Origin of the sequence: Novosphingobium pentaromativorans US6-1, assembly GCF_000767465.1 — a bacterium.
Lineage (GTDB): Bacteria > Pseudomonadota > Alphaproteobacteria > Sphingomonadales > Sphingomonadaceae > Novosphingobium > Novosphingobium pentaromativorans.
Window position 1 is genome coordinate 1,429,642 of the sequence record NZ_CP009291.1, and the last position, 230,686, is coordinate 1,660,327.

The following is a 230,686-nucleotide window of genomic DNA, read 5'->3' on the forward strand; positions in this document are numbered from 1 at the left end:
CTCGCCCTGTTCGGCTGCAGCGACGACGGCAGCGCCTGCGAACGCCTCCGCATGCCGGTGGAAACCTATCAGACCCGCGCGCAATGCACGGCCAGGCTCGACGAAGCGCTGGGCAGCGACGCCGCCATGCGCGCCGAATATCCCACCGTCTACGCCCAGTGCCTGTCGAGCAGGCAGCTCTCGATGCTGGGTGGCGGCAAGGTTGACCTGCGCCGCGTCAACGGCGTGAATTTCGCCGCTGCGGGGCTTTAACCGCGCCCGCGGTAGCTCTGCACGCCCTGATCGGGAACCCAGAGGCCATCGGGTACCGCGCCCGACTGCCAGAAGACGTCGATGGGTATGCCGCCGCGCGGATACCAGTATCCGCCGATACGCAGCCAGCGCGGTTTCATCTCAGCGAACAGGCGCTGGCCGATCCCGACCGTGACGTCTTCGTGAAAGCCGCTGTGATTGCGGAAGGAGCCGAGAAAGAGCTTCAGGCTCTTCGATTCCACGATGGTCTCGCCAGGCGCATAGTCGATCACGAGATGTGCGAAATCGGGCTGACCGGTGACCGGACACAAGGAAGTGAATTCCGGCGCGGCAAAGCGGACCATGTACAGGGAACCGGCGCGCGGGTTGGGCACATAGTCCAGCACCGCTTCGGTCGGAGACGCGGGAAGCGCGCTCTGCTGGCCAAGGTGAAGGGGGTTCGCGGGTGTATCGCTCATGCCCCGGCCATGACCCGAACGCGCCGCGATGACAAGCCTGATATGGCAGCGACGGAAGCAAGCAAGCGCCGGTTTGGCGGCAGGCCGCAACGGCTCGGCGCGGAGAGCCCGCGCATTAACTTTCGGTTCAGCGAGAATCCTGTGATGGCTCGCGCATGAGGGGCTTGAACGGGACTCACACTCGCATCACTCTTGCGCTGCTGCTGGCGGGCACACCTGTCATCGGACATGCGCAGCCGGTCGGCTCGTGGAGCTTGCCCGAACCGGACTCGGCCTCCAGCGCACCTGCGCCGCAAGGGCCGGTCGACGCCCAGCATCCGATCCTTCGCCCGGAAACCGGTGAGACCGCTCCGTCGGCCAAACCTGCCGCCAGTCCGACGCCGGCTCCACTGGTCACCGCGCCGCCGCCTCCGCCTGCCGAGCCCACCGCACGCGCGGCGGCCAAGCCCGCCACGCCCAAGACGACCACGCCCTCCCGACCCTCACCCTCGCAGCGCCCGGCAGCGCAGGTCCCCGCCCCGGAGCCGACCGCAAGCGAAAGCGCCGTGCCCGTCGAGCCCTCTGCGCAGCCCGAACACCCCCCTGCCCCGCAGACAATCGAGCCCGAAGCCTTCGGCGCCGAGCCCCCGTCGTGGCCCGCATGGTGGTGGGCGCTTCCCGCAGGCATCGCCGCGATTGCCCTGGCGCTGTTCCTCCTGCGCCGACGTCGTCCGCAGGACCTGGAGTGGGAAGAAACCGGCGAGACCACTGCCGAGGCGCAGCCGGAGAGCCCCCCTGCCGCACCCCCGCTCGATGCCGCGCCGACGCCCGATTCCGCACCGAGGCGTCCGCTGCCCGAACCCGCCTTCACGCCGGCTCCGCGCAAACCGGTCGTACCGCCACGCCCGGCCCCTGCCGCGGGCAGCCCAGCGCAAATTGGCGTCGATCTCGAACCGGTCGCAATGCGCCTCTCGCTGTTCTACGCCACGCTGCAGTACCGCCTCACGCTCACTGCCGAGGAAGCGCGCGGGCCGGTCACGGTGTCGGGAGACATGATTTCCGCCCACGCCTCGCTCTCGCAGGATCAGCAGCTGGCCCCGCAAGTGCAGGACATGGCCCGGCTTCATGAACTGCGGGGCCTTGAAGCCGGCGGGACAGCGCAGCTCAAGGGCGAGATCCAGCTGCCGCTGGCCGAGATCCGCGCCATGCGCCAGGGCGGCGCGGCGCTTTTCGTGCCGCTGGTGCGCCTGTGCCTGACCGGTGCCGATGGACTGGCGCTGCGCCGTGTCTTCACACTTGGCATTCCGGGCAGCGGCACCGGCCTGTCACCCTTGCGCACCGACACCGGCCCGCGCACCTTCGAGCCGCTTGCAGCCCGCGAAATCGAGGCCGCACGGCAAATACCCTTGCAAACGGGGACCTTGCCTCTCGACCCTCAACGCGCAGCGGGCTAGGCTTCTCCGCGCGACAGCGGAGATGATCTTGAGCGATTCAACGGGGCTGAAAAACAAGGCACATGCCACGAAGCTGGTCGGAGCCGGCCGGCGCAGGGAATGGACCGGGGCGGTCGTCAACCCGCCGGTCTGGCGTGCCAGCACGCACTTGTACGTTAGCACGAAGGACCTCGCGGAAGGTCCGCGCCGCAACGAGGACGGTCGGTTTTTCTACGGCAGGCGCGGCGCGCCCACGCAGTGGGCCCTGTGCGATGCGCTGACCGAAATCGAACCGGGTGCCGCCGGTACGGTGCTCTACCCCTCCGGCGTGGCGGCCATCGCCGGCGTTCTCTTGACCCTGCTGCGGCCCGGAGACGTGCTGCTGATGACCGACAACGCCTATGACCCGAGCCGGGCCATGGGCAGGGGCCTGCTCCACGACCTTGGCGTCGAGACCCGCTTTTTCGACCCGCTCGACATGTCCGCCTACGAGGCCCTGTTCTGCCAGAAGACGCGCGCAGTCCTGCTGGAAGCGCCGGGCAGCCTCTCGATGGAAGTGTGCGACGTGCCCGCGCTCGCCCGCATCGCCCGCGAGAAAGGCGCGGTATCGGTGCTCGACAACACCTGGGCCGGACCGCTGGGCTTCGCCGCTCTCGACAAGGGCGTGGACATTAGCCTGATGGCCCTCACCAAGCATGTCGGCGGGCACTCGGACCTGATGATGGGCTGTGCCAGCGCGGGGCCGGAACTCTATGCGAAACTGCGCCAACGCGCGCAGCAGCTCGGCACCGTCGTCTCGCCCGACGACGCATCGCTGGCCCTGCGCGGCCTGCGCACGCTCAACTTGCGGCTCGGGCAGGAAACCGCCTCGGCTCTCGCCATTGCCGAATGGCTCTCGCGGCGGCCCGAAATCGCGCAGGTCCTGTGCCCGATGCTGCCCGGATCGACCGGCCATGAGTTCTGGAAGCGCGACTTCACCGGCGGCTGCGGCCTGTTCAGCTTCACCTTCAAGGGCGGCGACGGGGCAAGCCGCAACCGCTTCATCGATGCGCTGGAGCTGTTCGGGATCGGCTATTCCTGGGGCGGCTACGAAAGCCTTGCCCTGCCGATAGAGCCTTCGCACTATCGCACATGCATGGCCTGGCCGCCGCGCGGCGGCGATCCGCAGGACTGCCACGGCGTGCGCCTGTCGATCGGGCTGGAAGACCCGAACGACCTTATCGCCGACATCGAACAGGCGCTCGCGCGGATGCAGGGATCGTGAGCGCCCCGCTCGATCCCGCGGCGGCGGGCACGCCTCTGTCCGATTCGACCAGCGCGGTCGATCCCGGCGTGCTGGTCCCGGTCCCTACGCCCACCCCGATAGACGATCAGCCGATATCCGGGGCCGATGGGCTCAAGAACGCCGTTGCGTCAAAAAGCGGCACCATCGGCGACATCATCAACTCGCTCGATAGCCTGGCGTTGCAGGTCGGCGGGACGCGCATATCGGTGTGGGACCTGATCGTCATCATGCTGGTCCTTGCCCTCGTGATCACGGTCGCCTGGGCTGCCAGCAAGTTCGCCGCAAGGGTGATCGGCCGCATGAGCCGGCTCGACACGACCCAGCACCTCCTGGCCGAGAAGATGGTCAGCCTCGTCATCTGGGGCATCGCGATCCTCGTGGGCATCGATGTCCTGGGCATAGACCTGACAGCCTTCGCGGTCTTTTCCGGTGCTTTCGGTCTGGCCATCGGTTTCGGCCTGCAGAAGACCTTCGGCAACCTGATTGCGGGAATCATCCTGCTGATGGACAAGTCGATCAAGCCCGGAGACGTCATCGCCATCACCGACCAGGCGGGCAATTCCACCTTCGGCCAGATCCGCCGCATCGGCATTCGTGCGGTTTCGCTTACGACCCGCGACCAGAAGGAATACCTGATTCCCAATGAAAACCTGATGATCAATCAGGTGGAGAACTGGTCCTACTCATCCAAGAACGTGCGCATTCAGGTGCCGGTCGGCATCTCCTACAATGCCGATATCGTGAAGGCAGAGGAACTGATGCTGGAAGCGGCGCGCGGCGTGAAGCGCATCCTGGCAGCGCCGCCGCCCACCGCATGGCTGGATTCCTATGGCGACAGCTCGGTGAATTTCATCATCCACTGCTGGATCACCGATCCCGAGGAAGGCACCGGAAACGTGCGCTCGGCGGTGCTCAAGAACCTGTGGCACCTGTTCCACGAGCACGGCATCGAGATTCCGTTCCCGCAGCGCGACATCAACTTGCGCCAGAACGAGGCGCTTCGCGACCTGATCGAGGCCATGCGCGAGAGCAAGGCAAGCAACGGGAAGAACGCAGGACCCGGGCCCGAAGCCTGATCCGTCCGCCCCGAACGCGCAGCCCGAACGCTCAGTGCGTGGCTACGGGACGTTCCTTTTCCAGTTCGAGGCGGTTACGCCCCTTTGCCTTGGCGCAGAACAGCGCAAGCTCGGCCCGCTCGATGGTCCGGTCGAGGTTGTCGCCGATGTGGGCGATGCTGGCACTGGCGGTGATGGCAAGGCGGCTCTCGCCCACTTTCTGGCGCAGTTCGGCCAGCGTCGTCACCACGCGATGGCAGATCGCCTGCGCCTGCTCGGTAGAGGTCCGCGGCAACAGCACGGCAAAACGCTCGGAACCGATCCTTGAAATGATGTCCTCGGCCCGCAGCATCTCGCGAAGCAGATCGGCGAAGACCCGCAGGACCTCGTCCCCGGTCGACTGGCCGTACTTCATGTTGATGGTGCGGAAGAAATCGATGCTGAACAGCGCCAGGCACCCGTCCATATCCGATTCGATCATGTGCTCGAGCATCGAGATAAAGGCGGCGCGGTTGGTCAGGCCGGTGAGCGGATCGGTATAAGTCGCGGCGAAGAGCTGGTCCTTGAGCTGGCGGCGCTCATCAATGCTGCGCATGATGCTGAGAGCGCCGTAGATCTCGCCCTCGTCGTCGCGCAGGGCGCGCGCCTGGATCTCGAACCAGTGCTGGCGTTCGTCGGCGGTGACAGCCGGAAATTCGACCCACTTGCCCACGTCGCGCCCGTCGAGCGCATCAGAAAGTGCGCGACCGACGATATCGCGGTGCGAGGTTTCGACGATGTCGAGCAGGTTGGGTGAGATCAGCGAGCCGGGAATGCGGAAACCCATCCGCTCAAACGCCGGTGAGGCGTGAACGATGAAACCTTCCCGGTCCGTCTTCAGGATCACATCCGAGCTGCTTTCAGCCAGCAACCCGTAAAGTGCCGAAGTCTCCTGTACCGTGAAATTCATGCCCATCGTCATAAGCCCCGGACTCTCGCTTCCCTGTCGGACGGGAAGTGCGGCTGGGCCGCTGCAGCCCCTGTGCACTTTCCGCCGATAACTGACGGAAACATCCGTCGCGTTAGCCCTGTTACCTAACGAAACTAAATATTTCCTTAATATTCAGTTATTTAACATCGAAAAACGGAACGGAAAAGCGGGATTCTCAGGGGTTGGGCCGGTTAACCATCTTTTATGCACAAGGCTTACGGGGCCGATCCCTCCAAGCCTCTGAATCTTGGGAAAGATGCAGCTTCACAGCTCGATCATGATCTTGATCTTCTCCGGAGTCGTTTCGACCGCTTCGGCAATCTGGCTGCGGCAGCGCGCGATCAGCTCGGGCAGGCCGACGATCGTGCGAGTCGGCTTGAGATCGGACGCCGTGACGCCCAGAGCCTGTGCAATCGGCTCGATGCGATCCTCGATCGGCCGCGCACGGTCCTGTTCCCAGGCCCATACGGTCGGTTTGCTGACGCCCAGCTTCTCGGCGAGTTCGCCCTGGGTCATGCCGCGCAGCTTGCGCAGGCGGTGCAATCGTTCGCCCAGCGTTTCGCCGCCGATCGCGGCAACGCTCTGGACCTTGGCACCGCTGTCCGTCTCGGCACCCGGTTCAACCGCGCCGCGCAGCTGGGCCGCACTCAGCGCGAATGCGGACAGCGCCTTGTCGAAGCTGCAGCCGTAGAGCGCGCCGCTTGCCCATTCCACCGTCGCGTGGACCTGGCCCGCCTCGGGAAAATCGAGGTCGATGGCCTCGCCGATCTCCAGCTCGGTCTTGCTCTCCATGAGCATGCCCGATTCGGAAAGGTTATGAATGACGACAGAGGTCTCGGTGCCGGACTCCAGCGCGCCGCGCGCTTCCAGCCGCAGCTTGCGCCTGTGCGCGCGCGGTCGGGCCGCATCGACCGGTAGTTCATCGAATTGGGCGGCAATGGCCATGCACGTAACCTCCTGAAAGATCCCCAAATCGTCACCCCTTACGGTTAAGATTTGGTTAGGAGGCCCTCAGCAGTCCGGCCGGAGGTCCTTCAGTTGATTGACGAGGCATGTGAAACCGGCGGAATTGCGCCCGCCGGCAGCTTCAACGGTTCGTCGCAACCGGGCCCTAAAGCTCCCCTTACCCCCTCGAAAGCCATTATGGCTGGCAATGGCGGGCCATCGCGGCCACATGGCGCACCATGCAAGCGAATCCCGCCACTACCGGTCAGGAAGGCCGCATCGGCACCGTCTATCTCGTCGGCGCAGGCCCGGGCGATCCGGACCTGCTGACGCTGCGCGCCGCGCGGCTGCTGATGTCGGCCGGCCTCGTCGTGCACGATGGCCTTGTCGATCCGGCGATCCTCGCCATGGCCCGCTCGTCGGCGCGCCTGATCTCCGTCGCCAAGAGCCGCTCGCGCCACACCATGGAGCAGGAGGCGATCTGCGACCTGCTGGTGAAGGAAGCGCTTGCCGGCAACGACGTCGTGCGCCTCAAGGGCGGCGATCCCTTCGTCTTCGGGCGTGGCGGCGAAGAAGCCGAAGCCTGCCGCGCTGCCGGGGTCCCGGTAGAGGTCGTGCCCGGCATCTCCTCGGCGCTGGGCGCATCGGCGGCGGCACAGATCCCGCTGACCCACCGCGACCACGCCTCGATCGTCTCGTTCGTCGCCGGTCAGTGCAAGGGCCTTACCGATCAGGATTGGTCGGGCCTTGCCGGCAAGGGCCGCACCCTGGTGATCTTCATGGGCCTGGCCACCGCCGCCCAGATCTCGGAAAAGCTGATCGCCGACGGCCTGACGCCGGAGGTTCCGATCGCCGTCATCGAGAACGCGACCCGCAAGCAGATGCGCGTGCTGCGCGCCTCGCTGGCCGGCCTTGCCGACCTTGTTCGCGATGAGAGGGTGCAAAGTCCCGCCCTCATCGTTATCGGCGACGTCGCACGCGCCGAATCCGGCGATACCGACAATTCCATTCGCGCCCTGGCGCTTGAGGCCCAGAACATGGAGATAGGGCAGTGAAAATTCTTACGGGCAACGACCTGAAGACCGGAGCGGTCATCTGGTGGACCGGCGTGGGCTGGTCGCTGGACGTCAACGAATCGGCCGATGTCGGCGAGCATGGCGCGGCGGTCATCGCCCGCGAGGAAGGCGCGCAGAACGTCTTCGCCGCCTATATCATCGACGGCCAGAAGGACGCCGAGGGCGTTCGCCCCGCCCATATCAAGGACCGCATCCGCGCCCTGGGCCCCACCGTGCGCCCCGACCTGACGCTCAAGCCGTCCGAACCCGAAGCCGTGAACTGGGTGATCTGATGTACAAGTACGACCAATACGACCAGCAGATGGTCGACACGCGCGTCGCGGAATTCCGCGACCAGGTGAAGCGCCGCCTCGACGGCGACCTGACCGAGGACCAGTTCCGGCCGCTGCGCCTGCAGAACGGCCTGTACCTCCAGCTGCACGCCTACATGCTGCGCGTTGCGGTGCCCTACGGCACCCTCAACTCGACGCAGATGAAGATGCTGGGCGACATCGCGGACAAGTACGACCGCGGCTATGGCCACTTCACCACCCGCCAGAACATCCAGTACAACTGGATCAAGCTGGAAGACACGCCTGACATCCTCGCCGACCTCGCCTCGGTCGAGATGCATGCCATCCAGACCAGCGGCAACTGCATCCGCAACATCAGTTCGGACCAGTACGCCGGTGCGGCCGCGGACGAAGTGATCGACCCGCGCCCCTATGCCGAGCTGCTGCGCCAGTGGTCGAGCTTCCACCCGGAATTCCTCACCCTGCCGCGCAAGTTCAAGATCGCCGTCATTGCCAGCGAGACCGACCGCGCGGCGATGAAGCTGCACGACATCGGCATCAGGATGGTCAGGAACGACGCCGGCGAGATCGGCGCGCGCTTCTACGTCGGCGGCGGCATGGGCCGCACCCCGATGATCGCGCCGGTCATCCGCGAATTCGTGCCGCTCGACCAGCTGATCACGTACTCCGAGGCGTGCCTGCGCGTGTACAACCGCTATGGCCGCCGCGACAACAAGTACAAGGCGCGCATCAAGATCCTCGTCCATGAACTGGGCAAGGAAGAATACACGCGTCAGGTCGAGGAAGAGTTCGCACACCTGATGTCGCAGGGCATCGAGCCGCCGCTGGCCGAGCTTGAGCGCATCAAGCAGTACTTCGTCGACCCCGCCTACGAAACCGGCCTGTCCGACGAACTCGACCTGACCGATCCCGACTTCCGCCTCTGGGTGGAGCGCAACTGCCAGGAACACAAGCAGGCCGGCTACATCATCGCCACTGTCTCGCTGAAGCCGGTGGGCGGCATTCCGGGCGACGCTTCGGCCGACCAGATCCGCCTGATGGCCCAGCTCGCCAAGGACTACAGCTTCGACGAACTGCGCGTCACCCACGCCCAGAACATCGTCTTCCCGCACGTGAAGAAGGCCGACCTCTACACGCTGTGGCAGAAGCTCGACGAGGCCGGTCTCTCGACCGCCAACCTCGACACCGTGGGCGACATCATCGCCTGCCCGGGCCTCGACTACTGCAGCCTTGCAAATGCCCGCTCGATCCCGGTGGCGCAGAAGATTTCTGAGCGCTTCGGCAGCGCCGAGAAGCAGGCCGAGATCGGCGAGCTGAAGCTGAAGATCTCCGGCTGCATCAACGCCTGCGGCCACCACCACGCGGGCCACATCGGCATCCTCGGCGTCGACCGCAAGGGCGTGGAGAACTACCAGCTTCTGCTCGGCGGCTCGGAAGGCGCCGACACGTCACTGGGCAAGATCACCGGCCCGGGCTTCGACGAGGACGGTATCGTCGATGCCGTCGAAAAGGCCACGCAAGTCTATCTCTCCAACCGCGAGGACGGGGAACGCTTCCTCGACACGTACCGCCGGATCGGCATGGATCCGTTCAAGGAGGCTATCTATGGTTGATGTCCAGTTCCGCTTCCGTGACGATGAAGCGGTCAACGATCCCGCCGTCACGGTCGATGCTTTCACCGAGCAGAGCAATGCCTCGGCCGTGCGCATCGAGCCGGGCGACGACGCCCGCGACCTGCTGCCCCACCTCGACCGCATTGCGCTGGTCGAAGTGAATTTCCCGGCATGGACCGACGGGCGCGGCTATTCCTCGGCCCGGGTCCTGCGCGAAGCGGGATTTACCGGCGAGATCCGCGCCGTGGGCGATGTCGTGATCGACATGCTCAGTCATCTCAAGCGCTGCGGCTTCGACGCTTTCGCACCCGACAAGCCGCTCAACCCGACCGACGCGCAGAACGCGTTCGAGCGTTGGGACAACGTCTATCAGGCGACGGCTGACGGCCGCCAGCCTATCTGGGCGCTACGGCACCCGGCCTGAGGCCGGCGCCAGACCCGGAGCTTCACCGAGGATTTCCGATATGACCGAAGCGACACGCATCCGCGACCGCATTGACACCGGCCCCCGCTTTGCCGAGGCCGATGCCGTGCGCCTCAACCGCCTCTTCCGCGGTACCGACACGATCGAAATGCTCGAGACGGTGCTCAAGGAAGGCATGGCGGGCGATGTCGGGATCGTGTCCAGCTTCGGTGCGGAATCCGCGGTGCTGCTCCACCTCGTCTCGCAGGTCGACCCCGGCGTGCCGGTCCTGTTCCTGGAAACCGGCAAGCACTTCCCCGAGACACTCGCCTACCGTGACCTGCTGATCGAGCGCCTTGGCCTCAAGGACCTGCGCAACCTGACCCCGGATGCCGAGGAACTGGCCAAGAAGGACGAATCCGGCCTGCGCTGGTCCTACGATCCGGACGGCTGCTGCGACATCCGCAAGGTGAAGCCGCTGGCCAAGGCCCTGCTCGGCCTGGATGCCTCGATCACGGGACGCAAGGCTTTCCAGGCCTCGACCCGCGCGACGCTGCCGCGTTTCGAGATCGACACGACCGACGAACAGGGCCGCCTCAAGATCAATCCGTTGATCGACTGGTCGCCCGAACGGATTGCCGCCTATATCGAGGAGCACGACCTGCCGCCGCACCCGCTGGTGGCCGAAGGCTATCCCTCGATCGGCTGCATGCCGTGCACCAGCAAGGTCGCACCGGGCGAAGACCCGCGTTCGGGCCGCTGGCGCGGTTGGGACAAGACCGAGTGCGGCATCCACGTCGCGCATCACACCCCCGACCATACCGAGCAGGTTGCACCGGAATTCGACCCGGGCCTCTAAGGGCTCCCTAGCGACCCCACTGCCAACCCGGCTGCGTAACCGCGCCCTTGTGATTCCGCCCAAGGAAGGGGGCTTACCCGCCTGACGTCGGGTCCGGATCAGCTTGTCGCGGGCGCGGTGCCGCCGGGGTGCCTCCCTGCCCTTTGCGGCAGAACTGCAATCAGCAGGACGATGCCGAGGACCAGCACCGCCGTTGCGATCGGGCGGCTGAAATCGAGCCCGCCCTGCGCCAGCGGCTTGTCGAGGAAATCGCCAACGGTGGCGCCCAGCGGGCGAGTGAGCACGAATGCCGCCCAGAACAGCGCCACGCGGTTCGCCCGGGTAAAAGCCCAAAGCGCAACGAGCCCCAGCAGCAGGCCGCCGAAAAGGGCCGCGCCTCCCAGATAGCCCAGACCGCCGTCATCGGCGGCCCAGTCTCCCAGCGCGGTTCCAAGGGTCTGCGAAAATGTGATGGTCAGCCAGTAAAAGGCCTCCGTACGCGCCGAAACGACCGTATCGACCGACACCGAGCCATTCACGGCTTTCCAGACGAGCAGCGAGCCGATCACCAAGGCTCCCAGAACAAGCGTTCCGCCGGGATAACCGATACCAAGCGAGCGGGTGGCGAAGTCGGCCATTGTCGTGCCGGCCGTGGTCGAGGCCACGATCGTCGCCCAATAAAGCCAGGGGCGAAACTGCACAGCCCGCACCTGGGCCAGGATCAGGAGGACGAGCGGCACGAAAAATACCAGGGTGCTCAGCCAATAGCCAAGGTCGTAAGTCATCGACAGCGTATCGCCGCCGGTTTCGCCCAGCGTCGTCGCCAGAATCTTGATGATCCAGAAACCCAGCGTAATCGCCGGCACTTTCGTCGCCTTATGTCCCATCATGCCTCGCCGCATCGAATTGCACGTCTCTGCATGATGCCGCGGGACGGCCCATTCCTCAGTGCCTGCCCAGATTTTTCAAGGGTCGCTTGCGGTTGCATGGAAAGAACCGGGGCGTGAGATAAACGCAAGGCCGCTGCCCTTACCCTCGCTGGCGCAGGGCACTACATCGCGAACATGTCCATACCGCAGTGCAGCATCAACGAGTCGAGCGGCGCCTCCGCCCGCGCGGTCCACCCCTTTCTCGTCACACTGGCGCTGGCAATGGGTGCCTTCGCGATCGGCACGACCGAATTCGCGGCGATGAGCCTGGTGCCCTATTTCTCCCGCGATCTGGGGATTACCGAGCCCCAGGCCGGCCATGCGATCAGCGCCTATGCCTTGGGCGTGGTGGTGGGCGCTCCGGTCATCGCGGTACTGGCCGCGAAGCTGCCGCGCCGCGCGCTGCTGATCGGGCTCATGGCCATGTTCGCGCTGGGCAACGGCCTGTCCGCCATGGCCCCAAGCTATGACCTGCTATTGCTCTTCCGATTTCTCAGCGGCCTGCCGCATGGGGCCTATTTCGGGGTCGCCGCGCTCGTCGCAGCCTCGCTGGTGCCATCGAACAGGCGCGCGCAGTCCGTTGCGCTGGTCATGTCCGGCTTGACGGTCGCGACGATCATCGGCGTGCCGCTGGCGAACTGGCTCGGCCAGGCAATGGGCTGGCGCAGCGGCTTTGCCGTCGTATCGGGCCTTGCGCTGCTGACGATGGCTCTCGTCGCGCTGTTCGCGCCGCACCAGACTGCCGCGAAAGGCGCCAGCCCGATGCGCGAGTTGGGCGCACTGCGCCGCCCGCAAGTCCTGCTGACGCTGCTGACCGGCGCCATCGGCTTCGGCGGCCTCTTTGCCGTCTATACTTACGTCGCCTCGACCCTGATCGAGGTCACCCACGTCTCGGAAAGCATGGTGCCGGTGATCCTGGCCGTGTTCGGCGTCGGCATGACGGTGGGCAACCTGTTCTGGGCCTGGGCCGCCGACCGCGCCCAGAACCGCGCGGCCATAGGTGCCCTGCTGTGGAGCGCGGTCGCCCTTGCGCTGTTCCCGCTGGCGGCGGCCAATATTTGGAGCCTCACTGCGGTCATCCTACTGATCGGTTTCGGCGGCGGGCTCGGCACGATCCTCCAGACCCGGCTGATGGACGTTGCCGGCGAGGCGCAGGCGCTGGCCGCCGCAGCGCACCACAGCGCCTTCAACATCGCCAATGCCCTTGGCCCATGGCTGGGCGGGCTGGCGATCACGGCGGGCTATGGCCTCACGTCGACCGGATGGATCGGCGCCGCGCTTTCACTTGCCGGTCTCGGCATCTTCATTGTGACGATAACGCAGCATCGCAAGCAGGTGGACCTGCAGCCCGCCCTGGCCTGATGCTTGCGGAAGGCTAATGCTCGACGCGGCGTTCGAGTTTCATGTGCACGGCGCCCGGTGTCGTTTCCACGGCGCTGACGAAGAATTCCTTGCCCGGCTTGCCAGGCCCGAACAGGGGCGTGCCGCCGCCGGTTTCCTTGGCAATGACGCGCAGCCACATCTCGTCGGCCATGCCCGACAGCAAAGCGGCCTGCACCGTGCTCGCCTCGCCGATGGCAAGGACGGCTTTCTCTCCGGCTGCCTGCTCCGCCCGCTCGAACGCTTCGGTGAAAGTGTCGAGGAAATGGAACCGCAAGCGTTCGTTTTCCTTGGGGTAGCGTGCTGGCGGCGAATCGTCGGAAACGACGAAAATCGGCACCTGCAGCTCGTAATTGTCGGCAAACCAATCCGGGTCCGTCACCGTATCGAAGCTGCGGCGGCTCATCACCACCGCCCCGCAGGCGGATACCAGCGGCTGACGCAAGTCCGCACGGTTGAGGGCCTCGATGGGAATGATGCTTTGGCCGCGAGCATCGGCACAGAACCCGTCCATGCTGGTGGCGGCATCGATAATCATCCTGCCCATTCCACTCACTCCCGACTTTGTGCCACGCCGCATGCAGTGGCACACTAGCGGTAACAATCCGCCCAACCCCGTCAGAGTTCCCATAGGTCGGTCAGGCGGTCCTGCAGCCAAACGACCACAAGGGGCATAGTGTACCATGCTCCTATCCAACCGGGCTACGTCTTTATGCGAGGGTCCCTGCCCCATCGCCGCCATGTCATCCGCAGTATGGAAATTGCGTCGCAATAAGGATTAGCCAATTGTCCTTTTGACGCACGGCCTCAATGATCGCCAGCTGTTCCTTCGGTCAGGCAGTAATCGGGCCGGTTTCAACAATAGACCATCCAGAGCAACAGTTTAACCGATCATCATCAAGCTGGCATTGCCGCCTGCCGCGGTCGTGTTGATAGAGATGGAGACTTCCTCCAGCAGAAAATCGAGCGGCCACTCCAGATCCTTGCCCGGCAGAGAAGCGTGGACCGTGACGATCGCGCCGGGGCGTCTTGCGACTGCCTCGCAAGCCTTGCGAACGTCCTCGCTACCCCCTTCGACAAGCACGGCACCGAACGATTCGTCCGAGTCGCTTTCGAAGAAGGACGCCACTTGTCGCGGCAAGTCGGCGGGAAGCGCCATGCCTTCCACCACCGCGCGATTGCCCGTTGCCAGTGCTGCGGCGATCTGTGCGAAGAGCCCTTCGCGCGTCTTCGGGAACAGCAGGATCCGGCCGCGCGGATGCAGCGCATAGAGGTTACGTTCTCCGACCGGGCCCGGCAGCGCAAGCTCGGTGCCGAGCGCGCTGGCCGCACCCATCGCGTGGGCGCGATCGGCGGCCGCAGTCTCGCCTTGCCTCTCCAGCCACTCGATAAAAGCACCGAGCGCATCGAAAGGTATTCCCGAGGGCGGGAGGACCTGCGGCGGAACCGTGACCAACCGCCCCTGGTAGAGCGGCCCGCCGGCCTTGGGGCCGGTCCCCGAAAGGCCGCGCCCACCGAAAGGCTGCACCCCGACGATGGCACCGATGATGTTGCGATTGACGTAGAGGTTGCCTGCCTTCGCGCGCGAAGCAACTTGTGCCACGGTACCGTCCAGTCGCGTATGCAGGCCGAAAGTCAGGCCGTAGCCGGTAGCGTTGATCGCATCGACCAGCTTGCCGAGGTCCGCCCTGCGGAAACGCAGCACGTGCAGGACCGGGCCGAAGACCTCGCGGCCGAGATCCGCAATGCTGTCGATCTCGATGATCGTCGGGGCCACGAAAGTGCCATGGGCTGTCTCGTCAGCGGGGACCGCGACCTGCTCGACCTTGTGCCCGCGCTTGCGCATCGCTTCGATGTGCGCGTTGATGTTGTCCCGGGCCTCGGCCGTGATGACCGGGCCGATGTCGACGGCCAGTTGCTGCGTGTTGCCGATGCGCAATTCGGCCAGCGCCCCCTTGAGCATAGTTAGGGTGCGGTCGGCGATGTCTTCCTGCAGGCACAGCACGCGCAATGCCGAGCAGCGCTGGCCCGCACTGTCGAAGGCCGAAGCGATGACGTCGCCCACGACCTGTTCGGCCAGTGCCGAGGAATCGACGATCATTGCGTTCTGTCCACCGGTTTCGGCGATCAGCGGGATCGGCTTGCCGGCCGGCGACAACCGCGAGGAAAGCTGCCGCTGGATCAGGCGCGCCACTTCGATGGACCCGGTGAACATCACCGCGGCAACCTTGGAGGCGGCCACCAGCGCCGCGCCGACCTTGCCGTCTCCCGGAACGAGTTGGAGCGCATCCCTGGGAACGCCGGCCTCGTGCAGGATACGCACGGCTTCGGCAGCAATCAGCGGGGTTTCCTCGGCGGGTTTGGCCAGCACCGGGTTGCCCGAGACCAGTGCGGCGGTGACCTGCCCGATGAAGATGGCGAGAGGGAAGTTCCACGGGCTGATGCAGACCACAGGGCCAAGCGGCGCCTGATCCTCGCCCAGCGTATCGCGGGCCTGCCTGGCGTAGTAACGCAGGAAATCGATCGCCTCGCGCACTTCGGCAATGGCATTTGCGGCCGACTTGCCCGCCTCGCGCATAACGAGACCCATGAGCACCCCGATCCGGTCCTGAAGGACGTCGGCGGCGGTTTCCAGCATAGCCGCGCGCTCGGCTACCGGCACATACTTCCAGCGGCTGAGCGCCGCGCGTGAGACTGCCATTTCCGACACTTGGGGCGCGGCTTCGAAGACGCAGCCCACGACGTCACGATGATCGGCCGGGTTCAGGACCGGGCGCTCCTCTCCCTGCCCATATTCGGGCATGGCATACCAATCGATACTTGCGGATTTGCGCAATTGACCGGCCAGGGCCGCCAGCTCGGCTTCGCTGGACAGGTCGATACCGTCCGAATTGCGGCGATGAGGATAGAGGTCGCGCGGCAGGGCGATCAGCGGATGTCGCGCACCCGGCTCGGGCATCGCGCGCACGACGTCGACCGGGTCGGCGGCCAGTTCCGAAACGGACACCGACGGATCTGCGATGCGGTTCACGAAAGACGAATTCGCGCCGTTCTCCAGCAGGCGCCGCACAAGATAGGCCAGCAGCGTCTCGTGAGTCCCGACCGGCGCATAGATGCGGCAGGGCCGATCGAGGTTATCCTTGCCGACGACCTGCTTGTAAAGCGGTTCGCCCATGCCATGCAGGCACTGGAATTCGTATTGGCCCACGCTGAAATCCGGCCCCGCAAGGTGGTAGATCGTCGCCAGCGACTGCGCATTGTGGGTCGCGAACTGGGGGAACACCGCGTCCGGCGCGGCCAGCAGCTTGCGCGCGCAGGCGATGTAGGCAACGTCGGTATGGACCTTGCGGGTATAGACCGGGAAGTCCTCCAGCCCGTCGACCTGAGCGCGCTTGATCTCCGCATCCCAATAGGCGCCCTTGACGAGGCGGACCATGATCCGCCGCTTCGCCCGGCGGGCAAGATCGACGATCCAGTCGATGACGGCGGGACAGCGCTTGCCATAGGCCTGGACCACGAAGCCAAGGCCGTTCCAGCCAGTAAGTTCGGGATCGAGCGCAAGGCTCTCGAGCAGGTCCAGCGACAGCTCGAGCCGGTCGGCTTCCTCGGCATCGATGTTGAAGCCAATGTCATGCCGCTTCGAAAGTACCGCCAGCGCCTTCACCCGCGGCAGCAGTTCGTCCATCACCCGCCCTGCCTGCGCCCGACTGTAGCGCGGATGTAACGCGGAGAGCTTGATCGAAATGCCGGGGCCTTCATAGACGCCCTTGCCACCTGCGGCCTGACCGATGGCGTGGATAGCGTTCTCGTAGTCCGCATAGTAGCGAGAGGCATCGGCCGCCGTCGTCGCAGCTTCGCCGAGCATGTCGTAGCTGTAGCGGAAGCCCCTGGCTTCCAGCTCGCGTGCTCGCTTCACGGCTTCCTCGATAGTCTCGCCGGTGACGAACTGCTCACCCATCATGCGCATCGCCAGATCGACGCCGCGGCGGATGACCGGCTCACCGGCACGCGCGATCAGCCGGGTGAGTGCAGCGGACAGACCCTTGTCATCGACGCTGCCGACAAGCTTGCCGGTCACCACCAGCCCCCAGGTCGCGGCATTGACGAAAAGCGACTTGCCATTGCCGAGGTGGCCGCTCCAGTTGCCCTCGGCGATCTTGTCGCGGATCAGCGCGTCGCGGGTATCGTCATCGGGGATACGCAGCAGCGCCTCTGCAAGGCACATGAGCGCGACGCCTTCCTGGCTGGAGAGCGAGTATTCCTGCACGAGCCCTTCGACGCCGCTGCCCCTGGGACCGCTGCGCAGTGCAATCACGAGACGGCTGGTGGTATCGCGGATATCCGAACGCAGCTTGTCGTTCAGGCTCGCCGCACCGAGCAGAGGAGCCATGCACTCGGCTTCGTCCCGGCGATAGGCGGCCGTTATCGTCTCGCGCAGCGCGGAAGCGGGGCGGACGGGCGGGGCGAAGTCGGAAAAGGGCTCGATCTGGGTCATGCCGTCATGATAATCCAAGGCAATTCGGCAATCTGCCTTTTCAGATGCCATAGGAAGATCTATTTTCCCAATTATCAGGACAATCTTAGGCCATGTGAATGACTTTGACCGACAAAGAGGTCGATCTGGATAGAACAGATCGAAAAATCATCGCAGCACTGCGGGAGGACGGGCGCATGACCGTGACGGACCTCGCGCGGGAAGTCGGAATCAGCAAGACGCCCTGCCAGGTGCGCCTGCGCCGCCTGCTGGAATCCGGGGTCATCCGGGGCTTTCGTGCCGTCGTCGACCCGGCCAGCCTCGGCCTCGATCACGTCGCCTATACCGAGGTGAAACTGTCGGACACGCGCGAGCAGGCGCTGAGCGAATTCAACGCGGCAGTACGGCGCCTGCCGGAAGTCGAGGAATGCCACATGATCGCCAGCAGCTTCGACTACCTGCTCAAGGTCCGCACGGCTGACATCCGTCGTTACCGCATCGTGCTGGGCGAAAAGATCTCCAGCCTGCCCCACGTGTCTAGCACATCGACTTTCGTGGCGATGGAAACGGTCAAGGACGCCAACAGCTGACCGGGAAATTGCCCGGGCGACGGTATAATAATACCCATGCGCTGCACGGCTGTGCGATACATTCCGCTGGCCAGAACCGACACTCGGCAAGGCTGTCTCAGGTCACCGTAGCGGAGCAATGAATCTTCGCTGTGACAAGCATGAAAGTCACGGTTTCGGAGACATGCACGAATTTCTGGCCGTCGGTGGTTCAGTTATATATTTCGATCTGATAAGCACCCCATATTACTAGGAGTAACCAGCACGAGCACCGGCAGTGCGGCCGGCAGGACGGTAAAAGAACAATCCCTACGCGAAAGTCCCTAGACCGGAGGCCCAGACTGACCTCCGCAAGTCGATCGCTTTCCCCTCGTGCAATCCGGCGCGAAACCCTGCGCAAGCCGCGTCACCTGCGGCTGTCCGGCACCCTGATCGCGGCAGCCATGGCCGTGTCGGCCATCCCTGCGGCCGCAATCGCTGCACCGGCTCCGTCCTTCTCTGCCAGCGAACCGCTTTCCAGCGACACCGGCTATACCACGCTGGACTGGGACGCTTCGGGCGAGGTTGTCATCCAGCAGGCCCGCAAGGCGGATTTTTCCGACGCCCGGACGATCTACGAAGGCCCGAACCATGCGCTGTTCCTTTCCGGACTCTCCGGCGGAACCTACTACTTCTCGCTGCGCGACGAGACCGGGGCGCAGTCGGCGCCGCTCAAGCTCACGGTCACGCACCAGTCGCTGACCCAGGCGCTGATCCTGACCGCAATCGGCTTCCTCGTCTTCATCGCCACGGTCGCGGTGATCTTCCGGGGAGCGCGCGATGACAAGTGAAGCCGCCCTCCTTCCGGCCGGCGTCGGCTGGGCCCTGCTCGCCGCCTTCAGCGTGCTGTGGATCGGCCTCGGCATTTACTGGGGCCGCCGCAACAAGAGCTTCGAGGATCATGCCCTGGCCGGGCGCAATATCGGCCTCGCGCTGGGATCGGCAACGGCAGCGGCGACCTGGATCACCTCGAACACGACGATGCTGGCCCCGCAATTCGCCCTGCAACTGGGCGTATGGGGCATGCTCGCCTACTCGACGGCGGCGATCGGCCTGCTGCTCTTCGCGCCGATGGCAGGCCGCATCCGCAAGCTGATGCCCAACGGCTATACCAGCGGGGACTTCTTCCGCCTGCGCTACGGCCGCGTCGCCTGGGCGGTGTTCCTCATCTTCACCCTGTTCTACTCGCTGACCTGGCTGGTTTCGATGGCGATGGCCGGCGGCATCCTGCTCAACACGCTATCGGGCATTCCCTATGCCTGGGGCATGTCGGTGATCCTGGGCGTTTGCGTCCTCTACACGATGCGCGGCGGGTTGGCCGCGGTGATCGGGACCGACTTTATCCAGAGCCTGATCATCATCGTGGGCATCGTCATTGTCGGCGTGGCAGTGCTCTCGCACGTCCCGGTCGAGAAGATCCACTCCAATCTCGCCGCCGAGCGCCCTGCCCTGCTCGACGTGCTGTTCCCGGCGGCGATCATGGCGATCTTCAACAACCTGCTGTTCGGGCTGGGCGAGGTCTTTCACAACAACGTGTGGTGGAGCCGCGCCTTCGCCTTTCGGGAGGGCGTAGCGGGCAAGGCCTTTGCGCTGGGCGGCCTGATCTGGTTCCCGATCCCCTTCGCGGCCGGTTTCGTCGCTTTGGCCTCCGGCGCTCTCAACGTGCCGGTGCCCGCCGCCGACATGGTCGGCCCGCTGGTCGTCGCCGAAGTGCTGGGTGAAGCCGGTGCCATCGGCATCTTCATCATCGTGTTCTGCTCGCTCGCCTCCAGCATCGACAGCCTGCTGGCGGCAACCGCAGACCTGATGACCGAGGACGTCTATCGCCGCATGTTCCGGCCTGCCGCCCATCCCGAGACGCTCAAGAAGATGGCGCAGTGGGTAACGCTGGGGCTCGGTCTGTTCACCTGGGCGGTCTGTTTGCCGCGCATCGGCACGCTGGCGACGGTACTGTTCTTTGCCGGCCCCCTGGTCGGCTCGATGATCTGGCCGATCGTCACCGGCCTTTACTGGCGCCGCGCCAACACGACCGGCGCAGTCGGCGGGATGCTGCTGGGCGCCGGCGTCGGCCTGTTCTTCTATTTCGCTATCGGCTTCTACGTGGCATCCTTGATCGCCACTGCCGTCTCCATGATCTGGGTGCTGGCCTGCAGCGCCCTGTCCAAGACCCGTTTCGACTGGGCCCTGCTGAGGGAGGCTGAATGACCTTCTCGACCCAATTCCTGTCCGTTCTCGTCTATGGCTCGCTGGCATGGTGCGCCGTCACCGCGCTGGGACTGGGCGCCCTGCTCATCCGCGACATCGCGCGGGGAGAGATCTGGTGACCCTGCCGGCATCGCGGGTCGATCACGCCCCCGCCATCGTCAAGCGCCCGGGCAAGATCGGCAATTGCCCGAACCCGGTCGACTTCATCGCGAAATCGCCCAAGCTCAAGCTGCACGTGCTGGACCAGTTGCGCGGTGCATCGGTGCTCTCCGCCGCGCAGTTCGACAAGGACCTTCTGTGCGAACTGGCCAAGTTCGCGGCCTACCTGCAGCTCAAGCGGTTCGATGTCGGCCATGCCATGGATGACAAGATCATGGCTGCGGCCTTTTTCGAACCCAGCACCCGCACCCGGCTTTCCTTCGAAAGCGCCATGCTTCACCTCGGCGGCAAGACGATCAGCGTCGCCGACGGCAAGACCACCGGCGTCGCCAAGGGCGAATCGATGCGCGACATCGGCCAGATGTTCAATTCCTACGCCGACGTCGTCGTGGTGCGGCACACCGAGCAATCGGCCGTGAGCGAAATGTGCGAGTACTTGCGCGTGCCCCTGCTCAACGGCGGCAACGGTTCGGACGAACATCCCACGCAGGCGCTGGCCGACTGGTACGCACTGCTCAAGTGGCGGCCCGAGATCGCCTGGGCCAGCCTGCCGGAGAAGTTCCGCCTAAACATCGGCATCATCGGTACGCCGGGCAACATGCGCACGGTCAAGTCGTTCCTGATGCTGGCGCTGCTGTTCCACGAGAACATCAACCACATCACCATCTTTTCCGAGATGGCCGACCCGCTCGGCGAGGAACTGCGCGAACTGACGAAGAACAGCCCGATCGGCATCGACTTCTCGCAGAACCTGCAACAGAGCCTCGAGTATCTCGACGTCATCTACATGAACGCCATTGCCTACCTGGGCGACGGCTATCGCTTCTTCGGGGATGCCTTCTCGCTCAACGACAAGAGCAGGCTGAAGGACGACACGGTCATCCTCCACCCGCTCGCACGCGGCGAGGAACTCGACGTCAGCCTCGATGACACCCAGCACAACCTCTATTTCAATCAGGCCGACGGCGCCGTCTGGATCCGCCAGGCGTTGCTGCTCGCGATCTTCGGTCGCGTCGCGGAAGTCGTGCCTGCAGAACTCCTCGCCTGACCGGCGGGCCCAGAACCAAGGAAACAACGACGATGTGTGGCATTGCCGGACTGTGGAGCCCCAGGGGCTACTCCGACAACACCCCGAAGCTGGCCGAGAAGATGGCCGACCGCCTCTACCACCGCGGCCCGGACGGGCGCGGCTTCCATTTCGATCCGGACCATGGCCTCGCCATGATCCACACCCGCCTCTCGATCATCGGCCTCAATGCCGGCGACCAGCCGATCTTCGACAAGGACGCAGGCCTCGTCCTGACCGCCAATGGCGAGTTCTACGACTACAAGCGCCTGCGCGGCCTGCTGCGCACCGACGGCTTCGAGTTCACCACCAAGTCCGACAGCGAGATCGCGCTCAAGCTCTACCGCAAGCACGGCTTCGATTTCGTCGAACAGCTGCGCGGCGAATTCGCTTTCGCGATCTTCGATGAAAAGAAGGAACAGCTGATCCTGGTGCGCGACCGCTTCGGGATCCGGCCGCTGTTCTGGCACAACGGCCCCAATGGCTTCTTCTGGGGCAGCGAGATGAAGGCCATGCTGGCCCATCCCGACGTGCCGCGCGAAGTGTGCCCCAAGGCGCAGCTGCACCAGATGATGCAGGTCATGGTGCCGGGCATGACGCTATACAAGGACATCCAGGCCGTCCTGCCCGGGCACATGCTGATCGTCACCCGCAAGGGCGACGGCTTCGAGGTTGAGCAGAAGCGCTACTGGGACGCCGAGTTCCCGCTCGATGGGCACCACGACGTCCGCTCGGACGACGAGCACATCGAGGCCGTGCGCGAAAAGCTGGTGGAATCCATCACCTTCCGGCTGGAGGCTGACGTTCCCGTCGCCTGCTATCTTTCGGGCGGCATCGATTCCTGCTCGATCCTGGGCATGGCTGCGGCGATCCAGCAGTCGCCGGTCAAGGCCTTCACCATCTCTTTCGACGACGATCGCTACGACGAGGCCCATATCGCCACGGAAATGGCGGAAAAGGCCGGCGCGGACCAGGACATCCTGCGGGTCAAGGCAGAGGACCTCTACGGCAAGAACTTCGAGGACGCGGTGATGTTCTCGGAGCGCACGTTCTACAACACGCTGGGCGTCGCCAAGATGCTGATGAGCAAGCACGTGCGCGACGTCGGCTACAAGGTCGTGATCACCGGAGAAGGCTCGGACGAACTGTTCGGCGGCTATGCCCAGTTCAAGGCCGACCTGTTCCTTCACGATCCCGACTATGCCGCGACGCCTGCGGCTGAGGAGATGCGCAAGCGCAATGCCATCTTCTCAGGCTCGGTCCTCGCCGAAGAAACGATCAGCCACCCCGCTTTCGAGGAAGTCATGGGTTTCACGCCGAGCTGGATCCAGCCCTGGATGCTCACCCTTGAGCGCGTGAAGCCGCTGCTTTCCGACGAGTTCAAGGCAAGGCTCGGCGACTACGATCCCATCGCCGCCATCGCTTACAGCCTCGACAAGTCGATGCTTGATGGGCGCCACGTGCTCGACAAGGTCCAGTATTCCTGGATCAAGACCATGCTGGAAGGCCAGATCCTCAACTGGGGCGGCGACCGCGTCGACATGGCCAACTCGCTGGAAAGCCGCCCGGCCTTCCTCGACCACCACGTGGCCGAACTGGCCATGCGCATTCCGCCGCATGTGCGCGTGCGCGACGGGGTCGAGAAATGGGTCGTGCGCGAGGCAATGAAGCACGTCCTGCCCGAAGTGCTCTACAAGCGCGAAAAGTTCGCCTTCATGGCGCCCCCGGCGCATACCGACGTGAAGAAGGCGGCCGAGATCGACAAGCTGATCGAGAAGTGGCTGTCCTCGGAAAAGATCGCCTCGCACGGGATTTTCGACGAGGCAAAGATGCGCGCCTCGATCGAGGAATACCGCAAGTCAGACGATCACGCGCAGAACACGCGCAAGGACATCATCCTCAATCACGCCATCGCACTGCACGCGATGGAGGAACTGATCTGAGGTTCCAAGGGACGCGAGGGGGTGACCTTCCAGGTCAGCCCCCTGCCGGTCGCTATCCTGCAGTCGATCCGAGCCGGTCAGTCGGTGCCGACAGCGAAAAGCTGCTTGTCGTCGGGGCGCGGCAGAGAACCGTCGAAGTTCGGCAGTGGCTCGAAGACTTCTTCGGTCACCGACACATTGGACAGGCCATCGACCTTGAAGTGGCCAAGGCGACGCTCCTCGTCGCTGCGCCAGTTCTTGCGCGGATTGAGCGCGCTAACGAAAAGGTCGCCATGCCGCTCGAAAAGCTGATGCGGGGCAAGCTCCATCTCGCTGCCATTGTACATGGCAACGATAAGGCGCTTGAGGGCAATGGCCTCAATAATCGATCGTTCTGGCGACACAGTAGTCATAGTAGCGTTTTGCATTGCAGCAAAATGACGAATTCAGCTCGTCGTATCAAGTTGCATTCTATGCCATATGTCTTGCACATGGCGCAACTCAATCGCTCTCAGACGCGCGCCACTTCCGCGCGTTCGGGCAAGGCGGCTTCGTTGCAGGCCAGTTCGGTGACGCATTCGAAGAGCAGCTGAGTCCCGCGCTCGATGTCGGACCAGTGCGTCCATTCGTCCGGCGCGTGGCTTACGCCCTTGACGCTCGGCACGAAGAACAGCCCGGCCCGCGTATGTTCGCAGAAGAACTGGACATCGTGCCCGGCCCCCGAAGGCATGATCTTGTAGCTGTAGCCTAGCTTTCTGGTCTTGTCCTCGATCAGGTCCATGATCGTGCGGTCGCAATAGGCCGGCTCGAGCCAGGACATCTGTTCGTACTCGAAATGCAGCTTGTGCTTGCGGGCAATCGCTGAAAGCACCCGCTCGCAGGCTTCGGCCAGCGCCTTCATCTTTTCGTGATCGAGGTCTCGCCCGACGATGGTGAAGTCCACTTCGCCCGGAACCGTGTGGGGAAAGCCCGGCTTGCAGGCGACATGGCCGATGGTGACGCGGCTCTTGTCGGTGCCTTCCTCGTCGATGATGCGCGGGATTTCATGGGCGAAATCGACCATGCCCATCAATGCATCGGCGCGCATGTCCATCGGCGCGGTCCCGGCGTGGTCGGCCTTGCCGATGAGCCGCACCTTCCACTTGAAGACGCCGGAAATGCCCTCGACGATGCCGATGGTGATCTTCTCGGTATCGAGCACCGGCCCCTGCTCGACGTGGAGTTCGAGAAAGGCGCGGATCGTTTCGGGCCGACGGTAGGCGTGAAGCGCCTTGAGGTGATCGAGGCCGACTGCTGCCATGGCGTCGCGCAGCATCAGCCCATGCTCGTCAGCCGCGCTGTCCAGCCATTCGCGGGTCAGGTGCCCGGACAGCGCCTGCGCGCCGAGCATCCCGCCGAAGCGGCCTTCCTCCTCGCTGGTGGCGATGACTTCGACCGGAAAGGCGGGTTCGACGCCGTTCTCCTTGAGCGTGCGAACCACCTCGAGCCCGGCGATCACGCCCAAAACGCCGTCGAACATGCCGCTCGCCGGAACCGAATCGAGGTGCGAGGCGATCACCACTGCCGGCCTGTCCGCAGGGCCATAGCGTCCGATGACGTTCCCGGCCCCGTCCATTTCATGGGTCATGCCCAGGCTCTCGAACTGCTCGCGCAGCCACGCCCGGGCGGCCATGTCCTCCGGGGAGAAGCCCTGTCGGTAAACGCCGCGATCAGCCTCGTTGAAACCGAACCTCGATACGGCGGTGATGTCTCGCTCGATCCGTTCGATATCAACCTGGGCCACGCGTCCTCCTTCTTGTTTTGCGTGACGCGAGGGTAACGCCTTCAAAGCCAGGGGGGCAACCCCCGGCTCGGACTCGTCTCAGCCCTGGTCGATATACTTCGTTTCCAGAAAACGGTTGCGTGTCGCCAGTGCGTCGAGGTCATTGCGCGACAGGTCATGGCTCATCGCCTCGATCTCGTCAGCGATTACGCACAGCCCGTCGACGAGTTGTTCGGACGGCGTGCTCCCGGCATGCTCCTTGTTGCGCAGGGCCGGCGGGATACGGGTATAGCTGTCGACCAGCCCGGGCAGATGTTCGGCGAGCAACTTGCGCACCTCGCGCGCGGCCGGACCGTTCTCGTTGAGCGCGGCCAGTTGCGGCGCGAGCTGTTCGAGACGCACGCCGATCATGTCAATCGCGTCGATTGCCGCATTGGGCAGAGCCCGACGGCGGGCTTCCAGCCACAGTTCGGTCGATCCCGCCAGTTCGGCCAGTTCGACGCCCGAAAGCTGGTCGGCCCTGGGCCGGGGCGTTGCCGGGTAGATGGACAGGACCACGAAAACGATGAAGCCCAGCAACATCGTCAGCAGCCAGGTCGTGTCGGAGAGGCCGTCCATGAAGATACCGGTGCCGATTGCCGCGACCAGGATGGCCGCCAGCGCCAGGAATGCACGGCGGATACGCCGCCAGCGAAAGCGCCAGCGTTCCTTGCGCGCATGGTGGAGCCGCGCCGCGCGCTGCCTGCGGGCGGCACGGATGATCTCCTGCTGGACGGGGGAACGGCCTCGCGCCATCGCGGCTTAGTCCAGGGCCTCCAGCATCGACTTTGCCGCCTTGCCGTCTCCCGATGCTGCCCCTTCGGACTGGCCCTGCGCGCGGGCGATATAGGCCTTCGACTTGCCGATCTCGCCTTCCAGCGAAGTGACCGTCTGCTTCATGCTGTCGAGCGCCTGCAGCTTGAACGTGTCTATCGAATCCATCGTATCGTAGATGTTCTGGAAGGCGCGGCTGAGCGTCTCCAGCGGGATCGTCGAACTGGCCGCCTGCTGGTGGATCTGGGCGGTGTTGTCCTTCAGCATCTGCCCGGTGGCATCGATGATGTTGGCGGTCGTCGTGTTGAGCGCGGTGATCTGGTCGAGCACGAGACGCTGGTTCGTCATCGCCTGCGCGACGGTGACCGCAGTGCGAAGCGCGCCTACCGTGGTGGTCGAGGCACGATCCACGCCCTTGATCAGCTCGACGTTGTTCTTCTTCACAAGGTCCAGCGCCAGGTAGCCCTGCACCGTGACTGCCATCTGCGTCAGCAGGTCCTGCGTGCGCTGGCGGACGTAGAACAGCGCGGTTTCGCGCAGGGCCTTGGCCTTGGCCGGATCGGTGTGATCGAGATCCGCCGCCTTCTGCTCGAGCGTCTCGTCGAGGGCCTTGGACATGAACACCATCTGTTCGAGCTTGCCCATCGCCTTCCACAGGTTCTGGCGCTCGACGTCGATGGCAGCATTGTCCATCAGCAGTTCGTCCTTGCCCCCCTGCAGGCGCGCAAGGATCGCGCTGATATGGCTTTGCGCGGACTTGTAGCTATCGAAATAGTTGCGCAGCTTGCTGCCGAACGGGATGATCCCGAAGATCTTGCGGCGCGTCGTCAGGTCACCCTTCGTGGACGGGTCGAGATCTTCTACCGTGCGCCGCAGTTCGGCAAGATCCGCGCCGACGCCGCTCGTCTCGTCCATCGCCCGGATCGGGCGGTCGAGGAAACGGTTGGACTGCCCGGCCGCCTCGGCGATCTCCTTGCGGCCCATGTTGGTGATCTGGTCGACCCGGCGGCCGAACTCGGGCGAGTTGGAATCCTGGGCAACCAAGTCCTCGACGAATTCATCGACACGCACCTGCAGACGGGACTTCTGCTCCTCGTCGACCGGGACGAGACCGGCGGCCTTCTCGGGCTTCACGACGGGCACCGGATCGGGTGGAGTCAGCTTGAGCTCTTCAGAAGCCTGATCCGTCGCTAGCGCCATCTACTGTCACCTTCTTGCCTGCGGAATGCACCAAGTCGCTGTGAAGTTAGGTTTGCTGCCGGCCGAGTACAAGGAAAACAGGGCCCGGTCGCCGCCCTTGGTCGGATCGCGTCAACGCTTGCTCGATTCCTCCTCGCCTGCGCCGATCCAAAGCATCGTGTCGTCCCGGGCCACCACGGCAAGGTCCAGCCCCGAGGCCCGGGCCCGGCGCACCGCAAGGTCGGTCGGCGCGGAAATCGCCACCAGCAGCGAGCACCCTGCACGCACCGTCTTCTCGACCAGTTCATAGGAACAGCGCGAGGTGACGACGATGAAGCCCTGCCCCGGATCGATGCCCTCGCGCGCCATCGCGCCGACCAGCTTGTCGAGCGCATTGTGGCGGCCGACATCCTCGCGCACGAGCTGGACGGTTCCGTCAACCGCACTGAAAGCTGCGGCGTGCGTTGCCGAAGTCCGCCTTCCCAGGTCCTGCCGCTCGCGCAAGGCCACAAGCGCGCTGCGGATAGCCTCGGGACGAACGGGCGACGCGGCGGGCAACCGCGGGAGCGGACGCAAGGCGGCTTCGACACCCTCGATCCCGCAGATCCCGCAGGAACTGTCGCCCACGCGGCGGCGGGCGCGTTCGAGAATGGGGCCAAGCCGCGCCTCCGGCAGGTTCACCCGCGCGACGAAGCCTTCGCCCCAATCGCCGTTCTCGACACGGTGAACCGCCACCTCGCCGACTTCGCCTACCTGCGCGAGACCTTCGGCCATCAGGAAACCGGTGACGAAATCCTCGATATCGAGCGGGGTCGCCATCATCACGGCATAGGCAATCCCGTTGGTCTCGATGGCGATGGGCGATTCCACGGGAATGACAACTTCGCACGGCTCGCCGGCGCCTGTCGCATAAGGGTTGCGCTCCGCGCCGATCAGGGCCGCGCCAATCAGGGCTGCGCCGCCCGTTCCGTTCCAGTGATCTTCATTCATGGCACCGTGATAGGCCCTGGGCCGCGAAAGGCCATGCCCGAAGGCTCAGATTTCCGCCTGAATCTGGCCATAGGCCAGCAGCGCGAACAGACCGGTCCCGCCGATGACATTGCCGATCAGGGTCGGCAAAAGGTGCATCCCAATCGCCTCGCCGAAGCTCATGTCGCCATGCAGCGCCAGCATGAACATCTCGGTCGACCCGGCGATCACATGCGTGAATCCGCCCGCCGCGATCAGCCACGCGAACAGGCCGACGACGATGATTTCAAAGCCCTTGGAACTGGGCAGCATCCAGACGATGGCAGCCACGAAGAAGCCGGCCGGAACCCCGTTAAGCAGGGCTTCCATGCCCCGGCTCTCCGCAGCATGGCGCGACACCTCGAGCATCGCGGCGATCAATTCGCTGTCCGGCGAACCGATCGTGACGGCAATGATCGCACTCGCCATCGTCCCGATCATGTTCGCCAGCAGAACGATCAGCCAGAGCCGCCCCGTGCGGTAGAACCGCGTACCGCTCGGCCCGGCCAGCAGCGGCAGGACGACGCTCAGGGTGTTTTCGGTGAAAAGCTGGAGCCGCGATAGCACGACGAGGATAAAGCCCATCGCATAGCCCCACGCAGCAATGATCTCGCGCTGGGGATGGCCCTCGTATGCGTCGTAAAGCAGGCCTTGGCACAGGACAGACGTGGAGATGCCGAAACCCGCGGCAATGCCCGACCACCACAGGGAAGCTGCGGGGCGGTGCAATTCCTCTTCGCCCTCGCGCCGGATGACGGAAAAGACAGTCAGGGCCGAAAGCCGCTGACTGTCCTTGACCTTCGACCTTTCGCGGCGGCTCAGCCCGGCCTCGTCCTGCGCGAGCTCCCTGCTCACGTCCTCACGATCGGGATGGGTCATCGCGCGTCTGGCTCCTCCGGCGGATTGCCCGGAAGAAACGTCTCAGCTTACCGCGATGTTCCCTTCCGGTCAGGCTTTCAGGCGTTCGGCATGCCAGTCGACATGCTCGGCCATGAACGTCGAGATGAAGTAGTAGGAGTGGTCGTAGCCTTCCTGCATCCGGATCGTTGCCGGCTGGCCCGTCTTCTCGCAGGCCTGGATGAGCAGATCGGTGCGCAGCTGTTCCTCGAGGAAGCCGTCCGCCGTGCCCTGGTCGACCAGCAGGTCGGGCAGGCGAGCGCCGTCCTCTATCAGGGCGCAGGCATCGTATTCGCGCCAGTTCGCACGGTCGCCGCCGATGTAGCCGGTCAGCGCCTTGTCGCCCCAGGGGCATGACAAGGGCGAGACGATCGGCGAAAAGGCGCTTACCGAGCGGAACCGCCCGGCATTGCGCAGGCCGATGGTGAGCGCACCATGGCCGCCCATCGAGTGGCCGGTGATGCCCTGTCGGCCCATGTCGACCGGGAAGTTCGCGGCAATCAGCGCGGGAAGTTCCTGCTCGATGTAGGAGCGCATGCGAAAGTTCTTCGCCCAGGGTTCCTGCGTCGCATCGACGTAGAAGCCTGCGCCCTTGCCGAAGTCGTAACCCTCATCGTCCGATACGTCGTCGCCGCGCGGCGACGTATCGGGAGCGATGAAAATCACGCCATGCTTTGCGCAGGCGGCGCGAAATTCGCCCTTTTCGGTGACATTGGCATGGGTGCAGGTCAGCCCCGAAAGATACCACAGAGCCGGCAGACTGGCGCCCGGGGCATGGTCCGGGACGAAGACGGAGAATGTCATCTCCGTCCCCGTCTGCGCGGAACGATGCCGATAGACGCCCTGGACCCCGCCGAAGGACTTGTTGGTCGAAACGGTTTCCAGGGTCACCGGATCACTCGCCTTCAGGCAGCTGCGTGAAGGCGCAGATCTTGTTGCCGAACGGATCGCGCAAGTAGGCCCCATAGGCATTGCCCGGCGCATTCGGGCGCTTGCCGGGACCGCCCTCGTCGCTGCCGCCATGGGCAAGGCCAGCGGCATGGAACGCATCCACTGCATCCTTGCCCGATGCCGCAAAGCTCACGGTCCCGCCATTGGCATGGCATGCCGGCTTGCCGTCCGCCGGCTTGCCCACGCCGAAAGCACCCGTCGCGCTCACGTAATATACCCGCTCGCCCAAGGCATTGCCTTCACCGATACCCAGCGCGCCCAGAACGGCATCGTAGAACTGCTTGGCTTTCTCCGGCTCGTCAGCGCCGACCATGACATGTGTAAACATCGCTGAATCGTGTCCTTGCTCAATAAACCACTACGCTGCGGATGCTCTCACCCGCGTGCATCAGGTCGAAACCCTTGTTGATTTCTTCAAGGGACAGAACGTGGGTAATCATCGGATCGATCTGGATTTTCCCGTTCATGTACCAGTCGACAATCTTGGGCACGTCGGTGCGGCCCTTGGCGCCGCCGAAAGCCGTGCCCTTCCAGACGCGCCCGGTGACAAGCTGGAACGGACGGGTGGCAATTTCCTTGCCCGCTTCGGCAACGCCGATGATGATCGATTCGCCCCAGCCGCGATGGCAGCATTCAAGCGCCGTACGCATCACTTCGGTGTTGCCCGTGCAGTCGAAGGTATAGTCCGCGCCGCCATCGGTCATCTGCAGGACCTTGGCGATAGTATCCTCGCGGCTCATGCCCTTCACGTCGAGGAACTCGGTCATGCCGAACTTGCGGCCCCATTCCTCGCGGTCGGGATTGATGTCGACGCCGATGATCTTGTTGGCGCCGGCCAGCCTTGCGCCCTGGATCACGTTCAGGCCGATACCGCCCAGCCCGAAGACGACGACATTGTCGCCGACCTGTACCTTGGCGGTGTTGGTCACTGCGCCGACGCCGGTGGTGACACCGCAGCCGATGTAGCACGAGGTCTGGAACGGAGCGTCCTCGCGGATCTTGGCGACGGCGATCTCGGGCAGGACGGTGAAGTTCGAGAAAGTCGAACAGCCCATGTAGTGGAAGATCTTCTCGCCCTTGTAGGAGAAGCGGCTGGTGCCGTCGGGCATCAGGCCCTGCCCCTGCGTCGCACGGATCGCGGTGCACAGGTTGGTCTTGCCCGAAAGGCACGACTTACACTGGCGGCATTCCGGCGTGTAGAGCGGGATCACGTGGTCGTCCGGCTTCACGCTGGTAACGCCCGGACCGACTTCGCGCACGATGCCGGCGCCTTCGTGGCCCAGGATCGAGGGAAAGATGCCCTCCGAATCGAAGCCGTCGAGCGTGTAGGCGTCGGTGTGGCAGATGCCGGTTGCCATGATTTCGACCAGGACTTCGCCTTCCTTGGGGCCTTCCAGGTCGACTTCGACGATTTCCAGCGGTTTCTTCGCTTCGAAAGCGACTGCGGCGCGGGTCTTCATGTGCGCAAACTCCTCTTCATCGAAGCGCTTTGTAGGACTCGCAGGTACTGTGATAAAGCGCCCCGCAGGAAAAGGATTATCACACTACGGAGATAATGGTGCTGGCCAACTGGGACGGTATCGAAGAGTTCGCGATGGTCGCACGTCTGGGCAGTTTCACGGCCGCGGCGCAGGCCTATGGCGCCTCGGTGACGCACATGAGCCGCTCGCTCGCGCGGCTGGAAAGCCGCTTGCAGGCCCAGCTCCTGCACCGCACCACCCGCTCGCTGCGCCTGACCGAGACGGGGCAGATCTTTCTCGAAACCTGCAAGCGACTGATCGAGGAGCGCGACGAGGCCATCGCCGCCATAGCCTCGCAAGGCGAACCGAGCGGACACTTGCGCATCACTTGCTCCTATGCGCTGGGCGAGAAGTTCGTGGCACCGATCGTGCGCGAGCTGTCGACCGCCTACCCGTCGCTGACGGTCACGCTCGATCTCGACAATGCCGTGGTCGACCTCATCGCCGATGGCTACGACCTTGCGATCCGTACCGGCCAGCTCAACGATTCCCGGCTCGTCGCCACGCGGGTGGCCTCGCGCGCGCTCATCACCCTTGCCTCTCCGGCCTATCTTGTCCGCCGCGGTCGGCCTTCGGACATCGAAGACCTGCGCCGGCACGAATGCCTCGTGGGATCGAGTGCGCAGTGGCAGTTCAAGGGCAACGGGACCTTCCGTCCGCAGGGTCGCTGGCGCTGCAACAGCGGCAATGCCCTGATCGAGGCAGCGCTGGCCGACATGGGCATCTGCCAGGTCCCGCGCTTCTATCTCGGCAATCACCTTAGCGAAGGGCGTCTGGAACCCGTCCTGCCCGACCTCAACCCCGAGGAGGAGCCGATCTGGGCCGTCTATCCGCAGCGCCGCCACCTCTCGCCCAAGGTCAGCGCCATGGTCGATGCCCTGCGCAACAGCCTGCCCTCGCACCTCGCCACAGCCAGCGGACTCGCCACCTGAACCCGGCACCCGCAGGCTTTCATGCGCTCTACGCCGGGGCCACGCCCGTCCCTGCAGGTCATCTGCGCAAGAGCGGCATCTCAAGGTGACGGCGCCGGTCCGAAGTTCTAATTCACCGCGCAAAGCCCCATTGTCCGGAGTTCGTCCATGCCTCTCCACCTTGTCCGCGAAGGCGCCGTCGCCCGCATCGAGATCCACCGCCCCGAGCGCCGCAATGCGTTTCGCCAGGACATGTGGGCGCGCCTGCCGGAACTCGTCGCCGAGGCGGCCGGCGACAGCGCGGTCAAGGTCCTGGTCCTGACCGGAAGCCGGCCCGGCATGTTCTGCGCCGGGGCCGACATCGCCGAGATGCTGGACAATCGGGACAACCCGGAATGGCTGGCGGCGAACCAGGCGGCGATCAATCGCGCCCAATACGAACTGACCCGCGCGCCTCTGCCGACCATCGCCTTTGTCGATGGAGACTGCATCGGCGGCGGCCTCGGCATCGCGCTTGCCTGCGACATGCGCCTGGCAACGGAGCGCGCCCGTTTCGGCGTCACCCCTGCCAAGCTGGGCATCGTCTACCCGCTCCACGATACCCGGCTGCTGGTCGACCTGGTCGGGCCGGGGCAAGCCAGCCGCCTGCTTTATACCGGCGCGCTCATCAATGCCGACGAGGCCTTGCGTATCGGCCTCATCGAAGAACTGGCGCAAAGTGCCCATGCCCTTGCAGCCACGATCGCCGCCAATGCAGCGTATAGCCTCAAAGGCCTGAAACAGATGATTCGCTGGGCGCGCGATGGCCAGGTAGAGGACGACCAGCGCGCCCTTGATCTGTTCGCCGGAGCATTCACCGCCCCTGAGTTCGAAGATCGCGCCGCGGCCTTCGTCGCCCGCCGGCGGTCATGACATCACTCGGACGAGCCGAGTCCGCGCATGATCAGGCGTGTCACGGTGCGCGCCGATTCGCGCGCTCCCAGGCGGCAACTGGTCAATTCGCGGTGACCGGTTGAAAACAGGCAGGCGAGCAGCAGATCTTCCGCTCCGCTCAGTTCCTCCTCGCTCAGGTCGGGATTCGCAAACACCGCCATTTCCCGGAACATCGCGCGGTAGTGCACGTAAATTTCACTGATGGCTTCTGCCACCTGCACGCTGCGATGCCCTTCGGCCAGCACTTCGTGGATAAGGGCCTTGTCCTTGTCGACGCTGCCGCGAACCATGATGTCCTCAAGCACTGCGCCGACCGTCGCCTCACCGCTGCGAATGCGGCTGACGTCGTGCGTCAATTCGCCCAGGACGCGCGCCGTATCCGCCTCGATGATGGCGTGAATGATGTCTTGCTTGCTTGGGAATACCCGATAAATGGCGCCGACGCTGACATCGGCCTCCTTCGCCAGGTCGGCCATTGCCGTCTGATGGAAGCCCCGTTTTGCAAACAGCTTGCGCGCGGCGCTCACGACTTTGTCCGACACGCCAGATTTCCGTTGCACTGCACAATCGCTTGCCAAATTCCCCTCCAAATCGCTTGACCTGACAATGACAGAGAGATTAGAGGGACGCAAGTGGAATGAACGTTCATTCCATCGTTCCTTGATCCCCCCGGGTGAACATGACTCTTAAAAACGCCTCGTCCATGGTGCTTGCACTCGCTCTCCTCGCCGGTTGCAGTGCTGCCGAACAGCCCAAGCCCCAGCCGCCGAAAGTCGGCGTGGTGAAAATCACCGAACAGTCCGTCGAGTTGACAACGGATCTGCCCGGCCGCGTGCAAGCCGTTGAAACATCTGAGGTCCGCCCGCAGATCAACGGTGTGATCCGGCAGCGCCTGTTCGCCGAGGGCAGTTTCGTGAAGGCGGGACAGGTCCTTTATGAGATCGAGGACGCACCCTATCGGGCCGCTCTGGGCACGGCGCAGGGCAACCTCGCCAATGCCCAGGCGACTGTCCGCGCAACGCAGTTGCAGGCCGATCGCTACCGCGAACTGGTCGACATCAATGCCGTCAGCAAGCAGGAATTCGACAATGCCGTTGCCTCCGCGCAGCAGGCCAAGGCGAATGTTGCAGCGCAAAAGTCAGCCGTCGATTCGGCCCGCGTGAACCTGGGTTTCACCCACATTCGCGCCCCGATATCCGGCCGCATCGGTCGCTCGTTCTACACCCGCGGCGCGCTCGTCCAGACAGGTCAGAGCGATCCGCTGGCAACCATCATGCGAACCGACAGCGTCTATGTGGACGTCACGCAGACCGCCGCGCAGATCCTCGACCTCAAGGACGCCCTCGCGAATGGCGGCCTTTCGCGCGAGAACCGCGAGAGCGCGCGCGTCAAGCTGATCCTGCCCAACGGCAAGACCTATCCGATCGAGGGTCGACTGGAATTCGCCGAAGTCGCCGTCGATCCCGACACCGGCAGCGTCACCATTCGCGCCACCTTCCCCAATCCCGACGGCCTGCTGCAGCCGGGCATGTTCGTGCGGGCCCAACTCGTGGAGGGGATCAAGCAGAACGCGATCCTCGCTCCCCAGCAGGGCATAAGCCGAGACCCGCGCGGGCGCGCCACCGCTCTGGTGGTCACCAACGACAACAAGGTGGAGATGCGCCAGGTCGAGGCAGTTCGCCCGATCGGCGACAAGTGGCTCATCAGCGACGGCCTCAAGCCGGGCGACCGGCTGATCGTCGAAGGCCTCACCGGCATCCAGCCGGGAGCCACGGTCACGCCCGGCGTACCGCAGCAGGTGACCGCCAGCAAGGCTTCCCCCGTCAAGACCGCATCCGCCACCCCCTCACCGGCAAGATCCACGCCGGCCAGTTCCGCTCCGGCCGAAAAGCGCTGATCCGTCATGTCACGCTATTTCATCGACAGGCCCATCTTCGCCTGGGTCATCGCCATCGTCGTCATGCTGGCGGGCTTGATTGCCCTGCGGACCCTGCCGATTGCCCAGTTCCCCACGATCGCCGCGCCTGCGGTGACGATAAGCACGGCTTATCCCGGCGCCGACGCCCGCACGCTCGAGAGCACCACCACGCAGGTGATCGAGCAGCAGATGAAGGGCATCGACAACCTGCGCTATTTCTCGTCGACGAGCGATTCCTCGGGCAATCTCACGATCACGATGACCTTCGACCAGGGTACCGATCCTGACATCGCCCAGGTCCAGGTCCAGAACAAGCTCGCGCAGGCGACCCCGCTGCTGCCCGAGGACGTCCAGCGCTCCGGCCTGCGCGTGGCGCGCGCCGCCAAGGACTTCCTGATGGTGCTGGCCGTCTATTCGGAAGACGGATCGCACGATCAGGTCGACATCGGCGATCTCATTTCCAGCAAGCTGCAGGATCCGGTCAGCCGCGTCGACGGCGTCGGCGATACGCAGCTGCTGGGTGCGCCCTACGCGATGCGGATCTGGCTCGATCCCTACAAGATGGCCGGCCTCAAGGTGACGGTATCCGACGTCACCGCGGCGATCAGGGCGCAGAACGCCCAGGTATCCGCCGGACAGGTGGGCAGCCTTCCGACGGCTGAAGGACAGGCGCTCAACGCCACCGTCACGGCCCAGTCGCGCCTGCAAACGCCGGAGCAGTTCCGCAACATCCTGCTGCGCACCGACGACAAAGGCGCCACCGTGCGCCTGGCCGATGTGGCCCGCGTCGAGATGGGCGCCGAAAACTACAGCTTCGTTGCCCGATTCAAGGGCAAGGAGGCCGCCGCCCTGGGCATCAAGCTTGCCCCGGGCGCCAATGCGCTCGACACCGTCGAAGGCGTCAAGGCTGCCGTCACGCAAGTGGCGAAGCAGTTCCCCTCCGACGTCAAGGTCGAGTTCCCCGTCGATAATTCCACGTTTATCCAGCTGTCGATCGAACAGGTCGCGCACACGCTGGTGGAGGCGATCATTCTCGTCTTCGTGGTGATGTTCCTGTTCCTGCAGAACTGGCGCGCAACGCTGATCCCGACGATTGCCGTCCCGGTCGTGCTGCTGGGAACCCTGTCGATCCTGCTTGTCGCCGGCTTCACCATCAACACGCTGACGCTGTTCGGCATGGTACTGGCCATAGGCCTGCTGGTCGACGACGCCATCGTCGTCGTCGAGAACGTGGAGCGCCTCATCCAGACCGAGGGCCTGAGCCCCAAGGAAGCCGCACGCAAGTCGATGGACGAGATCAGCGGCGCGCTGGTCGGCGTCGGCCTCGTGCTCTCCGCGGTGTTCCTGCCGATGGCCTTCTTCGGCGGATCGACCGGCGTCATCTTCCGTCAGTTCTCCATCACCATCGTATCCTCGATGATCCTGTCGGTGATGGTGGCGTTGATCCTGACCCCTGCGCTGTGCGCCACGATCCTCCAGCCCTCGCGCGCGGATCACGGCGAGCGCGGCGGCTTCTTCGGCTGGTTCAACCGCACTTTCGACCGGGGCGTCGAGCGCTACAGCAATGGCCTGCGCCGGGTTGAACGCAACTGGAAGCGTTCGCTGGCCGTCTATGGCCTGATCGTGGTGGGCATGGGCCTGCTGTTCTGGCGCCTGCCCGGCGGGTTCCTGCCGGAAGAGGACCAGGGCATCATGTTCGCGCAGGCGATGATGCCTTCGGGTTCGACCATGGAGGAAACCCAGCGCACGGTCGAACGCATGACCGACTACTTCCTCAACGACGAAAAGGACGTGGTCGATTCGATGCTGAGCATCGGCGGCTTCGGATTTGCCGGCCAGAGCCAGAACGTGGCCATCGCCTTCATCAAGCTGCGTCCCTGGGAAGAGCGGCAGGGCAAGGGCATGGACGTCGCTTCCCTGTCCCAGCGCGCCAACGTGGCCTTCCACAAGTTCGGCGTCGGCCAGATCTTCGCCTTCGCCCCGCCGGCCGTGACCGAGCTGGGCAACGCCACCGGCTTCGACTTCGAGCTCAAGGACGAGGCAGGTCTCGGCCACGAGGCTTTGATCGCCGCACGCAACCAGCTGCTCGGCATGGCTGCGCAGGACAAGCGCCTTGCCATGGTGCGGCCAAACGGCATCGAGGATACCGCGCAGCTCAAGCTCAATGTCGACAAGGAAGCCGCCGGAGCCTTCGGCCTGTCCATCGCCGACATCAATGCAACGCTGAGCACCGGCTTTGGCGGCAGCTACGTCGACGATTTCGTCGACCGGGGACGCGTCAAGCGGGTCTATGTCCAGACGGATTCCCAGTTCCGCACGAAGCCGGAATCGCTGGGCAATCTGTTCGTGCGCGGAACATCGGGTGAAATGGCACCGCTAGCCTCGTTCTCCTCGAACGAATGGAGCTACGGCCCATCCCGACTCGAACGCTACAACGGCGTCTCCTCGGTGGAGATCCTCGGCTCTGCCGGCCCGGGCTACAGCACCGGCGAAGCGATGCAGGCGATGGAGGAACTGGCAGCCAAGCTTCCGCCGGGTATCGGCTACGAATGGACAGGCATTTCCTATGAGGAAAAGCTGTCGGGCAGCCAGGCTCCGATGCTCTATGCGCTGTCGCTGCTGGTCGTGTTCCTGTGCCTTGCCGCACTTTATGAAAGCTGGTCGGTGCCGATCGCAGTCATCCTGGTCGTGCCTCTGGGCGTCGTGGGCGCCCTGCTCGCAGCCACTTTCGTCGGGCTCGACAATGGCATCTACCTGCAGGTGGGCCTGATCACGACAATCGGCGTCGCAGCCAAGAACGCCATTCTCATCGTCGAGTTCGCCGAGGAGAAGATGCGCGAAGGACTGGGGGCCGCCGAAGCCGCGCTGCAGGCCGCACGCCTGCGCCTGCGCCCGATCCTGATGACCTCGTTCGCGTTCATCTTCGGCGTGCTTCCGCTCGCCATATCGACCGGAGCGGGCGCCGGCGGTCAGAACGCCATCGGCTGGGCCGTCGTTGGCGGCATGCTTTCGGCAACAGTGCTCGCGATCTTCCTCGTGCCCCTGTTCTTCTTCGTCGTGAAGCGGCTCTTCCGGCAGGACCAGCCCGGCGGCGAAGCCGACGCAGCGGCCGCCGACGAAGCCCAATTGCAGCAGGATTGATCCGATGAACCGCACCACCCGATCGCTCTGGCTGTGCAGCGCACTGGCCCTGGCCGGATGCAACATGGCACCCAAGTACGTGCGCCCCGACCTGCCCGTCCCTGCCGACAGTCCCGCGGGGCCGGCTTACGACGAGATTTCGACTCAAAGCTCGACTCAGGGCTCGAATCAGGGCTCGGCGCAGGATCTGGCCGGGACGGCCTGGGAAGATTTCTTCACCGACGATCGCCTTCGCGCGGTGATCCGGACAGCCCTGTCCAACAATCGCGACTTGCGCATTTCTCTCGCCAATGTCGAACAGGCCCGGTCGCTCTACAAGGTCCAGCGCGCGGATCTCCTTCCCGGGATTGCCGCGAGCGGTAGCGCGACTTACCAGAAGTCGACCGGCCAGACTGCCGGACAGGGCGGCGCGGCCAACCTGGGCGGCGCTGGACGGATGGATATCTACTCCGCTTCAGTGGGCGTCTCGGCATGGGAACTCGACCTCTTCGGCCGTGTCCGCAATCTCACGAAGTCGGCGCAGGAAGATTTCTTCGCGGCGCAGGCCAATCGCGATGCCGCACAGGTCGCGCTCGTTGCCGAAGTGGCCTCGGCCTGGCTGGCGCTGGCGGCCGACAGCGAAAGCCTCGCTTTCTCGACCCGCACGGCGCAAGCCTATGACCGGACGGTCGCGCTGACCGAAGCCCGCTTCAAGGCTGGCGTCGCATCGCAGCTTGAAGTGAGCCAGGCGCGCACGAGCCGCGATCAGGCGCGCTCGGACATCGCCGCGCTCACGACGCAAGTGGCGCAGGACCGCAATGCGCTGGAACTTCTGGCCGGGACCAGCCTCGATCCGGAAGTGCTGCCGGGAGCCCTGCCCGACGACGGAGCCACGATCGGGAACCTGCCCGCCAACGTGCCTTCGAGCGTCCTGCTGCAGCGGCCGGACATCGCCGCTGCCGAGCATCAGCTGATCGGCGCCAATGCCGATATCGGTGCGGCGCGCGCCGCGTTTTTCCCGCGGATCTCGCTTACCGCGGCGCTGGGCACCATGAGCATGGGGCTGTCCAACCTGTTCAAGTCCGGCAGCGAGACCTGGTCGGTCGCGCCCGCGGCCAGTCTTCCGATCTTCGATTTCGGCAAGAGGTCAGGCAATTTGCGCTATGCCAAGGCGACGCGCGACGCGATGGTCGCGCAATACGAGAAGAGTGTGCAGACCGCTTTTCGCGAAGTGGCCGATGCCCTGGCGCGCCGCGGCACCATCGACGCACAGCTTGAAGCCCAGCTTTCCCTGCGCGACAACGCCAGGGAAGCCAACCGGCTCTCCGAGGCGCGCTTCAGCAAGGGAGTGGATAGTTTTCTGACGACGCTCGATTCGCAGCGCAGTTACTATGCGGCGGAACAGTCGTTAATCGCCACGCGACTTGTGCGCGGCACGAATGCAATCGACCTTTTCCGCGCACTAGGCGGAGGTCTCGATTGAAACAGTCTGACTCTGGATGCACGAAAAATGCCGGGCAAAACCGGCGCTGTTACCGCATCAGGTGCCAGTAAAGAATGTAAGCCACGCCAAGCCAGCTGCCTGCCATGCACACACGATTCCCAATGGAATCCAACAGCGTCATAGTTCCCTCTCCCGGACTTATTATCCAGTGAAGGTGTCAGGCTAACACGAGTTGACCGGGTTGACCAGTACTGTGTGAACAGAGGTTTCGATTGGGATCTTTGCAGTGCAGACGGGCAGCTCGGGCCGTCAAAACTCGGCTGCAATGGATCGGCATGGCAGTCCCGAACGGCAAAGCGCGCGCCGGTGCGGCAATGGGGCAATGGAACGGCGCATCCTGGACAATGAGGGGTGGGAGGCGATGCAGCCCTGCTCCTTGCGGCTCTTGGCCATCAGCCGCGCACGACTTGCGCGCAGACGTCGCCGCCTACGAAGCGAAGCCATCCGGCCACGATGATACACATTGAGGCTATCCCTTCCCGTCATGTCCTGTTCGCGCGGAGAAGCGCACGTCGCATGGAAGGGTAGGACAGGCTGGCGCGCAGGCGCACTGGCAAGAGGCGCAGCCGACCTGCCGACGCAGCGCTGCGGTCAGCGTTGCGGGTAGACTCCGGACAGGACCTTGTCGAAATGAACTGCGACTTGCGCATTGCACGTGCAGGCGCGCGCGGTGAGCGCTTCTGCATCGAGCACCTCGATCCCGCCACGCCGCGTGCGCAGCAGGCCATCGCGCTTGAAGCGCTGCAGGACCCGGCTCGCATAGCTGCGCCCGATCCCCATCATCGAGGCGAGTTGTTCCTGCGTCATCGTCACGTCGTGGCTGCCCGTCCGCTCCACCGCCGCCGACAGCCACTTGGCCGCGCGATGTTCGATGGTGTGGACGGCATTGCACGCGATCGACTGGAATACCTGCGCCATCAGGCAATCGGCATAACGGGCGAAGAGGTGGGCGATTGCCTCGGAGTCCCGCTTCAACCGATCCAGCACCCGCAAGTCCAGGCGCAGGAAACGTCCGCCATGCAGCACGTTGGCGCGGGCATAGGACGGCAGCCTGCCGGCGCTGACGACACCGCCCAGCGCCCCTTCCCGGCCGATCAGCACGGTCTCCACCGCGATGCCGCAATCCAGTTCGACGAAATAGGAACACAGGGACGAGCCCAGCGGCAGGTAACAGAATTCGACGTTGTCGCCCGAATCGTAAATGACGTGGCCGGACTTGAAGCTACACGCCTCGAGGTGGGAATCGAGGAGTGCGCGATCTTCCGGGCGCAAGGCTGCGAGCAGGCTGCTGTCCCCATGTGTGATTGTAAGCGTCATCGTCTCCCGTCCATGGCAGGCACCTTGCAGCAGGTTCGGGAGTGTGAACACAAATGGGCTGCCAATGTTCCCTTCCGGACCGTGCGATAGTGCACAGACGCTCACGCGCGATGCTGATAGAGAGTTACGCAGGAACATTCGCCGGCCTTGCGGATTAATTCCACCGAACAGGTGGCCGTCTGCCTGCAAGAGTACCTGCAAATGTCTTCGCTCCGAAAGTCGAATTCCCTATGCGCGCCGATATGAAAGCCGAACTAGTGCCTGACATGCTGACGGAACTTCGTGCAGCGACGGCGGAGGCACACGCCCGCCTCGACCGCGCTTTCGGCGCGCTGGACCTTGCCGACAGGGACGGCCTGACACGGTTTCTGAGTGCTCATGCCATAGGCATGGAGCCGCTCTTTCCCGCCTTCCGCAGTTTCGTGGAAGACGAACTGGGCATGGCTTGCCCGGATTACCCGGCAATGCTGCGCGAGGACCTCAGGTCGCTCGGCGACGATCAGGACGGCCTGCCACAGCTTGCGGTTGCCCCGGCGCTGCGTGCGCCCCGCGCGCAAGTTGGCGTAAGCTATGTCGTTGCCGGTTCCCGGCTCGGCATGGCAGTGCTGCGCAGACAGGGATACTGGGGCGATCGCACTGCCTCGGGCACTGCGGGCAGGTACATGGAGGACGAAAGCGGCCATGCCGTCTGGAAGTCTCTGATGCCCTGGCTCAAGGGCCAGTCATTCGATCAGGGTGAGCGGGAGGCCGTAACGGCAGCCGCGCTCGCCGCTTTTTCATCATTTGCCAGCGCGTTCGCCGTCAGTGCAGGCCGAAAGAACACCATGGAAACGGGGGCTGATGGCTGACGACACACATCAGGTGGACCTTACCACCTGTGATATGGAACCGATCCACGTAATTGGCCGAATTCAGAGTTTCGGCTGGCTCCTGTCGTTCTCGAGCGACTGGATCATCAACCATGCCTCACTCAATTGCGAGACCCTGTTCGGCAGAAATCCGCGCGATCTGATCGGCCTGATGGCAAAGGACTTCCTGTCGGGAAGCGCCCTGCACGACATTCGCACACGGCTTCAGATCCTGAGCGGCAGCAATTCAGTGGAACGGATCTTCGAAGTCGACCTGCTGGGCGACGGCAGGCTGTTCGACACTGCCATCCACCAGTCGGGGCGGTCCTACATCCTTGAGATCGAGCCGCACGAAGGCGGCCGACGCCGCGACTTCGTCAGCTATGTGCGCCCGATGATCGATCGCCTGCGCGGATCCGCCACGATCGAACAACTGTGCGCCAGTGCCGCAAGGCACTTGCGCGGCCTGACCGGCTTCGACCGCGTGATGGTCTATCGCTTCGAGGGCGACGGCGCCGGCGAGGTCGTGGCCGAGAGCATCAACGGGATGGTCGACAGCTTCAAGGGGCTGCACTTCCCGGCTTCGGACATTCCCGCGCAGGCGCGGCGGCTCTATGCGCGCAACATGTTGCGGATCATCAGCGATGTCGACGATCCCACAGTGCCGATCCATCCCGCATGCGGCCCCAACGGCGACCCGCTCGACCTGTCGATGTCGGGCCTGCGCGCCGTTTCGCCCATTCATATCGAATACTTGCGCAACATGGGCGTGAAGGCGTCCATGTCCGTTTCGATCATGCGCCGGGGCAAGTTGTGGGGACTGATGGCCTGCCATCACTATTCGCCCCTGGTCCTGTCTTACTCCGTGCGCACGGCCAGCGAGCTTTTCGGAGAATTCTTCGCCTATCTTCTGGACCAGAAGGAAACCGACTTCGCTCTGGAAAAGCGCGCCGATTCCATGCGTCTGCACGACGAGATCATGTCGCGCGTGGCAGGCGGCGGGACACTCCTCGAAGCCTTCGGCGAATTCACCGAGTCGATCGGCCGGGTGATCGAATTCGACGGCGTGATCGGCTTCGTCGACGGCCAGTTCATCGCTTACGGCGACACCCCCGACAAGGCTGAGTTCACCGAACTGGCCCGCTTCCTCAACACCGCCGGTGCCAGCACCGTGTGGTCGACAGACAATATCGCGGCGATCTTCGAACCTGCAAGGCAATGGGCTGACAAGGCCGCCGGGCTTCTCGCCCTGCCGGTATCGCGCACGCCGCGTGACTACATCGTGCTGTTTCGCAAGGAACAGCTGCGTCAGGTCAAATGGGCCGGCAACCCCGAAAAGGCGGTCGAACTGGGCCCCAATGGCGCCCGGCTTACCCCGCGCAAGAGCTTCGAAATCTGGAAAGAAGAGCGCCGTGGCTATTCACGTCCCTGGACTGGAGAAGAGACTTCTGCCGCGGAATCGCTGCGCATCACGCTTCTCGAAGTCGTCCTGCGCCTGGCCGATGCGGCCAACATCGAGCGCGAGCAGGCGAGCCAGCAGCAGGACATGCTGATCGCCGAACTCAACCACCGCGTACGCAACATTCTCAACCTGATCCGCGGCCTCGTTTCGCAGAGCAAGGAAGGCGCGGGCTCGATCGACGAATTTGCCGAAATCGTCGGCAGCCGTATCCATGCCCTCGCCCGCGCTCACGACCAGGTAACGATGACCGACTGGTCCCCCTCCTCGATCTACGAACTTTTCCGCACAGAGACGGCAGCTTACGCCAACAACAGCGCCGACCGGGTAGCGATCGACGGGCCCGATGCGCTGATCGCACCCGGCGCGTTCACCACGCTGGCTCTCGTCGTCCACGAACTGATGACCAATTCGTGCAAGTACGGGGCGCTTTCGGATTCATCGGGCACGGTGAACATCCTGCTCAGCCATGGCGACGACGGTTCGCTCGAAATCGACTGGCGCGAAAGCGGCGGTCCGCGCGTGACCGAGCCGACCCGCCGCGGCTTCGGCTCGACCATCATCGAGCGCACCATCCCCCACGAGCTGAACGGCTCCGCTTCGGTGTCCTACCCTGCGCAGGGGCTTCACGCGTTCTTCCTGATCCCCAGCGATCACGTCTCGACATTCGCAACGCCCTCTGCGGCGCATCGCGAAGCGCAAGGCGATCCGCCTTCCGCCACCGACATGGCGGGGCACCTCATGAACGGCACCGCGCTGATCGTGGAAGACAACGTCATCATCGCCATGGAAGCCGAGGATGTCTTGCGCACTTTTGGCTTTACCGACTGCCGCATTGCCGGTTCGGTGGCCGCCGCACTCGAAACGATCGGGGAAGAAACGATCGCCTTTGCCATGCTCGACATCAACCTGGGCAAGGATACCAGCGAACCCATCGCCGAGGCGCTCCAGGCGCGCGGCGTGCCTTTCATATTCGCTTCCGGTTACGGCGAACGCTCGCTGCAGAGCGGCCCCTTCAAGGGCGTCCCGGTGGTAACCAAGCCTTATGGCGAACGCGAAGTCCGCTCAGCCATCGCCCGGCTCCTGCAGGGCCGCACGGCCAGCAAGGAAGAGTCCGGGAGAAACTGAACGAGGGGCATCGGCGAACTGCAGCGTTTTCACGATTACCGCCCCCTTCCCGGCCTTCCACAGGAACATCTCGACGGGTTCGCTCGTTTCCAGTCCATGCAGGCGCGACCGGCGCCAGACAGGAAGCAAGGACCGATCCATGGCAGACGCACGCATATTTCAGGACCTCAAGGCCGACCACGACCGTCATCGCAAGATGCTGGAGCAGCTGGGCGAAACACAGGGCGATTCCGAGGAGCGCCGCAAGCTGTTCGAAAAGCTGCGTCAGGAACTGCAGGCCCATGCCGCTGCCGAGGAAGAGTCGCTATATGCCACGATGCTGGCCGATCCCGACTTGCGCGACGAAGCCCGTCACTCGGTTTCAGAGCACAAGGAAATCGACGACTTCCTGGCCGAGCTCATCGACACCGACATGAGCTCGGGCGCCTGGCTCACCAAGTTCAAGGACATGCGCCACCGCTACCTCCACCACATCGATGAGGAAGAAGAGGACATGTTCCCTGCCGCCGCCAAGGGCCTGTCCGCAGAGGAAGAAAAGAAGATCGCCGCCATCTTCGAGAAGCGCAAGCCGAAGGAACTGGAAATGGCCGCCAAGGAAGGTCCCGGCGACGAGCGCGAATAAGCGCACGGCGCCGCATCGCACGCCTGCTGCGCAAGATCGTTTCTGCAGGCCGAAAAGGGCTCTCCCGGTGCTCGCCGCATCGGGAGAGCCCTTTTCGCTTTTGGGGAACGCAAGCCCATCCGGCGCGTTGAGTGTTTATAATCCGAGGAGAGGTGACATGGAAAAGCAGATTGATCGGGAGATTCGCGCGACGTTCTGGAACGCCTTCCATTCAAGCCCAGTGGTGATGATGCGGCTTAACGAGGCCGCCGGTCACGCCGAGCCGATGACGGCCCAGCTCGACAAGGAAGCGCATCACGCAATCTGGTTCTTCGCCAAGCGCGGCAATCGCATCGCCCGGGGCGGCAAGGCCATGGGCCAGGTCGCCACGCTGCGGCACGACGTTTTTGCATCGCTTTCCGGCACACTAGTCGAGGAAACGGACTCCGCCGTGCGCACCAAGCACTGGAGCCACGCCGTCGAAGCCTGGTTCCCCAACGGCAAGGACGATCCCAACGTCGTCATGCTGCGCTTCGATATCGACGATGCTGAAGTGTGGACCGCGCATATCGGGGTGAAGGGAGCCTTCAACCTGCTCACCGGCCGTCCGATCGATCCGGCGAAGGCTGGCGATCACGTACTTGGCGCGGTCTGATCCCTCACGCCGCGATCAAGGGGGACGCGAGAACGTGCGCTTCTCGCGTCCCTTGTCTCGTATCTAGACATTGTCTCGTATCTGAACGGCAGACCCGCTCGCGAGACGGGGGCACGCCCTCGGGTCCCGCAAGCGGCTGAGGCGCACGCTGCGTCATCCTTTCGGTCTTTGCGGACGCTATCGAGGCGACCCTCTCATCCGGGGGCCGATTTTGCGCTTCTGGTTCGGCTGGAGAGCAGATAGCGCCAGACCCCGATGCAATTGATGACGAAGAGGACAAGATTCTGCGTGCCGATCCCGGCCGCATCGTCATCCAGAAAGCCCCATGCGATCAGCGTGAGCGAACTCGTGACGAAGATCACGAAGCCCACGCCCGTCCACTTTCGGCCCAAATTGAGCGAAACGATAAGCGCCGCCAGCGTTCCCGCGGCGGCGCCATAATACTGCAGTGCCTGTAACCAGAATTGGCTCATCGCCCGTCCTCTTTCCCGCAGGGCGGGGTCAGACCTGACGCAAGGGTTCGAGCTCCAGCGGTCGCCCCGTCTCCGGGCAGCCCGCCAGCGCGTAAGTGATCGCGGCCAGGATGCTCTGGCGCGAGAACGGCTTCTGCACGATCCCAACCGCGGTTTCGGCGGGCAAGTCGATCTGGGCGGGGTTTGCCGTGACGTAAATGACGCGCGCGCCGTATCGACCGGCAAGATCCCGCGCAATCGCGGGACCGGTCAGGCCGTCTCGCAAGTTGAGATCCACCAGAGCCACGTCGGGCGCTTCGCCAAGCTTGGCGAGGGATGCGGTATCGGGAACAGTCCCGAGAACGGCATAACCGCCATCGGAAAGAATGTCTTCCAGCTGCAGGGCTAGAAGGAATTCATCCTCTACGATCAGGACCTTGGCAGACTCTGGTAACTTGGCGCCCACGGTAAGGTATTCCTCCTCAGGCGGCGACACTTTCAAGGCCATCCGCATTCGCGATCTTGGCCAGCTCTTCGAAGAATGCGTCGATGGCATTGCCCTTCAGGACAAAGTTGTGACGCGCGTCCGGAAGCTGGCCGGACTCTATGACGTTGGCGAGCATGGCCCGAGCGCGGCAGATGCGGCTCTTGACCGTGCCCAAGGCGATATCGCAGATCCCGGCGATCTCTTCGTAGGAGAGGTTGCCTGCGGCAACCAGGATCAGCGCTTCGCGATAGGTTTCGGGAATGGCGGTCAATGCGCGCAGCACATCGGCCAGGTCGATGGAGCTTTCCTGCGTCGCCGGCGCGCGAAGGATACGCTCTGCCGCCAGTTCGTCATATTCCCCATGGAAGCGGGCGCGGCGCGCTTCGCTATAGAAATGATTGCGCAGGATCGTGAAGATCCATGCCTTGAAATTGGTGCCGGCCGCATAGCGATCGCGGGCCGCCCATGCCCGCAGCATGGCTTCCTGGGCCAGATCGTCGGCCCGGTCGCGGCATCCGCAAAGGCCCCGGGCGAAGGCGCGCAGGTGCGGCGCAACATCGGACAGGGCACGCTTGAAATCGCGGTCGTTGAGTGCCGTGGCAGTCTCTTGCTCGGGAGATCTCCCTGCTTGGGCTGCTTCTGACATTACTTGACCCTCCATCAGTCTAACTCAACAAACCAACGCCAGCCACGACATGAAAGTTCCCGAAAGCGGCGTAAGCGCGGTGCGTGCACCGCAGATTTTTCATACAAGATGCTGAAATACATATGTATTTTATGGGTTAGCCGCGCTTGCAAAAAAGCAAGGCGCGAAAATTTTTCGCGCCCTGCCGGGAACAAGCATGCTTTGAAAACTTTGAGGCCTCCGTTCACGCTATCGTGAACGGAGGCCTCCGGGATCGGGTCACCACCGGGTTGCGGGGGGAGGTGGGGATCCAGTGGTGATACTGCGCAAACGTGGAAGAACGAGAAGAGTTCCCGAAATCGACTCAAATCGAAAAAAATTTTCCGGTTGCCCTTGTCGCCCTGCCCCGTCAGACCTTTTAACCAGTCAAGAAGAACGCGAAAGTCTTCCTCTTGTGACACATGCGGGATACTGAAATCCCATTGCCGAGGTATGCGAATGTCCGTCTCAGACCAGATTGCCACTAATCTTCCCTACTTGCGCCGCTACGCACGCGCGCTGACCGGGTCGCAGCAGTCGGGCGACACATACGTACGCGCGACGCTCGAAGCGGCTCTGGCCGATACGGCCCTGCGTGACGAAATCGCGAAGAACCGCGCCGCCCTTTACGGCGCCTTCACCCGCATCTGGTCGACTGGTCACGTTGAGGAACAGGGACTGGGCGACAGCGGCGAACGGCATGAGCAGGCAGCGCAAACCCGCCTCGCCCGGATTGCACCGACCCATCGCCAGGCTCTGCTGCTGACGACGGTCGAGGACTTCTCGCGCGACGAGACCTCAAGCATCCTGGGCGTCACACCCGCCGATGTGGATCTCCTGGTCGACCAGGCAATTGCCGAAATCGACGCCGAAAGCACAACCGAAGTCCTCATCATCGAGGACGAGCCGCTCATTTCGATGCAGCTCGAAGGCCTCGTCTCCGAATTGGGCCACAAGGTCGTCGGCACCGCCGCCACCCACGCCCAGGCGGTCGAGATCTTCGAACGCCACCCGGCTGGCCTGGTTCTGGCCGACATCCAGCTCGCCGATGGCAGCTCGGGCATCGAAGCGGTGGAAGACCTGCTCAAGTTCGCCGACGTTCCGGTAATCTTCATCACCGCCTACCCCGAACGCCTGCTCACGGGTGAGCGGCCCGAGCCGACCTATCTCGTTACCAAGCCGTTCCAGGAAGCCACCGTACGCGCCGCGATCAGCCAGGCCTTGTTCTTCGGTTCGAGCAAGCCGCTGGCCTGAACGTCCGCCGCCAAGTCCCAGGCACGGCAAACCCCGGCCCCTCCTGACCGCAGGAGGGGCTTTCTTTTTCGGCAATGGAAACCGCGTCCGCTTGCGCTCCCGGTCAGCCCTGGTGCTGGGAGCGCAGGGCAAATTCGCGGCTTGCGCGCACGGGGACCTTCAGCGTGCATTCAACCCCGCCGGGATTGAACTGGAGGTCCACTTCGGACTTCAGTTCGTGGGCGACGATCTTCTCGATGAGGTCGCGCCCGAAGCCGCGCTTGTTCGGCTCCTCGACCGGCGGACCACCCTCTTCCCGCCAGAACAGCTCGACCAGCTCGGGAGAAATCAGCTTCCAGTCGATATGGATGCGCCCCTCCGACGTACTCAGGGCGCCGTACTTGGCGGCATTGGTGGCCAGTTCATGGATGGCGAGCCCCAGCGACATTGCATCGTTCGGGGCCAGTTTTATATCCGGTCCGGCCATTTCGAAATGGCTCTCATGGCCTTCCATGTATGGCGCGAGTTCGGAGCGTACGATGTCCTCGAGCGCGGCATTGCTCCAGTCCGAACGCGAAAGCAGGTCATGCGTGGCTGAAAGCGCGCGAATTCGCGCCGTCAGGCTCTCGGTAAAATCGTCGATGTCGCTCGAACGGCGGCGCGTCAGCGCTGCGATCGAAAGAACGTTGGCAAGGGTATTCTTCACCCGGTGGTTCAGCTCACGCGTCAGGGAATCGCGGATCGAGGCCTGGCTGGTCAGCCATTCCAGAACCCGCCTGTCCTCCGCCGCGCGCTTGGTGATGAACCGACCGATGGCCATGACCATCAACGAGGCGAGCGCACCGAAGAAAAGGGTAATGCGCGAAAGCGGCGAGAGCAGGCCGGCCTGCTTGTCGCTGACCTGCACGACCCACGAATGGCTGCCGACGTCGATACGCCGTTCCATCGTCGGGCCGCTCATCCCCTCGGCGCGCCGGTCTGCCAGCATGGTTTCCGGCGACACGTGATCGTCGTAGATCACCACCTCTATCCGATCGTTGCGGTAAAGCTCGCTGGCGGACGAGAGAAAGGTGTCTGCGCGGAAAGGACTGTAGACGAAACCCTTCACGGCGCGGCCTCTGCCCTGCTTGATGACAACCGGCATGTAGATCAGAAAGCCCGCGGCATCCGGATCGCCCTTGTCCTGCACGAGATGGACCTTGCCCGAGGCCACCGGCTTGCCCAGCTTTATCGCCTTTTCCATCGCGGCCCTGCGGACCGGATCCGAAAACATGTCGAAGGCGATCGCAGAGCGGTTCCCGCGCGTCATCGGCTCCAGAAAAACGATCGGGGTGGCATATTCCCGTCCCGGCTGCGGTCGCGGATGGACCATGAAGTCCAGCCGACCGTCATCCTGCTGGGCAACCTCTAGGTAGCGAGATCATCGACCGGCACCAGCGGCGCCCAGCCCATGCCCAGCGAGCCATATAGGCTGCCATTGCCTTGCAGGTCCTGGGCAAATTCCTTGAATTGTTCGGGATCGACCTCGTCCTGCGAAGCGAACAGCGCTGCGCCGGCGCGCAGCAATGCCATGTTCTCCGTAACCCGGCGCTGCAAGGCAGACGAAATCTCGGTAAGATTGCGGTCGAGTTCGACCTGCCGGGTCAGGCGATCCGCCCGTTCGATCGCCATGACCGACACGGCAGTAGTGATGCTGGCGATGAGGAACAGCAGGAAGGGCCAGCCGCGGGGAAACCTGTGAAACCACGCCTGTTTCTTCACCCTGTCCAGCAAAGCCTGGTCAATCACCCCGCAAATCCCGGCCCTTTGACAACGCGCTCAACGCGACCCGACGCGCTATCCCGCAACACTAATTCGACTCTGTCTCATTCGGGGGAACCACACGCGCCGTCAATGGTTCCACAGGTGTAGAAGTAAATTGCGCAGACTTCGGCGCCTTTCGGTGTCGGTACGGGACAGGCCAATCACGTCAGCGACCTCGCCCTTGACCCGCCCCGGACAAATCCGCCAGAAGTCTCAGTGTAAAGGAGTTAGTGTTGAATCAGCCCAAAGGTAAAGGCGAACCGGGAGCAATTCCCGCGATGCCGCCGGATTCCGGACGGGAGAATGAACCCGGATGGGCCGGTGGGCTGAGGAAGCTATATAACTCCGTGGTGGACGAACCGCTTCCGGACAGCTTCAAGGATCTCCTCAAGAAGCTCGACGGCGGCGGCGATGCCTGACCGCACGAGGCACAACGCCGCTGACGAGGCTTTCCGCAAGGAACTGCTGTCCGTCCTGCCCCATTTGCGCGCTTTCGCCCGTGGCCTTTGCGGCCGGCCGGACTTTGCCGACGACCTCGTTCAGGAAGCCGCGATCAAGGCCTGGACGGCCCGCGAACGCTATACGCCGGGCACGAATATGCGCGCCTGGACCTTTGCTATCCTGCGCAATCATTACCTTTCGGAACTGCGCCGCTCCAAGCGCAGCACCGAACTCGACGAAGGCGCGGCGGAGCGCATGCTGGTGATGGAGGCCGACCAGGAAGGGCCGCTGCATCTCTCGGACATGGAAGACGCCCTGCAGAAGCTGGCTCCTGAACGGCGCGAGGCCGTTCTGCTGATCGGCGCGTCGGGCTTCAGCTATGAAGAAGCCGCGGAAATCGCGGGATGTCCCATCGGCACGATGAAAAGCCGCGTCGCACGCGCACGGACGGATCTTGCCCGAATGCTCGACGGCGAACCTGAAATCGTCGCCGAAGACCGCGCGCGCCGCTCGGGCTGAGTGCGCGGGTTTCCGACCTCAAGCCAATCGCAGCAGACAAAAGGAAAGCCACCCTCACCGGGTGGCTTTCTTCATTACATGCTGGCTACGCGCCCGCCGCGTTTCACGGCAGGCGCGCAGAGCGGCCTCAGGCCGGGTAGGTCCAGGCCGTGCCGCGGTCGAAGTTGTCCGACGCGAACTTCCAGTTGATGAGGTTTTCGAGCACCGCCTTCACGTAGGCCGGGCGCTTGTTCATCTGGTCGATGTAGTAGGCATGCTCCCACACGTCGATGGTGAGCAGCGGGTTCACGTCCGAGGTGATTGCAGTGCCCGCGTCGTGGGTCGAGATGACCTTGAGCTTGCCGCCGTCGACGACCAGCCAGGCCCAGCCGGATGCGAAGTGGTTCACCGCCTCGTTGCTCAGCGCCTCAAGCAGGGCGTCCATCGAACCGAAGTCGTTCTTAATGGCGGTGGCGAGGCTCTCGCTGGGTTCGGTCTTCTCGGGGCTCAGCGAGTGCCAATAGAAGCCGTGGTTGTAAACCTGGGCGGCGTTGTTGAACAGCGGGCCCGAAGCCGACTTGCTGATCTCTTCAACCGACTTGCCGGCATTGTCCGTGCCCTCGATCGCGGCATTCAGCTTGTCGACGTAGGTCTTGTGGTGTGCGCCATGATGGATCTCGAGGGTCTTGGCTGAGATGTGCGGCTCGAGCGCATCCTGGGCGTAAGGCAGCGGCATGAGGGCAATGGTCATGGCAAATTTTCCTGTTCCGATTGTCGATTGCTTGGCGAAGGCACCCGCGCGTGCAAGCACCGGGGATGCCAAAAGGCAGGGGCTATGTCTGGTCTCAAGGCCGACAATTCAAGCGTATAAAAGTAACATTTTCAATTTCCGCCCGACTTTTTTGATCGACGCGGAGCGCGTTTATGTAAAAGCGTCGACGCGCCCCGGGCCGATCCCGGAGCGCGCCTGTCGTCTTTACCGGACCTGCTTCCTAGCGGACCGAACCGCGACGGAACAGGTTGACGATCGCCAGGAGCACGACCGCCCCCAGGAAGGAAACGAAGAGCGAAAGAAGATCGAATGAACCGCTGGTAATCGGCGCTCCGCCAATCAGCGGCGTGATAATGAAGCCAGCAATTAGCGAACCGATAATACCGACCACAATATTGAGCAGAATGCCCTGCTGCGCGTCGGTCCGCATGAGAATGCTTGCAAGCCAGCCAATTACGCCGCCGACAAGTAGAATAAGTATCAAGGTCATTTTTGCGTCTCCGATAATTGCCTGATTGACTTGTTAAACGGACCGCAAAGCGCTTGGTTCCTGCAGGTCAACAACGGCTCATCGCATCGATGACTTGACGCGTCGTCCCGCATACAGCCGCACCGCCTCACGCAACTCTCCACCAACTGCCGGCGTTCCGATATGGAATGGAGCAAGTCAGGACAGCGTCGATGCGCACACCGCGCCGGGAACGAACTTTCGCTGCGCTCGCCTCCGCCGCAATCGTCGCCGGCGGTCTGGCTGCACTCGTGACCGGCCTTGCCGTGAAGCTGCCATTGCCCGCCTTGCCGGCAGCACTGGAAACCGTAATCACCACCAGGAACCTGCCGAAAAAGCCGCCTCCACGTGAGACGCCCACGCCATCGCCCCGCACGCCGCATGAAGATAGCGGTTCCGCTTCACCCCCCGATCGCGGCGCCAGGGCGAGTCCCGTCTTCGCTCCGACAACCCGGAAGACCCCGCTGGTCGAGCCGCCCGCGATCAGGGCGGCGGCTGAACCGGAGAGCGGCAGCTCGGCAAAGGCCGGCACATCCGATCGAGCCGGGTCCGGCCGAGGGGCAGGCGGCAAGGGAGAGGGAAGCAGCACCGGCGGTGCAGGACAAGGCTACGGCAGCGGCAGCGGCTATCGCCGTCCGGCGGCCTTTCCGAAACAAGTCAGCGGAAAGCTGCGCTTCACCGACCTTCCCCGCGACCTCAGGAAATCGCGCGAGGGGGCCGAACTGACCCTGCGTTATCGCATAGGGGTGGACGGCCGGGCGCGCCAGTGCCACATCGTGGTGTCCAGCGGACGCCCGGAACTGGACGCCCACACCTGCAACACGATCGTTTCACGCTTCCGGTTCAAGCCGGCCCGCAATGAGATGGGCGAGCCGGTCCCCTTCGAAATGACCGAGATCCATGGATGGGATGACGTGAAGGAGTAAAGCCGAACTGCCGGGATTGAAGCCATTGCAACGCCTATTGTTCGAAAAATCCGAACATCTGGATCAATTTTATCCCAATTCTTCAAACATTCGTTTCGCCGTAGATATCAATCCACAACGAGCCACAGGGGCTCGCGACGAAAACTTCGGAGAATTCCCATGGCCGCTTCTTCAATCGATACCGCTTCCCGCTCCACTTCTTCCACCCATGACGTGCTCGCCCTCGTTGGTCGCATCGCCATCGCCGGCATCTTCGTGCTCGCCGGCCTTTCCAAGATCACCGACCCCGCCGGCACGATGGGCTATATCGCCTCTGTCGGACTGCCCTTCCCCGCGCTTGGCCTGATCGGCGCGATCCTGATCGAAGTGGTCGGCAGCCTCGCCTTGATTGTCGGCTACCGCACCCGGACTGTTGCGATACTTCTCGCGGCTTTCTCGGTGGTGACCGCGCTCATCTTCCACAACCAGCTCGGCGACCAGATGCAGTTCCTCAACTTCTTCAAGAACATCGCCATCGCCGGCGGGTTGCTCAACGTCGCAGCCCTGGGCGGCGGCCGCCTGAGCCTCGACGCCCGCAGGTAACGAGGGTCACTAAGGAAAGGGTTGCCCGTTTTGCACGGGTGGCCACTTTCCGAAACCTCGGCGACCCATTGCCGTTACTGGACCTGGCCAGAATACAAATCCGCCCGCGCTGGCTTTCGACAGCGCGGGCGGGAGAGTTTGATGACTTCTCGTCGCGGGAGAGATTGCGACTTACGTCATCGGCTTCCGAAGGAATATCGGACGCTCAAACCGAATTCGCGCGGTGGCGTGTAAGTGATCGGAAAAAATCCGCTGCGACCGAACACGCGCGCTCCCGAAGAATCGGTTGCCGCGCCGTTCAGCGAAACCGCGTCCTCATTGGCGCGAGACAGAATGGTCTGCTGGTTGAAGGCATTGCGGACGAAAATTCCGACGTCCCAGGCAGCATCCGGGCTGCGGATGCCGGCATAGACATTGACCAGGGCATAGCTGGGAACATCGTAACCGATCGACCGGCGGGAATTGGACGGAAAGATCGACGCAAGACCACGCAGATAGGCATCTACCTCGCCGACCGGATAAGTGAATTCCGACTGGACGGTTCCGCTCCAGATCGGATCTCGCGAGACCGAATCGTTGGTACGGCAGAAAGCCAGAGATTGTCCTGCGGCCTGGAAATCGGCCACCGTGGGAATGATGGAATCGGGCGTCCCGTCGAAATTGCCATCCTGGCAGGGAACCGTGTCGTTATCGACTTTGCCATCGGCGTAGCTGAACGTGCCGGCGATATTGAAATAGGAGTTGGGCTGGAATGCGACATCCAGGTCGAGGCCCGTCACGACCGCCTTCGCATTCACGGTGAATTCGAAAAGGTTCACCGCCGGGTTAGCCGGATCCTGCGTGTTCAGGTACGATATCGTCGGTGTCTTGAAGATCAGGCCGTCGAAATTCTGGCGGAAAACGGAAAGGTTTACGCGCAGTCGATTGTTGAGCCAGCTGGACTTCACACCCGCCTCGTACGTCACCGACCTTTCATCGTCGAAGAACTGCAGGTCGCGCAGCACGGGATCGGTACCGGCGTTGAGGCCGATCACTGCGCCGCCGCCCCTGAACGACGATCCCGCAGTGGCATAGGCCATCAAGTTGTCGGAGAAACGGTGGGTCAGCGAAACGTCCCACATCACCGGCTTGTTCTTGCCTACCGAGACGTCGTCGCTGGACGGAATTTGAACCGGAAAATCGCAGACGCCCGCTCCGTAGGGACTGGCGACGGCTCCAGGAACGAACGCGCAAGGGAATGGCAGCGCCACCGCATTGAAGGCAGGCGTGAACGTCCTGATCTGCTGCGTCCGGCCCTCGGCGATGATGTAGCGCGCGCCGCCCGAGATATCGGTACGGTCGCCGATATGCAGCGTCGCATTGCCGTAGAAGGAATTTTCCTTGCTGCGGATCGGCACATCGACATTGACGAAAGGAACGTAGCGCAAGTTGAAAATGTTCGGATCGGGCGTAGTGCCAGGCCGTCCGAAAGCGCCTGCGAGGGCGCTGGCGGGTTGCGATACCGTGGTGCTCGCGTGAGCCGACGAGTGGAAGTAACCCACCACGTAATCGATCAGATTGCCCTTTCCAATCGTCGACAGACGCACTTCGTGCGTGGTCGAATGGAAAGGATCGGTGGCCCGCATCTGCGTAACCGGATTGCCGATCACCAGGTTGCCGAGGTCGAATTCGCTGGAATTGACTTGCTTGTAGCGCGACGTACCGCCGATATAGCTCAAGCGGTGCCCGCCGAATTCCCAATTCACCTGAGCGGACACGAAATGCTGGGTGCGCTTCGTGGTCTGCGGCGATTCATCGGGAGAAAGGCGATCGCCCGCCTCGATCGCGGGACCGTTGTATCCCAGCGGCTGGATCAGCGATCCTGCAAGCCCGGCAGTGCCGGTGCCGACATATTGGCCGTACTGCAACTTGTCGAGATGCAGCCACTGGTAAGTGATCGTGGCATCGAAATTGTCGGACGGCGTGAAAGCAAGGCTTGCACGGGCACTTTCGGTTTTCACGAAGGGACTGCGCGTTCCGTTCACGGTGTGAACGAAGTTGCCGTCGTTCTGGTCGACCAGCCCGGCGACGCGAAGCGCCAGCTTGTCCCTGACAAGCGGGACATTGATCGCGCCTTGCGCATTGATCTGGTTCTTGGTCGTACCCAGGGCACTGAAATATCCGCCCCATTCAACCGCGTCGGGCTTGCGGGTGGCGATCGTGATTGCGCCCGAAGGTGCCGTGCGGCCGCGCAGTGTGCCTTGCGGACCGCGCAGGACTTCGATCGAGCCTACGTCGTAAATGGCCTGGAACGCCGAATAGGTATCGACCGGGACTTCGTTGATATAGATGTCGACGGTGCCCGCGTTGGCCCCCAGTTCCTGGCTGACACCGCGCAGCGAAGGAGCCGGCGCGCCGCCCGACGACGCCGAACCAGTCCCCAGCGTAAGCCCTGGCACGACCGCGGCGATATCCTGAAAATTCGTGAAGTTCAGCTTCTTGATCGTCTCATCCGTCACGGCGGTAACCGTCTCGGGGACCTCCTGAAGGCTTTCTTCCGACCTTCGCGCCGTGACGATGATGTCGACAGTGCTGCGGTCCTCCGCCCGCGCGGCCGCTGCCGTATCGACAGTCTGTGCGAAAGCGCCGCTTTGCAGGACACACGCCATCGCAGTGCCGAGCAAGCCGCGAATTAGGATCCTATTCATCCTGCCCCCCAAATTTTTCCTACCAGTGCCCAATATTGAGCGACCGACGCCGTTCGGTTTGCCAAACTTATTTTCGGCGCAAACAAACGCCCGCGACCTTTTTGATAAGCGACAGAATCGATTTTGCAATCACTTTCTGAAGTTCTGCTTCATTTGCCTGACGGGGGGATTTCAAGATGCTCGACAGGTACAGAACCGACGTCTTTCGAACATCTCTCAGCGCTGTTCCGAATCACGCTATTGCTCTCATTTTACCGCCGCTCAAGGACATACCGGATTCAAATTTTACTAATTTTTTCATGTTCTTAAATAATTTTAATTCACGCATATCGTCGCGCAAGGAATTGAACCGGCCCGGCGAACAACCTGCGATGCGGCGATGCGACTGCCGCAATTAGCCTGGCGCACCCGGCGCCATCGCGGCCCGATGAGCGTGCGCCTTCGTCAACACGAAAACCGACAACTGCGGACCGCACCTTGTCGCTTGCCAATCGAACCTAAATGTACGATTGACAAGCGACGAGCTCGACCGTGATATTTGCAGGATCGTGTTCGGAAGTTCGCCAGACCGGATGATTGCGTAGTCTGAAAAACAGCCCGGTGCAGGAAATGCCATTTCACCGGGGCCTTCAGGCTCCATCGCGCGGAACTACCGGCAGCCGGGAATCTGATTGCCAAGCCCCAGGCCCACGATGTGCGGCCGAGGAGAGGGAGTAACATCTTGAGAATTATCTCATTCATAGCGACAATGGCCGCGGCCGTCGGTACAGCTCATGCCGAGCCGGATTGCGCCGCCCTGACGTCGGCAAACATCCCCTCAACGACGGTCGAGAGCGCCGAGCGGACCCCGGCCACGTTCACGATCAACGACACCTATCGCGAAGGCAACGCCGCGCCGGTCACGGTCAACCGCTCCTTCTGCCGCGTCAAAGGCCTGATCAAGCCAAGCCCGACATCGCAGATCCATTTCGAGGTCTGGCTGCCAGACGACTGGAACGGCGACTACTTCCAGACCGGAAACGGCGGCCTGGCCGGCACCATTCGCTATCCCGAAATCGCCCATGCGCTCAACCGTGGATTCGCGAGTGCAAGCACGGACGACGGGACCAGCCGCAGCAATTTCGCTTGGGCGATCGACCCCGAGCGAATGCTGGATTTCCGCGATCGCGCCGTGCATTACACCGCGGTCGCCGGACAAAAGCTGACGGAAATCTACTACGGCCGCGAAGCCGGCAACCGCTTCTTCCTGGGCGGCTCCAAAGGCGGCCAGGAAGCCATGAACGAGGTTCAGCGGTACCCGGAGGACTTCGACGGGGTGGTCGCTCTCTATCCGGCGACCAGGGGTGAATTCCAGGCCGCCAGCACGCTGTGGTACGCCCAGCAGATGACCCGCACGCCCGGTTCGCTCCTGAAGGAACCGCAACTGCGCCTTCTGCACACTGCGGCCTTGCGGGCCTGCGCGGGGACCGACGGCGGATTGAAATCCGACTGGTTCCTAACCGATCCGAGAAAATGCAAATTCGATCCCCAGCGCCTGCAATGCAAGCCAGGTCAGTCGGACGATTGCCTCACCGCCGAACAGGTGATCACCGCCAAGGCGCTTTACGCGGGACCGAAGAACTTCCCCGAACTGCGCATGCTTCCCGGCGGCGAGTGGCCGCAGTTGGGTAACCTCCACGGCTGGTCCGTGCTCGACGGCACGCTCGTCAAGGCTTTCTCGCTGGAGTTGTCGATCGGACAAGGGGTGTTCCATCAACCGAAGTGGACTTACCGGGACTTCGACATCGACCGAGACATGCCGCGCTTGATCGAATCGAGTGCCCCGAGTCCCGGCAACACTTTCGATCCGGACCTGAAGGCGTTCCAGGCGCGAGGCGGCAAGCTCATCCTCATCCATGGATGGAGCGATCCCATGGTGCCCTCCCTCCATTCCCCTCTTTACTGGGATCGTGTCGTTGCCGATCAGGCCGAAGGCCGCACCCCGAAGGAGGCTGTTGCGCGGACCAGGCAGTTCCTGCGCCTGTTCATGGTTCCCGGTTACGGTCACGGTTACGGCGACGGGCTGGAACCGGCCGACCCCCTCACCGCGATCGTCAAGTGGGTGAAGACAGACACGCCGCCAGAAACCCTGCAGGCCGTAGCCTACGAGGATTCGGCCGCATGGGCGGCGGCCAGCCGGTCGCCTTCAGCGTTCACCCCCGATGAAGCAAGGGACAGGCCGGTTCGCCTCACGCGCAAGCTCTGCGCCTGGCCCGCCAAGGCGGAAATTACGGCGAAGGAGACCAAGTGCAAGCTGCCCTGACCAGGTATGCATGAGAACATCGTCGGCAGAGGTGCGCGGGGATGGCGCAGCCATTTTACGGCAGCTTGCCTCCAGCGGCTTTCGAAACCGGTTCGCCGATGAAACGCAATGTGCCCGCCGCCACTGCCCGACGACGCCGCGACCACCCGCGAAAGGCTCAGCCCGGGTCTGGGCCCGGCGAAGATGTCGGGCGCGCGAATCGAGCACGCGCCATGGGGCCGGGAACGCCGATAGCCGGGTCAACCGGACTGCCGAAGGCCGGGGCAACCGGGCGAGTGTTCCCGAAATGGTTTGTGCGCAGAGAACCGGAAGAATGGCGCGCCCGGCAGGGTTCGAACCTGCGACCCCAAGCTTAGAAGGCTCGTGCTCTATCCAGCTGAGCTACGGGCGCGCACGCGGGTCCCCATAGCGCGGTTCTTGCGCAGCGCAAACCGCGAGGCCTGTTGAAAGTCCCCTTTGCCTGCACGGCGTTGCAGGTTACGCACAGGCGATGAGCACGCAGCCCGACGCGCAACCCCACCTGACCCGCCTCGACGGTCAGACCGGCGCCCGCCGCCACTTCCGCTATTTCGACTACGTGATGACCGCCTTCGTGGTGATCCTGCTGCTGTCGAACCTGATCGGAGCGGCCAAGCAGGCGCAAGTCGCGCTGCCGCTGGTGGGCACGATCACCTTCGGGGCAGGAGTGCTGTTCTTCCCGATTTCCTACATCATCGGTGACGTCATGACCGAGGTCTATGGCTACGCCAATGCGCGCCGGTGCATCTGGGCAGGCTTCTTCGCGCTGCTGTTCATGGTCGTCATGTCGCTGGTGGTCGTCAACATTCCCGCAGCGCCGGACTGGGCGCTCGCTTCGGCCAGCTACATGGTGGCGGGCAAGGAAGTGACTGCCCCCAACCAGGCGGCCTATTATGCGATCTTCGGCCAGACGCCGCGGATCGTCCTTGCCTCGCTGGTCGCCTTCTGGGCCGGCGAATTCGTCAATTCCTTCGTGCTGGCGCGAATGAAAGTGCTGACCGCGGGCCGCTTCCTGTGGATGCGCACGATCGGCTCGACGATCTTCGGCGAGGGCGTGGACAGCGCACTGTTCTATCCCCTGGCCTTTCTCGGCGTCCCGGGATTCACGCCGCAAACGGTGGCGATGCTGGCGCTCACGCAATGGATCATCAAGACGCTGTGGGAAGCCGTGCTGACGCCCGCGACATACCTCGTCGTCGGTTTCCTCAAGCGGCGCGAAGGCGTGGATGTCTATGACGACAACACCGACTTCAACCCGTTCGCCAAGACGAACGCGGTCTGAGCCTGCAAGCAGGGTCGCAATGACGGCACCGAGCGGCTAGGCACGCGGGCGATGGCCCTCGACCGCATCCTCCTGTCCCGTTTCCGCAACCACCGCGAGACCGCGGTGGAAGGCACGGCGCAGTTCAACCTGCTGGTGGGGGAGAACGGTGCGGGCAAGACCAACGTGCTCGAAGCGATCTCGCTGATGGCGCCGGGACGCGGCCTGCGCCGGGCCGGGCTCGCCGACATGCCCGCACAAGGCAGCGAAGGCGGCTTCGCGGTCAGCGCCTTGCTGATGACACCGGATGGCGAGCCGGTTCGCCTCGGCACAGGCGTTGCCGCCGAGCGGCCCGGGCGCCGCCTCGTCCAGATCAACGGCGCAGAGGCCCCGGCGGTAAGGTTGGCCGAATGGCTCTCCATCGGCTGGCTGACCCCGGCGATGGACCGCCTTTTCGTAGAAGGAGCAGGAGCGCGGCGGCGGTTTCTCGACCGGCTGGTGCTGGCGGTGCGGCCCGACCACGCCGGGCACGCGACCCGTCTCGAGAACGCCCTGCGCGAACGCAACCGCCTGCTCTCGGACGACATGCCGCCCGATCCGCGCTGGCTCGATGCCATCGAACTTCAGATCGCCGAGGCCGGTGCGGCCGTCGCCTCGGCGCGCGCCGATCTCGTCGCCCAGCTCGACACGACGCTGGCGGCGCTGCCGGATTCCCCTTTCGCGCGCCCCTCGCTCGCCTACCAGCCGGGCGGTCCGATCGAAGCCGAGCCCCTCGCCCGGGCGCTGCGCGAGGGACGAGCGCGCGACCGCGCCGCGCAGCGCACGCTGACCGGCCCGCACCGCGACGAAGTGGTCGTGACCATGGCCGGCAAGGGCCAGGCCGCCGCCGAGTGTTCCACTGGCGAACAGAAAGCGATGCTGATCGCGATCACGCTCGCCCACTCTCAGCTGCTGGAAGACAATAGCGGCAGCCGGCCGCGCCTGCTTCTGCTTGACGAAGTGGCCGCCCACCTCGACCCCGTGCGCCGCGAAGCGCTGTTCGACCGCCTGCGCGCAGGTTCGGCGCAAGTGTGGCTCACCGGGACCGAACTCGCCCCCTTCGATGCGATTGCCGAGGAAGCGGCGATCTGGGAAGTGCGAGCAGGTGCAGTGCAGCGGCGCTGAGCAGACCGCAGGCACCGCCAAGCCAGAGCGGGCCTTGGAGACCTGACCGAGACGCCCCCGGCGAAAGCCGCAACGCTCGGATCAGCGCGCCATCCGTTCCTCTCCGGCCGAGGCGGTTGGCGGCACCGCCACGTCCGATGCCGCTTCGGAGGCTTCGGCTTCCGCACCGGTCGGCAGGGCATCGGCCACGTCGTCGACCGTGGCGGTCACGATGGCGTCGATGCCCAGCGCAGTCGGATGCATGTGGTCCGGCTGCATCAGGTCCGGCTTGTCGATCACCGGCTGGAGGAAGAAGGGCACCAGTGCCGCGTCGTACTTCTCCGAGAGCTGCGCATAGATCGGGTTGAATTTCGCCGCGTAGTCCTTGCCCAGGTTCGGCGCGGCAAGCATGCCAAGCAGGACGACCTTGATGTTTTCCTGCTTGAGGCGCTGCAGGATCGCCTCGAGGTTGTTGCGTGTCGTCGCCGGAGGCAGTCCGCGCAGCATGTCGTTTCCGCCCAGACTGATGATGACCAGCTCCGGCTTTTCCTTCTGGCTGCTCAGCGTGAAGTCGAGCCGCTCCAGCCCTGCCTCGGTCGTATCGCCCGAAACGCCCGCATTGATGACCCTTGCGTTGATGCCGCGCGCGCGCAGGGCCTGTTCGAGCCGGTCAGGATAGCTCTCGCCATCGTTGAGACCGTATCCGGCAAGCAGCGAATCCCCGAAGGCCAGGATCGGGCGTTCCGGCCCCATGACCGGGATGGCAGGCGGCGCATCGAGCGCACTCATCGTCTCTTCGGCCACCGGAGGCGTCGCGGCCTTGTCGCAGGCGGCCAGCGCCAGCGGGAGCGTAAGCAGGGCAATTGTCATGGCGCGCAAGGCTTTCTCCTTGTAGGATCGCACTTTGCTATCCCATATGGGGGCGGTGACAAGCCTTTCCCAACATTCCAACGCCTCTATCGTTGCCCGTGACCTGCGCCTGACGCTGGGCAACGGGGGCAGCGCCGTCGAAATCCTCAAGGGTGTCGACCTGACCGTGCCGCAAGGCCAGACCCTCGCCCTGCTCGGCCCGTCCGGCTCGGGCAAGTCCTCTTTGATGTCGGTGCTTTCCGGACTGGAACGCGCAAGCTCAGGCACCTTGTCCGTTGCCGGTGAAGACTTCGCCGGGATGGACGAGGACGCGCTGGCCCGCGCCCGACGCGGCCGCATCGGCGTGGTGCTGCAGGCCTTCCACCTCCTGCCGACGATGACCGCACTGGAAAACGTCGCGACGCCGCTGGAGCTTGCCGGGATGTCCTCGGCCCGCCAGCGCGCCCATGAGGAACTGGCAGCCGTCGGCCTCGACCATCGCCTCAGCCACTATCCCGCACAGCTGTCGGGCGGCGAACAGCAGCGCGTGGCCATCGCCCGTGCCCTGGCCCCGCGTCCCTCGCTGGTTTTCGCCGACGAGCCGACCGGCAATCTCGATGCGCGAACCGGATCTGCGATCATCGACCTGCTCTTTGCCCGGCGTGAGGAGAGCGGCGCGACGCTGCTGATCATCACCCACGACGAGAACCTCGCCAGCCATTGCGAGCGGATCGTGACCATCGCCGACGGGCGCATCGCCAGCGACACGCTGCCGGCATGAACGCAACCCTGCCCTGGGCCACCGCCTGGACCATCGCGCGGCGCGATCTTTCGGCGCGGTTCAAGGGGCTGAGGCTGCTGCTAGTCTGCCTGTTCCTGGGTGTGGGCGCGATTGCGGCCATCGGCACGCTGACCGGCTCGATCGAGAGCGAGCTGGCAACGCGCGGGCGGCAGATCCTGGGCGGCGACGTCGAACTGCGTGTCTGGCAGCGCGGGCTGACCGATGCCGAACGCAAGGCCCTGCAATCGCTCGGCACGATTTCGGACGGCTTGCGCATGCAGGCGATTGCCCAGAAGGGCGAGCTTACTGCCCCGGTCGCGCTCAAGGCGGTCGCCCCCGACTGGCCGCTCTACGGCAAGCTCACCTTGCGCGACGGGCGCAAGGTCGGCGCGCCGCCCGAGGGAACCGTGTGGATCGCGCAAGGAACCGCCGAGCGGCTGGGCGTGAAAGTGGGTGACAGCTTCCGTCTGGGCGGCCAGCCGCAAAAGGTCGGGGGGATCATCGCTTCCGACCCGGAACAGCTCGGCGAAGGATTTTCGCTGGGAGACACCGCGATATCGGCCATCGGCCTACCAGAGCGCGCGGGATTGACCGCGCCGGGGGCCATGTACCGCAGCGCGATCCGCCTCAAGCTGAAGGACGGACGCGATCCCGACGCAGTCAAGGAGCAGATCGAAAAGCGCTTCCCCGATGCCGGTTTCGAGATCCGCACCCGCGACCGCGCCGCGCCATCGACCGAACGCTTCGTGCGGCGCATGGGCGAATTCCTCGTCCTCGTCGGTCTGGCCGCGCTCGTCATCGCAGGCATCGGCATCGGCGGCGGGGTTTCCTCCTACCTCGAGGCGCGGCGCAACTCGATTGCCACTCTCAAGGTGCTGGGCGCGACCAGCGGCGACATCGCGCGGATCTACCTGCTGCAGGTCGGCGTCGCCGCCTTGGCGGGCAGTCTTGCAGGGCTGCTGGCGGGCGTTCTGGTCACACCGCTGCTGGCCGAGGCGCTCGGCTCCCTGCTGCCGGTCGACACAGGCTTCACCGTGTCTCCTGTCGCGCTCGCCACGGCTGCGGCCTACGGGCTTCTCGTCGCGCTGGTCTTTGCCGCGCCGCCGCTGGTGCGGGCGCGCTCCTTCCCGGCAATGGCGCTGATGCGCGCGCGGGTTTCTCCGCTTTCGGCCGACCGCAAGGCCCTGCTTTTGCCGGTCGGCATGGGACTTGCGGCCATTGTCGCGCTGGCGCTGCTCAATGCCGCGCAGCCGATGGTGACCTCGGGCTTCCTGGCGGGCGCGGCGCTGATGCTGGGCATGCTGGCGCTTCTCGGACACGGCATCGGCTTTCTCGCGAGGCGCCTGCCGCGCCCGGCCAACCCGATGCTGCGCGCAGGACTTGCAAACCTGCACCGACCCGGCTCGCAGACCGGCGCGCTGGTCACAGCGCTTGGCTTCGGCCTCTCCGCCTTCGTGCTCATCGCGGGCGTGCAGACCAGCCTCGAGGCCAATATCCGCCGTACCCTTCCCGCCCGCGCGCCCGACTTCTTCGTGCTCGACGTACCGCAGGACCGCGCCGACGAATTCCGCAATGCCGTCGAGCAGACCGTCCCCGGTGCCGGGATCAAGCTGGTGCCCAACATGCGCGGGCGGATCCTCGCCTATGGGCCGAAGGACCAGATGACGCGCGTGTCCGACCTCGACGAGATCCCCGAGGGCGCCTGGGCCCTGCGCGGCGAAAGGGGCCTGACCTATTCAGTGAACGTCCCCGACGGCAGCAGCGTGACTTCCGGCACGTGGTGGCCCCAGCTCTATCGCGGCGAACCGCTCGTCTCGCTCGACGAGAAATTCGCCGATACCGTCGGCCTCAAGGTGGGCGACTACGTGACCATCGGCCTGCTCGGCGTGGAGCGGACCGCCCGGGTGGCCGCGCTGCGCCGGATCGACTGGGACACGATGGGCTTCAACTTCGTGCTGGTCTTCTCGCCCAATGCCCTTGCCGATGCGCCGCACAAGCTGGCCGCGACCATCGAGGTGCCTTCCGGCACTTCGACCGCCGGCCTTCTGCCGAAACTGGCACGCGCATTTCCATCGAGTTCGGTGATCGAGACCGGCAGCATCCTGCGCGAAGCACGCGATCTGCTCAGCCAGATGTCGACCGCGATCCTTGCCGCGGCGTCGGTTGCCGTGCTGGCGGGGCTGGCTGTGCTGTTCGGCGCTATCGCCGCTGCGCGCGCCAGCCGGACCTACGACAACGTGATCCTGCGCGTTCTGGGGGCGAGCCGGGGCCAGCTGCTCGCCCTGCAGGTGGCCGAATACGGCCTGATCGCGCTGGTACTCGCCCTCGTCGCGCTGGCAAGCGGCAGCGCCATGGCCTGGGCGATCATCGTCAAGCTGTTCGAATTCGAATGGCTGCCCGACTGGCCCCGCGTGATCGCGGTGCTGTGCGCCGGGCTGGCCCTGATCCTGACTTTCGCGCTCGCCGGTTCGCTGCCGCTGCTGCGTGCGAAGCCGGCGCGCGCGCTTCGGGAGCTTTAGGCGAAGACCTGCGCGCCCGTCGGGTCCTTGGGATCTTCGCCGAAGCGGTTCGGACCGGGCGTGCCGGGCAGGAACATAATCACGATCAGCGCGATGTTGGCGATGAAGCCGACCAGCGGCACCATGCTCAACACGATGAAGCCCAGATACCACCAGCCGCTCATGTCGCGGTCATGCAAGCGGCGGACCGTGACCGCGATGCTCGGCACGATCACTGCAAGACCGTAGATGCCGATCAGGGCTATCGGCAGCATCGTTCCCGCACTGAACAGGGTGCCGGTGACATCGCCGCCGGCCAGCGCCGAGAACGACAGCCCCATGACGCCTGCCAGCAGGCCCAGCAGGGCGATGACGATGACATTGAGCAGGGTGAAAGACCAGTATTCCATGCGCCGCGAACGGCCTGAGAATTCGGCGTAGCGCCGAAACGGCATGAACATGTATTCGATCATAAGGGCCCCTCTCGATAGTATGGCCGCACTATAGGCCCGTTCACTCCACCGGCAAGTTAACGCAGCGGCAATGGAACTGGCGCAGGAAATAGGCGCGGCGCAGGAAAAAGGGGCGCGAAACCATCCGGCTTCGCACCCCTGCGTCAGTCGGCCGGTCCCGCGTCTCCTCCCTCGCCGCGGGGTCGGCATGCGCCCTCGCTTCAGAAGCGATAGCGCGCCGCCACGCCGTAAGTGCGCGGCTGGTTCGGGTAGCCGGAAATCGAGCCGGGCTGCGCCGGGCTGTCGAAGATCTGCAGGATCGAGCGGTCGTTGAGCAGGTTGCGTCCCCAGACTGACACTTCGACGCCGTTCGCCATCGCATAAGTCAGCGAGGCGCTCAGCTCGTTGATGTCCTGCTTGAAGTCGCGCGCTGCCTGGATCGCGTCAGTGGCATCGACTATCGCGCCGGTGGCCGGATCCTTGACGGTCAGGCCCGGCAAGCCCTCCACCAGCATGAACGGCGCCTCGTAGTGATAGTCGCCGCGCAGGATCAGGGCATCGCCATTGCCGATCTCCTGCGTGTACTGCGCGCCGAAGGTGACCGAGAGCGGCGAATATCCCGGCGGCGTCGAACCGCTGATGTCGCCCACACCCGAAGATACGAAGCTGTCGTACTTGCCGTCGAGGTAAGTCATCGACAGGCTCAGGAGCAGCGGCTCGACAGGCTTGGCCGTACCTTCGAACTCGATACCGAAGACCGACTGCTTGCCCGCATTGGCGAGCAGGAAGCCCGAACCGGTAAAGATGTTCGACTGGAAGTTCCTGATGGTCTGCTTGAACACCGCGAGGTTGGCGGTGACGAGGCCCCAGTCGCCCTTCAGACCGGCTTCGTAAACCGTCGAATCCTCGGGGTCGGCATAGCGGCTGCCGGCGCGCAGGTTGGTGACGGCAAGCCCCTGCTGCCGCAAGTCAGCGAGATCGGTCGCGGTCGGCCGGCTGTCGCGCGAGAGGTTGACCGAGGCCGCCTTGTAGCCCGTCGCATAGCTGGCATAGACATTGACCGTTGGCGTCAGATCATATGCCACGCGCGCGGTGTAGCTGAAGTCGCCATCGCTTACCTTGCCCGATTCCACCGCATTGGGCACGTTCATGAACGGCGGAAAGTACTGCAACGCCCGCAGCGGGGCGAGCGGATTGGCGGCCGGGTTATTGGCATTGCCTGCCGCATAGGCAGCGGCATCGCCTGGCGAAAAACCCTGCTGGAGCGCGCCCTGGTAAAGCAGCGCCTGCCGGAACGGGGCATAGGCCGCCGCATCGAGGTCGATGCCAGCAAAAGTATCGTCCGCCGTCGTCCCGGTCGCAAAGCGCTTCTTGTCGTGGGTATAGTTGAGACCGCCGGTCACGGTCAGGCCCGGGGCGACCTCGAAGTCGAGCTGGCCGAAGAACGAATAGGCCTCGTTCTTGAGCTTGTAGGCTTCGGTGAGGCCGGTGCCGGGCGTGTAGAATGTGCCGACATACTTTGTCGGATCGCCTTCCAGCGCGCCGAAGGCCGTCTCCAGTGTCGGGATGCTCAGCGCCCCCTCCGAGAGCCTCTGGACGAGCAGATTGGCGTAGCTGCGGGCGTCATTGCCCCAGTAGACCTCGTTGTTCTGGTCGATCTTCTCGTTGAAATAATAAGCGCCGACGAGCCCGTGGATGCGCTCGCCGATGTCGAAGTTGGCACGCAGTTCCTGGGTGAAGGTCTTGATCCGCAAGTCCTGGAAATTGCGTTCCAGAAGGTCCGCGCTCGAGAAGTCGGAATCCTGGTCGGTCACGATATTTGAGCGACGATAGGCCGTGATCGAGGTCAGCTGGACATCGCCAAGATCGTAGTCGACCTGCCCGGAAAGGCCCCAGTTCTCGATGTCGTTGGTCGAAAGCCGGTTGTTGTAGGTGACGTTGTCGAATTTCTCGTCCGGCTGGTTCACGACGCCGCCAAGCGCGAAGATCGCCGCCGTCGGCAGGGCCTGGCGCAAGTTGACCGCAGCACAGCAGTTCTCGTCGATCTTGCCGTAGTCGCCGATCAGGCGAACCTGCAGATCGTCGTGGTTGTCGAACAGCAACTGGCCCCGCGTGAACCAGCGATCGCGGTCGTTGGTGCGCTTGCCGGTGCCGAGGTCGGAGACGATGCCGTCGCGCTTGTTGAGCCCGCCGGCAAGGCTCACCGCAATGGTATCGCTGACCGGTCCGGTGACGCGGCCCTTCACGGTCACTGCATCGTAATTGCCGTAGGTCGCCTCGAAGTTGCCGCCCAGTTCGAACTGCGGCTTCATCGTGACAATGGAAATCACGCCGGCCGAGGCATTCTTGCCAAACAACGTCGATTGCGGCCCGCGCAGAACTTCGATCCGTTCGACATCCGGGAAGTCGGCAATCATCGAGGCCGAGCGCGAACGATAAATGCCATCGACGAAGAGGCCCACCGAGGGCTCGATCCCGGCATTGTTGGCGCCGTTGCCAAAGCCGCGAATGTAGAAATTGGTGTTGGCCGAGCTTTGCAGCTGGTTGACGCGCAGCGATGGCACAAGCGTCTGCAGGTCCTTCAGATCGCGCACCTGCGCGCGTTCGATGGTCTCGCCACTAGTGACTGCGACGGATACCGGCACGTCCTGCAGGGTCTGCTCGCGCTTCGTGGCGGTAACGACGATCTCGTCGACCGACAGCGCCTCACCCTCGGCGTCCTGGGCCGCGGCAGCGGGCGCCCAGCCCCAGATCGCTGCTGCCGCGCCAGTCAACAGGACCGCCCGGACCGATTCCATCCGCCGCGCCATAATCGCACCGCGCACGCAGAAGACGTCTGCGGCCCGACCGCCAGAAAAACCTTTCATGCAATCCTCGCTGTACAAACCCGTCCGGCGGCCCGCATCTTGCCCTGCACGGTGCCACCGCATTTAGAACTTTCGATATTTATAAGGAGATTCAATTAGGCACAATCGTATGTCTGGCCATTCCAGTGAATAAGCGATACCTTGTGTCGCACACGCCACAGCTACTGTCCGATTGTGATTGCAAGCAGTACCGCTTGCCGGAATCACTTGTATCGGCTAAGGGCGCGGCAATTTTGCGGTGCAGCAAACAGCATCGCGATGATGCCATTTGGCCCCCTCGAATTGTAAGGCTAACGATGTCCGCCCCGCTTCCCCTGCGCAATATCGCGATCATTGCGCACGTCGACCACGGCAAGACCACGCTTGTGGACCAGCTTTTCCGCCAGTCCGGCACCTTCCGCGACAACCAGCGCGTGGAAGAGCGTGCGATGGACTCCAACGACCTCGAGAAGGAGCGCGGGATCACCATTCTTGCGAAGCCGACCTCGATCGAGTGGAACGGCTATCGCATCAACATCGTCGACACCCCCGGCCACGCCGACTTCGGCGCCGAGGTGGAACGCATCCTCTCGATGGTCGACGGCGTGATCCTGCTGGTCGACAGCTCGGAAGGCGCGATGCCGCAGACCAAGTTCGTCACCGGCAAGGCGCTCGGCCTCGGCCTCAAGCCGATCGTCGTCGTCAACAAGATCGACCGTCCCGACGGCCGTCACTCCGAAGTGCTCGACGAAGTGTTCGACCTCTTCGTCAGCCTCGACGCCAATGACGAGCAGCTCGATTTCCCGACGCTCTACGCCTCGGGCCGCAACGGCTACGCCAGCTACGATCCCGACGCGCGCGAAGGCACCCTGACCCCGCTGTTCGAAAAGATCGTCGAGCACGTTCCTGCGCCGAACCTCGACGTCGACGCGCCGTTCTCGTTCCTCGCCACCCTGCTCGACCGCGACAACTTCATGGGCCGCGTGCTGACCGGCCGCGTCCAGTCGGGCACGCTCAAGGTCAACGACCCGATCCGCGCCATCGACATGGACGGCAAGGTGATCGAAACCGGCCGCGCCACCAAGGTCCTGACTTTCCGCGGCCTCGACCGCGTGCCCGTCGATGAAGCCCGCGCCGGCGACATCATCGCGCTCGCCGGGCTCGAGAAGGCGACCGTGTCAAACACCATCGCAGATCCCTCGGTCACCGAGGCGATCCAGGCCCAGCCGATCGACCCGCCGACGCTGGCCATGCGCTTCGCCGTCAACGACAGCCCGCTTGCCGGGCGCGAAGGCGACAAGGTGACCAGCCGCATGATCCGCGATCGCCTGATGCGCGAAGCGGAAACCAATGTCGCCATCCGCGTCACCGAATCGGCGGACAAGGACAGCTTCGAGGTTGCCGGTCGCGGCGAACTCCAGCTTGGCGTCCTGATCGAGACGATGCGCCGCGAGGGCTTCGAACTGGGCATCAGCCGTCCGCGCGTGCTGTTCCAGACCGACGAGAGCGGACAGCGCACCGAACCTTACGAAACCGTCGTGATCGACGTGGACGATGAATATTCGGGCACGGTCGTCGAGAAGATGCAGCGCCGCAAGGCCGAGCTGACCGACATGCGTCCCTCCGGCGCAGGCAAGACCCGTATCACCTTCTCGGCCCCCTCGCGCGGCCTGATCGGCTACCACGGCGAGTTCCTTTCGGACACCCGCGGCACCGGCATCATGAACCGCCTGTTCGAGAAGTACGACGCGCACAAGGGCCCCATCGAGGGCCGCCTCAACGGCGTGCTGATCTCGAACGGCACCGGCGAGGCAGTGGGTTATGCGCTCAACAGCCTTGAGGATCGCGGCGTGCTGTTCGTCAAGCCGCAGGAGAAGATCTACGAGGGCATGATCATCGGCGAGAACGCCAAGCCCGACGATCTCGAAGTCAACCCGATGAAGTCCAAGCAGCTGACGAACTTCCGTTCGACCGGCAAGGACGACGCCATCCGCCTGACCCCGCCGCGGGTCATGACGCTCGAACAGGCCATCGCCTACATCGACGACGACGAAATGGTCGAAGTCACGCCGCAGTCCATCCGTCTGCGCAAGGCGATCCTCGATCCGCACGAGCGCAAGAAGGCCAGCCGCAAGAAGGAAGCGGCGTAAACCGATCAAAAAAAGCCTCCCCGGGCCATCTCGGGGAGGCTTTTTTCTTGAGGCTGGGCTTAGATTGCCCGGGCCCTCTCCAGGCCGCTCACCTTAAGCCTGTCGAAGGGTGAGGATGTGCCTCCAGACCAACGCCCTGCCGCGCGCACCGCACGGCGTGTTACAAACTGCGACAAGTTCAGTGTCGGTTCAGTCCGCACCCGCCATGGTCCTCTTCTAACGTGCCCACCGATACCGCCGTCACCCGGTTGGCAATCCGAAGGGAGACGCCCACATGAAATCCAGACTGAAATCTCTTGCCACCAAGATTGGCCTCGGAGCCTTTCTTGCGGCCTCCACGCTTGCCTTGGCCGCACCGGCCGAAGCGCGCGACCGACATCACGACGGCGACGACGCGGCGATTGCCATAGGCGCCGGGCTGATCGGCCTCGCGGTTGGCGCAGCGCTCGCCGACGACGGCGACCGTTATTACTACGACAGGGACTACTATCCCTCGCGCCGCTACGTAACCGTGCGCGGCTATCCCGGCTATTATTATTACTATGAGGGCCGGCCAAACCGCTATTACCGCGACCGCTACTACGATCGCTATTACGGCCGTTATCACCGCGAACGCTGGAGCCGGGACCGCGACTGGCGCCATGACCGCAGGGACTGGCGCCGCGACCGCCGGGACTGGCGGCATGACCGCCGCCACCGCGACCGCGACTATCGCTACGAACGGCGCTACCGCCGCTGATCGAAACCGGTTTGCGGGCGTTTCGCGGCTCATGCGTGACATAAACGCAAGCCCCGCACGGATATCGACGCTTCCCGTTGGCGATCACCGGCCTCTCCCCCTCGCCAAGCGGGGCGGGGGAGGCTATGGCGCTCGCCACCATGGACACCGCCGACCTGCGCATCGCCCTGTTTTCGGGCAACTACAATTACGTTCGTGACGGGGCCAACCAGGCCCTCAACCGTCTCGCCGAGTATCTCCTGCGCCAGGGCGCCAAGGTGCGCGTCTATGCGCCTGTCGTGACCGAACCCGCGTTCGAGCCGACCGGCGACCTCATCGGCGTCCACTCCGTGCCCATTCCCTCGCGTTCGGAATATCGCGTTCCACTGGCGATTTCCGGCAAGGCACGCAGGGGATCTCAAGGCTTTCTCGCCCCACATCGTGCATGTCTCCTCGCCCGACCCGGTCGGCCATCAGGCGGTGAGCTGGGCCCGCAAGCGCGGCCTGCCGATCCTCGCTTCGGTGCATACCCGCTTCGAGACCTACCTGCGCTACTACAACATGGCCTGGGGCGAGCCAGTGATCGAGGCGATCCTGCGCCGTTTCTACCGCCGCTGCGACGCTCTGGTCGCTCCGTCCGAATCGATGGCGCAATTGCTGCGCGAACAGCGCATGAACTATGATGTCTCGATCTGGTCGCGCGGCGTCGACCGCGAGATTTTCCACCCGGGCCGCCGCGACCTCGACTGGCGCCGTGCCCACGGCATTGCCGACGACGAGGTGACAATCGGCTTTCTGGGCCGGCTCGTCATGGAAAAGGGCCTCGACGTCTTTTCCGACACGCTCGACGAACTGCGCCGCCGCAAGGTGAAGTACAAGGTCCTCGTCATCGGCGAGGGTCCGGCGCGCGAGTGGTTCGAGGCGCGCCTTCCCGGCGCCGCTTTCGTCGGTTTCCAGCAGGGCGCGGACCTTGGCCGCGCCGTCGCCAGCATGGACCTGCTGTTCAATCCCTCGGTCACCGAGACTTTCGGGAACGTGACGCTGGAGGCGATGGCCTGCGGCCTGCCCGTTGTCGCCGCTGCCGCGACCGGCAGCCAGAGCCTCGTCGACGACCGCGTTTCGGGCCGCCTCCTGCCGCCCGGCGCGATCCACCAGTTCGCCGAGGCGCTCAAGGCCTATATCGAAGACCCGGTACTGCGACTCTCGCACGGCAAGGCGGGCGAGGATCGCGCCGCCGAGTTCAGCTGGGACAAGATCAACCAGGCCGTCGCCGACACCTACATCCGCCTGATCCGCCAGAAGACCGGCGCCCGGGCCTGACCGCGCACCAGTATTTCAGTCCAGGATGCCGCGCGCTTTCATGCGCATGGCAAACCACAGCAGGGCGATGGCGACGATCCAGATCAACGCGCTCATCGCCATGCCGCCCGCCCCGGTGACGGCCGCGGGCGCATCGCTGGTCCACTGATAGACCGTGGTCAGCGCAAGACCGAGCAGCGAGGCGGCGAAAGCCGCTATCGCCCAGCGCGAGCGCATGACCAGCAGGACCGAGCCGAGCAGCGCGCCCCACGTGCCTAGCGCCCATGCGACGATGGACCAGGCGGGAAACGTGTCGATGTAGTCGATCATCTCGGGCGGAAACTGCGCAAGGTAGGTCGGGCTGCGCGTCACCGTCAGCGTAAAGTCGAGGCAGCCGAAGGCATTCCACGGGATCGACAGCAGCGCTGCCACCCAGAAGTACCACGGGGTCCCTACGCCGGTCGCTTTGTCCATCGCATCCCACCATTTTGCATTTCCTTGTGGGCGCAAGCCTATCGCGCGCGGCAGACCGGTGCAATTGCGGGCAACTCTCGCTAGATAGGCCCCATGGCCGACCTGTTTGCCGACGATATTCCCGCAACGCCTCCCGACGAACCGCGCGAGGACGCTCCGCTCGCCGACCGGCTGCGACCGCGCACGCTGGCCGACGTGGTCGGGCAGGAGCACCTGACCGGTCCGGAAGGCGCGATCGGGCGCATGGTCGCTGCCGGACGCCTGTCCTCGATGATCCTGTGGGGTCCGCCCGGCACCGGCAAGACGAGCACGGCGCGCCTGCTGGCCGATGCCGTGGGCATGCGCTTTGCCGCGGTCTCCGCCGTCTTTTCCGGGGTGGCAGACCTCAAGAAGGCCTTCGCAGAGGCCGAAGTGGCCGCAAGGGCCGGGCAACGCACGCTGCTATTCGTGGACGAGATCCACCGCTTCAACCGGGCCCAGCAGGATGGCTTCCTGCCCTTCGTCGAGCGCGGCACCGTCACCCTCGTCGGGGCGACGACCGAGAACCCCAGCTTCGCGCTCAACGCCGCCCTCCTGAGCCGGGCGCAAGTGCTGATCCTGCACCGCCTCGACGCCGAGGCGCTGGGTGCGCTGATCGACAAGGCCGAGGCGCTGGAAGGCCCCCTCCCCCTTGATGCCGCCGCGCGTGAGGCGCTGATCGCATCGGCCGACGGCGATGGCCGCTTCCTGCTCAATCAGGCCGAGACGCTCTATGCCGCCAAGATCGCGGAAAAACTCGACCCGGCCGGGCTCGGCCAGTTCCTGCAGCGGCGCGTGGCCGTCTATGACAAGGACCGCGACGGCCACTACAATCTGATCTCGGCGCTGCACAAAAGCCTTCGCGGATCCGATCCGCAGGCCGCGCTCTACTATCTCGCCCGGATGCTGACGGCGGGCGAGGAACCGCTCTACGTCCTGCGCCGCCTGGTGCGTTTCGCCTCGGAAGACGTCGGACTGGCCGATCCCCAGGCCCTCGTCCAGTGCCTTGCTGCCAAGGATGCCTACGAATTCCTCGGCTCGCCCGAAGGCGAACTGGCGATCGTACAGGCCTGCCTCTACCTCGCCACCGCCCCCAAATCGAATGCGGCCTACATGGCGTTCAAGTCCTCGTTCCGCAGCGCAAAGGAAACCGGTTCGCTCAGCCCGCCGGCCAACATCCTGAATGCGCCGACCAAGCTGATGAAGGACATCGGCTACGGCAAGGACTACGCCTACGACCACGACGCGCCCGACGGCTTTTCCGGCGACAATTACTGGCCCGAAGAGATGGCTCCGCAGACCTACTATGCGCCGGTAGAGCGCGGTTTCGAACGCGAGATCCTCAAGCGCATCGACTGGTGGAACCGCAAGCGCGCCGAACGGCGCGAGCAGTGAACGCCGCGGCGCATGGCGGGCCGCGCTTTCGCCACTTCATGGCGATCGACTGGTCCGGCGCTGTCGGCCCGCGCCAGAAAGGCATCGCGGTCGGCCTGTGCGACCTCAGCGGCGCAGCGCCGCAAATCGTGCGCCCGCGCGATCACGCCGTCTGGTCGCGGCAGGACGTGCTCGATCTTCTATTGCACGACCTGCCCGACGACACCCTGGTCGGGCTCGACCTCGGCATCTCGCTGCCTTTCGCCGACGCCGGGGCCTTCTTCCCCGGCTGGAACGAAAGCCCCGGGGATGCCCGCGCGCTCTGGGCGCTGATCGATGCGGTCTGCGCGGGCGATGCGGACCTATGCGCCACCAGTTTCGTCGACCACGCCAGGGCCAGCGCCTATTTTCGCCGTCACGGCGGGCGGGAGGGCGAACAATTCCACCTGCCCGGCGCGGCACATCGGCGCGGGCGGATGCGCGTGACCGAGGAGGCGCAGGCCCGCGCGGGCTGCAAGCCCTATTCGAACTTCAACCTCGTCGGCGCGGCGCAAGTCGGCAAGTCCAGCCTGACCGGGATGCGCATGCTCCATCGCCTTGGCGGCACAGTGCCGGTCTGGCCCATCGACCCGCTGCCGGCGCGCGGGTCCGTCATCGTCGAGATCTACACGACGCTGGCCGCCGTAGCGGCAGGCCGCTCGCCTTCCCGCGCCAAGATGACGACGTTCGAGGCCTTGGCTGACGCGCTCGCGGCGCTGGGTTCCCCGCCCGCCCGGGGCAGCGGCGCGATCGACGATCATACCAGCGACGCGCTGCTCACCGCCGCCTGGCTGCGCCGCGCCGCCTGCGACCCGGCACTCTGGCAACCGGCTGAACTGACGCCGGAATTGGCCTGCACCGAGGGCTGGACCTTCGGCGCGGCATAGACCACAACCTGTCCCATCGAGGGCGCCCCTCCCCCCGGTCCGGGCGTCGCTCCACCAAACCGATAGGGACACACTATCACATGAAACACAAACTGCTGGCAGGTCTGGCCTACCTTGCAATGGGAGCCTGTGCAACCGCCGCGCCCCCTCCCGAAGCGCCGATGGCGGCCGCACCTGCGGCCCAGGCTCCGGCAAGCGCGTGGAAGGCCTTCGTCCAGAAGACCATCGACGACTGGATGATCCAGGACCCTGCCTTCGCCGTCTATCAGGGCGCACACCAGTTCGACGGCAGGCTGCCCGACTGGAGCGAAGCCGGCCTCGCCAAACGTGCCGCCTTCCTCCACTCGGTCATCGACCGGGCGAACGCCTTCACCGGCCTGTCCGACGCCGACAGGTTCGAGCGCGATTACCTGGTGCAGGTTGCCAAGGGCAGCCTCTTCTGGATCGAAGATGCCGACCAGCCGCACACGAACCCGACCTGGTACATCAACGGCGGGCTCGACCCGAACGTCTATGTCAGCCGCAACTATGCCGACAAGGCAACGCGGATGAAGGCCATGATCGGTTTCTTCAAGGCGGTGCCGACTGCCGCAAAGAACATCCGCGCCAACCTCAAGCCGAAGATGCCTGCCAGCTTCATCAAGCTGGGCGTCGCCGGCTTCGGCGGTTTCGCGGAATACTATCGCGGCGATGCCCGCGCAGCCTTTGCCGACGTGCAGGACCCTGCGCTGCAGGCCGAGTTCAAGGCCACGTCCGAAGCTGCGGCAAATGCCATGCAACAACTCGCCGACTGGCTCGCCGCAGCCACGCCGACGCAGGACTTCGCGCTGGGGGCCGAGCGTTTCTCGCGCATGCTGGCCGCGACCGAAGCGGTCGATGCCCCGCTGGACGAGCTTGAAGCGGTGGGTCAGGCCGATCTCAAGCGCAACCAGGAGGCGCTGAAGAAGGCCTGCGCCGCCTATGCCCCGGGCAAGGACATCCAGGGCTGTTTCGACAAGATGCGGGCCGACAAGCCAGAAGGTGGACCGGTCACCGCCGCGCGCAAGCAGATCCCCGATCTCACCGCCTTCGTGCGCGCGCACGACCTGGTGACGATCCCGGGAACCGAGCAGGCGCTGGTCGAGGAAAGCCCGCCCTACAACCGGCAGAACTCCGCCTACATCGACCCGCCCGGACCGTTCGAGAAGGGCATCCCCTCGATCTATTACATCTCGCCGCCGGACCCTTCGTGGCCCATGCAGAAGCAGCAGGACTACATTCCGGGCAAGAACGACCTGCTGTTCACATCGGTCCATGAAGTCATGCCCGGCCACTTCCTGCAGTTCCTCCACTCGAACCGCTCGCCGTCATGGGTGGGCCGCCTGTGGGTGGGCTATGCCTTCGCCGAAGGGTGGGCGCACTATGCCGAGGAAATGATGTGGGATGCGGGCCTCGGTGACGGCGATCCCGGCGTCCACGTCGGCCAGCTCTCCAACGCCCTGCTGCGCAACTGCCGCTATCTGTCAGCCATCGGCCTGCACGCCCGCGGCATGACGCAGGAGCAGTCCAAGCGCATGTTCATGGACGAATGCTATCAGGACGAAGGCACGGCCGAACAGCAGGCCGCGCGCGGGACCTACGACCCGGCCTACCTCAACTACACGCTGGGCAAGCTGATGATCCGCAAGCTGCGCGACGACTGGACCGCCAGCCGTGGCGGTCGCGGCGCATGGAAGCAGTTCCACGACACTTTCCTGAGCTACGGCGGCCCGCCGATCCCACTGGTTCGCCAGACCATGATGCACGAAGACGCACCGCACGCGGTCTTCTGATCCAAAAGCGTTTGCACCCAACGCATAAAACTCTGGACCGGCGCCCCTGCCTCGCGGTAAGGGCGCCGGACTTGTTTCGTGCAGCCGCGACAGCGCGCCGCACCGGGCCGGCTTAGCTCAGTTGGTAGAGCACCTGATTTGTAATCAGGGGGCCACGGGTTCGAATCCTGTAGCCGGCACCATTCATCTTTCATTTCAATATCTTGAGTCGCGGCGCGATTCCCGCCGATGCGCCGGACAAGCACCTCCGCAAGAAGGCTCAAGCCCGGCGGCCGACACCTGGGCGAACGGCCTCCAACACGAAAAAAGCCCGGGATGACCCGGGCTTTTTGACTACTTACGGCCACCTGCAAGCAGGTGAATGGTGCCAGAAGAGGCATCACATTCGAACTTATTTTCTATGCTTTATCAGCTAGTTAGGAATTCGGCCTTCTCCAAAAAGCCCTCAAAAGGCCCTCAAAAGCCGTCTAATGCATTGGTTCGATGCCTTTTTTAGGACTCAGAATACGCAATTATCTAGCTTTGGCATCGTCGACGCAAGTCCGCAAAAACGGTCAGCGAACCATCTCCGCAAAGCCATCCGATCACGTTTTTATCCCGCAAATTCACATTTTCGTGAATTGCGGGATAAATCTGGCCGGAGCATCTATTCGCGCGTCGTAACCTCGTCGCGCACCTCCGGGCTGATAGGACGCTCGACCGCCTGTTCGGCTTCCTGCAATAGCTCTGGTGTGAGATCGGTCGTCCGCGCGGGGAGTGGCGTGCCGTCGCCCATCTCACCGTTCCTTTCGATGTCTTCGATCAGCAACTTCATCTCTGCAATTTCTTTGACCTGAGCCTCAATGATCGAGTCCGCCAACTTGCGAACACGCGGATCGGTGATCTCAGCCCGCGCACTCGTCATGATTGCGATCGAATGGTGAGGGATCATAGCCGACATGTACTCTTCGTCGTTGACGGTCGCCTGGCTGCGGACCAGCCACAGCGCCACCGCAAAGACCAGCGCGCCTACGCCCAGGATGATGAAGTTCTTGGTCTTGTCCTTGTACATGCCCCACATGAAGAGGAGCATGACGATCATCATCATGCCGCCCATGACGAACGTCATCCAGAAGCGCGTCTCGCTCCAGAACACATGATCAAGCTCGTATGTGTTTAGATACATCAGGCCGAACATGATCGCGGTCGACGTCGCCACCATCGCCATGAAGCGCCAGTAATTGCCCCCACCGCCCTGGTGCTGCTGTTGATCCGCATTGTGGTTGTCGGCCATTCAATCCTCCTGTTGGCTCATCGTCTTGTATACGTACTGGGCTGTGCAGCTGATCAGGATGAAACCTGTCAGCGACGCGATGCCCGCAATCACCCTCAGGTGATCGGTCGGATAGATGTCGCCCAAGCCCACTGTCGTCACGGTGATCAGGGCGAAGTAATAGTAATCCATGGCCGACATGGCGGGCTCCTTGGCAAACCCGCCAAGCCCGAGCGAAGCGGCCCAGGCAAATCCGACTGCGAACACCACAGCAACCAGCATGTGGCTGAGGAGAACGAGCAGAGATCCTCCCGTCAGTCTCAAGGCGGCTGGCGACATGCCGGGAGGCGACACCCTCTTCGCAAATCGCAACATGACCAAATGCAAGGTCAGTGATACCAGGAAGAGTGTTATTCCGATTGCCGTTGCCGCGATCATGCCCGACCTTCGCCCAATGTGGGAAGCTTTAGTCCGCGCAGGCGCAGGGCGTTGGCGATGACCGATACCGATGAGAGGCTCATCGCTGCTGCCGCGATCATCGGATTGAGAAGAAGGCCGAAGGCGGGAAACAGCACGCCCGCCGCCACCGGGATGCCGAGCGCATTGTAACCGAACGCGAATACGAGGTTTTGGCGAATATTGCGCATGGTGGCGCGCGACAGGACAATCGCCTGGAGCACACCGGTCAGGTCGCCGCGTACCAGCGTCACACCGGCGCTTTCGATCGCCACGTCGGTGCCGGTTCCCATTGCAATGCCAACATCCGCAGCCGCCAGCGCTGGCGCGTCGTTGATGCCGTCCCCTGCCATTGCGACGCGCTTACCGGAGGCCTTGAGCGCCTCGATTTTGCGATGCTTGTCCTCGGGCGAGACGTTTGCCTCGACCTCGTCGATACCGAGCTGGCGGGCCACGGCTTCGGCGGTGGCGCGGCTATCGCCGGTTAGCATGACCACTTCGATCCCGCGCTCGTGCAGCGCCCTAATGGCCGCAGCGCTGGTCGGCTTGATCGGATCAGCGACCGCGATCAGCCCTGCCGGTGCGCCATTGATGGCCACGAACATCACGGTTTGGCCTTGGGAGCGTCCGGCTTCTGCGGACGCGAGCCATTCCGCATCATCGATCCCGAGCCGCCGCATCAGTTTCTCGTTGCCAATGGCGACCTTCCGCGGTCCCACGCGCGCCTCGACACCCTCGCCGGTAATCGACGACAAATCATACGCTGCCTCGAACGCCACGCCTCGCGCCTTGGTGCCTTCAACTATTGCATGGGCGAGCGGATGCTCGCTCCCGGCTTCGACCGCGGCGACGGCGGAAAGGAACTCGGCCTCGTCCAGTCCCACTCGGGGAGTGACCGAGACGAGATCAGGCTTGCCCATGGTGAGAGTGCCCGTTTTGTCGACCACCAGCGTGTCGATCTTTTCGAGCGTCTCCAGCGCCTCGGCGTTGCGAATGAGGATGCCGTGCTGGGCCCCCTTGCCGGTGCCGGTCATGATCGACATCGGGGTTGCGAGGCCGAGCGCGCAGGGACATGCAATGATGAGAACGGCGATCGCGTTGACCAGTGCATAGGCAAGCGCGGGGAATGGCCCCCAGATGGCCCAGACGATAAAGGTAACGACCGCGATGACGACGACCGAAGGCACGAACCAGGCCGCGACCTGATCGGCCAGGCGCTGGATCGGTGCCCGGCTGCGCTGTGCCTCGGCGACCATCTGGACGATCTTGGACAGCATCGTGTTCTTGCCGACCGCGCCTGCACGCATAACGAAGCCGCCGGTCTGGTTGACCGTTCCGCCGATAACCTGGTCGCCGGCCTTTTTGGACACGGGCAATGGCTCACCGCTGATCATGGACTCGTCGATCGCGCTCGAACCCTCGGTCACCTCGCCATCGACCGGCACCTTATCGCCAGGGCGGACGCGGAGCAGGTCACCACTCGCCAATTGGTCGAGAGAGACTTCGCGCTCGTCGCCACTGCCGAAGATCTTGAGTGCGGTCGGAGGCGCGAGTTCGAGCAACGCACGCAGCGCGCTCGAGGTCGAACCCCGCGCCCTGAGTTCAAGCACCTGGCCAAGTAGGACGAGCGTGGTGATGACCGCCGCCGCCTCGTAGTAGACGCCGACGCGGCCCGAGTGATCGCGGAAGGCGGGCGGGAAGATGCCGGGCAGGAGAGTCGCGACGAGGCTGAACAGGAACGCGATCGCTACGCCGAAGCCGATCAGCGTAAACATGTTGAGGTTGCGGGTCCTGAGCGACTGCCACGCCCGTACGAAGAACGGCCACCCGCCCCAAAGTACGACCGGTGTGGCGAGGGCCAGCTGCGCCCATTGCGCACGTGCCGGTTCGATCAGCCGGTCGAAGCTGATCCCGGGCACCATGTCGCTCATCGCGTAGACGAACAACGGCAGGGTGAAGAGCGCGCTGACCCAGAAGCGGCGCGTCATGTCGACGAGTTCGGGATCGGGTCCATCCTCGAGGCTGACCGTCTCAGGCTCCAGAGCCATTCCGCAGATGGGGCAGCTTCCCGGTCCTACCTGCCGGATTTCGGGATGCATGGGACAGGTGTAAATCGTCCCCTCGGGAACGTCCTCGACCTGCTCAAGATGCGCGCCCGACAGATAGTGCTCCGGGTCGCTGACGAACTTGTCCTTGCACCGCGCCGAACAGAAGTGATGGGTTGCGCCGTCGTGCTCGGCGATATGCGTAGCACCCTCGATCGCCACGCTCATGCCGCAGACAGGGTCGATGGCGGTAGCTTCACCTTGGGCGTGGCCTGCCTGATGGGTGTCGCAACAGCTCATGGATTGCCTCCTTTGCTTCGCAGGTGCGTATGACTGAAATCAGGGATAGGACGCGAAAACCTCGCGGCGCCCGTTGCCGAACGCTATGACCTGGTAGGGTTGCACTTTGCCCCCCGCCTCCATGCCGGGCGATCCGAGCGGCATACCGGCCACCGCCAGACCTTCCACCCAGTCGGGCCTTTCTGCGAGCAAGCGCTCGACGTCGGCGGCGGGCACGTGGCCCTCGATGACGTACCCATCCGCGATCATGGTATGACACGAACGAAGGTCATCGGGGACACCGTGCTGCGTCTTTACCGACGCCATGTCGGGGTGATCGACCGTTGCGACTTCATGCCGGTCGCCCTGCTGCATGTGCGCCGCCCAGGCTTCGCAACATCCGCAACTGGGATCGCGATACATGGTGAAGCTGGCTGCCTGCGCCGCGCCCGTACAGGCTGCGAGCAATATCGTGCCAAGTATGGGGAGAAGTGGGCGATGGTTCGGATGTCTGCGTTTGCTCATCAGTTGTGTCCCATTGCTTTCATGTCTTCATCCGACATGGTCGACATGTCGTGGCCGGCATGCGGATCGTTAACAGGCGTCCCGGTGGGGGCGGGCGCTGGTACAGGCGCTGCATGGGAGCCTTCCCGAACAGGTGTCTTCGCCTCAGCGGGCGCCGGATTTGACTGCGACGCTGCCGGCGCCACCGGTGCCCGGACCCCAGTGGCTGTGCGGGATTCTATCGAGCTGCTGGTCGGGGACGGGGTAGCACTCGCAGAGGTGAGCGGTGCAGAAGGTTCCGCATTGCTGTCACTCTTTTGATCGTTTCGAGCGTCTGACGAAGCTCCACAAGCAGCCAGCGACAAAAACAAGAACGGCAGAACGCCGATTAATCGCACGTGTTTCGAAGTCTTTCGCTCCATGCTCTTACTCCAGACCAAGGTGATTGGGGCCGAAAACCATCTCGCCGCCGAGATAGCCTTGCAGTACGAGTGCTACCGCCAGCACCGCCAGCACGATACGAAGAAGGGTGCGGTTCCTCGCGCGAAATGCCAGCCAGGTCGCAACAAGGGCAACGGCTGCAATCGCCGTTCCATTCCATCGGTGCAGTCCCAACGTCTCGGAGCGGTCCTCGAGGCGCCATCCCGCAGCAAACCAACCGAGGAGTGCAGCGGTAAGCGCGCCAGCGGCCCCCCCGCTGATAAGAAAGCGCACCGTGGTTTCGAGGCCGAGAGCAGGCCGGATCGTCAGCAAGAGTTCCCCCAAGGCAGCAAGCAAAAGGAGGGCAATCGGAAAATGCGCGGCGACAGGGTGGAGGCGACCGAGGAAGTCGCTGATCGAGGTAACCCGGTTCTCGGCAATTTTGGCTGCGAGCGCCTGGTCGGCTGTCTGCGGCATGGCGTTTGCCGAAGCTTGACGGGCACCTGCTGGGCCGATCATGGCGTCGGGCATCATCTCCGCCCCATCATGATGCGCAGCGGGATGATCCTGCATTTCCATCTGCGCCATCTCGGCCTCGCTCAGGTCCTTCTTATGACCCTCGTGAGCACTGCCAGGGGCCGAAAGAAGGAGGAGCGCCACAGCGATCGGTGTGAGGAGCCAGAGGAGCGAACGGGATAGCTTCATGCTTCTCTTACGTCCGACCCGTTCGCATCCCTCAAAAATTTTCAAGGGATATGAGAGGACGAAGCGTATAGTTGGCTGTAAGACAGGATAAAATACGCATGGCTGACAACGAAAGACTTAATCGTGCCTTGCAGTGGCTGGGAGCTGCACCCGATCCTTCGCTGCCCGAAGACTTCATGGGTGGCGTGTGGATGCGGGCGGGTAAGCTCGAACAGGTCGATGCGACGCGAACGCGTGTCGCCTTATTCACGGCGATGGCATTTATTGGGCTTGGTGCGGGCTTTGGCACGTCGCAATCGCCTGCCCGTGAAAGCCAAACAAATTACCAGCTAATCGAAGGCGCCGACCTCTCACCTGCTTCACTGCTGCATGTTCAACCATGAAGGTCAGCATTCTCCAGATAGTGCTTGCTGCCCTTCTGGCCGTGGCTGCGGGATGCATCGGCGCATACGCTGCCGGGCAATGGCGCGAGGCATCGCATGCGATCACTTTGCATGATTTCGTCCACGAGGAACTCGATCTTGATGCATCGCAGGACAGGAAACTCGATCAGCTCGAGGCGCGGTTCGCTGTTCAACGCCAGGAGCTCGACCTGTCGCTCAGAGCCGCAAACGCGAGGCTCGCCTCCGCGATGGACGATGAACATGAATACGGGCCCAAGGTGGCCGCGGCTATTGACGAGGTGCACGCACGCATGGGCGATCTGCAGAAGGCAACAGTCGAGCATGTATTTGCAATGCGCGCCTTGCTCGATCAGGAGCAGCGCGCGCGCTTCGATCGCCAGGTCGCGGCTTCGCTAACACGCGAACCTGGCGAATGACAGGTCGTGGAGGGGCGGAACGACACACCTGACGAGGAACTGGTCGAAAAGATAATTGCAGGGGACAAGGCAGCATTCGGCAGACTCGTCGAGCCTCATCTGCCCCGCCTGCTCGGTCTGGCCCGCCGGATGCTCTCGTCTGCCGACGAAGCCGAAGATGCGCTGCAGAACGCACTGGCATCGGTTTGGATGGCGCGAGCCAAGCTCGATCCTCGCAAGCCTGTAGCAGCCTATCTGACAACCGTGACGCTCAACAAATGCCGCGACCGGCTCAGGCGCCAAAAGGTTGTGCGGCTGCTGAGTTTGAGGGCCCTAGGTCCCGACGTTGCCGTTGCGGCAGACGAACCCGGTCCTGATGTTGAGATCGCCGACCGGCAATTGCTCGCTCAGGTCACCAACGCGATAGATCGCTTGCCGCTCCGCCTTCGCGAGGCTCTTGTTTTGGTCGCCATCGAGGGGCGAAGCCATGGCGAGGTTGCTAAATTGTTGGGAGTGACGGAAAAATCGGTCGAAACACGTGTGTATCGGGCCCGTCAGCGCCTGCGCAATAAGATCGATTTTCTTTGAGGGGTGATGGCGGTCGCGGCGTAAACAGAGGCATGAGCATACTTCCTCTAATCGACGACGTCGCAATCAACCGCAGAAAGTTCCTCACCGCCAGCGCCGGCGCGGCAAGCTTGCTCGCCCTCGGTCAGACAGCGCCGGCATGGGCCCGCGGCGCCGACCTGCACGGCGGCGGCCCCATCCGCCCCGGCTTCGACGAAGTGTCGGGCCGCGACATCGCACTGACGATCGGCGAAGGTCCGCGCGTTGTGCAGGGGCGTCGCGGCCACGCCATCGCTGTAAATGGGAGCGTACCGGGTCCGCTGATCCGTCTCAAGGAAGGTCAGCCGGTCCGGCTGGCAGTGACGAATACACTCCATGAAGACAGCTCCATTCACTGGCACGGGCTGCTTCTGCCATTCCAGTACGACGGCGTACCGGGTGTCAGCTTTCCCGGCATCAAACCTGGAGAGACTTTCGTCTATGACATCCCCGCGCTGCGACAGAGCGGCACCTACTGGTGGCATAGTCACTCGGGGTTGCAGGAGCAGGCCGGGCACTACGGCCCGATCGTGGTTGAACCCGCCGGGACGGTCCCCGTGCAAGCGGACCGCGACTATGTTCTACTCCTGAGCGACTTCACGCCTCTTCACCCCCATACGATCATGGACAAGCTGAAGAAGGGCGAAGGCTACTTCAATTACCAGCAGAACACCTGGACCGACGACTATCCGCTGTCGGGCGAGGACCGCCGGATGTGGGCGCGTATGCGCATGATGGCGACCGACATCCTCGACGTGACCGGCTCGACCTACACTTACCTCGCCAACGGGCGCGGACCGGAAGAGGGTCTCGAGTTCCTGTTCAACCTTGGCGAGCGAGTACGGCTGCGCGTCATCAACGGCAGCGCCATGACATTTTTCAACGTCCGCATTCCCGGAGTGAAGTTCTGGGTGGTCGGTGCCGACGGTCAAAACGTGCGCCCGGTCGAGGTCGAGGAGTTTCAGATCGGCACGGCCGAGACCTACGACATCGTCGTCGAGCCGACCGGGGAAGCCCGCACGATCGTGGCCGAGAGCATGGACCGGTCGGGCATGGCGGTGGCGACCCTAGCCTCGCGTCCCGGCGCGCGGGCACCGGTTCCGCCCTTGCGCGATCCGCCACTGCTGACGATGGCGGATATGGGTATGAACCACGGCTCGGGCGGAATGGACCATGGCGGTGGCGACGACATGGGCGGGATGGACCATTCGGCCATGGGCCACGACATGCCATCGCAAGGTGCGTCTGCGGATCCGATGGCCGGAATGGACATGAGCGGCATGGATATGCGCGACACATCCCTGCTGCCGCCCAGCGTGGAGGTCGGCCCCGGCATCGACATGGTGTCGATGAACCCGGTCGATCGCATGGGCGATCCGGGCCTCGGCCTGGACAACGTTCCCCACAAGGTTCTCACCTACAAGGATCTTGTGGCGCTCGAGCCGAACGACGATCTGCGCCGCCCGACACGTCAGATGGAGATCCATCTGACCGGCAACATGGAGCGCTACATGTGGTCGTTCGACGGCAAGAAGTTTACCGCCGTCAGCGACGACCCCATCCGCTTCGCCTATAACGAACGTGTCCGTGTGAAGCTCGTCAACGATACGATGATGGCGCATCCGATCCATCTGCACGGCCATTTCTTCGAACTGGTCAACGGCGCGCCTGCCGACCGGCAGCCGCAGAAGCATACGGTTATCGTGCAGCCCGGCGGCAGCGCCACCTTCGACCTCACCGCCGACGAACAGGGCGACTGGGCCTTTCACTGCCACCTGCTCTACCACATGCATTCGGGCATGTTCCAGATCGTGACCGTCGCCCAGCCGCCTTCGGCGCCCGATGTGAAACGGGTGGGAGAAGACTGATGCACCTGATCGTCGCCATGTTTCTGGCGGGCACCGCCACCCCGACCTTCGCGCAGGACCATTCGGGCCACGCGATGCCCGCGCCCCAGGCTCCTGCCCAGACCGAATGCGAAAAGGAGGCCGCACGTCATCGCGCCATGGGCCACCCGGTGCCCGAGGGAGCGTGTGCGCCCACTGCGCAACCGGGCGAAACAGCCTCCGCCGATCCGCACCAAGACCACTCTGGCATGGATCATTCGCAGATGAACCATAGCCAGATGGAGGGGATGGACCATTCCACCATGGACCATTCGGGGATGGATCATAGCCAGATGCCGGCGATGGACGATTCTACCATGGAAAACATGGACCACGAGGCGATGGGCCATGAAGGGATGCAGTCGTCCGGCCAACCACCGATGAACCATCAGTCGATGGACCACGGGATGATGGACCATGGCACTATGGACCATGGCGCCATGGACATGACCCCCATCCCGCAAGGACCGCCTCCGGCTGCGGCGGGATCGGGACCGCCCCGTGCCGCCGATGCGATCTGGGGGGCGGACGCGATGCGTGCCTCCCGCGATGCTCTGCGCGCCGAGAACGGCGGGATGAACGTTTTCTGGTTCCAGGGCGACCGCGCCGAATATCGCGCACGGGAAGGCGGGGATGGTTACCTGTGGGACGTGCAGGGCTACTACGGCGGCGACCTCGACAAGTTCTGGTTCAAGAGCGAGGGCGAAGGCACATTCGGCGAAAAGCCCGAGTCCGCTGAAATCCAAGGCTTGTGGAGCCACGCGATCGGCCCATGGTGGGACCTGCAAGCCGGCGTACGGCAGGACCTGACGGGCCCCGAACGGACCCACGCCGTCCTCGGCGTGCAGGGTCTGGCGCCCTATATGTTCGAGGTCGATGCGGCCGCTTTCCTGTCGACCAAGGGCGATCTGACGGCACGTGTCGAAGCCGAACTGGACCAGCGAATAACGCAGCGCCTTATCCTGCAACCGCGCGCTGAGGTGAACCTGTCCGCGCAGGACATTCCCGAACTGGGTGTCGGAGCCGGTCTCGATTCGGTCGAATTGGGGCTGCGGCTGCGCTACGAATTCGTCCGTGAATTCGCGCCCTATGTCGGCATCGAGCAGGAATGGAAGGTTGGCCAGAGCGCCGACTATGCCCACCTTGCGGGCGAGGATCCAAGCGTGACCAACTATGTCGTGGGCGTTCGGTTCTGGTTCTGAGGGGATAAGCGATGAGGTTTACAGGTTTCGCGGCTGCGGCTGCGGCGGCACTCGCTGCGATGGCCACTGCGGCGCACGCTCAGCATGCCGGTCATGGCGATCATTCAGCCCATAGCGCACAAATTGCGGCGCCGGACGCGCTCACGCAACAGGCGCAGGCCGTGCTCGTTGCCTACCGTGAGGCACTGGTTGCCCGTGACGAGGCGGCCATGCGGACGCTGTTTGCCGCGGACTCGCTGGTTTTCGAGAATGGCAAGGCCGAGGGCACGTTCGCGCAGTACATGGAACACCACCTCGGCCCAGAGCTCGGCGAGATCACCGAGTTCGCATTCACCAATCCGACGGTGAACGCCAGGATAGTCGGTCATGTGGCGTATGGCCATGAAACTTACCGCTACCGGATCGCCCTCACGGATGGCCGTGTAATCGAGCGCGACGGGGTTGCGACGTCCGTACTGACGCACGAGGATGGCAACTGGAAAATCGTCCAGTACCACTCCTCGTCACGCGCGCCGCGCCAGAACTGATCAACCGGCCGCGATGACAGGCCAGCGTTCGCGCAAGCTGCGACTGCACATCTTTGGCAGCAAGGTCCACAAGTGGCTCGCAGTCTTCGTCGGCGTGCAAGCCCTCCTGTGGACGGCAACCGGGACGATCATGTCGTTCCTGAAAATCGAACACGTCCGTTCCGAGCACGTGATCTCGCGCGAACCATTACCCCTGGGCGTTGACGCTCCGCTACCTGCATGGGCGGCTAACGAGGGCGACCTGGTCTCGGCAACGACGAAGACCGTCAACGGCGATCCGGTGGTTGAATTGAAGCGCGTCGATGGCAGCGCAACATTGCACGAAGCAGTGACCGGAAGGAAATTGTCGCCGCTCTCGCGCGACGCCGCCGAGCAAATCGCCTCGGCTGCCTGGACGGGACCCAGCACCGCGATCAAATCCTCAATGTCGATCGAAGCGCCGGTCGGCACCGAATTCGGCGGACCGTTTCCGGCGTGGCAGGTGCAATTTGCCGATCCGGATGGCACGCGCCTCTACATCGACGCTTCAACCGGCGCGGTGCTCGCGGCGCGCAGCGATACCTGGCGCCTATTCGACCTCGTCTGGGGACTCCACATCATGGACTGGACCCAGCGTGACCGGATCAACAGCTGGTGGCTGCTCCTGTTCGGCATCGGCGGGACCGTCATTGCAATTTCCGGCTTCGTGCTTCTTGCCAATCGCTTTCCCAAGCTCCGGCGCAATCGCGCGAAGGGGCCGTAGTTCGCGGTGCGCGATCTCCTGTCTGCAATCGGCCCGCGATCGGTCTGCGGACAGATGCCACGGGAGTATATGCTGCCCATGGTGCAGGCCTCGCCCCCGGATGCGATGAGGCCCGAAAGAAACTCCAATCCGTGAGACTGCGATTTCGAGCTCAAAATTGAATTGTGGCGCCGAGAGAATAGATCACCGAATATTCTCTCACCGCCTCAGGCTCACTTGTTCAGGCAGGATGTCGAAGGCTCTAGACGTCTCACGATGACGATAAGGCGATAGACGAGATATCGGCCTTGGGATCGATATCGCGTTTGGCTTCCTTGCGCTCCGAATAGCGGTCGACCAGCTGGTCGGCATGCGGGCGCAGCAGGACGGTGAACCGCACCAGTTCCTCCATGACATCGACGATGCGGTCATAGAGCGAGGACGGTTTCATGCGGCCCGCCTCGTCGAACTCCTCGTATGCCTTCGGCACGCTTGACTGGTTCGGGATGGTGAACATCCGCATCCAGCGCCCAAGCAGTCGCAGTGTATTGACGGTATTAAACGACTGCGAGCCGGCAGATACCTGCATGACCGCCAGCGTCCGCCCCTGGGTCGGCCGCATTCCCCCGATGCTGAGCGGGAGGTGATCGATCTGGGTCTTCATGATGCCGGTGATCTGGCCGTGCCGCTCCGGGCTGCACCACACCATGCCCTCGGACCAGAACGCGTGCTCGCGAAGCTCGTGAACGGCAGGATGGTCGTCACCGCCAATTTGATCGGGCAGCGGCAGGTCGGAGGGATCGAAGATACGCGTCTCCGCGCCGAACAGCTGGAGCAATCGAGCAGCTTCCTCGACCGCGAGGCGCGAATACGAGCGCTCCCGCAGAGAGCCGTAGAGCAACAGGATGCGCGGCGGTGGCTGGTCGGCGCCGAGACCTTCCGCCGGGCGGGCATGGACGAAGGCGGGGTCGAGCGCCGGAAAGCTGTCGGGATCGGGCAAGGGTCGCAGACGGGACAAGGAAATTCTCCAAATTTGGGTCGTCAGCCGCGGGGGCCGAACAGGATGATGGCAGCGCCGGCGAGCACGACCGCGCCGCCGACGAAGTCCCACCGGTCGGGGGTGGTGCCTTCGACAGTCCACAGCCACAGGAGCGACGCGGCAACATAGACCCCGCCATAGGCTGCGAAGGCGCGACCGGCAGCGTCGGTCGGCACGAGAGTCAGCAGCCAGGCGAACAGGGCCAGCGACACCATTCCGGGCAGCAGCCACAAGGGGCTCTTCTCCAGCCGCCACCATGCCCAGAATGCGAAGCAACCGGCGATTTCGAACAGCGCCGCGAGCGGATAGACGAGGAACAGCTTCATGCGAGGCTCAATCGCAGTGCGAGGGCGGCCAGGGTTACCAGCAGGATCGGCGTGGTCAGTGTGATGCCGACGCGGAAGTAATAGCCCCAGCCGATCTTCACGTCCTTCTGTCCCAGCACATGCAGCCACAGCAGGGTCGCGAGCGAACCGATCGGCGTGATCTTTGGCCCGAGGTCGCAGCCGATGACGTTGGCGTAGATCATGGCGTCACGAACCGGGCCGGTGGCACTCGTGGCATCGATCGACAGCGCGCCGACGAGGACGGTCGGCATGTTGTTCATGCCCGAGGATAGCACCGCGGACAGAATGCCCGTTCCGAAGGCCGCACCCCATATGCCGCCCTCGGCCGAGCGCTCCAGCACCCCGGCGATCGCAGTGGCAAGCCCCGCATTGCTCATGCCGTAGACGACCAGATACATGCCGAGCGAGAAGATCACGACCTGCCAGGGCGCTTCGCGGATCACCTGGCCCGTAGGGATGACGTGGCCGCGCGCAGCTATCGCGATGAGCGCCAGCGCGCCGACGGCAGCGACCGCGCTGATCGGCACGCCAAGAGGATCGAGAACGAAAAAACCGATCAGCAGCAGGGCCAGCACCACCCAGCCGGCGCGGAAGGTCGCTCGGTCATGGATCGCTTCTGCCGGAGCGCGGAGCTGTGCGACGTCGTAGCTGGTCGGAATGTCCTTGCGGAAGAACAGCAGCAGCGCTGCCAGCGTAGCCGCGATAGCCGCCAGGTCGACTGGCACCATGACCAGCGCATACTCGCCGAACCCGATATCGAAGAAGTCCGCCGAGACGATATTGACGAGGTTCGACACGACCAGCGGCAGGCTCGACGTATCGGCAATGAACCCTGCCGCCATGACGAAAGCCAGCGTCGCTTTGGCGTTGTATCCCAGCGCCCGGAGCATCGCGATCACGATCGGGGTCAGGATCAGCGCCGCGCCATCATTGGCGAAGATCGCGGCAACACCTGCACCCAGCAATACCACGAGCACGAATAGCCAGCGACCGTCGCCGCGCCCCCACCGCGCCACATGGAGCGCAGCCCATTCGAAGAAGCCGGCACGATCGAGGATCAAGCTGATCAGGATCACCGCGACGAAGGCGCCGGTGGCGTTCCAGATGATGTTCCACACCACCGGGATGTCGGCGAGCGAGATGACGCCGGTGGCAAGGGCGAGCAGCGCTCCGCCGATCGCGCTCCACCCGATGCCGAGCCCGCGCGGCTGCCAGATCACCATCGTGATGGTGACCACGAAAATTGCAACCGCAAGCAGCATCAGGCGATACGTTCGCCCGCATCGTCCACGACCTGCTCGCCATCTTCCTTAGTGAAGGCGCGCTGCTGAGGGCTCGGCAGGATCTCGATCACCACCTCGGAAGGACGACACAGACGGACGCCGAGCGGCGAGACGACCAGTGGTCGGTTGATGAGGATCGGGTGGTCCATCATCGCATCCACCAGCGCTGCATCGGAGAGGCTATCATCGCCAAGCCCGAGTTCAGCATAAGGCGTGCCCTTTTCGCGGAGCAATTCCCGCGGCCTGAGCCCGGCGCGCTCGATCAGGTTCTCGAGCATGGCGCGCGATGGCGGCGTGTGCAGATACTCCACGACGTGCGGCTCGATCCCGGCATTGCGGATCATCGCCAGCGTGTTGCGCGATGTACCGCATTCGGGATTGTGGTAAATGACGATGTCGGTGGGCACGGATGGTTCCTTTACAAGAAGAGCGCCGAGCACGGGACGCTCAGCAACATTCGGCAAGCTCAGCGGCGAGCGGTTCGCAGAGGTCCGCGCGTCCGCCGCAGCAGTCTTTCGCCAGGAACAGCATCAGATCGCGCAAGGCCTCGATATTCGCGCGCTGGATCATCTGCCGCCCGCGCTTTTCCGGAACGACGAGGCCGGCGGAAACGAGTATCGCGAGGTGGCTGGAAAACGTGCTCTGACTGAGTCCTGAGGCATTCACGAGTTGGCCGGTGGAAAGTCCTGCCGGCTCCTGCCGCACCAGAAGCCGAAAGGCGTCGAGGCGGGTAGAATGCGAGAGAGCAGCAAGACATTCGAGGGCGGTGATCGTTCGCACCCATCGGGATTTATCGATGGAATAGAGTGACGTCAAATCCTATCGAAAAATATCGATGGATTAGAAGATGCGAGTTAGCTGGACGAAGCAGCTGACCCGCCGGTGCAGGGGTTCGATCGCAGGGGAGTAGGTGTTGTAAGTCGACCGTCAGAAAGCGGCCCATAACCAGCTAATTGAGGCGATTAGCAATCCAACCTTCAATCTCGTCTTCCGCCCATGCCACCGAGTATCCACCCAGCTGCACCGGCTTCGGAAACTTGCCCTCGGCCATCCAGCGATAGATCGTCGAACGGCCTAGCCCGACTCGGTGTTGCACTTCCGGAAGGCGGATGAGACGGGTGACCCGGCGGGTTTCGGTCGCTCCCTTGGCGACCCCTTCACCCACGATGGCCTCCTTCGACACCGGCAAAGACATCGCCAAGCAGGGCGTCCTTGCGTTCGAGCTCATCGATGTGATCGGAGAGCAGGCGGGCGACACGGTGTGCCGTGCCCTTGGCCCAACGCGGCTTCACGTCATGAACCTGGTTGCCCAGGACACGCTCGAGCGCTGAAGGCAGTTCTCCGGAAAAGTCCTCAAAGAACTGCGCGAGGTCCGATTGCAGCCACGCGATCGCGTGATCGCCGCTGCTGACTAGAAACAAAAGCAGGTGCGCGTGAGGAGCGACGCCGCACGCGGAGAGAATGCGCAAGGCTTCACCGAGGCTGGCTGAGCGTTCGCCGGCAAGGACGCGGCGCAAGGCATCCTTATGGATCTGCGCATCGCGCGCGATGTCGCAGCGGGCACGGCCGCTGGCATCGACGGCCGCCAAGAGCAGCCGGGCGAGGTCGGCGCGAACCTGTTGTTCGGCAAAGAGCGTCATGTTGGTCATCAACGAATCCTTATCTCCAGAGGTGATCGACTCACCGGCTAACCGCGAAGGAAGCCTGTAGGAAAACGAAAAGAACATCTAGAGAACATAGAGGAAGGGACGAATCAGCTTCCTTCGGTGATTCGCGCGAATTCCGTCCGCACCAGCGCAGATCGCGGCTCGCATCGCTCAGAAGCCAGCACAGTCGGCGCTGCTCCGCGATCAGCCTGCGCGGATCCCGGCCAGCGCACCTCCCGATGTCGCTTTTTACTTGGTTGGCAGCCCCAAAATCCAGTTCCCGATTTCCTACAGCCCGCCTCCGGGGAGAGGAAAGAACATACAGCGAACGCATCGCTGACTCATGTTCAATCCCTCGAAAGGTTCCATCCATGACCACCAAGACTGCCCTTCCGGTTCAGCAGCGCACGCCCAAACGGGCCCGTGGCCGCGACTACATTCTTCCTGCCTGCGTGGCGCTGGCCTGTGCCGGTGCCGCGTTCGCCGGCGCCGACACCACCTTCGATCCCGCGCTCACCAAGTTCACCGACTTTCTCGAAGGCTCGGGCGGCAAGATCATAACCGTGCTCAGCCTCGCAGGCGGTCTGATCGGCCTTGCCTCCGGGCGCTTCTCGCTCGGCCAGGTCGCGGTGCCGGTCGGCGTCGGGATCGGTGTCGGCACCGGCGTGCCGATCGTCACCTCGGTCGTGACCGCGGTCATCTGATCAGCGGATCCGGTCACGACAGGAGGGCGGCATGGCCGACAGGTACCTCGTTCCACGGCGGCTCGACGACCCGGAGCTCATCGGCTTCTGGACCATCGACGAGTTTGCAGGGATTCTCATTCCCTTCGCCTGGGGCATTCTTTCGCAGCATATCTTCATCGGTATCGGCCTGGCCGCCGGGGCCTGGCTTGCCTTGCGGAAGGCAAAGGCACGCGGCGCCGGTTCGGCACTGGTGCATGCTGCATACTGGTACCTGCCCGGGAGCTTTCTCGGGCTGAAAGCCACGCCGCCCTCCCACTGCCGCCTGTTGGCGGGCTGAGGGAGGCGACCCATGCGAGCAGAATTCGCGCACGAACAGGCGCAGACCTACCTGCGGCAACGCAACCGCTTTGCCGTGCTGGCAGGTGTCCTGGGCCTGACCACGCTGGTTAGCCTCGGCGCCGCGGTCACCCGCGACGAGCACGTTGTGCTGGTGCCGATCACCGCCGAGCGGATCGCCGTCTCGAGCGGCGGGATCGACGCGCCTTATCTCGAGCTCGTCACCCGCGACACGGCGCTGATGCTCCTCAACCGGGCACCCGAAAGCCTCGACTACTGGATGGCGAACATCCTGAAGCTCGCCGATCCCGCCGCGCACGGCCGCCTTAAGGCCGAGCTCGTCAGAATCGTCGAGGAGCAGCGCGGCTCGGACATCAGCCAGGCCTTCGTGATCGCGGAAATGCATGTCGATCCCAAGAACCTGACCTCGACCGTCACCGGCACGCTCAAGACCTTTGTCGGCGCGCAAGTGATCGCGAGCCAGCGCCGCTCCTTCCGTTTCCGCTGGTCGAAGCGTGGTCTCAGCCTCGCGCTCGCCGGCTTCGAGCAACTTCCCACCGACAAGGAGGAACCCGGCCAATGAGTCTTCTCCCATCTCCCTTCGCTGCTGCGCTTGCCGGAACCGGCCTTGCCTGTTTCGCGATCGGCGCGACAAGGCGCCCCGATCCAGGGCTCAAGCTGACCGGCCTCGCCGTACTCGCCTTCGCGCTCGCGCCGGTCCCGGCGCATGCCGATCAGTTCGTCGAAGCCGCTGACAATGCGACCATCGACTGCGAGCTCGCTCGCGGCGAACTCACCCGGATTGCGCTCATCGATGATGGCTTTGCCAATGTCTCGAAGATCGCGAGCGGATTTCCCTACAACGATTTCCAGGTGACCCATGAGCCGGTGCGCGGAGACATCTATATCTCCGTGCCCCCGCAATTTGCGGCAGGTCGGGTCAGCTTCTTTGCGACCAGCAAGGCGGGCTACGTCTACAAGTTTGCCTGCCGTCTCGGCGGCGAGGAAGCGACCCAGCTCTTCATCACCAATCCCGCGCTCGCTAAAGCCGCGGCTAACGAATGGGAGACCGAGACCGGACCCGAGGACGCTGCGATCCGCCTGATCGAGGCGATGGCGAGCGATGCAGTCCTGCCCGGGTTCACTGCCCGCGCCGAACTTTCGGCTCCGCGCCGCACCGGCGGGATCGAGGTCCAGCTGGTCGCCGAATACCAGGGCGATGAACTCACCGGACAGCGCTTCCTCGTACGCAACCTCGGCCAGGAGAGCCTTGCGCTTGGCTCCGAGCGCGAAGGTCCCGCAGGCGCGCTCGCCTTCGCCTATGGCCGAGATGCACTCGCTCCCGGTGAAGCGACCAGTGCCTTCCTTGTCTTTGCCAAGGGAGGGCTCGACTGATGGCCGAGGCAACACAGAAAGACGCCGAAAAGAGGCCTTTGCCGGGCTCGCCGGAAGCGCGCGAAAGCGGACGGCGCAACCTCAATTCGCAAATCGCGCAGCGCCAGAAGATGCTGCTCGCCGGGATCGGGGCCATCGCGCTCATCGGCGGCGGGATGTTCATCTTCGGCGGCGATGGCGACGAGGGCGGCAGTGATGCCAATGGTGCGGCGACGATCGACACCGGCGGCCTCGTCAATCGCAACCTATCACAGCGCGAGTTCGTCGCGAGCTACGGCAACCGGCTCGATGCACAGGGCCGCGCGATCAAGGATCTGCAGCAATCGCAGCTACCGCGACCCGAGATCGAGCAAGAGCTCGAAGCGCTGCGCAGCGAGAACGCGCAGATGCGCTCCGACGGCCAGGCAGCGATCGACGCGATCTCGACCGAGAATGCCAATTTGCGTTCACAGCTCAGCGACGCTGCGAAAGCGCCTGCAACCGCGCCGCCGCTGCCACCACCACCGGCCTATGGTCCCGGCGTGGGAACGGGTGGGGCTGTCCAGCCACCGCAAGGAGCGCCGGAAGCGCAGGGCGGACAGCTCAGCCTGATGAGTTTCAGCGCTGAGCCGGGCAAGGACGGCAAGCCGCGCGCGGCAGAGACTGCGCCAGCTTTGCTGCTCGAAGCGAGCCGCGATTACCTGCCTCCCAACAGCTACGCACCGGCAACGGTCATCGTGGGTGTCGACGCCTCGACCGGCGTTGCCAGCCAGAGCGATCCGCTTCCCGTGGTGCTGAGGATCACCGGTCCGGCCCGCTCGGTCATGCGCGGCAACAAACTGCTCACCACCGATATCACCGGCTGCCTCGTCAATGGCGCGGCGCGCGGCGATCTCTCGGCCGAGAAGGTCTACGTCAAGCTGGTGCGCATGACCTGCGCGCAACCCGGTGGGCGCTTCGCGGTCAGCGAGGTCAAGGGGTTCATCTCCTTCGCCGGAAAGTCGGGCGTGCGCGGCCGCGTGGTCAGCCGCGAAGGCAGCCTTGTCAGCCAAGCGCTGCTGGCCGGGATTGTCGGCGGCTTCGGCCGCGGATTCTCAGCCAACGCAAACGGCATCTTTACCGGCCAGGTCGGCGCCAACGGTCAGCGCGAGGCGCTGTCGCCGACCGACATCCTCGCCGGTGGCTTTGGCCAGGGTGCCGGCGAAGCCGCCGACACCGTCAGCCGATACCTCATCGAACGCGCCGAACAATACCAACCCGTCGTCGAGATGCCGACCGGCATCGAGGTCGAGATCGTCTTTCTCGACGGCGTCCACGTCAGGAGCCCCTCCAAATGAACTACAATGACCACCGGCCGGGCCTGAAGGCCCGCGCCGCCCACCTTGCCCTTGCCCTCTCGAGCGCCGCCGCCGTGCTGACGCTCGGCGTCTCTGCCGTCACCGCTATGCCTGCGAGCGCTGCGGGCATGGCGAGTGATGTCGCGCAGGCACTGAAACTGCGGCTGCCCAAGACCCCGATCGATGCGATCAGCTGCGACACGCTGGGCCCCTGGTGCGAAGTCGTCTCGGGCGACACGCTGTTCTACATCGACGAGACCGCCCGCTATCTCTTCGTGGGCCGTCTCTACGACATGGAAGAGCGGCGCGACGTGACCGCCGCCCGCCTGCTCGAACTCAATCCCGACCTGCTTGCAACCGGTGCGGCACGCGTAGCGAGCGATCCGCCGGCGGGACGCGACGAAGCGCCTGTGCAGGCGGCCGCCAGCCATGTCGACCTCTCGTCGCTTCCGGCTGCCGGCGCGATCCATTGGGGCAACCCTGAGGGCGAACGCCTGGTCGTCTTCTCGGATTTCCAGTGCGGCTACTGCCAGCGCCTGACCGCTGAACTCGCCAAAGCCAAGGTCCAGGTCGAAGAGCGACCGATCTCGATCTTTGGCGCGGCGAGCCGCAAGATTTCCGAGGCCGTGCTGTGTGCCAAGGATCCGGCAAAGGCACTCCATGCAGCCTACGCCGGCCAGGCTCCGGCGACCGGCAAGACCTGCAAGGACGCCAAGGCACTCGATGCCAACGAAGCCTTTGCAAAGGCCAACGGGTTTGCCGGAACTCCGGTCATCGTGCGCGCCCGCGATGGGGCGGTGCTTCATGGTTACCGCGATGCCGTGGCGATCCGCCGCTTCGTCGCCGAGGGCAAGGGAGAGGCGCAATGAGCCGGCTCCCGATCCTTCGCGCCGTGGTGCTCGCTGCGCCGCTCCTTTTGGCCAGTGGCTGCGCCAGCCTTGGCGGCAACGTCAAAGGCAGCTTTGCCTGCCGCGCTCCCGAAGGGACCTGCGCGCCGACTTCCTCGATCGATGCCGGGGCGACCGGTATCGAAAAGGCTGACACGGTTGACGCGCATCGGACGGTGCCCCCGACCGGCGAAGCGGTTCGCCGCCTGCAGGTCGTGCTGACGCCTTACCGTGACGCGGCGGGCCGGGACCATGAGGCGCGCGTCGTTCACCTGACGCTGCCCGAGCAGGCAGGGACAGGCTGGCGCGCGCCGCAGGGCCGCCGCGAAGTCCTGCGCTCGCTGGCATCGACCATTGCCGCGACGCGCGAGAGCAACCCCGCAATCGATTTCCAACCGCCAAAAACCCAAGAGGCAGACACATTGCCGGAACAGCTGTTCATCCCCTCGCAGCCCGTTCCGGCGATGCCCGGCGCTGACGCGCCGGAACCCGGGGGACCTGGCTCGTTTTCCCCTCCCCGCGAGCCGGTCCCCCACCCTGACATGACCGAAGGAGAGAGCCGGTGACGCTATCCCTTGCTGCCGCGCGCGACGCACTCTCGCGGGGCCTGTTTGCCGACACGGCACGCCCCGAGAAGCCGCAGTCGCATTTCGGGCTCGACATGCTTTCGGACTGGCTACCCTACCGGGTCTATGACGAGGGGGCGAAGCTCTACCGCAACGCCCGCTCCAAAGGGTTCGTGCTCGAAGTCACCCCGCTGATCGGGGCCGACGAGCGGACCGGCGAGATCCTCGGTCAGTTCTTCTCCGAAGGCCTGCCGCAGGGCGCCTGCCTCCAGGTCCTGAACTTCGCATCTCCGCGGATCGGCAGCGTGGTCGGCCCCTGGTTCGCTCCGCGCTACGAGCAGGGCGGGATCTACGAGGCCATCGCCAGGGCGCGCACCAGACGCCTTTACGATCTCGTCTGGAGCTCGGGCTCGGCGCATGCGCCCTTCCATGCCCGCAACGTCCGGCTGATCGTCTCGCTCGGCGTGCCGGTGCCCGGCAGTGTGACCGATGCCGAACTCTCCGAATGCCGCGAAGGGCTGATGGGCATGCTCCATTCGCTCGGACTGCACGCGCAAGACCTGCGCCCGGGCGGGCTGCTGGCACTCATCGACGAGCTTACCTCGCCGACCACCGCGCACGAGACCGACATCCATGCGTGGAACCCGCACGATACGCTCGATGTCCAGGCGATCCGCCGCGACATCGAGCTCGAGGTCGGCGACGATCGCCTGATCCTCAGGACCGAGCGCTTTCGCGAGACGGGCCGCGACGAGGAGGGCAATCCCGAGGTCGGCGAATGCTATCCCGACCATTTCGACGTGCGCCACTATGCCGTGCGCTCTACCCCTGAACGCTGGGCGCCGTGGGAATGCGCGCGGCTCATCGGCGACATGTTCACCGACAAGCTGCGCTTCCCCTGTCCGACGGCGACCATGCTGTGCCTCGTCTACCCCGACCAGGAAGCCGCCTCAGCGCGCGCGGGCTTCAAGTTCATGCGCACGACCAGCCTCAGCCAGACCAAGAGCGCGCGTTTCTTGCCCAAGCTCGCCGAACAGTCGGCCGAATGGCGCCACGTCCAGGCCGAACTCCACGCCGGCAAGAAGCTCGTCAAGCTGTTCTACGGGCTCACCAGCATCTCGCCGCTCGGCCAGGGCGACGCGCACGAACGCATCATCAAGGCGATCTACAAGGCAGCCGGATGGGACCTTGCCGACGAGCGCTTCCTCCAGCTGCAGGGCCTCGTCGCTGCCTTTCCCCTGAGTCTGGCCGATGGCCTCGCCGACGACATGGCGCGGCTAAAGCGCCTCAAGACCATGCTCTCGACGACAGCGGCACATATCGCGCCAATGCAGGGGGAATATCTCGGCGGCGTGATCCCGCACCTCCTGCTCGTTGGCCGCCGCGGCCAGCCCTTTTGGTGGTCGCCGTTCGAAAACACTGCCGGCAATCACAATATCGCGATCTGCGGCAAGTCGGGCTCGGGCAAGTCGGTGCTGCTGCAGGAGCTCTGCGCCGCCTTGCGCGGTGCCGGCGCCAAGGTCGTGGTGATCGACGACGGGCGCAGTTTCGAGCATTCGGTCAAACTGCAGGGCGGACGCTTCGTCGAGTTCACGCTCGCCTCGGGCTTCTCGCTGAACCCCTTCTCGATGGTCGATGATGCCCGCGCGCACGAAGACGAGGATTACCGCCTCGACTGCTTTGCCATGATCAAAGCGATTGTCGGCCAGATGGCGCGTCCGGGTACCGCGCCGAGCGACACCGAACGCGGACTGATCGACCGGGCCGTAACCGCGACCTGGGAAGCCCTGGGAAGCGGCGCATCGGTCGACGATGTCGCGCATGCGCTCCATGGCTCGGAGAGCGAGGCGGGCCGCGATCTGGCCACCGCGATCGCGCCTTTCTGCCGCGGCGGCAGCTATGGCGGGTTCTTTGCAGGCAAGGCGAGCTTCGCACTCGACGATGACTTTACCGTCTTCGAGATGAGCGACCTTGCAAGCCGCGAGGAACTGCGCAGCGTCGTCCTCTCGGCGATCATGTTCATGACCAGCCAGGCGATGACGCGCTCGTCGCGAGCAACCAAGAAGCTGCTGCTGATCGACGAGGCCTGGGCCATGCTCAAGGGCGGGTCGATGGGCGAGTTCGTCGAGACCTATGCCCGCACTGCCCGCAAGTACGGCGGCGCGCTCGCCACCGCGACCCAGTCCCTCAATGACTATTACAAGTCTGATGGCGCGCGCGCCGCGCTCGAGAATAGCGACTGGATGCTGGTACTTCAGCAGAAGGCCGAGACGATCGCCGATTTCAGGGCGAACGCGCGGCTCGACATGGACGACCGCACCGAGACCCTGATCCGCAGCCTCAAGCGTTCGGGGACCGAGTACAGCGAGGTCTTCATCAAGGGCCCCGAGACCGAGGCGGTCGGCCGGCTCGTGCTCGATCCCTTCTCGGCGACAATCTACTCCTCCGATCCCGACACCTATGCCGCTATCCAGGACTGCGAGCGGCGCGGGCACAGCCTCGCCGATGCTATCCGCATCGTGGCGGGAGGCGGACAATGATGGTCTCGCATCTCGTCGACCGGACCCCTCCGGCCAACCTCCGCAGCCTGCTGCCGTTTCTGCAAGGGAGCTGCTTCGTCCTCATCGAGACCGCGCGCTTTGCCGCGACTTCGTTGCTGATCGTGCTGGGATTGCCGCTTGCGCTGTTCCTGTTCGTTGCGGGCTGGGATCTTGGCGGCCTCTTCACCCAGCTCGCCAATCTGTCGGACCGCTACCTCGAAGCCGACGGGCTGCGCCGCAGCCTGTTCAGCCAGGACCTCAAGGGCTGCTTCCTCGTCCTCGCTGGCGCGGTGACGCTGTTTCGCATGCCGCGCTTCCTGAAGCGCCTCGCAGCCGATCTCGAGAACCATCCGGCCCGGGAGACAAACCATGACTGACACGCGCAGACTAGCGTCCTTCAATCGCACGCTATTGGCCAGAATTCTGGGCGTGCTCGCGCTCGCGGCCGCACTGCTCTGGGCAGCTTGGATCAGCCGCGAGCTGTCCGAGCCGCGCCAGCAGATCGTCACCGTCCGGCTTGCCGAGACCATCGCGGCTTTCGTCGATGCCGAAGCGCGCGGGGCACAGGATCCCGAAGCCAGCCAGGCGCGCGTGCTCGCCTTCCTCCAAGCGTCCGAGCGTGCCGTTGCAGAAATGGGGACCGATGGCCGCGTGGTGCTGGTCGGCGAAGCGGTGCTCGCGGGCGATGCCCCCGATGCCACCGACGAACTGCGCATGCGGATCGACCGTCAGCTTGGTCAGGGAGGCGGTCAGTGACGCACTTTGCCTCTCGTCTTGTCCGCACGATTAAACGGCCGCTCGTCCTGACCGGACTGGTGTTGTTGCCGCTCGGATGGGGCGCGGTCGACGCATTCGCAAAGGACCACGCCTTCCTCATCAACGCCAGCCCGAGCCTGCCCAACTGGGCGTTCTGGCTCGACAAGCATGCGCGGATCGAACGCGGCAGCCTGATCTTCTTCGAGCCGCCGGCAAGCAGGCTCGTCGAAGTGCATTTCGGGAACGGCGCGCAGCTCTTCGGCAAACGGGTGCTGGGCGTGCCGGGCGATGTCGTGAGCCACCGCGGTCACGAGGTCTTCATCAACGGTCGCAAGGTCGCCGCGCGGCTCAATGAGACCCGTCTCGGCATTGCGCTACACAAAGGCCCCGAAGGCCCGATCCCCGACGGCTGCTTCTACACCGGGACCAGCCATCCCCGCGGCCTCGACAGCCGCTACGCCGAGATCGGCTTCGTCTGCCGCGGCCAGATCCTCGGCAGCGGGAGAGCGATCCTGTGAGCAAGCTCGTCCTCCCCGCAACCCTGCTTGCAGTGCTGCTCTGCCCTGCCGAGGTGCTAGCGCGCGACTATGGCCAGCGCGGCACGGTGTTTCCCGTGATCGAGCGCGACCTCCTCGAACAGATCCATTCGCGCCTGACTCATATGGAACGTTCGGGCGAGACCGCGCGACTCAATGAAGACCTGAAGCGCCGCACGATCGCGCGGGTGGGCCGGCCCGATCCCGTCGCCGGGATCGTCCGGGCCAGCGAAGCGCGGCGCTGGCACTTCGATCCGACGATTACGCTCGCTGCCGATATCCGCGGGGCAAAAGGCGAGCTGATCCATGCCGCTGGCACGAGGGTCAATCCGCTCGACAGCGTCGGCCTTCGCGCCGATCTCCTGTTCCTCGACGGCGACGATCCAGACCAGCTCACCTGGGCGCTCAAGCAGGACGCCAATGCCAAGCTGATCCTGATGAAGGGCGCGCCGCTCGAGCTGATGAAGGCTCAGCAGCGCCGCTTCTATTTCGACCAGGGCGGCAAGCTCACCGAAAGGTTCGGGATCAGGTCGGTGCCCGCACGCGTGCGCCAGCAGGGCCGCCTGCTCGAGGTCAGCGAAATCGCGCTGCCACCGAAAAGGAGGACAGCCCAATGACGCACTTAAGAAAGCTGGCGCTCATGCTGGCCGCCATTCTTGGTCTAGCGACCGCAACGCCCGCCATGGCCGATGCCGGTCCGGGACGCTGCACCGGCAGCTTCGTCAACCCGATCACCGACATCTGCTGGTCGTGCCTGTTCCCGATCTCCATCGGCGGGCTGGACATCTGGCCGTCGAGCCGGCCCGATCCCGACAACCCCGATCTGCCGGTGTGCCTGTGCGGTCTGAGGCCCGGGATCGCCATGGGCTTCTGGGAGCCCGTTCGGCTTGCCGATGTCAGCATGAAGCCGTGGTGCTTCGTGAACCTCGGCGGCATGAAACTCGATCCGGGCTTCGATATCGGCTTCCGCTCGATCTCGGGTCCATCGGCGGTGGGCGGCGCGAGCCAGTATTATTCGAGCTGGCATGTCCATTGGTATGCCTATCCGCTGATCTACTGGATGGAGATCGTCGCCGATTTCCTGTGCCTGGAATCGGGCTCGATCGACATTCTCTACATCTCCGAGATCGATCCGCTGTGGCAGGATTCCGAGCTCACCGCGATCATCAACCCTGAGGCCGTGCTCTTCGCCAACCCGCTGGCGCTCGCTGCCTGTGCGGCCGACTGCGTCGCCTCGACCGCGAAGCTGCCGATCGACGAGATGTTCTGGTGCGCGGGCTGCCAGGGTTCGATGTATCCGATGAACGGCAACGTCTCGGCCTCGATCGGGCACGTCCAGGCCTCGCGGCTCGTGCTCTCGCGCTTTGCTTACAAGCTCCACCGCGAACTCGTCTCGTGGGGGACGATGGGGTCCAAGGGCCTGTGCGGCAAATACCTGATGCCGGTGATGCGCAAGCAGCAATACCGCTTCCAGGCCACCAACCCCTACCCGGCGACCTCGGGCCGTTACGCCTGCCCGCCCGTCGGCGCCTCCACCACCTTTCAATCGGCCGGACAGGTCATCCCCGCTATCGGTGAAGACATGGGATACCTCGTCTGGCGCAAGCGGAACTGCTGCGCGCGAGCGCCGTGACGGCGCAGAAAGGAAATATGTATGTAATACAACAACATATCCTTTCATCGTCTTGCTGACGAATGACCGGTGGCTGCGATGCCACCCCACCCGGCGGAAGGAGTCGGGGCGGAAGGGGGTCTCCAAGGTTTGCCGCGTTCCGGCGGTCGGCCTCAGAGCAGGAGACCTGAACTGTACCGGATGCGGCCCGTCAGCCGCAGGCCGGGCTACCACAGGATCTATGGTGAGATACAAGCGAATGACGTGTCTGAAGCCTCTTTATTTACAGTTGAACTCCCGATCACCTGACGGGGTGGGGAAATCGCGGTGTGAACCGGTTGGCGTGTTGCGCTGCCTTCTGGTGGGTGCTCGCAGAGCACTCGTGTGCGGGTCGTCCTTTCTTGTCCGCACGCCCGAGCCGCAAGGGGTTAAGCGTCGCACCTACGGGTCCAAGGTTGATCGTCGGAACACGGGAACCATCATCGCCCGCCTGCTTCGGAGCAGGCTATCCGCGGAGACCGGGGATGGGCGCTGGTGGGGCGGAGCCTGCGTAGTAGTCCGAGGGCGGGAAAGCCGTCCACATGGCGAAGGCAGGCAGGAAGCCGGTGGGCTGTCATGACGGAGGAACTACCAGTGGACTCTGGTAATCAGGCCGCACAGGTCTGGCTCCTCGGCGTTCAGCGAAAGCTCTACCAGTGGAGTCGGGAACACCCCGAAGAACCATACTGCGACTTGTGGAATTGGGTAACCGATCCCCGCAATCTGCAGATGGCCTGGAAAACGATTGCCGGTAATCGCGGCAAGCGCACTCCGGGAGTCGACGGGGAGACCGTAGCGAGAATTGCATCCGGTATTGGTGCCATGGAATTTCTGCGGAAGCTTCGCGAGGAGCTTCGGTCGGGCGGCTACCGCCCGTCCCCTGCACGCAGGAAATGGATCGCCAAGCCGGGCAAACCGGGGAAGTTCCGACCCCTCGGTATCCCTACAGTCAAGGATCGCGTGGTGCAGTGCGCGGTCAAGCAAGTACTGGAGCCGATCTTCGAGGCCCGGTTCTGGCCAGTCTCTTACGGGTTCCGGCCCGGACGGGGCAGTCAGGCCTGCCTTGAACATATCCGTGTGACCATCCAGTCGCGGGGCAGACCTGCGGCTGACGGTCGCCGACACAAAGCGCCGTACCAATGGGTAATCGAAGGCGACATTGAGGGCTGCTTCGACAATATCGGACATCACCCGCTGATGGAACGCGTGCGCCACGGCGTCGCGGACCGCAAGGTGAACCGGTTGCTCGTGCAGTTCCTCAAGGCCGGGGTTCTCGAGGATGTTTCGTACAGCCCGACAGACACCGGCACGCCGCAAGGTGGAGTGCTCTCACCGCTGCTGGCCAACATCGCGCTTGGCGTGATCGAGGAACGGTATCGGGACTGGGTAAAACGCCCCGAGGACCCACAGCTGAAATCCGATGGGATAAGGCTGGCGGCAATCAGGCGCGACAAGGATCGCAAGGCCGGGCGACCGGTCTTCTATCCCGTCCGCTATGCCGATGACTTCCTGATCTTCGTGTCGGGAACGGAAGCTGACGCTCTTGCCGAAAAGCAGGCGCTGGCAACCTACCTGCACGAAGCGATGGGTCTGACGCTCTCGCCCGAGAAGACGCGCATCACCGCGCTGACCGAGGGCTGTCGATTCCTTGGATGCCGCGTGAGGCTCAAATGGGACAAGCGGTTCGGGCTGCACGCCCGCATCGAAATCCCGCGCGAGCCGATCAACGGATTCAGGATACGGGTAAATCAACTGGCCCGACGGCAGACGCTTCGGCGTTCGCTCAAGGCCATGCTTCAGGAACTCAATCCATACCTTCGCGGGTGGTCTGCCTACTACCGCTACTGCGTGGGGGCGAAGTCGATCTTCGCCAGTCTCGACTGGCATGTGCGGCAACGTCTCTGGCTGTGGCTGCGGGCCAAGCACAAACGTGTCCCCGGGAGGAAAATCGCATCGTGGCGCAGGCCGGGCATCGCCCATCCGGGCAGCAAGGTCTGGGCTGAAGGCAGCACGGAGCAATTCTTGATGAGCTACGTGCCAGTTCGGAGGTTCGATCTCAAATGGATGAAGAAACCCGAGTACGCCAAGGCTTCTGGAGAGCCGGATGCACAACGAAAGGTGCACGTCCGGTTCGGAGAGAAGGCGTGGGAAACTGGGCGTGGAGACACGCCGCAGCGCCCACGTCTTACTCTACTATGAACAAACACCTCCTTCTTTTGCCCGTCGGCCTTGCCGTCACCCTCGGTGGCCTCGCTCTCGCCCAGAGCGCGCCCGAAGGCATCGATCTCGAAGCGATCCGCGAGCGTGCGGCCGAACACGCCGACGATGCGCAGGCGCTCAGCACCAATGTCCGCCAGCGCGCCGAGGCGCTGACCGAGGACGCACAGACTATCCAGGCGCAAGCGCAGGCCAATCGCGCAGCCTATGCGGACAGCATCGAGGCAATCGAGACAAACGCCGTCCTCGACTTCGACGCGATGATCGCGGGGCAAGCCGCCGCCGAGAAGGCATCGCTCGGGGGAGCCCCCCGCTTCATTGCCTTTGCCAGCCTGTCGATGCCGCCCGAGGCGCTGAAAGTACTGGTCCACGACATGACCAGGGCAGGAGGCGTCACCGTGCTGCGCGGCTTCCCGCAAGGAAACAGCGAGGCGTTCAAGAAGCGCCTGGCTGCCATCTGGAGCACCCGCGACGAAGCCGGCTCGCTCGGCATTGATCCAAGGCTGTTCCGCGCGTTCAAAATCGAGGCCGCACCGAGCTTCGTCATGCTGAGCACTGAGTTCAGTCCCTGCGACGGGTTCGATTGCACCAGCGAGGTGCCGCCGCACGACCGCATCGCCGGCAACATCAGCGTGGGAGAAGTCCTCGAGACCTTTGTCTCGGGCAAGGGTCCGGGTGCCGAGCTTGCTCGCCTCCATCTGCGCCAGCTCTCCAGGGAGGAACGGCCATGACCGGCAGAACCCTCGCCAGTATCCTTGCCGCACTCGTCGCCCTCACAAGCGCGGCTTCCATTCACGCCCAGACCCGCGATGCAGCAAGGGCCGACGGCAAGGACTTTGCCACCGAGCTGCTGGGCGAAGCGCGCGACGCCGCAACGACCAATCCCGACGCGGCGCGCGTTCCCAATTTCGATCCGCAGGCGACGCGCGACCTGCAGGATCTTGCGCGCGATCCCGACCAGATCGAGGCCCGCGGACGCAGCGCTGCCACGACCAGCACGCCGACGCGGACCATCCGCGACAGCATTGCCAATCGCGCAAGGTTCGAGCCGAACGAGATCGAGGACGTGATTGCCCGCAGCCTCGCGATCAACGAGACGCCGCTCGACTACACCAGCGGCATGGCAATTTCGGGCAGCCAGGGATCGTGCGTTCCGCTGCCGCCTGGTTCGGGGTCGGCGGGCACCTACACCGCCACCTGCAATACAGGCACACGGATCGATCAGTCGCTTGGCCAATGCACGGTCCCGCTCGTCGCCAAGGTCAGCCAGCAACCGCAGTATCATTACCTTTGCAGCCCATTGGGCAGCTTCAACCTGTCAGGTGAGCCGGATTGCGAAGAGTTTTCGGGCGCTCTTTGCCGGGTGACCGGACACCGGGACGGTCCTTGCCTACAGTGGGGTTGGTCCGGCGGTCGCAAATGGTGCACCGAGCCGGGCGATCCGATTACCGAGCTGACCTGCGACGAACAGGTCGCGGGGCAGACGCCCTACCGCATCGCCACGGCGACCACCGTCACAACGACCCCTGACGATAGCCAGTGCACAGGTCTTGCGGGCGATAGCGATTGTACGCTCGATGCCGAGATCTGCACCGATGCCGATCCGCAGACCCGCGTGGTCGATGGCGTCGCTGTCACACGCCCCTGCTGGGAATGGCAACGCAGCTACACCTGCATCGCCCGCGAAGCGGCGACCGACTGCTCCGACATCGAAAGCCAGAGCACCTGCCGCTTTGTCCGTGAGGAATGCCTTACCGACGAAGACCCCTGCGAGACCTGGGAGCGCATCTACGAGTGCCCGCTTCCCGGTACCGACAGTTCCACCCAGTATGTGTGCGACGGCGATGTCTATTGCATCGACGGCAGCTGCGAGACGATCGAGCGCACCGCGAACGACGAGTTCAAGGATGCCGTCACCGCGCTCCATGCGATGGACGAGGCCCGCGGCCAGTTCGATCCCGAGTCGCTGACGCTGTTTCGCGGCACGCGCAACACCTGCTCCTCCAAGGTTTTCGGCGTGCTCAACTGCTGCAAGGGCAAGGGCTTCCCGCTCATCCCCGGCATCAGCCTGCTGGTCGCGCTCGGCTGCAACCGCGAAGAAGTGCTGCTCCACGAACGCGATGCGCAGGGACTGTGCGCCTATGTCGGGACCTATTGTTCGGACAAGTTCCTCGGCGTCTGCCTGACCAAGAAGAAGGTCTACTGCTGCTTTGAGAGCAAGCTCTCGCGGATCCTGCAGGAAAAGGGCCGGCACCAGCTGCCCAAGCCCTGGGACAACCCTAAGGAAGAGCAGTGCGAGGGGTTTACCCTCGACGAGTTCGCCCGGCTCGACCTCAGCCAGATGGATTTCAGCGAGGTCTATGCCGAGTTCACCGACGCTGCACGGCTCCCTGACGAGCTCGAGACCAGCATCCTCATCCAGCAGAAAATCGAAGACTATTACGCAAGGAGTGGCCAATGACGCGCCGCCAATCACTGCTGATGCTGGCGCTCCCAGTATTGGCCATGTGTCTCGCTGCACTGCTCCCCGTTCGGGCAGTTGCGCAGGAAGCGCGCCAGGCAGAGCCAGCTGCCTCGGCAGACAGCCTCTACTGCGAGCAACGCAGGCTCGGCTACTGGTTCTATTGCGTCAGGCCGGAGGCGAAAGCCGAGCCGCAGATGGCGCAGCCACCGGCCCAGGTAACCGCCACACAGGAACTCGACGCGGTCACGGGGGAACTGCGCGAACTCAAAGCGCGCGCGATCCTCTATCCGACGCCGGAAAACGTCACCGCCTATATCCGCTTCCAGCGTGCCCAGCTCGACCGGGCTTCGCTGTTCTCCGATGTCTGGCAGCGCGCGATCTGGCAGGATCCCGAGCTCGACTACACGCTCGAGAGACCGGTCGGCGCGCTCGCCAAGAAGCAATGGCAGGACGCGCGCGCTGCCGAGCGCGATGCGGTGATGGCCAGGCTCTCCGAGCGCTATGGCCTGTTCTACTTCTTCGCCCAGACCTGCGGCGCGTGCGAAGTGATGAGCCCGATCGTGCGTTCAGTGGCGGACCGCTGGCATATCACTGTCCGGGCGATCTCGACCGATGGCGGACCGTCCCGTCACTTCCCCGACTACAAGGTCGAAAGCGGCCAGCGGCCGCGCATGGGGCTCGAACCCGGCATCACCCCGGCGCTCGTGCTGTGGGACAGCGTGGCCAGGCGCCCGATCCCGATCGGATACGGCGTGCTCTCGGCCGACGAGCTGCAGGACCGCATTTACCTCCTCACCTCGAAGGAAGCCGGACATGATTACTAGCATCCGCAATGCGGCACTCACTCTTGCCGCCGCCAGCATGGTCGCGTCCCCTCTGGCCGCGCCAGCATCAGCCAATGTCGGCGACAGCATGGACCGCTTCATGGACGACATGGGCGCTGCGGCCAATGTCACCGGGCCGAGCGCGTTCGAAGGACAGTCGGCGGGCTATTACAGCCTCGGCAATGTCTGGACGCGCTTCCCGCAGAAGACGACCAACATCGCCAATCTCCAGCTGCCGCGTGCCCGCGCTGGTTGCGGCGGTATCGATATCTTCGCCGGGTCGTTCTCCTTCATCAACGCGAGCGAGATGGTCGCGCTCTTGAAGGCCGTCGCGAACAATGCGGTGGGGTTCGCCTTTAGTTTGGCGATTGATACCGTCTGCCCCGAGTGCTCGAAGATCATGCAGGAGTTCAGCCAGAAGGCGCAGCTCATGAACAATCTCTCGATCAACTCCTGCGAGATGGCGCAGGGGCTGGTCGGCGGCGTCTGGCCCAAGGGCGATCTCGCCGACAAGGCAATCTGCGAAGCGATCGGCAATTCCGAAGGTATCTTTACCGACTATGCCGCCGCCAAACACGGCTGCGGGACGCGCGGCCAGCGCGCCTCGACCAACGAGGGTGCCGGCGCCGACTATGCCGACGTCAATCCCGGTGTGCCGCGCAATTACACCTGGCATGTTCTTAAGCAAAGCGCCTTCTTCAACCCCGGTGGCACATTCGACCGCGATCTTGCCGAATATGCGATGACGCTCATCGGCACGGTGATCTACGTGCCGCCCCGCGACGACGAGCCGGGCAAATTCGTACCTTTCGCAGGCGATGCCTCCTCGACGCTGGTGACCGCACTGCTCGACGGGACGCAGGGTCAGTCGGTGCGGGTGTTCCAGTGCGACGAGCCCGACCAGTGCCTCAACCCCACTTTCCAGCAGATGAGCCTCACGAGCGCGAAAGCCATCCGGCCACGCGTTGCCCGGCTCATCGGCAGCATGGTGGAGGCGATCCGCAGCGATACCGCGATCGGCGACGAGGAGAAGGAGCTGCTCCAGGTGGCATCGGTGCCGCTCTACAAGATCCTCACCGTTCAGGCGGCCTATGGGCGCGGGATGGCAACCGACGACCGCGACACGCTGGCCGAGATCGCCAGCATCGATCTCCTCTATGCCATTCTCGAGCGTATCACCGCTGAGGCCGGACGCTCGATGGCGAGCTTCATTGCGGCCGATGAAGCCAAACTCGCGATCTGGCGCGCTCAGGTCGCCGAGGTCCGGTCAAGCCTCGCCCAGCGGCAAGCGACCGGACAGGCGCGGGTCTCGGCGATCATGCAGATCATTGAGAAGACCGCGATGATCGAGAACATGCTCGCCGCTTCGATGTCGCCGTCGATGGCAGCCGCGCTCGACTGGTCCCGCGGGATGCAGTCCCGCTCCATCGTTCCATAAGGGTCAGGCAGCATGGTCGAGATTTTCACGGTCGGCGGCGGCGAGTATATCGTCAATGTCCTCAACGCCGTTGCCGCCTGGACCGGTGCGGGCGGCTACAAGAGCCTGATCCAAGTCGCGCTGGTGATGGGCATGGTGCTCGCGGTCATAGTGGTCGCGTTCAACCAGGACTGGCGTGCCTGGCTCAACTGGTTCCTCGGTGCGACGCTCATCTACATGTGCCTGATGGTGCCGCGCATGGACGTCCATGTGACAGACCGGGTCAATCCCAGCCTTGCACCAGCAACGGTGGCCAATGTCCCGCTCGGGCTGGCCCTTATGGCGAGCTTCACCAGCCAGGCGGGAGACTATCTGACCCGCTCGGCCGAGCTCGTCTTCGGCCTGCCGGACGACCTCAACTACTCGAAGAACGGCATGATCTATGGCGCGCGGCTGCTTGAATCGACGCGGAGCTTGCGCATTTCCGATCCGGAGTTCGCTGCGAACTTCGATGAGCATGTCCGGCAATGCGTGTTCTACGATCTGCTTCTCGGCCGCTACTCGATGAAGGAGCTGTCCGAGAGCGATGACATCTGGACGACGATCGCACCGGGCAGCGCGGCGCGCGCGCAGAAATTCCTGACCCGGCAGGCCGACGACAGCGTGACGGCCTCGATCATCACTTGCCGCGAAGCCTACACCGCGCTGTCGGGGCAATGGGCGAGCCTCATTGACGAGATGACGCTTGTCGCAGGGCGTCAGCTTTATCCGCGCCAGACCGAAGCACTCGCCAAGGCCAAGCTCATGGCCGATCTCCCGATTGCCTATCAGTATCTCACCGGCATCTCGCGCAGCGCGAGCGACATTTTCCGCCAGGTGCTTACGATCAATGCCATGAACCAGGCCATGCACGGCTTTGCAGGTGCGAGCGGAACGGGCAGTATCGACGTCTTTGCGCAGACCCGGGCCGATATTCAGACCGAGCGGACCTATTCCTCGATCGCGCACAACGCGATGAAATGGGTCCCGATCCTCAATGTCGTGCTGACGGTAGTGTTCTACGCGCTGTTCCCTGTCCTGTTTCCGCTGTTCCTGATGCCGCGGACCGGACCCATTGCATTGAGAGGTTACGTCACCGGCTTCTTCTACCTTGCGGCGTGGGGACCGCTCTTCGTCATCCTGCACATGATCCTGATGTTCAAAGGCGCAGGCGATGTCGCCGCCGCTGGCGGCAGCACCGGCCTCAGCCTCGCGACCTTTGCCGGCATGAGCGACGTCAACAGCGATATCGGCATCCTGGCGGGCTATCTTGTCGCCTCGATCCCGTTCCTTGCCGGCGGGGTGGCGCGTGGTGCGCTGGCGATTTCGGGCCAGGCAACGAGCTATCTCAACCCGAGTCAGAACGCAGCCGAGGAAGCCTCGCGCGAGGCGAGCACCGGCAATGTCTCGCTTGGCAATTCGAACATCGACAATTCGACGGTGTTTTCCCGCCAGTTTGCCCAAGGCAATCTTGCTCCCAACATTGCCTATGGCGCCACGCAGACGCGTGGTTTCAGCGACAGCGGTACGCAGACTACCAGCTTCCCCGATGGAGAGTTCGCTGCTGTCCCGAATTCAAGCTATCCGTTCACACCGACTCTCGGGCAGGACTTCACCGGCCGCCTCGGAACGATGGCGAGCCAGAGCCGGACGCAGAGCGAGACCTATGCCAACCTCGCTCAGCAATCGACGAGCTCTGCGCTCACCCGGTTCAGCGAGATTCGCGACGCCTACAGCCAGGGTCAGAGCTCCGATACGGTTAGCGGCGTTGGTACGAACGACAGCATCGGCACGGCATTCAGCGAAGTCGACAATGCCTCGAGGACGCTCCAGCAGCAGTTCGGCCTTTCCCGGCGCGCCTCCGACGACATTACCGTGTCTTGGTTCTTGAATGGGGACGCTGGAATTGGTCTGAAGGGAGAAAGGGGGCCGGTACAGGCGTCTGCTGGTTTGCGGGGTGGTCGCAATCAGACTTGGACGGATAGCGATATCGGGATCGCCTCGGAAGATCGCGGCAGGATCATGGGTACGCTGCGGCAGCTTTCGGATAGCCGCAACTGGTCGAATACGCGTGAAGGCTTTCTGCGCGAGACGAGCTCAAGCTCGGTATCACAGGTATCGACCAGCTCGTCGGGTCTCGGTCGATCGCTGACCGAAGCCGATAGCTATACACGAGAGGCGCGTCGGGCCGAAGAGATGGCCAGTCGCCTCGAGAATCAGGCCAGCTGGTACGAGGCCAACAGCGCCGCAGGCACGCTGAACTTGAGCCAGGCCTATCGCGAATGGGGCATGGCCGAGATGGAAGCCAATCGCGACTATTACGGGCCGGTGCGCTTCGACGACATCGAGTTTCAGATGAGCGCGCGCGGCCAGCAGCTGCAATCTCGGTTTGTCGAAAGCTATGCTGATCGGCTGCAGGACGACATCGAAGCCGACCTTTCATTGCCGGACTTCGCTCCTGTCAGCCGCCCCGGGATCGGGAGTGCTGGGCAGGTGCGAGCTAGGGGAGCTGTAGGTTCTGCGGGTGGTCCCTCACTGCCCAATGCTCCTGATCGGTCTGACATCACGGATGAGGTCGAGCGGGTTCGCCAGCAGGGTCGTGGAAGGATTGGTACCGTTCGAGGTTACCTGGACCGCCAAACGCAGGGCGCCACGGGCGCAAGCGAGGAAGCTGCCGACGACGTAAAGGAATGGTAGGTGGTCAAAGCACCAAGTCGTAGATCACCACATAGATGATGAATGCTATGAGAAGGATCGCGAATGCAATGAAGCCAACCCGCCCCCATGGGTCGGCCCAGGCCTTCTTCCATGAGTAGGACGTGAGGCGATTTTCGGAGATGGCGCGGTCGATCTCTCGTAGGCCCTTCCAGTCACTCTTGTCGTTGTGACCTTTCTCGTCTTTCATTTTCATCACTCCGACCTACATAAAGTAGCAATTTTGATGCATTATCGGTGATAAGCAAATTTAGGTCTCGATATTGACACATTAAGTGCCTTCATGTAAAGACGCAAAATCGCTACACAACGCTCCATATTGGAGATAATGTCTCGATAATGCCACATTATGACTCACCAGATCTGCGCCCTCTCTCGGTACTGCTATCCGACCTCGGGAAGCAGATCGAAGCATATCGCATATCACGCAATCTCAAGCAGGCCGAGCTTGCGGAAATGGCTGGCATCTCGCGTTCAACGCTCGCCCGCCTGGAAGCCGGCAATGGCGGGACCATCGATAGCCTTGCCAGGATCATGCGTGCGCTTGAAATTGAAGACCGCCTTCTGGATGTCATGCCGGACGCCAAGCTGAGCCCGCTCGATCCCCGGTCCGACACCGGCAAGGCGCGGCAAAGGGTGCGCAAGTCTTCTGAAGGTGAGGCTGGCGAGGAATGGAGCTGGGGTAACGAGGCCCCATGACGCGTGCCGTAGTCAATCTCTGGGGCCGTCAGATCGGCGCCGTCCTGTGGGATGAGGATCGCGATGTCGGGGTTTTCGAATACACTCCGGAATTCAGCCGCAGCGGTATCGAAGTCGCCCCGCTCACAATGCCCCTGCGAAGTGGCGTCTACGACTTTCCCGCGCTGAATTACGAGACCTTCAAAGGGCTTCCGGGCATGCTGGCCGACAGCCTACCCGACAAGTTTGGTAACGCCCTGATCAACCGTTGGCTTGCCGAGCAGGGCCGCACAGCCGACAGCTTCGATCCGGTCGAGCGCCTTTGCTATACCGGTCGCCGAGGCATGGGCGCGCTCGAATTCGAGCCCGCTACCGGTGAGCGCCGTGAACAGGGCCGGCCGGTCGATATCGCTCCGCTTGTCGAGCTCGCCAACAGGGTCATTGCCGCGCGTGAAGAACTGGCCGGTGTGCTCAAGGGTGAAGATGATCATCGTGCACTTCAAGAGATCTTGCGCGTCGGCACCTCTGCTGGTGGCGCCCGGGCCAAGGCCGTCCTCGCCTGGAATGAGGAGACCGGAGAATTCCATTCAGGGCAGCTGACTGCAGGGCCCGGCTACACGCAATGGCTGGTCAAGTTCGACGGCGTGTCGGGCAATGCTGACAAGGAACTTGCCGACCCGATGGGCTTCGGCCGGCTTGAGTACGCCTGCTATCTGCTAGCCCGAGAGGCTGGCATCGACATGGCTCGCTCTCGCCTGCACGAAGAAGGTGGGCGGGCGCATTTCATGACCCAGCGCTTCGACCGCACGCCTGACGGCAAGAAGCTCCACATGCAGTCGCTTTGCGCGATGCGCCATTTCGATTTCAACCTCGCTCGGGCCTATAGCTACGAGCAGGCGATCGAGACCATCCGCATGCTCGGTCTCGGACGCGAAGCGATCAAGGAGCAGGTGCGCCGCGCGCTGCTCAATGTCTTCATTCGCAACCAGGACGACCACACCAAGAACATCGCCTTCCTCATGGATAGCTCGGGTCACTGGAGCCTCTCGCCCGCATTCGATGTCGTCTACGCCTACAATCCTGACGGGGACTGGACCAACGAGCACCAGATGTCTCTGGCCGGCAAAACGGACGGTTTCGAGTTCGACGATCTTCTAGAATTCGGGAAATTTGCCGATCTCAAGACAGCCGAAATCAAATCCATCGCCTCAGACATTCGTTCAGCCCTCGCGAAGTGGAGCGAGTTGACGCGAACTGCCGGTGTTCCCCCAAAAATGGCACTCAAGGCTCAGAACGGCTTCCGCGACATTCCTCTGAGATGAGCTGATCCTGCCCCGAATGGTTTGCGCGCCTAAAGCAAAGCGGTTGAACCAAAGCGCTTTCCAAGGAAGGCCTGCACTTCGCTCATGGGCATTTCCGGTGAAGAGTTGCCACTCCGAACGTACAGCTTTTCGGATTTTAACCCGTTCTTGTCTGCAACGCTGATGACCACCGCAGCATCGGCTGGCCTAACATCAATCTGACAAATTTCGCTGCCCTCCACTTCGGGGAATGCAATCTTCAGTTTCGAAGCGGTGAAATTTTGCCCGAATGCATCGGCAAAAAGGTTGCGCAGGTGAATTTCAAACCGGTCTTTGTCAGCATCGCCCAGCGACGCATAATCATGATCCAGACCGACTGCTTCACCGACATCGGAAACGCCGATGAGCAGTGTGCCGCCACCATAACTATTGGCAAATGCGGCAATAGTTTTGACAACGACCTGCTCGAGACCCTTGTTGACCTTGGCTTCCTTGATATCCCAACGCAAAGTTTGCTTGAACTCCAACTCTTCGCTTTCACCCTCGGCAATCATCTCAGCCAGTGTGATGGGTGCCTCCGCCTCTTTGGTTTCGGTGATCGAGCTCAAGAACCCATTCAATGCATTCGCCAGCATCGTTCGCCTAGCGTGGAGAAAGCTCTCGTAATTCTCGATTTTCCAGAGCTCTGGATCTGAAGGGATGCATTGCTTGGCTAGCGCATCCGGATTCTTATCGTCGATTTCTGCAAGATAATCTTCTGCGTTCGTAGCACTCTTCGCCCGATTGGCGATCTGTGTGAGAATGGCGCGATTGGTGATCTCTTGTGCGAGAGAATACTTCAAACGGTTCTCTTTGCCGTACCCAGCGTCGCGCAGTTTCGAGAACGGGAAAATGTGATCGTTTTCGAGCTGATACTTCTTTCCCATGGGTTGAGCCAATTTGACTCCTGTCGTCAGACAAGTTGCGCCCTGACTCTTGAAGTACCATCGCATCATCGGAAATAGGGGATGCGATATCGCGCGCCCAACGAACTCGTCGGCGACAATCTCTAGGGGCCGTTCGTCCTTTATGACCTGCAGCAGCTCATCGAATGGTTGATCGGATTCCTTGATCACGCGGAGATCTCGATCGAGCTTCTGGGGCAGCTGAGAGATGTAGCGATAGCGGATCTGGGAATAGTAGAACCACTTGACCAGCTTCTTAATCTGCATCTCCGAGAGATGGCTATCCTGTTGATAGCAATAAGCAATAATCGGTATCAGTGCATACACCGAGTTGATTTCGTCCGTATGATCGACGAATGCATGGGACTGCATGATATTGGCAACGTAATCGAGAGTTTGCTCTTCGAGCTTCTTCCAAGCCGCCCGGATGGGCGCATCATTGGCCTGGTCATGCAGAAGTCGCATATTCGAACCGGAATGGTGCAAACAGGCGAGCAGGGCGTAGACGACAAAATCAAGTTTGAAGACGTAACCCCTGCCTTCGAGTTCGGTCAATTTTGCCTTGAACGTGTCACGCGCCTGAGGCCAATAACCTGAAATCTGGGCTAGAGCCAATTCGGCCTCGGTCAACGAGACGCCGCTCGCATTGACCTTATAGAAGATGTCGATCGCTTCGCGAATTGTCGCCTTCACCGGTATCGTTTGCTCGGGGAACTCCCGGTCAAGGATGTTCTCGATGGATTTCACGTTGTCGTCGATCAGATCGTCGCGTTCGCGGGACACCTCTTCGCCCTTGTCTTCCAAAGCGCGGACGACATCCTTAGCTCGGATCTTGCGCTGAAAAATATCGGTCAGATTCTGCCAGCGCGGGTCGTTCTCCATCTTGAGCTTCTTGTAGTACTCCAGCTCTCTGGTCTCGACATTCACATAAAGGCCGCGCGTGTCGTTGAGAATTTCCGGAGCAGTATAGTAGGGTGGCAAACCACCGCGAATGAGCATGTACAAGGTTGTCAGCCGCTGCTGCCCGTCCAGAAGGATCCTTACAGCGCCCTGCTTCTCATCGTATTTGTGAGGCCCCTTCAATTCGGGAGGGTTGTTGGTCTCCCAGGTCAGCATCGTCCCCGTTGGATATTCCTTGATAAGGGAGTCTACCAACTGCTTCGCATCGTCGCGCTTCCAAACGTACTCGCGTTGGAAGGCCGGCACAAAGAGCTGCTTCTCGTCGATTTTGTCTAGGGCCTGAGAAATCTTCATCTAGTGTTCCTAAATTCCCAACACACTGTATTTCTTATCAGGCTCCAACTGCCTGACCATCCGGACGTTTTATTCAGAGCTTTTGTGCGGTTCATGCACCATCGAGGTCTCCAAGATCGATGTCTCTGCCCTCTTTGATCAGATCGTAAATAAGGTTGGTAAGGATACCTAGGCCCTGCCTGTCCTCTTTGAGGAGATGCGTGGCCAGAGCATTGTTTGAGCCCATCGCACGCACCACCGCTCCTTGAACCGCTCCTGGAAGGCTTCCTTTCAAAGCCTGCTCTTTGGAGTTTTCCTTGACCTGGGCCCTCACGATACTGTTTTCGCGAGTGATCGACGCGATTTGGTTCACGAAGCTCGCTTGATCCTTGATCGGAGCAGCTTCGCCAAAGATACCGTTCAGTCGTTCGATAAGCTCTTGAAGGTAGACAGGAAGTTTCCCTGGCGATTTCGATCCACCGGCTCCCACGGGCTTTAAATTCGGATCGGGATCATCTCCGCTTTCGCTTTGTGCATCATTCTTTTTGATGTCGTAGCCCGTTAGGGAAATACCTCTTAAGTCGACGTGCTCAGGGGGAACGCCATTAAGGCGGTTTGCGAGAAGTTTTGTGAAAGCCGCAAAATTCTCCACGCTGGGATCCCCGAGGTCCAGCAGTTGAGCAATGTACGTGTATGTTCTGGAGATTCTCGACAGGCCCGATTTGAACTCCAGCAAGCTGCCAATGCCTTCTTCTACTTGCACCCTTTCATGCTCGGCTTTCTTCGCGGCGGCATCATCTCCCGCTTCGGTTGCCTTCTGAAATTCAGATTCGCACCGCTCGGCTTCCTCACGCAGCATTTTGAGGCGAGCGTTAAACCTGTCGGTTGGCCTTTGGGTGGCCGCAAACATCGCCTTATGGTGATCTTCTTTTCCGGTGTCGAAAGTCTTGGCCGTTTCGAAGCGAGCTATCTTGAAGGCTTCGATGTCTTGATCCGAGTAAAGACCCTGCGCGTCGAGTGCGTCCTTCAAATCGTAGATTACGTTGGGATCTTGAACTTCGGTGATTTGCGCGCCTGAATCGTATTTCTTGAAGGCCGCTCGGATTGCTTCTGGGTCGTTCACGAAGTCTACAACGAAGGTCTCTTCTTTTCCTGGGAATGTGCGATTGAGGCGCGACAGCGTTTGAACGATCTCAACTTCGTTCGCGATCTTCTTGTCGACATACATGGCGACAAGCTTCGGCTGATCGAAACCCGTCTGAAATTTGTTGGCCACCAACATGACCCTGAATTCTGGACGATCAAATGCGATTCGAAGGTCTTTGACCTGAACGCCCGTGTTCATGTTGCTTTCGGTGAATTCCGCATCCTCGTCACATATGAACAGCTCACCAGCAATTTGTGCATCGTCGGAATGCATGACATCCTTGCCGCTGAGCTTCCCCGAGAAAGCGATGAGCGCGCGAACGTCTTTGTATTGAGGATTGGCCGCGACAAAGGCATCGAAAGATTTCTTGTAGCGAACAGCTGCTGCACGCGAGCTCGTCACCACCATTGCCTTCGCTTTTCCATCAAGGAGAGGTGATACGTTGTGCCGGAAGTGCTCCATGATGAACTGCACCTTTTGGGTGACGTTCGTGGGATGCAGGCTCATCCATTTGGCGAGCGCCCGTTTGGCTGCCTTGCCGTCCACGCGCTTCTTGTCTTCTAGTTCTTTCCCCAGATTGAAGGCCGTCTTGTACGATACATAGCCCTTTAGCACGTCGAGGATGAAACCCTCATCGATGGCTTGGCGCATCTCGTATTTATGGAAGGCACGCGGCAGGTTATCTGGGGCCGCCGGTCGCGATGGGTCTTCCGGCCGTCCGAACAGCATCAAGGTCGAGTGCTTTGGCGTCGCAGTAAACGCGAAATGGGACAAGTTTTTCGGGCGGGCGCGGCTTTTCTGGATCTCGGTCAAAAGCTCTTCGACCGTCATATTTGCGGTGTCTTTTGCCGACGAGAGTGCGAGGGTCGCTTGCAGCTTCGAGGCTGTGCTGCCGGTTTGCGAGGTATGCGCCTCATCGATGATCACGGCAAAGCTGCGGTCCTTCAACGATGTTTCCGTCAGGATCGCTTCCATCGCATGCGGGAAGGTTTGGAGAGTCACGACAATAATCGGGACGCCCTTCAGCATGGCTTCCGTCAGCTGCGCGGTCTTCGTCTTGGAGCTTGTCTCTCGATCAATCGCAGCGATCATGCCCTTGCGGTGGTCGATCTGCTGGACGGCGTCTTGTAGCTGGCCATCCAGCACAGTCCGGTCTGTCACGATGACCACCGTGTCAAAGACTGCCTTGCCGTCGTCATGGCGCAGTTTGGTCAGGTCATGCGCTGTCCAGGCTATCGTAGATGTCTTGCCCGAACCTGCACTGTGTTCGCAGAGGTAAGCTTGGCCAGGTCCCTTCTCCTTGGCATCTGCGATCATCTTGTTGACCGCGTCATGCTGGTGGAAGCGCGGGAAGATGAGCGTCTCCTTGACGGACCAATTGCCCTTCAGGTCCACCACATCCTTCTTCTCGACATAGACGAAGCTATGGAAGATCCGGAGGAAGGCATTTGGCTGGCAAATCTCTTCCCAGAAATAGGCGACAGGGTATTCGCCGTCATCTCGAGGGGGATTGCCACCTTTGCCGTCATGGCCGCGGTTGAAGGGCAGAAAATAGGTATTCTCTCCCGCCAGCTTCGTGGCCATCCAAATCTCACTATCGGACATCGCGAAATGCACGATGGCACCGCGCTTGAATGTGAGCAGCGGGTGCTTGCGCCCGGTGGCGGGGTCTTCGGGCAGGCGGTCGCGCTTATATTGCTCGCGCGCGCTTTCGGCGGACTGGGTGAAATCAGTCTTGAGTTCGACGGTCGCAACGGGCAGCCCGTTGATGAATAGCCCTAGATCGATCGCAAGCTCGCGACCGGGATGGTACTTCAGCTGCGGCACCACACGCAGTCGGTTGGCGGCATAGCGTTCGAGGATTGTCTCGTTGCGCTGGTCCTCGGGTGCAGCCTCGGACATGTCGATCTGCCCGCAGCCCGCAATGGAAAAGCCACGACGCAGAACCTGGATGGTACCGTGTTTTGCCAAAGCCGCATCAAGACGGGAGAGCAGCGTTTCGCCGGCGCGCTTGCCATTGAGGGCGACGAGCTTGTCCCATTTGGAGCCTTGGGTCTGTTTAATCCAGGCCTCCACATCCTCGGTGTAGACGGCGGTATCCTGATTAAAGCCTTTGGTGTCGCCGAGCAGCCAACCCTGTTCCGTCAGTTTTTTTACGACATAAGCTTCCAGGTGTTTTTCGTGGTGCAAATCGCTCATGCTGCGGCCTTCACATCAATCTTGCCGGTCACCGCCGCCGTAATGAGCGCCGCGCGTTTTTCTTTCAAAAGGGCGATGGAGCGCTCTGTTTTCTCTAACAAGTCGTCGATGCGATCTGTCTCGTGTTCGATGTTATCTGCAATTCTGCTCTGCTCTGCCATCGGGATTCGAGGCAACCGGACCTTCTTGAAATGACTGAAGTTCATATCCTGTCCGTCACGAATGAAGCTGGTCGTAAGGCGAAGGGCCTGAATGTAGAGGCTTGATTTCAAGAGGTATCCGAAAAAGCGGCCATCGACCTCTGGGCCGCTTTTCAGCACAGAATACGAAGACCGGACACTTCCGACACCACGCGCTCTTTCAAGCCCACCATCCATGCTGCGCATGCTGATGACAAAATCGCCAACTTCAACGTGCTTCCGTTTATCCAGGTTCGTTTGAGCCATTGTGACTTGGCGCTGTTCTAGAGCTTCAAAATCGGCCAACGGGATAACTCCGTATTTCTGTGTGGCCGACATCAGTTGATCGCCTTCATGGGCGCGCTCTTTACTTTCTTTGAACAGGACGTTTGGAGGAATTGTCTCCCAGTGCACTGGAATATCGCCAAGCCAATCGACCCCCGAAGGTTTCATTTCGACGGTTCGATCAATACCCTTGGTCACGGCATGATCAATGACGGCCGCACGCTTTTCTCTAAGCAGCGCAATGAAGCGCGTCTTTTTCTTAATCAACTCATCAATTCGGCGGGTCTCACCGTCGAGATAATCAGCAATGACAGATTGCTTGGCAACATCCTCTATAACAATGCGATGATTGAGGACAGCTTCTGCACTAACCCGCTTCAAGCCACCCGAGCCAGTCATACTTATGATACCCTCGGTCCTAAATTGGTCGGATGAGAGCAAGTACATCAAGAATCGCGGCGAAATTTTCTCCTGTTTCGGCCTCATCACGTGGACTTCTGAGGTTGCGTAACCAATGCCGCCCGTCAGGTCGTGGGCGAGGCACTTCTTCCCATTCTCGAAGCAAGGTGTGACCTTCGCCAAGAGCACGTCCCCGTTGGAAAATAGGTTGTAGCTTCCCGCCTTTAGTTCAGCGAGCGGGGCGGTTTTCGAAGTATCTAGGCCACCCAAACCATCCTGTATTGCCTCCATGGGCGCGAAGGTTACAGGTGAATCGGGTGGCAAACGGTTGATATTCGTGGGTGGTGATAAAGTGATCGCGAATTTGAGGCGCATCATTCGGTCACTTCATTCAAAACTTTGGCAATAGACGCTTCAATGGCCTTTAGCTCCACGTCGATCTCATCCAGATCACGCGGGGGTACATATTCGTAGAAATAGCGATTGAAGTTTATCTCATAGCCAACAATCCCGATGTCGCCATCGGATTCGTCGACGTAGGCCTCGTCGATATAGGCATCATGGGCGTGGGGCGTTACCTCGGTTTCGAGGTAGTCATGGATATCGGTACCCATGGGCACGTTTTCGTAATCGGTCAGCTCATCGTCGGGGATCAGGTTCCCCTTCTTATCTTTCACTGGGTCAAGATCTTCATCCCGTACGGCAAACGCTTTTTGAAAGGCCTTGATTAGCGCCATGTCAGCTTTTCCCAGCTTAGCGTCCTTTTTCGCGGCAGCTTTGGAAAAGCTTTCGATCCAGTGCCAATCATGATCGACGCCCGTGTGCTTCGACAACACGGCGCGCCAGCGTTCCCGCTGATCGTCGGTGCGCTTTTCCCAAGCCTTGTGTTCTCCCAGCGCCTCTAACCCTGTGTCTGACACGACGATCTTGTGGCGCAAGGGGCGCAGCACCCTAATTCTGCGATAGCCAAAGTCCTCTGCGCCGACGATTAGGCTTTTTTTCGTCGGTTCGAAGTCGGCGTAGAGTTGCACAATATCGCGGATTTGATCGTCCCCGATTTTGCGCCGTTTGTTGCCCTCACTCTTGCGCAGCGGCTCAAACATCCCTGTCGCGTCGATCAGCTGAACCTTACCCTGCCGCTCCTCTGACTTGCGGTTGGAGAGAACCCAGATGTAAGTGCCGATCCCCGTGCGGAAGAAGATCTCGGTCGGCAGGGCAATGATTGCCTCAACCACGTCTTGGTAAAGAAGATGACGGCGGATTTCGGATTCACCCTGACCGGCGCTGCCGTTAAAAAGGGGAGAGCCCGACAACACGATCGCCGCCCGCCCACCGCCCTTCTCAGGGTCTTCGAGTTTGCTGAGCAGGTGCAACAGGAACAGCATCGAGCCATCGCTGACACGCGGCAGCTTGGGGCCGAAACGACCCTCGAATTTCTGGTCGCGGTGTTCGCGCAAGACTTCGGCTTGGTCCATTTCCCATTTCTTGCCGAACGGCGGATTAGAGACGCAGTAGTGGAATTTCTCATGGCGGAATTTGTCGGCTGAGAGCGTACTGCCAAGCTTGATGTTCTGGGACAGGTCGCGACCGGGGTCGGACTTGAGAGTCTTCAGAAGCATGCTCGCTAGACAGACAGCGTGAGTTTCGGATTCTAATTCCTGGCCATAGGGCACAAGGGTCGGGGCGGTGCCATAGCGATCCTGCAGTGACTGCACGTGCTCCATGCCGTCGGAGATAAAGCCGCCGGTGCCGATTGTTGGGTCATAGAGCGTGCGGATGATGCCGGGGTTGTCGATAAACATTTGATCATCCGGTTCGAGCAAAAGCTCGATGCCCAAGTGAACAACGTCGCGGGGCGTCATGAAATCCTCGGCCGCCTCGTTCACCTCGGCCCCGAACCGGCGGATCAGGTGTTCATAGACATTGGACATGGTCCGCTCTGGAACGGCGTCGGGATGCAGGTCGATGGCAGCGAAGTTCTGGCAGATCTTGTAGAGAACGCCCTTCTTGTCCATCTGACTGATTGTATTGATGAAATCAAATTGCTCGAAGATTACCCGCGCGTTGCCGGAGAACTTCGCGATATAGTCTTCAAGGTTCTGACGTGTGCGGCCAGCCCCCAATGTTTCGAGGCTGTAGCTTGATGTGTTGTAGAACGGGTAGCCAGTTGCCTGACGGAGGATGACGTCGACATCGAGACCGTTTTCGATGGCCATTTTGTGCATCTTGGCGGCTTCTTCCCGAGTGGGCTCGAGAACACATTCCAGGCGTCGAAGAAGAGTGAAGGGAAGAATGATCTTGCCGAAATCGACGTGCTTGAAGTTACCCCAAAGATCATCCGCATTCTTCCAAATGAAGTCAGCGAGTGACGTGTGGGTGTTGTTGGCTTTTGCCGTGGTTGATGTTTGTGTGTTCAATGCTCAGTGAAGTGGTCCCGCCTTCTTGGACAGTTTGGCGGCTGAGTTAAGCTAATCCCGGTTGTCGTTCATGCCGCCTGTTTGATCATCAGGTCATGGGGGGCATGCCCCCCATGACCTGATTGCCCGATGCGCCGATAGGCCTCGACCGGGGTTCTCCCGGCTAGTCCCGAGTGCGGACGCTGGGTGTTGTAATAGGTGATCCACCGGCCAAGGCCAGCCCGCAGCTCCGAGCCGGTCTCGAAGGCGTGGAGATAAACGCACTCGTACTTCAGGGATCGCCAGAGGCGTTCGATGAAGACGTTGTCCATCCACCGGCCCCGGCCATCCATGCTGATGCGGACCTCGGCGTCACGCAGCACGCTGGTGAAGGCGTAGCTGGTGAACTGGCTGCCCTGGTCCGTGTTGAAGATTTCTGGCTTGCCGAACCGGGCCAACGCCTCTTCCAGCGCCGCGACACAGAAGCCGGCGTCCATCGTGTTCGACAGCCGCCAGGCGAGCACCTTGCGGGTCGCCCAGTCCATGATTGCTACCAGATAGAGGAAGCCACGGCGCATCGGGATGTACGTCACGTCGGCGCACCACACGTGATTGGGCCGTTCAATCGCCAGCTTGCGCAGTAGATACGGATAGACCCGGTGCTGCGGGTGCGGATCGCTCGTGCGGGGCCGCTGGTAGATCGGCGTCAGCCCCATCTTCGCCATCAGGCGACGCACCCGACGGCGACCGACCTCGTGCCCGGCACGCCGCAGGTGCCGCGCCATCTGGCGGCTGCCGTACCACGGGCAGTCCAGGAACGTCGCGTCGATCACCGTCATCAGCGCCAGCGTCTCGTCCGTTTCCGGCACCGGTGCGTAGTAATACGACGAGCGGCTGATGCGCAGCAGGCGGCACTGCGCCGTAATCGACAGGCGGTGGTGAGCAGATTCGACCATCGCCCGCCTCCGGTCCACGCTCATCGACCGAAGGCTTTCGCTAAAAAATCCCGCTCGACGACCAATTGCCCGATCTTGGCATGCAGCTTTTCCACCTCGCTCTCGCTGACGGCCTTGGCCACATCGCCAGCCCCGGAGAACGTGCCTGCCATGCCCTCGATGGCCTGCCGCTTCCACGACGCGATCATCGTGTGGTGCACGCCATGCTTGGCTGCCAGCTCCGCCAGCGTCAGATCGCCCCGGATCGCTTCCAGCGCGACCTTGGCCTTAAAATCAGCGCTGTAGCGCTTCCTCGTCGTCTTCATTCCCGTACCAATCCATCAGGTCGGGAGTAGCTTAACACCCTGTCCAGAAAACCGGCACCACCTCACAGGTCTCGTTCTGATTGGTTCTTACACGCGAGCGCTCGCGGACTGACAGACAAAATCAAATACATCCTTGCCGTAGCTCGCAGCCGTCCGATCCGCCCCACTGCCCTGGTGGGCTTCAAGATTAAAGGCGTCGCGCTTGTGGCAGTTGATCCAAGCGAGCACTCTGTGTGTCATTGCCATTAGACTTGACCAATGCGACGACGCGGAGAGACTAACAAGGCTCACTTCGCACTTCTTTTCACTGCGTAGTAGCTCTCTCCCACACCCGAAACCGCAGCCGATGAACGCAAAAGTTCACTCGCCTGCGCAGCGGGTGCCGAGCGAAAGTCATGGCGCGGCGGGCTACCCGCTATGCGCCAATATCCAAACCCTTGGTCGAGCAGCACGAGGACCTTTTGACCATCGGCGTATTCAAGCTCGAGCTTGCGGCCGTGGTCCGAATTCTCCGTGACCTGGAGGTCGACATCGAGGCCAAACCTTTCGCCCAATAGCTCTGCTACTTCCGCTCGGTCGTCTTCATACTCCCAGTCATGGAAGATCCGATGGGGTGGCCGATCCTTCTTCAGTGGCTGGACCAGGATATCGACTTCAACTGGGCTATCCGCCTTCAGGTCAGAGGATAGAGCTTCGCACGTGCGCAGAAATAGGAGCATGGGTAGAGGCGCATTGAGATAGCGGTCGGCGTAGGTGATCCGCACAAGACTGCCAGGGCTCCAAACACCAGCCGCTTCCATCTGCTGCTTCAGTTTCGAGCCAAAGCGTTTGCCAAACTGGCCAACCGGGCATTGCCCAAAACCTTGCATCAGCTCGACCTGATCACCAGCCGCAACCTGTCGCTCCAGATCATCCGGGTTGATCGGGTTGTAGGCGGTGGGGCCGCTGAGAGTACCGGCAACGACAGCATGCGTATCACCCAGACCCCATCGCTCCCCCGGCTGCGCCGCGTTCGCATCGCGTGAGAAGAACCCTGTGGTACGATCAGACGAGATCAATTCGGCCAGGGGTTTGCTCTCGAAGGGTGCGTCTTCTCCTTTGCCCAGGGCCAAAGAGAATTCGAACCGCACAGAGGCATCGCGCAAAAAGCGCCGTTCGACCTCTTCGAGCTTATTAAAGGAACTCGGATCAAGCACGAGTGTCACCGGAACGCCGCGGGCAGAGGCGGCAGAAAAGAACGTGCGCATCTTGGTTGAGGTCAGCTCTGCCAGGTCGAACACGGTAGGTAACAAGACGGAGATGCTGTCTCCACTTCGCGCTCTCAAAAGGAGTGTGTTCGCCGCGTCATTGATTGCCCTAGCATCAGGGACCGCACGGTCCTCCTGCGGCAGTTCAGCATTTGTCTCGAGAAATGCCTGAACCGCGAGGAGAGCAGACCGCCGGTCGAGACGCCCCTGCTGCTTGTAGAGATCGGCAGCAAGGACGCAGGCCGAACACCCCATTTCGCATTCCTTGGGGCAATCGAGGACACGGGCCGCCCGTTCGAAGACATGATGGATGTCATCGAGAAGTCTCGGAGCGTATCCGGCACCTCCAGATGCCTCATCGAAGAGGTAGACCGACGGCACTCTGCGACCGAGCTTGCCGTCTCGAGCTGCCACGGAAATTCCAAGCTCGCGCGGCTCGATTCCAAGCCAGCGTGCAAGACTCTCGCGCAAGGCTGCCCCAAGCGCCCAGGCCGCGCCGTCACTTTCCAGCCCAGGCAATTGCAGCTCAACCACATCGGTTAGAACTTCATGGCCCAGCGCTAGAGCACTCGTGATCGCATAACCTTCGTCATTGCCCGGACAGCGGTCTATCGCCTTTCGGTTCCTCGGCGTAAGCGGCCAATGGTCTTTGAGAGCGTCGGTCCCTGCATCCCCGGCCCGTCCGCACTCCAGGCAAATCTCGTAACCCTGGTCGTTGGGTCCACGCGAATGATGGTAGATGTAACCTTCATGCGAAGCCCGGATCCGACCGGTTTCAGGCTGCAGCATGGGTTGCCAAAGGGCATCACCGACACTGACCTTCGGAGACTTGGGTTCGATATAGACAGCCTGATCGGTGTCGGCATGCGGCTGCGCGTTCCAGTCGACGCGGAACCCGGCCGGTTCAAGAAACTGCTCAATGGTAATGCTGCGCTCGCCGCAATGGGCACACTGGTCAGGCATCTGGTGATCGCTGCCCGCCCCACCACAATGGTCGCACCACCAGGCCCAACGAAGGTTCTGCGGCTCACGCTGGCCACTGTCGATCGGGCTAAGCCAGTTGAGGGTGACCCCGGCCGATTTCCAAACCAGCCCGTCTACAACGACCTCTGCCCCTGGGGCATACTCTCGGATGGCGATATCGGCGTTGCGCGTCGGGCATTCATAGCGCCGATCACGCGCGCCTTCCTCTTCCGGACGATTGCGCTCCTGCGCCTTCTGCGTCTCGGCGCATAGGGTATCGAACGGAACAACCGATGTCGGAAAACCGCTTCCAGGGATAAGCGAGCGATTGGCAAGCTCCTTCAAGAGGAACTCCTTGCACAAGCGCCGTGCCTGAAACTCGATCGCCTTCTTTGCCGGCCCTTCGAGCGCGTCCAAGTCTTCCTTTAGGCGCTGCCATGTACGACGGAAATTCGCAGCTTCCTGCTCAAACATCTCCGCCGCATGCCCCCGGATTTCGGTGTCGTATTCGAGACCTGTCCCCCTGAGGAGCCGCAGCAAACCTTGTTCGGTTGCGGATGCCGTAGTTGGTAGATCGAGCCATTCGCAAAAGGCATCCACGGGAGCGAGACCTTCGAAAGGACGAAGGTCAGCGCGACAGCCGAAGAAATCCCCGGTCTTGGTCCGGGCAAACTCCCCCTCAACCTCGCGAAACCATTGGGCGAGCAGATAGGCGTTCGCATGACGCTGTGCGATCCGATCTGAATCAAGCGATACGCGCGGCGAGGCGAGTTTACGGCGCAAATAGCCCGCAGGATCGGCAAACGTTTCAAGATCGAGAGGTGTATTGCGGGCAATTGTGAGACTTGTCGAAAAGCCCTGTCCGCGGCGCCCAGCGCGACCGGCCCGCTGATTGTAGTTGGCGATCGAGGGTGGAACATTGGTCATCAGCACTGCTTCGATCGAACCGATGTCGACACCCATTTCCATGGTGGTCGAGCAGGCAAGTAGGTTGATATCGCCTTCCTTGAATTGCTCCTCGAACTCCCGGAGTCGGTGCGGGGGCTGCTGGGCACTGTGTTCCTCGGCCCGCAGATAAGGCGTGGCGAGCGCGGCCTGATCGTGAAGATCGGTCCAAAGGTGCAACTGTCGAAGGGCTTGGACTTGCTTGTCCTCAACCAGCCAACCCCTGATCTCCTTTTTATCGGCTAACGAGAGTGGTCGCGTGCGTGGGACATTAGAAAACTCAACCGGCAAGACCGCTTTGCCGTCGATCTTGCTTCCAGACCCAACAAGATTGGGTGACCTGCCAAATACAAGTCGCGGTAGAACGCGACGCGTTAGGGGGCATTGCCAAGCTCGATCGACCGCCTCGATCTCGGCCTTCTGCTCGAGCCGCAGGCTGAATGTACCACCAACACCCGAAAGAAGGGGAGTCAGCTGATTCCAGGCGGCATGCATGACCTGATTGATTTCATGGCGGTCGCGCTGAGAAGTAAGGTCAAGGTTCAGAGCTGACGCCAAGAGAAGGATGGAGTCGGGCTGACGCCCCTTAGTGTTGACCAAAGGCCAGGAGACGTCGCGCTTGGCGCCAGGGGGCTGGTCGGGCCCAATCACATTGCGAGGCCGCGCGCGCCCAGGCATCCAACGCGCATCACCGTCGTCCACTTCAAGGGCAAACTGGCCGCGAAGATAGTCGACCATGTAGTAGAGGAAGCCGCGCCAATCTTCGATTGAATAGCCCTTCTGGCCGATAAGCTCAGGTAGCTTATCCGGGCCAATCCGCTCGATATCCGGGAAACGGAGCCGTGCCAGGCCAAGCGTCTCCATCGCATTGGCATTGCGCGGACGACGGGCAAGTTCGCGCAAGAGCATGAAGCGCGCCAGCGCTTCCCGGTTATCGTGAAAACGTTCGCTGCGATCGAGGTCCCAGACCTTGGCCATCATGCCAATGGCTGGCTCAGAAGCGAGCCCGGATACGAGGTCCTTCCAGGATATTCCGGTTGTCGCGCCACCCGCGAGCTCCGCGTCAATCTTGGCGATATCATCCTTGAACGCAGGCATGTCTGCCACGAGGTTCGCTAGAGCAGCCTTCTTTTTGAGCAGCTCTTCCCTGCGCTCATCGGTCAGGTCGCTACCCTGGGCAGCCTTCTGGACGGCATGGTAGATAAAGCCGCGGACAAAGCCCCGCTCACCGTTGGTTTCAATATTGGCAGCGAAGCGAGCTGTTCCCTGCCTGCTGTCTGAAAAGCTGATCAGCTGACGGCCATCGAACGGCAGGGCGTGTTCCGCCTGATGTGGCGACACACCCTCAAGGAGGATCGGTGCCGCATTCTGGGTGAGGAATGGTGTGCCAAAGCGAAAGGGAAAGACCGCCGGTCGCCCGCGCCGCTTGTTTCCGAGACAGGCCGGGCAACGTCCTTCGTCCAGCTGGGTCAGATGAAAATGCCCTGCCTCGCCAGTGAACTCGCCGCTGGATACATCGAAAGCGGTCGCGGTAGCTTCGGATTTCGGATTAATGGCAATCAGCCGCGGATGGCCGATCCCCTCGTGCTCATCTTCTTCATCGTCATCATCATGATCGCGATCACGATAGCTATTTTCGCGAAACTCATCTGCATCATGATCACTTCGCCGCGGTACGATCCTGTCGCCCATGTCATCGGCCGGGAGGAAGGGCTCGCCACAATCGAGGCAGTTCTGAATTTCGAACACCATCGATTGGCAATGCGGACATTGATCCCGATGGTCGAAGAGCACAGCGCCAAATGGCCAATCCTTGGGCCGCATCTCGCCCGGGCAGTCGGCATTGATGCAGGTCCAGAGCCCGGCAATTGCCCGCGTGAAGCTGTGCGCTCGCATCGGTAGGACAGGCTTCGCTTCGCTGGCATTATGGGCAGACAGATCGAGCAAAATCCTTTCGGCGTCGGGCGAGAGCGCCTTAAGCGAAGCCAGGGTCTGAGGCTCGCCTTCCAGCCTCTCGGCAACCGACGAAGCTGCCGGATCATCGGACGCTGTAAGGACCTTCGAGAGGTCGACCGGCTGAGGCTTTCCCACAACGACATGCGCCCGCTCAAGCGGAACGCCAGCAATGTCGGCAAGGAATCTCTGAAGGTCGTCGCGGGCCTTCTGGTCGTCAGCAGAGCCGATGGTCGCCGACGTCGCAACGAAGCGGACCTGATCCGGCGTCACATCGAATGCGTTCATCACCCGGCGAAGCAGGAGCGAGAGCTCCGCCGCTGCCGAGCCGATGTAACTGTGCGCTTCGTCAATAACGATCCAGCGCAGCTTGCCTTTTGATGCGTCGAGGATCGGACGATCCTCGCGCCGGATCGTCATGTATTCGAGCATCGTCTGGTTGGTAACAAGGATCGGCGGTGGGTTGGCCCGGAGGGTTTCGCGGTAAAGAACCTGATGCGGTATCTCGTGCTCGGCCTTGTCGCGATTGGACTTTCGCGCCGTTCCCATCAATCCGTTGTAGAGGGCAAAGCGGACATCGCCGCGAAGCGGCTTGGTCCAGGCTGTAAGGCGCTTCTCCTGGCTCGCGATAAGTGCGTTCAGCGGATAGAGCATGAGCGCCCGAACCCCTGTCAGAGGACCTTGCTCTGCGGACTCCCGGACCAGATCATCGAGCATTGGAACCAGGAAGCATTCGGTCTTTCCCGACCCCGTGCCGCTCGAAACCAGAACCGATTGCGGCTCTTGCGTGCTGAGCAGTTCCCACGTCGACAGCTGGTGCGCGTAGGCGGGGTAATCGAAGCGTAGATCAGTATCCGACGTTTGGGTGATCGCGTCGATCGTGCGCTGATGCAGCAGCGCTTGAAGTTGGTTGGGGCTCTTTCCTGAGGATACATAGCCGGGAGCAGCCTGAAAAAGCTGTTCGGAAAGGAGGCTACCGTTTGCTGGGTCCGTACCGGCAAGCGTGCTCCGGAGAAAAGCGTTGAGCCCTTCGTGCCGGATACCCGCCCGCGAGACCACCGCTTCGGCGAGCCCAGTCCTCAGCCGCTGGTGTACCTCCATCGGCGACAATCGGGATGTAGGGAGGGGATCACTGGCGGCCATTCTTGAGCTCCGAAAGGGCATAGCCAAAGGCTTTGGCAAAGTAGTCGGGGTGACGTCGTTCGACGTCCTTGACGGTCAGGACCTGCTCCTTCTCAAGAGAAGCACGTCCGGTAGCGGACAGAGCAGCGGCGAAAGGAGCATCGAAGACCCGCATCAGCGCTTCGACGAAGTTCTCTCTTGGCAGTAGCTCGCTGAAAGCAGGCCGAAAAGGGTTGAAGCCGCCGGCATCCATATTGATGCCCTCGCTCGTATGGCTCGTGAAGTGGTTGCGAAGCTCTTCCCAGCTCAACGGCGAGAAGTCCCGGCAAATGAGGGGTGCAAGCTGCGGCGCACGCGCCGCGATCTCGTTCTGACGTTCCGTGATGTTTGCCAACGCCCACTGAGGGTCATCGAGCCGGCTGACCAGATAATTACCTTGAGCCTGAAAGGCAGTGTCCCAGGCCTTGATCGGCAAAAGGGACCAGCTTGAGCACAGGCCGTCAAACAGCTCTAGGATCGTCGAGAGGTGTTGCTCCTCGCAGCGATAAAGAAGGAGCGGCGCAAGCGGACCGGCAATCTCAAACTTGCTGAAGATTTCGAAGGTTTGCGGAGGCAAGCCATTGAGCGACAGCGCCAAGTCCATGACTGCACGAATGGTCTGGGTCGCTTCGGAAGACATGGGCTCGGCAGCGAGTTCCTCCGCCAGCCTCACGAGGTCCTCGCGCGCTTGCAAAAGAGGCTGTGCCATGGCCCGGCCGAGCCTGTGTTGCGGCACGTCGTGAACCGGATCGCCGTCGATAAACTTTGGCCTCGTGAGGACGCGAGCACCTTCGCGCAGATAGACGAGCCATGGACCGCGCAATCGTGGCAGCTGAATCAATTGCCCTCCGAGGCCGCCAAGCAATCCGTCAAACGGACCGAAATCCACTTCTTTCTCGGGAGCTCCAAGAAAGCGGCCGCCAACGCGGACATCCTCGCCGACAATGGCCGTCTTTGGACGCAGCCCTCCCGAAGGTTCCCACTCAAGAGAATTGCCGAATTCCGTGACGTACCAGTTGTCATTGCTGCCGTTGTGAAAGTCGAGCCGGACCTGGGCATCGATGCCGAGCGGCCGCATCAAGGCGGCAATGTCGTTCCGCAGAGCCGACAGGCCAAGTTCGACATCGACCTTCCAACTCGCCTCAAGCGACGCTCCAGCGTGATGGGCAACTTCGCCCATCAGCATCGCACGGCCCGGTGCACGGGCAACGGTGTCACGAAGATCGGCAAGACCTAGGACAGCTTCGCGCCTGAAAAGTTCGCCATCCCAGGTCGTCAGCCATTCTTTCGATCGCAATGGCACATTGAGTTCGAAGGTGGAGCCATGGTCGGGGGTGAGGCGCAAGCCGAGCAGCGCGCGACGGGGCGGATCGATACGCACCCGCCAGCGACGGTCTGCAATCGGCGTTTCATCGCTGAGCACCGCTTCTCCGGTCCAACCTTCCAAAAGGATTTCCGCATGGGCCGCATTGATCCGCTGGCTGAGTGCGAATTCAGCCGGCAGAACCAGTGCATTCGTCCGGTCCCGAACATGCTTGGTCGCTCCATCGAGCCAGGCGAACTCGCAATGCCCAGGACCCGCGTTGACAAGATCATCGCGCCAGGTGCTTTCCCCTGCAAACCGCCAGCCGACCTCTCCACGCGTTGCAGTGCGCCGGGAAACCCCGTCTTCGACTTCTGCATGCAGCGGATGTTTGATCAACCGTTCGCCGCCGGGTGCCTGCACACCGGTCGCCTCTTGGGCGACTATGGTCAGGCGATCCTTACGATCTGCACTCTGTCCCGTCCGCACCAGAAATGCGTCGCCATTGGGCTTCTCGGCGATGATCTGGCCAGCACAGCGGTAGAGCGAACGACCAGGTGCAAAGGCGAAGTCCTCGGCTTCGATCTCTGTATTGCCGTCCTTGCCGCGAAGCATCCAATCGTGCGGAATATCGACAAAGACTGGTTCGGCGCGATAACCGCCCGACCCCTGACCGATAAGGGAAAACGCGCCTAGCTCGGTGTCTCCGGTCCGCTGCTCGAATATCCGCAGTCCATGTCCAACCGCTTTGCCGCCCGGCAGGACAAAGCTTTGAGCGAGTCTTTCGCCGCGCGCATGGAATTCGGCGGTGACGGAGAGGTCCAATGGAAAATCGATCGCAGCTTCGCTGCGCATAGCGCGCGCGATCCAGCAATTGCCTGATTCAACCTCCAGGTAAGCCAGCCGACCGGAGATACGGTCCGCCAAGGCACCCGAGGGCTGAAGAAACACCCGGACATATTCACCTGCGGACAGCACACGATCCTTGTCGTCCCAGCGACCTTCAAGATGGAAATCCAGGCTTTCGCGCCATTCACCATCCTGCGAACGCATCAACCGTCCGACCCGGATACTCCCTGTTCCGGTCAGCTTTCTGGCTTCAAGGAGCGTATCGATGAGGCCCGCAGCTGCCCCGTCGAGCGTCATCGGCAGTTCATCTCGCCAGTCTTCGTAAGCGTGGTCCAGCCGGGCCGAGTAAGGGCGACCGTCAACTGGCACTTCCTTGTCGATGAATGCACGAAGCTCGACGATCTTGAGGGCAAGTTCACCGCAGATTGCGTGCATTTCCGGGCTGCGCCAGATTGAGGGAAGCAAATATTCGTTGCGTTCGCAGATCGAGACAGCGGTAGCTATGTCCTGAATGTCTGCCCCGAGCAGCTCACCGACTGCCCGCTCCAGGAAGCGACGCGGCCAGCTCGCACCGCCTGCGATTGCTGCTGCAGGAAAGCCCCCATGCCGCGCGAGATTGGAGAGACGCTGGTTTCCGTGCGCCGTGATAAGAGGTTCAACGCCCCAGGCATCGAAACCGCGGTCTGCAAGTGCCCGCCATTCCGATTGTGGGAGTTGGAGCTTCAAAACCGCTTCGATATCGGCCCAGCGCTGCATGCCGCCCTGGTAGGAGCGCCGAAACCAGTCTGCCGCCCACATGACGAAAGCTGGAGCTAGCGACGGCCGCAGCAAATCCGATGCGAGATTGGCAGCAAGCTTTGCTTCGATCCGCTGAAAAATTCCCGGTGCGAGCTTGTAGCGGTAAAGCGGCAGTCCGGTGGGGCGAGGTAAACCAAGATCCCCGCAAGTCTTACCCAAAGGATGCGGTCCGCTATCTGCTGCCCTGGCCAGCTGGATCGCGCGGATCATCAGGATACGCGAGCCGCCGCTAGCGTGAATGTCATCGGCAATCTTGCGCAGCCGAACCGGGTCATTTTGCGCCGCGTCGATTTCAGATTTGAAATCGCGTCCTTCCATCCCCGCACTCACCCCCGGCACCTCTCGCAATCATGGATGCCAGACAACACCCTCACTTACCTCAACATCTCTGAACGTTACTTCATAATCAATGATGAAGGTCAGGTTTTTCAGTGCATTGCCCGAGAGGTCGAAATCGAGCCCTCGTAAAATGCATTCACAACGCAAGACCAGCGCGCGTTCATGACACCGTCGATACCCCGTCCAAGATCCCAGATGACGGTATCGCCATTCTCCAGTTTAGCCCTCACGAAACGATCGTGCAGGTCGCCGCCCGACCGCCGTGACTTCTGTGCGAGGTGGAGGGGAACCGAGGCCAGCATACGGTTCCACCGATCTTCAAGGTCCTGGCGCTGGTCACGCGTACTTTCAGGGTCACGAGTCTGCACGGAATCGGCGTCGAATGTCACGATTTGCACGGCCGCGATTTCCGAAGCGAGCTGTTCAAAGCGACCGATGAAATTGATGAGGCGCCCGCGAGCCTGCTCGTCAGCGCAACAATAGGGGTCCTGGATTTCGAGCCGTTCTACTCGCGCGTCGCGTGCGTACTGCTCGAAAATTGTCCAGTCGCGTTGTCCATATTGTTCAAACACGACCCGCTGAACGAAAGGAACGCGCGCTTCTGCCGCCTCGACGGGAGTACGCACGGAGAGAATGGGGCGCCGGTTTTTGCGCTCGGCATTGCTCGATGCTGTCTCACCAGGATCAAAGTGAGACTGCGAGCGCGCCGCTTCTTCTAATCCTGGTTCTGCCGCGTGCTCCGCAGCCGGATCAAGGTTTGCGGAACTCGCTGTGTTGTCGCTCGCGGGTCCGCGGGAGCGAGCACTCTCCTCGTCTCCCGTCGGCTCTTCGATTTCCGGCTGCGCGACTGGCGGGGCAGGCGGTTCCGAATGTCGAATACTCGCGCTGTAATCAGTGTCTTGAAGGTCCATTGGCGCCTGCCCTGCGGCGGCATACGCACTACTTCGATCACGGTTCTCTGCAGGGCGCCCGTCGAGCACATCGGAAAGCAGGTCTTCTACATCGCGATCGCTCTCCGGCGGCATGAGGAGACCCCGGCTCAGCGAACGCTTGCGCTCCATGAGGGCGTCGAGACGCTGGTCGAAGCTTGAAGGTCCGATTGCTTCGTCCGGATGGACAGCCATCGGGATGTGAATGGTCACCGGCCTGGTCTGACCGATCCGGTAGGCGCGGTCCGTCGCCTGATCTTCAACGGCCGGATTCCACCAGCGGGACAGATGGATCACATTGTTTGCAGCGGTGATCGTGAGTCCCACGCCCCCAGCCTTGGGAGACAGGATGAGAACGTCGAATGAGGCTGGCGAACTCTGAAAGGCAGTGACCATCTCCTGGCGCTTATGGCCCGCAACCTTCCCGCTGATGCACATCGGGCGGCGCTCGAGCGCGAAGCGCTCCTGAATTGCCATCGCGAGGAAGGCCTGCATCTCGAGATCTTCGCAGAATAGCAGGGCCTTTTCGCCGCGCTGCCTGACCTCCTCAAGGATTTCGAAGGTCTTCTTCAGCCGTGCAGATTGCCCGATGTACTCGTCGATGTTCGAAATTCCGCGCGGCGGTGACGGGTGGAGCGATGTACCGCGCAGCATATGCAGCACTTTGAGCATCGCACCCTGTTCGCCACTTTCCCGTAGCGCTCGCGCTCTGGCCAGCACGAGGTCGTAGGCCTGCGCTTGCGCGGTTGGCATCTCGACCGGATATTTGCGGGCCTTCTTCTCCGGCAACCCGGTCAGGATTTCGTCCTTCATCCGGCGCAGCATGAAAGGCGGAAGTTCTTTGTCACGCTCGATCAGACGGTGCTGGAGATCGCCAAGGCGCTCGAGATCGTTCGCAGGGAAGCTGCTTTCGAATTCCCGGCTCGAGCCAAGAAAACCTGGATAGACCGTATCGGCAATCGACCACAGGTCCTGCAACCGGTTCTCGACCGGTGTGCCCGTCATAGCGATCTGGATTGTGCCGTTCAGCGCCTTTGCGGCGCGGGTCATCTGGCTGGCAGGATTCTTGAGCTTCTGTATTTCATCGTAGACGATTGCAGCGAACGGAATGCGCGCGAAGCTCATGTGATAATCGCGCATTGTTTCGTAGGTCGTCAGGACGATCCCGGCGTCATTCCATTCGGACACGTCGAGACGCGAGGTTCCCCCGCGAATGTCGCTCCCAGCCTCGAGACGGAAATTGCGCAGGTTGGCGCCGAACGCCTCGACAACAGGCCCCATGAGCTCTGCCTCGATGTGCTGCGAAAGCTCGTCTTGCCAATTCCTCAGAAGACCTGTGGGCGCGACAATCAAGACGGGCTTCGGGTGAGGCGTTTTGCTGCGCAGCCACAGCAGGAACATGAGCGCCTGGAAGGTCTTTCCGAGCCCCATATCGTCGGCGAGCAAGACGCCCGGCATGCGGCGCTCCCAGGCCTCGGCAAACCATGCGAACGCCTGCACCTGGTGAGGCTTGGGTTCCGATCTCAGTCCCTTGGGGAGCTCGGGAACATCGAAATCCTGCACTTCGGCGTCGGGACGAGGCAGCCGCGCATAGTCCAGCTGCTCGAAATTCTCTCCGACCTGAAGGAAGAAGATATCGACGCTCTCGCGTTCGGTTCTGTCCGAGGCGCGTCCCTCGACCTCATCAGCGATCTCACGTTCAAGGTCTGCAATTGCTCGCGCAGCCTGCAGGGTTGCAGGCGTCGCGGGGATGCTTTCGTCGCGCCAGGCGATCGTTTCCTTGCCTGCATCAATCGCTGTCTCGACTTCGCTTGCGATCGTTTCAGCTTCACCTGGAGCCAACTCGACATGACGCGCGTCGGGCGGATCCCCGATCCGCAATCCAAACCCTTCGGGCAGCCAGCTGTTCGGCTTGGGTTTGATCCAGGGCAAAACCGGCTTTTGCCAGACCTCGATCCCGCTGACCCGCTCGGAAAACTGCTGTGTCTCGATGAAGAGACGATCAGCTGCCTCGTCATCGCCTGCCGCGTCAAGCTTGAGCTCCTCACGCAGGATACGTTGCGGCGAACGCAGGAATTCGCGCTTTTCCTGTGAGGTGCCCACCTGCTTTGCGCGCACGATGTCGAGGGCCTTGCCCAGCATCGGGTCAAGAAAAAGGAGCGTTCCGTCGGAAAGCAGATAGCTTCGCCGCCCGCCGTCCTGACCCCGGAACCTGCGCTGAAAATGCTGATTGTCCTGCGGGGTAAGCAGCGACGCTTCTTCTTCGTCGACCAGGTCACCCTCAGCGCTCTCGCTTACGTTTCTCGAGAAGAGGACGGGGTCGAAGTCGAAACGTCCATGATCGGTCTTTGCGTTGAGTGAAAAATTGGCGGCATAGGCAATCCGGACACGCTCGAGAAAGCCATCCGCCTCGATGCCGGTGCCGATGTCATCTCCGAGCGTCGAACGTAGCTCGGCAAAGGCAGCACGGCGCTGATCGGGATCATCAGCCGCATTGACTGCAAGTGCGGCCTGGAAGGCCGAATAGATCGGCTCGGGAATTCGTCCCACACGCCCGCCCTCTCGCAGACGCGCGCCAGCGATGTCGGCTCGAACCGGCAGACCACCGCGGCGGACCCATTTCGTATCGACTTTGATTGTTCCTTCAGCGAGCGAACCTCCCGAGTTGAGCTGAAGGGTTATGGATGTAGCCGGAGGAAGGCCGAGGGCGAATGCGTCGGCCTCATCGAGCCGGGCAACGATCTGCGGTGGAAGGACTATGCCTTCCGCCTCCTCGCTGATCTGACCATCATCATCGAGAGCTCGGGCCAGCGCCAGAGCGGCCTGACCAGCTTCAGGGGCTGCTCTGGGCCACTCCGAGACCGGCACAATTCCGCTTGATGCTCGCCGGAAGAGCCCACCTGGCTGTTCGCGGAGAAGCGCAATCGTCTCACCGCCGCCCTCGATCTGTGTGGCAATGAACTTGGTCGTTACCATCGATCATTCCAGTTGCGGCCCCGGCCTCGCCCGAAACGGGGATGCGCGATTGATGTCCGGCGATGGATGATACCGGCGAACTTGCCTTCCCAACCAGGACTCGCTGGGACATGGGACTCATACTCGAAATCCGACCGTCCGCTGGTGGTCCGCAGCTTCCCGCCGTCGTAGACTTTTGCGTAGAGTTTCGGAGCTCCGGGATCGGTGTCACTCCAGAAGCGGCAGGATCCGTTATCGCTCCATTCCGATATGCGCAGATCGCCTATCTGCATGATGATGGATGAAGACTGGGAGGGACCTCCTCGAATTTGACCGTATTCTGGTCGTTCGCCACTCTGGCGAATAAGAGAATCGATTTGATGTTTCGCGCGTGATCCCAGCGCGGGCCATGCGTCGGTGACCAATCCTTCATCAAGGTATGCAATCCAAAACGCTTCGCGTTGCTTCCACTGATCAGGCCGATCCGTGGTCTTCGCGATGGCGCGGAAGAACTCGCGCATGGCGACTTCGGTAAGCCAGCGCTTGAACACCTGAGTGACCTCGCACGCACGCTCTTCACCGATCGACTCGGCGAGCGATCGTACGATCCTGTCCCACCGGGTACGCTGGAGACGCGGATCACCCACCTGATCGAGCAGAAACTCGGAAATTGCCTTTCGATGCTCGGGTTCGGGTTTGGTCCTGATCCAGGGTTCTAGCAGGGCGCGGACAACCAGTTCCAACTGACCCGCCTGCGCTTCTGTATCAAACATACGCAGGATACTGCGCTGCGGGCCGACTGCTTCTGCAGGCTGAAGCTGTGCGGTTGCCTTGCAGGTCTCGGCGAAAGTTGCCTGACCAAACCCGCTCGCCGCAAGGTTTGCGCCAAGACCTGTCTCGCGCATCAAATGGGAAATGCCGTCTGCATCGCGCGTAACAAAATCGCGCGCCACTTTGGCTGGTCCCATCTGCGGCTTGAACAGATCCCACCGTGCGCCGCGCTCGCGCCATGCCCAGTCATGCCGAACGGCAGCGCGGGATGCAGCTTCTGCTAGCATTGGCATGATCGAGCGGCCTGTCGGGAAATAGGTAAGGTAGCCATCGATCACGGCCTGGTCGGAACTGCGCCGATGATCGACATCGGCCCGTTCGAGCGCCGCCACGCCCAGCTCATCGAACTCCGGGTCGCACCATGCGCCGCGCAGGACCCTGTTGAGCTGAAACCGCGGTAACCCGTTTGCGCCGGTATCGGCCGCTCCTCGCAGGAATGGCTTAAGCTCAATGACGGGCTCTGCTTCGCCCACACATGCATCGAGCTTTGCCAATTGTCGCTGCAACTCAGGCTGTGTCGTCGGAGGTTTAGCCAGTCCAGCCGATGCCAGGGCCTCCATTCTCGCGATTGCAGACCGCAGCGAACTCATTGCTCCTGCCTCAAAATATCGCGGTCGAGGCCGGCGCTTGGCGTCGTCATCAGGAAGCGCAAGTCGATCCGACGATTACGCTTCTTGGCTTCTTCGGAGTCTCCACGATCGACGGGACGGTCGGGACCGTAGCCGCTCAGACTTAGGATCGGTGCCGAGCCGTCTTCTCCCGCCGGTCTATTGAGAAAACCGCGCAGGGCCGGTTGGTTGCGCTGGAGCATGGTGAAGGTCGTCTCTGCCCGGCGCACCGAAAGTCCATAGTTGTTCATGCCACCAGACATGACGTCGGAGTCCGTGTGCCCCTCGACAAAGACAGCATCGATCAAATGCGGCGAGCGTTCGCCTTCGCAAAGATCGGAGGCGGTATAACACGGCAGGACCTCAACCATGGCGCTGGCAACTTTGCTGATGGCGGCCTGCCCCCTCTCCGTCAGTTCCCATTGGCCTTTGTCGAACAGGACATCGTCGGGGAGCCTCAGAACTCCGGTCTTTGTGTCGATTTCTACCTGGAGCCCTCGGTCTTTCAAGGACTGCTGCAGATCGTTGAGGATCTCGGCGCGGGTCCTGTTTGCGCCGGTCAGCTCTTCGGTCTTGGTCTGCAGATTAAGGGCAAAGTAGGCTAACAGGATGATGAAAATAAGAAGCAGGCCGACCATCATGTCCGTCATGGACATGAAATAGCTTTCGCCCTCCTCAGGCGGCTTCCGGCGAACCACGCCTTCCATTATTCAGCGGCTTCCCTGTTCTGGTTTGCAAGGATGCCGGCAAGTTCCTCGACGGTATCCCGCAGGGTCGTGAGCGGTTCGAGTGCGCCGGCGAGCTGCGCCACACCATCGCCCAGAGCCTTGTCGATCTGGCCGACCCGTTCGTTGAGGTTCGACGCATGGTTGCCGGCAGCATCCGAGATCTTCTCGATTGCGTCACCAAGAGCGCGGTCCACATCTTCGAAGCGAGCACGATATTCCGACCATGCGGAGGAGGCCGCACTCGCGGTCTCGCTTAGCGCTGCCGCAAGCTGGCGCATTTCGTCGCGAGCGCTCTCGGATGACTGCGCATTTCGGGAAACGATGGTCTCAACCGATTTGACTGCTTCGGCTATCGAGACTGCCGACTGGCGTACAGGCGCGGTTGCCGCCTCAACGTCGTTGGCCACCGTTCCGAACGCCGTCGCCAGATCGCTCGAGCGAGCGGCGACTTGCTCGATCGCTCGCGCGTGATCTCCGATAGCACTTTGTGCGGTCGAGAGACGGTCCGCAGACGTGGAAATGGCATCGCCCGCGTCTTTCATGCTGCCTACCAGCGGGCCGCCTGTCTGGTTGAACCGTTCAACGAACTCGGAAAATGACTTTTCCATTGCCTCCTGGCCGATCCGGGCCGCGTCATTCGCCGCGCGTGCCGAGGCTTCACCCATCTGACTGGCCGCCGAGGCGAGTCCGGATTTCATATCGTCGAGCGTATTGCCAAGATTGCTCAACAACTCGTCCATCCGCTGTCTGGCAAGCTCGCTTGCCTGCTCGTTTTCTTCGCGCATGCGGTCCGCTACGACGCCGAAATTGCGGTTGAGCTCGCCAAATGCTGACCGCATTTCTTCCGAAGCCTGGCCAAAGCGCCTGACAGCTTCCTCGATCTGGCGGTCAGCTTCGCCGGTCTGTTTTTCGATACGTTCGGACATCGTGGCCATCGAGACGGTCATTGCGCCAATGGCATCTGCGAGGCCCGCCATCTCTGCACCGGCACTTGAAGCGATCGCGTCGCGGACGGCTTCACCCCCGCCACCGCTGATCTTGTCGATGCCTTGCTGGATCGACCCCAGATGCGTGATCATGGGCGCCATCTGCTTTTCCAAGGCCCCGTCGAGGGCGGCAGCAAGCTGTTCGGAAAAGGTGCGGAGTGCCGGAGTCTGCTCTTTGAGCTGTGCCAGCTGATCGCTCGCGATCCGTTGCGGCGGCAGATAGGCCATTCCATGCTCGAGTTTGTCACACAGCATGGACAGCCCATCATTGATGCGCTTGCCGAAGCGGTAGTCATAGGATCGAAGGACGATGGAAGCCACGATGCCCCCCACAGAGGCCCAGAACTTCGCTCCCGCTACCTTCATGAGATCATTGAGCCGCTCCTGCATCGCATCGACACCGCCGCTGAAGTCGAGTGTCGAGAGAGCTGCGATGATGCCCAGGAAGGTGATCAACAGGCCGATGGCGATAAAAATATTCGCAAACCAGTTCAGCCCGCGATGACGGTCGCCAAGATTGACGAAGAAGTGTTCGGGACGAGCGGAGTTCTGGAGAACATCGGCCGAGGGATCGACGATCGTTTCACGGTATTCCTCCCAGGTTCTGCGAAGGGGAAGCGCCTCAGCGTCATTCGCCTCCATCATCTGGGCGTCGATATCATTGAAGCGGCGCGCGAACTCGAGGCGCGCCTGATCGACATCGGCGGTGCTGCCGCCGGTTATCTCGTCGAGCAGGCAAACGCGGGCGTCGATCGCATCAGCAAGAGGGGCATGATATTGCCGCTTGTAACGGTACGCGATTGCAAATGCTGTTCCGATCAGCACGATCGCCAGAAATGCCGCCATCGCATCGCCGATGAGCGGGATTTCCGTGAAGAAGTAGATCAGCCCATGGCCAAGCCATTCGGTAATTTCCATGCAGCCCCCAGAAGCCCGTAAAGGTAACGGGCTCCTGCGAACCGGTGCGGAAGCAGGCCAAGCTTGCGAAATGCAACCGGACGGAGAAACCCTGAATGAGCCAGACGGTATCGGACCGCAGAGCTCGCGCCAAGGCAGGTTGCGACAAACCCATGAGAATTTCGTGAATTTCGAAGAACTATTGAAGCGGATTTCTTGTTTTCAGGTAGTACTCCACCTTCTCGATAGTCCTTCTACGCGGCCTGCGACCAGCTCGTAGGTCAAGCACGAAGCGCGGATCGCCAACCGCCCGACGACCGAACCGTGTCGCCGACATGTGCGATTCCTTCAAATGACGCTCAATGCGATCCAGCAATTTCATGGCCTTCCTCGACTCACTCAGCACTTGTGTTCCTGTTTTGTTCTTAGTAGGAAGGTTCCATCGAGTCTAGGAGATTTCCTTCTCTCCTCAGACCGTCAGAAGGAACGACACGATGGAACATGTCAGAGAGGAGCTTGATCGCCTGATCCAGCAGCGACGGCTCGGATATTCCTCGATCTCGCGGATGATCGGACGAAACTCGTCCTATATTCAGCAATTCATCAAGCGTGGATCGCCGCGCAAGCTAGATGACGATGACCGGCGCACGCTTGCCAGCTTCTTCGGGGTCGATGAGCAAGTGTTGGGTGGACCGCCCGCGCCCATGCGTGATGGGTTGATCGAAATACCCGTGCTCAATGTCGATGCGTCGGCAGGCTTCGGAGCGATTGCCGAAAGCGAGACTGCCCATACCCGCTTCGGTTTCGACGAACGCTGGCTTGCCCGGCTGACCCGGGCAAAGAGCGCCAGTCTCTCGATCATCCACGTCCTGGGCGATTCCATGGAGCCGACACTCAGCGATGGCGACGAGGTGCTGGTCGATGCGTCAGACCAGGGCTCGCGGCTACGCGACGGTATCTACGTCTTGCGCGCCGACGACGCGCTGGTGGTCAAGCGCGTGACGCTCAAGCCTGGTGGCCGCAAAATCACCATCAGCAGCGATAATTCGGCCTATCCTAGCTGGGACGATGTCGACCGGTCTGAGATCCAGGTGGTCGGCCGTGTCATCTGGTTCGGACGCGCTGTCTGATCCTACCGGATCAGAACCCCGCAAAACGCGCGCGATGCTTGGCAACGAAGTCCGGACGGGGGTGATCCCTCGGATCGACCGGAAGCCTGATCTTCTGTCCTGAAGGCGGGAAGAGCTTCAACAGGTCGGACGGCACCTTATTGTGCGATACGAGCAGGCACAGGTTGTCGTCGAACGTGATAAGATGCCGGTCGAACAGCCAATGGGCCGTAGCTGAAAGTGCCACGCCGTTGGGTACGACGTCGGGCCCGCCATCGGCGACGGACCAGATATGTGCCGCCTGTGCCTCGGCTTTCCCGCCACCATTGATGATCCGCAATCCCGTGACGGCGCAGGTACTGTCATAAGCGTCGAGAACCTGATTGCGGAAACTGGCGGCCCGGATCTTCTTGTTCACCAGGATCTGCTCGATCCGGCGTTCGCCAAAATCATCGGCCAGCAGCGCGGCGGTCGCATCGTCGATGTACCGCTCGTCGAGCTCGAGCCTGATCCGGTTGTCCGGGTCGAGCGTTTCGCTAAGGCCCTGATTGACGATGGCGACGAAATCATCGCCATCGAGCGTGCGCACCGATTTTCCGCGCAGCGTCCTTCCGGCATCGCTAGGACGGGCCATGTCGCGAAGGAAGCGTTCGGCAAAGCGTCCGTCCTTGTCGCGGTAGGAGACCGCATCATCGAAGGGTAGATAGTCCCTAACGCGCGCATAGTAATGGGTTGGATCGGCCTCATCGGGATCGATCCGCTCAACGAAAGCAGTCGCGATGTAGGCCATCCGGCCGCCTGATACGCGGGTCTCGCGGTAAAGGATCCAGTCGTTTTCAAGCTGGCGGGCTTGAGGAAGATATTGCGAGGGGAAATGATATCGCTCGGTAATGAGGTCGTCGTAGCGCGAGTTGCCGCTGATCTCGAAAACACCCTTCACCGGCAACGCTCCGCACCTCTCGAACAGACATCGTGCCTGGTAACGCGGAAATCGTCCAGGCTGTCGGTGATCAAATGCCAATTTCGAAAGGCTTTACCCTTTCCTTGGTGAGTTCGGGTTTGTCACTTGCAGGCGAAGCGCTGCCGACATCCTTGTCATGCGAAAGGCCCTTGGCAGCTGCCGCCTTGAGCCTTTGCGTTACTTCGAGGGCTGACGCTTTCTCGCCGCTGTTGGACTTGATGGCCCGGCCAAGTTTCTCGGCATTATCTGCAATCAGCGTAAGGCCGTCGCGAAGGCGGGTGACCGTGACCAGGAAGGTCTGCCGATTGGCGAGATTGCGTTCGCGGCTGTCCATCACCGCGATCCCGCGATCAGAGGTCAGTCCCTGCGCCATATGCGCATTGAGGGCATAGGCGAGGTCCATGTGTTTGAGCATGGGGTCGCCGCGGCTCAGGCGGAGCTCCTTGCCCGCTGACGTCTCCACCAAGACGCCCTTTGTGTCGATGGCCACGATCCTGGCCTGGTCGGCGTTGAAAAGCCCGCGCTTGTGGTCGTTGTCGGTCCAACGGATCTTGTCACCCTCAACGATGGACAGCGATTTGCGTTCGAAGAGCGACAGCCGGCTATCGTCTGCGCCCGGCCGCAATCGCGCGGGATTGAACTTGCGAACCCGCCCCTTCCGGTCCTCAAGCACGAGCTGCTTGCGCGCTTGGTCGATGGTTTTGACGGTGTAGTCGCCCTTGGAGAGCTTCTGCGTGCTGTCGCGCGAGCGAAAGTTGAGGACCATGCCCGACTGATATGTGCGAAGATAGCGCAGCTCCTCGTGTGTCACATTCACTCGCGAATGAGCGGTCAGGCGGCCCGATCGTGGGCCAAGCTCGCCGTTTGCCTTGAGTCCGCGCTGAACAGCCTCGTTGACCGAAGACCGTAAGGCCCGTCCCGACGCGTAGATCGATGTCCGATCCCGATCCGCCGGACTGAGCGAAAGCCACTTTTCGGCAGCAACAATCGCACTGTCCCCGCGAGCCTCGATGGTTGAAGGCGCAAGAGCCTGGAGCGCATCGTCGATGCGTCCCTCCTGCGCGGCGGCCTGGGCTCGCCGCAGGACGGGATCGCGGCCGCGCAAATTCACATCCATGTTGGCGCGCTCGATCCCGGCCTGCTGGACGAGGTCGAAGGGCTTACCGGCATCGACGGCGCCTAGCTGTCGCTTGTCGCCGACGAGAACAAGGCGGTGGACTTCGGCAAGGTTCGCCAGCCGTACCAACTTGGCCTTATCGTCGTTCGACACCATCGACGCCTCGTCGAGCACCAGGACATGGTCTGCGAGCGCGCTCCGAGCCTCGCCAAGCAGGGAGGCATTTCCCGGCTCGTGTAGAAGCCTGCCCCATTGGACGAGAAAGCGGGCGAGGGTCATCGAACGGATGCCGGTGTCGCGCTCGAGCATCTGGACGAGCGTGTTCTGCACGGCGAGCCCCAGCACCTGCTTGCCTTCCTCGCGGAGCAGCTGGGCGACCGGCTTCATCACGCTGCTTTTGCCCGCCCCGGCTATGCCCTGGATCGCTACGATCCTGTCACGCGACGAAAGGACAAGGCTCGCCGCATTCTCCTGCCCTTCGTTGAGCGAAATTCCGTGGTTGAGCGCGGCAACAGCCTGAACCCGTTCTGCGGCGTCCGATCGATCCAGGATGGGCGATACCGCACCTCGTCCCTGGTCGACATTCGCGAGAATGGTGCTTTCAAGGTCAAGCGCCTCCCGGCTCGCCAACCAGCCTTTGTGTTCGCCTTTGCCGGACTCGAGTGCGCCGCTTCTGACGAGCGCGTTCACACGGGTTTCGACGTGGTCCACCGTTGTCGGCAGCCCAAAATCGAGCGCCGCCTTCAGCAATCCCTCACGGGGAAAGGCTGCCTCGCGCTGCGAGAGATGGCGCACCGCAGAGGCCACGGCCTGTGCGGCCGCGATGGTCGGTGCATCCTGCTTGAGAACATGAGCAGGGATCAGCGGATCAGCTGGATCGGCTTTGATCCGCTGCGCGAACTCTCTCAGCTTCGTAATCCCGCGCTGGAGGAGGCTCCCTTCTTTCGAGCTGGGAATGTCGTTTGTTGCAGCCCGCATCTGCGACGCATCAATGAGACCGGCAAGGTCAATGCCGACTTCCTGGGCTTTCTGCCGCCACCCATCGAGAAGGCTTTCCCGGTCCCTGACGGGCGCCTTGCTTTTCCTTGTATCGAGCACGGCGATGTCGCGGGTTTTCGGGGTGTTCTCGCCCAGCTGACGTACCGCGTCGAGGACTTCTTCGCGACGCGTTGAAAAGGCCATGACCTGCTCGCGGGCAATGCCTGCTGCTTCGAAGTTGCCATGCTTTCCAACCGGCCCTGCTTCGTAGCCCATTTTCTCGACCGCCAGACGAAAGCGCGCCATCGTCATCGAGTTGAGCAGGGTGTTGAACGACCAAAGCTTGTCGTTGCGAAGCGCGCGCCACTTCCCGTCGCTGCCTTGCGTGACATTTGCCACGACCGCATGAAAATGCAGGTTTGGCTCCTGGTTGCGGTTGGTGTCGTGCTGGAAAAGACCAATCGTCAGGTTATCTGTCGCGACCTTCCCGTAGCCAGCCTGACTGCCCATCCGGGTCTGCGCCGCGTTCTTTTCTGCCCAGCGCAAGGTCTCGATGACGGCCTCGCGATAGGCATCGATTATCCGCTGGTCGCCGCCCACCAGCGCAAGCAACGACCAGCTTTTCGGCAGTGAGAATGTGAGGTCTGTTCCCGGCCTGTGGGCTTGGCCCGCATTGCCGACCTGGATACCACCGGGAAGTTCTCCCCGCAGCAAGGCATCAAACTGCTCGGCGTTTACGCGCCCCTCAAGACCAAGACGTTCCGCTCCCTTCCCGACCCAGGTTCCGGAACGATCGGCATCGGCGCCGGTGTAGTAATTGTCTGCCGCGAAATAGCTCGCGGCGGCGGAAGGGGAGCGCACATTGGCGACGGAAAGCATTCTGCCTGGTCCTCGTCACGGCTCCCCTCGCGGCCGGGTAATCCCTCCCTATTTGCCTTTCACATGTCGGGTTCGAACTCGCCGAAATCCTTCTCCGGAGGATCTGCGACCGCACCTTCACGCAGGTCTTTTTCGACCGGTGTGAGAGGCTGGCGCCCGTTATCCGCCGCACGGCCTCGTGGCGCCGAACCGCCCTTTCCACCTGCCTCATCGCCAGCGGCCCCTGGTTCGGACGGATGCTTTTCCGCGCCCACTGCTGGTGCATCCTCGCCGGTTTGCACAGCGGCGAGAGGTAGCGATGGCCCCGCATCCCGATGAGCATCGGAGCGGGTTTCGGCACCAAGATCACCAGCAGCGCGCCCTGCGTTCAGCTTTTCAAGCGGCACAGGCTCCTGTCGATCTTGCGGTTCATCGGCGACACGGCGCTGCCCCTCCAGGTCGAGTTTGAGCTGCTTTGTATCAATGGGCTTTCCAGCACCGTCATCGTTCGAAGCGGGATGCTCGTCATTCGGTTTCGAACCCGGTTTTGCTTGGAGCGTCGTTGCCGCAGGACCCTGGCCAGGCTTTACGAGGGGTTTCTCGCGGGCGATGAATCCCTCGGCAATACGGCCACGCGTGCGCGGAATGAGCGATACCGGCGCAGCGGGGAATCCGTCGGGAAACTTGATGTAGGCCGACAAACGCGGAAGGTTCATGAACTGGTCGGGCAGGAGCAACGGCTCGATCTGCCGCCGGGGAGTCAGGCTGACTGCGTCGCGCGCATTATTGTACCCGTAGCTGTAGCCTTCTTCCATGTCGCGCACCTGCCGGTGGCCGATGAAATCGGAGCACCAGGTCGCCGTTTCGCGATCGGCTGTCGCCAGGATGAGCTTGGTGCGCGCAAGCGAGGAAAGTGTCATGGCCATGTTCTCGCCGTAGACTTCCTTGAGCTTGGCAAACGCATGCACCCCGGTGACGATCGCACCGCCAAAATTGCGCGCGGTTTGCAGCCCCTTTTCAAGCGCCGGTAGTCGGTGAAGGGCGCCTAGTTCGTCGATCAGAAACCACATCCGCAGGTCCTGCGTGCGCTCGAGCGTCATCAGCGTATTCATCGCCGTGTCGAGCCATAGCGTGAGCAACTGCGAGGAGATGCTCATGTCGACATAGCGGGCAGAGAGGAACAGGATCGAGCCCGCCTGGCAGTCGCCTTTGACCCAGTCGCGGACCGAAAAGCGCCGTCCGGATGAGGGCAAGAGCTTGAGCACTTTCGCATTCGCATTGAACACAGCGCGGATCGATTCCGCCATGCGGGCCGCTTCCGGAGCGGTCAACGGATCGGCCATGGTACCGCGCATCAGCTTATGCACTTCGGACAGGTCAGCGGTCATCAGCCGCCGCGCCAAGGCCTCATTGGTCGCCGTGCCGGTACGGGCAAGATGGAGACACATCTCAACGAACAGCATGCGCGCCGCGAGCACCCAGAACTGTTCGGAACCACCCCCGTCATGGGGCACGAGCGCTTCGGCAGCGGCATGAAACTCAGCTTCCGTCGTGCAGTCGTTGAACACGCTCCACAGCGGACACCGCACATCGACAGGATTGAGAATGATGTCGCGCGCGGGATCATAGAAGGCTTCGATAAAGGCCCCTGTCAGGTCGAAAATGACCGCGCGCTGGCCGCGTTCACGCGCTTCGGCAACTAGTTCGGTGAGCGCCACGGTCTTGCCGGTTCCGGTCGTACCGATGAGCATGGCGTGGCTCTGCTCGAGCCGCCACGGCCAGCTTACGCCGGCGAGATGTGCGGGTTGGTAGTGGCCCGCTTCGGCGAGCGCCGACGAGCTCGCAAGCCGCCACTTCCAGCCGAACTTGCGTCCCAATTCCTCGGACCGGAATGCCTTGTTGTGACGCTCGATTTCTTCTTCGAGTTCGTCGAGCGAAACAAGCATTGCACCGCGCTCGTGCTTGCGCGCCTTCGACCGCCCGCCAAAGCGCTCGGCGAACCACCAGAAGAACACGAAGGCCGGGATCAGCAGTACCGCTGAGACCAGCAATCCCTGCTTCACTGCCGTATGAAACGCCTCGACCGCCTCGCGCATCGGCGGGAACTCGCGAACGATGCCAAACGGGAGGCCAACCCTTTCGCCGTCAAGCAATTCAAGGTTGACCAGCTTGGCAGGATCGAACTCCATGAAGGCATAGAGACTGGCGTAGATGTGCATCCAGACCAGGTAGATCTGGTGATCACTCAGAGCCGACCGCACTTCCCAGTAGCAGGTGCCGACGGCAACCAGACCGGTGACAATCAAAGGGCCCTTCAGGCCGGCTGCAAACATGAAACCGAAGTGGCCGAGCAGCTGGCTCCCGCGGGTGAAGTTCAGGAGATTATGCTTCATGGGAATGGCCTCCCATGTTCGCGTTGACGGGGAGGCCAAGACGCTCGAGGCGTCGCCGGTAGGCCTCGTGAGTACGGTCGCGCAAACTCGCATCAGAATGGCTGGCCAGAAGCGCATCGAGCGCCACGGAAATGAAGATAGCCTGGCGCGCGGGATCGAGCCCTGCGGGGCGGTCCTTCGCTTCGTTATCGCGCTGCCACGCGGCGACAATGAGGTCACGAATAAAGACGCTGACACTAACGCCATGGTCCGCGGCACACTGGCGAACCCAGTTACCTACGGAGAGAGATACGAATGTCTGAAGCCGATCTTGTCGGGTCATGAAACAGGTTCCTTGTCGGGCCGACGGAACCTGGCTCACCTTGCGGAAGGTGACGATGAGAATAAATCGTGAACAACTCGTAGTCAATCGAAAGATTCAGACGATATTTCAGAGTGATAGATGGATGTGCGTTGTCAGCGGCTCAGCGCAAAGCCGCTCTACTCGCAGACGGGTTGATTTCGCCCAAAACCACATTCTTTAGCAATAACAGAAGGATAAATCCCGAAATCGCGGGGTAGGGTGTGCTCCTTTGTTCCCAAGTGCGCGAGGTGGTCCAGGCAATGAGGGGGATTGATCAAGGACGACTTTTCCCGATCTCCATGTTGGAGCGCGAGCAACCAAGCCTGGCAGCTCACAGCATGCAGATAGAAAGCAGTTGGACGCCTCCAGCCGAAGACAGCACCTGCGAAAGAGGCAGCGGCCAAGGGCGCGTGGGAAGCAAGGCAAGCGGGACCTGTCGCGTGCCCAAGCTTCCCGCCGCCCGACCCGTTGCCGGTTCGCAAGTGCGCGCGGGGCCCAAGAACAAATTACGCCGCACCCTCAGGAGCGCATCGCAAGATGCGCGGGACAGAGTGCGTCCACAGCCCCGCTCCACTTATCGGGTGCCGCCGCAGTGCGGTGGGCGGCCGTCAGAGCAACCGACCGAACCGGGTTTTTGTGCTTGATTGGACTACCCGGCGAACAAGAAAAAAGGGCAGGAACCGTTCCCGGTTCCTGCCCTGTCGGTAGTCTCAAAACTCGTCGAGCATGCCGCCGTGGACCGTGTGGACCACCCGCGCTGCGAGATGCACTGGCAATATGTTGTAGTCACCCTCGTCGAGGGCAAAGTACCCGAGTTCGTCATCCTCGATAACGTGCTGATCGAAGAAGCTGTGCAGCGCTCTCTTCTCGGCTGTTTCCAGAGCATCGAAATAGCTCCGGGACGGAAGGGCGCAATGCATCGAATAAGCCATGATAATCCTCCTGATTTCTGTCGTGAGACGACAGGAGGTGCGCGCGATGGTCTTGTGCATCCCGGGTCAGGGATCGCCCGAATGGGCGACCGCGATAGCGGCGGTGGGGGTAACGATTTTGTTCGCTGCCGGATGCAATCCGGTGGCGGGCAAAATGGTGGGGACCCGCCGTCCTTGAGGCGGGAGGCGCAAGGCCATCATGCTGGGAGAACCGTGAGCAAGAACCCACTACCTCCGCCCCAATATCGAACGCCTGCTGCGTGCGAATTGCATTTCCTACACCCCGATGACGCAGGCATGGAGACAACCGGGGAGCAGACCCGAGGGGGACAAAAGGACAAGTAACATGCCCCGAAACAGGAGCGCTATTGCAGCCCTGCAAAAGCTCGAAGCAGACCGCGAGGCGCTCGACGCCAAACAGCGCGAGCTCGAAGTACAAGCGGCCAGAGAACTCGGAGAAATCATCCTGGGAAGCGGCCTCGAAAGCTTCTCAAGGAAGGGCCTGAGGAAGGTTGCTGAAGAACTCGGGAAACTCGGCGAGGATGCCGCGATCGAGAAACTGACTGGGCGCGGTGCAACCCGTGCCTCGAATGCAGCGCCGGGAACCCAGTAACCAAAGAAGAAGAGGCCCTGCCGCTTGCGGCAGAGCCTCTTCGTAAGGGGGACGATCGGGATCGATGTCAGTCGATATCGGGAGCGTCGGTGTTGTCGTTGTCGTCGCTCGACCCGTTGCCGCGGGAGAGAAAATCGACCTTGTCCGCGAGGATCTCGGTGCCGTAGCGCGTGACACCGTCCTTGTCCTCCCACTGGGTGTAGTGGATGCGGCCCTGCACGCTGACCAACTGGCCCTTGGAGCAGTACTGGCCGACGGTCTTGGCGAGGCCATTGAAGCAGGTCACCCGGTGGAACTCGCTTTCCTTGGCGGTGTAGCCGTTCTCGTCCTTGTAAGTCTTGCCGTCCTTGTCGCGTGCGGGGCGATCGGTGACGACGGTGATCCCGGTGACATTGGTGCCGCCCTTGGTCTCGCGGGTTTCCGGATCGCGAGCGATGCGGCCGGTGAGGATTGCGATATTGGTCATGGTGTAAGTCCTTCGGTTCCTCAAACCGGAGACCATCTCCGGCTTGCGAACATCCAGAAGAAGCAGGGCATGGGAGGACTGCACCGCGGGAGCGAAGCTCCAAGGGAAACCTGTTCATGACGGGTGGTGCGGGCAGGCGCGCGAAGCGCGACCACACGGCCGGAAAGGAACGGGTTGCTGTCCTCAGCTGACCTGATTCAGGACTGTTCGCGAAGAGGGCCGGATGGGTATCGGGTGCGGGTCTGAAGGTGCCAGGACCCCGCTGCAATCAGCCTGCTCCATCGCCCTCCGATGCCGCCAGGAGATCCATGAAGTTGCGGGCCGCTTCCCGGTCTTCCTCGTTCTCGAACGTCACGTCGAGATCGGGGGCGGACCCGAACATGTGCAGGAACGACCACAGTGCAAAGCGCTTGCCCCAGTCCTCCTCAAGGCCGAGATCGACCCGGCAATGCTCGATGCCAGCAGACAACGTGTCGGGGGCAACCCCGGAGAGGTCGGTGGTGGCAAAGTAGCGCTGCAGCAGATCGTCAAGTTGCATGACCGGTCCATAGTCGGGTCTGCGCCGAATGCACATCCGGGCAATGCAGTTGCAGACTGTAAAGGCCCCCTCAGGACCCGGGAGAGGTGCCCAAGGGGCCGCGACGATCAACCACGGTGATCCGGCGCGTCTTGGCATCGATCACCAGTCGTTCGGTGACGCCATTGCCCGGAAAGGCGACGACGTAACGCGGATTGAGCGAAAGCATCTGCTCGTTGCGCTTGAACCCGGCGCGGGCACCAAGTCGACGATCGAGCGAATAGGTCAGCTGCTGGACTTCGCGGCGCTCGGCCCAGCTCGCGGCGAGGCGATCGGCACCCTTGCCGTCACCACCATGGACCAGGAAGAGATCGGGAACCACATCGCGAACCTTGTCCAGCGTCGCCCAGATGTTGTCCGCATAGGTGCGCGCGTCCTCAGCGCTCTCGAAGCTCTGGCGACCACCGGCGAAGACGATTGGAGTTCCCTCCGGGATGAGGGCATGACGACGGTTCTCGGCGCGTGCGCGGAGGAAATCGCGGGCATCGATCACAGCCGAAGTAAGGTGGCGCGAATGGCTCGTACGCGAGCCAGAAACAGGCTTCCACGAGGAACCGGTCTCGTCACGGTAAAGTGCTGCGGCAGTCTCGCGCATCTGCTCGAAGGCCAGCATGCTGGCCTCGGCGGCCTGCGCGCGCTCGACCTGCTCTTCCAGATTGCTCGAATGTACCTCGGATCCATCGGCAGATGCGAGGAGGACCCGGATCTCGTCGCTGGCCCGATCAAGTTGAGCCGACTTGCGGCTGGCTGCGCGGTGGAAGAGATTGACCACGCCCCAGGCAATGTCCTCGGCATCAGCTTCCAGGGCCGTGTCGGAAAACATCGCGAAGAGGTCGGACCATACGGCGCCAAGCGTCTGCTCGATCGCGTCCTCGCAGGGAAAGTCGGTTTCGTTAAATGGGGCCGGCCTGATGCTGAGGCCTGAAAGGTCAAGGCCGCTCAGCTGGTCGATGAAGCTGTCGTACATGGGGTGTCTCCTGATCGGTGGGACAAGGAGAGGAGGCACCGTTGCCTCGGCCCTGTCCGCCGGAGCCCGATCAGGGCCGGGAAAAGGGGCGAGACGCACCGCGTAGCGGGAAACCTGCGGCCCTAGGCTGGCGCGGGCAACACGGGCCGACGGGCCGCAGGTTGCGACGCGCCCCGACCGGCCCAGGGGCCTCTCCCGGCGGGCAGGGATGAGGCAAGATCAGGAACCGATGGCGCAAGCGGATCGGGAGCGCTCGAAGATCGCTTCGCCATTCGAGAACCGACCGACCATGCGCAGCTCGCCGAACAGGTCGATGAACCTTCCTGACACCTGGGCGAGCCAGTGCCGTGCCCTTGCCGTTCTTGGGATGTAGAAATCCGCCTCCCAGTACTGGGAATCGTCGCGCTCGGCGAGCCAGATCGCGGCGAGCCCGCAATAGGTCGATATGCCGCAATCGGCGAAGCCGTTTCGCAGGAGGATGCGGTTCTCGCGGCCGCGCCATCCATCGAAGCGCTCGAAGGAAGGAAAGGCCGCCTTCGCGGTATCGATGATCTCATCGACGAGGCACTCGTAGGCCCAGTCGACATCTGCGTCTTCGCCGTCATCGAGCAGGCGAAAGGCAACCACGGAGCCGATCGGATAGCTGACGGAACGTCCCATCTCACTGCTCCTCAGGCCGCGTCAGCAAGGTCGATATCGTCCTCGCTTTCGCAGGATTGGTGACCTCCAAGGTCAAGCAACAGGCTGGCCGCTTCTTCGGCCTTGGCCGCAGCGGTCAGGATCGCGCGCTCGTCAGATTTGAGGATCTTGAGCCAGGACGCGATGTAGCTGGCGTGATGGTCGAGGTGGGTGACCGGAAGACCCAGCTCAGCGCCGAGGATGGCCGAGGACAGCTCGGCGATCAGTTCTTCGGCAGCATAAGCATCGCTGCCGAAACGGTTCTTGAGATCGCGGTCGAGCCGAGAAGAATGACCCGTCCAGTGCGACAGCTCGTGTGCGAGCGTCGCATAGTAGTGGTCGTAGGCTTCGAAGAGTTCGGCTGGCGGCATGGTGACCCGGTCCCGCAGCGGCTCATAGTAGGCCTGCGCACCATGGTGGCGCAGGTCTGCGCCGATATCGGCGAAGAAGGCATCAAGTCGGTCTTCGCGTCCTTGGGGCTCAAGCGCGGCAACCAGCGGCTTGGGATGGTAGAATGCAGGGAGGCCATCGCACTGATCCGCGTTGAACACGGCATAGGCCTTGAGCACGCGCCGGTTCTCGGTGTCTGCTTCGCCTTCGGCGTTCTCGACCTCCTTGATGTAGCTCTTGTAGAAGATCGCGATGGTCGATTTCTCACCCTTGCGGACCTGTCCGCCGAGCACCTGGCACTGGCGATAGGTCATCCAGTAGGGCGAGGCGTAGCCACAGCCGTCGGCCACCATCCAAAGCCAGAAGGTGTTCATGCCGCGATATGGTGTCCCGCAGGAACGTAACGGCCGCGAGACTGGCACACCGCGCCACGGCTTGACCCAGGGCTTTGTGCCTTGCTCGAGCTTCTCGATAATTGCGGCAGTGATGCGCTGGGCTGGCGAAGTCGATGCAGTGCGGCGGGACTTGGTCATGGGAGGTCTCCTGATGGCCGGGACAGACATGTCCCGGTTCAGGAAATTAAAAGCTCCCTCCTCTCTCCTTAGAAACACGACGGTTATGTGCCCCGTAAGTCGCCAATCAGTGGACTCGACAACGAAACTGAAATCCGACGTCAGATTATGCCTCTGCGAAGCCTATCGTTTTCCTTGGCCTGCCATTTCGAGTTTGACTTATTGAAGATTGAAAAATGTGGAATTTCAGGCCATCAAATCGCCTCTGGGAGGCGGCATGAGTTTAGCAACAGATCTGGTCAGCAAGCCCCCGCGTGAGAGGGGAGCGACCGGAGGCCGGTACGATTTTCAAACAATGTGGGGATTGGCGCTGCTGTTCCAGCAGCATGGGACCAATGACGACTATGCGATCGTCTTCGAGTTTCACGACGATATTGCATTGCTCGATAGCGCAAGCAATCCCACAAATGTTCGTTTCTACCAAGTCAAATCCAAGGCCACCAACGGCGGTTGGACTCTTACTGCGCTTCTTAAACGGGAGAAGTTGAAGACCAAAGGAGGCACTAAGGAAAAGCCTTCGTTCATCGACAAGATGTTCGATAATGTCGATAAGTTTCCGGACGCGGTCCTTTCTGCCGATTTCGTTTCAAACCAGCTTTGCGGATTCAACGCCGGCAAAACTTCCTTTCGCCTGAACGAATGCGAGCCTAGCCATTTCAAGAAGATCGTCGCATCGATCCAGGAGGCTTACCCGAGAGCTACCGAGGCCCAGGTCGGGCTGCTCGGATTTCAACGTACCGATCTCAGCCTTGGAGACGTGGTCTCCCACACAAAGGGTAAGCTGCAGACCTTCATCGCGGAGCAGCTCGGTTCGGTTTGGTTCAGTCCCGAGGCCGTTTACCAAGCGATCGCCGATGAATGCCGCAGGAAAGCAAATTTCTCTGGTGACACTACTTCCCTCCAGCTGGCTATCAAGGAAAAGGGGCTGACCAAGGACAATGTTCAGGAATGGCTGGATGCCATCCAGAGCAACAGCCGATCTCCGGATTGGGGAACGATCGCGCCGAGCCTCACCTATCCCTTCACGGACCAGCTTCGCATCAGCCAGGAATATGCGGTTTATCGTGCTGCCGCGCTGAACTCGGCCGACGGCGCTGTCCAGCGCATCCGCATGAAGATCGCAGAAGCACTGCCGACCGTCATAGATGACGCAACGCTTAGTCTCGTCGACATGGTCGAGACGCTTTACCTTCATGCAGAAGAGATCGGGAAGAAGTACCTTTCACCATTTAGTCCCTCAAGACTGAAGGCGATGATAATATATGAAATATACACGCATCATTAAAGCCGAGCGGTACAAGCGATTAGTTAGAAGCCTCAGAAAGAAATCTCATGAAAAACTTGAAGTTGCGAAGGCTTCTTCTACTCTCTCGCCTCGAGGGGAAGGCGAGGCAGGAGAAGTTTGACGAATGCACGACGGTGGTGTTCGGCGAGAACGACACCGGGAAATCGCATCTCATCAAGTCCATCTATGGCGCATTCGGGGCAGATGCCTCGGTCGTGAACGAGAAATGGATCAAGGCATCTGTCGCCACGATGCTCGAATTCTCCGTGGATGGTGCAATCTACTCGATCATTCGGTTCGATAATCAGTTCGCTTTGTTCGATGCTGCAGATGATCTGATCTGGACGGGAACGTCGCTAATGAAGGAGGTCGGTCCGAAGATTGCCGAACTGCTCGACTTCACCATTCAGTTGACCACCAAGTCCAACGATCTTGTGGTTCCGCCGCCGCAATTCTGCTTCCTTCCATTTTATCAGGACCAGGACCGGGGCTGGGATGACAGCTGGAGCTCGTTCAAGAGCCTCGCCATGATTCCCAATTTCAAGAAGAGCATCCTCGAATATCACACCGGGATTCGTCCAAGGGAATATTACAGCGCCCAGGCGCAGCGGGCGGATGCGCAGCGAGAGCAGAACGAGCTCAAGGCCGAGCGGCGCGCACTAGACCGGGCGACCGTGCGACTGCGAAACGGGCGTTCGCCGGTGACAACAACCTTCTCGCCGGAGTTGTTTGGGAGCCAGATCGAACAATTGCTGGCGGAGCTGAATGAGCTTCGCACCATCTATGAGGGCGTGAAGCACAAAATATCCGAACTCCAATCTCGGCGGGCTGTACTTGTGGAGGAAATTGAGATCGCTCGCACTGCTTTGGCGGAGCTCGATGCGGATGTGAAATTCACCCAGAACTTGTCGGATGCACAAGTCATATGCCCTACTTGCAATACCGTGCACGAAAACGATTTCGCGAACCGCTTCAACCTCATCAGTGACGCGGATGCGTGCAGGGGGTTCCTTGCAAGCGCGCGGCACTCATTGGTCGAAGTTGAGGCCGATATCGCGCGCCAGATGCAATCGCTGCATTCGTATGACGACCGGATAAAGCGAATCGACGCGCTACTGGAAGAGAGGCGTGGCGAAGTAAAGCTCCGCGACATGCTCAAGGATGAGAGCGAACGCGTCGTCGACGCCACGATCGCGGCAGAGCGTGCCGTGATCGACGAAGGCATAATCAAATGGCAGGCTAGGGAGGATGAGGCCCTAAAAACGATGAAGGCGCATAGCAGCGCCAAACGCAAGGCTGAGATCGTTGCCTTCTACACCAAGAAGCTCAGTGCTTTCGCTGTAGAGCTCGGCGTGACGTTCGGAGCCGCTGCCAAGAAGAGTGTCTCGCCCAAGATAAATGAGACCGGCAGCTACGGCCCGAGAGCCATTCTAGCCTATCATTTCGCCCTGCTACATACGATTCGCGAATTCACCACCTCCTGTCTGTGCCCGATTATCCTAGATACTCCGCTACAGCAGGACCAAGACGATACAAACGCCGCCGCCATAATTGGCTTTGCTCTCAAGAACAGACCGCGCGACATGCAGCTAGTCCTTGGCACGGTCTCGCTACACGGCGCCGAATATGGCGGGCATGTCATTAACCCACTGGTGAAGGAGTCATTGCTTCGCAGTGAGGAGTTCGACACCGTCAACACTTACATGCGACCATTCATCAATAAGATGCTTGGCCAAGATCAGGGAGAGCTTATCTAGACTTCGGTTTCTGATTCCGAAGGCAGTGTCGTAGGCAGCTGATTTGGGCCTGGTTTAGTGATGTCGTCCTCCAATCCCGTGAGTCGGCGTCCGGCCCAATATGCTGTATGGGAAAGGCGGCCCGTCCCGAAAGGGACGGACCGCCCGCCGAGTGACCTGGACCTGTCAGGAGGGGTCAGGCAGCCTGCTCGGCAATCTCTTCAGTTTCTTCGGCGTTGACCGCCTCGTCTCCTTCGTGGTCGGCCAATTCGCCTTCTTCGGAACCGGCGAAACGCATCATCGGTGGAACCCAAGCCTGCGCAAGTTCCTTGACCTCGGCCTCGCCGATGAAGTTGCCGGAGAAGATGCGCTCGGCAGCGCTCGCCAGTTCGGCCTTCTTGGAGGCAGCGTAGCGACTGACCAGTTCCGGACCGCCGGCGGCGTCGAGTGCTTCGATCGTGCGGGCCTTGGCCACCCGGTCAAAGTAATTCGCCGCCGTGGGACGCCACCAATGCGCGGTCTCAATGTCGAGCAGTGCGCCGAGCGCCTCGTGCATCGGCACCGAGCGCTCGCCTTCGCAGGCAAGGCTGGCGACAAGCGTGCGAGAGACGACATGGCCAAGCCAGGCCGAGCGCGCCTCGTCTGACAGTGCCCGGAATCTCGCAAACCGATCGACATCGCATTCTTCCGAGCGCCAGCTTTCATCGAGCGACCCGGCGAATTCGGCTAGGGCAGCGCTCGCCGGTGCATCCTTGGCCTCGAACCCAGTAACCGGGCCGGAAGCGACAGAGCCGACCAGCGTCGACGCTTTCTTGGCGCGCCAGTCATGTCCATCGGCATCGGCAAGCGTGAAGACCATGAAGTCGAGCGCCAATGCCGGACCTTGCCGCGGGTTGAGGAGCCCCCAAGCGCATTGGCCATCGCGTGGGCTTCGTCGAACGCGATCACGCCGTCGTAATCCTCGCCGGCCCAGGCAAGGATCTGGTCAAGCCGCGTATCCTCGGCGCGGCCCGAGCGCAGCGTCGGATAGGTGACGAAGAGGATGCCTTCGGGCATCGTTACGGGGTGGCCGAGTTTCCAGCGTGAGAGCGGCTGGAGATCGAGCGGTAGACCGCCAAGCGCTTCCCAGTCGCGTCGCGCATCTTCCAGCAGCGCCTCGTTTTTGGTGATCCAGACATGCCGGCGTTCGCCTGCGAGCCAGCGGTCCATGATGACCGCGGCGATCTGCCGTCCCTTGCCCGCTCCGGTTCCGTCGCCAAGGAAGAAGCCTTGGCGGTAGGCGTGCCCATCCCTGGACAATTCGAGCGAGGTGCCTTCTTGGCTGACCTTGAATTGACCCGGAAGATCGCGTGCGAATGCCTGGGCAGCGTAGACCAGCGTCTCGCATTGCGCTTCGGACAGAAGGCCGTCGGCCTGCCAACAAGCGGGAAGACGCGGTACAACATCCGGCTGGGGCGCCGCGACCGAGCCCATGGCGACCGATTCGACGAGCGGAGTGGGATGGATCGGCGCGTCCTCGAACACGATGCGGCTGGGGCGGTAAGGCAGGTAGATGCCTGCCTGTTCAGGCACCGGCGCGGGGTCGGCCAAGATCGAATAGGTGAGGTCGATCGCATTTGCTGTGGCTGCTGGTGTCGCGGCGAACGGCGCCACCGGCCGGACCGGCGCGCGATGTGCTGACGTCTTGCCAACGAGGCAGACTGGCTTGCCGACTGGCAGGCGATGGATGTTGGCGGAGATCTGTACGCGTGGCGGAAGCGCGTTGAGCAGCTCGTGGATCGCGATCAGGTCGCAGGTATCTCCGGTGATCGCCGACGAGGGCGCAGTCGATACCTTGTCGATCACGACCAGGCGAACGGCAATCCCCGTCCCTGTCCGGCGAAACATCTGCTCCAAGCGGACATTGAGCAGGAGCGACGCTTCGTCCTGCGCTTTGGCGAACTTGGAAGCATCAAAACCGTCGGGCATGATCGCGACGATCCTCGCCCCATTCGCAGCCGCTCGCATCGCACCGCGCAGGTGACGCATAGCGGTCTCGCCGTCCTTGCCGCGTTCATGGCTCTGAGCGAATGGCGGGTTCGTTAGCACGACCGATGGAACCGGGCCGCGATGCAAGTCGGCGATCAGTTCCCCGTCGTGCGCAGTGATCGTGGCCGCGGGGAAGATGTGGACCAGGCTGCCTCGTCTTGCCGGATCTATCTCGTTGAGGAGCAGCGAGGCCTTCCAGACGCTGCCCCATAGGGCAAGCGCACCATTGCCGGCTGATGGTTCGAGGAGTGTGTCTTGCACGCAGACAGCTGCGGCCTTCGCCATCAGCCAGGCCAGCATTGGCGGGGTAGAGAACTGCTGGAACTCGACCTGTGCTTCGCTGCGCACGTGCCGCGGCGGCAAGGCTGCTTTGAGCCAGTCGAACCGCGCTTCGGCTTCGTGTACGTTCGTCGCCAGATCGATGCGTGAGGACTCTCGCAGCCAGAGCAGTGCGCCGATCTCGACCGCGTTGTTGTAGTCGTCGATAGTCCAGGCGCTTCCCCAGTCCATGACGCCGGTTTCCTCGGCGAACAGGCCGGCGATTTCGGCACGGGTAAGGTGACGTCCCGAAGCGAGAAGCTCGGCAACTCGGGTGCCAATGGCGCAAGCCAATGGGACTGACAACAACTGCTCGCCAGCTGGAAACAGGTCTGATTGAAACATGGCAATTCGTCCTCCTGATGAAGGCATCGGGACAGGCCCTCTGCCGGATCAGGAATTCGAGAAGCTCTCTCTCCTCTACCGCGCCGCTTTGCGGCGCAGCCATGCTTTAAGTTCATCGTTCCAGTCGGTGTCGCGTGAGGACGGCTTGCGAATGTGGATCGTCCGTCCATCGCGGGCGTAAGCGGCCAGGCCACGCGAGGCAGCCAGCTCGCCGCCCGCATCGTGATCGACGAAGAGGTGAAGCTCGGTCACGCTCTCGGGCACGCTGACGAGGCCGAAGCGCTCATTGCCCAGGGTCGCCCAGACGGGAATGCCGGTGAGAGCATAGGCCGACATCGCGCTCTCGATCCCCTCGGCAAGGCCGAGCTTGCCGGAAACCGGAGCGAAAAGGCGGGCAGCAGCTTCGCCGAGCGCGCCAAGCGCGCGTTTCGGCTTTTCGAAAGCGGCCTTGCCTGAAGCCTCGGCAGACAGGAACGTGCGGTGGATGGCGATCGGGCCCTCGTCGAGGCTGACTGCCGCGATCATGGCGGGCAAAAAGCGGGTCCGTCCTTTTGGGCCAAGCGGCGTTCGTGGATGGAAGCGGAGCGCCGGAGATGCGGCGAGGATGCCGCGGCTTTCAAGATATTCCTTTGCCGGACTGGCACGCAGTGGCTGTGCATCGCGCCAGATCCTCAGCGCTGCCGCCGAGGGTTTGCGGGTGCTGGTCGATTCGGGTTCGTTGCTGGTCGCAGAACCTGAAAAAAGCGCCGGTGCCTCGAAACCTTCACGCGCCAATGCAGACAACACGCTCTGCTGATCGCATCCCGCGAAACAGTGGAAGAGGATAGCTTGTCGGCCGAGCGACACACCGAGTGACGGCGTGCGGTCAACATGCGCGGGGCAACAGGCCATGCCCTTTGTGCCGGACCATTTGCCCCCTCGCGATTCGCAAATGCGACGGGCGGTCTCGGTAAGCGACCGGTTGGGATGAGTTTGGACAGATAGGGACATGCGAGCTCCTCAGCATGCAAAGTGACCCCCTCATCAGCGTTCCTCTCCTCTCCCAAAGGCAGGCATTCGCGGCTTTCCTACAGGCACATGTTCTTTTTATGTTCTCTTTCGATTCGAATCAATGGAGCACAAGTCGAGATGAACTGCCTCAATTGTCTGACCGCGCTAGCGGTCGCCTGTCTGGGGATGATTGCGACCTCCTCACAGCAAGTTCGCGCCCAGGATTTCACCTTGTTCGAGCACGCGATCGTTCCGCCGAAGACGGACCAGCAGCCGGCAAGGGAATATCTTCCTGCAATCTACCAGGCCGAGCCAGCAAACGTATCCTACCGGGAAGGCTTGTATATGGCGGCGATAGCCGAGGCTGAACGCCGTTACGGGCTTCCGACCAACCTGCTTCGTGCTCTTATCTGGGCTGAGTCCCGCTTCAATCCGATGGCTGTTAGTCCAGCCGGTGCTGCCGGGCTGGCTCAGCTTATGCCGGCCACGGCGAAAGAACTGGGCGTCCGGAACCGTCATGACCCTCTTGCATCGATCGACGGTGGCGCCAGGTACCTTCGCGATATGTTGGACCGGTTCGACGCAGTCCACCTGGCCTTGGCTGCTTACAATGCTGGCCCAGGTGCCGTCTCCCGATCACGCGGCATTCCCAACAATGGTGAAACGCCGCAATATGTTCGGTCTGTGTTGGGACGTTGGCAAACAATTGGTACGTACAATTGACGAAACTACCTGATTTCCGGCTATTGTCTGAAATCATGTGCCGGAATGAAGACGGACAACGCCAGTGAGTGAGACCCCCGGTGAGCCGTTCGACTTTCGCAAGGCGTTGAAGGCACAAAAGCGCCGGAAGCTGAGAAAGGAGATCGCATTGGGTTTGGGAGCATTCGCGATCGTATTTGCTGGAGGGGTGCTGGCACTCAACTGGCCAGTCCATGATGCCAGCCTTGCTAACGACGATCAGCAGCCTCAGGCTTTATTCCAGCAAGCAAGCTCCCCACAATTCGACATCTGCGGCTCCATCCGGCGCACATGCGTCGTGGATGGAGATACTTTCTGGCTTGATGGCGTGAAGATCCGGATTGCCGACATCGACACTCCCGAGATCAGCGAGCCTCGTTGCGACTATGAATACCAGCTCGGCATGCGCGCGACGCACCGACTTGTCGAATTGCTGAATGGCGGGCCCTTTGAACTGAGGACTATCGGGAGCAGAGACGAGGATCAGTACGGTCGCAAATTGCGGGTTGTAACGCGCGGCGGCCGCTCGCTTGGCGATCAGCTGGTCAGCGAAGGCCTGGCGCGAACCTGGACCGGGAGACGTGAACCATGGTGCTGAACCGCGATCAGGAATTGTGGGCCGTCGCGCTCTGGGTCGAAAAGAACCATGGCGAAGAGGGAACCGCGTATATCGCGCAGCAAATCCAGCGGCTATCCAACGAAGGGGACGAGGCAGGCATAGCAACGTGGAAGACTGTTGCTGAGCGCTTCGATCAACTTAGCTGCCAATGCTCTACGAACTGAGGGTCGGCACGATGCGGAATTGGCTTCGAATCTGGGGCATCAGAATTGAGTTCGCCGTGCTGGCGTCAGTGTCCCTGATAGGGCTGATCCTGAGCCTTCAATCCTGCATTGGCTGAGAAGAAATTCGATCTCCCGATTAACCCTTCGCAAACTTCCCCATGATGACCTTTCCTCCTGTCCGCAGCTCATCGAGGTAGTCGCTCCACCATTGAGCCATTCGCACGCGCTCGTCCCAATGCTTGCCGCGATGGTAGATGCCACGCACAACATTGCTGTCGCCATGTGCCAGGGCACGCTCGATCGCATCGGGATTCCAAAGGCCCGACTCGTTCAGGAACGTCGATGCTGTCGCCCGGAGTCCATGCGCGGTGACTTCTTCCTTCGAATATCCCATGCGACGAAATGCGGCATTGAGCGTGTTTTCACTCATGGGACGCTTGGAGCTGCGCGCAGACGGGAAGACATATCCTTCGCGGCCGAGCATCTCGGCCAGGTCTGTGAGATAGCCTCTAACTTGCTTGGACAGCGGGACGGCATGCGCTCGGCGCGCTTTCATTTTACCGGCAGGGATCTTCCAGACCCCATTGACCAGGTCGATCTCATGCCATTCGGCGTGGCGGAGTTCGCCGGGGCGTACGAACACATGCGGCGCGATCTGCAAAGCAAACTTGGTCACCATGTAGCCAGTGAAGTCGTCGATTGCGCGCAGCAGCCCGCCTAGCTCGGTGGGCTCGAGGATAGCTGCATAATGCGTGGCTCTCGGCGTTACGAGAGCGCCCCTCAGCATACTGGTCGGATCGGATTTGCAGCGGGTGGTAGCGACACCGTAGCGAAACACGCGGCCTGCGAACGAGCGGCATTTCTTCGCAGTCTCGTGCTTACCAGTGGCTTCCAGTCGTTTGAGAGGAGCCAGGACTTCGAATGGCTCGATCTCGTCGATGGGTCTGTTCCCGATGGCAGGCGCAAGCTTGTCGAGGAAATAATTGGCCTTGACGATCGTGCCATCGGCGCGGCCATTCTGGACCATCATCTGTTCAATATACTCACGTGCGACTGCCTCGAACGTCTGTGCAGAAAGGAACTCCGCGCGGATCTTCCGCTTCCGCTTCTCAAAAGCCGGGTCGCCGCCAGAAGCAACAGCTCGTCGTGCTTCATAGGCTGCGTCTCGCGCTTGCTTGAGGCTGATGTCGGGATAGCTGCCGATGCAGAGCTTCTTTTGCGCGCCGCCGATCCGGTATCGGAATCGCCAAAGTTTGCCGCCGGTCGGCGTGACCTCAACATATAGGCCGCGCTCATCGGTTACCTTGTACGGCTTATCCTTGGGCTTGAGAGCGCGGAGGCGAGTATCTGTCAGCGGCATGTGGGGGCCTTTTCATCTGGGCCTTTGCGAAACGGCCTCAAAAGGCCCACAAAAGTGTCTGGAACCCCCGAGAACAGGCGGGACGATCCGGAACGATCCAAGGGCCAAATCCCTAGGATTTCTGCGGGTTTTATAGATTATTTGGGAGAACGTGAGAAGAACAAATGGTGCCCAGAAGAGGACTCGAACCTCCACGCCCTTGCGAGCGCCGCCACCTGAAGACGGTGCGTCTACCAATTCCGCCATCTGGGCACGGGCGGGGTGCCGCGTTGCGATCCCCGCTAGGTAGGAGCGCGCCACTACGGGCTGGCCGGGAGCTTGTCAACGCCCTTTGCTCCACAAATGTCATTTGTTTTTCACTTCCTGCCGGATCGGCTGGGCGAACAAGAGCGTTTGGCCGGTTGCCCCGGCGGGGGGCTTATGCCAATGGCAAAAATCATGCGTAGCGACGCGGGTCCTCCCAATTCCCCGCGCGGCATTCGAAGGACGAAAAACCTGACCATGAGCCAACGCCCCACCAATTCTCTTGCCGGTAAGATCGTGACTGTCCTTGGAGGCAGCGGATTTGTCGGCCGTCACCTCGCCCAGGAACTGCTGAGCCGCGGCGCGCGCCTGCGCATTGCGAGCCGCAATCCGCAGAAAGCCTATGCGATCAAGCCTCTGGGCAACCTCGGGCAGGTGCAGTTCGCCCGGGTCGATGTAACCAGGCCCGATTCGCTGGCAGCCGCGCTGGCGGGGTCGGATGCAGTGGTGAATCTCGTGGGCGCTTTCTCCGGCAACCTGGACGCGCTGCAGGGCAAGGGCGCAGGCGCGATCGCCGCTGCGGCCAAGGCCGCCGGCGCATCGGCGTTCGTGCACATCTCGGCCATCGGCGGGAATGCCGATTCAGATGTCGACTATGCCCGCACCAAGGCGGAAGGCGAAGAAGCGGTCCGCGCGGAGTTCCCCGGCGCGACGATCCTGCGCCCCTCGCTGCTGTTCGGCCCGGACGACAACTTCGTGATGATGTTCGGTCGCCTGATCGGCGCCTTCCCGGCCCTGCCCGTGTTCGGACCCGAAGCGAAGCTGCAGCCGCTGTTCGTGGACGATGCGGCCGAAGCCATCGCCAATGCCCTGGGCAACCCCGGCGCGCACGGCGGCAAGACTTACGAGATCGGCGGCCCCGAGGTCATCACCATGCTGGAACTCAACCAGCGCATCGCCAAGGCGGAAGGCCGCTCGCGCAGCTTCATCGCCCTGCCCGATTCGGTGTCCGAACTGATCGCCTCTGCCACCGGCTGGCTGCCGGGCGCGCCGATCACCAGCGACCAGTTCAAGCTGCTCAAGGCTGGAAGCGTCGCCAGCGGCGACCTGCCCGGCATCGCCGAACTCGGCGTATCTCCGCGCCCGCTCGGCCTGTTCCTGGACCGCTGGGCCACCCAGTTCCGCAAGCACGGCCGCTTCGGCGCCAAGTCGGCGGCGTAATTGTCGAGTAAGCCAGTCACATCCGTGACTGGCTAGCGGCACCAGCCCACGCCCCCACCCGGCCTCCCACAAAGTATATTGCCATGGGAGGCCGGGTGGGGGCGTGGGCTGGTGCCGCAAGGCGCGGGCGGATGCCTGCGCCGCACTGGCCATCAGGCCAGAAAATCAGGCATCCACTTCGGCGTAGTGACTTGGCGGCTGGATGACTTCCATGCGCTCGCTGAGCAGCGGACGGAAGCTGGGACGCGACTTCATCACGAGATACCAGCCGCGCGACTGCTCGTGGCTCGACCAGTCGATACCGCCGAGATAGTCGGCAACGGAGATCTGCGCGGCCGCGGTCAGGTCGGCCAGCGTCATCGTCGAGCCGGCGAGCCAGGGCCGGTGGTCGATCAGGAAATCGATGTAATCGAGATAGTCGTGCGCCAGCTTCATGGCCTCGCGCAGCATCTTGGCGTCAGGCGACTGGCGCAGGACGAGGCGCTTCTTCATCCGCTCATGCAACAGCGGACCGGAGACGTCGTTGAAGAAGCTCTCATCGAACATCGCGATCAGGCGGCGGATCTCGGCGCGCTGCTGGGCCGTGCCGCTGATTAGCGGATTACGGTCGACCGTCTCCTCGAAATACTCGCAGATGGCGCGGCTGTCGCAGAGCACGATGTTGCGATCGGTTTCCTTGATCACGGGCGTGCGTCCGGCCGGGTTCATTGCGAAGAGGCGGTCTTCGTTCTCCCAGGGGCGGGCCGACTGCAGTTCGTAGGCAATGCCTTTTTCCGCCATGAGCAGCCTGACCTTGCGGCTGAAGGGGCAGAGCGGAAACTGGAAGATGTGCCACATGATCATCCCGCATGCCAAAGCTGCCGGTCAGCGTCCACCCGGCATGGAATCTCCGCCCACATGAACGCGTGGATAACTGCGCGACCGGGCCGATGTCGGTTAGCCGGTAGTCTTGCCGCCGTTGCGCAGGATGATCTGGCGGGCGAGATCCTTCTGTCCCTCGGCAATGCGCGTATCGACCGAAACGAAGACCTTGCCCTGCCGGATCTGGCGCTCGATGTAGTTCGCCTCGCGCCCGTCGACGTCTTGGTCGGTCAGCATGCGGGCCATGGCGCCGCCGGTTGCACCGATGATCGCACTGACGGCAGCGACCGAGGACAACGAACTGGCGGCAATGGCACCCGCAGCCGCAACCAGACCGATCCCCGGGATCGTAAGGACCGCGACGCCCAGCAGCGCCCCGGCAAGGCCACCGCCGGCAGCAGCGGCAGCGACGCTGCGTTTGGTGTGCCCGGCCACCCTGCTCTGGTCGGCATCTTCGAAATCACCTGCCCGCCAAAGGAGCGAGATGGAATCTTCCGGGATCCCGGCATCCCGCAGATCGGCGACGACGCGCTCGGCATCGCGCCGGCGGTCGAACAGCGCTGCAACGAGATGGCGCTTGGCCATGCCCATCTCCGCGCGTGCACTGGCGAAGGCCTGGGCGAATTCGTCTCGATCCTGACTCGATGCAAAAGTCGCCCGCAGCCCCGATGAATGATGCAGGCGCGCCACGCTCGGCGACACATCATGATGCGTGAGCGTGCGCAGCAGCATTTCGATACTCGAGCGCTGCATCTTCTGGTCTGTTCCGCGATTGATCCATTCGAGGAGCAACGGCCGCGGATGGTTCGACTTGAGATAGTTGAGAACCGCCAGTTCCTCAGCCTTGATCACGAAAGCGGGATCAAGTTCAATTTTGACATCCCTTCCCATTCCATACGCATTACAGCAACTTGCGGGCTGATTGCCAGACAGGAATGATAACTGTCCCCGCTTCGGACAGAGGAGAATAAACAGGTAAAGGCTATTGATGAGACTCAAAGTTGCGATGAGTTCTCAACTACAGCCGTACTTCAGGTCAATTCAGACAGTTACTTCACGCCACTGGCCCGTAGCGAGGCCATCGAGCGTCCAGTCGCCGACCTGCCAGCGCACAAGGCGCAAGGTCGGATGGCCTACGGCCGCCGTCATTCGCCGCACCTGGCGATTGCGACCTTCGCGAATCGTCAGGCGCAGCCAGCGATCGGGAACCGTCTTGCGGAACCGAACCGGCGGATTGCGCGGCCACAGGTCGGGCGCATCGATCGGCTCGACCTTCGCCGACCGGGTCATCCCGTCCTTGAGCGCCACGCCCCCGCGCAAGCGTTCGAGACTCGCCTCGTCAGGCTCTCCCTCGACCTGCACGAGGTAGGTCTTGGCCAGCTTGAACTTCGGGTCGGCGATACGCGCCTGCAGGCGGCCGTCGTCGGTCAACAGCAGCAGCCCTTCGCTGTCGCGGTCCAGCCGGCCTGCGGGATAGACGCCGGGCAGATCGATGAAATCGGACAAAGTCGCGCGCGGCGTGGGCGAACGCAGGTCGGTGAACTGCGAGAGGACATCGAACGGCTTGTTGAAGAGGATCAGGCGCGCCAAGGGATCATACCTTTGCAATTGGGGGGCGGTCGCCCGCCTTGGCCATGGCAAGCGCCCCGGCGAGAAGGACCATGCCGATCAAATCGACCGGCGTCAGCACTTCCCCGAAGGCGAGCCATCCGATCGTTGCCGAGATCGCGGGCTGGGTCAGCAGCGCAAGGCCGATGACCAGCGGCGGGAAGTGGCGCAGCGAGTAAACGAGGAAGCCCTGCCCGATCAGCTGGCTGGTGCAGGCCAGCGCAATCAGGGGTGTCCAGTTGCCCGGCACGATCTGCTCACCCAGCAGCCAGGCAATCAGCAGCATCAGCGGCACGCTGGCGAACATCGAATTGAACAGCAGCGAATATTGCCCCAGCCGCCCGCGCACCGAATTGAGCATGAGGATGTAGACGGCATAGAAGAAACCCGCGAGGAGGCAAAACAGGTCGCCCACGAAGTTAGCGTGGCTGATCTCCAGCGAACCGCCCATCAGCAGTCCGGCCCCGGTCAGCGCTGCAATGATCGCCGCCAGTTCCAGCTGGTGCGGACGGCGCCGCGCCGCGATCAGGCCCCAGGCCATCAGAATCACGCTGCCGCCGTTGCCGAACAGCGAGGCATTGCCCAGCTTGGTCCTCACGATGCCGACATGCCACGCGGCCAGGTCCAGCGCAAAGGCTACGCCCGCCCCCAGCACGATCAACAGGGCCATGCCGCCAACCCGGCGCTGCACGGCCGGTTCACGCAGGCTGAGCAGAAACACGAAGGGCATTGCGATCATCAGCCGCCAGTACCCTGCCGCGACCGGCCCCGTATCGGCCAGCCGGACCAGCCACGGCCCCAAGGCGAGGCCGCAATTGGCAAGCAGCAGCGCAGCCACATGCCTCGCGGTCCAGTCGTGACCGGCGCGATGCTCTGCCCGGAAGGATATGTCGCTAGTGGCCATCGCCGTGCCCTAGCGGTGCACATGCCCCGCCGTACATGCCAAAACGCGGGACATGACAAAAATTGCCTCCGGCCACGCACCCGCGCCGGGAACCGGCAGCGCGTTCACGCTCTATTGCCTGCGGAGGGATTTTCACCATGCTTGCAACGCTACGCTCAAACTGGCTGTCGATCCGGGCAAGCTACTGGTTCTACCCCGCCATTTTCGCGATCGGCGGGCTGCTGCTGGCGCTGGTGCTCGTGCATCTGGACCGCATCGGGGCGAGCCGCTGGCTCAGCCAGACCAACTGGATCATCCCCGCGCGGCCCGAGGGCGCCAACAACATACTGACAGTCCTGTCCGGCTCGATGATCGGCGTCGCCTCCACCGTCTTCTCCATCACGATCGCGGCGGTCGCCTATGCCAGCGGCACCTACGGCCCGCGCCTGCTGACCAATTTCATGGAAGACAAGGGCAACCAGCTCAGCCTCGCCACGTTCATCGGCACGTTCGTCTATGCGATCACCGTGCTGCGCGCCGTGCGCTCGCAGGACGAGGCCGCCCTCGGCGCAGTTCCTGCCGAAGCGATGTCGAGCGCCGGCTTCGTGCCGCAGCTCTCGCTTCTCGTCGCCTTTGCGCTGATGATCGTTGCCGTGGCGGTGCTTGTCTATTTCCTCCACCACATCCCTGCGAGCATCCGCATCAACACCGTGCTGCAGAACATCGGCGAGCGCCTTCTGCGCGAGATCGACGGGCGCTTTCAGGAAAGCGGCGACAAGGATCCGCCAGTGCGCCCCCTGCCCGCAGGCACCCCCGTTCCGGCAAGCGAAAGCGGCTATGTGCGCCTAATCGAGTTCACGACGCTGGTGGAACTGGCCCGTAAGCACGAGTTCCTGCTCGCCCTCAGGGTGCGGCCCGGGGACTTCGTCTATCCCGGCGTTCCGCTGGTGCTGGCGGGCGAGCGACAATTGCCCGATCACCTGGCCCACTCGGTGCGCGAGGCCTTCGCCATCGGCGGCTCGCGCACGTCGGAGCAGGACCTCGAGTTCTCGATAGACGAACTGGTGGAAATCGCCCTGCGGGCCCTTTCACCCGGCATCAACGATCCCTTCACCGCGATCACCGCGATTCACTGGCTCGGCGCGGCCACTGCCGAGATCGGACGACGGCGCCTCGACAAGGAGAAATGGAACGAGGGCGATCCGGATTGCCCGGTTTTCCCGCCGACGAACGACTTCGCGCACTTCCTCCAGCGCGGTTTCGTGGCCGCGCGCGGGGCGATTGCCAGCAATCGCCTGACCGCCCTCGTTGCGCTGGACGCCCTGGCAACCGCTGCGGGGCAGGTGCTGGGCAGTCACCGCCGCGGCCTGCTGGTCCGCGAGGCCGGCGCACTGGCCGACCTCGCCGCAACCATGCTTCCCGATCCGGACGTGGACGAGATCCGCCGCCGTCACGCGGCGATCATCGCCGGACTGGAAGGCCCCGTCTAGAGCGCTTCCCGATTTGATTGCATCAGATCGCGCGCTCTAGGTTTTTGATTTGTCGTATTTTCCGAGTCGTCAGGTGATTCCACCTGACTAGAAAATGCTCTAGGCGGCCTGCTCCTCATCGCGCGTCTTCCACAAGGACCAGACCACGCCGCCCGCTATCAGCGCCACGGTTACGCCAAGGCTGATGAGCGGCGGGAACTTGGCCCCGCCCATCAAAAAATCGGACACGAAGATCTTGCCGCCGATGAACACCAGCACTGCCGCCAGCGCATATTGCAGGTAATGGAAGCGGTGCACCATCGCTGCCAGCGCGAAGTAGAGCGCGCGCAGGCCCAGAATCGCCATGATGTTCGAGGTGTAGACGATGAAGGTGTCGGTCGTGATCGAGAAGATCGCCGGCACCGAGTCCACTGCGAAGACGAGGTCGGCGAGGTTGATGACCACAAGGGCCAGGAACAGCGGCGTCGCCGCCCATGCCACCTTGCCCGCCGCATCGGGCGCCTTCACGAAGAAGTGCTCCGCGTGATGCTCCTTGGTCACGCGCATGTGCGTGGAAATCCAGCGGATCACGCGGTTCTTGCCGATGTCCGGCTCATGCTCTCCGGTGAAGAACATCTTCACGCCGGTGAACACCAGGAAGGCGGCGAAGATGTACATGACCCAGTATGCCGAGGCGAGGATCGCCGCGCCGCCCGCGATCATCAGTCCGCGCAGCACGATGACCGCCAGGATGCCCCACAGGAGCGCGCGGTACTGGTACTTGGGCGCGATCGAGAAGAAGCCGAAGACAAGTGAAATGACGAAGACGTTGTCGATCGAGAGCGCCTTCTCGATGAAGTAGCCGGTATAGTATTCCATGCCCGCGGTCGGCCCCTTCTGGAACCAGACCCAGGCACCGAAGACCATGGCGATCGCGATGTAGAAGATCGACAACTTGAGGGATTCGGCAATGCCCATTTCCCGGTCCTCCTTATGCAGGAAGCCGAGATCGAAAGCGGTCAGCAGCAGGACGATGGCCACGAAGGCCAGCCAGAACCAGGCCGGTGTGCCCAGCCAGCTTGCAAAAAGAAATTCCATGAAAATGCGCCTGTCTTCGGGAGAAAAAGGGTGCGCCGGCGCGTGAATGGGGGATTTCGCGCCGGCGCTGGGATTACAGGCTCATTCGCTCGGCAATGGGGGGCAAATGCCGGCTGAGCCTGTCCCTTATCCGCGTCTTCATTCTCTTGAGCAGCGCAATTTCGTGCGGATCGGCGAACTGCCGCCCCTGCGCCAGACGGAGCAGGACATCGAGGCGCTGTTGGCGCTCGAGCAGGCGGAAAATGCGTTCGGTCATGTCATATCCCTATCGAACAAGTTGTAGGTTCGATCGGATGGGCCAATGCAAGGTTCCGAAGAGCCGGACCGTTGGGGAGACCTCAATCAGCGTTCCGGATCCTGCATCGGTTTCACCCGATGCGGTCCGACATCACGTGGCGCCTGCGATGTGGAGGAAACTGCCTTCCACATCAGCCTGCGCCGCGCCAGAGGGGCCCGGCCCGCAGACCCCTTAATAAGACCGAATCGCTCAACTTTCAACAGCAATTCGGTGCACCATGGATAGCTGGCGAAGGATATTCCGCGCCATCGCCCCTTGCGCCGCGGCTTTCAGGGGTTTGCGCGATCTTAACTGGCGCAGCCTAGCAAGACGCCATGCGCACAATCGCCCGACTCGCCGCCGCTGCTTCCGCCCTTGCCGCCATGGCCCTGCCCGCAGTCCCCACGCTGGGACAGACGGCGCCCTATACCGTGGCCGAAACCGGCCGCAGCTTCACCCGCCTGCAGGACGCAGTGAACGCGATCGGCAACGGCAAGGGCACCATCCTTTTCGCCTCCATGCGCTTTTCCGATTGCGCTGTGCAGACGCAGGGCGAGATCACATACAGGGCGAAAGTGCCGGGTCAGTCCGTCCTCGAAGGCGTCGCCTGCGAAGACAAGGCCGCGCTCGTCCTGCGCGGGCGCAGCGCCTCCGTCGAGGGCATGGTCTTCGCCAATATCAGGGTTGCGGACAAGAACGGCTCCGGCATCCGCCTCGAAGGCGGCAATCTCTCGGTCACGCAAAGCTGGTTCCGTGACAGCGAGCAGGGCCTGCTGACCAGCGACAATCCGCAGGGAACGATCGTCATCGACAAGTCCACCTTCACGCGTCTGGGCACGTGCGAGGGCGGCGGCGGATGCGCCCATTCGATCTACGTCGGCAACTACGGCGCGCTCATCGTCACCCGCAGTCGATTCGAAGCGGGAGCCGGCGGTCATTACGCCAAGAGCCGTGCCCAGCGCGTTGCAATCCTCGATTGCAGTTTCGACGATTCGCGCGGGCGCGGCACCAACTACATGATCGACCTGCCCGACGGCGCGACCGGCAAGATCGCCGACAACTGGTTCGTGCAGGGCCGCGACAAGGAAAACTATTCCGCCTTCGTCGCGGTTGCCGCCGAACACCGCAACCACAGTTCTGAAGGGCTGGAAATCGAGGGCAACAATGCCCGCTTCGCCCCGGGAATCGAGCGAGGCAGCGCCTTCGTGGCAGACTGGTCCGGAGACAACCTGCGGTTGAGCGGGAATGTCCTGGGGCCCGGCCTCAAGCGTTACGAGCGGCGCTGACCGACTTTCGTCGGGGTTGCCAGCGCGCCTCATGAGCCTTAGCCGATAGCCATGACATCGGGTTCGAATCTCTTTCTGCGCATGCGCCTCTGGGCGGTGCTGCTGCTTGCCGCCATCGGCATGCAGGCGGCCGAACCCATTCGCGCGCCGCTCGAAAGGGTCCCGGGCTCGGCCTTCAGCGCCGCGACGCTCGATGTCGCGCTGGTCACGACCCGCAAGTCGGAAGCGGCAGCGACACAGGAACTGCCGACACCGCCGGTCACACGCAGCGTACCTGCCGCGGCGCTGCGCCCCTTGGCGATTGCGGTTGCCGAATCGCGACTGCGCCTACTTCCCGAGGCCCGCGGTCCACCACCACGCCAGCACCCTGCCAGGCTTCCTGACCTGCGCGGACCGCCCGCCGCCTGAACTCGCCCGCACCGGCGCCGGCATGGCGCCTGACGCCAACGATTTCAGGAATGCTTTTTCATGTCATTCGAAGACACCGGCGCGATCCGCGCCGACGAGCGCGCGCGCATCGTCGGCCTGCTGGCGCGCTATCCAGACCTGCCCGGTCCCGAGTTCGATGAACTCAGGACCTGGTTCGAGCGCGGGGCCACTCCGCTCGACCTCGGCCTGATCGCCGGCAACCCGGACGTTGCCGAGCAGTACCGAGCCTTTCGCGAATCCCAGATCGACCGCTTTACCCGGCGCGACATCTGGAAGGCCGGAGCCTTCGCGGCGGCGATCCTCGCCGTTTTCAGCGGGATTTTCCTGCTGATGCCGCACTGATCCGGCAGGCCGGGACGCGGGGCTCCCCCCCCGCCCCCAACCCCGCGTCCCGGCCGACCCTCAGGCTCACTCAACCGACTACCTGCGAAGCGGAGGCCGCTTCGGTGTAATCTTCCGCCAACCCGCGATGGCGCCGATCTCACCACCCCGGCGCGACCAGCCGAAGGACGCATCCACCACACGATTAAAAACATGAAATTTAGATCTTTTAACTGCCACCTCCTCGCCGAGAATGGGACTGGCCCCCTTGCACAGATCAACCCCGCAGGCAGCCATGCTGCTGGGGCAAAGGGCTCTCCAGTTTCACATGTTCAGGCATTTCTCTCCCAGCTTCGCCTTCTGGTGGGTCATCCTTCCCAACATCGGCGCAATTGCGATGTGGCCCATTGGCGGTCCTTCCGCGGCATTCTCAATGGCTGTCTGCGGCATCCTGGCTTTGCTGTTCTGCCAGTTCAAAAGCGCCGCGATCAGACAGATCGGGATTGTCGCCTGCTTCGCCTTGAGCATCATGATGTACGTCACCGCCACCTTCAATCTGACCCCGTTCAAGGCGGTGTCGTCGATGAAGTTCCTGGCAGAAGTCGATCTTGCGAGCTCGCCCGAGTATGTCCTGGCCTTCATCGTCATCGTCGTCGCTCTGCTACTGGCCCTGCGCTTCGCTCCCAGGACGCCGCGGCTTCTGTCGAAAGAAGAGCGCGTAATGGCCATCCTTGCCGTCGCCCTGCTGATCAACATGGATTCGATTGCGACCGCAGGAACGCGCGGATCGTACAAAATGCATGCCCCAGAAGGCACACCCATCGATTCGGCTGTCCTGCAAAATCGCATCGAGCCGCAAAGCGTGCATGCCCGAAACATGATCGTCATTCTCGTCGAGTCGCTGGGTGCCCCGAACAACGCACACGACCGCGCCCTGTTCGAGCGCGCCTGGGGACGTGAACGCTGGTCTGCCAAATACCAGGTCTCGCAAGGCAAGACCGCCTACTACGGATCGACCACGAATGGCGCGCTGCGCGAACTATGTGCTGTCTGGTCCGACTACGACCGATTCGACTTCGACAAGACCGCTTGCCTCCCGAAGAAGTTCGTGAAGGCCGGATTCCATACGACCGCAATCCATGCCTTCTACGGTGAATTCTTCGAGCGCGACGCCTGGTATCCCAAGCTCGGCTTCGAGGACCGCCTGTTCAGATCCGACTTGCTGGCACGCAATGTCGGCGCCTGCGGCGGGGTCTTTGAAGGGGCATGCGACAGCGACATTCCCGCGCTTATCGGCGACAGGCTTCGCAAAGCGCGCGGCAAGCGCAACTTCGTTTACTGGGTCACGCTCAACACCCACCTACCCATAGCCGAAGACCCCTCGCTGCATACAGAGAACTGCAGCCTTTCGGACCCGGCGTGGAACACGTCGTTCCCCATGCTCTGCCGCGAGTACCTGCTTCAACAGAGGCTCGCCGATGCCCTCGTCAAGGAAGTGATGCGCCCGGATTTTCCCGAATCCGACATCCTGATCGTGGGCGATCACATGCCGCCGTTCTTCCCACGGGACATGCGCGACCGCTATGATACCCGCCACGTCCCCTGGATCATGCTGCGCAATCGCGCGGCCCTTGAACGCTACCGAAGCGAGGGGCCGAAGCGACTCTCCGCCGCAATCGCCGCAAGCACTTCCCAACCGGTCTCGCGCTGACGCCCGCTTGAATCGCCCCGCCCTTTATGGGAGCGGCCGATCCTTCAGAGAATGTGACCGGTACGGTCGCGCTTGGTCTTGAGGTATCGTTCGTTGTGGGGATTGGGCGGAAGCTGGTGCGGCACGCGTTCGGCCACTGACACGCCCACGGCCTCCAGCGCCTCGACCTTGGCCGGATTGTTCGTCATCAGCCGGATCTCGTGGACGCCGAGCAGATCGAGCATGCGCGCGGCGACCGGGAAGTCCCGTGCCTCAGTGGGCAGGCCGAGGCGGTTGTTGGCATCGACGGTGTCGAAACCCTGGTCCTGCAGGCGATAGGCCCGCAGCTTGTTGATCAGGCCGATCCCGCGCCCTTCCTGACGCATGTAGAGCAGCACACCCCAGCCCCCAGCGCGCGCCTCGTCGGCCATGGCGCGAAGCGCGGCGTCCAGTTGCGGGCCGCAATCGCACTTTAGGCTGCCGAGGATGTCACCGGTCAGGCACTCGGAATGCAACCGCACGAGCGGGGCGCGGTCCCCGTCCTGTTCGCCGATCACCAGCGCGACATGCTCGCGCAGGTCGTCATAGGAGCGGAACGCCACGATCTCTGCATCCTCGCAGGCCGCAACAGGCAGATGTGCACGAGAGGCGACGGCGAGGCGCGCGGTATCCTTCCACGCGTCGAGGTCGGCGGGCGAAACGTCCTGCACTTCACCGTCCATCGCCGGCGCCACGAGGAAAGCCGGAAGAATGCCGGCCAGACGCGCGAGTTCCATGGCCGTGCGCGCCACTTCCATGTCGTCGATGTGCTCGGCCGCGAAGGGCCCCTTCATGGGATGGACGAGGTCAAGCGCCGGGTCGGCGACGGCACGGGCCGTCTCGAGATCGAAGGGCTCTGCCGCGCGGATCAAGACCGGCGCCTCGGGCACGGCCGCCTCGCGCTGGTTCGCCAGCTTGAGCGTGACCGCCCTGGCCGCGGAGATCAGCATGCGCGGCGCGGCGACGCCGGGGCCGAAGCCAGTTTCGGCGGGCAGCAGCACTGCGCCGCCCGTCACGCAGATCGGCCAGCCATGGCGCAACGCATCGAGCGCCAGGGCAACGCGGCGCGGCCCGCTCGCCGGGGTCGAGGCGCTCGCCTCGCTCAGAGGTCGAACTCCGTGATCAGCGGCACGTGGTCGCTGGGCTGTTCCCACTTGCGCGTTTCCTCGACGAAACGATGCGCCGTGGCCTGCCCGGCAAGGTCCGGCGAGGCCCACATGTGGTCAAGACGGCGGCCCTGGTCCTTGTTGCGCCAATAGCTGCGATAGGACCACCAGGAGTAATTACGCTCCGGTGCAGGAATGAACTTGCGCCCCAGGTCGACCCAGCCGTGCGCATCCTGGAAGCGGCCAAGCGTCTCCACCTCGATCGGCGTGTGGCTGACGACCTTGAGCAGCGCCTTGTGATCATAGACATCGCATTCGAGCGGGGCGATGTTGAAGTCGCCCACGATCAGCGTCGGGCGGTCGATCTTGTCCGCCCACGCGGTCATGCGGGCGAGGAAGTCCAGCTTCTGGCCGAACTTGGGATTGACCTCGCGGTCAGCCACGTCACCGCCTGCCGGAATATAGACGTTCTCGAGGATCAGGCCCTTGCCCTGCCCCTGCAACTCCACGCCGACGTGGCGGGCCTCGCCATTGTCCTGCCAGTCGTGGCGGCTGTACTCCTCGAACGGCACGCGGCTGACCGTGGCGACGCCGTGGTAGCCCTTCTGGCCGTGGATCGCGCGGTGCGTATAGCCCAGCCGCTCGAACATCTCGTGCGGGAAGAGGTGCTCGGCGACCTTGATCTCCTGCAGGCACAGGACGTCGGGCGTCTGTTCGGTCAGGAAGCGCTCGACCTGATCGATGCGAAGGCGGACTGAATTGATGTTCCAGGTGGCAATCTTGAGCATGTCAGGGGCTTTAGGTGCGCTCCGGGCGAATTGCCAGTGCCGCTTGCGATCCTCGCTGCAGTTCCAAAGGAAAACCCTCGACCCGGGGGCAGGGGGTCGAGGGTTCCATAAGCGTTCGTCACGCTAAGCCAGAAGCGCTCTTGCGGAGGCGTGGGCAACAGGGGGGAAACCCGCCTCGAGCCGCTCTGACAAGACCAATTTAGGATCGATTGGCTTGCTGCCAAGTGAACAGAATTAAGGAAAGTGTCGCAGTTTGTCGCAGGCGCCACACAACCAGCGACGAACCGAGGTTTCCTATCGACGAGTGCGGCGACGCGGATCGTTCCAGCGGAAGTCGTTGTCCGTCACCGGCACCCCGTAGCGCTGGTTCTTGAGCTGGATGGTCGTGCGCTTGTTCTGCGAATCGAGCGCGACCCAGTAGGACAGTTCCAGACCGGCGGGGGCCGATGCCTTGCGGGTGAAGATCAGGGTGATCACGCCGTACTCTGGGTGCTTGCTGTCGCGCACCTCGACGCTGACCACATTGGGATTGCCGGTCGGCTTGACCGTGCCGAACTTCGCCACGTCGCGATTGGGATCGAGCAGCGCGCCTAGCGGGCTGTTGCTGATCGGCCAGCGCTGGACCTGGTTGACGTCATAGTCGATCATCGTGAGCGCCTTGCCGTCGCTCACGATCAGCATGTTGACGCTCTTTTCGTACTGGAAACGGATCCGGCCCGGACGCTTGAGCGTCAGGGTCCCGGTTACCGACTGGCCAGTGCGATCGGTCTGGACGAAATCCGCGCGCAGCGTCGAAATACCGCGCAAGGCCGCGACCGCCTCGCTCAATTGGGCGTTTTCCGCCTTGGTGGCGGCAACGGCCACTTCGCCGGGTGCGAGGGCTGGAACGGCAAGCGCGGCCAAAGCGGCCGCGCCAACACAGGATCGAAAGGTCATTCGAATTCGTTTCATGGCTATGTCCCTAGGTCCACAGCCTTGAACCGACCGTGAACCTTACTTGATCTTGGCTTCCTTGAACTCGACGTGCTTGCGCGCGACGGGATCGTACTTGCGAAAGCTCATCTTCTCGGTCGTGTTCCGGGGATTCTTCTTGGTGACGTAGAAAAATCCGGTGTCGGCGGTGGAAACCAGCCGAATCTTGACAGTTGCGGGCTTCGCCATGGCGTTTTCCTGTAATCTCTTCGTTTCAGCCGCCCTGGCGGCCGGCATGTCCGTTGAAAACAATCGAGGACGGCCAGCAAGGACCGCCCCTCAAGGCTGCGGCCCATGCTTCAGCGTCGGCGCAAAGTCAAGCCGCCCGAGGCGTTTCACTCCTCTGGAAAGGGCCGGATCGGCTCAAGAACGTCGAATTTCTCTTTCAGCGGCTTGTGATCGAGCGGTTCCATCTCCAGCGGCGCCGGATCGACGCGGGTATCGGGAAGCCGATCGAGCAAGTCGCGAATCAGGGTGAGTCGCCCCCGATGCTGGTCGTTGAAGTCGACCAGCGTCCAAGGCGCATGGCGCGTATGGGTCGCCTTGAGCATCTGCGCCCGGGCCTTCGTGTAGTCTTCGTACTTGAGCCGGGCAGCCAGATCGACGGGCGAGAGCTTCCAGCGCTTGAGCGGATCCTCAAGGCGCTCGAACAGGCGTTCCTCCTGCCGCTCCTGGTCGCAGGTCAGCCAGTACTTGAACAGGAGGATGCCATCCTCGACCAGCATCCTTTCGAAGACCGGGGCGTCGCGCAGGAAGGCCTGTACCTGCGGCTCGGTCGCATAGCCCATGACTTTCTCGACCCCGGCGCGGTTGTACCAGCTGCGGTCGAACAGGACGATTTCGCCACGGGCCGGCAGGTGCGGGACGTAGCGCTGGAAGTACCACTGGCCATTCTCGCGCTCACTGGGCGCGGACAGGGCGATGACGTGGACCTGGCGAGGATTGAGCTTGGCGGCGATAGCGTTGATTGCCCCGCCCTTCCCCGCCGTATCACGGCCTTCGAACAGGACCAGGATGCGCGCGCCGGTGGCGGCGGCCCAGCGGGCCATGCCGACCAGTTCCTCTTCCATGGGCTCGAGCAGCTTGTCGTAGGCCTTGCGACCCAGCTTGTCCTTCTGCTTCTTGCCCATGTCAGATCATCCCCGTTCCAGCATGGCCTGTCGCGATGCGGCCTATGTCAGCAGGTAGAGTGCCAGAGAACCGGCAGCGATGCGATACCACGCGAAAGGCGAGAAGCCCGAGCGGCTGACGAAGGCCATGAACGCCTTGATCACCACCAGGGCGACGATGAAGGACACGACGAAGCCCACCGCGATCTCTCCCCAGCCGACAGGACCGGTGCCTGCCATGAGCTGCTCGCGCGCGCCCAGCAGTTCCAGCGTGGTTGCGCCCATCATCGTGGGCACCGCCAGGAAGAAGCTGAACTCGGCCGCGGTACGGCGCTCCACGCCCATCGCCAGCGCGCCCATGATCGTCGCGCCGGACCGGCTGACGCCGGGCACCATGGCCAGGCACTGGGCCAGCCCCACACCCACGCAGGTCTTCATCGAAAGCTCGGAGACGCCGGTCAACGGCCCCTGCTTCGCGACTTTCTCGATGACGAGAATGGCGATGCCGCCGACAATCAGCGCCCAGCCCACGATGCTGGGCTGACCGAGCAGACCTTCGATCCAGTCCTTGAGCAGCAGGCCGAGCACGGCAGAAGGCAGAAAGGCCAGCAGCACGTTGCGCACGAAGCGGATCGATACCGGCTCAAGCTTGAGCAGGCCCATGCCCACGGCCCAGAACGTACGCCAGAACTGCACGATCACGGCGAGGATTGCGCCCAGCTGGATGACGATGTTGAAGGTCGCCCATTGCGCGGCATCGTATCCGAACAGTTCGGTGGCGAGGATGAGATGGCCAGTCGACGAGACCGGCAGAAACTCGGTGAGTCCCTCGACGATGCCGAGAAGAATTGCAGTAAGGGTCAGGTCCATCGCGGCGCAACCAAGCCGCAGCGCCCGGGCAAGTCAAGGCGGCACGCGCTGCGATGCAAAATAGTCAGGTCGAAAAACGGGATGACCCGCTGATCCCCCATGCAAAAATGCCCGGGACAGGTCCTGCCCCGGGCATTGAAATCACCAGATCCGCACGCGCTGATCGGGCGGGAGATAGAGCTTGTCATCCGGCTTGACGTCGAAGGCCCTGTACCATTCGTCGAAATTGCGGACGATGCCGTTGATGCGGTAGTGCGGCGGCGAATGCGGGTCGGTCATCAGGTACTGACGCGCCTGCTCCTCGCGCACTTTCGAACGCCACACCTGCGCCCAGGCCATGAAGAAGCGCTGGTCGCCGGTATAGCCGTCGATCACCGGCGCTTCCTTGCCGTTCAGCGAGAGCTTGTAGGCACGGTAGGCGAGGCTGAGGCCGCCCAGGTCGCCGATGTTCTCGCCCATCGTCAGCTTGCCGTTCACGCAAGTCTTGCCCTCGTCGTAAGGGCAGAAGGCATTGTACTGCGCCTCGAGCTTGTCCTGCAGCTTCTGGAAATTGGCCTTGTCCTTGGCCGTCCACCAGTCGCGCAGGTTGCCCGATCCGTCCGACTTGGCGCCCTGGTCGTCGAAGCCGTGGCCCATCTCATGGCCGATCACGCCGCCGATCGCGCCGTAATTGACCGCAGGGTCGGCCGATAGGTTGAAGAATGGCGGCTGCAGGATCGCGGCCGGGAAGACGATCTCGTTGAAGGGCGGATTGTAGTAGGCGTTCACGGTCTCGGGCAGCATGAACCATTCTGCCCGGTCGACAGCCTTGCCGATGCGGTTCATGTCGAAGTCGTTCTGCCACTTGCCCGCGGCCATCATGTTGCCCAGCGGATCGTTCTGCGTGAAAGTCAGGCCCTCGTATTCCTTGAAGGTATCGGGCGCGCCGACCTTGGGCGTGAAGGCATCCAGCTTGGCCTCGGCTTCCTTGCGGGTTGCCGGCCCCATCCACGAAAGGTCATGGAGGTTGAGCGCCATCGCCTTGCGCAGATTGGCAACGAGATCCTCCATCGCCGCCTTGTTCTCGGGCGGATAGTACTTCCCGGCGTAGATCTTGCCGAGCAGTTCGCCCGCCATCCCCTCGACCGCGCTGATGCCGCGCTTCCAGCGGGGGCGCTGCTCGGGCTGACCGGTCAGGGTCTTGCCGTAGAAATTGAAAGTCGCATCGTCGATGTCGCTGGGCAGGACCGATGCGTGATCGCGCAGGAAGTGCGCCACCAGCCATGCCTGCCAGACCGCGACCGGCACTTCGTCGACCAGCTTTATCGCGGCCGGGAGCCCGCCGCCGAACAGGGTCTGGGCCTTCGCCGCATCGATCTTGGCGTCTTTCAGCTCCTCTGCCGTCGGCGGGATCTCGGATGCGATGACGTAGCTCGCCCTGCCCGCGCCCACGGTGTCCATGAAAGTGCGCACGAGGCCGTCGGAACCGAAGGCCTCGAACTCACCCATCGACAGCTTGTTGTAGGTGAGATCGCGGTTGCGCGCAGCGGCGCGGTCCCAGTCGGCCTGGGCGATGCGCATTTCCAGCGACATCACCGCCTTGGCAGCCGAAGCCGGATCGGCATAGCCTGCCTTGCCAAGCACGAAAGCCAGGTAATCGAGATACTTGGCGCGGATTTCCTGCGAGCGCTCATCGTTCTTGAGGTAATAGTCGCGGTCCGGCAGGCCCAGCCCGGTGATCGCGGCCTGCAGGGCATAAACGTCGCTCTGCTTGGGGTCGGCATCGACATAGACGCCCAGCGGCGAAGCATATCCCGGCGAGGCGAAAAGCTTCATCAGGTCGGTCGGCGTCTTCGCCGCGAAAATCGCATCGAGATAGGGACGCGCCGGCTTGAGCCCAGCTGCGTTGATCGCGGCGGTGTCCATGAAGGCTGAATAGGCGGCAGCAACCCGCGCGGCATCGCTGCCCGGCGCCGGCTTCGAAGCGATCAGGTCATCCATGATGCCGTGCAGGCGCTGGCTGGACAGTTCACGCAGTTCGTCGAACGAGCCCCAGCGGGTGCGGTCGGCCGGCAGTTCGGTCGTCTCGACCCATTTGCCGTTGACGAAAGTGTCGAAGTCGTCGCCCGGCTTTACGTCCTTTTCCATCCATTGGGTCTGGACGCCGAAATCGCCCCAGTCGGCTGCGGCCGGGTCAGAGGCGGCGACGGGATTGTCGGCAGCGCTGAGCGGGGCGGCGGAAAGACTGAATACGAAAGCTGAAATGGCGGCGCTCGACGCAAGCGCCCTGCCGAGAATTCGAGGCATGCCTGATCCTTTTCGGATTGTTCGACACGAGACTGAACGAGTCCGGATGACCCGCCGATGAAGCGCAACATAATTTCCTTGTTGCGCAATTCCAGTCTTTTACGCGTCCAGGGTCGAACGCTGGTCGGGACGCATGTCGAATTGTAGCGAGGCAAGCCGTGCGTAGAGCCCGCCTGCAGCCGAAAGCGTGTCGTGCGTGCCCTGCTCGACGATGCGGCCACCGTCCATGACGATGATCCGATCGGCTTGACGCACAGTGGCGAGGCGATGCGCGATCACTAGGGTCGTGCGGCTCTGCATCAGGCGGTCGAGCGCATCCTGAACCAACCGCTCGCTTTCGGCGTCGAGCGCGCTGGTCGCCTCGTCCAGCAGAAGGATCGGCGACTCGCGCAGGAGCGCGCGGGCAATCGCGATGCGCTGGCGCTGGCCACCGGACAGACGGGCGCCGTCCTCGCCGAGGAAGGTATCGAGGCCCTGGGGAAGATCCTTGAGGAACTGCTCGGCATTGGCCGCGCGCGCTGCCTGCCAGATCGCCTCGTCGTCGGCGTCCCAATTGCCGTAGCGCAAGTTGTCGCGTGCGCTGGCGGCGAAGAGCACGCCTTCCTGCGGCACGAGCGCGATGCGCTGGCGGATTTCGGCAGGATCGGCCGATGTCAGCTGTACGCCGTCGATCTTGATGGAGCCGCTCTGCGGATCGTAGAATCGCTCGGCCAGCTGGAACAGGGTCGACTTGCCCGCGCCCGAAGGCCCGACGATCGCCACGGTCTCACCGGGATCGACAGTCAGGCTGAAATCCTTCAGCGCGGCCTGCTCGGGCCGGGTAGGATAGCGGAACGTCACGCTCTCGAACGCAAGTTTTCCGCGGGCCGGGCTGGGCATCGCCTGCGGCCGTGCCGGAGGCGAGATCGCCGGACGCTCGCCCAGCAGTTCGGCCAGGCGGCTTGCCGCGCCCGCGCCGCGCACGAGGTCGCCATAGACTTCGGTCAGCGAACCGAAGGCACCCGCGACAATGCCTGCGGTGACGACGAAAGCCGCGATCGTGCCGCCGGTGATCGTGCCTTCCGCAACGCCGACCGCGCCGCGCCACATGATGACCGTGATCGATCCGAAGATGAGGAACATGATGACCGCGGTCATGATCGCGCGGATGGTGATGCGCCGCTTGCCGGTTTCGAAAGTTCGCTCGACCGCCTCGCTGAAGCGGCCCATCTCGCGGCCTTCCTGGTTGAATGCCTGGACCACGCGCAAGGCGCCGAAGACTTCTGAGGTCATCGCGCCGATATCGGCCACACGGTCCTGGCTGGTACGCGAGACCACCCGCAACCGCCGTCCGAATGTCGCAATCGGCAGGATCACGAGTGGAATCGCGACGATCAGGCCGATAGTCAGCGTCGGCGCCAGAGCGAAAAGATAGGCCACGCCGCCGATTGCCATGATCGCGTTACGCAGGGCGACCGAAACGGTCGTACCGACGATCTGTTCGATGATCGCGGTATCCGCGGTCATGCGCGAGGCGATTTCCTTAGGGCTGTTTTCCTCGAAGAAGCTCGGCGAAAGCGACAGCAGGTGGCGCTGAACGCGCAGGCGGATGTCGGCGACGACTCGCTCGCCCAGCCAGGAAACGCTGTAGAAACGGATCGCGGTGGCGACTGCGAGCACCGCGACGATGCACAGCAGCGCGATGAACCACTTGCGAATTGCGGTCGGGTCCGCGCCCTCTGCGAAGCCCTGGTCGATAATCTGGCGGAAGCCATAGGGAATGGCGAGCGTGGAGGTCGCCGTGGTGATCAGCGCGCAACCGGCAACCGCCATGCGTCCGGGATAGTGGAACAGCTCGCGCCAGACCATGCGCAGCGGCCCCAGGCTCTTGCGACGCGGCGACTCCTCGCCTGTCGTCGAGGCTTCACTCTGCGGCGTTAGGGTCTGGCCCGGATTGGCGTCCATGCGCGGCCCCTTACCGCGTTGAGACGCTAAGGGAAAGGCCCGAGGCCGCAGGAAGGCTAAAGGTGACCACAAGCTGCTTCAATTGCTATGCAAAAGACTGAAATCGGAAATGCCGCATTGCACAAAGGTCAATTCATCCCCAGAATGAAGGGAATCGTCAGGACGGCTGCGTGCGGCGGCCAGGAGATGAATCTTGCTTTACAACATGTATGAATTGCAGCGCACCATGCTCGGTGGCGCAGCGGCGTGGGCTTCGGTCGGTGCCGAGATGCTCACAAACCCAAGCCTCCCCCTGGGCTATACCGGCCTTGGCCCGATCATGGCATCGGCGCTCGAAGTCTTCGCCCACGCGGCATCGTCACGCGGCAAGCCCGAGTTCGACATCGAGACCGTGAAGGTCGGCGATGCCACTTACCCCGTCACCGAAGCGATCGTGCTCCATCGCCCGTTCGGCAACCTGCTGCGCTTCGATCATCCGGGTCTGCCCGAGAACGCGCCCAAGCTGCTGGTCGTTGCGCCGATGAGCGGCCACTACGCAACCCTCCTGCGCGGCACCGTCGCGCGCATGCTGGAAACCTGCGAAGTCTATATCACCGACTGGGCCGACGCGAAGATGGTGCCGGCCTCGGCCGGTCGCTTCGACCTCGACGACTACATCGACTACCTCGTCGACTTCCTCCATCACATCGGCCCGGGCACGCACATGCTGGCCGTATGCCAGCCCTCGGTTCCTGCCTATGCCGCAGCCGCGATCATGGGCGCCAAGAAGGATCCCTGCCGCCCCGCGACGCTCACGATGATGGGCGGCCCGATCGACACCCGCGAAGCGCCGACCAGCGTGAACGACGTTGCCATGCAGCAGCCGCTCTCGTGGTTCGAACACAATGTCATCGCCGATGTCCCGCTTACCTATCCGGGCAGCGGCCGCCGCGTCTATCCCGGCTTCCTGCAGCTGACCGGCTTCATGGCGATGAACCTGGGCAGCCACATGATGAGCCATTACGGCATGTTCAAGCACCTTGTCGAAGGCGACGGGGAAAGCGCGGCTGCCACCAAGGCCTTCTACGACGAGTATCGCTCGGTCTGCGACATGACCGCTGACTTCTACCTGCAGACGATCGAACACGTGTTCCAGAAGCACTCGCTGCCCAAGGGCGAATTCGTCCACCGCGGCGAGCGCATCGACCTGGGCGGCATCCGCGATACCGCGCTGCTCGCGGTAGAGGGCGATAAGGACGACATCTCGGGCATCGGCCAGACCCGGGCCGCATTGCACCTTGCCACGCACCTGCCGGAAGAGCGCAAGAAGTACTTCCTTGCCGAGAACGTGGGCCACTACGGCATCTTCAACGGGAGCAAGTGGCGCAACCGCATCGCGCCGGTTCTGGAAGACTGGATCAGGCAGCACCAGAAGACCGCCCTCAAGGTGGTCGCCTGAGCCCACTTGCAGGCATTTGCTGCCAGTGAAGCGCAGCGCCGGCCCGCCTCGACCGCGGGTCGGCAAGCTGCGGTCCCGGCTGGAACTTGCTGCAGGAAAGCGCTATATTGATCGCATGGTTTTGAAGCTCGGACGGCGAGAGGTTATCAAGGGTGCAATTGCGGCAGGCGCCGGAATTGTCCTGCCCGGACGCGCGCTGGCGGTCGACGCCGCAGCCTCCAGCCTGACCCCCTACGAACGCAAGATCATGGATGTCGCCTCCCGTCAGGCAGAGCGCGTCGGCAACAAGGTCTGGCGCACCGATCTGGTCGGGATCGCCGATTTTGCCCAGCCTTCGTGGAAGCCGCGCCTGCATTTCGCCAACATTGAGGCCGGAACCGTCCGCAGCTTCCTGCTCGCGCACGGCAAGGGCTCCGATCCGGAGCACAGCGGCTGGCTGCAGCGCTTTTCCAATACTCCCGGTTCCGAGGCGACCTCTCGCGGCGCCTTCCTCACCTGTGAATGGTACAAGGGCAAGTACGGCACATCGATCCGCCTCGTCGGGCTGGACGAGGACAATTCGATGGCGCTTCAGCGCGCCATCGTCATGCATCCGGCCTGGTACGTGGACCAGTCGATGATCGACAAGTGGGGCAAGCTGGGCCGCAGCGAAGGTTGCTTCGCGATGAGCAATTCGAACTTCAACGAAGCCCTCTGGCACCTTTCCGGCGGTCGCCTGCTCTACGCCGACCGCATCGGCGAAGACGAAGCCTGGGCGGCTTCCCCGCAATTTTCCGAGCCTGAAGGTTAATCCCTACAGCGCGGGGACCACTTGCCTCCCCGGCGCGCTTCCCGGCACCTGCATTGCATTACGCTTCGCGCGACCATACTTCCGCGTCTCAGACCGGAGCAGACCACAGATACATGGACGGGCAAATCGACAATGCTGACTGGCCGCTGTTCGGGTGGGTCGACGATGTGCGCCCCGCTCTGGCGCAAGCATCCGATGCCGGTCGGCCCGTCGTGCTGGCCACCCTGTACCGGGTGGAAGGCAGCGCTCCGCGTGGCCCCGGCGCGCAGATGGTGTTCGATGGCTCTGCGGCAAGCGGCTATTTCTCCGGAGATTGCATCGAGGGCGACGTCGCCAGCCACGCAGCGCGCGTCCTGACCGACGGCGAACCGCGACACCTGCACTACGGCGCCGGCAGCCCGTGGATCGACATCCGCCTGCGCTGCGGCGGTGCATTGCATATCCTGCTCGAGCGCATTCTGCCTGACGACGAAGCCCTGCATGAACTGCTGCGCCACGCGGCCGAGCGCCGGTCCTGCCAGTGGCACAGCGACGGCACCATGCGCCGCGTCTCGGCGCAGGACGGGGCGCTGCTGACCCTGACGGACCAGCCGTTCTCCCTTGCACGCCGCTACGATCCGCCCCGCCGGCTGATCGTCTCCGGGGGCGATCCCGGCGCGCTGGCGGCGGCGCGGCTCGGTGCTCTTGCCCAGTTCGAAACCTATCTCGTGCGACCGGACGGCCCTTCCTCGCCGCCGCCGTTCCCGGTGGCCGGATACCTGCGGGAAGCGCCGACGCAGGCGCTCGAGAGCCTTGGTGTCGATCGCTGGACCGCCTATCTCGGAGCGACGCACGAAGATCACCACGACCTCGGCGGGTGCCTCGCGGCCCTGCGCGGTTCGGCAGGCTATGTCGGCATGATCGGTGCAAAATCGCGCGCGGCCGGACGCCTGGCCGCACTCGAAGCTGCCGGAGCGACGCGTGAGGAACTGGACGCGCTGCACCTCTCTCCGGGCATCACGGGTCTTGGCAAGTCGCCCTGGGAAGTCGCCACGGGTGTCGTCGCCGAAATCATGCAGGCGCTCAATCCGGCGAAGGAGCGCGCGTGACACGCGTCGCGCTGGTCCTCGCGGCCGGATTGGCGACGCGTTTCGGCAGCGACAAGCTCTCTGCTCCGCTCAATGGCGAACCGCTGCTGTTTCATGCGATCCGGGCAGCGCGCGCGGCGCCGGTCAGCCGCGTCATTGTCGTCGCTCGCCGCGGCCTCGAAACCGGCATTTGGGAAAGTTCGCCGCCCGTTGAAATCGTGCGCATCGCCAGCACCTCCCTCTCGCAGTCCCTGCAGGCAGGCATCGCTGCTGCCGCCACGGCCGATGGCGCCTTCGTCTTCCTTGGCGACATGCCGCGCATCCCGCTCGGCATTGCCGAGCGCCTCGCCCACGCGATCGGCGACGGCTTTGCCGCCATGCCGCGCGAGGGCGGCCGCCCCGGCCATCCGGTACTGCTTTCCGCCCGCGCCTTTCCGGCGATTGCCGGGCTCACGGGCGATCAGGGCGCAGGCAAGCTGCTGCGTCAGCGCCCGGACGTCGTCTTCGTCGATTGCACGGACCCGGCGATTCACGCCGATGTCGACGTTCCTGCAGACCTGGCGCAGTTGAGGAGTGGGACCGAACCGGGCTGAGGCCGCGTCAGGCCTGCCCGGTAGCGTTGGACAGCAGCGCGGGATCGATGCCCTCGGCCTGCCAGGTCGCGTTCCACCGCTCATCCACGGGCGTATCGAACAAGACTTCGGGATGCGGGTCGGCCGCATACCAGCCGTGGTGGCGCATTTCGCCTTCCAGTTGCCCGGCGCCCCACCCCGCATAGCCAAGCGCCATCAGCCAGCGGCTCGGCCCGCGTCCCTCGGCTATGGCGCGCAGCACTTCCATCGAGGCCGAGAGTGCACAGAGCGGCTGAACCGCAATCGTGTCGGATCCGCCCCAATCGGTGGAATGGAGCACGAAGCCCCGCCCCGGCTCGACCGGCCCGCCGTTACAGACCGCACGGTCGGGCGCAGCGCCGGGATCGATGCCCAGCTCGTTCAGGACGTCATGGAAAGTCACGCCTTCGCGGACCTGACCGATGCCGATACCGAGCGCCCCGTTTTCGTCATGCACGCACATCACGTTGACCGAGCGCTCGAAACGGGGGTCGAACATGCCCGGCATGGCCAGCAGGATGCGGCCGGAAAGATATTGTTCTTCAGTCACAAGGCAATTCTACGCCCTTGGGCAGGCCCGGCAAGCAGGATTGGCACGCGAAAGGTTCGATCCGGCGCATCCGACGATGATGAACAACGGGAAACAGGGGCTTTGAAGCGCCGGCTCCCTCCCCCCGAAGGGAGCCGGCGCGCCCGTCTCGGAAATAAACCAAGCGGGTCACACCGGGGTAACTAACCGAAAGTTGCAGCAAGTTCCACTGTTCTCGTCAATAACTTGCAAGTGCTCGGGAGAAGGTTATCCAAGCGCGCATGTCAAAGGTTCGAAATCGATTTGTTGCAAGCACTTCATGCCTCATCGCCGGTGCGCTTACCTGTTCGTTGCCGGCACATGCGGCGGATTCGAACGACGGTCCGGCTGCGCCTATCGTCGTGACCGGACGCGGGTTGGAAGAAAGCCCCGCGACACCGGCCTACGACGTCGAGACCATCGCACGCGACCAGATCGTGTCCAGTGCATCGGGCCGGATCGAGGACGTTCTTTCCTCCATCGCCGGGTTCCAGCAGTTCCGCCGCTCGGACAGCCGCTCGTCCAATCCTTCGGCACAGGGCGTGACCCTGCGCGCACTCGGCGGCAATGCCTCCAGCCGCACGCTGGTCCTGCTCGACGGTGTACCGATTGCCAATCCCTTCTTCGGCTACATCCCCCTCAGCGCCCTCGCGCCCGACCGACTCGCCTCGATCCGCGTGACCCGCGGCGGCGGCGCGGGCGCCTTTGGTACCGGCGCGGTATCGGGCACGATCGAACTGACCAGTGCCGGGCCGCGCGACATGGGGCCCCTACAGGCTCTCGCCCTCGTCAACGACCGCGGAGAAACGCAGACTTCGGCAACGATCGCACCCGATCTCGGAGCCGGCTTCCTCGTCGCCAGCGTGCAGTGGGACCGCGGCCAGGGTTTCTGGACGACGCCCAGGTCGCAGCGCGTCGATGCCTCGTCGCGGGCTGCCTATGACAGCTGGTCGGCCAGCCTGCGCGGCGTCGCTCCGCTCAACGACACCGTCGAGCTGCAGGCCTCGGCCATGGCCTATGACGACCAGCGCACCTTGCGCTTCAAGGGAGCGGATTCGACGTCGTCCGGCCAACAGGCCTCGCTGCGCCTTGTGGGGAGGGGCGATTGGCAGTTCGACGTTCTGGGCTATGTCCAGGCGCAGGACTTTTCGAATGTCGTGATCAGCTCGACACGCTTCGTGAAGGCGCTGGATCAGGCCAAGACCCCGACGACGGCTATCGGCGGCAAGTTCGAGCTTCGCCCCCCAGTCGGCGAAGCGCACGTCCTCCGCATGGGCGCAGACGTCCGCCTGACCGAAGGGCGACTGCTGGAAATGCCCTACAACACTTTCACCGGCGCGCGCACCGCGATCCGCCGGGCCGGCGGTGATCAGTCCGACGTCGGCTTCTACGTCGAGGACGACTGGACGCTTGGCAAGCTCGTCCTAACTGCGGGCGGGCGCGCGGACCGCTGGACGATCCGCAATGGATTCTACCGCGAAATCACGCCCAGCGGCGCGGTCAACGAGGACACGGCCTTCGCCGACCGTTCAGGCTGGACCGGCAATGTGCGCGGCGGCTTCGTCTGGCACGCCAGCGGAGCCCTTGCCCTGCGCGCAGCCGCCTATACTGGCATGCGCCTGCCCACGTTGAACGAACTCTACCGCCCCTTCGTCGTCTTTCCGGTGGAGACGCAGGCCAATGCCGCGCTCAGGCCGGAAAAGCTGCGCGGTTACGAAGTGGGTGTCGACACCCGGCCGTTCGAGGCCCTGACCATTTCGCTGACGGCATTCGACAACAAGCTCAAGAACGCCATCGCCAATGTCACCATTTCCGATGACGGTAAACTGCGCCAGCGCCAGAACGTCGATGCAATCCGTGCCCGCGGGCTGGAGGCGACCGCAGCCCTCGACCTCGGGCAAGTGGAGTTCGACGGCTCGCTGAGCTGGACCGATTCCAAGGTCGAGGCAAGCGGCATCCAGGCCGACCTCGACGGCATGCGCCCCTCGCAGGTTCCCAAGCTTGCGGCGAGCGGCACCATCGCGTGGCTGCCCAAGCCAGGCTGGCGCATTGCGGCGACGGTGCGCCACGTCGGCCGCCAGTTCGAGGACGACCGGGAAACGCAGGCGTTGCCTGCCGCCACCACGCTCGATGCCTATGTGAAGGTTCCCGTCATGCCGCTCGTCTCGGTGGTGCTCCGGGGCGAGAATCTCACCGACGAGACCATCGTCACACGCAATCAGCCCGGCTCCATCGACCTGGGCACGCCGCGCACCGTCTGGGCGGGGCTGCGCGTCGGTTTCCGCTAGGCTTTCACCAACGGCTTGCGACAGGCTCTGGCCCTTCGCGCCTCCAGCGCATAAGGAAGCCCGATGTCGCGCATGACCGTCAACGACCGGCCGGTCGAATTCGAGATGGATCCGCAGACGCCCCTGCTGTGGGCGCTGCGCGACGCTGCCAATCTCACCGGCACCAAGTATGGCTGCGGCATCGGCGATTGCGGGGCCTGCACGGTGCTGGTCGACGGCTCTCCGCTGCGGTCTTGCCTCATCACCATTGCCGAGTGCGAAGGCCGCTTCGTCAAGACCATCGAAGGCCTTTCGGACGACCGTTCGCATCCGGTGCAACAGGCCCTCGTTGCCGAACAGGCGATCCAGTGCGGGTTCTGCACCCCGGGCATCGTCATCAACGCCGCGGCCCTGCTGGCGCGCAATCCCGATCCGGACGAAGCGGAAATCAAGCAGGCGATCCCCAACTTGTGCCGCTGCGGCGTCTATCCGCGCCTCGTGCGTGCGGTACAGCGCGCCGGCCGGGTCATGCGCCGCGAAGAGACGATCAGCGCCGCACCGGCACCGGGCATCACCGCCGAAGACGCTGCGCGGGCCGTTCCCGCGCTGGCGCCTGCAACCGCTTCCGCGGACACCGGCAGCGCCACCGACACACCCCAGGAATAATCAGGAGAAAGCCATGAAGGCGACCATCTGGCACAACCCCAAGTGCGGCACCTCGCGCAAGACCCTCGCCGTGCTCGAGGAAACCCCGGGTATCGAGGTCGAGGTGATCGAATATCTCAAGAATCCGCCGAGCGCGGACAAGCTGGCGCAACTTTACAAGGATGCCGGGATCACGCCGCAGGAAGGCCTGCGCATGCGCGGCACCGACGCCGCCGAACGCGGGCTGCCCGATGCCGATGCCCAGACCGTTCTCGACGCCATGGCCGCCGAACCGATCCTGATCGAACGCCCCCTGGTGGAGACCGACAAGGGCGTCAGGCTGTGCCGTCCGCAAGACAAGGTCCACGAAATTCTCTGACCCTACAGGGTCGTTAACTTGCAAAGGTCGGAGGAATCTGCCACCGACTTTGCTGCACAAAAATGACGACAACAATGCGAGAGCTTCCGCCAGCATGACCAGCACAGAGCTTGCCCGTGAGGCACTGCCCCAGAAGTTGAAGCGGAAAATCAAGCGGTCCCTCGGACCATGGGGCATCTTCATCGAAGGGTTCCTGCGCAATCCGGTGATGGTCGGCTCGATTGTCCCGTCGTCGCGATTCACCATCAACCGCATGCTCAAGCCGGTCGACTGGGCGAACTGCAAACTCTTCGTCGAGTATGGCCCGGGCGTCGGCACCTTCTGCCAGCCGGTCCTCGATCGTCTGCCGCGCGACGGCATGCTGATCGTGATCGACACCAACCCGCTCTTCATCGAGTACTTGCGCAAGAACATCAGCGACAGCCGCTTCAAGGCCGTGCTGGGTTCGGCTGCGGACGTCGAGGAAATCGTCAAGGCGCACGGTTTCGAAAAGGCGGATTACGTATTGTCCGGCCTGCCCTTCTCGACCCTGCCCGAGGGCGTCGGCCCCGCCATTGCCGCGGCGACGCACCGCGTGATCCGCAAGGGCGGCGCGTTCCTGGTCTACCAGTTCACGCCGCGTGCACGCGATTTCATGGCGCGCCATTTCAAGCGGATCGACAACGGCATGGAAGCGATAAACGTGCCGCCCTGCTTCCTCTACTGGGGCTGGAAGGACGAAGACGAGGGCTGAGGCCCTCGCGCGCTTCCCCGCAATTCATCCCATCGACCGACGGCATTGCCCTTTTCGCGGGAGCGATAAGCCCTGCGCCGTCGCCGTCCGGTCGCGGTCCAGCCTGCCACGGCCATGGCGAAGGGCTGCAGCGCCCGCTCAGATGAACGGCGCGCTATCCGCCTCCGGGGTGTTCCCGGCAAGCTGGCGATGGCTCGCAGCGATGATCGCCACGAGATAGAGCGCCATCAGCGCACTGAGGGCCGAACCGACCAGCGCCTCCACAATCATGGCCACATGATCGGGCGCCAGCAGCGCCAGGGGAATGCCGATCAGGACATTGACCATGATCAGCAGGACGATGAACGCGACGATGAACAGGCCGTAGAAGGTCAGCAGGCGCGTGGTATTGCCAGCGGTCAGTTTCCAGGAGCGCGACAGCGCCGCAATCGGATTGGTGGCCTGCTCAACCGCGACGACAGCCGCCGTCAGCGAGAGCCGCACCGCCACGAAGACGGTGATCGCGGCCACGATGGCAACGCCCACGAACATTCCGGCCATTCCCGCCAGGGCGCCCAACAGGCCGATCACGGCCAATGCGACGAGTGCGAGGACGAAACCGCTGATCAGCTGCGCGAGCAAGTAGGGGACGACCCCGCGCAATCCGCCCTTTATCGCCTCTCCCACCGTGGGCCGCCTGCTCCCGTCGAGAAGCCGCAGCAGCGCCAATGTGCCGAGAGCCTGTATCAGCGCCATCGGAATCAGCATGGGCATGATCGAGCTGTAGTAAGCCGTGACCATCTGGACCATCTGCTGCTCACTCATCCCCGCAGCCGGTTCGGGCTGCGGAAAGAAGATCGCGAAGGCAAGCTGCGGCAACATGAAGAACACGCCGGCAAGCGCAAGGACGACCTCGCGATTGGCCGAAACCGCACCCGAGGCCTGCTTCCAGGCAAGATTGCTGTCGAAATTCATGTTCTACTCCGCATGCCGTCGCACAGGCGCCAGCCTAAAGGCACTTGATAACCGCAGGGAATGCCGCCACGCAACGCGGCATGACGATCCCAGACACGCTTCCCGGTGATATCGAACTGCGGGTGAGCCGCGAGCCGGTGCCCTATCGCGCCGCGCTGGAGGAAATGCAGGTGCGCAATGCCGCTATCGCTGCGGGCGAGGCGCGCGAGCTGGTCTGGCTGCTGGAACATCCGCCGGTCTATACCGCAGGAACCAGCGCGGCCTCCGCCGAACTGCTCGACCCGCGCTTCGAGGTGGTCGAGGCCGGGCGCGGCGGGCGCTATACCTATCACGGCCCGGGCCAGCGCGTCGGCTATATCCTGCTGGACCTGAAGAAGCGCGCCCGCGACGCCCGCGGTTTCGTCCATGCCGTGGAAGGCTGGGTGATCGATACCCTGCGGGACTTCGGGATAGAGGGTTTCCGCAGCGAGGGCCGTATCGGGATCTGGACTCAGGACATCGACGGGCGCGAGGCGAAGATCGGCGCAATCGGCGTGCGCATCCGCAAATGGGTAACGATGCACGGATTTGCCGTGAACATCCGCCCCGACTTGTCGCATTTCACCGGCATCGTGCCTTGCGGTATCGAGGAATTCGGCGTTACCAGCCTTGCGCGGCTTGGTCATGACGTCGATTTCGACACATGGGACAAGGCGCTGATCGCAAGGGCCGATTCGTTCCTTGCCGCGCTTGAACGTCCCTGCCCGCCCGCCGACGGCAAACCGGAGACCCATGAATGATGCACCGGCATTTGAAGTTCTGGACGGCCCTCTCGATCGCCGGCGCCGCAGTGTCGAGCCTGGGCGGCTGCAAGGACAATGCCCCTGCCCCGAAGGAGGCTGCGGGCGACAAGTTGCTGCCGCGCTCGGTGACAGACGACATGCTGCCTTACGACACGGTTCGCTCGCAGTCCCCGCTGGCCAATCCGGAAGCGGCGGCAAGCGGCGATACGGGGCCCAGACCGGCAAGTGCACAGGCCACGGACGCGGCCGAAGAGGCGCAGGCCGCCGCACAGGAAGCAACGGCCGCCGAAGCGGCGCAACCCGCTCCGCAGGCCGAATAAACCGGACGCAGCTAAGCCGGACGCAGCAGGGCCGAGAGGCGCTGCCCCTCGGCAGCATTATCACCTTCGCCGGCCGCATCGATCACTTGCCGCGCGATGGCCAGGTGCGTGCGGTCGATCATGCGGCCCTGATGCGGCAGTGAAGCCTGATCCGGGTTTGCCGAAAAGAGGGCGAGGATCTCGCGGGCCTGTGCCAGTTCCTCCCCGTTCGGGGTGAATGCGGCATTGATCGTCGCCACCTGTCCCGGGTGGATCGCGAACATCCCGGCAAATCCATCGGCGCGCGCTTGCTGCGCAGCTCTTGCAAGCCCGCGATCGTCCTCGAAACGCTCGAAAGGCGCATCCACGGCGACGGTTCTGCTGGCATGGGCAGTAAGAAGCGTCTGCGCCCGCACCAGGCGCGCCGCATCGCTCCGCTCGCCTTCGGCGCCGTGCAGGAGACTGCAGCCCATGGCGACACCGAGGCCCGCGGCGCTCCACGTCAGGCCGAACAGGCGCTGGTGCGGCGTATCGAGATATTGCGCCATGCCGAACAGGCCGCGCGGACTGTCGCCGGCGACGGGCATGATCCGCACCGAGTTGGCGGCGATGCCGTTTGCCTGCTCCAGCTCGTAGATTTCGCTGGCAAGTTGGCGGACCGCTTCCGGGCCGGTCGCTCCGGGAAGGATGATGCCATCCGGCGCGCCGGGCATGACCGCCAGAAGGTCGTCGCGCGATAACCCCGAATCGAGCGCGTTGATGCGCACCCAGCGTCCCATCTGCCGGTGTTCGAGCAGATTACGGCGGTGTACCGAGAGCCACTCGCACGCCATGGCGCGCGCCTCGCGCCTTGCCGCATCGGGCACGGTATCGGCAAGATCGACAACGACCACATCCGCCCCGGTGCCCATGGCAAGGCCCAGCCGTTTCTCGCTGCTGCCCGGGACGACCAGCCAGGACCTGTACTTCATCTTCAACGACCCGCCTTCCGCGATCGCGGCATGCCCCAGAGGCATGCCTCGCCGCACGAGGGTAGTCCGCCGCCCGTTAAGAAAATCTGGAAGCCGGCCCCAACAACCGGATCACAGCGCCTTTTCGTAGATCGCGTATTCCCGGTTCACCTTGCTGTCGATGGCATCGGCGATCGCGACCATCCCCTGGTTGTCCTCGAGGATCCAGCCGATCTCGCCTCGCTGCGAATCGAACATCTGGGTCGCGGAACGCCGGATGTACTCGATCATCATGAAAGCGAGCTGGCTGGCAAGGCGCGAGGACTGCAGCTTCTTGCGCACGCCCATCAGCGGCACGCGCATGTCGGCCCGCTTGGGCTTGCGCAGCCACAGGGCCAGCTTGAGCCAGCCGAGCAGGGACGGCTTGCCCTTCTTGCCGTTGATCCGCTTCTGCACCTGGTTGAGATCCGGCAGCGTCATCATGAAGGCCACCGGCTCGCCTTCGTACTCGGCAATGCGGATCAGGCTGGGATGGACCAGCGGCTTCAGCTTCTTGCCGGTATGGGCGATTTCCCGGTCGGTGAAGGGCACGAAGCCCCAGTTGTCCGACCACGCATCGTTGAGGATGTCGCAGATGATCGCGGCTTCTTCGTCGAAACGCTTGAGATCGACTTCGCGCACGCGGATCTTGGCATTCTTTTCGCCCGAGGCGACGATGCGCTGGACCAGCGGCGGGAACTGCCTGGTCACATCCAGATCGTAGGTGTAGAGCGTCTTCGCCAGCGCGTAGCCCGCGCCCTCGATCCACGGCCGATAAGCGGCATTGTGGTGCGCCATCATCACCATCGGCGGGTGATCGAAGCCGCGAACCTGCAGGCCGGGCTCTTCCCATACGGACAGGTTCATCGGCGCCAGCACGCGGGTCATGCCCTCTTGACGCAGCCAGTTCTCGGCAGTTTCGATAAGGGCGCGGGCGACGTCCTCGTCCTCGGCCTCGATCGCGCCCCAGTTGCCCGTGCCCGGTCCCATGCCCTGCTCAAGCGGCAGGGTCAGCGCCAGTTCATCGATGTGCGCCGATATGCGCCCGACGATACGGCCCTCGCGCCGTGCCAGGAACAACTGGCAACGGGCATGGTCGAAGAAAGGATTCTTGCCGGGCGTGAACTTCTCGAGCTCTTCCATGCGCAGATTGGGCACCCAATTTTGATCTTGCGCATTGAGACGATAGGCAACGTCGACGAAGGCCTTGATCTCGGCCTTGCCGGAAACGGGTGTGATGACTAGTTGGGCGTTCGCCACGATCCTGCCTTTGTTGTGTGCGAGAAGGATTATCGATACGCGACCTGCGTGCGGTCCCGGCATATTGTCAAGTCGGGCATGGCCGGAGATCGCGGCAACCCCGGCTCGAATCACGGAAATTCCCGGAATCGACCCACAGGAATGCTTTTTGGATTGATTGCATGATTGCCCAGGACGTGATCGACGCCCCCGCTGCCGCTCCGGCGCAGCAGCAGAGCGGGATTATCAAGAAGTCGGCGATTCCCGACGACAAGGAGATGCTGCGCGCGGCCGTAGAGCTGACCCGCGACATTTCCGCCGCGCTCCCGCGCATCTACTGGCCGGACATGCTGGCCTCGGCCGCGCTGGGCTACGCCGCGCTGGCGGGCGCCATCCTGATCGCCAATCCCTGGCTGGCAACGCTCAGCGGCATCCTCGCCGCTCTCGCGCTCTACCGCGCGCTGCTGTTCATCCATGAGCTGACCCATATCCACAAGGACGCCCTGCCCGGCTTCCGCTTCGGCTGGAATCTTCTCGTCGGCATTCCGCTGCTTACGCCCTCGCTGATGTATGAAGGCGTGCACACGCTGCACCATGCGCGCACGCGCTATGGGACGGTGGACGATCCGGAATACCTGCCGCTGGCCCTGATGAAGCCCTGGAGCCTGCCGGTCTTCGCCCTCACCGCGATCCTGCTGCCTTTCGCCCTGCTGCTGCGCTCGGCCGTGCTGGTGCCACTCGGCGCGGTTATCCCGCCCCTGCGCCGCCTCGTCTGGGCACGCTTCTCGGCCTTGGCGATCAATCCCGAATTCCGCCGCCGGCCGCCCCAAGGCGATTTCAGGCGCATGGTCTTCTGGCAGGAGCTGGGCTGCTCGGCCTGGGCGATCGCCCTGCTCGCCAGCACGCTGGTGCTGGGCTGGCGCCCGCTGCTGATCGCTCTGTGCGTCGTATCGCTGACCGCCTTCCTCAACCAGGTCCGCACCCTCGTGGCGCACCTGTGGGAGAACGACGGTGATGCGATGACCGTGACCGCGCAGTATCTCGATTCAGTGAACGTGCCGCCGCCGGCAGTGCTGGCACCGCTCTGGGCCCCGGTGGGCCTGCGCTATCACGCCTTGCACCACCTGCTTCCCAGCATGCCCTATCACTCGCTGGGCGAAGCGCACCGCCGCCTGAGCGAACATCTGGGCCTCGATACGACCTACACCAAGGCGAGCTATCCCGGCCTGATGCCACTGATGTCACGGCTCGTCGGCAGCACGATGCGGCCTCGGTAGGAACGGGAACGCCCCGCCCGGCAACCTCGAACAGGTTGCCGGAAGCGGCGCCTATTCCTCGGTCCGGATGAGGACCGTTTCACCGATCAGCGCAAAGAGCAGGAACGGCGCCCATGCCGCGATCAGCGGCGGGTAGCCGCCGAAGTTGCCCATCGCGAGCGCGGCGTTGTCGAACACGAAGTAGGCAAAGCCCAGCGCCATGCCGATCACGGCGCGGATGAGAAGCTGGCCTGAGCGGGCCAGGCCGAATGCCGCGACTGCGCCCAGCAAGGGCATCAGCGTTGAAGAGAACGGGCCGGAGATCTTGTGCCACCACGCAGCCTCCAGCTCGCTCGTCCGGCGCCCGGCATCGCGCAGAGCCAGGATCGACGAAGCCAGTTCGACAATGTCCTGCGAATCCGCATCCACCTTCGACATCGTGATTTTTTCAGGCGTAATGCCCGGTGCGACGGTGGCGGTGGCAAGCGTCGTCGTCTTCGTGCCGGCAACGTCGAAGCGCACCGGCTTGTCCAGCTTCCAGCCCGGATTGAGGTAGGCCGCATCCGGCGCGCGCAGCTGCTCGACGATCATGCCGTTGGCATCGCGCCGGTAAAACGTGACCCCGTGCAGGACCATGCCATTGCCGGTCCCCTCCAGCGACTGCGCCAGCAGGAGATCGCGCCCGTCGGCAAGGTACAGGTTGCTCTTTGCCCCGGCCTTCCTGGGGATCGGGCCATAATCCACGGCCTGCCAGGCATCGAGCGTGGCGCTGGCACGGGTTACGACACGTTCGTTGAAGCCGAAGCTGAGCACCGATACGGCGAGCGCCGTCAGCATCAGCGGCGCCAGGATCTGGTGCGCGGACAGGCCCGCCGCCTTCATCGAGATGACTTCACTGTTCTGGTTCAGCGTCGCCAGGGTGATGATCGTCGCCAGCAGCACCGAATAAGGCAGGAACCGCGCGATCAGCTGGGGGATGCGCAAGCTGACGTAGTAGAACAGCTGCGCCTCGCCATTGCCCGAATAGGCCAGGATATCGCCGCTCTCACCGAGCAGGTCGAGCACCTGCAGCACCAGCACAAGCATGAGCAGCACCGCGACGATGCGGGTGATGAAGAGCCGCGCGAGGTAGAGCGTCAGCGAGCGCGAGGGAAAGAATTCAAGCTGCATGTCAGGACGGATCCGCTGGGGCCGGGAGGAGCGGGCCGCGACGCTTGCGGCGCAGCAGCGACTTCAGGCGCTTGCTGACGGTCTCGGCGCCTTTTTCGAGCCAGCCGATCGCCTGTCCGCCCGGTACATAGGCGACGCGGTAGTACATCAGGAGAATCAGCATCGCGAGCACCAGGAACGGCCCCCACAGGCCGATGATCGGATTGATCCGCCCCAGCGCGGCGACGTCCGCCGCGTACTGGTTCACCTTGTGATAGGCCACGACCATGACGATAGAGACGAACAGGCCGAGCGAAGAGCTCGATCGCTTGGGCGGGATTGCAAGCGCCACCGCGAGCAGCGGAAGCAGCAGCATCATGATCACTTCGACCAGGCGGTAGTTGAAGTTCGCCTGGCTCGCCACGCGCTCCTGCCTGGGCCTCTCGTCGCTCCAGCCCAGCTTCATCAGTTCAGGCAGGAGATACTCACGGTCCTCGCCGCCGCGTTTGCGGAACTTCTCGATCTGCGGCAGGTCGATCGGCAGGTCGTGGCGGGTGAAGCTGAGGACGCGCGGGCTGCTGCCCGGCATATCCTGGATGATCTGGCCCTGCTCGAGCCGCAGGATGACCGTGTCGGGCGCGCCCTGCAGCGCAAGGAACTGGCCCTCGCGCGCGGAGATCGAGAGCACCTGCCCCTTCTCGTTGGCGACGCGCGCGAAGATACCGATGAGACGGCGCCCATCGTCGCGGCTCTCGTCGATGCGAAGCGCAATGCGGTCCTTGAGCGCGGTGAATTCGCCCACCTTGATCGAGGCGCCCAGTGCACCGGACTTCAGCTCGTAGTTGAGCTGCTCGTAATAATAGCGCGAGAGCGGCTGCAGGTAGCCGACGATGGCCAGGTTGAGGCCGGCCAGGACGATCGTGATCAGGTACGGCACGCGCAGGAGCCGCGTATAGCTCAGCCCCACGGCACGCATGACGTCCAGTTCGCTGGACGTGGCGAGCTTGCGAAAGGCGAGCAGGATGCCGAGCATCAGGCCCAGCGGTATCGCCAGGCTGGCATATTCCGGCAGCAGGTTGGCGAGCATCTTGAACACGACGCCCACGGGACCGCCCTGCGTTGCGACGAAGTCGAACAGGCGCAGCATCTTGTCGAGCACGAGCAAGGAAGCCGCCAGCAGGAAGATGCCGAGCATGGGCATCAGCACCAGGCGGAAGATGTAGCGATCGATGGCGCTGAAGAATTTCACGTGTTCGTCGTCACATTACCGTCCTTCCTCTGGCCCTTAACGGCTAGCCGCGGCGGGCGAAAGCCATTTGTCGGCCTAACCCCCGATAAGCTGGGCTATCGACGGGGCAGCGCGAGCGCCTGACGACGGCCGCCGTGCGGCGATGCCAAGCCACGCGGAAAACGGGACATCCCGCCTCACGCCACAAGGAAGGCTGAACTATCGGGAAGTGCAGGCGGTTCCCCGCCGAAACATCGGCCGGCAATCAGGCCTTTTCGAGGGTGCACTGCAGGGGATGCTGGTTCTGCCGGGCGAAATCCATCACCTGGTTCACCTTGGTCTCGGCGATCTCGTAAGGAAAGATGCCGCAGACGCCGACGCCCTTCTGGTGCACGTGGAGCATGACGCGGGTCGCCTGCTCAAGATCCATCTGGAAGAAACGCTTGAGGACCATCACCACGAATTCCATCGGGGTATAGTCGTCATTAAGCATCAGCACCTTGAACTGGCTCGGCTTTTTGGGCTTTGCGCGGGTCTTGGTGGCAATGCCGACCTGCTCGTCGCCACCCGGGTTGCGGGTGGGATCATCATTGTCCCCACAGCGCATGGGCAAGGGACGGAAGAGATCTGAATCGGCTGGGTCGGGATGCATGGCGGGTAGAATATCGCAACGGAGCACTGAACTACAAGATGCCCCGGCCAGATAGTACGATTTTCACGCTTGGCCGATCGGGTGCGCCATTGCCACCCGATCGGCCGTAATGCGTGCAATCCTTAGAGCGAGGTCTGACGGACCTTCTCCATGGCCATGCTGACGCGGCCCGAGATCGGGGCCATCACGTCGCTCATGAGCTTGAGCATCGCTTCGCTGTTCTTCGAGCTGTAGGCGACGGCGCTGTCGAAGTTCTTGCGCATCATGTCGCCCTGGATCTTGAAGAAGTCGGTCGGCGACTTGGCAGCTGCCAGTTCCTTGATGTCGCCCGACATGGTTTCGAAGGTCGAGCGACCTTCCGAAACGATCTCGGAGCCAAGGCCCTGCATACCTTCGGCGAAGATCTTGCCGGATTCCATCACGGCTTCGACGTTGCCCTTGGTGAATTCGTTCACTTCACCCATCATGGTGGTGCTTTTTTCGAAAGCAGCCTTGGCCTTGGCCTGGGCCTCGGTCATCGCCTGCTGAATTCCTGCAAAGTTAGCGCTCATGTCCATTGATTGTTCCTCGAGCATGAAGTTAGTGAAAAGTCCTGCGAATACGGGTGACTTGGCATCGACGGTCTTGGGCGCCGCCTTGGTTTGAGGTGCCGCGGGCTTGGCCGTAGCAGGCTTTACCTTTGCGACCTCCAGCGCCGGCTTGGCCGGAGCGGCCTGAACCGGAGCGACGGGTGCCGGCTTCGGCTTTTCGGCCGGAGCTGGCTTCGACTTTGCGGCGGCAGCCTTGGGCTTCTCCGCAGTCTTGGGTTTGACGGCCGCCTTGGGGGCAGTCTTCGCCTTGGGCGCGACCTTGGCCGTCGTGGCGTCGGCCGTGTCAGGCGCCGCAGCTTTCGTTTCCACGACCGGAGCCGCTTCGGGCTTGGCTTCCGTGGCCGCAGTTTCTTCGGGCTTGGATGCTTCGGTCGGGGTCACTGCGAGCTCATCCTTTTTCGCTGCTGATTCCTCTGAAGCGGCTTTCGCCGCCGTCGTCTTGGCTGCCGGCTTGACGGATTTCCCGGCCTTGACCGAAGGCTCATCCGAAGCTGACGCTGCCGCCGCTTCGTAAGCCTTTTCGGCAAGCGCCTTACCCTTCTCGTCTTCGGTCCCGGCCATACGCTTCAATCCTGCTTCCCGCATTCTGCGCTCGGGCCAACTGCAGCCCGATTCGGTAGTCAGCGATTCGAGAATTCTGTTTGTTGCATTGCACAATATGATCTCGCACAAGCGAAGTCAATACCAAAATTGTGCACTGCACAATAAATGTTGCAGTGCAGCAATCGCGCCCAGACACGGGGTCCGGTGCGGGCTGGGCAGTCCTCTCTCCAATGTCGCGCCGCAGCGCGCTGCCGATGCGATACTACCGAATCCGGCCCTGCTTGGATATCCGCAATTTCCGAAAGGTTTCGTGACGATTGCGCGGAACTGCCGATTAAATTTCGGCAGCGCCGGTGATCATCGCTTCACCGAGCGCAGGTCATCACCCCATAAGATGCGCAAAGCGCCAGGCATAAACGCCCCCGGCGCGGCGCACCCTGACAGCCGCTGAATCAGCGCGTCATCACGTAGCGACCCGGTGCATCCTCGATGACCTTGTCGCCGCGCCCGCCCGGGCGCCGCTTGCCGCGAGCCGAGACTTCATCGCTGCCCAGTGCACGAATCCACTCGACCCAATGGGGCCACCAGCTGCCCGGGTGCTCCTTCGCCCCGGCGACGAATTCCTCGAGCGTGTCGGGCGATTCGTCGTTGGTCCAGTACTGGTACTTGCCCGAAGAAGGCGGATTGACCACCCCGGCGATATGCCCGGATCCTGCCAGCAGGAAAGTCTGCGGCCCCGAAAGGTAATGGGTGAACTTCCAGACGCTGGAAGGCGGGGCAATGTGATCTTCGCGCCCGGCCTGGACATAGGCCGGCGTGGTGATGCGGTGCAGGTCGATCGGCACCCCGCACGCGCTCAGCGAATCCGCAACGACAAGGCGGTTGTCGCGGTAAAGATCACGCAGGTAATCGCGATGCCAGCGGGCCGGCAGGTTGGTTACGTCGCCGTTCCAGTGCAGCAGGTCGAAGGCAGGGTATTCCTCGCCCTTGAGGTAATTCTTCTCGACGTAGTTCCAGATCAGATCGTTGCCGCGAAGGATATTGAAGGTGGCCGCAAGATAGCGTCCGTCGACGTAGCCCTCCGGCGAAAGCTGGCCGATCGTCTCGATCTGCTGGTCGTCGACGAAGACCTTGAGGTCGCCTGCCCCTTCGAAATCGACCTGGGCGGTAAAGAAGGTCGCGCTGGCAACCTTGTCGGCCTCGCCCTTGCGCGCCAGCACGGCAAGTGTCGCCGCCAGGGTGGTCCCGGCAACGCAATAGCCGATGGTGTGCACAGCCGGTACCTTCAGCCTCTCGCGCACATGGTCGATCGCGTCGATCTGGGCCTGGATGTAATCGTCCCACAACAGGTCCGCCATCGAGGCGTCGGCAGACTTCCAAGAGACCATGAACACGGTCAGCCCCTGCTCGACCGCCCAGCGCACGAAGCTCTTCTTCGCGTTGAGGTCGAGGATGTAGAAGCGGTTGATCCAAGGCGGGAAGATCACCAGCGGCGTTGCCAGCACCTTGTCGGTGGTGGGCGTGTACTGGATGATCTGGAACAGGTCGGTCTCGTGAACGACCTTGCCCGGCGTCACCGCGATGTTCTCGCCCAGCTTGAACGCGGCCGGGTTGGTATGCGTCAGCTGGCCCTTGCGCAAGTCGTCGAGCATGTGCTCGAACCCGCGGATCAGGCTCTCGCCGCCAGTCTCGTTGGCCTTGGCCAGCGCCACCGGGTTGGTCAGGGGAAAGTTCGCCGGACTCAGTGCATCGACAATGGTCTTTGCCGCGAAGATCAGCTGCGCCTTGCGGCCCGGCTCGAGATCCTCGATCGCCTCGGCGTGTTTCATCACCTGCGTGGAGAGCAAGAGGTAGAGCTGGTGCAGGACCGCGAAGATCGGCTTGCTGCGCCATTCCGGATCGGCGAAGCGCCGATCGCGAAGCGGCATATGGGGATCGCCCTTCGCTTCCTCGAAAGCGCGCGGGCCCATGCCGTACTGGCCAAGCACGGCCGTCAGCACCGCGATGACTTCGTCCCAGAGACCCTGCTGGACTTGCGGGTTGGAGAGCGGCAGCTGGCGCATCACGGCCTCGAAAGTCGCGATCCACTTCACCGGGTCGGTGTAATGCGATTTCTCGCCCGACGCCTTGCTCAGTTGCTCGACCTGGAACTCGGTCCAGATCGACTGCAAGCGCCCTGCCACTTCCGCCCACTGGACGGCCTTCTCCGCGCCCTGCGAACTTTCGGCAGGCAACATCTGACCAAAGAGAGTCGCCATACCCTTGGCCTGGCCGCGAAGCATATCCGAGAACACTTCCGTAGCGTCAGTAGCCATGAATCACGAAACTCCCTTGGATCGTGACCTAGTCTTAGTTGCACTGCACAAACTGTCGAGCCCCCTTCTGGGCAATATCCTTGCGCAATCCACGCGATCGGCATTTGCGCCGCGCGCGTAATCCCCTACAGGAAGCCACGCGGCAATCCCGCCGCCATCATGGATTTATCGAGGTCATGGAAGACGAGTTCTACCGCATCAAGCGCCTGCCGCCCTACGTCATCGCCGAAGTCAACGCGATGCGGCACGCAGCACGCCAGGCGGGACGGGACATCATCGACCTCGGCATGGGCAACCCCGACCTGCCGCCGCCGCAGCACGTGATCGACAAGCTGTGCGAAGTGGCGCAGAAGCCCGATGCCCACGGCTACTCCGCTTCTTCGGGCATTCCGGGCATACGCCGCGCTCAGGCGAACTACTATGGCCGCCGCTTCAACGTCGATCTCGATCCCGAGACCGAAGTGGTGATGACCATGGGCTCGAAGGAGGGCCTGGCCAGCCTCGCCACGGCGATCACCGCGCCGGGCGATGTCGTGCTCTCGCCCAATCCCAGCTACCCGATCCACACTTTCGGCTTCATCATCGCCGGGGCCACGATCCGCTCGGTGCCGACGACGCCTGACGAGCGCTACTGGCAGTCGCTGGAACGCGCGATGGCCTTCACCGTGCCGCGCCCGTCGATCCTGATCGTCAACTACCCGTCGAACCCCACGGCCGAAACCGTCGACCTCGCTTTCTACGAACGCCTCGTCGCCTGGGCCAAGGAGAACAAGGTCTGGATCCTGTCCGACCTTGCCTACTCCGAACTCTATTACGATGGACAGCCGACCCGCTCGATCCTCGAGGTTCCGGGCGCCAAGGACGTTGCCGTCGAGTTCACCTCGATGTCCAAGACCTTCTCCATGGCAGGCTGGCGTGTCGGCTTCGCCGTCGGCAACGCGAAGCTGATCGCCGCGCTCAAGCGCGTGAAGTCCTACCTCGACTACGGCGCCTTCACGCCGATCCAGGCTGCCGCCTGCGCAGCGCTCAACGGCCCGCAGGACATCGTCGAGAAGAACCGCGAACTGTACCAGAAGCGCCGCGACGTCATGGTCGAGGCTTTCGGCCGCGCCGGGTGGGAAATCCCCAGCCCCAAGGCCTCGATGTTCGCATGGGCCCCCCTGCCTCCTGCCCTCAAGGAGATGGGCAGCCTCGAGTTCTCGAAGCAGCTTCTTACCGAAGCCGAAGTCGCGGTCGCGCCGGGCGTCGGATACGGCGAGGACGGCGAAGGCTTCGTGCGCATCGCCATGGTCGAGAACGAGCAGCGACTGCGCCAGGCGGCCCGCAACATCAAGCGCTTCCTGAGCTCCAAGGGGGTCAACACACCGGGCGCCTGAGGGGCCCTAAACAGGCTGACATGGTATTTTCTCACATAAAAAACTGTGATCCAGGTGACATTCCTGTAAGTTTTTATGTGTTGTTTTTGAGTGCCCAAACCCGAACAATCTGCGTGCATGAATTGAAGGCCTGCACGGAGATGGGGGAAATGATGGCCAGCCTGGATACCGCCAAGAAAGCCGACCAGCATAAAGGAGCCAAGCATGGCTTCTGCTGGTTGGCCTCGGGCGACATTCCCAAGGACATGGACCTGCGGCGTTCCGGCTGGAAACTTGTTGAACGCGACCGGCCGAGCGAGGAATGCATCGGCGTATTTTACGCCGCCGGTCTGGACAACATGGGCTGGATGCACATCCTCTCCTCGTTTGGCGTGGAAATGCGGCGCCACGTGCTGGTGACGGGCGTGGAGCTTGCGCACGAACGGGCCACGCTCCTGCAGATCGGGTTCGGCGACGTCGTCTCTTCAGACATCAGCCTCGAGGAACTGGAAGCCCGCGCCAGCCGGGTCTCAGAGGCGCTGCAATGGCTGCCGCGCCATCGCAAGATCGGATCCCTCTCGCTCGACCTGCTCGCACGCGAGGCGTTCGGGGACGACAAGCCGTTGAACCTCAATCCACGTGAGTTCGCCCTGCTCTGGCGCCTGGCGGACTGCGTCGGCCACACCGTCAGCAAGCAGTCGCTGATCCAGGACGTGTGGCGCATGGGCTTCGTGCCGGAGACCAACAGCATCGCCGTCCACATGTCCCGCCTGCGCCGAAAGCTCTCCTTCGTGGGGCTGTCCGGCATGATCGAGACGAGCTCGCCCGGCGGCTATCGCCTCACCCTGCCCGAGGAAGCTGATGAGGGACCCGGCGTGCGCTCGCAATACGGCAAGGTGGCCCCCTCAGGCGCCCTGGGCCGGCCCGCGAAGCACTGACAGGAAGCGACGCGCGCCTCTTCCTTTTATCCCTTTTCGGAAATCGCCGAGAGATCCGCCGGAGTGTTGATGTTGGGGATCGACTTGCCTGCCTTGACCTTGCGCGCACCGATTTTGTCGGCGAAGCGCAACATCGAATGCTTCTCGTCACTGTGCAGTAGCGCCTCGATTGCCATGGAGGCCGAGGCTGGCCAGAGGCCAATCACCGGCTGATCGACCAGACATGCGGGCGCAGCGCCCAGAAGCTCAAGCAGGTTATCGGGCAACGCCGCGACATCAACGCCGCAGGTGAGCACCGTTTCGTAACCCTCGTCATGCGCGTGGTGCAAGGCCGCCGCAATGCCGCCAAGAGGGCCCATCCCGGGCCGCGGCCAATCAGGCAGGGTCGGCGCCGGCGCCGTTTCGCGCCCGACGACAATCACGTGATCGCACAGTCCCGCAAGCGCATCGACCGCCAGGGCAAGCAATGTATGCCCTTCCAGCTCCGCCAGCGCCTTGTCACTGCCGAAGCGACTGGATTGCCCACCTGCAAGAACGGCTCCAAGGATCATCAACGCGGCTCCACCAGCAGCCCCGCCCAGGCCGGCGCGGCAAATCGGCCCTAACGTAGCGCAAGGAAGCCCTTAGCCAAACGATAGTTTTCAACCGACGCGCGAATCGGATTGCGCCCGGCCCGGAGGGTTGCTAGGGGCGCACCTCCACAGGAACACCACCTTGGATGGCCCGATGGCGGAGTGGTGACGCAGCGGACTGCAAATCCGTATACGCCGGTTCGATTCCGGCTCGGGCCTCCATCCTTTTCATTTTTCTTCATAATTTCAAATATTTACGAAGAAAAATGTCTAACCGGATGTCTAACTTTCCCTAAGGTTAGACATTTTCCACGCCGATAGAGCCAATTTTGCGGCCTCTGCGAGCGCATCTTCCTTTTCGGTTTCAGGCAATTTTTCCCAGTCGGAGACTCGGGCGATAGCGGCCGCAGCAAGACGTCTCTGCTCAGCGCCGCGGACATAGATTGCCACCTCTTCATCGCGGCTGTGACCTGAGACCGACTTGAGGCCTTGCTGGCTCGTCTCAACGTCTGCCAAGCGCCGCATCATCGCCTTTCGCAGACCGTGTGCAGTGCACTTATGCAATCCGGCCTCGTCGCATCGATCTCGAAACCAATTCCCAAATCCGGCATTAGTGAACGGGCGGCCGAGTTCGTTCAGAAGGAAACATTCCGCACCCTCCGGTAATGGGGGCATGGCGACAATTGCTTCGAGAAGCTGAGGTGCGACGGGTAACCCCAGAACCTTCCCCCCTTTGGATTGGCTGAGTTCAATGCGCCCGGTCGCTACGTGCCTGGGACCAAGGTGGATGGCATCGATGCGACGCTGCCCAGTCCACAACATCAATTCCATCGCAAGCCGAGCGCGAGATCCCAGAGGATGGCATTCGCGATACTGGTCGATGTCGCTCTCAGTCCAACTGTAATAGCCTTTGGAACGTTCGCCAGGAGCGATCTTGATACGGTCGGCCAAAGCTGCGGGATTGCGATCCATCATCCGGGATTTGACGGCGAAATCGAACAGACGGACCAATTCCTTTCGGAGCTTGCGAGCGGCCTCAACGCCGCCTTCGATTCGCGAGCCGACCTTCCGGCGTTCCATTTTGCGCTGCAAGATGGCCTCCACATGTTCAAATTCCAGGTCCGCAACAGTGCGATGGCCATGCTCCTTTCGGAATTTCTCCAGGATGCCGCGAATTTTTCGCTGGGTCGTTTCAGTCGGGCCAAGCCGTGACGGCAAAGAGCAATAGCGAGCTACCAGATCATCAATAGTTCCCGGAGCACTGCGCTTGACCTTGACGGGTATGGCCACCTCCCGACCATCCAAGCATGCTCGATATTCTTGGCGGAACTCCTCGGTTCCCAGCTTGGATTTGAAATAGTGGCTTTCGAATCCAGTGCGCCGAAAACGCAAGCGCTCCTTGCCGTGGCGGTCGACAAACGCCGTCACGTATTTGGGCAGAAATCGGCGTCTCATCGCAAAAGATCGTCCCAGCTGTTCTCACGCTGTGGCATCGCCGCGCCGGGGGCAGAAACTGCATGAAGGATGATTCGCCCGTTGGGATCAATTTCGATCCGGCCGACATGCATGCCAGCGGCCTCGGCTGCCTTGATGGCGCGAGTAAGGTCTGACTGTTTGAAACGGGATGGTTGCGTCATCGCCGAACCTGTCTCAGTTCGAATGGCACGTTCCGTCCGCTCAGACCCCTGCTACTCCCTCCCCTTCCAACTTCGTTCTTACGGCCGACATCGAACCAAGTGCTTCGCGTGGGCTTGATGCGTGACAAGCGGAAGCCTTTGGCAAAACGCGCCCGGCATTTCGCGAATGCCGCGCCTGCCAACCGGGCCGTTCTTGATGAACTGGGTGCGGCGAGCGCATCTCCGAAAGGAAATGGTCCCGCTGGGACAGCAGTCCCCCCTACTCTCCGCAGCGCATAACAGTTGCGCCAACGATGACGTCGACGGCTGCTCGGGCCAGCAGTGTCTTGGAAGTGGATGACATCCAAGTTGCGGGTTCCTCACGGATTGCCCGGCGCGGTGTCATGAAGCACCTAAAATGTTATACGAATTTCGATGCCGATGGAATGAGCAAATCGAGCTCGCTGATCGTCATCGCTTTCAGCATATGAGAGGTTGAGATAGACTGGTTAGATCGCGTAACAAAAATGTCATGATCCGATTGACGGCCAGTAGTATATTCATGCTGTTGATCGCGATTCCAAATTCAGGATTGATTGCGGTCATGGCGATCAGGGCGCGCCCTCGATGGTTGTCCTTAGCCATATCTACAACCTGCGGGCGATCAGCCTGGCTGAATGGAAACGCTTCGAATTAGCGAAAATAGACTGGTCGCCAGCCAAACCGAATGCCTGCGCTTCAACAGGGGGAGTGCTGGATGGTTATTGGTCCAGAGCTTGTCGAATTCATGCTTAGCCTCGGGCAAGTACGCACCGATGCTGACTTCTATGATTTGTTGCTGGAAACAACCAGACGCCTCGGCTTCAAGCAGTTTGCGTTCGTCAGCCACGTGGACCTGCTAGCCGCAGCGGACGAGGCGGTTGCGATATCGAACTACCCGGATGGTTGGGTCGAACGAATTTTGGCCGAGCGCTATTATCTCGACGATCCCGTCCATGCAGCCAGCATTGGCCGCTCCACTCCCTACGCATGGCACTCCATCCAAAGGCGGGTAAGGCTGAGCAAGCGCCAGCTTTCGATCATGCAAGAGGGTGCCAGCTTCGGACTTCAGGATGGCGTGACCGTACCGGTGCATTCGCCAGGAGAATATCGGGGCACCTGCTCCTTTGCGACCTCTGAGCGCGTATCCATGACTCCTAGAATTCGAGGTGCAACGCACATAGTCGCTGGCTTTGGATTTGAGGCTGCGCGAAAGCTGGTCCGCATCCGTCTCGGTGCCGAAAAATCGACCCCGTCCTTGCCCCGACTCAGCCCGCGCGAGGTAGACTGCGTGGGCCTTGTCGCAACCGGCATGGGGGATACCCAGATCGCGCACGCATTGGGACTTTCCGAAGCGACGGTGCATCAACACGTCACCGGCGCCATGCGCAAATGCGGCGTATTCAAGCGGACCGCCTTGGTGTTCCGCGCCCTATTTGACGGACATATCTGCTTTCACAGCCTGCGCCGGACATCCTCTAAATAGAGGAATTTTCGCGAATCCCGGTTTCGCTGATCCTTTCGCCATCGCAAAAGGAGATGGCGAATATGACCCATGTCATTCAAGGCGGATGGGCGGCGGCGCAGGGGCCGCTGCTCGCTCAGATGTATCAGGAACGCAAGCGCGTATTCATCGATCTGCTGCGCTGGGATTTGCCCGCGCTCGATGGCCAATATGAAATCGACCAGTTCGACACACCCTCGACCATCTATCTCATCATCGCCGATACCGACGGCAAGCATTTGGGTTCGCTTCGGCTTCTGCCGACCACCCAGCCCCATGTTCTGGGCGATGTCTTTCCCGGCCTCTGCAACCTCGACAACCCACGCCTGCCTGATGTCTGGGAGATCTCGCGGCTGTGTTTGTCGCGCGGCATCCGTGCGGCCGAACGCCGGATTGTGCGTGACAAACTGGCAACGGCCCTGACGCTATTCGCGCGAGATAACTGTATCCGCGCTTATTGCTGTGTGGCCGACATGCCCTGGTACACGCAGATCCTCTCGTTCGGATGGCGCTGCGAACCGCTCGGACTGCCCCAGGACCTGCCTTGCGGCATGCTCGCCGCCCTGATGATCCACATCGACGACGAGACACCCCGGTTGCTGGGTGAAACCGGCATCTGGTCGGAAACGCTCGCGCCACTTGCCGCTCTCAGTCAGTGACGAAGGGGAAACTGCGATGACCGCCATTTCACTTTCCTCTCAGTGTTCAGCTCGACTGCGCGATCATGGCTATGCCATCATTGAGGATCTGGTTTCGCCGGATTTGATCGAAGCCTTGAACGCGGACTTCGAGACGCACTTTGCGGCCACCGCGTTTTCGCAAGGCAGCTTCTCCGGCCCGGCAACGCGACGCTTTGCCGGACTTCTCAAGCGATCCTACCATGTAGCACATCTCGTCGGGCACGATCTGATCCTCGCGCTTGCCAACGACCTGCTGGGCCCATGGTGCGATCATTTCTCGCTCAATCTCACGCAGGCAATCGAGCTAGCTCCAGGGGCGAGCCAGCAGGTTCCTCATCGCGACCAGGACATGTGGCCATGCAGCCGCTTCGTTGACCGCGAACGCGGCATGGAATTCCTGATCAACGTTATGTGGCCGCTGTCGGCCTTTACGCGGGATAATGGCGCAACGCTCGTCTGGCCCCGAAGCCACCGGCGGCAGGATGAACTGCTGATCGCCCCTAAGGAAGCCGTCATTGCAGAAATGGCGCCGGGCTCGGCACTCGTATTCCTGGGTTCGACGCTCCATGCGGCAGGCGCCAATCGTACCGCCCTTCCCCGCCGCGGCATTATTATCAGCTACTGCCTTGGATGGCTGAAACCTTACGAGCTCCCTTGGCTTGCATACCCGCCCGAGGTTGCGCGGCAATTCCCCAGAAGCCTTGCGCGCCTCGCAGGGTACCAAGTGCATCGCCCCAACCTCGGTACGTTCGAGGGCCGTTGCCCTTCGCTGTTGCTCGAGGACACTGCAAGGCCGAGCGGAGCGATCGATGCCCTTTTGCCCGAACAGGAAGCCCTGATTGCCGCATGGCGCCAAAGTGCTGACGCACCGGGGGGCCATTCGCTAATGCTGGCCCCGCATCTGAATTCCGGTGCGGCCTCGCTCGGGACGGAGCGACCGGGTGGATAGCCCCGGTGCGGCGAACCGGCACCTTCCCCTGTGCCGCGCGCTGATCCGCCAACGACAGCTTGTGACGGATCTTGTCGGATCGATGCTGTGCGCAAATCCAGTGTGGGACATGTTGCTTGACCTGTATGTCGCCGACCATGAAGGCAGATTGCCCTACATCTGGCCGCTCAGCGTAGCCGGTAAAGTGCCGATCTCCAGTGCCCATCGGAAGATCGATGCCATGGTCCAACATGGCCTTGTTGTTCGCGTTGTTGATGAAAGTGATCGCCGCCGGGTCGGCATTCAGCTGACTGCGGAGTTCCGCGAAAGACTTGAATTGCTCTTCGACAGGTTGATGCTGGCATTCCACGATGTCTCCTGTTCGTGACGATACCGCGATTGAAACCTCCGCGAACCCGTCATTGCCAGGGCCTCGCCAGTCCCAGTTCGACGAGATGATCGCCGACATCCCTTCCATCGACTAGAATACGGGCGAGCGTGCGACCGTATCTATCCGTTCCGCTTCGCGAAATCGCCACGTGACCGCCCTTCAGGAATGAAGCGAGTTCATCCCTACTGCGCACAGCAAGGCTATAGTCGCACCATCCTTGCCGCCGTCTGTCGGTGCATTTAGGGCTATCGGGCAGTTCCGGTGCGTCGATGTTCTCGATCCGCACGCGTTCCCCGGCGCACGTGCGGATGGTATCGCCGTCGTGTACACTGCCAATGCAAAGCGACGGAGCCGCATTCGTGCCGGCAACCCGGGCGATCCCAGGCCAGCCCGCTTCCATCCACATGCTCAGCCCCAAGCCGATGAGGCCGCCTGCGACGAGACCGAGCGCGACGATGAGAAGCCCGCCATGCCGGCTTGCGGCCCCGCGGGGAAATCTCCGCAGTTTCGGCTTGTATCCCCGGAATTGTAAGACGTTTGCCGGACGCCGTGACTGTCTCGATGATCTGCGCATCCCCTTGATATATCGTGCTCATCCGCTTTGTCATTCGTTCCCGCGCGAAGACCACTTGGCAATTCCGCAGTTTCCCGCTGATTTGCGCCTCCTTGCGAGTGACGGCTCGCCTGCATCCGGCTATTTGACCAAGTATGTCCCTGCTTTGCTATTTCGGCCGCCACAAGCCTTCAATGCACTCCATCGCGCGCGGAAAACAGGGAGGATATACGGCACTATGCGATTCGTGCGGGGTTCCTCTCGAGCGGGATGACGCAGGCTCTTGGCGCATTTCCCACCCAAGTCGCGCACCGACCTATCCGCGGCGCTGACGCGCAATTTTGACAGTCGATTTCAGCTGCACATCCAGGGCAGGCCTAACGCACAGAGGCGTTCGCGCCCACAGCTAGGCCGCAGGTCGCTTTTTGGGACTAAGCCGTCGTTCCCAAGTTCCTTGCTGAGCGTCCGGTTTTGCCAGCAGCCGACGTCCGCGGCTGCTGATGTAAACGACCGGGCCTGGTCGACTGCTGCTGCAAGCGATCGCCTTGTCGTGGGACAAACCCGCCGCTCCCGCACGGCCGGTTCAACGGCAGGTCCATCGCTAAAACCTGACACTCGCCGAACGGTTCACTGGATAAAGACTGCGGCGGCAATTGGGCCGATTGCGGTCGGACCGCTTCTTGCTAAAGGATTAGGGAATCAGACAGTGCGCGATCAGCCAAAGCCTTGCAGCGAGCGGCTCGCGTTCTTTAGTGAGCGCTCCGATCTCGCATTGATGCACGTGCGTCAGCGGACCATGCTCGATGGAGCGATCGGGCGCCTTCGGTCCCCTTCGCCGGTGCGGAACATGATGGGACGCATTGAGGCTGCCACGGAGATGTAATTATCACTTTAATCGAAAAGATCGCGAACCAAAGGCGCATGTCCTTCCCCTCGGCATTTCGAGGGAGTTCTGACCATCGATCATTTCTTTCTATCGCATACCTCAAGCCAACATGGAGCTTCCGAGACTCTATCGGCGATTGGCAAACGGGGCAGAGCCCCCTATTTGCCATCAATGATATTATCCTGCTCAGAATGAGTTAGAGCCATCCTAGCTACGTTAAAGACATCGAGGACTGGACGACTGCTGCTATTTTTTGTGGCAGTGTTCCTCTATGTGCTGCAGCCTCTCGATGCTGCCGGGCATCTCGGTGCCGAAGCTGTTGCCGCAGGGTCCAACTCTACGGCTGTCAAGATCGTCAGCAGCTTCGACGTGCTAGAAGATTCGCTCGACTACTTTCCGTCCGACAAGGGAACGAGCGAAGCGCATCAGCATCAATTCCATTTAGATCTTCGCCTCGAAGATCGCTCGCTCGCTGACGCAGATTATCGAGCGACAACGATGGTCGTCGACTTCATCGAAACATTCTTAGCCGAATCGCCGACAGGCCCTCTGCTGCGACCGCCCCGAATCTGACCTCACGCGACGCCGCGCGAAAGGCGTGGTCGACGAGGTCCAGATTCGGAGTTTCAAATGCACAAAGGCTTGGCGCGCATGGTCGCGCTCATCGCTGCGGGTTTTGCAATCACGTGGTGTGGTTACGCAAACGCGCAAACAATAACATTGGAAGAAGCACTCCAGCGCGCTGGAGCAGAGGCGCCTACCATTAGCGCGCTGGAGACCGACGTCGAGGCTGCGGAAGGATTAGAGCGTCAGGCGGCGCTCCGTCCCAATCCGGAGGTATCTCTCGACGTGGAAAACGTTGGGGGAAGTGGCGCCTTTCGAGGCTTCAATTCTACCGAAACAACGCTTGCGGCAAGCCAACGTGTCGAGCTTGGCGGTAAGCGTGGAGCCCGCATTCGCGCTGCCAGAGCCGAAACGCGCGTAGCCGAATTGCAAGCAGCCCTTGCGGTGGCGCAGCTTGGTGCAGACGTCCGGCAAAACTATGCGGCGGCAGTCAGTGCCAGGTCCAGATTGGAGCTCGCCCTCGGTGTCGTTGAACGCAACCGTGAACTGGCTCGGATTGCGCGTGAGTTGGTCGATGCAGGACGCGAACCTCCCCTTCGCGCTTTAAGGGCAGAGGCAGCGCTGGGTGAGGCCGAAGCGCGACTGCAAGAGGCAGAAGCGGCTGATCTCTCGGCAAGGATCGCCCTTGCTTCGCTGTGGGGTTCGCAATCGCCTCCCGACGCAGTTGTGCCCGAATGGCCTCAATTCCCGGGCGTCATTGCAATCGCACCTGAGAACACGATTGGCGTGCAACTCGCCGGTGCGGAAGCGGACGCCGCCAACCGGGTCATCGCGCAAGAGCGCGCCAATGCAGTCCCCGATCTATCGTTGAGCGCCGGTGTGCGGCGGTTCGAAGAAACCGGGGACCGGGCATTCGTCGCCGGAGCGTCCATCAGCATCCCGCTCGGCAATCGCAACCAAGGCGCCATCTCGGCTGCGGAGGCACGCGCACGGGGAGCGGAGTTTCGCCGCGCTGCAGCCATGGCAGAGGCTGCCAGGGAACTCGCCAGCTCCCGGGCAGAATATCAGGCCGCCGCAGCGCGGGTCGCGACCCTGGAAGAACGAAGCGTGCCACAAGCTCAAGAGGCGCTGCGTCTCGCTCAGATCGGCTATCGTAATGGAAAGTTCACACTGATCGACGTGCTCGATGCGGCAGCTACGCTCGATGACGTCCGTATCGCTCTCATCGAAGCGCACGAAGCGCAAGCAAAGACTGGCGCGAACTTGCAGCGGCTGACTGCCACCCCGGAGATCATGCCATGACACGCAGAAAAACCTTCATCGCACTGGGCGCGGTGGCCATCGCAGCGATCCTAATCTGGATTATCTGGGGTAGCGCCGGAAACGCACCCACCGACGCCCCGCCACCTTCACAGACCGCCTCTGCAAGCATTCCCTCGGAAATACGACTTACGGATGCGCAAATGCAGACGGCAGAGATCGCTCTTGCGACCGTCGAGGCAGGTGATGCCGGCGAACTGATCGTGCCGGGCACCGTTCGTGCCGCGCCCAGTGCGGTCGCGCGCCTTGATGCTCGTGCCAACGGGGTCGTCGCTCGCATCCTGAAGACACTCGGCGATCCGGTCAGGCGCGGTGAAACGGTCGCCCTGCTCGAAAGCGCCGAGGCTGCAACGCTTGCTGAACAGGTCGCATCAGCTGCCGCCCGAGCGCAGCAGGCGCGGGCTGCCTACGAGCGCGAAAAGCGCTTGTTCGAAGCGAACGTCACCGCGCGGCAGGACCTCGAAGCTGCACAAGCAGCGCTCTCCGTGGCGAGCGCGGAACTTACGCGCGCGCGTGCAGCAGTGCAGGCAGCCGGCGTTACACGCAATGGGCGCTCGATTGCGGTAACCTCGCCTGTCGGCGGCCGTGTGACCGCAGCGCCGGCGGTGCTCGGAAGCTATGTGACCGCCGGCACAGAACTGTTCCGTGTCGTTGATCCCTCAAGGCTCCAGATCGAAGCTGCACTTTCTCCCGCTGACGCTTCAAAGGTCGCGGTGGGAGACGTGGCCACGATCAGCCTTCCCGGCGGAGGACAGGTCGATGCAAGGGTTCGCTCGATCACCCCATCGGTGGATTTGCAGACTCGCGCGTCTACCGCTGTCCTTTCTCTAAGAAGTGCACCGCCAGGCCTGCAACCGGACAGCTTCGTGGAAGTCAGGCTGACGACCGAGGCCGCAAGCGGCAGCGTGCTCAGCGTGCCTGCGGACGCAGTGCAGGATTTGAATGGGCAATCGATCGTGTTCGTCAGAACCAACCGGGGTTTCCGTGTCGCCCCGGTCACGACCGGCCAGCGGTCTGCAGGCCGGGTCACAATACTTTCAGGAGTGACAAAAGGCCAGCAGATTGCCTCGCGCAATGCCTTCCTCATCAAGGCGGAAATCGCGAAGCAGGGAGAGGGCGATGAGTGAGGGAAACACCGTGCCCGAGAAGAACCATGGCCCACTTGGGTCGGTTCTTGATCTCGCCGTTCGCTTCCGTTGGGCGGTCCTTGTCGCTGTCGCTCTTGTCGCGGCGCTGGGAGCCTACAATCTGACCAAATTGCCAATCGATGCGGTGCCCGACATCACCAACAATCAGGTGCAGATCAACACAGTGGCACCGGCCCTCTCACCAGCGCAGGTGGAGAGCCAGGTCACCTTTCCAGTGGAGACAGGCCTTGCCGGTATTCCCGGGCTGGAAATGACGCGGTCCATTTCGCGCAATGGTTTCAGCCAGGTCACGGCAGTCTTCTCCGAAAGCACCGATATCTACTTCGCCCGCACACAGATTGCCGAGCGTCTCAGCGAGATTGGGGGTTCGCTTCCTCTCGGCGCTGAACCAAGCATGGGACCACTCGCCACGGGCCTAGGCGAAGTGCTGATGTGGTCGGTGTCGTTCGAACCAAAGGGTCAGACCAATGACGGCGGCACTGGCTGGCAGCCGGATGGCTCGTTTCTCACCCCCGAAGGCGAACGGCTCGACTCGAAGCAAGCGCGATTTGCCTATCTCAGATCGGTCCAGGATTGGATCATCTCGCCTGCAATGCAGCAGGTCCCGGGCGTGGCGAGCGTGGATTCGATCGGTGGCTATGAAAAGCAATTCATTGTCCAACCCGAGCCCAATCGACTGATCGCGTATGGCCTTTCCTTTCAGGACCTGTCCGATGCCCTCCAGAAAGCCAACGTCATCAAGGGAGCGAACTTCATAAATCGTGGCGGCGAAGCATTGCTGGTGCGGCAAGACGCCCGACTGGGAGGGGTCGAAGATATCAGGAACGCGGTCGTGGCGACCCGTGAGAATGTGCCTGTCCGGGTTGCCGATGTGGCTACCGTGCGGATTGGCGGCAATCTGCGCACCGGCGGAGCGTCCCTAGATGGCGAAGAGGTCGTGATCGGCACTTTGCTGATGCGGATCGGTGAAAACAGCCGCACCGTGGCTGAAGCAGGCACGACGAAGCTAAAGGCCGTTGCGCAAACCCTGCCAGCGGGGGTCACGGTCGAGCCCGTCTATAACCGTTCCTCGCTTGTTGAAAAGACCATAGCGACAGTCGAAAAAAATCTCACCGAAGGCGCGCTGCTTGTCATCGTGGTGCTGTTTCTCCTGCTGGGGAATATTCGCGCCGCGCTGATCGCGGCCCTGGTGATTCCGATTTCCATGCTGATGGCAGCCATCGGCATGAATCGGCTGGGCGTGTCGGGCAACCTGATGAGCCTGGGCGCGCTTGATTTCGGTCTCATCGTCGATGGTGCGGTAATCATCGTGGAGAACGGCATCGCTCGCCTGGCGGCCAGACAGCATGATGAGGGCAGGCTTCTGACCCTCGGTGAACGCCTTGCTGAAACACGCAAGGCCGCGCAGGAAATGATCAAGCCGACAGTATACGGTCAGGCGATCATCCTTCTGGTCTACGCGCCCTTGCTCACCTTCACCGGCGTGGAGGGAAAGACCTTTTCGCCAATGGCGATAACCGTCATGCTCGCGCTGGCCTCGGCCTTCATCCTTTCCCTCACATTCGTTCCGGCAATGATAGCCTTGCTCCTGCGCGGTCGCCTCGCCGAACGAGAGGTTCGGGTCGTTCGGGCTGCGAAAAGCCGGTATGAACCGTGGCTCAAGGCAGCGCTGTCACGTCCGCGACGGGTGATTGGCGGCGGCGTGGCGGTATTCGCGGCGGCTGCTCTCCTCTTCGGAACGCTAGGCAGTGAATTCACACCTCAGCTCGACGAAGGCGACTTCGCGATCGAAGTAGTGCGGATTCCCTCCGTTTCGGTCGAGCAGGCCATGGTGATGCAGCGCCAGGTGGAAAAGGTGCTCGGCAAATTTCCGCAGGTCAGTCACGTATTCGCGCGAACCGGGCTCGGCGAAGCGGCAACCGACGCGATGTCACCCAATGCCTCCGACACCTATATCATTATGAAACCTCGTGACGAATGGCCGGATCCCTCGCTCGACAAGACCAAGCTGGTCTCCGAGATGGAAGAAGCGCTTGAGGTCCTGCTCGGCAATACGACTGAGTTCAGTCAGCCGATCCAACTGCGTTTCAACGAGCTGATTGCGGGCGTGAAGGGCGATGTCGCGGTCAAAATCTACGGGGAGGATCTGTCACGCCTAGGCTCGGCTGCTCAGAATGTCGCAGATGTCCTTCGAGCCGTATCCGGGGCGCAGGATATCAAGGTGCAGCAGATTAGCGGGTTCCCTACGCTGGACGTCACACTCGATCGTGCCCTCATTGCCAGGTATGGGCTCAACGCCGATGATGTCTCACAGACGGTCGCCATCGCGCTCGGCGGCCAGGCTTCCGGCCTCGTTTTTCAAGGCGACCGTCGCTTCAATGTGGTCGTGCGACTGCCCGATCGTATCCGGAACGATATCGATCAGCTGAGGGCATTACCTGTGCAATTGCCAGGCAGCACCATGACTGTCCCGCTCGGGGAACTTGCCAGCTTCACAGTCACCGAAGGACCCGCTGAAGTGCGGCGGGAGAACGGCCGACGGCTGGTGGTCATTTCTGCCAATGTGCGAGGCCGTGATCTGGGTTCCTTCGTTGCCGAAGCTCAGGCCAAGGTGGAAAATCAGGTTGCCTTGCCCCCAGGCGCGTCGATTTCGTGGGGCGGACAATTCGAGAATCTCCAAGCGGCGCAGGCGCGGCTCAAGCTGATCGTCCCCGTCTGCTTCGCGCTAATTCTCCTGCTGCTCTTCTGGGCGCTTGGCGGATGGATACCCGCTTTCGCGGTATTCAGCGCAATCCCCATGGCGCTTGCTGGAGGGGTGTTCGCATTGGCTGTCAGAGGAATACCATTCTCCATCTCGGCTGCGGTGGGCTTTATTGCCCTTTCCGGAGTAGCCGTCCTCAATGGTCTCGTGATGATGACAGCTATTCGTCAGCGGCTCGACGAAGCTCTCCCGCTTGATCAAGCCATCGTCGAAGGTGCGCTGGCGCGCCTCAGGCCGGTGCTCATGACTGCGCTCGTGGCCTCACTCGGCTTCGTTCCAATGGCGCTGTCGACTGGAACAGGTGCAGAGGTGCAGCGACCTCTGGCGACCGTCGTCATCGGAGGATTGATCACTGCTACCGCGCTGACCCTGTTCGTGTTGCCCGCGATTGCTCGCCTCGTCCTCAACGAGCGAGACGAGGACGGGAGCGGTCCTTCAAGATGGCGCGAGCTCATAGACTGGCTCATGAGGACAGTGAGGCGCGGAATTGGTTCTGAAAGGCGGCAGGCCTTCATGAATAGCGAAGCGATCAGGGAAACCGACTGATGGACAAGTCCGAAAACAGCAACCTGACCACTGATCTGCGTGCTGCAGTGCGCTTCGTCGCGATCGCGAACCTTGCCTATTTCGGTATCGAGTTTGCGGTCGCCTCGACGATCGGATCGGTCTCGCTTTTCGCCGATAGCGTCGATTTTCTCGAAGACACTTCGATCAACCTGCTGATCCTGCTAGCGCTCGGATGGACGGCCGTAGCGAGAGCTCGGACAGGCAAATTTCTAGCGTTACTGATTCTGGTCCCCGGACTAGCAGCAGTCTGGACGGCTGTGGCGAAGTTCGGGGCACCGGTCACGCCGGATGCGAATCTTTTGACGATCACCGGCGCGGGTGCCCTGCTAGTAAATTTCGCATGCGCGATTCGCCTTGCTCGTCATCGCCATGGGAATGGAGGACTCACCCGCGCAGCATTCCTATCAGCCCGCAACGATGTCCTGGCCAACATAGCCATTATCGCAGCCGGCATCGTCACGGCGATTACACTCTCCTTCTGGCCTGATCTAATCGTTGGAATCGGTATCGCGTTACTGAATCTCGACGCTGCCAAAGAGGTCTGGGAGGCTTCGGATTCCGAGACCTCGGATCTCGAGGCCGAGGCTTGAACGTGCCAAGTCCAGACGCCTGTCGCGAGGGCGCCAAAGACCTGCCCTGTGCTATGTTTGATGCCTTAAAGCGAAGGCGTCAGTCTCCCTCGCAACACTGCGGTCAACTGTCGTTGACCGCCTGTCCTTCTATCCAATAGGTCGACGCCATGCATCATGATCACACCCACCCCTCCGTCCATAAGCACGATTTTCTCGGATCGTCGCACGACAGTCACGCTCGCCGAACTCGATGGGTCGTTGCGCTGACCGCAGCTATGATGGTCCTTGAGATCGCCGCAGGGCTTTGGACTGGGTCAATGGCCTTGTTGGCGGACGGCATCCACATGGCAACGCATGCGGGCGCTCTGGGTGTGGCAGCCTTCGCATACTGGTTCGCGAAACGGCATGTCGGCAATCCCCGCTTCACCTTCGGAACGGGGAAGGTCGGCGACCTCGCGGGGTTCGCGAGCGCCTTGCTTCTCGCGGTCTTCGCGATCGGTATTGCGGTCGAATCCTTTCAGCGTCTGCTCGCCCCGGCCAATATTGCCTATTCCGAGGCGATCTGGGTGGCTGTCCTCGGTTTGCTGGTCAACCTAGTCAGCGCATGGCTGCTAGGCGGAGATCATCATCACCATCATCATGGTCATGATCATTCGCACGATCGCGGCCACGCGCACTCGCATACCGACAACAATCTTCGTTCCGCTTACTTCCACGTTCTCGCCGATGCATTGACCTCCGTCATGGCGATCGTCGCGCTACTCGCCGGCCGCTATTTGGGATGGGCCTGGATGGACGCTGCCATGGGTCTCGTCGGCGCGTTCGTTATCGCTCGGTGGTCTTGCTCGTTGATGCGCGATACGGCAAGTGTCCTCATCGACGCGGAAGCTGGCCCGGATCGTCTTGCGGAAGTTCGCGAAGCGATCGAGGACGGAGATGCGGTGGTGAACGATCTCCACGTTTGGCGGGTCGGCCCCGGGCACTATGCCGTCATCGTCTCGCTGGTTGCCGATCGTCCACTTGCGCCGCAAGAATATGCCGATCGGCTGGCAATCCATGAGGAATACGCACACGTGACCATCGAGGTGCACTCCTGTGAGGGCGCGCATCGGCTGCGACACGCGGCGTGAAGTGATGCTGCGGTCTACTGCTTCCAAGTCGCTCAGCTTTTGCGCTGCTTCCGCTTAGCTCTGCGAACGACGGCTTTTAGGACCCCATTATATTAGCGGGAATGACCGAAGATGGGGCGCGTTGCTGACCGTCTTCTTTACCCTTCGCGATCGGCAGGTTTTGGTTTGATGCGACATTCAAAGCTGCTGGTGTGAGCGACTGGGTCTGGTCGGATCCGGAATCTGCCCCGCAACATCAAAATGCCTGTTCAGCCATATCAGCGCCCCCACAGCCAACGTTCCAGATCAGCCCCCTCGCCTCATATGAATCTTTGAAAAATTTGGGCTTGTCTCGATTCCGTCATCAGTCCATTCTGCAAATGTTCCCGTAAACAGAACGGGAATGGGGCGTGGAAACCCCTGCATACTTAGCTCGGCTCTCAGCTTTTGAGGCCGGGTGGCATGCGCGCATGTCCAGCCGGCTTGCCGGTAAAGGCGCATGCGCCTGTGTGTATGCCAGGTTTCCAACATCCGGCTTTGGCCGTCGCCCCGAGTGGACATAGGCGCGACGCATGGACCAGAGCTACGGACGGACAGAGTTTGAACGTGACAATGCCAGCCTCACCGGGGCTGGAAGCTGATGCGCGCCGGGGGCAACCAGGAAGGTTCTGTCCGACTGCCCCGGCCCGATGAGCCTTTGAAAGACTGCTGCGCTTTCGATGACATCTATCGCAGCGAGGCCCCTGCCCTCGTCCGTTTCCTTCGCTCGAAGCTCAAATCCCAGTGCGATGCCGAGGACCTTGCTCATGAGGCCCTCGTTCGTTTCCTGCGCGCTGCCGACCAAACGCAAATCCAGACCCCGCAGGCCTACCTGCGACGCATAGCCACCAATCTCCTGATAGACCGGGCCGAACGCGGGACGACCAAAATCACCGACCGATCGGTGGAGCTTACCAATGCCAGGGAACTCGCTGCCCCTGACGATCAACACCGCGATCTGGTCGGACGGGAGGAACTGGACCATTTCAATGAGGTATTACGCAAACTGAAGCCGCGAACGCTCAAGATTTTCCTGCTCAGCCGCGTCGAGGGGTACACCTACAAGCAGATCGCCCGTAAGCTCGGCATGACGGTATGGGGCGTCAAATGGCATATGCTTAGAGCAGTCGAACATGTTGACCGGCATCGGAGCGAGCGATGAGCATCGGGTCCTGGTTCTCTCGCACGCGCAGGATCGAGCGACAGGCGTCGCGCTGGGTCATGCTCATGATCGATGACCCGCACCGGTATGGACCGCGGGTAAAGCGATGGATGGAGCGCAGCCCGGAACACCGTGCCACCTACAGCCGCATCGTTGCAGGCCTTGGCCGCGCCGGTAACGCGGCCCGGATGTTGCCTGAACTGCAGGACGCAGCTGCCCCCCAATCGGCCACGGCCCCATGGCAGGCTCGAACACCTCTGGCTTTCGCAGCCCTTGCCGGACTGGCTGTTGTTGGTGTCGCAGCTTTCCAGCAGTTCAAAGCGACGGATCCCCGTCCTTCCGCGATAGTCGAAGCGGTCATCTTGACGTGGTGCTGGAAATCTGGACAGGGTGTTAAGCTCATCCCGACCTAAGGAATGGACGGGAATGAAGAAGACGAGAAAGCGCTACAGCGCGGAATTCAAGGCGAAAGTTGCGATGGAGGCGATCCGTGGTGAACTGACGCTGGCGGAACTGGCTGCGAAGCACGGCGTCCACCATACGATGATCGGGGGATGGAAGCGTCAGGCGGTGGACGGGATGGCCAGCCTGTTCGACGGCGGTGAGCAGGCGTCGAAGACGGAGACCGAAGCGGAAATCGAGAAGCTGCATGCCAAGATCGGGCAATTGCTGGTGGAGCGGGATTTTTTGGCGAAAGCCTCCGGTCGATGAGCGCGGGCCAGAGGCGATTGCTGATCGAGCCTGCTCACCAGCGCCTGTCGATCGCGGCGCAGTGCCGCCTGCTGTCGATCAGCCGGTCTTCCTATTATTATACGCCTGCGCCTCAGAGCGAGGAGACGCTGGCGCTGATGCGGGTAATCGACGAGACGTTCATGGACTGTCCGTGGTACGGCAGCCGGCAGATGGTGCGGCACCTGCAGCGGCTTGGTCATGCGGTGGGCCGCCGCCGGGTACGACGGCTGATGGCGCAGATGGGGCTGGCGGCGATCTACCAGCGCCCGCGCACGAGCGATCCGCACCCGGAGCATCGGATTTATCCCTATCTGCTGCGGGACATGAAGATCGAGCGGCCCAATCAGGTGTGGTGTGCGGACGTGACATATCTACCGATGCGCCGAGGCTTCCTCTATCTCGTTGCGATCATGGATTGGGCCACCCGCAAGGTGCTGGCCTGGCGATTGTCCAATACCATGGACGCGGCTTTTTGCGTCGAGGCTCTGGAGGATGCCATGGCCCGCTTTGGCAAGCCGGACATCTTCAACACCGATCAGGGCAGCCAGTTCACTTCGCAGGCCTTCACCGGCGTGCTGCGGGCGGCCGAAGTGAAAATCAGCATGGATGGCAAGGGGCGCTGGATGGACAACGTCTTCATCGAGCGCCTGTGGCGCTCGGTGAAGTACGAGTGCGTCTATCTGCACGCCTTCGAGACGGGTTCCGAACTGCGCGCAGGCCTGTCCCGCTGGTTCGCCTATTACAACCATCACCGGCCTCACTCACGCCTTGCAGGCAAAACCCCGGCAGAGGCATATGGGCAAATCGACGCTTCAGATCATGGGGGGCATGCCCCCCATGATCTGATCACCAGAATGGCGGCGTAAACAACAACCGGATGAGCTTAACTTAGCCGCAAACCTGTACAGGAAGGCGGGACCACCTCACTCTTCCCGATCGCACCGCATGGATTTTCCGGCAGTATCGTATCGAGGGGCAGTCTCAAAGGGACATCGCGCACGAGCTTGGCATCAGCTTGAGTGCAGTCGAAAAGCATTTGCAGCGTGCCTACAAAGCTGTTCTCTCCCTGCGATCCCGGCTCGATACGACGGTCGTTTCGCTTGTCGACCGCAAAAAGGTCCCGCACTCAGGGAGGAATCCATGACAGCGATACATGACTCTCGGATCGAGGAAGAGGCCATCGCCTGGCATATCCGTCTGGCGCAAGACGACGACGACGTCTGGGATCGCTTCGCCGAATGGCTTGAAGCGGACCCTCGCAATAATGCGGCTTACGAAGCCATTGCTGATGCTGACCGTGCACTGGATGGCGTTGCCCGCGAAATGGCGGTTCGCGAGACTGACAATGTACAGCCTGAAATCAAAACTGTCCGAGTCGGTTGGTCCAGCAGCCGAGGCTGGGGCATCGCGGCCTCATTGGTACTCATTTTCGGCACGGCCTGGTTCGGTTACGGGCAGTTCGACGACAGCTACGAAGTGACCACTAGGGCTGGCGAAATGCGCCGCTTCGCTTTGGCAGACGGCACGCGCATAGCTGTGAATGGCGGTACCCGTCTCATCTTGCACCGTCGCGATCCACGCTCAGCACAGCTCTTGGCTGGAGAGGCACGGTTCATCGTCCAACATGACGATACGCATCCCTTCACGCTCAACGTGGATGGCCAACGCATCGTTGATGTCGGCACCGTGTTCAATGTGCGCAAGACGCCGCGCGCGCTTCGCGTGGAAGTGGCCGAGGGAGCTGTGCGATTCGAAAGTGGCGAGGTTCGATTGCGGCTCAACGCCGGGGATACCTTGGATGCCGATGCACAGACCCTCAGGGAAGGCAGCCGTCCAGTTTCTTCGATCGGAAGCTGGGTGGATGGCAAACTCGTGTATCACTCCCGCTCGCTCGCAGATGTCTCGGTTGATCTCTCTCGTGCACTGGGCATTGCCATTGAATTGGCTCCTGACGTATCCACGCGATCGTTCACGGGTATCATCCAACTCGATGGCGATGACGAAACTGTGCGAGCCCGCGTGGAGCAACTTCTGGGACTGAAGGTGGACAAGACTGCGGATGGCTGGACGATTTCGCCCTAGGCATCGGGCTTGCCTCATCCCGTTCACTTCCGCGCTGCTGTGTGCCGCTCCCTTTGCCATCGCCCCGGCATGGGGGCAGATTGCGGCCGCTGGCTCGCAGACCCGTGATTTCGTAGTTCGTTCCGGTCGGCTTTCAGATGCACTTATGGACTGTGCCGAGCAGGCGGGCATCTCGATCGCCCTGAACGATCCCGCACTTGATGAGCTGCCATCGAGCGGATTGCGCGGTCGCTTCACTGCACGTCAGGCGTTCTCGCGTCTGCTGCAAGGCAGCGGCTACCGCTTTGCCTTCCCCGACGCGCGAACCGTTCTCATACTTAAGGCACCAAGACCTTCCCGCAACCGTCCGCGACTGCCGGCACGTGTCACACCTGTACCGCCCCCGCCCAGCGAAATCGTGGTCACTGCCACGAAACAGGACAGGACGCTGGCCAACTATCCGAGCAGCATATCGTTCGTCTCCATGGAACCATCGGATTCGGCTCGGTACGGTGCACAAGGGTCTGCATTGATCCTGCAGCACATACCTGCCCTGTCTTCGACCAACCTTGGCCCGGGCCGCAACAAGATATTCATTCGCGGCATCGCCGATTCCAGCTTCAACGGGTCCAATCAGTCGACCATAAGCCAGTACTTGGGCGATGCACGGCTAATCTACAGCGCGCCCGATCCTGATCTCCTGCTTTATGATGTTGCGAAGGTAGAAGTGCTGGAAGGGCCGCAGGGCACGCTTTATGGCGCTGGAACGCTTGGCGGCATTATCCATATCGTGCCACGCATCCCCGATGCGTCATCGGCCCGCTTCGGTATCTCGGGGGGAGTTCATCTCACACAGAATGGAAAGCCCGGAGGCGACTTGGCCGGCGTGCTCAACCTGCCACTTGAGCGAGACCGGCTTGCCCTGCGTCTGGTAGCCTATTCCTCACAGGAAGGCGGCTACATCGACGATGCCCAGCGCAGGCAGCGCGATGTGAACCGCAACACGGTCACGGGCATCCGTGCCAGTTTGCGCTGGACGCCGTCTGCGGATTGGACGGTCGATCTCAGCATGGTCGGCCAGGATCTCGCCTCGCGTGATGGCCAGTATGCCACAAACGACGTCGGCAGCCTTGCGCGCCGATCGGCAATCGCGCAGCCTTTCGACAACGACTACAGGCTAGCCTCGCTTACGGTGCGCCACTCCTTAGGAGGTATCAATCTGGTTTCGGTCAGCAGCTACACGATACATTCCATCGACACCAGGTTTGACGCTACGCCCCCTGTCACGGGCGCAAGCCTCCCGGATGCGCGGCAGGCCTACGTCGAGGACATTGAGATCAAGCTTTTCTCGCACGAAACCCGGTTAACTGGTTCCTTCGGGACACAAGGATCCTGGGTATCAGGCCTCAGCGCAATCGACAACATCGAGCAAACGACCCGCTACCTTGGGCCGAGCAGCGAGCCGGGGCTGCTCTCTGATGTGCGCAACGGGACCCTCGACGCCGCTCTGTTTGGCGAGGCGACGCTCGGACTAGTCCCCGACCTGACCGTCACGCTCGGCGGAAGGCTTAGCTATGTGCGCGAAACCGGGGAGCCAGCCGGAGTGCAAGTGATAGAGAACTACGAGCCGATCCGCAGCCAGTTTCGGGCACTGCCCACCGCTGCACTGTCTTGGATTCCTGGCACGGACCAGATCGTCTATGTCCGCTATCAGGAGGGCTATCGCCCTGGCGCCCTGGAAATCGTTTACGATGCAGGGCAGCCCAGGGCTGCCCGTTTCGAGCACGATCACGTACGTACATTCGAAATGGGATGGCGGTTCGGAGCAAGCGAAGGCACGGGGCTGTCCGGGGGCATTGTCGGTTCAGTGGCTTGGTGGGATGACATTCAGGCCGACTTGATCGGCGAGGACGGTTTGCCATATATCGCCAACATCGGATCGGGTCGCGTGCAAAACATCGCGGCGCGTCTGGCCTATGCAAGTGATAATGGCTTCGTAATCGAAGCGTCAGGTTTTTTTGCGAGAAGCAATCTTGCTCATCCGGCGGCCGGCTTCGACGCGGCCACCGACCGCGACTTGCCAAATATCGCAGACGAAGGTTGGCGCTTGGCGGCAAAGCAACGATGGAGTCTCGCAGGCGGCAGCCTTTCTCTCGATGGCGCACTGCGCTATGTTGGCCGCTCCAAGCTTGCGATCCGTCCGCCCTTCGACTTGCCTCAAGGGCGGTATTATGATGCC

The 230,686-nt window shown here is 62.5% G+C and carries 203 protein-coding genes, 4 tRNA genes and 3 pseudogenes (2 of these 210 running past the window's edge); 114 read left to right on the top strand and 96 right to left on the bottom strand.

Translation table 11 applies throughout. The features are described from left to right. Window positions 1-252: the 3' portion of a hypothetical protein gene (locus JI59_RS06615; protein WP_238532552.1), read on the top strand. 21 nt of this gene lie to the left of the window's left edge; 252 of the gene's 273 nt are visible here — the last part of the coding sequence; its start codon lies off the left edge, out of view; it ends in the stop codon at window positions 250-252. Here JI59_RS06615 and queF read toward each other — a convergent pair. Next, a complete protein-coding gene (gene queF, locus JI59_RS06620) occupies window positions 249-710 on the bottom strand; it encodes a preQ(1) synthase (RefSeq protein ID WP_007013551.1) in 462 nt (153 codons plus the stop codon). The genes JI59_RS06615 and queF overlap by 4 nt on opposite strands. Before the next feature lie 164 nt (window positions 711-874). Here queF and JI59_RS06625 point away from each other — a divergent pair, with 164 nt between their 5' ends. Genes JI59_RS06625 through JI59_RS06635 form a run of 3 tightly spaced genes read left to right on the top strand, consistent with a single transcriptional unit; the run spans window position 875 to window position 4,483 of the window. After that, window positions 875-2,143 carry a hypothetical protein gene (locus JI59_RS06625; RefSeq protein ID WP_007013550.1) on the top strand — a complete coding sequence of 423 codons (1,269 nt, stop codon included), beginning with the start codon at window positions 875-877 and terminating at the stop codon, window positions 2,141-2,143. A gap of 22 nt (window positions 2,144-2,165) precedes the next feature. After that, entirely contained in the window at window positions 2,166-3,386 is a 1,221-nt protein-coding gene (gene metC / locus JI59_RS06630) for a cystathionine beta-lyase (RefSeq protein WP_007013549.1), read from the top strand. After that, window positions 3,383-4,483: a mechanosensitive ion channel family protein gene (locus tag JI59_RS06635; protein WP_007013548.1), complete on the top strand. Its 1,101-nt coding sequence runs from the start codon at window positions 3,383-3,385 to the stop codon at window positions 4,481-4,483. The genes metC and JI59_RS06635 overlap by 4 nt, the downstream gene beginning before the upstream one ends. Before the next feature lie 31 nt (window positions 4,484-4,514). Here JI59_RS06635 and JI59_RS06640 read toward each other — a convergent pair whose 3' ends face one another. Next, on the bottom strand, window positions 4,515-5,411 hold the full coding sequence (locus tag JI59_RS06640) for a GGDEF domain-containing protein (RefSeq protein WP_238532551.1): 897 nt from the start codon (window positions 5,409-5,411) through the stop codon (window positions 4,515-4,517). Window positions 5,412-5,696: 285 nt separating this feature from the next. Next, window positions 5,697-6,377 carry a helix-turn-helix domain-containing protein gene (locus JI59_RS06645; protein WP_007013546.1) on the bottom strand — a complete coding sequence of 227 codons (681 nt, stop codon included), beginning with the start codon at window positions 6,375-6,377 and terminating at the stop codon, window positions 5,697-5,699. Between the two features lie 239 nt (window positions 6,378-6,616). Between JI59_RS06645 and cobA the strand changes: the two genes are divergently transcribed. Genes cobA through JI59_RS06670 form a run of 5 tightly spaced genes read left to right on the top strand, consistent with a single transcriptional unit; the run spans window position 6,617 to window position 10,621 of the window. After that, on the top strand, window positions 6,617-7,432 hold the full coding sequence (cobA, locus tag JI59_RS06650; RefSeq protein WP_007013545.1) for a uroporphyrinogen-III C-methyltransferase: 816 nt from the start codon (window positions 6,617-6,619) through the stop codon (window positions 7,430-7,432). After that, window positions 7,429-7,725: a DUF2849 domain-containing protein gene (locus JI59_RS06655; protein ID WP_007013544.1), complete on the top strand. Its 297-nt coding sequence runs from the start codon at window positions 7,429-7,431 to the stop codon at window positions 7,723-7,725. The genes cobA and JI59_RS06655 overlap by 4 nt, the downstream gene beginning before the upstream one ends. Next, window positions 7,725-9,359: a nitrite/sulfite reductase gene (locus JI59_RS06660; protein ID WP_038575683.1), complete on the top strand. Its 1,635-nt coding sequence runs from the start codon at window positions 7,725-7,727 to the stop codon at window positions 9,357-9,359. The genes JI59_RS06655 and JI59_RS06660 overlap by 1 nt, the downstream gene beginning before the upstream one ends. Continuing rightward, window positions 9,352-9,783 carry a DUF934 domain-containing protein gene (locus JI59_RS06665; protein ID WP_007013542.1) on the top strand — a complete coding sequence of 144 codons (432 nt, stop codon included), beginning with the start codon at window positions 9,352-9,354 and terminating at the stop codon, window positions 9,781-9,783. Before JI59_RS06660 ends, JI59_RS06665 begins: the two co-directional genes overlap by 8 nt. Window positions 9,784-9,823: 40 nt before the next feature. After that, window positions 9,824-10,621: a phosphoadenylyl-sulfate reductase gene (locus JI59_RS06670; protein ID WP_007013541.1), complete on the top strand. Its 798-nt coding sequence runs from the start codon at window positions 9,824-9,826 to the stop codon at window positions 10,619-10,621. A 98-nt stretch (window positions 10,622-10,719) separates the two neighbouring features. Here the strand turns inward: JI59_RS06670 and JI59_RS06675 are convergent, their stop codons facing one another. Continuing rightward, window positions 10,720-11,487 carry a COG4705 family protein gene (locus JI59_RS06675; RefSeq protein ID WP_038577158.1) on the bottom strand — a complete coding sequence of 256 codons (768 nt, stop codon included), beginning with the start codon at window positions 11,485-11,487 and terminating at the stop codon, window positions 10,720-10,722. A gap of 177 nt (window positions 11,488-11,664) precedes the next feature. Here JI59_RS06675 and JI59_RS06680 point away from each other — a divergent pair, with 177 nt between their 5' ends. After that, window positions 11,665-12,891 carry an MFS transporter gene (locus tag JI59_RS06680; RefSeq protein ID WP_007013539.1) on the top strand — a complete coding sequence of 409 codons (1,227 nt, stop codon included), beginning with the start codon at window positions 11,665-11,667 and terminating at the stop codon, window positions 12,889-12,891. 13 nt (window positions 12,892-12,904) lie between these two features. Here the strand turns inward: JI59_RS06680 and JI59_RS06685 are convergent, their stop codons facing one another. Then, window positions 12,905-13,456 (bottom strand): dihydrofolate reductase family protein, encoded by a 552-nt coding sequence (locus JI59_RS06685; RefSeq protein ID WP_038575687.1) that lies wholly within the window; start codon window positions 13,454-13,456, stop codon window positions 12,905-12,907. A 336-nt stretch (window positions 13,457-13,792) separates the two neighbouring features. Then, the gene (gene putA, locus JI59_RS06690) at window positions 13,793-17,404 is read right to left on the bottom strand and encodes a trifunctional transcriptional regulator/proline dehydrogenase/L-glutamate gamma-semialdehyde dehydrogenase (RefSeq protein ID WP_038577161.1); all 3,612 of its coding nucleotides are present in this window, start codon (window positions 17,402-17,404) and stop codon (window positions 13,793-13,795) included. A 98-nt stretch (window positions 17,405-17,502) separates the two neighbouring features. On the opposite strand from putA, the gene JI59_RS06695 reads away from it, so the two are divergent. The 6 genes from JI59_RS06695 (at window position 17,503) to asnB (ending at window position 23,364) form a co-directional block, all read left to right on the top strand. Continuing rightward, window positions 17,503-17,973, top strand: coding sequence for an Lrp/AsnC family transcriptional regulator (locus tag JI59_RS06695; RefSeq protein WP_007013536.1), 471 nt, complete (start codon window positions 17,503-17,505; stop codon window positions 17,971-17,973). Between the two features lie 422 nt (window positions 17,974-18,395). Then, window positions 18,396-18,782, top strand: a complete 387-nt coding sequence (locus JI59_RS06700; protein WP_007013535.1) for a hypothetical protein — start codon at window positions 18,396-18,398, stop codon at window positions 18,780-18,782. After that, window positions 18,772-20,196, top strand: a complete 1,425-nt coding sequence (locus JI59_RS06705) for a sodium:solute symporter family protein (RefSeq protein ID WP_007013534.1) — start codon at window positions 18,772-18,774, stop codon at window positions 20,194-20,196. The genes JI59_RS06700 and JI59_RS06705 overlap by 11 nt, the downstream gene beginning before the upstream one ends. After that, window positions 20,193-20,315, top strand: a complete 123-nt coding sequence (locus JI59_RS27975; protein WP_007013532.1) for a hypothetical protein — start codon at window positions 20,193-20,195, stop codon at window positions 20,313-20,315. The genes JI59_RS06705 and JI59_RS27975 overlap by 4 nt, the downstream gene beginning before the upstream one ends. Next, window positions 20,312-21,403 carry an aspartate/ornithine carbamoyltransferase family protein gene (locus tag JI59_RS06710; protein WP_007013533.1) on the top strand — a complete coding sequence of 364 codons (1,092 nt, stop codon included), beginning with the start codon at window positions 20,312-20,314 and terminating at the stop codon, window positions 21,401-21,403. Before JI59_RS27975 ends, JI59_RS06710 begins: the two co-directional genes overlap by 4 nt. A gap of 32 nt (window positions 21,404-21,435) precedes the next feature. Continuing rightward, window positions 21,436-23,364, top strand: a complete 1,929-nt coding sequence (asnB, locus tag JI59_RS06715; RefSeq protein WP_007013531.1) for an asparagine synthase (glutamine-hydrolyzing) — start codon at window positions 21,436-21,438, stop codon at window positions 23,362-23,364. Between the two features lie 77 nt (window positions 23,365-23,441). Here asnB and JI59_RS06720 read toward each other — a convergent pair whose 3' ends face one another. The 9 genes from JI59_RS06720 to JI59_RS06760 form a co-directional block, all read right to left on the bottom strand. Continuing rightward, a complete protein-coding gene (locus JI59_RS06720; RefSeq protein ID WP_239000596.1) occupies window positions 23,442-23,771 on the bottom strand; it encodes a WYL domain-containing protein in 330 nt (109 codons plus the stop codon). Window positions 23,772-23,854: 83 nt separating this feature from the next. Continuing rightward, window positions 23,855-25,126, bottom strand: coding sequence for a Zn-dependent hydrolase (locus tag JI59_RS06725; RefSeq protein ID WP_007013529.1), 1,272 nt, complete (start codon window positions 25,124-25,126; stop codon window positions 23,855-23,857). Window positions 25,127-25,204: 78 nt separating this feature from the next. Beyond that, on the bottom strand, window positions 25,205-25,900 hold the full coding sequence (locus tag JI59_RS06730) for a hypothetical protein (RefSeq protein ID WP_007013528.1): 696 nt from the start codon (window positions 25,898-25,900) through the stop codon (window positions 25,205-25,207). A 6-nt stretch (window positions 25,901-25,906) separates the two neighbouring features. After that, entirely contained in the window at window positions 25,907-27,118 is a 1,212-nt protein-coding gene (locus tag JI59_RS06735) for a toxic anion resistance protein (RefSeq protein WP_007013527.1), read from the bottom strand. Between the two features lie 111 nt (window positions 27,119-27,229). Then, window positions 27,230-28,087 carry a formate dehydrogenase accessory sulfurtransferase FdhD gene (gene fdhD / locus JI59_RS06740; RefSeq protein ID WP_007013526.1) on the bottom strand — a complete coding sequence of 286 codons (858 nt, stop codon included), beginning with the start codon at window positions 28,085-28,087 and terminating at the stop codon, window positions 27,230-27,232. Between the two features lie 45 nt (window positions 28,088-28,132). Then, on the bottom strand, window positions 28,133-28,984 hold the full coding sequence (locus JI59_RS06745) for a formate/nitrite transporter family protein (RefSeq protein WP_007013525.1): 852 nt from the start codon (window positions 28,982-28,984) through the stop codon (window positions 28,133-28,135). Between the two features lie 69 nt (window positions 28,985-29,053). Beyond that, window positions 29,054-29,893, bottom strand: a complete 840-nt coding sequence (fghA, locus tag JI59_RS06750) for an S-formylglutathione hydrolase (RefSeq protein WP_007013524.1) — start codon at window positions 29,891-29,893, stop codon at window positions 29,054-29,056. 4 nt (window positions 29,894-29,897) lie between these two features. Further along, a complete protein-coding gene (locus JI59_RS06755; protein WP_038575693.1) occupies window positions 29,898-30,281 on the bottom strand; it encodes a VOC family protein in 384 nt (127 codons plus the stop codon). 19 nt (window positions 30,282-30,300) lie between these two features. Continuing rightward, entirely contained in the window at window positions 30,301-31,413 is a 1,113-nt protein-coding gene (locus JI59_RS06760) for an S-(hydroxymethyl)glutathione dehydrogenase/class III alcohol dehydrogenase (RefSeq protein WP_007013522.1), read from the bottom strand. Between the two features lie 95 nt (window positions 31,414-31,508). On the opposite strand from JI59_RS06760, the gene JI59_RS06765 reads away from it, so the two are divergent. Together JI59_RS06765 and JI59_RS06770 are read left to right on the top strand one after the other, a co-directional pair. Then, entirely contained in the window at window positions 31,509-32,405 is an 897-nt protein-coding gene (locus JI59_RS06765) for a LysR family transcriptional regulator (protein WP_007013521.1), read from the top strand. Between the two features lie 147 nt (window positions 32,406-32,552). Continuing rightward, entirely contained in the window at window positions 32,553-33,296 is a 744-nt protein-coding gene (locus tag JI59_RS06770) for an enoyl-CoA hydratase/isomerase family protein (RefSeq protein WP_007013520.1), read from the top strand. Window positions 33,297-33,298: 2 nt separating this feature from the next. Here the strand turns inward: JI59_RS06770 and JI59_RS06775 are convergent, their stop codons facing one another. Next, the gene (locus tag JI59_RS06775; RefSeq protein ID WP_238532549.1) at window positions 33,299-33,844 is read right to left on the bottom strand and encodes a TetR/AcrR family transcriptional regulator; all 546 of its coding nucleotides are present in this window, start codon (window positions 33,842-33,844) and stop codon (window positions 33,299-33,301) included. A gap of 152 nt (window positions 33,845-33,996) precedes the next feature. On the opposite strand from JI59_RS06775, the gene JI59_RS06780 reads away from it, so the two are divergent. Genes JI59_RS06780 through JI59_RS06790 form a run of 3 tightly spaced genes read left to right on the top strand, consistent with a single transcriptional unit; the run spans window position 33,997 to window position 39,838 of the window. Beyond that, window positions 33,997-35,214, top strand: coding sequence for an efflux RND transporter periplasmic adaptor subunit (locus JI59_RS06780; protein WP_038575697.1), 1,218 nt, complete (start codon window positions 33,997-33,999; stop codon window positions 35,212-35,214). Window positions 35,215-35,220: 6 nt separating this feature from the next. After that, window positions 35,221-38,376, top strand: coding sequence for an efflux RND transporter permease subunit (locus tag JI59_RS06785; RefSeq protein WP_007013517.1), 3,156 nt, complete (start codon window positions 35,221-35,223; stop codon window positions 38,374-38,376). A gap of 4 nt (window positions 38,377-38,380) precedes the next feature. After that, a complete protein-coding gene (locus tag JI59_RS06790) occupies window positions 38,381-39,838 on the top strand; it encodes an efflux transporter outer membrane subunit (RefSeq protein WP_007013516.1) in 1,458 nt (485 codons plus the stop codon). 612 nt (window positions 39,839-40,450) lie between these two features. Here the strand turns inward: JI59_RS06790 and JI59_RS06795 are convergent. Next, window positions 40,451-41,176: a Crp/Fnr family transcriptional regulator gene (locus JI59_RS06795; protein ID WP_038577167.1), complete on the bottom strand. Its 726-nt coding sequence runs from the start codon at window positions 41,174-41,176 to the stop codon at window positions 40,451-40,453. 242 nt (window positions 41,177-41,418) lie between these two features. Here JI59_RS06795 and JI59_RS06800 point away from each other — a divergent pair, with 242 nt between their 5' ends. The 4 genes from JI59_RS06800 to JI59_RS06815 all read left to right on the top strand — a co-directional run bounded on the left by JI59_RS06800 (window position 41,419) and on the right by JI59_RS06815 (window position 45,867). Beyond that, window positions 41,419-42,024, top strand: a complete 606-nt coding sequence (locus tag JI59_RS06800) for a biliverdin-producing heme oxygenase (RefSeq protein WP_238532548.1) — start codon at window positions 41,419-41,421, stop codon at window positions 42,022-42,024. After that, window positions 42,017-44,611: an HWE histidine kinase domain-containing protein gene (locus JI59_RS06805; RefSeq protein ID WP_038575699.1), complete on the top strand. Its 2,595-nt coding sequence runs from the start codon at window positions 42,017-42,019 to the stop codon at window positions 44,609-44,611. Before JI59_RS06800 ends, JI59_RS06805 begins: the two co-directional genes overlap by 8 nt. A 139-nt stretch (window positions 44,612-44,750) precedes the next feature. Continuing rightward, complete coding sequence (locus tag JI59_RS06810) at window positions 44,751-45,233, top strand: hemerythrin domain-containing protein (protein WP_007013512.1); 483 nt, start codon at window positions 44,751-44,753, stop codon at window positions 45,231-45,233. 157 nt (window positions 45,234-45,390) lie between these two features. Next, a complete protein-coding gene (locus JI59_RS06815) occupies window positions 45,391-45,867 on the top strand; it encodes a pyridoxamine 5'-phosphate oxidase family protein (RefSeq protein WP_007013511.1) in 477 nt (158 codons plus the stop codon). A gap of 194 nt (window positions 45,868-46,061) precedes the next feature. On the opposite strand, the gene JI59_RS06820 is transcribed toward JI59_RS06815, so the two are convergent. The 4 genes from JI59_RS06820 to JI59_RS26710 are packed head-to-tail and all read right to left on the bottom strand — an operon-like array spanning window position 46,062 to window position 47,892. Beyond that, window positions 46,062-46,340: a hypothetical protein gene (locus JI59_RS06820; protein ID WP_007013510.1), complete on the bottom strand. Its 279-nt coding sequence runs from the start codon at window positions 46,338-46,340 to the stop codon at window positions 46,062-46,064. A 28-nt stretch (window positions 46,341-46,368) separates the two neighbouring features. Continuing rightward, a complete protein-coding gene (locus JI59_RS06825; RefSeq protein ID WP_052117852.1) occupies window positions 46,369-46,827 on the bottom strand; it encodes a response regulator in 459 nt (152 codons plus the stop codon). Continuing rightward, window positions 46,802-47,452 (bottom strand): sigma-70 family RNA polymerase sigma factor, encoded by a 651-nt coding sequence (locus JI59_RS06830; protein WP_007013508.1) that lies wholly within the window; start codon window positions 47,450-47,452, stop codon window positions 46,802-46,804. The genes JI59_RS06825 and JI59_RS06830 overlap by 26 nt, the downstream gene beginning before the upstream one ends. A gap of 14 nt (window positions 47,453-47,466) precedes the next feature. After that, a complete protein-coding gene (locus JI59_RS26710) occupies window positions 47,467-47,892 on the bottom strand; it encodes a hypothetical protein (protein ID WP_138921388.1) in 426 nt (141 codons plus the stop codon). A gap of 37 nt (window positions 47,893-47,929) precedes the next feature. Here JI59_RS26710 and JI59_RS06835 point away from each other — a divergent pair, with 37 nt between their 5' ends. Beyond that, window positions 47,930-48,724, top strand: a complete 795-nt coding sequence (locus JI59_RS06835) for a response regulator (RefSeq protein WP_007013507.1) — start codon at window positions 47,930-47,932, stop codon at window positions 48,722-48,724. Window positions 48,725-48,827: 103 nt separating this feature from the next. On the opposite strand, the gene JI59_RS06840 is transcribed toward JI59_RS06835, so the two are convergent. Next, a complete protein-coding gene (locus JI59_RS06840) occupies window positions 48,828-50,075 on the bottom strand; it encodes a CHASE domain-containing protein (protein WP_007013506.1) in 1,248 nt (415 codons plus the stop codon). A 35-nt stretch (window positions 50,076-50,110) separates the two neighbouring features. Further along, on the bottom strand, window positions 50,111-50,491 hold the full coding sequence (locus JI59_RS27590) for a hypothetical protein (protein ID WP_007013505.1): 381 nt from the start codon (window positions 50,489-50,491) through the stop codon (window positions 50,111-50,113). Window positions 50,492-50,736: 245 nt separating this feature from the next. On the opposite strand from JI59_RS27590, the gene JI59_RS26715 reads away from it, so the two are divergent. Both JI59_RS26715 and JI59_RS06845 read left to right on the top strand, forming a co-directional pair. Beyond that, window positions 50,737-50,925, top strand: coding sequence for a NepR family anti-sigma factor (locus JI59_RS26715; RefSeq protein ID WP_420845482.1), 189 nt, complete (start codon window positions 50,737-50,739; stop codon window positions 50,923-50,925). Continuing rightward, the gene (locus JI59_RS06845) at window positions 50,918-51,466 is read left to right on the top strand and encodes a sigma-70 family RNA polymerase sigma factor (RefSeq protein ID WP_007013503.1); all 549 of its coding nucleotides are present in this window, start codon (window positions 50,918-50,920) and stop codon (window positions 51,464-51,466) included. The genes JI59_RS26715 and JI59_RS06845 overlap by 8 nt, the downstream gene beginning before the upstream one ends. Before the next feature lie 127 nt (window positions 51,467-51,593). Here the strand turns inward: JI59_RS06845 and JI59_RS06850 are convergent, their stop codons facing one another. Next, entirely contained in the window at window positions 51,594-52,196 is a 603-nt protein-coding gene (locus tag JI59_RS06850; RefSeq protein ID WP_038577173.1) for a superoxide dismutase, read from the bottom strand. 241 nt (window positions 52,197-52,437) lie between these two features. Continuing rightward, window positions 52,438-52,707 carry a GlsB/YeaQ/YmgE family stress response membrane protein gene (locus tag JI59_RS06855; protein WP_007013501.1) on the bottom strand — a complete coding sequence of 90 codons (270 nt, stop codon included), beginning with the start codon at window positions 52,705-52,707 and terminating at the stop codon, window positions 52,438-52,440. 191 nt (window positions 52,708-52,898) lie between these two features. On the opposite strand from JI59_RS06855, the gene JI59_RS06860 reads away from it, so the two are divergent. Together JI59_RS06860 and JI59_RS06865 are read left to right on the top strand one after the other, a co-directional pair. Next, a complete protein-coding gene (locus JI59_RS06860; protein ID WP_038575701.1) occupies window positions 52,899-53,651 on the top strand; it encodes an energy transducer TonB in 753 nt (250 codons plus the stop codon). Window positions 53,652-53,810: 159 nt separating this feature from the next. Continuing rightward, window positions 53,811-54,233 (top strand): DoxX family protein, encoded by a 423-nt coding sequence (locus JI59_RS06865; protein WP_007013499.1) that lies wholly within the window; start codon window positions 53,811-53,813, stop codon window positions 54,231-54,233. A gap of 176 nt (window positions 54,234-54,409) precedes the next feature. Here JI59_RS06865 and JI59_RS06870 read toward each other — a convergent pair whose 3' ends face one another. After that, entirely contained in the window at window positions 54,410-56,920 is a 2,511-nt protein-coding gene (locus JI59_RS06870) for a TonB-dependent receptor (RefSeq protein ID WP_081473981.1), read from the bottom strand. A 748-nt stretch (window positions 56,921-57,668) separates the two neighbouring features. Between JI59_RS06870 and JI59_RS06875 the strand changes: the two genes are divergently transcribed. Further along, window positions 57,669-59,222, top strand: a complete 1,554-nt coding sequence (locus JI59_RS06875) for a tannase/feruloyl esterase family alpha/beta hydrolase (RefSeq protein WP_007013497.1) — start codon at window positions 57,669-57,671, stop codon at window positions 59,220-59,222. Between the two features lie 314 nt (window positions 59,223-59,536). On the opposite strand, the gene JI59_RS06880 is transcribed toward JI59_RS06875, so the two are convergent. Continuing rightward, window positions 59,537-59,613, bottom strand: a tRNA-Arg gene (locus JI59_RS06880). A gap of 99 nt (window positions 59,614-59,712) precedes the next feature. Here JI59_RS06880 and JI59_RS06885 point away from each other — a divergent pair. Further along, window positions 59,713-60,522 carry a queuosine precursor transporter gene (locus tag JI59_RS06885; protein ID WP_007013495.1) on the top strand — a complete coding sequence of 270 codons (810 nt, stop codon included), beginning with the start codon at window positions 59,713-59,715 and terminating at the stop codon, window positions 60,520-60,522. Window positions 60,523-60,573: 51 nt separating this feature from the next. Further along, complete coding sequence (gene recF / locus JI59_RS06890; RefSeq protein WP_007013494.1) at window positions 60,574-61,665, top strand: DNA replication/repair protein RecF; 1,092 nt, start codon at window positions 60,574-60,576, stop codon at window positions 61,663-61,665. Window positions 61,666-61,746: 81 nt separating this feature from the next. Here recF and JI59_RS06895 read toward each other — a convergent pair whose 3' ends face one another. Further along, complete coding sequence (locus JI59_RS06895; protein ID WP_038575704.1) at window positions 61,747-62,514, bottom strand: arylesterase; 768 nt, start codon at window positions 62,512-62,514, stop codon at window positions 61,747-61,749. 46 nt (window positions 62,515-62,560) lie between these two features. Here JI59_RS06895 and JI59_RS06900 point away from each other — a divergent pair, with 46 nt between their 5' ends. Then, complete coding sequence (locus JI59_RS06900) at window positions 62,561-63,274, top strand: ABC transporter ATP-binding protein (RefSeq protein ID WP_007013492.1); 714 nt, start codon at window positions 62,561-62,563, stop codon at window positions 63,272-63,274. Then, window positions 63,271-65,793, top strand: coding sequence for an ABC transporter permease (locus JI59_RS06905; RefSeq protein ID WP_007013491.1), 2,523 nt, complete (start codon window positions 63,271-63,273; stop codon window positions 65,791-65,793). The genes JI59_RS06900 and JI59_RS06905 overlap by 4 nt, the downstream gene beginning before the upstream one ends. Here JI59_RS06905 and JI59_RS06910 read toward each other — a convergent pair. Together JI59_RS06910 and JI59_RS06915 are read right to left on the bottom strand one after the other, a co-directional pair. After that, a complete protein-coding gene (locus JI59_RS06910) occupies window positions 65,790-66,245 on the bottom strand; it encodes a DUF805 domain-containing protein (RefSeq protein WP_007013490.1) in 456 nt (151 codons plus the stop codon). The two genes, JI59_RS06905 and JI59_RS06910, sit on opposite strands and share 4 nt — an antisense overlap. A 200-nt stretch (window positions 66,246-66,445) precedes the next feature. Beyond that, entirely contained in the window at window positions 66,446-69,091 is a 2,646-nt protein-coding gene (locus JI59_RS06915) for a TonB-dependent receptor (RefSeq protein WP_238532547.1), read from the bottom strand. 296 nt (window positions 69,092-69,387) lie between these two features. Between JI59_RS06915 and typA the strand changes: the two genes are divergently transcribed. The 3 genes from typA to JI59_RS06930 all read left to right on the top strand — a co-directional run bounded on the left by typA (window position 69,388) and on the right by JI59_RS06930 (window position 73,258). Continuing rightward, complete coding sequence (typA, locus tag JI59_RS06920; RefSeq protein ID WP_007013488.1) at window positions 69,388-71,220, top strand: translational GTPase TypA; 1,833 nt, start codon at window positions 69,388-69,390, stop codon at window positions 71,218-71,220. A gap of 274 nt (window positions 71,221-71,494) precedes the next feature. Next, window positions 71,495-71,959, top strand: coding sequence for a hypothetical protein (locus tag JI59_RS06925; protein WP_007013487.1), 465 nt, complete (start codon window positions 71,495-71,497; stop codon window positions 71,957-71,959). A 354-nt stretch (window positions 71,960-72,313) separates the two neighbouring features. Beyond that, window positions 72,314-73,258, top strand: coding sequence for a glycosyltransferase family 4 protein (locus JI59_RS06930; RefSeq protein WP_239000613.1), 945 nt, complete (start codon window positions 72,314-72,316; stop codon window positions 73,256-73,258). 15 nt (window positions 73,259-73,273) lie between these two features. Here the strand turns inward: JI59_RS06930 and JI59_RS06935 are convergent, their stop codons facing one another. Next, window positions 73,274-73,711, bottom strand: a complete 438-nt coding sequence (locus tag JI59_RS06935; RefSeq protein ID WP_038575707.1) for a hypothetical protein — start codon at window positions 73,709-73,711, stop codon at window positions 73,274-73,276. A gap of 93 nt (window positions 73,712-73,804) precedes the next feature. Here JI59_RS06935 and JI59_RS06940 point away from each other — a divergent pair, with 93 nt between their 5' ends. The 4 genes from JI59_RS06940 to JI59_RS06955 all read left to right on the top strand — a co-directional run bounded on the left by JI59_RS06940 (window position 73,805) and on the right by JI59_RS06955 (window position 78,022). After that, the gene (locus tag JI59_RS06940; RefSeq protein WP_007013484.1) at window positions 73,805-75,124 is read left to right on the top strand and encodes a replication-associated recombination protein A; all 1,320 of its coding nucleotides are present in this window, start codon (window positions 73,805-73,807) and stop codon (window positions 75,122-75,124) included. After that, on the top strand, window positions 75,121-76,029 hold the full coding sequence (locus JI59_RS06945) for a hypothetical protein (RefSeq protein WP_007013483.1): 909 nt from the start codon (window positions 75,121-75,123) through the stop codon (window positions 76,027-76,029). The genes JI59_RS06940 and JI59_RS06945 overlap by 4 nt, the downstream gene beginning before the upstream one ends. 80 nt (window positions 76,030-76,109) lie before the next feature. Further along, window positions 76,110-77,840 (top strand): DUF885 domain-containing protein, encoded by a 1,731-nt coding sequence (locus JI59_RS06950; RefSeq protein WP_007013482.1) that lies wholly within the window; start codon window positions 76,110-76,112, stop codon window positions 77,838-77,840. Between the two features lie 106 nt (window positions 77,841-77,946). Continuing rightward, window positions 77,947-78,022, top strand: a tRNA-Thr gene (locus tag JI59_RS06955). Window positions 78,023-78,486: 464 nt separating this feature from the next. Here the strand turns inward: JI59_RS06955 and JI59_RS06960 are convergent. The 5 genes from JI59_RS06960 to JI59_RS25605 form a co-directional block, all read right to left on the bottom strand. Next, a complete protein-coding gene (locus tag JI59_RS06960; RefSeq protein ID WP_007013481.1) occupies window positions 78,487-79,113 on the bottom strand; it encodes a DUF305 domain-containing protein in 627 nt (208 codons plus the stop codon). After that, window positions 79,114-79,530: an ion channel gene (locus JI59_RS06965; RefSeq protein WP_038575709.1), complete on the bottom strand. Its 417-nt coding sequence runs from the start codon at window positions 79,528-79,530 to the stop codon at window positions 79,114-79,116. Beyond that, entirely contained in the window at window positions 79,527-81,893 is a 2,367-nt protein-coding gene (locus JI59_RS06970) for a heavy metal translocating P-type ATPase (RefSeq protein WP_052117854.1), read from the bottom strand. The genes JI59_RS06965 and JI59_RS06970 overlap by 4 nt, the downstream gene beginning before the upstream one ends. Before the next feature lie 39 nt (window positions 81,894-81,932). Continuing rightward, a complete protein-coding gene (locus JI59_RS06975) occupies window positions 81,933-82,397 on the bottom strand; it encodes a DUF411 domain-containing protein (RefSeq protein WP_038575711.1) in 465 nt (154 codons plus the stop codon). Window positions 82,398-82,802: 405 nt separating this feature from the next. Beyond that, window positions 82,803-83,501, bottom strand: coding sequence for a DUF2231 domain-containing protein (locus JI59_RS25605; protein WP_052117855.1), 699 nt, complete (start codon window positions 83,499-83,501; stop codon window positions 82,803-82,805). A gap of 98 nt (window positions 83,502-83,599) precedes the next feature. Here JI59_RS25605 and JI59_RS06985 point away from each other — a divergent pair, with 98 nt between their 5' ends. From JI59_RS06985 to JI59_RS07015, 7 genes are read left to right on the top strand one after another with little or no spacing between them, the layout of a single operon-like run. Continuing rightward, window positions 83,600-83,884 (top strand): hypothetical protein, encoded by a 285-nt coding sequence (locus JI59_RS06985; protein WP_038575714.1) that lies wholly within the window; start codon window positions 83,600-83,602, stop codon window positions 83,882-83,884. Further along, on the top strand, window positions 83,881-84,321 hold the full coding sequence (locus JI59_RS06990) for a periplasmic heavy metal sensor (RefSeq protein ID WP_007013475.1): 441 nt from the start codon (window positions 83,881-83,883) through the stop codon (window positions 84,319-84,321). Before JI59_RS06985 ends, JI59_RS06990 begins: the two co-directional genes overlap by 4 nt. Window positions 84,322-84,327: 6 nt before the next feature. After that, the gene (locus tag JI59_RS06995; RefSeq protein ID WP_007013474.1) at window positions 84,328-84,888 is read left to right on the top strand and encodes an RNA polymerase sigma factor; all 561 of its coding nucleotides are present in this window, start codon (window positions 84,328-84,330) and stop codon (window positions 84,886-84,888) included. 32 nt (window positions 84,889-84,920) lie between these two features. Next, a complete protein-coding gene (locus tag JI59_RS07000; RefSeq protein ID WP_007013473.1) occupies window positions 84,921-86,774 on the top strand; it encodes a copper resistance system multicopper oxidase in 1,854 nt (617 codons plus the stop codon). Continuing rightward, entirely contained in the window at window positions 86,774-87,994 is a 1,221-nt protein-coding gene (locus tag JI59_RS27595) for a copper resistance protein B (RefSeq protein ID WP_007013472.1), read from the top strand. Before JI59_RS07000 ends, JI59_RS27595 begins: the two co-directional genes overlap by 1 nt. A gap of 11 nt (window positions 87,995-88,005) precedes the next feature. Next, window positions 88,006-88,521 carry a YybH family protein gene (locus tag JI59_RS07010; protein WP_007013471.1) on the top strand — a complete coding sequence of 172 codons (516 nt, stop codon included), beginning with the start codon at window positions 88,006-88,008 and terminating at the stop codon, window positions 88,519-88,521. A gap of 13 nt (window positions 88,522-88,534) precedes the next feature. Beyond that, window positions 88,535-89,263: a PepSY domain-containing protein gene (locus tag JI59_RS07015; RefSeq protein ID WP_007013470.1), complete on the top strand. Its 729-nt coding sequence runs from the start codon at window positions 88,535-88,537 to the stop codon at window positions 89,261-89,263. Between the two features lie 250 nt (window positions 89,264-89,513). Here JI59_RS07015 and arsH read toward each other — a convergent pair whose 3' ends face one another. The 7 genes from arsH to JI59_RS07050 all read right to left on the bottom strand — a co-directional run bounded on the left by arsH (window position 89,514) and on the right by JI59_RS07050 (window position 93,560). Further along, window positions 89,514-90,260, bottom strand: coding sequence for an arsenical resistance protein ArsH (arsH, locus tag JI59_RS07020; RefSeq protein ID WP_038575719.1), 747 nt, complete (start codon window positions 90,258-90,260; stop codon window positions 89,514-89,516). 23 nt (window positions 90,261-90,283) lie between these two features. Next, window positions 90,284-90,607, bottom strand: a complete 324-nt coding sequence (locus JI59_RS07025; protein WP_007013468.1) for a YnfA family protein — start codon at window positions 90,605-90,607, stop codon at window positions 90,284-90,286. Next, the gene (locus JI59_RS07030; RefSeq protein ID WP_007013467.1) at window positions 90,604-91,890 is read right to left on the bottom strand and encodes an arsenic transporter; all 1,287 of its coding nucleotides are present in this window, start codon (window positions 91,888-91,890) and stop codon (window positions 90,604-90,606) included. The genes JI59_RS07025 and JI59_RS07030 overlap by 4 nt, the downstream gene beginning before the upstream one ends. Further along, the gene (gene arsC / locus JI59_RS07035; protein WP_007013466.1) at window positions 91,890-92,318 is read right to left on the bottom strand and encodes an arsenate reductase (glutaredoxin); all 429 of its coding nucleotides are present in this window, start codon (window positions 92,316-92,318) and stop codon (window positions 91,890-91,892) included. The genes JI59_RS07030 and arsC (JI59_RS07035) overlap by 1 nt, the downstream gene beginning before the upstream one ends. 40 nt (window positions 92,319-92,358) lie before the next feature. After that, window positions 92,359-92,691, bottom strand: coding sequence for an ArsR/SmtB family transcription factor (locus tag JI59_RS07040; RefSeq protein ID WP_007013465.1), 333 nt, complete (start codon window positions 92,689-92,691; stop codon window positions 92,359-92,361). A gap of 169 nt (window positions 92,692-92,860) precedes the next feature. Next, the gene (locus tag JI59_RS07045; protein ID WP_038577190.1) at window positions 92,861-93,076 is read right to left on the bottom strand and encodes a helix-turn-helix transcriptional regulator; all 216 of its coding nucleotides are present in this window, start codon (window positions 93,074-93,076) and stop codon (window positions 92,861-92,863) included. After that, entirely contained in the window at window positions 93,069-93,560 is a 492-nt protein-coding gene (locus JI59_RS07050; protein ID WP_007013463.1) for a hypothetical protein, read from the bottom strand. The genes JI59_RS07045 and JI59_RS07050 overlap by 8 nt, the downstream gene beginning before the upstream one ends. 368 nt (window positions 93,561-93,928) lie before the next feature. Here JI59_RS07050 and JI59_RS07055 point away from each other — a divergent pair, with 368 nt between their 5' ends. From JI59_RS07055 to JI59_RS07145, 19 genes are all read left to right on the top strand, one after another. Continuing rightward, window positions 93,929-94,261, top strand: a complete 333-nt coding sequence (locus JI59_RS07055) for a hypothetical protein (RefSeq protein ID WP_007013462.1) — start codon at window positions 93,929-93,931, stop codon at window positions 94,259-94,261. 31 nt (window positions 94,262-94,292) lie between these two features. Continuing rightward, entirely contained in the window at window positions 94,293-94,580 is a 288-nt protein-coding gene (gene traL / locus JI59_RS07060; RefSeq protein WP_006834208.1) for a type IV conjugative transfer system protein TraL, read from the top strand. Between the two features lie 12 nt (window positions 94,581-94,592). Beyond that, window positions 94,593-95,162 (top strand): type IV conjugative transfer system protein TraE, encoded by a 570-nt coding sequence (locus tag JI59_RS07065; RefSeq protein ID WP_007013461.1) that lies wholly within the window; start codon window positions 94,593-94,595, stop codon window positions 95,160-95,162. Then, entirely contained in the window at window positions 95,159-95,974 is an 816-nt protein-coding gene (locus JI59_RS07070; RefSeq protein WP_007013460.1) for a type-F conjugative transfer system secretin TraK, read from the top strand. Before JI59_RS07065 ends, JI59_RS07070 begins: the two co-directional genes overlap by 4 nt. After that, window positions 95,974-97,290 carry a TraB/VirB10 family protein gene (locus tag JI59_RS07075; RefSeq protein ID WP_007013459.1) on the top strand — a complete coding sequence of 439 codons (1,317 nt, stop codon included), beginning with the start codon at window positions 95,974-95,976 and terminating at the stop codon, window positions 97,288-97,290. Before JI59_RS07070 ends, JI59_RS07075 begins: the two co-directional genes overlap by 1 nt. Continuing rightward, window positions 97,287-98,159, top strand: a complete 873-nt coding sequence (locus JI59_RS07080) for a DsbC family protein (RefSeq protein ID WP_007013458.1) — start codon at window positions 97,287-97,289, stop codon at window positions 98,157-98,159. The genes JI59_RS07075 and JI59_RS07080 overlap by 4 nt, the downstream gene beginning before the upstream one ends. Then, complete coding sequence (locus JI59_RS07085) at window positions 98,156-98,743, top strand: hypothetical protein (protein ID WP_007013457.1); 588 nt, start codon at window positions 98,156-98,158, stop codon at window positions 98,741-98,743. Before JI59_RS07080 ends, JI59_RS07085 begins: the two co-directional genes overlap by 4 nt. Continuing rightward, the gene (gene traC, locus JI59_RS07090; protein ID WP_007013456.1) at window positions 98,740-101,283 is read left to right on the top strand and encodes a type IV secretion system protein TraC; all 2,544 of its coding nucleotides are present in this window, start codon (window positions 98,740-98,742) and stop codon (window positions 101,281-101,283) included. The genes JI59_RS07085 and traC overlap by 4 nt, the downstream gene beginning before the upstream one ends. Next, window positions 101,280-101,660, top strand: a complete 381-nt coding sequence (locus tag JI59_RS07095) for a hypothetical protein (protein WP_007013455.1) — start codon at window positions 101,280-101,282, stop codon at window positions 101,658-101,660. The genes traC and JI59_RS07095 overlap by 4 nt, the downstream gene beginning before the upstream one ends. Then, the gene (locus tag JI59_RS07100; RefSeq protein ID WP_238532546.1) at window positions 101,653-102,039 is read left to right on the top strand and encodes a TrbI F-type domain-containing protein; all 387 of its coding nucleotides are present in this window, start codon (window positions 101,653-101,655) and stop codon (window positions 102,037-102,039) included. Before JI59_RS07095 ends, JI59_RS07100 begins: the two co-directional genes overlap by 8 nt. Beyond that, entirely contained in the window at window positions 102,036-102,557 is a 522-nt protein-coding gene (locus tag JI59_RS07105) for a S26 family signal peptidase (RefSeq protein WP_007013453.1), read from the top strand. Before JI59_RS07100 ends, JI59_RS07105 begins: the two co-directional genes overlap by 4 nt. After that, complete coding sequence (gene traW, locus JI59_RS07110) at window positions 102,554-103,192, top strand: type-F conjugative transfer system protein TraW (protein WP_007013452.1); 639 nt, start codon at window positions 102,554-102,556, stop codon at window positions 103,190-103,192. Before JI59_RS07105 ends, traW begins: the two co-directional genes overlap by 4 nt. Then, window positions 103,189-104,208 (top strand): conjugal transfer pilus assembly protein TraU, encoded by a 1,020-nt coding sequence (gene traU, locus JI59_RS07115; RefSeq protein ID WP_038575723.1) that lies wholly within the window; start codon window positions 103,189-103,191, stop codon window positions 104,206-104,208. Before traW ends, traU begins: the two co-directional genes overlap by 4 nt. Window positions 104,209-104,820: 612 nt before the next feature. Beyond that, on the top strand, window positions 104,821-106,425 hold the full coding sequence (ltrA, locus tag JI59_RS07120) for a group II intron reverse transcriptase/maturase (RefSeq protein ID WP_138921578.1): 1,605 nt from the start codon (window positions 104,821-104,823) through the stop codon (window positions 106,423-106,425). Beyond that, window positions 106,422-107,174 (top strand): type-F conjugative transfer system pilin assembly protein TrbC, encoded by a 753-nt coding sequence (gene trbC / locus JI59_RS07125; protein ID WP_038575725.1) that lies wholly within the window; start codon window positions 106,422-106,424, stop codon window positions 107,172-107,174. Before ltrA ends, trbC begins: the two co-directional genes overlap by 4 nt. Next, window positions 107,171-108,904: a conjugal transfer protein TraN gene (locus tag JI59_RS07130; protein WP_007013450.1), complete on the top strand. Its 1,734-nt coding sequence runs from the start codon at window positions 107,171-107,173 to the stop codon at window positions 108,902-108,904. Before trbC ends, JI59_RS07130 begins: the two co-directional genes overlap by 4 nt. Then, window positions 108,901-109,731 (top strand): conjugal transfer protein TraF, encoded by an 831-nt coding sequence (locus JI59_RS07135; RefSeq protein WP_038575728.1) that lies wholly within the window; start codon window positions 108,901-108,903, stop codon window positions 109,729-109,731. The genes JI59_RS07130 and JI59_RS07135 overlap by 4 nt, the downstream gene beginning before the upstream one ends. Then, window positions 109,721-111,169 carry a conjugal transfer protein TraH gene (locus JI59_RS07140; protein ID WP_007013448.1) on the top strand — a complete coding sequence of 483 codons (1,449 nt, stop codon included), beginning with the start codon at window positions 109,721-109,723 and terminating at the stop codon, window positions 111,167-111,169. Before JI59_RS07135 ends, JI59_RS07140 begins: the two co-directional genes overlap by 11 nt. A 12-nt stretch (window positions 111,170-111,181) precedes the next feature. Continuing rightward, on the top strand, window positions 111,182-113,884 hold the full coding sequence (locus JI59_RS07145) for a conjugal transfer protein TraG N-terminal domain-containing protein (RefSeq protein WP_007013447.1): 2,703 nt from the start codon (window positions 111,182-111,184) through the stop codon (window positions 113,882-113,884). A gap of 4 nt (window positions 113,885-113,888) precedes the next feature. Here JI59_RS07145 and JI59_RS07150 read toward each other — a convergent pair whose 3' ends face one another. Then, a complete protein-coding gene (locus tag JI59_RS07150) occupies window positions 113,889-114,098 on the bottom strand; it encodes a hypothetical protein (protein WP_038575730.1) in 210 nt (69 codons plus the stop codon). 143 nt (window positions 114,099-114,241) lie between these two features. Between JI59_RS07150 and JI59_RS07155 the strand changes: the two genes are divergently transcribed. Next, the gene (locus JI59_RS07155; protein WP_007013445.1) at window positions 114,242-114,601 is read left to right on the top strand and encodes a helix-turn-helix domain-containing protein; all 360 of its coding nucleotides are present in this window, start codon (window positions 114,242-114,244) and stop codon (window positions 114,599-114,601) included. Next, window positions 114,598-115,902: a type II toxin-antitoxin system HipA family toxin gene (locus JI59_RS07160; protein ID WP_007013444.1), complete on the top strand. Its 1,305-nt coding sequence runs from the start codon at window positions 114,598-114,600 to the stop codon at window positions 115,900-115,902. The genes JI59_RS07155 and JI59_RS07160 overlap by 4 nt, the downstream gene beginning before the upstream one ends. 29 nt (window positions 115,903-115,931) lie before the next feature. On the opposite strand, the gene JI59_RS07165 is transcribed toward JI59_RS07160, so the two are convergent. The 11 genes from JI59_RS07165 to zorA all read right to left on the bottom strand — a co-directional run bounded on the left by JI59_RS07165 (window position 115,932) and on the right by zorA (window position 143,437). Then, window positions 115,932-118,079 (bottom strand): GmrSD restriction endonuclease domain-containing protein, encoded by a 2,148-nt coding sequence (locus tag JI59_RS07165; protein WP_007013443.1) that lies wholly within the window; start codon window positions 118,077-118,079, stop codon window positions 115,932-115,934. Window positions 118,080-118,170: 91 nt separating this feature from the next. Then, a complete protein-coding gene (locus JI59_RS07170) occupies window positions 118,171-121,404 on the bottom strand; it encodes a type I restriction endonuclease subunit R (protein ID WP_007013442.1) in 3,234 nt (1,077 codons plus the stop codon). Continuing rightward, the gene (locus tag JI59_RS27340; protein ID WP_202946090.1) at window positions 121,401-122,645 is read right to left on the bottom strand and encodes a restriction endonuclease subunit S; all 1,245 of its coding nucleotides are present in this window, start codon (window positions 122,643-122,645) and stop codon (window positions 121,401-121,403) included. Before JI59_RS27340 ends, JI59_RS07170 begins: the two co-directional genes overlap by 4 nt. Next, window positions 122,642-124,684 carry a type I restriction-modification system subunit M gene (locus tag JI59_RS07180; protein WP_038575733.1) on the bottom strand — a complete coding sequence of 681 codons (2,043 nt, stop codon included), beginning with the start codon at window positions 124,682-124,684 and terminating at the stop codon, window positions 122,642-122,644. Before JI59_RS07180 ends, JI59_RS27340 begins: the two co-directional genes overlap by 4 nt. 68 nt (window positions 124,685-124,752) lie before the next feature. Further along, a protein-coding gene (locus JI59_RS07185) for an IS3 family transposase (RefSeq protein WP_138921382.1) occupies window positions 124,753-125,924 on the bottom strand; the annotation gives its coding sequence in 2 pieces (ribosomal slippage) (window positions 124,753-125,660 and window positions 125,660-125,924; 1,173 coding nt in all). Between the two features lie 287 nt (window positions 125,925-126,211). Continuing rightward, window positions 126,212-132,133, bottom strand: a complete 5,922-nt coding sequence (locus tag JI59_RS07195) for a DEAD/DEAH box helicase (protein WP_238532544.1) — start codon at window positions 132,131-132,133, stop codon at window positions 126,212-126,214. A gap of 28 nt (window positions 132,134-132,161) precedes the next feature. Continuing rightward, entirely contained in the window at window positions 132,162-135,461 is a 3,300-nt protein-coding gene (locus tag JI59_RS07200) for an STY4851/ECs_5259 family protein (protein ID WP_007013435.1), read from the bottom strand. Window positions 135,462-135,571: 110 nt separating this feature from the next. After that, complete coding sequence (locus JI59_RS07205; protein WP_007013433.1) at window positions 135,572-139,387, bottom strand: SNF2-related protein; 3,816 nt, start codon at window positions 139,385-139,387, stop codon at window positions 135,572-135,574. Continuing rightward, on the bottom strand, window positions 139,381-140,787 hold the full coding sequence (locus tag JI59_RS07210) for an EH signature domain-containing protein (protein WP_174888135.1): 1,407 nt from the start codon (window positions 140,785-140,787) through the stop codon (window positions 139,381-139,383). The genes JI59_RS07205 and JI59_RS07210 overlap by 7 nt, the downstream gene beginning before the upstream one ends. Further along, window positions 140,784-141,512 (bottom strand): OmpA/MotB family protein, encoded by a 729-nt coding sequence (locus JI59_RS07215; protein WP_006832463.1) that lies wholly within the window; start codon window positions 141,510-141,512, stop codon window positions 140,784-140,786. Before JI59_RS07215 ends, JI59_RS07210 begins: the two co-directional genes overlap by 4 nt. Then, complete coding sequence (zorA, locus tag JI59_RS07220; protein WP_007013431.1) at window positions 141,512-143,437, bottom strand: anti-phage ZorAB system protein ZorA; 1,926 nt, start codon at window positions 143,435-143,437, stop codon at window positions 141,512-141,514. The genes JI59_RS07215 and zorA overlap by 1 nt, the downstream gene beginning before the upstream one ends. 473 nt (window positions 143,438-143,910) lie before the next feature. Here zorA and JI59_RS07225 point away from each other — a divergent pair, with 473 nt between their 5' ends. Further along, window positions 143,911-144,546, top strand: a complete 636-nt coding sequence (locus tag JI59_RS07225) for a S24 family peptidase (protein WP_006832465.1) — start codon at window positions 143,911-143,913, stop codon at window positions 144,544-144,546. Between the two features lie 10 nt (window positions 144,547-144,556). Here the strand turns inward: JI59_RS07225 and JI59_RS07230 are convergent, their stop codons facing one another. The 5 genes from JI59_RS07230 to JI59_RS07250 form a co-directional block, all read right to left on the bottom strand. Further along, window positions 144,557-145,465: an HNH endonuclease gene (locus JI59_RS07230; RefSeq protein WP_007013430.1), complete on the bottom strand. Its 909-nt coding sequence runs from the start codon at window positions 145,463-145,465 to the stop codon at window positions 144,557-144,559. A gap of 70 nt (window positions 145,466-145,535) precedes the next feature. Next, window positions 145,536-148,460, bottom strand: a complete 2,925-nt coding sequence (gene mobF, locus JI59_RS07235) for a MobF family relaxase (protein WP_007013429.1) — start codon at window positions 148,458-148,460, stop codon at window positions 145,536-145,538. A 59-nt stretch (window positions 148,461-148,519) separates the two neighbouring features. Continuing rightward, entirely contained in the window at window positions 148,520-150,832 is a 2,313-nt protein-coding gene (locus JI59_RS07240; RefSeq protein WP_007013428.1) for a type IV secretion system DNA-binding domain-containing protein, read from the bottom strand. Further along, window positions 150,822-151,154: a hypothetical protein gene (locus JI59_RS26130; RefSeq protein WP_063511268.1), complete on the bottom strand. Its 333-nt coding sequence runs from the start codon at window positions 151,152-151,154 to the stop codon at window positions 150,822-150,824. Before JI59_RS26130 ends, JI59_RS07240 begins: the two co-directional genes overlap by 11 nt. A gap of 731 nt (window positions 151,155-151,885) precedes the next feature. Further along, entirely contained in the window at window positions 151,886-152,107 is a 222-nt protein-coding gene (locus tag JI59_RS07250) for a hypothetical protein (protein ID WP_007013427.1), read from the bottom strand. Window positions 152,108-152,393: 286 nt separating this feature from the next. Between JI59_RS07250 and JI59_RS07255 the strand changes: the two genes are divergently transcribed. Next, window positions 152,394-152,720 (top strand): DUF6437 family protein, encoded by a 327-nt coding sequence (locus JI59_RS07255; protein WP_239000597.1) that lies wholly within the window; start codon window positions 152,394-152,396, stop codon window positions 152,718-152,720. A gap of 67 nt (window positions 152,721-152,787) precedes the next feature. Here the strand turns inward: JI59_RS07255 and JI59_RS07260 are convergent, their stop codons facing one another. The 5 genes from JI59_RS07260 to JI59_RS07280 all read right to left on the bottom strand — a co-directional run bounded on the left by JI59_RS07260 (window position 152,788) and on the right by JI59_RS07280 (window position 156,331). Then, window positions 152,788-153,186 carry a single-stranded DNA-binding protein gene (locus JI59_RS07260; RefSeq protein ID WP_006832472.1) on the bottom strand — a complete coding sequence of 133 codons (399 nt, stop codon included), beginning with the start codon at window positions 153,184-153,186 and terminating at the stop codon, window positions 152,788-152,790. Window positions 153,187-153,454: 268 nt separating this feature from the next. After that, a complete protein-coding gene (locus JI59_RS07265; protein ID WP_038577202.1) occupies window positions 153,455-153,724 on the bottom strand; it encodes a hypothetical protein in 270 nt (89 codons plus the stop codon). A gap of 70 nt (window positions 153,725-153,794) precedes the next feature. Continuing rightward, window positions 153,795-154,730, bottom strand: coding sequence for a DUF2493 domain-containing protein (locus JI59_RS07270; RefSeq protein ID WP_007013424.1), 936 nt, complete (start codon window positions 154,728-154,730; stop codon window positions 153,795-153,797). A gap of 219 nt (window positions 154,731-154,949) precedes the next feature. Beyond that, window positions 154,950-155,390, bottom strand: coding sequence for a hypothetical protein (locus JI59_RS07275; protein ID WP_007013423.1), 441 nt, complete (start codon window positions 155,388-155,390; stop codon window positions 154,950-154,952). Window positions 155,391-155,401: 11 nt separating this feature from the next. Next, on the bottom strand, window positions 155,402-156,331 hold the full coding sequence (locus JI59_RS07280) for an ArdC family protein (RefSeq protein WP_007013422.1): 930 nt from the start codon (window positions 156,329-156,331) through the stop codon (window positions 155,402-155,404). A 217-nt stretch (window positions 156,332-156,548) separates the two neighbouring features. Between JI59_RS07280 and JI59_RS07285 the strand changes: the two genes are divergently transcribed. Continuing rightward, window positions 156,549-157,655 (top strand): dsDNA nuclease domain-containing protein, encoded by a 1,107-nt coding sequence (locus JI59_RS07285; protein WP_239000598.1) that lies wholly within the window; start codon window positions 156,549-156,551, stop codon window positions 157,653-157,655. A gap of 47 nt (window positions 157,656-157,702) precedes the next feature. Further along, entirely contained in the window at window positions 157,703-159,412 is a 1,710-nt protein-coding gene (locus JI59_RS27605; RefSeq protein WP_238532542.1) for a coiled-coil domain-containing protein, read from the top strand. Window positions 159,413-159,587: 175 nt separating this feature from the next. On the opposite strand, the pseudogene JI59_RS28180 reads toward JI59_RS27605, so the two are convergent. From JI59_RS28180 to JI59_RS26135, 3 genes and pseudogenes are all read right to left on the bottom strand, one after another. Then, a pseudogene (locus JI59_RS28180) lies at window positions 159,588-160,271 on the bottom strand (chromosome partitioning protein ParB); the annotation flags it as partial. Window positions 160,272-160,288: 17 nt separating this feature from the next. Continuing rightward, window positions 160,289-162,109: pseudogene (locus JI59_RS07305) on the bottom strand (strawberry notch-like NTP hydrolase domain-containing protein); the annotation flags it as partial. A gap of 48 nt (window positions 162,110-162,157) precedes the next feature. Further along, window positions 162,158-162,868: a DUF7146 domain-containing protein gene (locus JI59_RS26135; RefSeq protein ID WP_007013416.1), complete on the bottom strand. Its 711-nt coding sequence runs from the start codon at window positions 162,866-162,868 to the stop codon at window positions 162,158-162,160. 342 nt (window positions 162,869-163,210) lie between these two features. Between JI59_RS26135 and JI59_RS07315 the strand changes: the two genes are divergently transcribed. From JI59_RS07315 to JI59_RS07325, 3 genes are all read left to right on the top strand, one after another. Further along, the gene (locus JI59_RS07315; RefSeq protein WP_038575745.1) at window positions 163,211-163,795 is read left to right on the top strand and encodes a lytic transglycosylase domain-containing protein; all 585 of its coding nucleotides are present in this window, start codon (window positions 163,211-163,213) and stop codon (window positions 163,793-163,795) included. 64 nt (window positions 163,796-163,859) lie between these two features. Continuing rightward, window positions 163,860-164,411 carry a thermonuclease family protein gene (locus JI59_RS27345; RefSeq protein ID WP_174888134.1) on the top strand — a complete coding sequence of 184 codons (552 nt, stop codon included), beginning with the start codon at window positions 163,860-163,862 and terminating at the stop codon, window positions 164,409-164,411. After that, the gene (locus JI59_RS07325; protein WP_007013413.1) at window positions 164,402-164,596 is read left to right on the top strand and encodes a DUF6961 family protein; all 195 of its coding nucleotides are present in this window, start codon (window positions 164,402-164,404) and stop codon (window positions 164,594-164,596) included. Before JI59_RS27345 ends, JI59_RS07325 begins: the two co-directional genes overlap by 10 nt. A 136-nt stretch (window positions 164,597-164,732) precedes the next feature. Here JI59_RS07325 and JI59_RS07330 read toward each other — a convergent pair whose 3' ends face one another. Both JI59_RS07330 and JI59_RS07335 read right to left on the bottom strand, forming a co-directional pair. Then, the gene (locus JI59_RS07330) at window positions 164,733-165,956 is read right to left on the bottom strand and encodes a tyrosine-type recombinase/integrase (protein ID WP_007013412.1); all 1,224 of its coding nucleotides are present in this window, start codon (window positions 165,954-165,956) and stop codon (window positions 164,733-164,735) included. A gap of 165 nt (window positions 165,957-166,121) precedes the next feature. Further along, window positions 166,122-166,208: transfer RNA gene (locus JI59_RS07335), tRNA-Leu, on the bottom strand. 249 nt (window positions 166,209-166,457) lie between these two features. Here JI59_RS07335 and JI59_RS07340 point away from each other — a divergent pair. After that, on the top strand, window positions 166,458-167,420 hold the full coding sequence (locus tag JI59_RS07340; RefSeq protein WP_174888133.1) for a complex I NDUFA9 subunit family protein: 963 nt from the start codon (window positions 166,458-166,460) through the stop codon (window positions 167,418-167,420). A gap of 165 nt (window positions 167,421-167,585) precedes the next feature. Here JI59_RS07340 and JI59_RS07345 read toward each other — a convergent pair whose 3' ends face one another. The 4 genes from JI59_RS07345 to JI59_RS07360 all read right to left on the bottom strand — a co-directional run bounded on the left by JI59_RS07345 (window position 167,586) and on the right by JI59_RS07360 (window position 170,793). After that, window positions 167,586-168,257 (bottom strand): glutathione S-transferase family protein, encoded by a 672-nt coding sequence (locus JI59_RS07345; RefSeq protein ID WP_013832260.1) that lies wholly within the window; start codon window positions 168,255-168,257, stop codon window positions 167,586-167,588. A gap of 99 nt (window positions 168,258-168,356) precedes the next feature. Further along, on the bottom strand, window positions 168,357-169,133 hold the full coding sequence (locus tag JI59_RS07350) for a hypothetical protein (RefSeq protein WP_148274948.1): 777 nt from the start codon (window positions 169,131-169,133) through the stop codon (window positions 168,357-168,359). Window positions 169,134-169,322: 189 nt separating this feature from the next. Next, a complete protein-coding gene (locus JI59_RS07355; RefSeq protein WP_007013408.1) occupies window positions 169,323-169,871 on the bottom strand; it encodes a pseudouridine synthase in 549 nt (182 codons plus the stop codon). Window positions 169,872-169,875: 4 nt separating this feature from the next. Then, window positions 169,876-170,793 carry a DMT family transporter gene (locus JI59_RS07360; protein ID WP_007013407.1) on the bottom strand — a complete coding sequence of 306 codons (918 nt, stop codon included), beginning with the start codon at window positions 170,791-170,793 and terminating at the stop codon, window positions 169,876-169,878. Window positions 170,794-170,930: 137 nt separating this feature from the next. Between JI59_RS07360 and JI59_RS07365 the strand changes: the two genes are divergently transcribed. Then, window positions 170,931-172,262 carry a DUF2254 domain-containing protein gene (locus JI59_RS07365; protein WP_007013406.1) on the top strand — a complete coding sequence of 444 codons (1,332 nt, stop codon included), beginning with the start codon at window positions 170,931-170,933 and terminating at the stop codon, window positions 172,260-172,262. A 99-nt stretch (window positions 172,263-172,361) separates the two neighbouring features. On the opposite strand, the gene JI59_RS07370 is transcribed toward JI59_RS07365, so the two are convergent. Continuing rightward, on the bottom strand, window positions 172,362-173,339 hold the full coding sequence (locus JI59_RS07370) for a TerC family protein (RefSeq protein WP_007013405.1): 978 nt from the start codon (window positions 173,337-173,339) through the stop codon (window positions 172,362-172,364). 46 nt (window positions 173,340-173,385) lie between these two features. Here JI59_RS07370 and JI59_RS27075 point away from each other — a divergent pair, with 46 nt between their 5' ends. The 4 genes from JI59_RS27075 to JI59_RS07385 all read left to right on the top strand — a co-directional run bounded on the left by JI59_RS27075 (window position 173,386) and on the right by JI59_RS07385 (window position 175,673). Continuing rightward, window positions 173,386-173,622 carry a hypothetical protein gene (locus tag JI59_RS27075; protein WP_153811638.1) on the top strand — a complete coding sequence of 79 codons (237 nt, stop codon included), beginning with the start codon at window positions 173,386-173,388 and terminating at the stop codon, window positions 173,620-173,622. Window positions 173,623-173,951: 329 nt separating this feature from the next. Further along, window positions 173,952-174,902, top strand: a complete 951-nt coding sequence (locus JI59_RS07375; protein ID WP_007013403.1) for a hypothetical protein — start codon at window positions 173,952-173,954, stop codon at window positions 174,900-174,902. A gap of 51 nt (window positions 174,903-174,953) precedes the next feature. Continuing rightward, window positions 174,954-175,310, top strand: a complete 357-nt coding sequence (locus JI59_RS07380; RefSeq protein WP_007013402.1) for a hypothetical protein — start codon at window positions 174,954-174,956, stop codon at window positions 175,308-175,310. A gap of 60 nt (window positions 175,311-175,370) precedes the next feature. Next, window positions 175,371-175,673 (top strand): hypothetical protein, encoded by a 303-nt coding sequence (locus JI59_RS07385; RefSeq protein WP_007013401.1) that lies wholly within the window; start codon window positions 175,371-175,373, stop codon window positions 175,671-175,673. 303 nt (window positions 175,674-175,976) lie between these two features. On the opposite strand, the gene JI59_RS27350 is transcribed toward JI59_RS07385, so the two are convergent. Further along, on the bottom strand, window positions 175,977-176,183 hold the full coding sequence (locus JI59_RS27350) for a hypothetical protein (RefSeq protein ID WP_203226088.1): 207 nt from the start codon (window positions 176,181-176,183) through the stop codon (window positions 175,977-175,979). Here JI59_RS27350 and JI59_RS07390 point away from each other — a divergent pair. Beyond that, window positions 176,182-177,363: a sulfatase-like hydrolase/transferase gene (locus JI59_RS07390; protein WP_203226089.1), complete on the top strand. Its 1,182-nt coding sequence runs from the start codon at window positions 176,182-176,184 to the stop codon at window positions 177,361-177,363. The genes JI59_RS27350 and JI59_RS07390 overlap by 2 nt on opposite strands. A gap of 44 nt (window positions 177,364-177,407) precedes the next feature. On the opposite strand, the gene ribA is transcribed toward JI59_RS07390, so the two are convergent. From ribA to JI59_RS07430, 8 genes are all read right to left on the bottom strand, one after another. Beyond that, a complete protein-coding gene (ribA, locus tag JI59_RS07395; RefSeq protein WP_038577229.1) occupies window positions 177,408-178,487 on the bottom strand; it encodes a GTP cyclohydrolase II in 1,080 nt (359 codons plus the stop codon). Next, entirely contained in the window at window positions 178,484-179,275 is a 792-nt protein-coding gene (gene xth / locus JI59_RS07400) for an exodeoxyribonuclease III (protein ID WP_007013398.1), read from the bottom strand. The genes ribA and xth overlap by 4 nt, the downstream gene beginning before the upstream one ends. A 294-nt stretch (window positions 179,276-179,569) precedes the next feature. Continuing rightward, complete coding sequence (locus tag JI59_RS07405) at window positions 179,570-180,226, bottom strand: LolA family protein (RefSeq protein ID WP_038575749.1); 657 nt, start codon at window positions 180,224-180,226, stop codon at window positions 179,570-179,572. Window positions 180,227-180,268: 42 nt separating this feature from the next. Further along, the gene (gene rpmG / locus JI59_RS07410; protein ID WP_013832249.1) at window positions 180,269-180,436 is read right to left on the bottom strand and encodes a 50S ribosomal protein L33; all 168 of its coding nucleotides are present in this window, start codon (window positions 180,434-180,436) and stop codon (window positions 180,269-180,271) included. Between the two features lie 146 nt (window positions 180,437-180,582). Beyond that, window positions 180,583-181,377: a polyphosphate kinase 2 gene (ppk2, locus tag JI59_RS07415; protein WP_007013395.1), complete on the bottom strand. Its 795-nt coding sequence runs from the start codon at window positions 181,375-181,377 to the stop codon at window positions 180,583-180,585. A 42-nt stretch (window positions 181,378-181,419) separates the two neighbouring features. Beyond that, a complete protein-coding gene (locus JI59_RS07420) occupies window positions 181,420-182,226 on the bottom strand; it encodes an undecaprenyl-diphosphate phosphatase (protein WP_007013394.1) in 807 nt (268 codons plus the stop codon). Window positions 182,227-182,367: 141 nt separating this feature from the next. Beyond that, window positions 182,368-184,512, bottom strand: coding sequence for a M13 family metallopeptidase (locus JI59_RS07425; protein WP_007013393.1), 2,145 nt, complete (start codon window positions 184,510-184,512; stop codon window positions 182,368-182,370). Window positions 184,513-184,611: 99 nt separating this feature from the next. After that, complete coding sequence (locus JI59_RS07430; protein WP_007013392.1) at window positions 184,612-186,456, bottom strand: ABC transporter transmembrane domain-containing protein; 1,845 nt, start codon at window positions 186,454-186,456, stop codon at window positions 184,612-184,614. 193 nt (window positions 186,457-186,649) lie between these two features. Between JI59_RS07430 and JI59_RS07435 the strand changes: the two genes are divergently transcribed. From JI59_RS07435 to JI59_RS07450, 4 genes are all read left to right on the top strand, one after another. Continuing rightward, window positions 186,650-187,894, top strand: coding sequence for a polyhydroxyalkanoate depolymerase (locus JI59_RS07435; protein WP_038575752.1), 1,245 nt, complete (start codon window positions 186,650-186,652; stop codon window positions 187,892-187,894). 115 nt (window positions 187,895-188,009) lie between these two features. After that, entirely contained in the window at window positions 188,010-188,684 is a 675-nt protein-coding gene (locus JI59_RS07440; protein ID WP_013832244.1) for a murein L,D-transpeptidase catalytic domain-containing protein, read from the top strand. A 113-nt stretch (window positions 188,685-188,797) separates the two neighbouring features. Next, window positions 188,798-189,772 (top strand): XdhC family protein, encoded by a 975-nt coding sequence (locus tag JI59_RS07445; RefSeq protein ID WP_038575754.1) that lies wholly within the window; start codon window positions 188,798-188,800, stop codon window positions 189,770-189,772. Continuing rightward, complete coding sequence (locus JI59_RS07450; RefSeq protein ID WP_007013388.1) at window positions 189,769-190,344, top strand: nucleotidyltransferase family protein; 576 nt, start codon at window positions 189,769-189,771, stop codon at window positions 190,342-190,344. The genes JI59_RS07445 and JI59_RS07450 overlap by 4 nt, the downstream gene beginning before the upstream one ends. Window positions 190,345-190,351: 7 nt before the next feature. Here JI59_RS07450 and JI59_RS07455 read toward each other — a convergent pair whose 3' ends face one another. Further along, complete coding sequence (locus JI59_RS07455) at window positions 190,352-190,861, bottom strand: YqgE/AlgH family protein (RefSeq protein ID WP_232512718.1); 510 nt, start codon at window positions 190,859-190,861, stop codon at window positions 190,352-190,354. A gap of 311 nt (window positions 190,862-191,172) precedes the next feature. On the opposite strand from JI59_RS07455, the gene JI59_RS07460 reads away from it, so the two are divergent. From JI59_RS07460 to JI59_RS07475, 4 genes are all read left to right on the top strand, one after another. Continuing rightward, window positions 191,173-193,218, top strand: a complete 2,046-nt coding sequence (locus tag JI59_RS07460; protein WP_007013386.1) for a TonB-dependent receptor plug domain-containing protein — start codon at window positions 191,173-191,175, stop codon at window positions 193,216-193,218. A gap of 63 nt (window positions 193,219-193,281) precedes the next feature. Then, the gene (locus tag JI59_RS07465; RefSeq protein ID WP_007013385.1) at window positions 193,282-193,863 is read left to right on the top strand and encodes a (2Fe-2S)-binding protein; all 582 of its coding nucleotides are present in this window, start codon (window positions 193,282-193,284) and stop codon (window positions 193,861-193,863) included. A gap of 13 nt (window positions 193,864-193,876) precedes the next feature. Continuing rightward, window positions 193,877-194,221, top strand: coding sequence for an arsenate reductase (glutaredoxin) (gene arsC / locus JI59_RS07470; protein WP_007013384.1), 345 nt, complete (start codon window positions 193,877-193,879; stop codon window positions 194,219-194,221). 94 nt (window positions 194,222-194,315) lie between these two features. Beyond that, window positions 194,316-194,954 carry a class I SAM-dependent methyltransferase gene (locus JI59_RS07475; RefSeq protein ID WP_038577232.1) on the top strand — a complete coding sequence of 213 codons (639 nt, stop codon included), beginning with the start codon at window positions 194,316-194,318 and terminating at the stop codon, window positions 194,952-194,954. A gap of 138 nt (window positions 194,955-195,092) precedes the next feature. Here the strand turns inward: JI59_RS07475 and JI59_RS07480 are convergent, their stop codons facing one another. Further along, entirely contained in the window at window positions 195,093-195,908 is an 816-nt protein-coding gene (locus JI59_RS07480; RefSeq protein ID WP_007013382.1) for a DUF7847 domain-containing protein, read from the bottom strand. Between the two features lie 80 nt (window positions 195,909-195,988). On the opposite strand from JI59_RS07480, the gene lipB reads away from it, so the two are divergent. After that, a complete protein-coding gene (gene lipB / locus JI59_RS07485) occupies window positions 195,989-196,687 on the top strand; it encodes a lipoyl(octanoyl) transferase LipB (RefSeq protein ID WP_007013381.1) in 699 nt (232 codons plus the stop codon). Continuing rightward, window positions 196,684-197,010, top strand: coding sequence for a hypothetical protein (locus JI59_RS07490; protein WP_007013380.1), 327 nt, complete (start codon window positions 196,684-196,686; stop codon window positions 197,008-197,010). Before lipB ends, JI59_RS07490 begins: the two co-directional genes overlap by 4 nt. An 11-nt stretch (window positions 197,011-197,021) precedes the next feature. Here JI59_RS07490 and JI59_RS07495 read toward each other — a convergent pair whose 3' ends face one another. Next, on the bottom strand, window positions 197,022-197,960 hold the full coding sequence (locus JI59_RS07495; protein ID WP_238532540.1) for an HpcH/HpaI aldolase/citrate lyase family protein: 939 nt from the start codon (window positions 197,958-197,960) through the stop codon (window positions 197,022-197,024). Between the two features lie 111 nt (window positions 197,961-198,071). Further along, complete coding sequence (locus JI59_RS07500) at window positions 198,072-199,238, bottom strand: GNAT family N-acetyltransferase (protein ID WP_007013378.1); 1,167 nt, start codon at window positions 199,236-199,238, stop codon at window positions 198,072-198,074. Between the two features lie 161 nt (window positions 199,239-199,399). Between JI59_RS07500 and JI59_RS07505 the strand changes: the two genes are divergently transcribed. Continuing rightward, a complete protein-coding gene (locus JI59_RS07505; RefSeq protein WP_007013377.1) occupies window positions 199,400-200,494 on the top strand; it encodes a fatty acid desaturase family protein in 1,095 nt (364 codons plus the stop codon). A gap of 51 nt (window positions 200,495-200,545) precedes the next feature. Here JI59_RS07505 and lptG read toward each other — a convergent pair whose 3' ends face one another. From lptG to JI59_RS07530, 5 genes are all read right to left on the bottom strand, one after another. Next, window positions 200,546-201,643 carry an LPS export ABC transporter permease LptG gene (lptG, locus tag JI59_RS07510; RefSeq protein ID WP_007013376.1) on the bottom strand — a complete coding sequence of 366 codons (1,098 nt, stop codon included), beginning with the start codon at window positions 201,641-201,643 and terminating at the stop codon, window positions 200,546-200,548. Window position 201,644: 1 nt separating this feature from the next. Further along, a complete protein-coding gene (gene lptF / locus JI59_RS07515; RefSeq protein WP_007013374.1) occupies window positions 201,645-202,871 on the bottom strand; it encodes an LPS export ABC transporter permease LptF in 1,227 nt (408 codons plus the stop codon). A 244-nt stretch (window positions 202,872-203,115) separates the two neighbouring features. Further along, window positions 203,116-203,457, bottom strand: a complete 342-nt coding sequence (clpS, locus tag JI59_RS07520) for an ATP-dependent Clp protease adapter ClpS (protein ID WP_007013373.1) — start codon at window positions 203,455-203,457, stop codon at window positions 203,116-203,118. A gap of 167 nt (window positions 203,458-203,624) precedes the next feature. Beyond that, the gene (locus tag JI59_RS07525; RefSeq protein ID WP_038575761.1) at window positions 203,625-204,653 is read right to left on the bottom strand and encodes a phasin family protein; all 1,029 of its coding nucleotides are present in this window, start codon (window positions 204,651-204,653) and stop codon (window positions 203,625-203,627) included. Between the two features lie 434 nt (window positions 204,654-205,087). Beyond that, window positions 205,088-206,950 (bottom strand): PHA/PHB synthase family protein, encoded by a 1,863-nt coding sequence (locus JI59_RS07530; RefSeq protein ID WP_038575763.1) that lies wholly within the window; start codon window positions 206,948-206,950, stop codon window positions 205,088-205,090. Between the two features lie 176 nt (window positions 206,951-207,126). Here JI59_RS07530 and JI59_RS07535 point away from each other — a divergent pair, with 176 nt between their 5' ends. Beyond that, window positions 207,127-208,326 (top strand): LL-diaminopimelate aminotransferase, encoded by a 1,200-nt coding sequence (locus tag JI59_RS07535; protein WP_038577236.1) that lies wholly within the window; start codon window positions 207,127-207,129, stop codon window positions 208,324-208,326. A 149-nt stretch (window positions 208,327-208,475) separates the two neighbouring features. Beyond that, the gene (locus tag JI59_RS07540) at window positions 208,476-209,243 is read left to right on the top strand and encodes a response regulator transcription factor (RefSeq protein WP_238532539.1); all 768 of its coding nucleotides are present in this window, start codon (window positions 208,476-208,478) and stop codon (window positions 209,241-209,243) included. Window positions 209,244-209,269: 26 nt separating this feature from the next. Here the strand turns inward: JI59_RS07540 and JI59_RS07545 are convergent, their stop codons facing one another. Next, window positions 209,270-209,794 carry a molybdenum cofactor guanylyltransferase gene (locus JI59_RS07545; protein ID WP_007013368.1) on the bottom strand — a complete coding sequence of 175 codons (525 nt, stop codon included), beginning with the start codon at window positions 209,792-209,794 and terminating at the stop codon, window positions 209,270-209,272. Window positions 209,795-209,963: 169 nt separating this feature from the next. Between JI59_RS07545 and JI59_RS07550 the strand changes: the two genes are divergently transcribed. Next, a tRNA-Cys gene (locus tag JI59_RS07550) sits at window positions 209,964-210,037 on the top strand. Between the two features lie 60 nt (window positions 210,038-210,097). Here JI59_RS07550 and JI59_RS07555 read toward each other — a convergent pair. Then, window positions 210,098-211,243, bottom strand: coding sequence for a tyrosine-type recombinase/integrase (locus JI59_RS07555; RefSeq protein ID WP_239000599.1), 1,146 nt, complete (start codon window positions 211,241-211,243; stop codon window positions 210,098-210,100). A gap of 945 nt (window positions 211,244-212,188) precedes the next feature. Here JI59_RS07555 and JI59_RS07560 point away from each other — a divergent pair. The 4 genes from JI59_RS07560 to JI59_RS07575 all read left to right on the top strand — a co-directional run bounded on the left by JI59_RS07560 (window position 212,189) and on the right by JI59_RS07575 (window position 214,970). Continuing rightward, complete coding sequence (locus JI59_RS07560; protein ID WP_007013363.1) at window positions 212,189-212,956, top strand: helix-turn-helix transcriptional regulator; 768 nt, start codon at window positions 212,189-212,191, stop codon at window positions 212,954-212,956. Between the two features lie 62 nt (window positions 212,957-213,018). Further along, window positions 213,019-213,633: an acyl-homoserine-lactone synthase gene (locus JI59_RS07565; RefSeq protein WP_038577241.1), complete on the top strand. Its 615-nt coding sequence runs from the start codon at window positions 213,019-213,021 to the stop codon at window positions 213,631-213,633. 16 nt (window positions 213,634-213,649) lie between these two features. Beyond that, window positions 213,650-214,603 (top strand): phytanoyl-CoA dioxygenase family protein, encoded by a 954-nt coding sequence (locus JI59_RS07570; protein ID WP_007013361.1) that lies wholly within the window; start codon window positions 213,650-213,652, stop codon window positions 214,601-214,603. Then, window positions 214,596-214,970: a helix-turn-helix domain-containing protein gene (locus JI59_RS07575; RefSeq protein ID WP_007013360.1), complete on the top strand. Its 375-nt coding sequence runs from the start codon at window positions 214,596-214,598 to the stop codon at window positions 214,968-214,970. Before JI59_RS07570 ends, JI59_RS07575 begins: the two co-directional genes overlap by 8 nt. Before the next feature lie 31 nt (window positions 214,971-215,001). Here the strand turns inward: JI59_RS07575 and JI59_RS07580 are convergent, their stop codons facing one another. Then, window positions 215,002-215,379 (bottom strand): thermonuclease family protein, encoded by a 378-nt coding sequence (locus tag JI59_RS07580; RefSeq protein ID WP_007013359.1) that lies wholly within the window; start codon window positions 215,377-215,379, stop codon window positions 215,002-215,004. Window positions 215,380-216,673: 1,294 nt separating this feature from the next. Between JI59_RS07580 and JI59_RS07585 the strand changes: the two genes are divergently transcribed. From JI59_RS07585 to JI59_RS07640, 12 genes and pseudogenes are all read left to right on the top strand, one after another. Further along, a complete protein-coding gene (locus JI59_RS07585) occupies window positions 216,674-216,985 on the top strand; it encodes a hypothetical protein (protein ID WP_007013358.1) in 312 nt (103 codons plus the stop codon). A 57-nt stretch (window positions 216,986-217,042) separates the two neighbouring features. Continuing rightward, complete coding sequence (locus JI59_RS07590) at window positions 217,043-218,278, top strand: TolC family protein (protein ID WP_007013357.1); 1,236 nt, start codon at window positions 217,043-217,045, stop codon at window positions 218,276-218,278. Continuing rightward, a complete protein-coding gene (locus JI59_RS07595) occupies window positions 218,275-219,423 on the top strand; it encodes an efflux RND transporter periplasmic adaptor subunit (protein WP_038575764.1) in 1,149 nt (382 codons plus the stop codon). The genes JI59_RS07590 and JI59_RS07595 overlap by 4 nt, the downstream gene beginning before the upstream one ends. Next, window positions 219,416-222,751: an efflux RND transporter permease subunit gene (locus JI59_RS07600; RefSeq protein WP_052117856.1), complete on the top strand. Its 3,336-nt coding sequence runs from the start codon at window positions 219,416-219,418 to the stop codon at window positions 222,749-222,751. Before JI59_RS07595 ends, JI59_RS07600 begins: the two co-directional genes overlap by 8 nt. Continuing rightward, a complete protein-coding gene (locus JI59_RS07605; RefSeq protein WP_007013354.1) occupies window positions 222,751-223,362 on the top strand; it encodes a cation efflux transmembrane domain-containing protein in 612 nt (203 codons plus the stop codon). The genes JI59_RS07600 and JI59_RS07605 overlap by 1 nt, the downstream gene beginning before the upstream one ends. Window positions 223,363-223,511: 149 nt before the next feature. Further along, window positions 223,512-224,474 (top strand): CDF family Co(II)/Ni(II) efflux transporter DmeF, encoded by a 963-nt coding sequence (dmeF, locus tag JI59_RS07610; RefSeq protein ID WP_038575766.1) that lies wholly within the window; start codon window positions 223,512-223,514, stop codon window positions 224,472-224,474. A 619-nt stretch (window positions 224,475-225,093) separates the two neighbouring features. Next, the gene (locus JI59_RS07615; RefSeq protein WP_007013352.1) at window positions 225,094-225,654 is read left to right on the top strand and encodes an RNA polymerase sigma factor; all 561 of its coding nucleotides are present in this window, start codon (window positions 225,094-225,096) and stop codon (window positions 225,652-225,654) included. Beyond that, entirely contained in the window at window positions 225,651-226,067 is a 417-nt protein-coding gene (locus JI59_RS07620) for a hypothetical protein (RefSeq protein WP_038575768.1), read from the top strand. The genes JI59_RS07615 and JI59_RS07620 overlap by 4 nt, the downstream gene beginning before the upstream one ends. A gap of 13 nt (window positions 226,068-226,080) precedes the next feature. Continuing rightward, window positions 226,081-227,252 (top strand): IS3 family transposase gene (locus tag JI59_RS07630; protein WP_085997526.1). Its coding sequence is split into 2 segments (ribosomal slippage): window positions 226,081-226,345 and window positions 226,345-227,252, totalling 1,173 coding nucleotides; the frame shifts between segments, so codons are not numbered across the junction. Window positions 227,253-227,323: 71 nt separating this feature from the next. Further along, a pseudogene (locus tag JI59_RS26145) lies at window positions 227,324-227,530 on the top strand (sigma factor-like helix-turn-helix DNA-binding protein); the annotation flags it as partial. Continuing rightward, window positions 227,527-228,468, top strand: a complete 942-nt coding sequence (locus JI59_RS07635) for a FecR family protein (protein WP_007013350.1) — start codon at window positions 227,527-227,529, stop codon at window positions 228,466-228,468. The pseudogene JI59_RS26145 and the gene JI59_RS07635, both read left to right, overlap by 4 nt. A gap of 145 nt (window positions 228,469-228,613) precedes the next feature. Further along, window positions 228,614-230,686 carry the 5' portion of a TonB-dependent receptor gene (locus JI59_RS07640; protein WP_081473977.1) on the top strand. The gene runs 177 nt beyond the window's last position, so 2,073 of the gene's 2,250 nt are visible here — the first part of the coding sequence; it begins with the start codon at window positions 228,614-228,616; its stop codon lies beyond the right edge, outside the window.

Excerpts from the sequence above, each read along its gene's own strand:
- queF (WP_007013551.1), bottom strand. The coding sequence starts at position 710 with ATGAGCGATACACCCGCGAACCCCCTTCACCTTGGCCAGCAGAGCGCG.
- metC (WP_007013549.1), top strand. The coding sequence starts at position 2,166 with ATGATCTTGAGCGATTCAACGGGGCTGAAAAACAAGGCACATGCCACG.
- JI59_RS06640 (WP_238532551.1), bottom strand. The coding sequence starts at position 5,411 with ATGAATTTCACGGTACAGGAGACTTCGGCACTTTACGGGTTGCTGGCT.
- JI59_RS06645 (WP_007013546.1), bottom strand. The coding sequence starts at position 6,377 with ATGGCCATTGCCGCCCAATTCGATGAACTACCGGTCGATGCGGCCCGA.
- cobA (WP_007013545.1), top strand. The coding sequence starts at position 6,617 with ATGCAAGCGAATCCCGCCACTACCGGTCAGGAAGGCCGCATCGGCACC.
- JI59_RS06660 (WP_038575683.1), top strand. The coding sequence starts at position 7,725 with ATGTACAAGTACGACCAATACGACCAGCAGATGGTCGACACGCGCGTC.
- JI59_RS06665 (WP_007013542.1), top strand. The coding sequence starts at position 9,352 with ATGGTTGATGTCCAGTTCCGCTTCCGTGACGATGAAGCGGTCAACGAT.
- JI59_RS06670 (WP_007013541.1), top strand. The coding sequence starts at position 9,824 with ATGACCGAAGCGACACGCATCCGCGACCGCATTGACACCGGCCCCCGC.
- JI59_RS06675 (WP_038577158.1), bottom strand. The coding sequence starts at position 11,487 with ATGGGACATAAGGCGACGAAAGTGCCGGCGATTACGCTGGGTTTCTGG.
- JI59_RS06680 (WP_007013539.1), top strand. The coding sequence starts at position 11,665 with ATGTCCATACCGCAGTGCAGCATCAACGAGTCGAGCGGCGCCTCCGCC.
- JI59_RS06685 (WP_038575687.1), bottom strand. The coding sequence starts at position 13,456 with ATGGGCAGGATGATTATCGATGCCGCCACCAGCATGGACGGGTTCTGT.
- putA (WP_038577161.1), bottom strand. The coding sequence starts at position 17,404 with ATGACCCAGATCGAGCCCTTTTCCGACTTCGCCCCGCCCGTCCGCCCC.
- JI59_RS06695 (WP_007013536.1), top strand. The coding sequence starts at position 17,503 with ATGACTTTGACCGACAAAGAGGTCGATCTGGATAGAACAGATCGAAAA.
- JI59_RS06700 (WP_007013535.1), top strand. The coding sequence starts at position 18,396 with ATGGCCGTGTCGGCCATCCCTGCGGCCGCAATCGCTGCACCGGCTCCG.
- JI59_RS06705 (WP_007013534.1), top strand. The coding sequence starts at position 18,772 with ATGACAAGTGAAGCCGCCCTCCTTCCGGCCGGCGTCGGCTGGGCCCTG.
- JI59_RS27975 (WP_007013532.1), top strand. The coding sequence starts at position 20,193 with ATGACCTTCTCGACCCAATTCCTGTCCGTTCTCGTCTATGGCTCGCTG.
- asnB (WP_007013531.1), top strand. The coding sequence starts at position 21,436 with ATGTGTGGCATTGCCGGACTGTGGAGCCCCAGGGGCTACTCCGACAAC.
- JI59_RS06720 (WP_239000596.1), bottom strand. The coding sequence starts at position 23,771 with ATGCAAAACGCTACTATGACTACTGTGTCGCCAGAACGATCGATTATT.
- JI59_RS06730 (WP_007013528.1), bottom strand. The coding sequence starts at position 25,900 with ATGGCGCGAGGCCGTTCCCCCGTCCAGCAGGAGATCATCCGTGCCGCC.
- JI59_RS06735 (WP_007013527.1), bottom strand. The coding sequence starts at position 27,118 with ATGGCGCTAGCGACGGATCAGGCTTCTGAAGAGCTCAAGCTGACTCCA.
- fdhD (WP_007013526.1), bottom strand. The coding sequence starts at position 28,087 with ATGAATGAAGATCACTGGAACGGAACGGGCGGCGCAGCCCTGATTGGC.
- JI59_RS06745 (WP_007013525.1), bottom strand. The coding sequence starts at position 28,984 with ATGACCCATCCCGATCGTGAGGACGTGAGCAGGGAGCTCGCGCAGGAC.
- JI59_RS06755 (WP_038575693.1), bottom strand. The coding sequence starts at position 30,281 with ATGTTTACACATGTCATGGTCGGCGCTGACGAGCCGGAGAAAGCCAAG.
- JI59_RS06760 (WP_007013522.1), bottom strand. The coding sequence starts at position 31,413 with ATGAAGACCCGCGCCGCAGTCGCTTTCGAAGCGAAGAAACCGCTGGAA.
- JI59_RS06765 (WP_007013521.1), top strand. The coding sequence starts at position 31,509 with ATGGTGCTGGCCAACTGGGACGGTATCGAAGAGTTCGCGATGGTCGCA.
- JI59_RS06770 (WP_007013520.1), top strand. The coding sequence starts at position 32,553 with ATGCCTCTCCACCTTGTCCGCGAAGGCGCCGTCGCCCGCATCGAGATC.
- JI59_RS06780 (WP_038575697.1), top strand. The coding sequence starts at position 33,997 with ATGACTCTTAAAAACGCCTCGTCCATGGTGCTTGCACTCGCTCTCCTC.
- JI59_RS06785 (WP_007013517.1), top strand. The coding sequence starts at position 35,221 with ATGTCACGCTATTTCATCGACAGGCCCATCTTCGCCTGGGTCATCGCC.
- JI59_RS06790 (WP_007013516.1), top strand. The coding sequence starts at position 38,381 with ATGAACCGCACCACCCGATCGCTCTGGCTGTGCAGCGCACTGGCCCTG.
- JI59_RS06795 (WP_038577167.1), bottom strand. The coding sequence starts at position 41,176 with ATGACGCTTACAATCACACATGGGGACAGCAGCCTGCTCGCAGCCTTG.
- JI59_RS06800 (WP_238532548.1), top strand. The coding sequence starts at position 41,419 with ATGAAAGCCGAACTAGTGCCTGACATGCTGACGGAACTTCGTGCAGCG.
- JI59_RS06805 (WP_038575699.1), top strand. The coding sequence starts at position 42,017 with ATGGCTGACGACACACATCAGGTGGACCTTACCACCTGTGATATGGAA.
- JI59_RS06810 (WP_007013512.1), top strand. The coding sequence starts at position 44,751 with ATGGCAGACGCACGCATATTTCAGGACCTCAAGGCCGACCACGACCGT.
- JI59_RS06815 (WP_007013511.1), top strand. The coding sequence starts at position 45,391 with ATGGAAAAGCAGATTGATCGGGAGATTCGCGCGACGTTCTGGAACGCC.
- JI59_RS06820 (WP_007013510.1), bottom strand. The coding sequence starts at position 46,340 with ATGAGCCAATTCTGGTTACAGGCACTGCAGTATTATGGCGCCGCCGCG.
- JI59_RS06825 (WP_052117852.1), bottom strand. The coding sequence starts at position 46,827 with ATGGCCTTGAAAGTGTCGCCGCCTGAGGAGGAATACCTTACCGTGGGC.
- JI59_RS06830 (WP_007013508.1), bottom strand. The coding sequence starts at position 47,452 with ATGTCAGAAGCAGCCCAAGCAGGGAGATCTCCCGAGCAAGAGACTGCC.
- JI59_RS06835 (WP_007013507.1), top strand. The coding sequence starts at position 47,930 with ATGTCCGTCTCAGACCAGATTGCCACTAATCTTCCCTACTTGCGCCGC.
- JI59_RS06840 (WP_007013506.1), bottom strand. The coding sequence starts at position 50,075 with ATGGTCCATCCGCGACCGCAGCCGGGACGGGAATATGCCACCCCGATC.
- JI59_RS06845 (WP_007013503.1), top strand. The coding sequence starts at position 50,918 with ATGCCTGACCGCACGAGGCACAACGCCGCTGACGAGGCTTTCCGCAAG.
- JI59_RS06850 (WP_038577173.1), bottom strand. The coding sequence starts at position 52,196 with ATGACCATTGCCCTCATGCCGCTGCCTTACGCCCAGGATGCGCTCGAG.
- JI59_RS06855 (WP_007013501.1), bottom strand. The coding sequence starts at position 52,707 with ATGACCTTGATACTTATTCTACTTGTCGGCGGCGTAATTGGCTGGCTT.
- JI59_RS06860 (WP_038575701.1), top strand. The coding sequence starts at position 52,899 with ATGCGCACACCGCGCCGGGAACGAACTTTCGCTGCGCTCGCCTCCGCC.
- JI59_RS06865 (WP_007013499.1), top strand. The coding sequence starts at position 53,811 with ATGGCCGCTTCTTCAATCGATACCGCTTCCCGCTCCACTTCTTCCACC.
- JI59_RS06870 (WP_081473981.1), bottom strand. The coding sequence starts at position 56,920 with ATGAATAGGATCCTAATTCGCGGCTTGCTCGGCACTGCGATGGCGTGT.
- JI59_RS06875 (WP_007013497.1), top strand. The coding sequence starts at position 57,669 with ATGGCCGCGGCCGTCGGTACAGCTCATGCCGAGCCGGATTGCGCCGCC.
- JI59_RS06885 (WP_007013495.1), top strand. The coding sequence starts at position 59,713 with ATGAGCACGCAGCCCGACGCGCAACCCCACCTGACCCGCCTCGACGGT.
- recF (WP_007013494.1), top strand. The coding sequence starts at position 60,574 with ATGGCCCTCGACCGCATCCTCCTGTCCCGTTTCCGCAACCACCGCGAG.
- JI59_RS06895 (WP_038575704.1), bottom strand. The coding sequence starts at position 62,514 with ATGACAATTGCCCTGCTTACGCTCCCGCTGGCGCTGGCCGCCTGCGAC.
- JI59_RS06900 (WP_007013492.1), top strand. The coding sequence starts at position 62,561 with ATGGGGGCGGTGACAAGCCTTTCCCAACATTCCAACGCCTCTATCGTT.
- JI59_RS06905 (WP_007013491.1), top strand. The coding sequence starts at position 63,271 with ATGAACGCAACCCTGCCCTGGGCCACCGCCTGGACCATCGCGCGGCGC.
- JI59_RS06910 (WP_007013490.1), bottom strand. The coding sequence starts at position 66,245 with ATGATCGAATACATGTTCATGCCGTTTCGGCGCTACGCCGAATTCTCA.
- JI59_RS06915 (WP_238532547.1), bottom strand. The coding sequence starts at position 69,091 with ATGAAAGGTTTTTCTGGCGGTCGGGCCGCAGACGTCTTCTGCGTGCGC.
- typA (WP_007013488.1), top strand. The coding sequence starts at position 69,388 with ATGTCCGCCCCGCTTCCCCTGCGCAATATCGCGATCATTGCGCACGTC.
- JI59_RS06925 (WP_007013487.1), top strand. The coding sequence starts at position 71,495 with ATGAAATCCAGACTGAAATCTCTTGCCACCAAGATTGGCCTCGGAGCC.
- JI59_RS06935 (WP_038575707.1), bottom strand. The coding sequence starts at position 73,711 with ATGGACAAAGCGACCGGCGTAGGGACCCCGTGGTACTTCTGGGTGGCA.
- JI59_RS06940 (WP_007013484.1), top strand. The coding sequence starts at position 73,805 with ATGGCCGACCTGTTTGCCGACGATATTCCCGCAACGCCTCCCGACGAA.
- JI59_RS06950 (WP_007013482.1), top strand. The coding sequence starts at position 76,110 with ATGAAACACAAACTGCTGGCAGGTCTGGCCTACCTTGCAATGGGAGCC.
- JI59_RS06960 (WP_007013481.1), bottom strand. The coding sequence starts at position 79,113 with ATGGCCGACAACCACAATGCGGATCAACAGCAGCACCAGGGCGGTGGG.
- JI59_RS06965 (WP_038575709.1), bottom strand. The coding sequence starts at position 79,530 with ATGATCGCGGCAACGGCAATCGGAATAACACTCTTCCTGGTATCACTG.
- JI59_RS06970 (WP_052117854.1), bottom strand. The coding sequence starts at position 81,893 with ATGAGCTGTTGCGACACCCATCAGGCAGGCCACGCCCAAGGTGAAGCT.
- JI59_RS06975 (WP_038575711.1), bottom strand. The coding sequence starts at position 82,397 with ATGAGCAAACGCAGACATCCGAACCATCGCCCACTTCTCCCCATACTT.
- JI59_RS25605 (WP_052117855.1), bottom strand. The coding sequence starts at position 83,501 with ATGAAGCTATCCCGTTCGCTCCTCTGGCTCCTCACACCGATCGCTGTG.
- JI59_RS06985 (WP_038575714.1), top strand. The coding sequence starts at position 83,600 with ATGGCTGACAACGAAAGACTTAATCGTGCCTTGCAGTGGCTGGGAGCT.
- JI59_RS06990 (WP_007013475.1), top strand. The coding sequence starts at position 83,881 with ATGAAGGTCAGCATTCTCCAGATAGTGCTTGCTGCCCTTCTGGCCGTG.
- JI59_RS07000 (WP_007013473.1), top strand. The coding sequence starts at position 84,921 with ATGAGCATACTTCCTCTAATCGACGACGTCGCAATCAACCGCAGAAAG.
- JI59_RS27595 (WP_007013472.1), top strand. The coding sequence starts at position 86,774 with ATGCACCTGATCGTCGCCATGTTTCTGGCGGGCACCGCCACCCCGACC.
- JI59_RS07010 (WP_007013471.1), top strand. The coding sequence starts at position 88,006 with ATGAGGTTTACAGGTTTCGCGGCTGCGGCTGCGGCGGCACTCGCTGCG.
- JI59_RS07015 (WP_007013470.1), top strand. The coding sequence starts at position 88,535 with ATGACAGGCCAGCGTTCGCGCAAGCTGCGACTGCACATCTTTGGCAGC.
- JI59_RS07025 (WP_007013468.1), bottom strand. The coding sequence starts at position 90,607 with ATGAAGCTGTTCCTCGTCTATCCGCTCGCGGCGCTGTTCGAAATCGCC.
- JI59_RS07030 (WP_007013467.1), bottom strand. The coding sequence starts at position 91,890 with ATGCTGCTTGCGGTTGCAATTTTCGTGGTCACCATCACGATGGTGATC.
- JI59_RS07050 (WP_007013463.1), bottom strand. The coding sequence starts at position 93,560 with ATGACCAACATGACGCTCTTTGCCGAACAACAGGTTCGCGCCGACCTC.
- JI59_RS07055 (WP_007013462.1), top strand. The coding sequence starts at position 93,929 with ATGACCACCAAGACTGCCCTTCCGGTTCAGCAGCGCACGCCCAAACGG.
- traL (WP_006834208.1), top strand. The coding sequence starts at position 94,293 with ATGGCCGACAGGTACCTCGTTCCACGGCGGCTCGACGACCCGGAGCTC.
- JI59_RS07065 (WP_007013461.1), top strand. The coding sequence starts at position 94,593 with ATGCGAGCAGAATTCGCGCACGAACAGGCGCAGACCTACCTGCGGCAA.
- JI59_RS07070 (WP_007013460.1), top strand. The coding sequence starts at position 95,159 with ATGAGTCTTCTCCCATCTCCCTTCGCTGCTGCGCTTGCCGGAACCGGC.
- JI59_RS07075 (WP_007013459.1), top strand. The coding sequence starts at position 95,974 with ATGGCCGAGGCAACACAGAAAGACGCCGAAAAGAGGCCTTTGCCGGGC.
- JI59_RS07080 (WP_007013458.1), top strand. The coding sequence starts at position 97,287 with ATGAACTACAATGACCACCGGCCGGGCCTGAAGGCCCGCGCCGCCCAC.
- JI59_RS07085 (WP_007013457.1), top strand. The coding sequence starts at position 98,156 with ATGAGCCGGCTCCCGATCCTTCGCGCCGTGGTGCTCGCTGCGCCGCTC.
- JI59_RS07095 (WP_007013455.1), top strand. The coding sequence starts at position 101,280 with ATGATGGTCTCGCATCTCGTCGACCGGACCCCTCCGGCCAACCTCCGC.
- JI59_RS07100 (WP_238532546.1), top strand. The coding sequence starts at position 101,653 with ATGACTGACACGCGCAGACTAGCGTCCTTCAATCGCACGCTATTGGCC.
- traU (WP_038575723.1), top strand. The coding sequence starts at position 103,189 with ATGACGCACTTAAGAAAGCTGGCGCTCATGCTGGCCGCCATTCTTGGT.
- trbC (WP_038575725.1), top strand. The coding sequence starts at position 106,422 with ATGAACAAACACCTCCTTCTTTTGCCCGTCGGCCTTGCCGTCACCCTC.
- JI59_RS07130 (WP_007013450.1), top strand. The coding sequence starts at position 107,171 with ATGACCGGCAGAACCCTCGCCAGTATCCTTGCCGCACTCGTCGCCCTC.
- JI59_RS07135 (WP_038575728.1), top strand. The coding sequence starts at position 108,901 with ATGACGCGCCGCCAATCACTGCTGATGCTGGCGCTCCCAGTATTGGCC.
- JI59_RS07140 (WP_007013448.1), top strand. The coding sequence starts at position 109,721 with ATGATTACTAGCATCCGCAATGCGGCACTCACTCTTGCCGCCGCCAGC.
- JI59_RS07145 (WP_007013447.1), top strand. The coding sequence starts at position 111,182 with ATGGTCGAGATTTTCACGGTCGGCGGCGGCGAGTATATCGTCAATGTC.
- JI59_RS07150 (WP_038575730.1), bottom strand. The coding sequence starts at position 114,098 with ATGAAAATGAAAGACGAGAAAGGTCACAACGACAAGAGTGACTGGAAG.
- JI59_RS07155 (WP_007013445.1), top strand. The coding sequence starts at position 114,242 with ATGCCACATTATGACTCACCAGATCTGCGCCCTCTCTCGGTACTGCTA.
- JI59_RS07160 (WP_007013444.1), top strand. The coding sequence starts at position 114,598 with ATGACGCGTGCCGTAGTCAATCTCTGGGGCCGTCAGATCGGCGCCGTC.
- JI59_RS07165 (WP_007013443.1), bottom strand. The coding sequence starts at position 118,079 with ATGAAGATTTCTCAGGCCCTAGACAAAATCGACGAGAAGCAGCTCTTT.
- JI59_RS07170 (WP_007013442.1), bottom strand. The coding sequence starts at position 121,404 with ATGAGCGATTTGCACCACGAAAAACACCTGGAAGCTTATGTCGTAAAA.
- JI59_RS27340 (WP_202946090.1), bottom strand. The coding sequence starts at position 122,645 with ATGATGCGCCTCAAATTCGCGATCACTTTATCACCACCCACGAATATC.
- JI59_RS07195 (WP_238532544.1), bottom strand. The coding sequence starts at position 132,133 with ATGGAGGTACACCAGCGGCTGAGGACTGGGCTCGCCGAAGCGGTGGTC.
- JI59_RS07200 (WP_007013435.1), bottom strand. The coding sequence starts at position 135,461 with ATGGAAGGACGCGATTTCAAATCTGAAATCGACGCGGCGCAAAATGAC.
- JI59_RS07205 (WP_007013433.1), bottom strand. The coding sequence starts at position 139,387 with ATGGTAACGACCAAGTTCATTGCCACACAGATCGAGGGCGGCGGTGAG.
- JI59_RS07210 (WP_174888135.1), bottom strand. The coding sequence starts at position 140,787 with ATGAGTTCGCTGCGGTCTGCAATCGCGAGAATGGAGGCCCTGGCATCG.
- JI59_RS07215 (WP_006832463.1), bottom strand. The coding sequence starts at position 141,512 with ATGGAAGGCGTGGTTCGCCGGAAGCCGCCTGAGGAGGGCGAAAGCTAT.
- zorA (WP_007013431.1), bottom strand. The coding sequence starts at position 143,437 with ATGGAAATTACCGAATGGCTTGGCCATGGGCTGATCTACTTCTTCACG.
- JI59_RS07225 (WP_006832465.1), top strand. The coding sequence starts at position 143,911 with ATGGAACATGTCAGAGAGGAGCTTGATCGCCTGATCCAGCAGCGACGG.
- mobF (WP_007013429.1), bottom strand. The coding sequence starts at position 148,460 with ATGCTTTCCGTCGCCAATGTGCGCTCCCCTTCCGCCGCCGCGAGCTAT.
- JI59_RS07240 (WP_007013428.1), bottom strand. The coding sequence starts at position 150,832 with ATGAAGCATAATCTCCTGAACTTCACCCGCGGGAGCCAGCTGCTCGGC.
- JI59_RS26130 (WP_063511268.1), bottom strand. The coding sequence starts at position 151,154 with ATGACCCGACAAGATCGGCTTCAGACATTCGTATCTCTCTCCGTAGGT.
- JI59_RS07250 (WP_007013427.1), bottom strand. The coding sequence starts at position 152,107 with ATGGCTTATTCGATGCATTGCGCCCTTCCGTCCCGGAGCTATTTCGAT.
- JI59_RS07255 (WP_239000597.1), top strand. The coding sequence starts at position 152,394 with ATGACGCAGGCATGGAGACAACCGGGGAGCAGACCCGAGGGGGACAAA.
- JI59_RS07260 (WP_006832472.1), bottom strand. The coding sequence starts at position 153,186 with ATGACCAATATCGCAATCCTCACCGGCCGCATCGCTCGCGATCCGGAA.
- JI59_RS07265 (WP_038577202.1), bottom strand. The coding sequence starts at position 153,724 with ATGCAACTTGACGATCTGCTGCAGCGCTACTTTGCCACCACCGACCTC.
- JI59_RS07270 (WP_007013424.1), bottom strand. The coding sequence starts at position 154,730 with ATGTACGACAGCTTCATCGACCAGCTGAGCGGCCTTGACCTTTCAGGC.
- JI59_RS07275 (WP_007013423.1), bottom strand. The coding sequence starts at position 155,390 with ATGGGACGTTCCGTCAGCTATCCGATCGGCTCCGTGGTTGCCTTTCGC.
- JI59_RS07280 (WP_007013422.1), bottom strand. The coding sequence starts at position 156,331 with ATGACCAAGTCCCGCCGCACTGCATCGACTTCGCCAGCCCAGCGCATC.
- JI59_RS27605 (WP_238532542.1), top strand. The coding sequence starts at position 157,703 with ATGAAAAACTTGAAGTTGCGAAGGCTTCTTCTACTCTCTCGCCTCGAG.
- JI59_RS07315 (WP_038575745.1), top strand. The coding sequence starts at position 163,211 with ATGAACTGCCTCAATTGTCTGACCGCGCTAGCGGTCGCCTGTCTGGGG.
- JI59_RS07325 (WP_007013413.1), top strand. The coding sequence starts at position 164,402 with ATGGTGCTGAACCGCGATCAGGAATTGTGGGCCGTCGCGCTCTGGGTC.
- JI59_RS07330 (WP_007013412.1), bottom strand. The coding sequence starts at position 165,956 with ATGCCGCTGACAGATACTCGCCTCCGCGCTCTCAAGCCCAAGGATAAG.
- JI59_RS07340 (WP_174888133.1), top strand. The coding sequence starts at position 166,458 with ATGAGCCAACGCCCCACCAATTCTCTTGCCGGTAAGATCGTGACTGTC.
- JI59_RS07345 (WP_013832260.1), bottom strand. The coding sequence starts at position 168,257 with ATGTGGCACATCTTCCAGTTTCCGCTCTGCCCCTTCAGCCGCAAGGTC.
- JI59_RS07360 (WP_007013407.1), bottom strand. The coding sequence starts at position 170,793 with ATGGCCACTAGCGACATATCCTTCCGGGCAGAGCATCGCGCCGGTCAC.
- JI59_RS07365 (WP_007013406.1), top strand. The coding sequence starts at position 170,931 with ATGCTTGCAACGCTACGCTCAAACTGGCTGTCGATCCGGGCAAGCTAC.
- JI59_RS07370 (WP_007013405.1), bottom strand. The coding sequence starts at position 173,339 with ATGGAATTTCTTTTTGCAAGCTGGCTGGGCACACCGGCCTGGTTCTGG.
- JI59_RS27075 (WP_153811638.1), top strand. The coding sequence starts at position 173,386 with ATGGGGGATTTCGCGCCGGCGCTGGGATTACAGGCTCATTCGCTCGGC.
- JI59_RS07375 (WP_007013403.1), top strand. The coding sequence starts at position 173,952 with ATGCGCACAATCGCCCGACTCGCCGCCGCTGCTTCCGCCCTTGCCGCC.
- JI59_RS07380 (WP_007013402.1), top strand. The coding sequence starts at position 174,954 with ATGACATCGGGTTCGAATCTCTTTCTGCGCATGCGCCTCTGGGCGGTG.
- JI59_RS07385 (WP_007013401.1), top strand. The coding sequence starts at position 175,371 with ATGTCATTCGAAGACACCGGCGCGATCCGCGCCGACGAGCGCGCGCGC.
- JI59_RS07390 (WP_203226089.1), top strand. The coding sequence starts at position 176,182 with ATGATGTACGTCACCGCCACCTTCAATCTGACCCCGTTCAAGGCGGTG.
- JI59_RS27350 (WP_203226088.1), bottom strand. The coding sequence starts at position 176,183 with ATGATGCTCAAGGCGAAGCAGGCGACAATCCCGATCTGTCTGATCGCG.
- xth (WP_007013398.1), bottom strand. The coding sequence starts at position 179,275 with ATGCTCAAGATTGCCACCTGGAACATCAATTCAGTCCGCCTTCGCATC.
- JI59_RS07405 (WP_038575749.1), bottom strand. The coding sequence starts at position 180,226 with ATGAAACGAATTCGAATGACCTTTCGATCCTGTGTTGGCGCGGCCGCT.
- rpmG (WP_013832249.1), bottom strand. The coding sequence starts at position 180,436 with ATGGCGAAGCCCGCAACTGTCAAGATTCGGCTGGTTTCCACCGCCGAC.
- ppk2 (WP_007013395.1), bottom strand. The coding sequence starts at position 181,377 with ATGGGCAAGAAGCAGAAGGACAAGCTGGGTCGCAAGGCCTACGACAAG.
- JI59_RS07420 (WP_007013394.1), bottom strand. The coding sequence starts at position 182,226 with ATGGACCTGACCCTTACTGCAATTCTTCTCGGCATCGTCGAGGGACTC.
- JI59_RS07425 (WP_007013393.1), bottom strand. The coding sequence starts at position 184,512 with ATGCCTCGAATTCTCGGCAGGGCGCTTGCGTCGAGCGCCGCCATTTCA.
- JI59_RS07430 (WP_007013392.1), bottom strand. The coding sequence starts at position 186,456 with ATGGACGCCAATCCGGGCCAGACCCTAACGCCGCAGAGTGAAGCCTCG.
- JI59_RS07440 (WP_013832244.1), top strand. The coding sequence starts at position 188,010 with ATGGTTTTGAAGCTCGGACGGCGAGAGGTTATCAAGGGTGCAATTGCG.
- JI59_RS07445 (WP_038575754.1), top strand. The coding sequence starts at position 188,798 with ATGGACGGGCAAATCGACAATGCTGACTGGCCGCTGTTCGGGTGGGTC.
- JI59_RS07455 (WP_232512718.1), bottom strand. The coding sequence starts at position 190,861 with ATGTTCGACCCCCGTTTCGAGCGCTCGGTCAACGTGATGTGCGTGCAT.
- JI59_RS07460 (WP_007013386.1), top strand. The coding sequence starts at position 191,173 with ATGTCAAAGGTTCGAAATCGATTTGTTGCAAGCACTTCATGCCTCATC.
- JI59_RS07465 (WP_007013385.1), top strand. The coding sequence starts at position 193,282 with ATGTCGCGCATGACCGTCAACGACCGGCCGGTCGAATTCGAGATGGAT.
- arsC (WP_007013384.1), top strand. The coding sequence starts at position 193,877 with ATGAAGGCGACCATCTGGCACAACCCCAAGTGCGGCACCTCGCGCAAG.
- JI59_RS07475 (WP_038577232.1), top strand. The coding sequence starts at position 194,316 with ATGACCAGCACAGAGCTTGCCCGTGAGGCACTGCCCCAGAAGTTGAAG.
- JI59_RS07480 (WP_007013382.1), bottom strand. The coding sequence starts at position 195,908 with ATGAATTTCGACAGCAATCTTGCCTGGAAGCAGGCCTCGGGTGCGGTT.
- lipB (WP_007013381.1), top strand. The coding sequence starts at position 195,989 with ATGACGATCCCAGACACGCTTCCCGGTGATATCGAACTGCGGGTGAGC.
- JI59_RS07490 (WP_007013380.1), top strand. The coding sequence starts at position 196,684 with ATGATGCACCGGCATTTGAAGTTCTGGACGGCCCTCTCGATCGCCGGC.
- JI59_RS07495 (WP_238532540.1), bottom strand. The coding sequence starts at position 197,960 with ATGAAGTACAGGTCCTGGCTGGTCGTCCCGGGCAGCAGCGAGAAACGG.
- JI59_RS07505 (WP_007013377.1), top strand. The coding sequence starts at position 199,400 with ATGATTGCCCAGGACGTGATCGACGCCCCCGCTGCCGCTCCGGCGCAG.
- lptG (WP_007013376.1), bottom strand. The coding sequence starts at position 201,643 with ATGCAGCTTGAATTCTTTCCCTCGCGCTCGCTGACGCTCTACCTCGCG.
- clpS (WP_007013373.1), bottom strand. The coding sequence starts at position 203,457 with ATGCGCTGTGGGGACAATGATGATCCCACCCGCAACCCGGGTGGCGAC.
- JI59_RS07525 (WP_038575761.1), bottom strand. The coding sequence starts at position 204,653 with ATGGCCGGGACCGAAGACGAGAAGGGTAAGGCGCTTGCCGAAAAGGCT.
- JI59_RS07530 (WP_038575763.1), bottom strand. The coding sequence starts at position 206,950 with ATGGCTACTGACGCTACGGAAGTGTTCTCGGATATGCTTCGCGGCCAG.
- JI59_RS07535 (WP_038577236.1), top strand. The coding sequence starts at position 207,127 with ATGGAAGACGAGTTCTACCGCATCAAGCGCCTGCCGCCCTACGTCATC.
- JI59_RS07540 (WP_238532539.1), top strand. The coding sequence starts at position 208,476 with ATGATGGCCAGCCTGGATACCGCCAAGAAAGCCGACCAGCATAAAGGA.
- JI59_RS07545 (WP_007013368.1), bottom strand. The coding sequence starts at position 209,794 with ATGATCCTTGGAGCCGTTCTTGCAGGTGGGCAATCCAGTCGCTTCGGC.
- JI59_RS07560 (WP_007013363.1), top strand. The coding sequence starts at position 212,189 with ATGGTTATTGGTCCAGAGCTTGTCGAATTCATGCTTAGCCTCGGGCAA.
- JI59_RS07565 (WP_038577241.1), top strand. The coding sequence starts at position 213,019 with ATGACCCATGTCATTCAAGGCGGATGGGCGGCGGCGCAGGGGCCGCTG.
- JI59_RS07570 (WP_007013361.1), top strand. The coding sequence starts at position 213,650 with ATGACCGCCATTTCACTTTCCTCTCAGTGTTCAGCTCGACTGCGCGAT.
- JI59_RS07580 (WP_007013359.1), bottom strand. The coding sequence starts at position 215,379 with ATGTGGATGGAAGCGGGCTGGCCTGGGATCGCCCGGGTTGCCGGCACG.
- JI59_RS07590 (WP_007013357.1), top strand. The coding sequence starts at position 217,043 with ATGCACAAAGGCTTGGCGCGCATGGTCGCGCTCATCGCTGCGGGTTTT.
- JI59_RS07595 (WP_038575764.1), top strand. The coding sequence starts at position 218,275 with ATGACACGCAGAAAAACCTTCATCGCACTGGGCGCGGTGGCCATCGCA.
- JI59_RS07600 (WP_052117856.1), top strand. The coding sequence starts at position 219,416 with ATGAGTGAGGGAAACACCGTGCCCGAGAAGAACCATGGCCCACTTGGG.
- JI59_RS07605 (WP_007013354.1), top strand. The coding sequence starts at position 222,751 with ATGGACAAGTCCGAAAACAGCAACCTGACCACTGATCTGCGTGCTGCA.
- dmeF (WP_038575766.1), top strand. The coding sequence starts at position 223,512 with ATGCATCATGATCACACCCACCCCTCCGTCCATAAGCACGATTTTCTC.
- JI59_RS07615 (WP_007013352.1), top strand. The coding sequence starts at position 225,094 with ATGCGCGCCGGGGGCAACCAGGAAGGTTCTGTCCGACTGCCCCGGCCC.
- JI59_RS07620 (WP_038575768.1), top strand. The coding sequence starts at position 225,651 with ATGAGCATCGGGTCCTGGTTCTCTCGCACGCGCAGGATCGAGCGACAG.
- JI59_RS07635 (WP_007013350.1), top strand. The coding sequence starts at position 227,527 with ATGACAGCGATACATGACTCTCGGATCGAGGAAGAGGCCATCGCCTGG.